Annotated in this window: 219 protein-coding genes, 5 tRNA genes, 1 other RNA gene and 2 pseudogenes (2 of these 227 running past the window's edge); 112 read left to right on the top strand and 115 right to left on the bottom strand. The window is 64.0% G+C overall.

Translation table 11 applies throughout. The annotated features are described in order from the left end of the window. The 7 genes from dusB to hflX form a co-directional block, all read left to right on the top strand. Nucleotides 1-912, top strand: partial view of a tRNA dihydrouridine synthase DusB gene (gene dusB, locus KUV82_RS08285; RefSeq protein WP_219953830.1) — the 3' portion only. The gene continues 108 nt to the left of window position 1, outside the view; the window shows 912 of its 1,020 coding nt (coding positions 109-1,020); the start codon falls outside the window, past its left edge; the stop codon is at nt 910-912. Continuing rightward, complete coding sequence (locus tag KUV82_RS08280) at nt 909-1,973, top strand: two-component system sensor histidine kinase NtrB (RefSeq protein ID WP_258319688.1); 1,065 nt, start codon at nt 909-911, stop codon at nt 1,971-1,973. The genes dusB and KUV82_RS08280 overlap by 4 nt, the downstream gene beginning before the upstream one ends. An 8-nt stretch (nt 1,974-1,981) precedes the next feature. After that, complete coding sequence (locus tag KUV82_RS08275; RefSeq protein WP_219953829.1) at nt 1,982-3,394, top strand: sigma-54-dependent transcriptional regulator; 1,413 nt, start codon at nt 1,982-1,984, stop codon at nt 3,392-3,394. An 85-nt stretch (nt 3,395-3,479) separates the two neighbouring features. After that, nucleotides 3,480-5,711 carry a sensor histidine kinase gene (locus KUV82_RS08270; RefSeq protein WP_219956262.1) on the top strand — a complete coding sequence of 744 codons (2,232 nt, stop codon included), beginning with the start codon at nt 3,480-3,482 and terminating at the stop codon, nt 5,709-5,711. A 6-nt stretch (nt 5,712-5,717) separates the two neighbouring features. Beyond that, entirely contained in the window at nt 5,718-7,103 is a 1,386-nt protein-coding gene (gene ntrX, locus KUV82_RS08265) for a nitrogen assimilation response regulator NtrX (RefSeq protein ID WP_219953828.1), read from the top strand. A 167-nt stretch (nt 7,104-7,270) separates the two neighbouring features. Then, nucleotides 7,271-7,810: an RNA chaperone Hfq gene (hfq, locus tag KUV82_RS08260; RefSeq protein ID WP_219953827.1), complete on the top strand. Its 540-nt coding sequence runs from the start codon at nt 7,271-7,273 to the stop codon at nt 7,808-7,810. 17 nt (nt 7,811-7,827) lie between these two features. Next, nucleotides 7,828-9,132, top strand: coding sequence for a GTPase HflX (gene hflX / locus KUV82_RS08255; RefSeq protein ID WP_219953826.1), 1,305 nt, complete (start codon nt 7,828-7,830; stop codon nt 9,130-9,132). On the opposite strand, the gene mazG is transcribed toward hflX, so the two are convergent. The 10 genes from mazG to KUV82_RS08205 all read right to left on the bottom strand — a co-directional run bounded on the left by mazG (nt 9,129) and on the right by KUV82_RS08205 (nt 18,092). Then, complete coding sequence (gene mazG / locus KUV82_RS08250) at nt 9,129-9,893, bottom strand: nucleoside triphosphate pyrophosphohydrolase (protein ID WP_219953825.1); 765 nt, start codon at nt 9,891-9,893, stop codon at nt 9,129-9,131. The genes hflX and mazG overlap by 4 nt on opposite strands. 120 nt (nt 9,894-10,013) lie before the next feature. Continuing rightward, nucleotides 10,014-10,181 (bottom strand): hypothetical protein, encoded by a 168-nt coding sequence (locus KUV82_RS08245; RefSeq protein WP_219953824.1) that lies wholly within the window; start codon nt 10,179-10,181, stop codon nt 10,014-10,016. Next, nucleotides 10,178-10,945, bottom strand: a complete 768-nt coding sequence (locus KUV82_RS08240) for an MBL fold metallo-hydrolase (RefSeq protein ID WP_219953823.1) — start codon at nt 10,943-10,945, stop codon at nt 10,178-10,180. Before KUV82_RS08240 ends, KUV82_RS08245 begins: the two co-directional genes overlap by 4 nt. Next, complete coding sequence (locus KUV82_RS08235) at nt 10,942-11,718, bottom strand: TatD family hydrolase (protein ID WP_219953821.1); 777 nt, start codon at nt 11,716-11,718, stop codon at nt 10,942-10,944. Before KUV82_RS08235 ends, KUV82_RS08240 begins: the two co-directional genes overlap by 4 nt. Further along, entirely contained in the window at nt 11,718-13,277 is a 1,560-nt protein-coding gene (gene metG / locus KUV82_RS08230) for a methionine--tRNA ligase (RefSeq protein WP_219953820.1), read from the bottom strand. Before metG ends, KUV82_RS08235 begins: the two co-directional genes overlap by 1 nt. Continuing rightward, a complete protein-coding gene (locus tag KUV82_RS08225; protein ID WP_219953819.1) occupies nt 13,270-14,220 on the bottom strand; it encodes a DNA polymerase III subunit delta' in 951 nt (316 codons plus the stop codon). The genes metG and KUV82_RS08225 overlap by 8 nt, the downstream gene beginning before the upstream one ends. Then, nucleotides 14,220-14,858: a dTMP kinase gene (tmk, locus tag KUV82_RS08220; protein WP_219953818.1), complete on the bottom strand. Its 639-nt coding sequence runs from the start codon at nt 14,856-14,858 to the stop codon at nt 14,220-14,222. Before tmk ends, KUV82_RS08225 begins: the two co-directional genes overlap by 1 nt. Continuing rightward, complete coding sequence (locus tag KUV82_RS08215) at nt 14,855-16,018, bottom strand: D-alanyl-D-alanine carboxypeptidase family protein (RefSeq protein ID WP_258319687.1); 1,164 nt, start codon at nt 16,016-16,018, stop codon at nt 14,855-14,857. The genes tmk and KUV82_RS08215 overlap by 4 nt, the downstream gene beginning before the upstream one ends. A gap of 36 nt (nt 16,019-16,054) precedes the next feature. Beyond that, a complete protein-coding gene (locus tag KUV82_RS08210; RefSeq protein ID WP_219953817.1) occupies nt 16,055-17,086 on the bottom strand; it encodes an SPOR domain-containing protein in 1,032 nt (343 codons plus the stop codon). Next, a complete protein-coding gene (locus KUV82_RS08205; RefSeq protein WP_219953816.1) occupies nt 17,070-18,092 on the bottom strand; it encodes a lytic murein transglycosylase in 1,023 nt (340 codons plus the stop codon). The genes KUV82_RS08210 and KUV82_RS08205 overlap by 17 nt, the downstream gene beginning before the upstream one ends. Before the next feature lie 129 nt (nt 18,093-18,221). Here KUV82_RS08205 and KUV82_RS08200 point away from each other — a divergent pair. Continuing rightward, nucleotides 18,222-18,311, top strand: a tRNA-Ser gene (locus tag KUV82_RS08200). Between the two features lie 189 nt (nt 18,312-18,500). Further along, nucleotides 18,501-20,099, top strand: a complete 1,599-nt coding sequence (locus tag KUV82_RS08195) for a sulfatase family protein (RefSeq protein ID WP_219953815.1) — start codon at nt 18,501-18,503, stop codon at nt 20,097-20,099. Between the two features lie 24 nt (nt 20,100-20,123). Here KUV82_RS08195 and KUV82_RS08190 read toward each other — a convergent pair whose 3' ends face one another. The 8 genes from KUV82_RS08190 to KUV82_RS08155 form a co-directional block, all read right to left on the bottom strand. Beyond that, entirely contained in the window at nt 20,124-20,846 is a 723-nt protein-coding gene (locus tag KUV82_RS08190) for a sulfotransferase (protein WP_258319686.1), read from the bottom strand. After that, a complete protein-coding gene (locus tag KUV82_RS08185) occupies nt 20,843-21,769 on the bottom strand; it encodes an aminotransferase class IV (protein WP_219953814.1) in 927 nt (308 codons plus the stop codon). Before KUV82_RS08185 ends, KUV82_RS08190 begins: the two co-directional genes overlap by 4 nt. Before the next feature lies 1 nt (nt 21,770). Next, the gene (locus KUV82_RS08180; protein ID WP_219953813.1) at nt 21,771-23,630 is read right to left on the bottom strand and encodes a cation:proton antiporter domain-containing protein; all 1,860 of its coding nucleotides are present in this window, start codon (nt 23,628-23,630) and stop codon (nt 21,771-21,773) included. Nucleotides 23,631-23,636: 6 nt separating this feature from the next. Beyond that, nucleotides 23,637-24,242 (bottom strand): hypothetical protein, encoded by a 606-nt coding sequence (locus KUV82_RS08175; protein WP_219953812.1) that lies wholly within the window; start codon nt 24,240-24,242, stop codon nt 23,637-23,639. A gap of 32 nt (nt 24,243-24,274) precedes the next feature. Further along, a complete protein-coding gene (gene lpdA, locus KUV82_RS08170) occupies nt 24,275-25,687 on the bottom strand; it encodes a dihydrolipoyl dehydrogenase (protein WP_219953811.1) in 1,413 nt (470 codons plus the stop codon). A gap of 24 nt (nt 25,688-25,711) precedes the next feature. Then, a complete protein-coding gene (locus tag KUV82_RS08165; RefSeq protein WP_219953810.1) occupies nt 25,712-26,110 on the bottom strand; it encodes a hypothetical protein in 399 nt (132 codons plus the stop codon). Next, a complete protein-coding gene (locus tag KUV82_RS08160) occupies nt 26,107-26,490 on the bottom strand; it encodes an acyl-CoA thioesterase (RefSeq protein ID WP_219956259.1) in 384 nt (127 codons plus the stop codon). The genes KUV82_RS08165 and KUV82_RS08160 overlap by 4 nt, the downstream gene beginning before the upstream one ends. Before the next feature lie 441 nt (nt 26,491-26,931). Continuing rightward, complete coding sequence (locus KUV82_RS08155) at nt 26,932-28,218, bottom strand: pyruvate dehydrogenase complex dihydrolipoamide acetyltransferase (RefSeq protein ID WP_219953809.1); 1,287 nt, start codon at nt 28,216-28,218, stop codon at nt 26,932-26,934. Nucleotides 28,219-28,351: 133 nt separating this feature from the next. Here KUV82_RS08155 and KUV82_RS08150 point away from each other — a divergent pair, with 133 nt between their 5' ends. Next, nucleotides 28,352-28,804 (top strand): universal stress protein, encoded by a 453-nt coding sequence (locus KUV82_RS08150; RefSeq protein ID WP_219953808.1) that lies wholly within the window; start codon nt 28,352-28,354, stop codon nt 28,802-28,804. 4 nt (nt 28,805-28,808) lie between these two features. Here KUV82_RS08150 and KUV82_RS08145 read toward each other — a convergent pair whose 3' ends face one another. From KUV82_RS08145 to radA, 9 genes are all read right to left on the bottom strand, one after another. Continuing rightward, on the bottom strand, nt 28,809-29,237 hold the full coding sequence (locus KUV82_RS08145; RefSeq protein ID WP_258319685.1) for a redoxin domain-containing protein: 429 nt from the start codon (nt 29,235-29,237) through the stop codon (nt 28,809-28,811). Nucleotides 29,238-29,375: 138 nt separating this feature from the next. Then, entirely contained in the window at nt 29,376-31,706 is a 2,331-nt protein-coding gene (gene rnr, locus KUV82_RS08140; RefSeq protein WP_219953807.1) for a ribonuclease R, read from the bottom strand. A gap of 33 nt (nt 31,707-31,739) precedes the next feature. Then, a complete protein-coding gene (proS, locus tag KUV82_RS08135; RefSeq protein WP_219953806.1) occupies nt 31,740-33,281 on the bottom strand; it encodes a proline--tRNA ligase in 1,542 nt (513 codons plus the stop codon). A 49-nt stretch (nt 33,282-33,330) separates the two neighbouring features. Further along, nucleotides 33,331-33,885, bottom strand: coding sequence for a polyhydroxyalkanoate synthesis repressor PhaR (phaR, locus tag KUV82_RS08130; protein ID WP_219953805.1), 555 nt, complete (start codon nt 33,883-33,885; stop codon nt 33,331-33,333). A 76-nt stretch (nt 33,886-33,961) separates the two neighbouring features. Next, nucleotides 33,962-34,996, bottom strand: coding sequence for an alanine racemase (gene alr / locus KUV82_RS08125; RefSeq protein WP_219953804.1), 1,035 nt, complete (start codon nt 34,994-34,996; stop codon nt 33,962-33,964). Nucleotides 34,997-35,006: 10 nt separating this feature from the next. Next, a complete protein-coding gene (locus tag KUV82_RS08120) occupies nt 35,007-36,641 on the bottom strand; it encodes an MFS transporter (RefSeq protein ID WP_219953803.1) in 1,635 nt (544 codons plus the stop codon). A 44-nt stretch (nt 36,642-36,685) separates the two neighbouring features. Beyond that, nucleotides 36,686-37,120 carry an iron-sulfur cluster assembly scaffold protein gene (locus KUV82_RS08115; RefSeq protein ID WP_219953802.1) on the bottom strand — a complete coding sequence of 145 codons (435 nt, stop codon included), beginning with the start codon at nt 37,118-37,120 and terminating at the stop codon, nt 36,686-36,688. Continuing rightward, on the bottom strand, nt 37,120-37,641 hold the full coding sequence (locus KUV82_RS08110; protein ID WP_219953801.1) for a CvpA family protein: 522 nt from the start codon (nt 37,639-37,641) through the stop codon (nt 37,120-37,122). Before KUV82_RS08110 ends, KUV82_RS08115 begins: the two co-directional genes overlap by 1 nt. Before the next feature lie 24 nt (nt 37,642-37,665). Further along, a complete protein-coding gene (gene radA / locus KUV82_RS08105) occupies nt 37,666-39,033 on the bottom strand; it encodes a DNA repair protein RadA (protein ID WP_219953800.1) in 1,368 nt (455 codons plus the stop codon). A 72-nt stretch (nt 39,034-39,105) separates the two neighbouring features. On the opposite strand from radA, the gene KUV82_RS08100 reads away from it, so the two are divergent. After that, entirely contained in the window at nt 39,106-41,421 is a 2,316-nt protein-coding gene (locus KUV82_RS08100; protein ID WP_219953799.1) for a patatin-like protein, read from the top strand. Here KUV82_RS08100 and KUV82_RS08095 read toward each other — a convergent pair. From KUV82_RS08095 to dnaK, 3 genes are all read right to left on the bottom strand, one after another. After that, a complete protein-coding gene (locus KUV82_RS08095) occupies nt 41,418-42,041 on the bottom strand; it encodes a DUF6445 family protein (protein ID WP_219953798.1) in 624 nt (207 codons plus the stop codon). The two genes, KUV82_RS08100 and KUV82_RS08095, sit on opposite strands and share 4 nt — an antisense overlap. Nucleotides 42,042-42,079: 38 nt before the next feature. Next, a complete protein-coding gene (gene dnaJ / locus KUV82_RS08090; protein ID WP_219953797.1) occupies nt 42,080-43,198 on the bottom strand; it encodes a molecular chaperone DnaJ in 1,119 nt (372 codons plus the stop codon). Nucleotides 43,199-43,266: 68 nt separating this feature from the next. Further along, the gene (gene dnaK, locus KUV82_RS08085; protein WP_219953795.1) at nt 43,267-45,198 is read right to left on the bottom strand and encodes a molecular chaperone DnaK; all 1,932 of its coding nucleotides are present in this window, start codon (nt 45,196-45,198) and stop codon (nt 43,267-43,269) included. Between the two features lie 179 nt (nt 45,199-45,377). Between dnaK and KUV82_RS08080 the strand changes: the two genes are divergently transcribed. From KUV82_RS08080 to KUV82_RS08070, 3 genes are all read left to right on the top strand, one after another. Then, complete coding sequence (locus KUV82_RS08080) at nt 45,378-45,851, top strand: copper chaperone PCu(A)C (protein ID WP_258319684.1); 474 nt, start codon at nt 45,378-45,380, stop codon at nt 45,849-45,851. A gap of 23 nt (nt 45,852-45,874) precedes the next feature. After that, nucleotides 45,875-46,387 (top strand): vgr related protein, encoded by a 513-nt coding sequence (locus tag KUV82_RS08075; RefSeq protein WP_219956257.1) that lies wholly within the window; start codon nt 45,875-45,877, stop codon nt 46,385-46,387. 115 nt (nt 46,388-46,502) lie between these two features. Then, complete coding sequence (locus KUV82_RS08070) at nt 46,503-47,669, top strand: indoleamine 2,3-dioxygenase (RefSeq protein ID WP_219953794.1); 1,167 nt, start codon at nt 46,503-46,505, stop codon at nt 47,667-47,669. 21 nt (nt 47,670-47,690) lie between these two features. Here the strand turns inward: KUV82_RS08070 and KUV82_RS08065 are convergent, their stop codons facing one another. The 3 genes from KUV82_RS08065 to hrcA form a co-directional block, all read right to left on the bottom strand. Then, nucleotides 47,691-49,442 carry a DUF885 domain-containing protein gene (locus KUV82_RS08065; RefSeq protein ID WP_219953793.1) on the bottom strand — a complete coding sequence of 584 codons (1,752 nt, stop codon included), beginning with the start codon at nt 49,440-49,442 and terminating at the stop codon, nt 47,691-47,693. Nucleotides 49,443-49,466: 24 nt separating this feature from the next. Then, nucleotides 49,467-49,997: a nucleotide exchange factor GrpE gene (gene grpE, locus KUV82_RS08060; RefSeq protein WP_375541241.1), complete on the bottom strand. Its 531-nt coding sequence runs from the start codon at nt 49,995-49,997 to the stop codon at nt 49,467-49,469. Between the two features lie 75 nt (nt 49,998-50,072). Beyond that, the gene (gene hrcA, locus KUV82_RS08055; RefSeq protein WP_219953791.1) at nt 50,073-51,116 is read right to left on the bottom strand and encodes a heat-inducible transcriptional repressor HrcA; all 1,044 of its coding nucleotides are present in this window, start codon (nt 51,114-51,116) and stop codon (nt 50,073-50,075) included. Nucleotides 51,117-51,201: 85 nt separating this feature from the next. On the opposite strand from hrcA, the gene rph reads away from it, so the two are divergent. Next, complete coding sequence (rph, locus tag KUV82_RS08050; protein WP_219953790.1) at nt 51,202-51,918, top strand: ribonuclease PH; 717 nt, start codon at nt 51,202-51,204, stop codon at nt 51,916-51,918. Then, nucleotides 51,915-52,541, top strand: coding sequence for an RdgB/HAM1 family non-canonical purine NTP pyrophosphatase (rdgB, locus tag KUV82_RS08045; RefSeq protein ID WP_219953789.1), 627 nt, complete (start codon nt 51,915-51,917; stop codon nt 52,539-52,541). The genes rph and rdgB overlap by 4 nt, the downstream gene beginning before the upstream one ends. Nucleotides 52,542-52,544: 3 nt before the next feature. Here the strand turns inward: rdgB and KUV82_RS08040 are convergent, their stop codons facing one another. After that, entirely contained in the window at nt 52,545-53,102 is a 558-nt protein-coding gene (locus KUV82_RS08040) for a CAP domain-containing protein (protein ID WP_258319683.1), read from the bottom strand. Nucleotides 53,103-53,191: 89 nt separating this feature from the next. Between KUV82_RS08040 and hemW the strand changes: the two genes are divergently transcribed. Next, complete coding sequence (gene hemW / locus KUV82_RS08035) at nt 53,192-54,346, top strand: radical SAM family heme chaperone HemW (protein ID WP_219953787.1); 1,155 nt, start codon at nt 53,192-53,194, stop codon at nt 54,344-54,346. Then, the gene (locus tag KUV82_RS08030) at nt 54,343-55,239 is read left to right on the top strand and encodes a tyrosine recombinase XerC (protein WP_219953786.1); all 897 of its coding nucleotides are present in this window, start codon (nt 54,343-54,345) and stop codon (nt 55,237-55,239) included. The genes hemW and KUV82_RS08030 overlap by 4 nt, the downstream gene beginning before the upstream one ends. On the opposite strand, the gene gshB is transcribed toward KUV82_RS08030, so the two are convergent. The 3 genes from gshB to rsmI are packed head-to-tail and all read right to left on the bottom strand — an operon-like array spanning nt 55,240 to nt 57,417. Next, complete coding sequence (gshB, locus tag KUV82_RS08025) at nt 55,240-56,208, bottom strand: glutathione synthase (protein ID WP_219953785.1); 969 nt, start codon at nt 56,206-56,208, stop codon at nt 55,240-55,242. Between the two features lie 10 nt (nt 56,209-56,218). After that, nucleotides 56,219-56,569: a YraN family protein gene (locus KUV82_RS08020; RefSeq protein ID WP_219953784.1), complete on the bottom strand. Its 351-nt coding sequence runs from the start codon at nt 56,567-56,569 to the stop codon at nt 56,219-56,221. Further along, the gene (gene rsmI, locus KUV82_RS08015) at nt 56,566-57,417 is read right to left on the bottom strand and encodes a 16S rRNA (cytidine(1402)-2'-O)-methyltransferase (RefSeq protein WP_258319682.1); all 852 of its coding nucleotides are present in this window, start codon (nt 57,415-57,417) and stop codon (nt 56,566-56,568) included. Before rsmI ends, KUV82_RS08020 begins: the two co-directional genes overlap by 4 nt. Nucleotides 57,418-57,469: 52 nt before the next feature. Between rsmI and KUV82_RS08010 the strand changes: the two genes are divergently transcribed. Beyond that, nucleotides 57,470-58,615: a penicillin-binding protein activator gene (locus KUV82_RS08010; protein WP_309148068.1), complete on the top strand. Its 1,146-nt coding sequence runs from the start codon at nt 57,470-57,472 to the stop codon at nt 58,613-58,615. Between the two features lie 64 nt (nt 58,616-58,679). Further along, nucleotides 58,680-60,656 (top strand): DNA topoisomerase IV subunit B, encoded by a 1,977-nt coding sequence (parE, locus tag KUV82_RS08005; RefSeq protein WP_219953781.1) that lies wholly within the window; start codon nt 58,680-58,682, stop codon nt 60,654-60,656. On the opposite strand, the gene KUV82_RS08000 is transcribed toward parE, so the two are convergent. Together KUV82_RS08000 and KUV82_RS07995 are read right to left on the bottom strand one after the other, a co-directional pair. After that, a complete protein-coding gene (locus tag KUV82_RS08000) occupies nt 60,653-60,958 on the bottom strand; it encodes a putative quinol monooxygenase (protein WP_219953780.1) in 306 nt (101 codons plus the stop codon). The genes parE and KUV82_RS08000 overlap by 4 nt on opposite strands. Then, nucleotides 60,955-62,175: a bifunctional alpha/beta hydrolase/OsmC family protein gene (locus KUV82_RS07995; RefSeq protein ID WP_219953779.1), complete on the bottom strand. Its 1,221-nt coding sequence runs from the start codon at nt 62,173-62,175 to the stop codon at nt 60,955-60,957. Before KUV82_RS07995 ends, KUV82_RS08000 begins: the two co-directional genes overlap by 4 nt. 103 nt (nt 62,176-62,278) lie before the next feature. On the opposite strand from KUV82_RS07995, the gene KUV82_RS07990 reads away from it, so the two are divergent. Both KUV82_RS07990 and KUV82_RS07985 read left to right on the top strand, forming a co-directional pair. After that, entirely contained in the window at nt 62,279-63,133 is an 855-nt protein-coding gene (locus KUV82_RS07990) for an AAA family ATPase (RefSeq protein ID WP_219953778.1), read from the top strand. A 75-nt stretch (nt 63,134-63,208) separates the two neighbouring features. Next, nucleotides 63,209-64,312: a hypothetical protein gene (locus tag KUV82_RS07985; RefSeq protein ID WP_219953777.1), complete on the top strand. Its 1,104-nt coding sequence runs from the start codon at nt 63,209-63,211 to the stop codon at nt 64,310-64,312. A gap of 71 nt (nt 64,313-64,383) precedes the next feature. Here the strand turns inward: KUV82_RS07985 and KUV82_RS07980 are convergent, their stop codons facing one another. Next, the gene (locus KUV82_RS07980) at nt 64,384-65,784 is read right to left on the bottom strand and encodes a methyl-accepting chemotaxis protein (protein WP_219953776.1); all 1,401 of its coding nucleotides are present in this window, start codon (nt 65,782-65,784) and stop codon (nt 64,384-64,386) included. 138 nt (nt 65,785-65,922) lie between these two features. On the opposite strand from KUV82_RS07980, the gene KUV82_RS07975 reads away from it, so the two are divergent. Both KUV82_RS07975 and KUV82_RS07970 read left to right on the top strand, forming a co-directional pair. After that, a complete protein-coding gene (locus KUV82_RS07975) occupies nt 65,923-67,107 on the top strand; it encodes a vWA domain-containing protein (RefSeq protein WP_219953775.1) in 1,185 nt (394 codons plus the stop codon). Nucleotide 67,108: 1 nt separating this feature from the next. Further along, nucleotides 67,109-67,942 (top strand): DUF817 domain-containing protein, encoded by an 834-nt coding sequence (locus KUV82_RS07970; RefSeq protein ID WP_219953774.1) that lies wholly within the window; start codon nt 67,109-67,111, stop codon nt 67,940-67,942. On the opposite strand, the gene KUV82_RS07965 is transcribed toward KUV82_RS07970, so the two are convergent. The 3 genes from KUV82_RS07965 to KUV82_RS07955 form a co-directional block, all read right to left on the bottom strand. Next, complete coding sequence (locus tag KUV82_RS07965; protein ID WP_219953773.1) at nt 67,939-69,228, bottom strand: spinster family MFS transporter; 1,290 nt, start codon at nt 69,226-69,228, stop codon at nt 67,939-67,941. The genes KUV82_RS07970 and KUV82_RS07965 overlap by 4 nt on opposite strands. A 109-nt stretch (nt 69,229-69,337) precedes the next feature. Further along, entirely contained in the window at nt 69,338-70,540 is a 1,203-nt protein-coding gene (locus tag KUV82_RS07960) for an exo-beta-N-acetylmuramidase NamZ family protein (protein WP_219956256.1), read from the bottom strand. Between the two features lie 2 nt (nt 70,541-70,542). Further along, nucleotides 70,543-71,061: a hypothetical protein gene (locus KUV82_RS07955; RefSeq protein WP_219953772.1), complete on the bottom strand. Its 519-nt coding sequence runs from the start codon at nt 71,059-71,061 to the stop codon at nt 70,543-70,545. 160 nt (nt 71,062-71,221) lie between these two features. Between KUV82_RS07955 and KUV82_RS07950 the strand changes: the two genes are divergently transcribed. The 6 genes from KUV82_RS07950 (at nt 71,222) to KUV82_RS07925 (ending at nt 76,521) form a co-directional block, all read left to right on the top strand. Continuing rightward, on the top strand, nt 71,222-71,800 hold the full coding sequence (locus KUV82_RS07950) for a hypothetical protein (RefSeq protein ID WP_219953771.1): 579 nt from the start codon (nt 71,222-71,224) through the stop codon (nt 71,798-71,800). Between the two features lie 45 nt (nt 71,801-71,845). Next, nucleotides 71,846-73,075 (top strand): tyrosine--tRNA ligase, encoded by a 1,230-nt coding sequence (gene tyrS, locus KUV82_RS07945; protein WP_219953770.1) that lies wholly within the window; start codon nt 71,846-71,848, stop codon nt 73,073-73,075. A gap of 113 nt (nt 73,076-73,188) precedes the next feature. Beyond that, a complete protein-coding gene (locus tag KUV82_RS07940; RefSeq protein ID WP_219953769.1) occupies nt 73,189-73,527 on the top strand; it encodes a PilZ domain-containing protein in 339 nt (112 codons plus the stop codon). 158 nt (nt 73,528-73,685) lie between these two features. Further along, entirely contained in the window at nt 73,686-74,912 is a 1,227-nt protein-coding gene (locus KUV82_RS07935; RefSeq protein WP_258319894.1) for an MFS transporter, read from the top strand. After that, entirely contained in the window at nt 74,909-75,826 is a 918-nt protein-coding gene (cysK, locus tag KUV82_RS07930) for a cysteine synthase A (RefSeq protein ID WP_219953767.1), read from the top strand. Before KUV82_RS07935 ends, cysK begins: the two co-directional genes overlap by 4 nt. After that, complete coding sequence (locus KUV82_RS07925; protein ID WP_219953766.1) at nt 75,823-76,521, top strand: dienelactone hydrolase family protein; 699 nt, start codon at nt 75,823-75,825, stop codon at nt 76,519-76,521. The genes cysK and KUV82_RS07925 overlap by 4 nt, the downstream gene beginning before the upstream one ends. Nucleotides 76,522-76,575: 54 nt before the next feature. Here KUV82_RS07925 and KUV82_RS07920 read toward each other — a convergent pair whose 3' ends face one another. From KUV82_RS07920 to KUV82_RS14265, 5 genes and pseudogenes are all read right to left on the bottom strand, one after another. Continuing rightward, complete coding sequence (locus KUV82_RS07920) at nt 76,576-78,381, bottom strand: acyl-CoA dehydrogenase C-terminal domain-containing protein (protein ID WP_219953765.1); 1,806 nt, start codon at nt 78,379-78,381, stop codon at nt 76,576-76,578. A 51-nt stretch (nt 78,382-78,432) separates the two neighbouring features. Next, nucleotides 78,433-78,891, bottom strand: coding sequence for a MerR family transcriptional regulator (locus KUV82_RS07915; RefSeq protein ID WP_219953764.1), 459 nt, complete (start codon nt 78,889-78,891; stop codon nt 78,433-78,435). A gap of 32 nt (nt 78,892-78,923) precedes the next feature. Then, complete coding sequence (gene hisI / locus KUV82_RS07910; protein WP_258319893.1) at nt 78,924-79,256, bottom strand: phosphoribosyl-AMP cyclohydrolase; 333 nt, start codon at nt 79,254-79,256, stop codon at nt 78,924-78,926. 393 nt (nt 79,257-79,649) lie between these two features. Beyond that, complete coding sequence (locus KUV82_RS14270; RefSeq protein ID WP_309148101.1) at nt 79,650-80,075, bottom strand: ComF family protein; 426 nt, start codon at nt 80,073-80,075, stop codon at nt 79,650-79,652. Between the two features lie 168 nt (nt 80,076-80,243). Then, nucleotides 80,244-80,486, bottom strand: a pseudogene (locus KUV82_RS14265) (double zinc ribbon domain-containing protein); the annotation flags it as partial. Between KUV82_RS14265 and KUV82_RS07900 the strand changes: the two are divergent. Continuing rightward, a complete protein-coding gene (locus KUV82_RS07900) occupies nt 80,461-81,219 on the top strand; it encodes a class I SAM-dependent methyltransferase (RefSeq protein ID WP_219953761.1) in 759 nt (252 codons plus the stop codon). The pseudogene KUV82_RS14265 and the gene KUV82_RS07900 sit on opposite strands and share 26 nt — an antisense overlap. Here the strand turns inward: KUV82_RS07900 and ppdK are convergent. The 3 genes from ppdK to KUV82_RS07885 are packed head-to-tail and all read right to left on the bottom strand — an operon-like array spanning nt 81,216 to nt 86,991. Beyond that, complete coding sequence (gene ppdK / locus KUV82_RS07895) at nt 81,216-83,882, bottom strand: pyruvate, phosphate dikinase (protein WP_219953760.1); 2,667 nt, start codon at nt 83,880-83,882, stop codon at nt 81,216-81,218. The two genes, KUV82_RS07900 and ppdK, sit on opposite strands and share 4 nt — an antisense overlap. A gap of 56 nt (nt 83,883-83,938) precedes the next feature. Continuing rightward, nucleotides 83,939-86,095, bottom strand: a complete 2,157-nt coding sequence (gene glyS / locus KUV82_RS07890) for a glycine--tRNA ligase subunit beta (protein WP_219953759.1) — start codon at nt 86,093-86,095, stop codon at nt 83,939-83,941. Beyond that, entirely contained in the window at nt 86,092-86,991 is a 900-nt protein-coding gene (locus KUV82_RS07885; protein ID WP_219953758.1) for a glycine--tRNA ligase subunit alpha, read from the bottom strand. Before KUV82_RS07885 ends, glyS begins: the two co-directional genes overlap by 4 nt. 140 nt (nt 86,992-87,131) lie before the next feature. On the opposite strand from KUV82_RS07885, the gene KUV82_RS07880 reads away from it, so the two are divergent. The 4 genes from KUV82_RS07880 (at nt 87,132) to pth (ending at nt 90,513) form a co-directional block, all read left to right on the top strand. Beyond that, nucleotides 87,132-88,079, top strand: a complete 948-nt coding sequence (locus KUV82_RS07880; RefSeq protein ID WP_219953757.1) for a TraB/GumN family protein — start codon at nt 87,132-87,134, stop codon at nt 88,077-88,079. Between the two features lie 67 nt (nt 88,080-88,146). Then, on the top strand, nt 88,147-89,034 hold the full coding sequence (locus KUV82_RS07875) for a TraB/GumN family protein (protein WP_219953756.1): 888 nt from the start codon (nt 88,147-88,149) through the stop codon (nt 89,032-89,034). A 131-nt stretch (nt 89,035-89,165) separates the two neighbouring features. Next, nucleotides 89,166-89,855 carry a 50S ribosomal protein L25/general stress protein Ctc gene (locus tag KUV82_RS07870; protein ID WP_219953755.1) on the top strand — a complete coding sequence of 230 codons (690 nt, stop codon included), beginning with the start codon at nt 89,166-89,168 and terminating at the stop codon, nt 89,853-89,855. A gap of 88 nt (nt 89,856-89,943) precedes the next feature. After that, nucleotides 89,944-90,513, top strand: coding sequence for an aminoacyl-tRNA hydrolase (gene pth, locus KUV82_RS07865; RefSeq protein ID WP_219953754.1), 570 nt, complete (start codon nt 89,944-89,946; stop codon nt 90,511-90,513). 39 nt (nt 90,514-90,552) lie between these two features. On the opposite strand, the gene KUV82_RS07860 is transcribed toward pth, so the two are convergent. Beyond that, entirely contained in the window at nt 90,553-91,593 is a 1,041-nt protein-coding gene (locus KUV82_RS07860; RefSeq protein WP_219953753.1) for a magnesium transporter, read from the bottom strand. A 153-nt stretch (nt 91,594-91,746) separates the two neighbouring features. Between KUV82_RS07860 and KUV82_RS07855 the strand changes: the two genes are divergently transcribed. From KUV82_RS07855 to KUV82_RS07830, 6 genes are all read left to right on the top strand, one after another. Then, a complete protein-coding gene (locus KUV82_RS07855) occupies nt 91,747-92,742 on the top strand; it encodes an SDR family oxidoreductase (RefSeq protein ID WP_219953752.1) in 996 nt (331 codons plus the stop codon). Nucleotides 92,743-92,806: 64 nt separating this feature from the next. Then, the gene (gene ychF, locus KUV82_RS07850; protein WP_219953751.1) at nt 92,807-93,907 is read left to right on the top strand and encodes a redox-regulated ATPase YchF; all 1,101 of its coding nucleotides are present in this window, start codon (nt 92,807-92,809) and stop codon (nt 93,905-93,907) included. An 11-nt stretch (nt 93,908-93,918) separates the two neighbouring features. After that, nucleotides 93,919-95,184 carry an alkaline phosphatase family protein gene (locus KUV82_RS07845; RefSeq protein WP_219953750.1) on the top strand — a complete coding sequence of 422 codons (1,266 nt, stop codon included), beginning with the start codon at nt 93,919-93,921 and terminating at the stop codon, nt 95,182-95,184. A gap of 71 nt (nt 95,185-95,255) precedes the next feature. Beyond that, on the top strand, nt 95,256-96,053 hold the full coding sequence (locus KUV82_RS07840) for a DUF1206 domain-containing protein (protein ID WP_219953749.1): 798 nt from the start codon (nt 95,256-95,258) through the stop codon (nt 96,051-96,053). A gap of 36 nt (nt 96,054-96,089) precedes the next feature. Then, on the top strand, nt 96,090-96,827 hold the full coding sequence (locus tag KUV82_RS07835; RefSeq protein ID WP_219953748.1) for a MauE/DoxX family redox-associated membrane protein: 738 nt from the start codon (nt 96,090-96,092) through the stop codon (nt 96,825-96,827). A 16-nt stretch (nt 96,828-96,843) separates the two neighbouring features. Then, nucleotides 96,844-97,302 carry a MaoC family dehydratase gene (locus tag KUV82_RS07830; RefSeq protein ID WP_219953747.1) on the top strand — a complete coding sequence of 153 codons (459 nt, stop codon included), beginning with the start codon at nt 96,844-96,846 and terminating at the stop codon, nt 97,300-97,302. Nucleotide 97,303: 1 nt separating this feature from the next. On the opposite strand, the gene KUV82_RS07825 is transcribed toward KUV82_RS07830, so the two are convergent. Further along, the gene (locus KUV82_RS07825) at nt 97,304-97,783 is read right to left on the bottom strand and encodes a hypothetical protein (RefSeq protein ID WP_219953746.1); all 480 of its coding nucleotides are present in this window, start codon (nt 97,781-97,783) and stop codon (nt 97,304-97,306) included. After that, on the bottom strand, nt 97,783-99,585 hold the full coding sequence (mutL, locus tag KUV82_RS07820) for a DNA mismatch repair endonuclease MutL (RefSeq protein WP_219953745.1): 1,803 nt from the start codon (nt 99,583-99,585) through the stop codon (nt 97,783-97,785). The genes KUV82_RS07825 and mutL overlap by 1 nt, the downstream gene beginning before the upstream one ends. A 196-nt stretch (nt 99,586-99,781) precedes the next feature. Between mutL and KUV82_RS07815 the strand changes: the two genes are divergently transcribed. From KUV82_RS07815 to rodA, 5 genes are read left to right on the top strand one after another with little or no spacing between them, the layout of a single operon-like run. After that, entirely contained in the window at nt 99,782-100,825 is a 1,044-nt protein-coding gene (locus KUV82_RS07815) for a rod shape-determining protein (RefSeq protein WP_219953744.1), read from the top strand. Between the two features lie 12 nt (nt 100,826-100,837). Continuing rightward, nucleotides 100,838-101,728, top strand: a complete 891-nt coding sequence (gene mreC / locus KUV82_RS07810; RefSeq protein WP_219953743.1) for a rod shape-determining protein MreC — start codon at nt 100,838-100,840, stop codon at nt 101,726-101,728. Then, nucleotides 101,728-102,279 (top strand): rod shape-determining protein MreD, encoded by a 552-nt coding sequence (gene mreD, locus KUV82_RS07805; RefSeq protein WP_219953742.1) that lies wholly within the window; start codon nt 101,728-101,730, stop codon nt 102,277-102,279. Before mreC ends, mreD begins: the two co-directional genes overlap by 1 nt. Next, on the top strand, nt 102,279-104,375 hold the full coding sequence (gene mrdA / locus KUV82_RS07800; protein ID WP_219953741.1) for a penicillin-binding protein 2: 2,097 nt from the start codon (nt 102,279-102,281) through the stop codon (nt 104,373-104,375). Before mreD ends, mrdA begins: the two co-directional genes overlap by 1 nt. Then, nucleotides 104,372-105,490 carry a rod shape-determining protein RodA gene (gene rodA, locus KUV82_RS07795; protein WP_219953740.1) on the top strand — a complete coding sequence of 373 codons (1,119 nt, stop codon included), beginning with the start codon at nt 104,372-104,374 and terminating at the stop codon, nt 105,488-105,490. Before mrdA ends, rodA begins: the two co-directional genes overlap by 4 nt. Here the strand turns inward: rodA and KUV82_RS07790 are convergent. Next, a complete protein-coding gene (locus KUV82_RS07790) occupies nt 105,487-106,197 on the bottom strand; it encodes a helix-turn-helix transcriptional regulator (protein ID WP_219953739.1) in 711 nt (236 codons plus the stop codon). The two genes, rodA and KUV82_RS07790, sit on opposite strands and share 4 nt — an antisense overlap. Nucleotides 106,198-106,325: 128 nt before the next feature. Here KUV82_RS07790 and KUV82_RS07785 point away from each other — a divergent pair, with 128 nt between their 5' ends. The 6 genes from KUV82_RS07785 to KUV82_RS07760 all read left to right on the top strand — a co-directional run bounded on the left by KUV82_RS07785 (nt 106,326) and on the right by KUV82_RS07760 (nt 109,979). Further along, the gene (locus KUV82_RS07785) at nt 106,326-106,646 is read left to right on the top strand and encodes a hypothetical protein (RefSeq protein WP_219953738.1); all 321 of its coding nucleotides are present in this window, start codon (nt 106,326-106,328) and stop codon (nt 106,644-106,646) included. Between the two features lie 99 nt (nt 106,647-106,745). After that, nucleotides 106,746-106,821 (top strand) — tRNA-Lys (locus KUV82_RS07780). A 114-nt stretch (nt 106,822-106,935) separates the two neighbouring features. Next, complete coding sequence (gene ribB, locus KUV82_RS07775; RefSeq protein ID WP_219953737.1) at nt 106,936-108,180, top strand: 3,4-dihydroxy-2-butanone-4-phosphate synthase; 1,245 nt, start codon at nt 106,936-106,938, stop codon at nt 108,178-108,180. A gap of 23 nt (nt 108,181-108,203) precedes the next feature. Further along, on the top strand, nt 108,204-108,719 hold the full coding sequence (locus KUV82_RS07770; RefSeq protein ID WP_219953736.1) for a hypothetical protein: 516 nt from the start codon (nt 108,204-108,206) through the stop codon (nt 108,717-108,719). 2 nt (nt 108,720-108,721) lie between these two features. Then, nucleotides 108,722-109,144 (top strand): 6,7-dimethyl-8-ribityllumazine synthase, encoded by a 423-nt coding sequence (gene ribH / locus KUV82_RS07765; RefSeq protein WP_219953735.1) that lies wholly within the window; start codon nt 108,722-108,724, stop codon nt 109,142-109,144. A 4-nt stretch (nt 109,145-109,148) separates the two neighbouring features. After that, a complete protein-coding gene (locus KUV82_RS07760) occupies nt 109,149-109,979 on the top strand; it encodes a DMT family transporter (protein ID WP_219953734.1) in 831 nt (276 codons plus the stop codon). On the opposite strand, the gene KUV82_RS07755 is transcribed toward KUV82_RS07760, so the two are convergent. Continuing rightward, nucleotides 109,976-111,067, bottom strand: a complete 1,092-nt coding sequence (locus KUV82_RS07755) for a hypothetical protein (protein ID WP_219953733.1) — start codon at nt 111,065-111,067, stop codon at nt 109,976-109,978. The genes KUV82_RS07760 and KUV82_RS07755 overlap by 4 nt on opposite strands. After that, on the bottom strand, nt 111,067-112,116 hold the full coding sequence (locus KUV82_RS07750) for a phosphotransferase (RefSeq protein ID WP_219953732.1): 1,050 nt from the start codon (nt 112,114-112,116) through the stop codon (nt 111,067-111,069). The genes KUV82_RS07755 and KUV82_RS07750 overlap by 1 nt, the downstream gene beginning before the upstream one ends. Nucleotides 112,117-112,193: 77 nt before the next feature. On the opposite strand from KUV82_RS07750, the gene KUV82_RS07745 reads away from it, so the two are divergent. Beyond that, nucleotides 112,194-112,445 carry a hypothetical protein gene (locus KUV82_RS07745; RefSeq protein WP_219953731.1) on the top strand — a complete coding sequence of 84 codons (252 nt, stop codon included), beginning with the start codon at nt 112,194-112,196 and terminating at the stop codon, nt 112,443-112,445. A 3-nt stretch (nt 112,446-112,448) separates the two neighbouring features. On the opposite strand, the gene eno is transcribed toward KUV82_RS07745, so the two are convergent. Beyond that, complete coding sequence (eno, locus tag KUV82_RS07740; RefSeq protein WP_219953730.1) at nt 112,449-113,738, bottom strand: phosphopyruvate hydratase; 1,290 nt, start codon at nt 113,736-113,738, stop codon at nt 112,449-112,451. Nucleotides 113,739-113,899: 161 nt separating this feature from the next. Here eno and KUV82_RS07735 point away from each other — a divergent pair, with 161 nt between their 5' ends. The 6 genes from KUV82_RS07735 to KUV82_RS07710 all read left to right on the top strand — a co-directional run bounded on the left by KUV82_RS07735 (nt 113,900) and on the right by KUV82_RS07710 (nt 116,777). After that, entirely contained in the window at nt 113,900-114,562 is a 663-nt protein-coding gene (locus KUV82_RS07735) for a hypothetical protein (RefSeq protein WP_258319681.1), read from the top strand. Nucleotides 114,563-114,583: 21 nt separating this feature from the next. Beyond that, nucleotides 114,584-115,018, top strand: coding sequence for a phage holin family protein (locus KUV82_RS07730; protein WP_219953728.1), 435 nt, complete (start codon nt 114,584-114,586; stop codon nt 115,016-115,018). Continuing rightward, the gene (locus KUV82_RS07725) at nt 115,015-115,332 is read left to right on the top strand and encodes a hypothetical protein (RefSeq protein WP_219953727.1); all 318 of its coding nucleotides are present in this window, start codon (nt 115,015-115,017) and stop codon (nt 115,330-115,332) included. The genes KUV82_RS07730 and KUV82_RS07725 overlap by 4 nt, the downstream gene beginning before the upstream one ends. A 48-nt stretch (nt 115,333-115,380) precedes the next feature. Beyond that, the gene (locus KUV82_RS07720; protein WP_219953726.1) at nt 115,381-115,923 is read left to right on the top strand and encodes a hypothetical protein; all 543 of its coding nucleotides are present in this window, start codon (nt 115,381-115,383) and stop codon (nt 115,921-115,923) included. Nucleotides 115,924-116,047: 124 nt separating this feature from the next. After that, nucleotides 116,048-116,278, top strand: coding sequence for a DUF4170 domain-containing protein (locus KUV82_RS07715; protein ID WP_219953725.1), 231 nt, complete (start codon nt 116,048-116,050; stop codon nt 116,276-116,278). 10 nt (nt 116,279-116,288) lie between these two features. Next, complete coding sequence (locus tag KUV82_RS07710) at nt 116,289-116,777, top strand: GNAT family N-acetyltransferase (protein WP_219953724.1); 489 nt, start codon at nt 116,289-116,291, stop codon at nt 116,775-116,777. Here KUV82_RS07710 and greA read toward each other — a convergent pair. The 3 genes from greA to carA form a co-directional block, all read right to left on the bottom strand. Next, nucleotides 116,770-117,237 carry a transcription elongation factor GreA gene (gene greA, locus KUV82_RS07705; protein WP_219953723.1) on the bottom strand — a complete coding sequence of 156 codons (468 nt, stop codon included), beginning with the start codon at nt 117,235-117,237 and terminating at the stop codon, nt 116,770-116,772. The two genes, KUV82_RS07710 and greA, sit on opposite strands and share 8 nt — an antisense overlap. Nucleotides 117,238-117,350: 113 nt before the next feature. Then, entirely contained in the window at nt 117,351-120,674 is a 3,324-nt protein-coding gene (gene carB / locus KUV82_RS07700) for a carbamoyl-phosphate synthase large subunit (protein WP_219953722.1), read from the bottom strand. A 278-nt stretch (nt 120,675-120,952) separates the two neighbouring features. Further along, nucleotides 120,953-122,131: a glutamine-hydrolyzing carbamoyl-phosphate synthase small subunit gene (gene carA / locus KUV82_RS07695; RefSeq protein WP_219953721.1), complete on the bottom strand. Its 1,179-nt coding sequence runs from the start codon at nt 122,129-122,131 to the stop codon at nt 120,953-120,955. A gap of 148 nt (nt 122,132-122,279) precedes the next feature. On the opposite strand from carA, the gene KUV82_RS07690 reads away from it, so the two are divergent. The 9 genes from KUV82_RS07690 to KUV82_RS07650 all read left to right on the top strand — a co-directional run bounded on the left by KUV82_RS07690 (nt 122,280) and on the right by KUV82_RS07650 (nt 130,623). Further along, complete coding sequence (locus KUV82_RS07690; protein WP_219953720.1) at nt 122,280-122,732, top strand: GatB/YqeY domain-containing protein; 453 nt, start codon at nt 122,280-122,282, stop codon at nt 122,730-122,732. Nucleotides 122,733-122,813: 81 nt separating this feature from the next. Beyond that, a complete protein-coding gene (gene dnaG, locus KUV82_RS07685) occupies nt 122,814-124,673 on the top strand; it encodes a DNA primase (RefSeq protein ID WP_219953719.1) in 1,860 nt (619 codons plus the stop codon). 52 nt (nt 124,674-124,725) lie between these two features. Then, the gene (gene rpoD, locus KUV82_RS07680) at nt 124,726-126,738 is read left to right on the top strand and encodes an RNA polymerase sigma factor RpoD (protein WP_219953718.1); all 2,013 of its coding nucleotides are present in this window, start codon (nt 124,726-124,728) and stop codon (nt 126,736-126,738) included. 20 nt (nt 126,739-126,758) lie between these two features. Further along, nucleotides 126,759-127,355, top strand: coding sequence for a DUF2059 domain-containing protein (locus tag KUV82_RS07675; RefSeq protein ID WP_219953717.1), 597 nt, complete (start codon nt 126,759-126,761; stop codon nt 127,353-127,355). 90 nt (nt 127,356-127,445) lie between these two features. After that, nucleotides 127,446-127,883, top strand: coding sequence for a ribose 5-phosphate isomerase B (rpiB, locus tag KUV82_RS07670; protein WP_219953716.1), 438 nt, complete (start codon nt 127,446-127,448; stop codon nt 127,881-127,883). 4 nt (nt 127,884-127,887) lie between these two features. Then, nucleotides 127,888-129,201, top strand: a complete 1,314-nt coding sequence (glyA, locus tag KUV82_RS07665; RefSeq protein WP_219953715.1) for a serine hydroxymethyltransferase — start codon at nt 127,888-127,890, stop codon at nt 129,199-129,201. Nucleotides 129,202-129,212: 11 nt separating this feature from the next. Next, a complete protein-coding gene (locus tag KUV82_RS07660) occupies nt 129,213-129,437 on the top strand; it encodes a hypothetical protein (protein ID WP_219953714.1) in 225 nt (74 codons plus the stop codon). After that, on the top strand, nt 129,438-129,908 hold the full coding sequence (gene nrdR / locus KUV82_RS07655) for a transcriptional regulator NrdR (RefSeq protein WP_219953713.1): 471 nt from the start codon (nt 129,438-129,440) through the stop codon (nt 129,906-129,908). It begins immediately after the preceding gene. Beyond that, nucleotides 129,895-130,623 (top strand): RNA methyltransferase, encoded by a 729-nt coding sequence (locus KUV82_RS07650; protein WP_219953712.1) that lies wholly within the window; start codon nt 129,895-129,897, stop codon nt 130,621-130,623. Before nrdR ends, KUV82_RS07650 begins: the two co-directional genes overlap by 14 nt. Here KUV82_RS07650 and KUV82_RS07645 read toward each other — a convergent pair. Next, nucleotides 130,613-130,924: a chorismate mutase gene (locus tag KUV82_RS07645; protein WP_219953711.1), complete on the bottom strand. Its 312-nt coding sequence runs from the start codon at nt 130,922-130,924 to the stop codon at nt 130,613-130,615. The two genes, KUV82_RS07650 and KUV82_RS07645, sit on opposite strands and share 11 nt — an antisense overlap. Nucleotides 130,925-131,130: 206 nt before the next feature. Between KUV82_RS07645 and rpsD the strand changes: the two genes are divergently transcribed. Further along, nucleotides 131,131-131,745 carry a 30S ribosomal protein S4 gene (gene rpsD, locus KUV82_RS07640; RefSeq protein ID WP_219953710.1) on the top strand — a complete coding sequence of 205 codons (615 nt, stop codon included), beginning with the start codon at nt 131,131-131,133 and terminating at the stop codon, nt 131,743-131,745. A gap of 110 nt (nt 131,746-131,855) precedes the next feature. Then, a complete protein-coding gene (locus KUV82_RS07635) occupies nt 131,856-132,494 on the top strand; it encodes an NAD(P)H-dependent oxidoreductase (RefSeq protein WP_258319680.1) in 639 nt (212 codons plus the stop codon). A 3-nt stretch (nt 132,495-132,497) separates the two neighbouring features. Here the strand turns inward: KUV82_RS07635 and KUV82_RS07630 are convergent, their stop codons facing one another. The 7 genes from KUV82_RS07630 to KUV82_RS07600 all read right to left on the bottom strand — a co-directional run bounded on the left by KUV82_RS07630 (nt 132,498) and on the right by KUV82_RS07600 (nt 139,265). After that, the gene (locus KUV82_RS07630; RefSeq protein WP_258319679.1) at nt 132,498-133,259 is read right to left on the bottom strand and encodes a M50 family metallopeptidase; all 762 of its coding nucleotides are present in this window, start codon (nt 133,257-133,259) and stop codon (nt 132,498-132,500) included. 25 nt (nt 133,260-133,284) lie between these two features. Continuing rightward, on the bottom strand, nt 133,285-134,409 hold the full coding sequence (gene tgt / locus KUV82_RS07625; RefSeq protein ID WP_219953709.1) for a tRNA guanosine(34) transglycosylase Tgt: 1,125 nt from the start codon (nt 134,407-134,409) through the stop codon (nt 133,285-133,287). Between the two features lie 2 nt (nt 134,410-134,411). Further along, the gene (locus KUV82_RS07620) at nt 134,412-135,359 is read right to left on the bottom strand and encodes a DUF481 domain-containing protein (protein ID WP_219953708.1); all 948 of its coding nucleotides are present in this window, start codon (nt 135,357-135,359) and stop codon (nt 134,412-134,414) included. 105 nt (nt 135,360-135,464) lie between these two features. Next, nucleotides 135,465-136,025: an outer membrane protein gene (locus KUV82_RS07615; RefSeq protein ID WP_219953707.1), complete on the bottom strand. Its 561-nt coding sequence runs from the start codon at nt 136,023-136,025 to the stop codon at nt 135,465-135,467. A gap of 100 nt (nt 136,026-136,125) precedes the next feature. Beyond that, nucleotides 136,126-136,890, bottom strand: a complete 765-nt coding sequence (locus KUV82_RS07610) for an ABC transporter permease (RefSeq protein ID WP_219953706.1) — start codon at nt 136,888-136,890, stop codon at nt 136,126-136,128. Further along, entirely contained in the window at nt 136,887-137,828 is a 942-nt protein-coding gene (locus tag KUV82_RS07605) for an ABC transporter ATP-binding protein (RefSeq protein WP_219953705.1), read from the bottom strand. The genes KUV82_RS07610 and KUV82_RS07605 overlap by 4 nt, the downstream gene beginning before the upstream one ends. 6 nt (nt 137,829-137,834) lie before the next feature. After that, entirely contained in the window at nt 137,835-139,265 is a 1,431-nt protein-coding gene (locus KUV82_RS07600) for an 8'-apo-carotenoid 13,14-cleaving dioxygenase (RefSeq protein WP_219953704.1), read from the bottom strand. Nucleotides 139,266-139,310: 45 nt separating this feature from the next. Between KUV82_RS07600 and KUV82_RS07595 the strand changes: the two genes are divergently transcribed. Next, nucleotides 139,311-139,892: a TetR/AcrR family transcriptional regulator gene (locus KUV82_RS07595; protein WP_219953703.1), complete on the top strand. Its 582-nt coding sequence runs from the start codon at nt 139,311-139,313 to the stop codon at nt 139,890-139,892. Here the strand turns inward: KUV82_RS07595 and queA are convergent. The 5 genes from queA to KUV82_RS07570 form a co-directional block, all read right to left on the bottom strand. Further along, nucleotides 139,889-140,917 carry a tRNA preQ1(34) S-adenosylmethionine ribosyltransferase-isomerase QueA gene (gene queA / locus KUV82_RS07590; protein ID WP_219953702.1) on the bottom strand — a complete coding sequence of 343 codons (1,029 nt, stop codon included), beginning with the start codon at nt 140,915-140,917 and terminating at the stop codon, nt 139,889-139,891. The genes KUV82_RS07595 and queA overlap by 4 nt on opposite strands. Before the next feature lie 41 nt (nt 140,918-140,958). Further along, on the bottom strand, nt 140,959-141,639 hold the full coding sequence (locus KUV82_RS07585) for a peptidylprolyl isomerase (RefSeq protein WP_219953701.1): 681 nt from the start codon (nt 141,637-141,639) through the stop codon (nt 140,959-140,961). A gap of 84 nt (nt 141,640-141,723) precedes the next feature. Further along, entirely contained in the window at nt 141,724-142,236 is a 513-nt protein-coding gene (coaD, locus tag KUV82_RS07580; RefSeq protein WP_219953700.1) for a pantetheine-phosphate adenylyltransferase, read from the bottom strand. After that, on the bottom strand, nt 142,236-143,135 hold the full coding sequence (locus KUV82_RS07575; protein ID WP_258319890.1) for a polyprenyl synthetase family protein: 900 nt from the start codon (nt 143,133-143,135) through the stop codon (nt 142,236-142,238). The genes coaD and KUV82_RS07575 overlap by 1 nt, the downstream gene beginning before the upstream one ends. 5 nt (nt 143,136-143,140) lie before the next feature. Next, nucleotides 143,141-143,398 carry an exodeoxyribonuclease VII small subunit gene (locus KUV82_RS07570; protein WP_219953699.1) on the bottom strand — a complete coding sequence of 86 codons (258 nt, stop codon included), beginning with the start codon at nt 143,396-143,398 and terminating at the stop codon, nt 143,141-143,143. 64 nt (nt 143,399-143,462) lie between these two features. Here KUV82_RS07570 and KUV82_RS07565 point away from each other — a divergent pair, with 64 nt between their 5' ends. The 7 genes from KUV82_RS07565 to KUV82_RS07535 all read left to right on the top strand — a co-directional run bounded on the left by KUV82_RS07565 (nt 143,463) and on the right by KUV82_RS07535 (nt 148,735). Next, complete coding sequence (locus tag KUV82_RS07565) at nt 143,463-143,858, top strand: DUF2177 family protein (protein ID WP_219953698.1); 396 nt, start codon at nt 143,463-143,465, stop codon at nt 143,856-143,858. A 4-nt stretch (nt 143,859-143,862) separates the two neighbouring features. After that, nucleotides 143,863-144,543 (top strand): hypothetical protein, encoded by a 681-nt coding sequence (locus KUV82_RS07560; RefSeq protein ID WP_219953697.1) that lies wholly within the window; start codon nt 143,863-143,865, stop codon nt 144,541-144,543. Between the two features lie 10 nt (nt 144,544-144,553). Next, on the top strand, nt 144,554-146,800 hold the full coding sequence (gene purL / locus KUV82_RS07555) for a phosphoribosylformylglycinamidine synthase subunit PurL (RefSeq protein ID WP_219953696.1): 2,247 nt from the start codon (nt 144,554-144,556) through the stop codon (nt 146,798-146,800). 15 nt (nt 146,801-146,815) lie between these two features. Then, a complete protein-coding gene (locus tag KUV82_RS07550) occupies nt 146,816-147,139 on the top strand; it encodes a DUF6122 family protein (protein ID WP_219953695.1) in 324 nt (107 codons plus the stop codon). A gap of 1 nt (nt 147,140) precedes the next feature. Then, nucleotides 147,141-147,548 (top strand): DUF3052 family protein, encoded by a 408-nt coding sequence (locus KUV82_RS07545; protein WP_219953694.1) that lies wholly within the window; start codon nt 147,141-147,143, stop codon nt 147,546-147,548. Nucleotides 147,549-147,631: 83 nt separating this feature from the next. Next, nucleotides 147,632-148,009, top strand: coding sequence for a hypothetical protein (locus KUV82_RS07540; RefSeq protein WP_219953693.1), 378 nt, complete (start codon nt 147,632-147,634; stop codon nt 148,007-148,009). Between the two features lie 39 nt (nt 148,010-148,048). After that, nucleotides 148,049-148,735, top strand: coding sequence for a nitroreductase family protein (locus tag KUV82_RS07535; RefSeq protein ID WP_219953692.1), 687 nt, complete (start codon nt 148,049-148,051; stop codon nt 148,733-148,735). Between the two features lie 11 nt (nt 148,736-148,746). On the opposite strand, the gene KUV82_RS07530 is transcribed toward KUV82_RS07535, so the two are convergent. Further along, a complete protein-coding gene (locus KUV82_RS07530) occupies nt 148,747-149,580 on the bottom strand; it encodes a Coq4 family protein (RefSeq protein WP_219953691.1) in 834 nt (277 codons plus the stop codon). A 68-nt stretch (nt 149,581-149,648) separates the two neighbouring features. Further along, entirely contained in the window at nt 149,649-150,545 is an 897-nt protein-coding gene (serB, locus tag KUV82_RS07525) for a phosphoserine phosphatase SerB (RefSeq protein ID WP_258319678.1), read from the bottom strand. Here serB and miaA point away from each other — a divergent pair. The 8 genes from miaA (at nt 150,538) to KUV82_RS07485 (ending at nt 157,488) form a co-directional block, all read left to right on the top strand. Next, nucleotides 150,538-151,503, top strand: coding sequence for a tRNA (adenosine(37)-N6)-dimethylallyltransferase MiaA (gene miaA, locus KUV82_RS07520; protein WP_219953690.1), 966 nt, complete (start codon nt 150,538-150,540; stop codon nt 151,501-151,503). The genes serB and miaA overlap by 8 nt on opposite strands. Nucleotides 151,504-151,612: 109 nt before the next feature. Further along, nucleotides 151,613-153,364 carry a biosynthetic-type acetolactate synthase large subunit gene (ilvB, locus tag KUV82_RS07515; protein ID WP_219953689.1) on the top strand — a complete coding sequence of 584 codons (1,752 nt, stop codon included), beginning with the start codon at nt 151,613-151,615 and terminating at the stop codon, nt 153,362-153,364. A 5-nt stretch (nt 153,365-153,369) separates the two neighbouring features. Continuing rightward, complete coding sequence (locus KUV82_RS07510; RefSeq protein ID WP_219953688.1) at nt 153,370-153,663, top strand: hypothetical protein; 294 nt, start codon at nt 153,370-153,372, stop codon at nt 153,661-153,663. Next, complete coding sequence (gene ilvN / locus KUV82_RS07505) at nt 153,660-154,175, top strand: acetolactate synthase small subunit (protein WP_219953687.1); 516 nt, start codon at nt 153,660-153,662, stop codon at nt 154,173-154,175. Before KUV82_RS07510 ends, ilvN begins: the two co-directional genes overlap by 4 nt. Before the next feature lie 13 nt (nt 154,176-154,188). After that, entirely contained in the window at nt 154,189-155,223 is a 1,035-nt protein-coding gene (gene ilvC, locus KUV82_RS07500) for a ketol-acid reductoisomerase (RefSeq protein WP_219953686.1), read from the top strand. 31 nt (nt 155,224-155,254) lie between these two features. Then, nucleotides 155,255-155,863: a DUF6151 family protein gene (locus KUV82_RS07495; protein WP_219953685.1), complete on the top strand. Its 609-nt coding sequence runs from the start codon at nt 155,255-155,257 to the stop codon at nt 155,861-155,863. Beyond that, a complete protein-coding gene (locus tag KUV82_RS07490; RefSeq protein WP_219953684.1) occupies nt 155,860-157,008 on the top strand; it encodes an alpha-hydroxy acid oxidase in 1,149 nt (382 codons plus the stop codon). The genes KUV82_RS07495 and KUV82_RS07490 overlap by 4 nt, the downstream gene beginning before the upstream one ends. Nucleotides 157,009-157,044: 36 nt before the next feature. Beyond that, on the top strand, nt 157,045-157,488 hold the full coding sequence (locus tag KUV82_RS07485; RefSeq protein WP_219953683.1) for a hypothetical protein: 444 nt from the start codon (nt 157,045-157,047) through the stop codon (nt 157,486-157,488). Here KUV82_RS07485 and KUV82_RS07480 read toward each other — a convergent pair. Continuing rightward, the gene (locus KUV82_RS07480; protein ID WP_219953682.1) at nt 157,482-158,615 is read right to left on the bottom strand and encodes an epoxide hydrolase family protein; all 1,134 of its coding nucleotides are present in this window, start codon (nt 158,613-158,615) and stop codon (nt 157,482-157,484) included. The genes KUV82_RS07485 and KUV82_RS07480 overlap by 7 nt on opposite strands. Before the next feature lie 2 nt (nt 158,616-158,617). After that, entirely contained in the window at nt 158,618-159,040 is a 423-nt protein-coding gene (locus KUV82_RS07475) for a PaaI family thioesterase (protein ID WP_219953681.1), read from the bottom strand. Between the two features lie 236 nt (nt 159,041-159,276). Here KUV82_RS07475 and leuA point away from each other — a divergent pair, with 236 nt between their 5' ends. After that, complete coding sequence (gene leuA / locus KUV82_RS07470) at nt 159,277-160,953, top strand: 2-isopropylmalate synthase (protein WP_219953680.1); 1,677 nt, start codon at nt 159,277-159,279, stop codon at nt 160,951-160,953. Between the two features lie 27 nt (nt 160,954-160,980). Here leuA and KUV82_RS07465 read toward each other — a convergent pair whose 3' ends face one another. Then, a complete protein-coding gene (locus tag KUV82_RS07465) occupies nt 160,981-161,232 on the bottom strand; it encodes a hypothetical protein (protein ID WP_219953679.1) in 252 nt (83 codons plus the stop codon). Nucleotides 161,233-161,494: 262 nt separating this feature from the next. On the opposite strand from KUV82_RS07465, the gene KUV82_RS07460 reads away from it, so the two are divergent. Further along, on the top strand, nt 161,495-162,550 hold the full coding sequence (locus tag KUV82_RS07460; RefSeq protein ID WP_219953678.1) for an amidohydrolase family protein: 1,056 nt from the start codon (nt 161,495-161,497) through the stop codon (nt 162,548-162,550). 80 nt (nt 162,551-162,630) lie between these two features. Continuing rightward, nucleotides 162,631-163,599 (top strand): NAD(P)H-dependent flavin oxidoreductase, encoded by a 969-nt coding sequence (locus tag KUV82_RS07455; RefSeq protein ID WP_219953677.1) that lies wholly within the window; start codon nt 162,631-162,633, stop codon nt 163,597-163,599. Here the strand turns inward: KUV82_RS07455 and KUV82_RS14225 are convergent. The 4 genes and pseudogenes from KUV82_RS14225 to KUV82_RS07440 form a co-directional block, all read right to left on the bottom strand. Then, nucleotides 163,596-163,751, bottom strand: a complete 156-nt coding sequence (locus tag KUV82_RS14225) for a hypothetical protein (RefSeq protein ID WP_258319912.1) — start codon at nt 163,749-163,751, stop codon at nt 163,596-163,598. The two genes, KUV82_RS07455 and KUV82_RS14225, sit on opposite strands and share 4 nt — an antisense overlap. Nucleotides 163,752-163,820: 69 nt before the next feature. Then, nucleotides 163,821-164,084: pseudogene (locus tag KUV82_RS14220) on the bottom strand (AHH domain-containing protein); the annotation flags it as partial. 53 nt (nt 164,085-164,137) lie between these two features. Next, the gene (locus tag KUV82_RS07445) at nt 164,138-164,944 is read right to left on the bottom strand and encodes a hypothetical protein (protein WP_219953675.1); all 807 of its coding nucleotides are present in this window, start codon (nt 164,942-164,944) and stop codon (nt 164,138-164,140) included. A 100-nt stretch (nt 164,945-165,044) separates the two neighbouring features. After that, entirely contained in the window at nt 165,045-165,530 is a 486-nt protein-coding gene (locus tag KUV82_RS07440) for a flavodoxin family protein (RefSeq protein WP_219953674.1), read from the bottom strand. Nucleotides 165,531-165,610: 80 nt separating this feature from the next. Here KUV82_RS07440 and recJ point away from each other — a divergent pair, with 80 nt between their 5' ends. The 11 genes from recJ to phoB all read left to right on the top strand — a co-directional run bounded on the left by recJ (nt 165,611) and on the right by phoB (nt 176,417). Continuing rightward, nucleotides 165,611-167,389, top strand: a complete 1,779-nt coding sequence (recJ, locus tag KUV82_RS07435; protein ID WP_219953673.1) for a single-stranded-DNA-specific exonuclease RecJ — start codon at nt 165,611-165,613, stop codon at nt 167,387-167,389. Between the two features lie 83 nt (nt 167,390-167,472). Next, nucleotides 167,473-167,547 (top strand) — tRNA-Glu (locus tag KUV82_RS07430). A 47-nt stretch (nt 167,548-167,594) separates the two neighbouring features. Continuing rightward, nucleotides 167,595-167,669, top strand: a tRNA-Glu gene (locus KUV82_RS07425). Between the two features lie 61 nt (nt 167,670-167,730). After that, nucleotides 167,731-168,918 (top strand): sensor histidine kinase, encoded by a 1,188-nt coding sequence (locus tag KUV82_RS07420; RefSeq protein ID WP_219953672.1) that lies wholly within the window; start codon nt 167,731-167,733, stop codon nt 168,916-168,918. 133 nt (nt 168,919-169,051) lie between these two features. Next, nucleotides 169,052-170,416: a porin gene (locus KUV82_RS07415; RefSeq protein ID WP_219953671.1), complete on the top strand. Its 1,365-nt coding sequence runs from the start codon at nt 169,052-169,054 to the stop codon at nt 170,414-170,416. 81 nt (nt 170,417-170,497) lie between these two features. Next, nucleotides 170,498-171,544 carry a substrate-binding domain-containing protein gene (locus KUV82_RS07410; protein ID WP_219953670.1) on the top strand — a complete coding sequence of 349 codons (1,047 nt, stop codon included), beginning with the start codon at nt 170,498-170,500 and terminating at the stop codon, nt 171,542-171,544. Nucleotides 171,545-171,561: 17 nt separating this feature from the next. Further along, nucleotides 171,562-172,947, top strand: coding sequence for a phosphate ABC transporter permease subunit PstC (gene pstC / locus KUV82_RS07405; RefSeq protein ID WP_219953669.1), 1,386 nt, complete (start codon nt 171,562-171,564; stop codon nt 172,945-172,947). After that, nucleotides 172,940-174,190 (top strand): phosphate ABC transporter permease PstA, encoded by a 1,251-nt coding sequence (gene pstA, locus KUV82_RS07400; protein WP_219953668.1) that lies wholly within the window; start codon nt 172,940-172,942, stop codon nt 174,188-174,190. The genes pstC and pstA overlap by 8 nt, the downstream gene beginning before the upstream one ends. Before the next feature lie 38 nt (nt 174,191-174,228). Then, the gene (gene pstB, locus KUV82_RS07395; protein WP_219956251.1) at nt 174,229-174,975 is read left to right on the top strand and encodes a phosphate ABC transporter ATP-binding protein PstB; all 747 of its coding nucleotides are present in this window, start codon (nt 174,229-174,231) and stop codon (nt 174,973-174,975) included. A gap of 13 nt (nt 174,976-174,988) precedes the next feature. Then, nucleotides 174,989-175,660, top strand: coding sequence for a phosphate signaling complex protein PhoU (gene phoU / locus KUV82_RS07390; RefSeq protein WP_219953667.1), 672 nt, complete (start codon nt 174,989-174,991; stop codon nt 175,658-175,660). Between the two features lie 70 nt (nt 175,661-175,730). Continuing rightward, nucleotides 175,731-176,417 carry a phosphate regulon transcriptional regulator PhoB gene (gene phoB, locus KUV82_RS07385; RefSeq protein ID WP_219953666.1) on the top strand — a complete coding sequence of 229 codons (687 nt, stop codon included), beginning with the start codon at nt 175,731-175,733 and terminating at the stop codon, nt 176,415-176,417. A gap of 8 nt (nt 176,418-176,425) precedes the next feature. Here the strand turns inward: phoB and KUV82_RS07380 are convergent, their stop codons facing one another. From KUV82_RS07380 to KUV82_RS07360, 5 genes are read right to left on the bottom strand one after another with little or no spacing between them, the layout of a single operon-like run. Then, nucleotides 176,426-177,151, bottom strand: a complete 726-nt coding sequence (locus KUV82_RS07380) for an extensin-like domain-containing protein (protein WP_258319677.1) — start codon at nt 177,149-177,151, stop codon at nt 176,426-176,428. After that, nucleotides 177,148-177,783, bottom strand: a complete 636-nt coding sequence (locus tag KUV82_RS07375; RefSeq protein WP_219953665.1) for a LysE family translocator — start codon at nt 177,781-177,783, stop codon at nt 177,148-177,150. The genes KUV82_RS07380 and KUV82_RS07375 overlap by 4 nt, the downstream gene beginning before the upstream one ends. Before the next feature lie 10 nt (nt 177,784-177,793). Continuing rightward, nucleotides 177,794-181,336, bottom strand: a complete 3,543-nt coding sequence (locus KUV82_RS07370; protein WP_219953664.1) for an error-prone DNA polymerase — start codon at nt 181,334-181,336, stop codon at nt 177,794-177,796. Between the two features lie 4 nt (nt 181,337-181,340). After that, nucleotides 181,341-182,789, bottom strand: coding sequence for a UdgX family uracil-DNA binding protein (locus KUV82_RS07365; protein WP_219953663.1), 1,449 nt, complete (start codon nt 182,787-182,789; stop codon nt 181,341-181,343). Next, the gene (locus tag KUV82_RS07360; RefSeq protein ID WP_219953662.1) at nt 182,786-184,030 is read right to left on the bottom strand and encodes a putative DNA modification/repair radical SAM protein; all 1,245 of its coding nucleotides are present in this window, start codon (nt 184,028-184,030) and stop codon (nt 182,786-182,788) included. The genes KUV82_RS07365 and KUV82_RS07360 overlap by 4 nt, the downstream gene beginning before the upstream one ends. A 194-nt stretch (nt 184,031-184,224) precedes the next feature. Here KUV82_RS07360 and KUV82_RS07355 point away from each other — a divergent pair, with 194 nt between their 5' ends. Next, nucleotides 184,225-184,794 (top strand): phosphoribosyl-AMP cyclohydrolase, encoded by a 570-nt coding sequence (locus tag KUV82_RS07355; protein ID WP_219953661.1) that lies wholly within the window; start codon nt 184,225-184,227, stop codon nt 184,792-184,794. Between the two features lie 79 nt (nt 184,795-184,873). Here KUV82_RS07355 and KUV82_RS07350 read toward each other — a convergent pair whose 3' ends face one another. Together KUV82_RS07350 and KUV82_RS07345 are read right to left on the bottom strand one after the other, a co-directional pair. Then, the gene (locus KUV82_RS07350) at nt 184,874-186,379 is read right to left on the bottom strand and encodes a DUF6504 family protein (RefSeq protein ID WP_219956249.1); all 1,506 of its coding nucleotides are present in this window, start codon (nt 186,377-186,379) and stop codon (nt 184,874-184,876) included. 65 nt (nt 186,380-186,444) lie between these two features. Next, the gene (locus KUV82_RS07345) at nt 186,445-187,227 is read right to left on the bottom strand and encodes a hypothetical protein (protein ID WP_219953660.1); all 783 of its coding nucleotides are present in this window, start codon (nt 187,225-187,227) and stop codon (nt 186,445-186,447) included. 145 nt (nt 187,228-187,372) lie between these two features. Here KUV82_RS07345 and KUV82_RS07340 point away from each other — a divergent pair, with 145 nt between their 5' ends. Further along, entirely contained in the window at nt 187,373-187,858 is a 486-nt protein-coding gene (locus KUV82_RS07340; RefSeq protein ID WP_219953659.1) for a pyridoxamine 5'-phosphate oxidase family protein, read from the top strand. A 63-nt stretch (nt 187,859-187,921) separates the two neighbouring features. Here KUV82_RS07340 and KUV82_RS07335 read toward each other — a convergent pair whose 3' ends face one another. Then, nucleotides 187,922-189,352 carry a sodium-dependent transporter gene (locus KUV82_RS07335; protein ID WP_219953658.1) on the bottom strand — a complete coding sequence of 477 codons (1,431 nt, stop codon included), beginning with the start codon at nt 189,350-189,352 and terminating at the stop codon, nt 187,922-187,924. Between the two features lie 127 nt (nt 189,353-189,479). On the opposite strand from KUV82_RS07335, the gene panB reads away from it, so the two are divergent. Together panB and KUV82_RS07325 are read left to right on the top strand one after the other, a co-directional pair. Beyond that, nucleotides 189,480-190,352 carry a 3-methyl-2-oxobutanoate hydroxymethyltransferase gene (gene panB / locus KUV82_RS07330; RefSeq protein ID WP_219953657.1) on the top strand — a complete coding sequence of 291 codons (873 nt, stop codon included), beginning with the start codon at nt 189,480-189,482 and terminating at the stop codon, nt 190,350-190,352. A gap of 11 nt (nt 190,353-190,363) precedes the next feature. After that, complete coding sequence (locus KUV82_RS07325) at nt 190,364-191,434, top strand: DUF475 domain-containing protein (protein WP_219953656.1); 1,071 nt, start codon at nt 190,364-190,366, stop codon at nt 191,432-191,434. Here KUV82_RS07325 and KUV82_RS07320 read toward each other — a convergent pair. The 7 genes from KUV82_RS07320 to KUV82_RS07290 all read right to left on the bottom strand — a co-directional run bounded on the left by KUV82_RS07320 (nt 191,364) and on the right by KUV82_RS07290 (nt 200,869). Next, entirely contained in the window at nt 191,364-192,362 is a 999-nt protein-coding gene (locus tag KUV82_RS07320) for a bile acid:sodium symporter family protein (RefSeq protein ID WP_258319676.1), read from the bottom strand. The two genes, KUV82_RS07325 and KUV82_RS07320, sit on opposite strands and share 71 nt — an antisense overlap. A gap of 46 nt (nt 192,363-192,408) precedes the next feature. Continuing rightward, a complete protein-coding gene (locus tag KUV82_RS07315; protein ID WP_219953654.1) occupies nt 192,409-194,169 on the bottom strand; it encodes a tetratricopeptide repeat protein in 1,761 nt (586 codons plus the stop codon). Further along, nucleotides 194,153-195,520 (bottom strand): PEP-CTERM-box response regulator transcription factor, encoded by a 1,368-nt coding sequence (prsR, locus tag KUV82_RS07310; protein WP_219953653.1) that lies wholly within the window; start codon nt 195,518-195,520, stop codon nt 194,153-194,155. Before prsR ends, KUV82_RS07315 begins: the two co-directional genes overlap by 17 nt. After that, nucleotides 195,520-197,631, bottom strand: coding sequence for an XrtA/PEP-CTERM system histidine kinase PrsK (prsK, locus tag KUV82_RS07305; RefSeq protein ID WP_258319675.1), 2,112 nt, complete (start codon nt 197,629-197,631; stop codon nt 195,520-195,522). The genes prsR and prsK overlap by 1 nt, the downstream gene beginning before the upstream one ends. Then, nucleotides 197,628-199,013 carry a TIGR03013 family XrtA/PEP-CTERM system glycosyltransferase gene (locus KUV82_RS07300; RefSeq protein ID WP_219953652.1) on the bottom strand — a complete coding sequence of 462 codons (1,386 nt, stop codon included), beginning with the start codon at nt 199,011-199,013 and terminating at the stop codon, nt 197,628-197,630. The genes prsK and KUV82_RS07300 overlap by 4 nt, the downstream gene beginning before the upstream one ends. Nucleotides 199,014-199,108: 95 nt before the next feature. Then, the gene (locus tag KUV82_RS07295) at nt 199,109-199,402 is read right to left on the bottom strand and encodes a hypothetical protein (RefSeq protein ID WP_219953651.1); all 294 of its coding nucleotides are present in this window, start codon (nt 199,400-199,402) and stop codon (nt 199,109-199,111) included. Nucleotides 199,403-199,486: 84 nt separating this feature from the next. Continuing rightward, entirely contained in the window at nt 199,487-200,869 is a 1,383-nt protein-coding gene (locus KUV82_RS07290) for a helix-turn-helix domain-containing protein (protein ID WP_219953650.1), read from the bottom strand. Nucleotides 200,870-201,036: 167 nt separating this feature from the next. Between KUV82_RS07290 and KUV82_RS07285 the strand changes: the two genes are divergently transcribed. Together KUV82_RS07285 and KUV82_RS07280 are read left to right on the top strand one after the other, a co-directional pair. Beyond that, nucleotides 201,037-202,617 carry an isocitrate lyase gene (locus KUV82_RS07285; RefSeq protein ID WP_258319889.1) on the top strand — a complete coding sequence of 527 codons (1,581 nt, stop codon included), beginning with the start codon at nt 201,037-201,039 and terminating at the stop codon, nt 202,615-202,617. Between the two features lie 11 nt (nt 202,618-202,628). Further along, the gene (locus KUV82_RS07280) at nt 202,629-202,817 is read left to right on the top strand and encodes a hypothetical protein (protein WP_375541192.1); all 189 of its coding nucleotides are present in this window, start codon (nt 202,629-202,631) and stop codon (nt 202,815-202,817) included. 115 nt (nt 202,818-202,932) lie between these two features. Here KUV82_RS07280 and KUV82_RS07275 read toward each other — a convergent pair whose 3' ends face one another. The 6 genes from KUV82_RS07275 to efp form a co-directional block, all read right to left on the bottom strand. Next, nucleotides 202,933-204,276, bottom strand: a complete 1,344-nt coding sequence (locus KUV82_RS07275) for an amidohydrolase (protein ID WP_219953648.1) — start codon at nt 204,274-204,276, stop codon at nt 202,933-202,935. Between the two features lie 150 nt (nt 204,277-204,426). Further along, nucleotides 204,427-206,190 carry an SLC13 family permease gene (locus tag KUV82_RS07270; RefSeq protein ID WP_309148067.1) on the bottom strand — a complete coding sequence of 588 codons (1,764 nt, stop codon included), beginning with the start codon at nt 206,188-206,190 and terminating at the stop codon, nt 204,427-204,429. 84 nt (nt 206,191-206,274) lie between these two features. Further along, a tRNA-Leu gene (locus tag KUV82_RS07265) sits at nt 206,275-206,359 on the bottom strand. A 43-nt stretch (nt 206,360-206,402) separates the two neighbouring features. After that, on the bottom strand, nt 206,403-207,224 hold the full coding sequence (locus KUV82_RS07260) for an inositol monophosphatase family protein (protein WP_219953646.1): 822 nt from the start codon (nt 207,222-207,224) through the stop codon (nt 206,403-206,405). A gap of 10 nt (nt 207,225-207,234) precedes the next feature. After that, on the bottom strand, nt 207,235-207,585 hold the full coding sequence (locus KUV82_RS07255; protein ID WP_219953645.1) for a hypothetical protein: 351 nt from the start codon (nt 207,583-207,585) through the stop codon (nt 207,235-207,237). Nucleotides 207,586-207,597: 12 nt separating this feature from the next. After that, nucleotides 207,598-208,161: an elongation factor P gene (efp, locus tag KUV82_RS07250; protein WP_219953644.1), complete on the bottom strand. Its 564-nt coding sequence runs from the start codon at nt 208,159-208,161 to the stop codon at nt 207,598-207,600. 146 nt (nt 208,162-208,307) lie between these two features. On the opposite strand from efp, the gene KUV82_RS07245 reads away from it, so the two are divergent. Next, on the top strand, nt 208,308-208,676 hold the full coding sequence (locus tag KUV82_RS07245; protein ID WP_258319674.1) for an elongation factor P: 369 nt from the start codon (nt 208,308-208,310) through the stop codon (nt 208,674-208,676). Between the two features lie 2 nt (nt 208,677-208,678). Here the strand turns inward: KUV82_RS07245 and KUV82_RS07240 are convergent, their stop codons facing one another. From KUV82_RS07240 to KUV82_RS07215, 6 genes are all read right to left on the bottom strand, one after another. Then, nucleotides 208,679-209,386 carry a M23 family metallopeptidase gene (locus tag KUV82_RS07240; protein ID WP_219953643.1) on the bottom strand — a complete coding sequence of 236 codons (708 nt, stop codon included), beginning with the start codon at nt 209,384-209,386 and terminating at the stop codon, nt 208,679-208,681. Nucleotides 209,387-209,403: 17 nt separating this feature from the next. Continuing rightward, on the bottom strand, nt 209,404-210,660 hold the full coding sequence (locus KUV82_RS07235; protein ID WP_219953642.1) for a L,D-transpeptidase family protein: 1,257 nt from the start codon (nt 210,658-210,660) through the stop codon (nt 209,404-209,406). 57 nt (nt 210,661-210,717) lie between these two features. Further along, nucleotides 210,718-211,347: a thiamine phosphate synthase gene (gene thiE, locus KUV82_RS07230; RefSeq protein WP_219953641.1), complete on the bottom strand. Its 630-nt coding sequence runs from the start codon at nt 211,345-211,347 to the stop codon at nt 210,718-210,720. Nucleotides 211,348-211,405: 58 nt separating this feature from the next. Beyond that, nucleotides 211,406-212,293: a fructose bisphosphate aldolase gene (locus KUV82_RS07225; RefSeq protein WP_219953640.1), complete on the bottom strand. Its 888-nt coding sequence runs from the start codon at nt 212,291-212,293 to the stop codon at nt 211,406-211,408. Nucleotides 212,294-212,401: 108 nt separating this feature from the next. Beyond that, nucleotides 212,402-213,706: a tryptophan 7-halogenase gene (locus KUV82_RS07220; RefSeq protein WP_219953639.1), complete on the bottom strand. Its 1,305-nt coding sequence runs from the start codon at nt 213,704-213,706 to the stop codon at nt 212,402-212,404. Continuing rightward, nucleotides 213,703-215,220, bottom strand: coding sequence for a tryptophan halogenase family protein (locus KUV82_RS07215; protein ID WP_219953638.1), 1,518 nt, complete (start codon nt 215,218-215,220; stop codon nt 213,703-213,705). The genes KUV82_RS07220 and KUV82_RS07215 overlap by 4 nt, the downstream gene beginning before the upstream one ends. A gap of 97 nt (nt 215,221-215,317) precedes the next feature. On the opposite strand from KUV82_RS07215, the gene KUV82_RS07210 reads away from it, so the two are divergent. Continuing rightward, nucleotides 215,318-216,076 carry a flavodoxin family protein gene (locus KUV82_RS07210; protein ID WP_219953637.1) on the top strand — a complete coding sequence of 253 codons (759 nt, stop codon included), beginning with the start codon at nt 215,318-215,320 and terminating at the stop codon, nt 216,074-216,076. Here the strand turns inward: KUV82_RS07210 and KUV82_RS07205 are convergent. From KUV82_RS07205 to tkt, 5 genes are read right to left on the bottom strand one after another with little or no spacing between them, the layout of a single operon-like run. Continuing rightward, nucleotides 216,073-217,149, bottom strand: coding sequence for a serine hydrolase domain-containing protein (locus tag KUV82_RS07205; RefSeq protein ID WP_219953636.1), 1,077 nt, complete (start codon nt 217,147-217,149; stop codon nt 216,073-216,075). The two genes, KUV82_RS07210 and KUV82_RS07205, sit on opposite strands and share 4 nt — an antisense overlap. Before the next feature lie 4 nt (nt 217,150-217,153). Then, nucleotides 217,154-217,594 (bottom strand): PaaI family thioesterase, encoded by a 441-nt coding sequence (locus KUV82_RS07200; protein ID WP_219953635.1) that lies wholly within the window; start codon nt 217,592-217,594, stop codon nt 217,154-217,156. Then, nucleotides 217,591-218,790, bottom strand: coding sequence for a phosphoglycerate kinase (locus KUV82_RS07195; RefSeq protein WP_219953634.1), 1,200 nt, complete (start codon nt 218,788-218,790; stop codon nt 217,591-217,593). The genes KUV82_RS07200 and KUV82_RS07195 overlap by 4 nt, the downstream gene beginning before the upstream one ends. 11 nt (nt 218,791-218,801) lie before the next feature. After that, nucleotides 218,802-219,809, bottom strand: coding sequence for a type I glyceraldehyde-3-phosphate dehydrogenase (gene gap, locus KUV82_RS07190; protein WP_090479986.1), 1,008 nt, complete (start codon nt 219,807-219,809; stop codon nt 218,802-218,804). Nucleotides 219,810-219,837: 28 nt separating this feature from the next. Continuing rightward, nucleotides 219,838-221,817, bottom strand: coding sequence for a transketolase (tkt, locus tag KUV82_RS07185; protein ID WP_219953633.1), 1,980 nt, complete (start codon nt 221,815-221,817; stop codon nt 219,838-219,840). Nucleotides 221,818-221,841: 24 nt separating this feature from the next. On the opposite strand from tkt, the gene KUV82_RS14215 reads away from it, so the two are divergent. From KUV82_RS14215 to KUV82_RS07165, 4 genes are all read left to right on the top strand, one after another. Next, nucleotides 221,842-222,204, top strand: coding sequence for a hypothetical protein (locus KUV82_RS14215; RefSeq protein WP_258319673.1), 363 nt, complete (start codon nt 221,842-221,844; stop codon nt 222,202-222,204). Continuing rightward, nucleotides 222,201-222,530: a cell division protein ZapA gene (locus KUV82_RS07175; protein ID WP_219953632.1), complete on the top strand. Its 330-nt coding sequence runs from the start codon at nt 222,201-222,203 to the stop codon at nt 222,528-222,530. Before KUV82_RS14215 ends, KUV82_RS07175 begins: the two co-directional genes overlap by 4 nt. Before the next feature lie 11 nt (nt 222,531-222,541). Next, nucleotides 222,542-222,709: non-coding RNA, 6S RNA (gene ssrS / locus KUV82_RS07170), on the top strand. A gap of 183 nt (nt 222,710-222,892) precedes the next feature. Next, nucleotides 222,893-223,286 carry the 5' portion of a 5-formyltetrahydrofolate cyclo-ligase gene (locus tag KUV82_RS07165; protein WP_219953631.1) on the top strand. 179 nt of this gene lie beyond the right edge of the window, so the window shows 394 of its 573 coding nt (coding positions 1-394); the start codon lies at nt 222,893-222,895; its stop codon lies beyond the right edge, outside the window.

The following is a 223,286-nucleotide window of genomic DNA, read 5'->3' as shown; positions in this document are numbered from 1 at the left end:
CCGTTCCGCAAGCTCGTGCGCCGCTATGGCTCCGGCCTCAATGTAACCGAAATGATCGCTAGCGAGGCGGCCATCCGCGAAACGCGCCAGAGTGTCCAGAAAGCGGCCTGGGACGCGATCGAGGAGCCGGTGTCGATGCAGCTCGTCGGCTGCGACCCCTACAGCATGGCGGAGGCGGCCAAGCTGCAGCAGGATAACGGCGCGGCCATCATCGATATCAACTTCGGCTGCCCGGTCCGCAAGGTGGTCGGCCAGCTCGCTGGCTCCGCGCTGATGCGCGAAGTGCCACTTGCCACCAAGCTGATGGAAGCGACCGTGAAGGCGGTCGACGTGCCGGTCACGGTCAAGATGCGCATGGGATGGGATCACGCCGATCTCAACGCCCCCGAACTGGCGCGCATTGCCGAGGACCTGGGCGTGAAGATGATCACCGTTCACGGCCGCACGCGTAACCAGATGTACAAGGGCTCGGCGGACTGGGCGTTCATTCGCAAGGTCAAGGACGCGGTTTCGGTCCCTGTCATTGCAAATGGCGACATCTGCACGATTGCAGATGCATCAAAGGCGCTGGAACAGTCGGGCGCGGACGGCATCATGATCGGTCGCGGGGCCTACGGAAAGCCCTGGCTGCTGGGCCAGGTCATGCACTGGTGGCGCACCGGCGAAGTGCTCGAAAGCCCCAGTTTCGACGAGCAGTACGAAACGCTGGTCGAGCACTACAAGCTGATGCTCGATCACTACGGCGAGGGTGTCGGCGCCAAGATCGCGCGCAAGCACCTTGGCTGGTACACCAAGGGTATGCACGGTTCGGCCGAGTTCAGGAACTTCGTCAACTTCATCGACGATCCTGTTAAAGTCCTTGAAGAAATCGAGCGTTTCTACGAACCGTTCCTGCGGCGCCGCGCGGCGTGAGTACGCCCTCCCGCGTCCCGCGCGCGCGTGACCAGCTGGCGGCGCTCCTGTTCGCCGTGCTGCTGCTCGATGAAGACGACAACATCGTCGAGGCCAACCATGCGGCCGAGGAAATGCTCGGGCGCAGCGCGCGCAAACTGTGCGAGATGCGCTTTTGGGACGTGGTCGGGATTTCCGACCAACGGCTATCCGACAACCTCCACAACTCTGAAGCGCAGCTTGTAGCCCGCGGCGTGACGATCGCGACGGCAATTGGCGAAAGACGCGTGAATATAAGCAGCTCGCCCATGCATTCCGAGCCGGGCTGGCGGGTCCTCACCATGTCCGATGCCGGTCAGCCTGAGAACGAGGAAGACGACAGCGAACGGGTCGAACTGCGCGCGCCGGCGGTCCTTGCGCATGAGATCAAGAACCCGCTATCCGCCATCCGCGGGGCCAGCCAGCTGCTTGCGCGGCGCGTTGCGGGCAAGGACAAACCGTTGGCCAAGATGATCTCCGGCGAAGTCGACCGGATCGCGCAGCTTATCGACCGGATGCAGCAGCTCGGGGCAAAGCCGGTCGAAGTCACCGGCCCCTGCAACCTGCACGAGGCGATCCGCAACGCGATGGCCACGGTGCGCGCCGGTCGCAGCGAGGCGTGCGAGCTGGTCGAGGAATTCGATCCGTCGCTGCCACCCGTCGCGGCCGACCAGGGGGCGCTGGAACAGGTACTGATCAACCTGCTCGCCAACGCCTGCGACGCCAGCGCGGGCCTTGAGGACGCCACTGTGCGTGTCCGCACGCGCTTTGTCAGCGGACTGGTGTTCAACACCATTCGATTTGGCCAGGCGACACGCCTGCCGATTGAGATCACCGTCACCGACAAGGGCAAGGGCATCGATCCGAAGTTGCGCGATCACGTTTTCGAACCCTTCGTTTCGAGCAAGCCGCAGGGGCAGGGGCTGGGCCTTGCGCTGGTGCGCAAGCTGCTGCGCGACATGGGTGGCCGGATCTCGCACACGCGCGATGACCGCGCCGGCGAGACACATTTCCGTATCAACCTGCCGGTCGCAGCGGTTTAGGGGAGGCAATGGGACACACGGTTCTTCTGGTCGAGGACGACAAGGGCATCGCCACCGTCATTACGGAGGCGCTGCGCGACGATGGATTCGACGTCACGGCGTGCGAAAGCATCGAGCGGCGTGACGCCCTGCTGGCCGAGCACCAGTTTGACGTCATGCTGACCGACGTCATGCTTGAAGACGGGGACGGGTTGGCGTCAATCGACCGTGTGCGCGGCGTTGCGCCCGACATGCCGGTCATTGTCCTGTCGGCGCAGAACACGCTCGATACGGCTGTGCGCGCGAGCGACAGCGACGCCTTCGAATATTTCCCGAAACCCTTCGACCTCGACGAGCTCACCCAGGCGGTGGCGCAGGCCGTTGCAAGCCGCCCGACCGCAGCCGCTGCGGGCGAGGGCGAAGACAGCGCGCTTCCGCTGATTGGTCGCAGTCCGGCAATGCAGGGCGTGTTCCGCATGATCACGCGGGTCCTGCGCAATGATCTCACCGTCCTGATCACCGGCGAGAGCGGTACCGGCAAGGAGCTGGTGGCGGAGGCCATCCACGAACTCGGCGCCCGCAAGACCGGGCCGTTTGTTGCCGTGAACATGGCGGCGATCCCGCACGATCTCCTCGAAAGCGAGCTGTTCGGGCACGAACGCGGCGCGTTCACCGGTGCGGTCAGCCAGCAGATCGGCAAGTTCGAACAAGCCAATGGCGGCACGCTCTTCCTCGACGAGATTGGCGACATGCCTGCTGAAGCACAGACCCGCCTGCTGCGAGCTCTCCAATCGGGCCGGATCCGCCGGGTTGGCGGGCGCCAGGAGATCGGGGTCGATGTGCGGATCGTCTCGGCCACCAACCGCGATCTCTTGCCGATGATCGCCGATGGACGGTTTCGTGAGGACCTCTACTACCGCCTGAACGTTGTCCCGATCCATCTTCCGCCCCTGCGCGAACGCAAAGAGGACATCGGGGCGCTGGTGCGGCATTTCCTGGGCCAGGCGGCAGGGGAGGGGCTTCCGAACCGGCAGGCAACCGCCGAGGCGATTGCGGCTCTCGAAGCGCGCGATTGGCCGGGCAATGTGCGCGAGCTTCGCAACGCCATCTTCCGCCTTGCCTTGATGGCGCGCGACGATGTCATCGACCGTTCGGCCGTGGTCGATGTCTTGCCCGAGCGGAAGGCTGAAGACGGAGCCGGAGGCAAGCACGGGTTCGACGCGATCGTTGAATCGTGGATGGATTCCGAGCGGCCCGCTGACGGGACGGTTTATCACGCCGCGCTTGCCGCGTTCGAGAAGCCGCTTTTTGAGCTGGTGCTGGAACGTACCGAGGGCAACCAGCTGCGCGCCTCGCGCTTGCTGGGGATCAACCGCAACACTTTGCGCAAACGCCTGTCGGAGCTCGACATCGCGCCCGAGCGGTTCTCCCGCCGGAGATAGGCCGTGCCGTAAAGGCGGGGATATCGTGCGCTTTGTCGCATTTATACTTGCATATCTGCAACAGTAGCGTTGTATGCCCGCCACGATGGCGACGAGTGCAGCAGGACAGAAGCGGCAGCCCCCACGCTGGTGGCGCAGGTTCGTCGTGACGTCGCGCCGGCAGAACATCGTTTCCTATATCGAGATTGCCGCCGCCCTTGCCTTCCTGGTGATGGTCGTGACGACCTGGGCGACCTTTACGACGGCACCGCCCGATGGGGCCCTGCTGCCGTCACGCCAGGTGGCCGGCCTGCTTATAGGAACCTTGATCCCGGCCATGGCGCTTCTCGTGCTCGCGGGCCGTCGGATTGCCCTGCGGCGCGCAGCGGGCAGCACGGCACGGCTGCATGTCCGGCTCGTGTTTTTCTTCTCCATGATCGCGGCCGTTCCGACCCTGCTGGTCGCCGGGTTTGCTGCCTTCCTGTTCCAGTCCGGCGTGGATTTCTGGTTCTCCGACAATTCGCGCGGGCTGATGGAGAACGCGAATCAGCTTGCTGAGGGCTATTACGAGGAGAACCAGCTCGATCTCGCCAATGAGACCATTTCCATGGCGATGGATATGCGCGCGATCCTTGGCCGGGTTCAGGTAACCGACCCGAACTTCGCGCTCGTTTACCAGTACCAGGCAGAGCCGCGCGATGTCATCGAAAGCGCGATCCTGCAGGCGATGCCGGATGGAACGATGCGCACGGCCGTGGTCTATGGCCTCAGCGAAGAGAGCGACCCGCGCGCCTTTGCGCAGAATTCGCTCGCCGGGCTGTTGGGCGGCGAGCAGGTCGCCGTGCAGGGCAGCCCGGAGCGGATTGAGGCGGTGGCGCCGATCGATCGCGACGCCGGCATTTACCTCTATACTGCCCGGAACGCCGAGGCGGCGACCTTCCGCAGCTGGCAATCGGCGCGCTCCATCTCAACGGCCTATGACGAACTGACCCAGCGGGCGCGCGCGCTTCAGTTGCGCTTCAACCTGGCGCTGTTCTTCGTTTCGCTCGCGCTGGTCGGGATCGCCGTCTGGTTCGCGCTGCGTTTCGCCGATCGGCAAGTCGAACCGCTGACGGACCTCGTGGCGGCCGCGCGCAAGGTGGGGGCGGGCAACTTCAGCCTGCGCGTCGAAGGACGCACCGGGGCCGACGAGATCGGCCTGCTCAACCGCGCCTTCAACCGCATGACCGCCCAACTCGAAAAACAGACCGATGCGCTGCTGTCGGCCAACACCGAGCTGGAAGAGCGCCGCAGCTTTATCGAGGCTGTGCTGGAATCGGTGAGCGCCGGCGTGATCTCGGTCGATAGCGACCTCAACGTCCTGCTGATGAACGCCCCGGCGCAGGCCATGCTGACGGGTACGTCGGAACCGGATGCGCTCCCGGCCACGCTGGATGATCTTGTGCCGCAGATCGGAGCCATGGTTCGCGCAGGTCTCGCCCAGGGCGTGATTTCGCACAATCGCGGCGGCGAGTTGCTGACGCTGGCCGTCAAGATCGGCCGGGAAAGCGACGGCCATGTGATCACCTTCGAGGATATCACCCGCCAGCTCCTCGACCAGCGGCAGGCGGCCTGGTCCGATGTGGCGCGCCGCATCGCGCACGAGATCAAGAATCCGCTGACGCCGATCCAGCTCGCGACCGAGCGCCTCAAGCGGCGCTATCGCAAGCAGATCGAACAGGATGGCGAGCTGTTCGACGAGCTGACCAGCACGATCGTCCGGCAGGTCGGCGACCTGCGCAAGATGGTCGACGAGTTTTCGAGTTTCGCGCGTCTTCCGAAGCCGAGCTTCCGGCCCGAAGATGCAATCGACCTCATCCGCCAGTCGCTCTTCCTCCAGGAAGTCGCCCACCCGGATATCGATTACCGGTTCGAAACCGACGAGCAGGGGCCTCTGCGCATCCAGTGCGACCGGCACCAGCTCGGCCAGGCGCTTACCAACACGCTCAAGAATGCGTACGAAGCGATTGAAGCAAAAGCGCAAAAATCGGATATCGACTATCGCGGCAAGATCTTCGTGCGGGTCGAGTCCGGCGACGAAGCCATCACGGTCTCGGTGCAGGACAACGGTATCGGCCTACCGCAGGACCGCGAAACCATTCTCGAACCCTATGTCACCACGCGCGAGAAGGGCACCGGCCTCGGCCTCGCGATCGTGAACAAGATCATCGAAGAACACGGCGGCGAGATGACATTCACCTCGGTGGAAACCGGGGGCACTCGCGTAACGATGCGCTTTGCTCGCGACCCCCTGGCAGCAAAGCCCGAAGCGCCGTCGCAGACGGCACAAGAAGGATAAGTACCCATGGCCCTGGACATTCTGATCGTCGATGACGAACGGGACATTCGCGAACTGGTAGCCGGCGTGCTCAGCGATGAAGGCTACGAATGCCGCACCGCTGGCGACAGCGACAGCGCGCTGGCGCAGGTCGATGAAAAGCGACCGAGCCTCGTTCTGCTCGATGTCTGGCTGCACGGCAGTGCGATGGACGGGCTTGAGGTTCTCGATGCGATCAAGGTTCGTGAACCGGACCTGCCGGTGATCATCTTCTCGGGTCACGGCAACATCGATACTGCGGTGAGCGCGGTCAGCCGCGGGGCGGTGGATTTCATCGAGAAGCCGTTCGAGGCCGAACGCCTGCTCCATCTGGTCGAGCGAGCGACGGAAACCGAGCGCCTGCGCCGCGAGAACTCGCGCCTGCGCGAAGACCAGGTCCAGGGCGACGAGTTCACGGGCAATTCGGCCGTGATCAACGCCGTCCGCGCCACGCTCAAACGCGTCGCCAACACCGGCAGCCGCGTCCTCGTGACGGGCCCGGCCGGGGCGGGCAAGGAAGTCGCCGCGCGCCTGCTGCACAGCTGGAGCCCGCGTTCCGACAAGGCTTTCGTTATCGTCAACTCCGCCCGCATCACACCGGAACGATTCGAGGAAGAACTGTTCGGTGAAGAGGCCGACGGCAAGCTGGTCCGGCCCGGCCTGCTGGAGACAGCCGATGGCGGCACGCTCTATCTCGACGAAGTGGCCGACATGCCACTTTCAACCCAGGCGCGGATCCTGCGCGTCCTGACCGAGCAGAGTTTCGTCCGGGTCGGCGGAACGCGCCAGATCGGGGTCGATGTTCGCGTCGTCTCCTCGACTTCGCGCGATCTCACGAAGGAGATGGAGGAGAAGCGCTTCCGCGAAGACCTCTTCTACCGGCTGAACGTGGTGCCCGTGGAAGTTCCCTCGCTGGCCGAACGCCGCGACGATATCCCGGCGCTGGCCGACAGTTTCTTCGCCCGCCATGCGAGCGAGCAGGGCCTGCGCCCCCCGACCATCAGCGAAGAGGCCATGGCCGCGCTCCAGGCCTATGACTGGCCGGGCAACGTGCGGCAGCTGCGCAATGTCGTGGAGCGCACGATCATTCTGACCCCGCGCGAGAAGCTTGAGCAGATCGAGGTGGACATGCTCCCCGAAGAGGTGCTCGGCGGCAAGCACGCGGGAAGCGGCGGGGTTGGGGCCATGATGGGCGCACCCTTGCGCGAGGCGCGCGAGAATTTCGAACGCGAGTATCTCACGGTCCAGATCCGTCGCTTCTCGGGCAATATCTCGAAGACGGCGAATTTCATCGGCATGGAGCGTTCGGCCCTGCACCGGAAGCTGAAACTTTTGGGCATGGTCGAGCGAAAGTCTAGCGAAAAGAAGAACTAGGGCTCGTCGCAAAAGTTACGCAATTCGATGAGAAACTAGCAATGCATTGCGCTTCTTGGTATTTTCTTCCAGATTACCAGCGCTAGCACAAAGATGCGAATGCACTCGGGCGTGGTGGGCGCCCAGATTGCGGTCACTCGTGGCTGCCAAAAAAATGGGAAAATGACATGTCCGGCGAACGTACTCTCTCTGCGCGACCACGTCCGAAGCCGCCCGAAGGCCGGCAAGGCAGCCGTCCGCCCAACCTTCAAGACGCTTTCCTGAATCTCCTGCGCAAGAACAAGGCGCCGGTGACCATGTTTCTCGTGAAGGGCGTGAAACTTCAGGGAATTGTCACCTGGTTCGACAATTTCTCGATCCTCCTGCGCCGCGATGGACAGTCGCAGCTTGTCTACAAGCACGCGATCAGCACCATCATGCCCGCGCAGCCAATCGACACCGACCAGTTCGAAAGCCAGGGATCGGGCGCGAAGCAGCGCTTGCTGCAGGATGTCTTCCTCAGCCGCGTGCGCCAAGCCGAAGCGCAGGTGACCATGTTCCTGGTCAACGGCGTAATGCTGCAGGGCAAGATCGCCGCCTACGACCTCTTCTGCATGCTGCTTGAGCGTGACGGCTACGTCCAGCTCGCCTACAAGCACGCGGTGTCGACCATCCAGCCTGCCACTCCGGTCGACCTGACCGAAGACTGGGACGAGGACGACAACTGAGTTTCGATGACGATTTGATGGGCGAGGTCTCGCGCGGTGCGCGGGCCCTTGTCGTGTGCCCGGACATTCGCGGGGTCGCCTACGACCTCGACGCAGGCTCGCGCCTGGCGGAAGCCGAGGGCCTGGCGCTCGCAATCGGGATTGTCATTGCGGACAGCTTCGTTCTCCCGGTGCGTGATGTGCGGCCGAATCTGCTGTTCGGCGCCGGCCAGGTCGAGAATATCCGCATTGCCTGCGAACAGAACGAAGCGGAGCTGGTCGTTGTCGATGGCGCGCTCACTCCGATCCAGCAGCGCAATCTGGAAGAGAAGCTGGCGCGCAAGGTCATCGACAGGACCGGCCTGATCCTCGAGATTTTCGGAGAGCGCGCGGCGACCGCCGAAGGCCGCCTGCAGGTCGAACTCGCGCATCTCGATTACCAGCAAAGCCGCCTTGTGCGCAGCTGGACCCACCTCGAACGCCAGCGCGGCGGCTTCGGTTTCCTCGGCGGGCCGGGGGAAACCCAGATCGAGGCCGACCGACGGATGATCCGCCAGCGCATGGGCCGCCTCCGCAAGGAGCTCGAGCAGGTCCGCAAGACGCGCGGCCTGCACCGCGAACGGCGCGAACGCGCGCCTTGGCCGGTGGTTGCCCTGGTGGGCTACACCAACGCGGGCAAGTCGACGCTGTTCAACCACCTCACGGGGGCAGGGGTGATGGCGGAAGACCTGCTGTTCGCAACGCTCGATCCCACGATGCGAGCGATTGCCTTGCCTGGGGTCGAAAAGGCGATCCTCTCGGATACGGTAGGCTTCATTTCGGACCTTCCGACCCAGCTCGTCGCAGCTTTCCGGGCGACGTTGGAGGAAGTGACCTCGGCCGATGTCATCTGCCACGTGCGCGATATCTCGAACCCGTCGAGCGGGGCGCAGAAGGCGCAGGTGCTCGAGGTGCTGCGCGATCTCGGCGTGATCGACGGGGAGGGGGTGGCCGAGGTCTCGTCGATCCCCATTCTCGAGGTATGGAACAAGTGGGACCAGCTTTCGCACGAGCGGGCAGAAGAACTTACTCCGCTGGTGGAGGGCAGCGACGATATCGTGGCGACGTCTGCCATCAGCGGCGATGGCGTGGCGAGCCTGCTCGACCGGCTTGGCGACATGCTGACCCGCAACGCGACGCTACAGACGTTCGAAGTCCCGGTAAGCGACGGGCGCCGGATTGCCTGGCTGCACGCGCATGGCGAAGTGATCGAGGACGTTCCGGCCGGTGACGACCCGGCGCTGCGTTCCATCACCGTGCGGCTGAACCCGAAAGAGCTCGGCCAGTTCGAAGCGATGGCCTAGTAAGTGGCGCGTTTGGCGCGCTGCCAATAGCTTTCCTGCCGATTGAGATCGAGTTCGGAGAACACCTCTCCGTCGGCCGAAGCGAGCTCTTCCATCTTGCGGAAACGGGTTTCGAATTTCGCGTTGGATGCACGGAGAGCCTGCTCTGCGTCGACACCGTAGCGCCGCACGATGTTGACGGCGACGAACAGCACATCGCCTGCCTCCATCAGGCGTTCTTCCTCGGTTTGTGCGGCTTCCAGTTCCCCGAGTTCCTCGCGCAGTTTCTCCAGGGGGCCCTTGGTGTCGTGCCACTCGAACCCCACGCGGGCCGCACGTTTCTGCAGCTTCTCCGAGCGTAGCAAGGCCGGGAGCGCTGCCGCGACGCCGTCCATCGTGCTGGTCGCACCACCAGCGGCGCGTTCGGCGGCCTTGAGGTCTTCCCAGCGGCCATCTTCCATCACGCCGCCTTCGTCGCCGAATATGTGCGGATGGCGCGCTTCCATCTTGTCGGAGATCGTGCGCGCGACGTCTTCATAGGTGAAATCGCCGGCTTCCTCGGCCATTCGCGCGTGGAACACGACCTGGAACAGCAGATCGCCGAGTTCGCCGCGCAGATCGTTCATGTCGGAACGTTCGATGGCGTCCGCGACCTCGTAAGCTTCCTCGATCGTGTACGGAGCGATCGTGGCGAAGCTTTGCGCGGTATCCCATTCGCAACCCGTTTCGGGATCGCGCAAGCGCGCCATGATTGAGAGCAGCCGGTCGGTTTGTTGGGTCATGACAACTAAATAGCGCGAGAGGGGCGTCGTCGGAAAGGCGCCGGGTCCCTCAATCCCCGCTGGGAATAGCGAATGATAATATATATTATGTTAAATGACGGGTTATCCCGAAGGGGCCAATCAGCGCACCAGATCGATGAAAAGGATCACAATCGCGAAGATCCCGGCCCAGGCTCCCGCCATGTAGAGACCCTTCTTCCAGCCCACATTGTGCGAACGGAAACCGAAGGCGATCATGATCAGGAAGCCGGTCAGCGAGATCAGCGAGACGATCTGGTATTCGTTCATGCCCGCATCTCCAGCCCATCGTAGCCCACGGTAACGCCTTTCGGCACTTCGTTGCACAGGCTGCGATAATCCATGCTCTTGTCCATATGCGTCAAGACCGTGTGCCTGACCTTGGCCTTGCGCGACAGTTCAAGCGCCAAGTCGAGATTGGCGTGTGTGGGATGCGGTTTGCGGCGCAGGCAATCCACGACCAGGATGTCGGCCCGATCGAAGCATTTGACCATCTTCGGCGTGATCTCGCTGAAGTCGGTCGCGTAGACGATGGATTTCCCGTCTGCCTCGAAACGGAAACCCGTGCTGGTCACCGGGCCATGCGGCATCTCGACGAACTCGAAGGAGAATCCTGCAACTAGCTGAACATCCAAAACATTTTTGAGGTTCATGAGCGTCGGATAGCCATGCTGACCTTCGAAAATATAATCGAACCGGCGTCGCAGGTTCTGGCAGGTTACCGTGTTGGCGAAGCCCGGCAGGGGATTGCTGCGATCGTACCGCATCACGCGCAAGTCATCGATCCCGTGACAATGGTCGGCGTGGTCGTGGGTCCAGAACACCGCGTCGACCTTGGCGATGCCATTGGCCAGCAACTGGGCTCGCAGATCGGTCGAAGTGTCGACCAGGATCCGCTGGCCAGCGTCGTTCTCGACAATGATCGAAACGCGGCTGCGCCGGTTGCGCGGCTCGGCCGGGTCGCATTCGCCCCAGTCGTTGCCGATCCGCGGCACCCCGGTCGAGGTGCCCGATCCGAGCATCAGCAGCTTCACGCGGCGGCCTTGGAGAACAGGCGATAGAAGTTTTCGGTGGTGTAGCCCGCGAGCGTATCCAGCTCATCACCGCGCAGACCGGCGAGGAATTGTGCGGTGTCGCGCACGAAGCCCGGCTCGCAGGTCTTGCCCCGGTGCGGCACGGGTGCAAGGAATGGGCTGTCGGTTTCGACCAGCAGGCGCTCACGCGGAATTTCGCGAGCGAATTCCTGCAGTTCCTTGGCGTTCTTGAAAGTGACGATACCCGAAATCGAGACCGAAAGGCCCAGTTCCAGTACCCGTTGACCAAACTCAGCCGAGGCGGTGAAGCAGTGGATCAGCGCGGGAAATGCGCCCTTCTCCATCTCTTCGGTAAGGATCGCCAGCGTGTCGTCCTCCGCATCGCGCGTATGGATAATGACCGGCAGCTGGACTTCGCGCGCCACATCGATGTGCAGGCGGAACAGGCGCTTTTGCGCCTCGCGGTCCGAGTGATCGTAATAGTAGTCGAGCCCCGTTTCGCCGATCCCGATGACCTTGGGATCGCGGGTCGCCTCCAGCAGCTCCTCGCGCGTCAGATCCTGGTGCTGGTCGGCGTGGTGCGGGTGAATGCCGACGCTGGCGAAGACATCCGCCTTGGCTTGCGCGGTGCCAACGACCTGGCCCCATTCGGCGCGCTTGGTCGAGATGTTGAGGAAGGCCTGCACCCCTGCCCCGCGCGCACGGTCGAGCACCTCGCCCTGATCTTCGACGAGCCCTTCGTACTCAAGATGGCAATGGCTATCGACGAGCATCAGGCTACCTCTTCTTCAGGAAGCTCAAGGCGCGGGAAAACCGGCGTCGGCTTGTCGATCGTGTGTCCGGCTGCGGCGAGCGCCTTGAACCAGCCCGTATCGGACAGGTCGGCATAGGCGCGCTTGTCAGCCGGTACGCCAAGCTGATCGAGGACCGAGGCAGCCTTCTCCGGCACCACGGGCTGGATTGCGATCGCAAGGTCGCGAATGGCGATGAAGAGCGTCTGCAGCACGGCCTTCATGCGGTCCGGATCGGTTTTCTTGAGCGCCCAGGGCGCCTGTTCGTCGACATAGGCATTGCAGGCATAAACGGCCTTGAGCCAGGCTTCGATCCCGACCGAGAACGCTAGATTGTCGAATTCGCGCGGGAGTATATCGGCGCAGGCTTCGTGCACGGTGGCGAGCAGCGCCTTGTCGTCGGCGGCCGGTTCGAAGTCCTCCAGCGCGCCATCCATGTTCTTGGCGATCATGGAAAGCGTGCGCTGCGCAAGGTTTCCGAAGCTGTTTGCAAGCTCGGCATTCACTTTATTTACAAGAGCTTCTGCCGAATAGCTGCCGTCCTGCCCGAAGGTTACTTCGGCGAGCAGGAAGTAGCGCAGGGCATCGACCCCGAAGCGCTCGGCCAGTTCCATCGGATCGGTCACATTGCCGAGCGACTTCGATTCCTTGACCCCGCGGTTGAGCAGGAAGCCGTGTCCGAACACCTTCTTGGGCAGCGGCAGGTCCGCGCTCATCAGGAAGGCGGGCCAGTAGATCGTGTGAAAGCGAACGATATCCTTGCCGATGAGGTGCAGGTCGGCGGGCCAGAACTTGTCCCACATCTCCCCGCCATCGGGATAGCCGAGGCCGGTGATGTAGTTAGTCAGCGCGTCGACCCAGACATACATGACATGCCCGTCGCTGCCGGGCACCTTCACGCCCCAGTCAAAGCTCGTGCGGCTGACCGATAGGTCCTGAAGGCCGCGTTCCACGAAGGCGACCATCTCGTTGCGGCGGCTCGCCGGTTCGAGGAAGCCGGGCGTGTTGAGCAGCTCGAGCAGCGGTTCGGCGTATTTCGACAGGCGGAAGAACCAGGTTTCTTCCTCGGTCCATTCCACCGGCGTGCCCTGCGGCGAGAGCTTTTCGCCCCCCTCACCTTCGACCAGTTCTTTCTCGTCGTAATAGGCTTCGTCGCGGACCGAGTACCATCCCTCGTACCGATCGAGGTAGAGATCGCCCTTGGCTGCCATGGCTTCCCAAATGGCCTGGCTCGCGCGGTGGTGGTCTTCGTCGGTCGTACGGATGAAGCGGTCGTAGGAGATGTTCAGGACATCGAAGAGGTCGCGGAAATAGCCCGACATTTCATCGGCCAGCTCGCGCGGGGTCTTGCCCAGGTCGCGCGCTTTCTGCGCCATCTTGAGGCCGTGTTCGTCGGTGCCAGTCTGGAAGCGCACATCGCGCCCGCGTAGGCGTTGGAAGCGCGCGATGACATCGGCGGCGATCGTCTCGTAGGCATGGCCGATATGCGGCTTGCCGTTGGGATAGTGGATCGCGGTGGTCAGGTAATAGGGATCAGACATTGGCTCGCTCGCTAGCCTTAGCGGCGTTGGCGAGCAAGGTGCCTATTTCCATCGCGAGCAGTCCGGCATCGAAGTTGTAGGTGGGCTGTTCGCCTGCGAGGCGGACCAGCTCACTGTGCGCGTCGATCACCGGGCGCGGGTCGGAGACCCTGTCGAGCCGTTCGGCCACGACCGATCGGGCCAGTTCCAGAACCGCCCGGATACGCTCGCGGTCGGGCCGCGCACCGATCAGCCCGGCCAGCGTTCCGCGCAACTGGAAGTCGGGATCTCCGCGCTCGAGGATGTCCCGCATTCCTTGCGATACCTTGCCCAGCTCCATATCGACAAACTGCACTGCGGCACCCGGCGAGCCGGCGGCCGCCGCGATTGCGGCAGCGCGCGTCGCGTCGTCGGCATTGGGCGAGAGTTCGCGCAGCAGCCGGTCCATCTCCCCGTCGGTGACTGTCGGGAAGCGCAGCACGCGGCAGCGCGAACGGATGGTCGGCAGGAGGCGCGCTGGGCTGTGCGCTACAAGCAGGAAGTAAGTCCCGGCCGGGGGTTCCTCCAGGCTCTTGAGCAGCGCGTTGGCGGCGTTGCGTTCCAGATCGTCTGACGGATCGATAATGATTGCGCGCTTGTCGCCCATCGTCGGCCGCGTGCTGAGCCGGGCCTGCATCGCGCGGATTTGGGCGATGCGGATGCTGCGGGCGAGCTCGAAGGGCTTACCGTCCGCCCGTTTGCGCTCCTCCTTGTCGTCCTTGGGACCGTAAGTGAGCGTGATGATGTCCGGATGATGCTCGCTGTCATCGGAGGGAGAGGCGCCGACAAGCTCGCGGGCTGCAGCAAGGGCGAAGCTCCCCTTCCCCACGCCGCGCCGCCCGGCCAGCAGCCAGGCGTGATGCATTCGATCCCCGCCAAGCGCCGTGCGCCATTCGCGCCAGGCGTTCTCGTGGCCCAGCAGCATCAGACCCGCCCTTCCAGCAAGGGAGCGACCGCTTCGAGAACCCGGGCGTGCACCTCTTCGATGGACCCCAGCCCGTCGATTACGCGGAACCTGTCGGGCTCCTGCTTGGCAAACTCCAGGAAGGCGGCGTTGACCGATTGGTGATAGTCTTCCGCACGGCCGCCGATTGCATCGCTCGCATCGCCGTCCCGCGCCGCTAGACGTTGGGCGACATCGGTCGCGGGCGCGTCGATGACGATGGTGAGGTCGGGCAGCAATCCGGCGCTTCCGACATCGTGGAGCGCGCGAACCCGCTCGTCGCCCAGACCACCGGCAAGGCCCTGATAGGCGCGGCTCGAATCGAGGAAACGGTCGCAAATGACCCATGCCCCTGACGAAAGCGCGGGTTCGATGCGGCGCGCGACGTGATCGGCGCGGGCCGCGGCAAACAGGAGCGCCTCGGCCTCAAGCGTCCAGCCCTCGCCCGGCGGCGCCAGCAGGAGTTCGCGAATGGCCTCAGCGCCCGGAGTGCCGCCAGGTTCGCGCGTCAGTTCGACCCGCAGCCCCTCGGCTTCGAGCCGTTCGGCCAGCAGGCGCGCCTGGGTCGATTTCCCCATGCCCTCCCCGCCCTCGAAGGCGATGAACGCGCCGCGGCTCACGAGACCCAGCTCCTGAAGGCGTTGGCAACACGTTGCAGAACGCCCGCTTCGCCCACCGCTTCGGCGGCGCGCAGGGGGACCCTGTGTTCGGGCATACCTTCGATGGTGACCACCAGTTCGGCAACCTCCTCGCCTTGGGCGACAGGCGCGCGCAAGGGGCCTTCATAGCGGAGGGCGAGTGAAATCTCGGGCTGCGCATCTCCCGCGGGTATGGCGATCGACACTGGCCGGGGCGCAACGAGCGCGACCCGTGCGTCCGCGCCGCCCTGTATGCGCGCTGTGCCGATCGGCGTGTCGGCGGGGAACAGGGTCAGGCTGTCGAACGCCGAAAATCCCCATTCGATCAGGCTGCGTGAGGCGCGGTCGCGCGCGCGCTGACCCGGGCTTCCGGCGACGACCATGACGAGACGTCGCCCATCGCGGGCTGCCGAACCAAGGAAACCGAAGCCGGCCTGGTTCGTGAAGCCCGTCTTGATGCCATCGGCCCCGGGCACGACCCCGGAAATGGGATCGTAGTTGCGCTGCTCGATACCGTTGTAGGCAAAGGCCCGCGCACCCACGAAATGGCGGTACTTGCTGGGATGGCGCGTCACCAGGGCGCGGCCAAGCAGCCCGAGGTCATGCGCGGTGGTGAAGGTGCGACCTTCGTCCATCCAGCCGTTGGGCGTCCCGAAGTGCGAATTGCCCATCCCGATTTCGCGCGCCTTCGCGTTCATGGCCGCGAGCCAGTCTTCGAGCGAGCCGGCGGCCCCTTCAGCCAGAACGATTGCGCCATCGTTGGCCGAAACGGTGGTGATCCCATGCAGCAGGTCGTCGACGGTCACGCGTGCATCGGCAGGCAGGAACATGGTCGATCCCTTGCGATTCCATTCCGCGAACGTGGCGGGGCGGACGCCGAAGACCTGCTCTGGAAAGAGGCGTCCCTCTTCCATCCATTCGAAAGCGAGGAAAGTCGTCATCACCTTGGTGATGGAGGCCGGCATGAAGCGCCGGTCGGCCTCGCGCGCGAAGAGGACCTGGCCGCTGGAGGCATCGAGGAGATAGGCAATCGGCGCCTCTTCAGCGGTGGGGACGCGCGGCTTGTCCGCTCCCTGCGCTGCAAGGGGAGCGGTGATCAGGGCCGCGGCGCCAATCGCCAGGGTTTTAAGGATGGTCCGCAAGTGGGCTCCCGTGCCGTGCACGAAAGGCCCGGCGTATCAATCGATGGTACGTATCAGCGCGTCGGTATAGCCACGCTGGCGGAGCATTGCGAGCGCCTGCTCGGCCTGTCCACGGGTTGCGTAGGGGCCGACCCTGACCAGCCACAGACGCCCGCTGTTTTCGACGTTCCCCTGCACTTCGCGGGCAAGGCGATCTGCGTTCGCGCGGACCGAAAACGCCCCGAGTTGGACGGCGAACCTTCCATCGGTATCCTGCGGGACCATAAGCGGGGCGCGTTCAGGCCCGCCTTCGACAGCCATGGGCAGCTCGGGTCGCAGGACCGGACGGTCGGTTGCGACCGGCTCCAATTCGACCTCTTCCGGTGCCGACGGCGGTACTGCGGGCGTAACGGGCTCATCTGGTTCCGTTGGCAGCATGGCTTCCTCGTTGGGATCGAGTGTTGCAATGGCGCCTTCTGTGGGTACCGCGCCGCTTACCTGTGCCTGCCGGGGATCGGCCAGCGAAGCCGAACCGCGTTCGGGCAGGCGCCGCTTCAATACTTCGAGCAAACCGGCCGGCGTGTCCATCCGGGCCGGCGCCTCGCGCCCTGCGCGAAGCCGCGCGCGATCTTCCTCGGGTGGATTGACCCGCCGCATTCGGATGGGCGCGCCCTGCATTACACCGAGCTGCGCGATAGCGCCGGGCGACAGTGCAATCAGGCGATCATTGGTCATTGGCCCGCGGCGTTCGAGACGAACAAGAACGGTCCGGCCAGTATCCAGCGAAGTCACTTCGACATAGCTTGGCAAGGGCAAGGTCCGGTGCGCACCGGTCACGCCCGTGCCGCCTTCGACATCGAGCGTCGCATAGCCGACCTGGTCGTAGTTCATCGTGTCGAGGGGCGTGTACGTCACGCCGTCGATCGTGAAGGGATCTCCGACAACCACCGGGTAATCGGCGGCAGGACCGTTTTCGATGGAGCGGGCAGCCGGTGCAGGAAGCGTCTGCGCGCTGGTGGCGCACGCACCGAGCGCCAGAGAGCCCAGACCAGTCAGGGTCGCGATCTTCGCCTTAGTTTGCAATTTCATCCGCCAGCAGCCCCACACTCATCGCGTAATAGTTCGAGCAGTTATACTCGAGAATGACCCGATAATTCGACGTTAACAGCCACGCCGATGTGCCGGGCCCATCGGGCTGGAACAGCGTGACCAGCGTGTCCTCGTCTATCGCGCGTTGCGGCTGTACACCCAGCTCGCGCCATTCGCGCACGGTCTTGTAGACGCTGTGCCGTTCGTGGACTCGGCGGCACGAGGGCGGGATGATCTCGGTCTTGTAGGCGTCGACATCGAAGCCGGCAGGCACATAGGCGCCCACGCCCCAGGGCAGTCCGGTGCGCCAGCCCGAATCGCGGAAATAGTTGGCAATCGACGCAAGAGCGTCAGCGCCGCTGTTCATGATATCGGCGCGGCCGTCTCCATTCCCGTCGGCTGCAAGGCGCAGGTAGACCGAAGGCAGGAACTGCGGGTTGCCGAAAGCGCCGGCCCAGCTACCGACCAGTTCGTCGCGCGAGTAGCCCTTGTCCGCCACTTTCATGAGAGCGACCCATTCGCCCGCAAACAGGTCGCGGCGGCGCCCTTCCCAGGCAAGCGTTGCGAGGGCGCGCGAGAGATCGAAACCGCCCTTCACCGCGCCATAGGCGGTTTCATGCCCCCAGATGGCGACGATGATTTCACCGGGTACACCATACTCGCGCTCCACGGCCCGGATCGTCCCGGAATAGTTTCGGAACGCGCGCTGTCCGCCACTGATGCGGGCACTGTCGACATGGCGGGAGATGTAGGGCGCAAGCGGCGGGTAGCCCGAGCTGGTGGGAGTGCCGGGCTGCTGGCGGTCCAGCTCGATCACACGGTAGTGCGGCGTGAGCCCTGCGGTCATCCGGTTGAGCGTGCTTTCGCTTACCCCCTCGGCACGGGCGCGTGCGATGAGGAGCTGGAGGTAGGCATCGAAGCTCAATTCCCCCTGAGCCTGTGCCGGGACAGCGGGAATGGAGAGGGAGAGCGCAGCAAGCGCGGCGAGAAGAGAGCGTTTGATCATGCGCCAATTGTCGCAGAGACAAGCTGAACAGCAAGTGTCATTCGCCGTTTTCGTGCAAGGATTTGCATGAGAACGCGCTTGGGCGTGACAAATCCTGCGGTTGCCGGTAGCTAGCCGCCGCGCTCGTGCGGAGAGGTGGCAGAGCGGTTGAATGCACCGGTCTTGAAAACCGGCAAGGGTGCAAGCCCTTCGTGGGTTCGAATCCCACCCTCTCCGCCAGCGGACCCCCACCAATTTCTAGCTCTGTCCCGAAAGTGCGGACTGGTATCGGCCGGCGCTTTCGCCGGGTCTTCGCAATGTTTCAGGTATATGACACTACTATGCCCAAGTAAAAGTGCGATATCACTGGTTACGAGCCGCAGTTTTTGCCTAAAAGGTTGAACAGGATCGAATCAGGGCAATCAAAAAATGCGTCTTTTGTTAAGTGCGGTGGCCGCGGTGGCTCTTGCAGGCTGCGGTGGTGGTGACAGTGGAGGAGGCACCTCCGCGCCGCCGGTTCAGGGACCAGCCCCCTCGCCCACACCAACACCTACACCGACGCCAACCCCGACGCCGACGCCAACCCGGCCTGCGGGAGAGAATTTCATCATCATATCGATCGATGACCTCTCGATCGAGAACACCAATTTCTACCATTTCGCGAACTCGGACGTGTACACGCCCGCCTTTGACGAAATGGCGCGTCAGGGGCTGTTGCTCCGCAATTTCCACACCACTTCGCCGATCTGCACGCCGAGCCGCTATTCCCTGCTGACCGGCAAGCACGCCAGCCGCGCCCAGAACGAAAAGTTCATGGAACGGTTCAATCGCGAAGGGATGGCAACGCCAGAATTCAACACGTTCATCATGGCGCGCGAACAGACTATTGGATCGGTCTTGCAGGCCAGTGGCTATAAGACGGGCTTCGTGGGCAAGGACCATGTCGTCGACAAGCTTGGCTTCGTCGACATCCCCCAAGGTGCTTCGATCAATGACGCGGGCGTCGCCGAGCAGCTGCTTGCGAACAAAGAGAAAATCGAGGCCTTCATCCGCGGCGTCGGTTTCGACGAGGTGGAAAGCGTTTATCCGACCAACCCGTCGGAATTGCCGGTCAAGGAACTGCGGGTTCACAATCTCGACTGGCTGGCGCAGGGTGCGCTCAACTTCATCGATCGCAACGTCGACGAGAAGTTCTTCCTTTATGTCGCACTGACCGTCCCGCATGGTCCGTACGAGCCAGCAGGGTCATGGCAGGCCGATCCCTTGGCCACGCCATTCGGCTACCTCGACACCGCGCCCGATGTCCTTCCGTCGCGTGAAAGCCTGGGCGAGCGAGTCAACACGCGTGGCTTCTTCGGCAAGGAGAATTTCCTGTGGGTGGACGATGTGATCGACGCGATCATGACCAAGGTGAAAGATGCCAATTTGGGCAAGGACACGACGGTCATCATCATCAGTGACCACGGCAAGGAAGGCAAAGGCACGATCTACGATGGCGGGACCCGGACATCGGCGATGATCTGGCGCGATTCCCTTGCCCGCGGCTTTTCCGACAGTCTTGTGGCGAACATCGATCTCATGCCCACCATCCTCGAACTGGCCGAAGTAACGCCTCCGGCTCTCGATGGGGTCAGCCAGGCCAATCTGCTTGAGGACAAGACCGCGGAGAACCGCGACGAGATCTTCTTCAATCTCGGCTACACGCGCGGCGTACTGCGCGATGATGGGTGGAAGTACATCGCCCTGCGGCATTCGCCCTATGTGCTGTCGGCGTGGCACAAGAACGCTAGTTCGCCGCTCTACCATATCTCGCCCTATCGCGGCGGTTATCGGTTCGAACGCGACTACGCTCAGCGCTACCGCCACTATTTCGACGCTGATCAGCTCTACCACCTGCCGAGCGACCGGACCGAGCAGCGCAATCTCGCGGCTGACCCTGCTTACGCGGATCGCCTGTCTTCGATGAAGAGCCAGGTTCGCGGCTATGTTCGCACCCTGCCGGGCGAGTTCGGAGAGTTTACGCAGTAAGCTGGCTGCGCGCGCAGCACGCTTCTACAAGGCGTGCTGCGCCAAGGCTTCATAGTCCGTGCGGCATTGAGCGGCGACGGAGACGTACTCGCCCTCCAATGTTGGCAGATCGCCAAGCGGCGGCCCGAAGCCGGTCGATGCGTTCACCTTGTCGTACCAGTGCGCGCCCCAGACGCCGTCTTCCTTTTGCGGCCCTTTGGTCCAGGTCAGCATCGCCGGATCCCAGGCGATGCCGAGTGCGGCGCATAGGCGCGAGAGCACGCCTTCCGGATCGGCCAGGACCGCGTCGGAATCGATCACCGGGGGCACTGAACCAAGCCGTTCCGCCTCCGCTTCGAAATAGCGGCGGACCTGCGCAAAACCGAGCATCTCGGCCCGGCGCAGTTCGTTCTTCTTCTGGTAGCTTGCCACGACGCGCTCGGGTGCGCGGATCAGGAAGGCGTGGCGGTGTTCGGGCATGTCCTCGATCGAGACCGGCCCGACCATGTGGTGGGGCATATGTTTCTGGTACCAGATCGGCTCGCCGCCCCCAGGCTCGCCCGATTGCGTCGCCAGGACCGCGTGCCAGTCGCATTCCATGTCGGCAATCGTTTCGGCCGCCATAGGGTGCGGCTCTCCAGTGGCCTTGAGGAAGGCGCCATAGAACGGCTCGTCCGAAACCGCGCAGTCTGGCCGCGATCCGAAACTGCGCATCATCGCGGTCGAGATGTTGCGCGGGCCCGACCACATGGCGATCCGGATCGTCACGGCCGGCCCCTGCCCTTCACATCGCGCGCAAGCAGGTCGAGGTAGAGGTCCTGAAGGCGTTCGACCATCGGGCCGCGTTCGGTGCCGAGAACGCGCCCGTCGACAGAACCTACCGGGGCAACCCCGGCAAAGGTGCCCGTGGTAAAGGCTTCGTCCGCGCCATAGACATGGGTCAGCGAAAAATTGCGCTCATGGACCGGGATGCCCGCCTCACGCGCCACTTCGATCACCGCTCCGCGCGTTATGCCGTCGAGGCAATAATCCCCGCTCGATGTCCAGATCTCGCCATCGCGGGCGATAAAGAAATGGGTCGAGTTGCAGGTCGCGACAAAGCCATGCGGGTCGAGCATGAGGCCCTCATCCGCACCGGCCTGCGCCGCCTGGATGCAGGCGGTGATGCAATTGAGCTTGCTGTGTGAGTTCAACATCGGGTCCTGCACGTCGGGATAACCGCGCCTCACGTGGACTGTTGCCAGTGAAAGCATCCGCGTGGCGGTTTCGGGCGCCGGTTCCTTCCATTCGGGAATGATGACGATTGTTGCCGGCGTCACAACCACGCGCGGGTCCTGATAGGGCGTCGAGCGGATGCCGCGCGTCACCATCAGGCGGATGTGCACGCCCTCCCCATCCATGCCATTCGCATCGAGCACGGCGTAGAGCCGCCGTTCGAGCTCTTCGCGTGTGATGCCGATATCCATGTGGATCGCCTTGGCGCCGCGCCACAGGCGGTCGAGATGGCGATCAAGGAAGGCCAGGCGGCCATGGTGAAGACGGATGCCCTCCCAGACCCCGTCGCCCAGCATGAAGCCGCTGTCGAACACGCTGATCATGGCTTCGGGCCGCGGGAAGTGCTCGCCGTTGATATCGATGATGACCGACGCGTTGCGGTCGTCGGGAACGTAGAGATGCGTACCCTGAGCCATGCTATTTTCCCCGTGAGGCAATTTCGTCCATCGCATCGCGCAGCTTGGGATCCCACTCGGCCTTGAGCTCGCGGATCTTGGCGAGGAGGTCCTCGTTTTGGTAGGCCGGCATGTCGAGGCGGTAGACGTCGGCAATCTCGCGCATCGAAGTGCGGTCCATTTCCTCCCACGCATCGACCATGGCGATCGCGGCCTGCCGGTCGTGGCCGAGCGCTTCGTAGACAGAGCGGCCCATTCTCAGCGCACCATCGTAGGTTTCCCGGATGATGTCGCGGCAGCCCATTGCCCAGAGGTGGTAGACGTGATCGCGGTCCTTTGCGCGGGCGATCACGTGCAACTTGGGGAAGGTGTCGCAGGCGTATTTCACCAGCTTGTCGATCTGTTCGCGTTCGTCGAGAGCCACCACCAGGATGCGCGCCCGGTCGATCCCGGCGCTGGCGAGAAGATCGGGCCGGGTCGCATCGCCATAGTAGGTCTTGATGCCGAATTTCTGCAGGTTCGCGAGGTGCTGGCTGTTGTAGTCGATCACCGTCGCGCGGTGCCCGGCAGCGTCGAGCATGCGGTCGATGATCCCGCCGACGCGGCCGCGCCCGGCGATGATGATCGGGTTCTCCTCATCGATTGTGTCGGCCTCGTCCGGCGCCTGACCGGTGCAATAGGCCTTGGCGATAAGCTTGTCGTAGAGAATGAACAGCAGGGGCGTGACCAGCATGGTCAGCGCGACGATCAGCAGCAGCAGGTCCGCGAAGGCCGGGTCGAACACCGCATTGGCAACCGCAAAGGCAATCAGCACGAAGGCGAACTCGCCGGCTTGCGGCAGGCTAAGGCAGAACAGCCAAAGGGCCTGGCGGCGCAGGCCGTAGAACCAGCCGACCGCAAACAGGACTGCCAGCTTGGCCGAGATCGTCACCGCAGCCCAAAAGACCACTTGCGGCCAGATTTCGGACGCGAGGGCAAAGTCGATGCCTGCGCCAACGGTGATGAAAAACAGGCCGAGCAGCAGCCCCTTGAAGGGGTTGATGTCGCTTTCAAGCTCATGGCGGTATTCGCTGGTGGCGAGCACCACGCCCGCGACGAAAGCGCCCAGCGCGGGGGAAAGTCCCACTAGCGACATGAGCAGCGCTATGCCGATCACCACGGCCAGCGCGGCGGCAGTGAACAGCTCGCGAAGATTGGCTGCGGCGATGTAACGGAACAACGGACGGATCGCGTAGATGCCGATAGCAATCACGGCAGCTACCGCCCCGATGCGGGTGAGGCCGGCCAGCCATCCAGGCATGTGGGACGTCAGGTCGATTCCCCCGTGTGCCCCGTCGCCGCCGTGGCCGGCCGCCATGCTGGCCAGTTCGGGCATGGCGAGCAGGGGCAGCAAGGCAAGGATCGGGATGACCGCCACATCCTGCACCAGCAGGACGGAAAAGCTCGCCTCGCCCCCTTCAGTGTTGAGCAGGCCTTTTTCGGTGAGGGTCTGGACAATGATGGCAGTAGAGCTGAGCGCCAGGACCATGCCGATGGCCAGCGCCGTCTGCCAGGGTTGCTGATCGATCAGCGCAATGGCGGTGATGATGGCGGTGGTGAGCAGGACCTGCCCCCCGCCCAGCCCGGCGAGCTTGCCGCGCATCTCCCACAGGCGCTTCGGCTCCATTTCGAGACCAATGATGAAGAGCATCATCACCACGCCGAACTCGGCAAAGACCTGCAGCGCTTCGACATCGACATCGAAGCGCGCGAGCAGCGGGCTGATGGCCATGCCGGCGAGAAGGTAGCCGAGCACCGAGCCGAGGCCGAAGCGGCTCGCAAGCGGGACCGCAACCACCCCGGCAATCAGAATAAGGAAGGCAAGGATCAGAAAGCTTGTCATGAAGCGTTACCCGCGCCAGCTGCGTGCAGCGGGCTGCATGACACCCACGATGATGCACTCGCTATCGAAGTTGACCTCGCCGACATTGATATGCGCCGGGCCAACTTCGATTTCCTGGACGATCGGATCGGCGCACCCGCTTTCCAGCCGCAGTACGTAGGATCCTTCGTGGAGATTGCCGAAGTGAAACTCGCGGCGGGGTTGCACGCGCTTGGTTTCGCTCTGTCCGTCCCAGCGCGTGAGAGTGACAGTGCGGTCGCCGGTTCCCCAGCCGAAACTGCCCGACACGGTGTAGAGAGGCGTCACGCGCGGTTCGCCTGCGGTCTGGCAGGCTGCGAGGCTTAGCGACGCGCCTACCGCAGCCGCCACCACCCGGCGCTTGCCCGATGACGAAGCGCTGCGGGTCGCAACCGTGCCGTCTTCGGCCACATGGGCGCGCACGCATACTTTCTCGCCGCTGTTGGCGAGCGCTTCGATCTCATCGGCAGTGAGCGCGGCCAGGTCATGGATCTCGGTATCGCAGGCCGCGCAGTGCCGGTTGCATCCGCGCGGGGCCATCTGGTCCCATTGTTCGCCGCAAGGTTCGGGGAAGGCCACTCTCACATCGGTCATTGCGCTTCCCCCTCCCCGTTCGTGTTCTGCGATCAGATATGCAGCGCCCGCCCGTAACTCGCAAGCACGCTCTCGTGCATGCTTTCGCTGATGGTGGGGTGCGGGAAGACGGTCTGCATGAGCTCGGCTTCCGTGGTCTCCAGCGTCTTGCCCACTACGAAGCCCTGGATCATCTCGGTCACTTCCGCGCCGACCATGTGCGCGCCCAGCAGTTCGCCGGTCTTGGCGTCGAACACGGTCTTCACGAAACCTTCCGCTTCACCCAGCGCGATCGCCTTGCCGTTGCCGATGAAGGGGAAGGTGCCGGCCTTCACCTCGTATCCCGCTTCCTTCGCCTTGGCTTCGGTCATGCCGACGCTGGCGATCTGCGGGTGGCAGTAGGTGCAGCCCGGGATGTTGTTGCGGTCGAGCGGGTGCGGGTGGAGGCCCTTTACGCCAAGCTCCTGCGCGATGGCCTCGGCGGTGGTGACGCCCTCGTGGCTCGCCTTGTGCGCCAGCCAGGGGCCGGGGGTGCAGTCGCCGATGGCCCACAGGCCCTTGGACTTGGTGCGGCCATAATCGTCGATCTGGATGAAGCCGCGGTCCATTTCGACCAGCTTTTCGAGGCCCACATTCTCGGTGTTGGGCACGATGCCGATGGCGGTGATGCAGTGGGTGAACTCGGTTTCGGAGACCTTGCCTTTGCTGTCCTTGATCTTGGCCTTCACGCCGCTGCCCGTGACCTTGAGGTCTTCCACACCCGCACCGGTCATGATGGTCATGCCCTGCTTCGTCAGACTCTTTTCGAGGAAGGCGGAGACGTCCTTGTCCTCCACCGGCACGATGCGGTCGAGCATCTCGACCACGGTCACATCGCAGCCCATGTCGTTGTAGAAGCTGGCGAACTCGATGCCGATCGCGCCCGAGCCGATGACGAGCAGCTTCTTCGGCATTTCCGGCGGGGTCATTGCGTGGCGATAGGTCCAGACACGCTTGCCGTCAGCCGGAGCAAACGGAAGGTCGCGGGCGCGTGCGCCGGTGGCGACGATCACGTGCTTGGCCTCGAGCTTCTCTTCGCCCTTATCGCCCTTCACGGTCAGGCTGGTCGGGCCGGTCAGCATGCCCTCGCCCATGTGCACCGTGATCTTGTTCTTCTTCATCAGGTGCGTGACGCCCTGATTCAATTGCTTCGCCACGCCGCGGCTGCGCTTCACCACCGCTTCAAGGTCCGCCTCGATCTTGCCCGCGATCTTCAGGCCGTAATCGCTCGCATGCTGGGCGTAATGCAGGATCTCTGCCGAGCGCAGCAGCGCCTTGGTCGGGATGCAGCCCCAGTTCAAACAGATACCGCCGAGCAGTTCGCGTTCGACGATGGCGGTCTTCAGCCCCAGCTGCGCGCAGCGGATCGCCGCGACATACCCGCCGGGACCGGAACCGAGAACGATGACGTCGTACTTGTCAGCCATGATAACTCCGAAATGGTTCGCCGCTTACCCGGCGAGAAATTCTACATCTTTCGCCAGCACCCAGCCGGCGCGGCACGGTCCGTCGTATGCGCGCGGTTCGGCGATGGGACTGCTCACCCGGCAATCCCCGCTGTCCTGGAAATCGCCGCTCGCATAGACCACGCCCTGCCAGTCGCCTTCCGCCTCGCAGAGCCACACGAGCGTGCTTTCTGTGAGCGTGTCGCTGGTGCGCGCGGCCTCGTCCGGCGCGTCGCGGATTACCTGCTGGCGGTACATTCCGCCCACCCGGCCAAGCCCGCCGCAGGCATCGAGGCTGGGCCCGTCGAGACCGATCATCGGCGCGCGCGCTGCGGGATACTCGAGCGTTTCGGGAGCGGGCGGACCGCTGACCGTGCCGAGCGAAAGAAGCAGCGCGGCGATCATGCAGCGCCTGCCCCTGCGGCGACGGCGCGTGGTCGGTTGTTTTCGTCGAGCAGCACGAATTTGAACGTGCCCTGCGCGACCTTGGTCTCGGCCTCGCCATTGCGTTCGCGGGCAATGGCTTCGGCACTGATGGTGAGCGAGGTGTTGCCCCTCGCCGCGATCTCGCAATAGACCGAGAGTTCGTCGCCCACCTGCATCGCGCCGGGAAAGGCGAAGTCGGTCGCCGAGACAACCACCGCCTTGCCCTTCCCCTCGCGGCTCGCAAGCGACCCCGCGCCAAGCGCCATCTGGCTCATCAACCATCCGCCGAACACCCCGCCATAGGGATTGAGGTCGGTCGGCATGGCGGTCACGCGGATAAGGGGTGAGCGGTCAGGCATCATTGCGCAGTCGGACAAGTAAATCGCCGATTATCCCCTCCAAAATCCCTAATGAATTTCGGTCACTATGAGATTTCGACACTTTGATGGTAAAACCTTCGCCAATTCTCGAGCAGAGAATTTGAGCATGGACCTCTGTCTCACAGAACACGTTTATCGGAGCGTCCACAAGCCGAAATACTCTAGAGCCAGTCTCTCGATCCACTGTGTGTTGCCATGAGCCGGGCTGAAAGAAGCCGTTTAGGGCATTCCAAATTGTTCGCTCCCAACCGTGGTCATCGCGCCCAGCGAGACTGCGTTCACTGTTGTTTTTGTTTATCCGCCACTGACGATCGTAGAGTTGGTCGCGCTTTGCATCACCATCTACGATTTCATTGTTGTGTGGAGACAACGGTGACGCTGGCTGCGCCGCATATGGAGGATACTTGATGCGGCCGGGCATTAAACCACCAGCCCCATCGGGTTCTCCACCAGTTGCTGGAAGGCCTGCATGAACTGCGCGCCGTCCGCGCCGTCGATGGCGCGGTGGTCGAAGCTGCCGGTGGCGCTCATCACGGTGGCGATGCCCAGTGCGCCGTCGATTACGTGCGGACGCTGCTCGCCCGCGCCGACCGCGAGGATCATCGCCTGCGGCGGGTTGATCACCGCATCGAACTGCTTGGTGCCGAACATGCCGAGGTTGGACAGAGAGGCGGTGCCGCCCTGAAATTCATGCGGCTGCAGCTTGCCGTCGCGCGCCTTGCCTGCAAGCTCCTTCATCTCGGTGCTGATCTGCGCGAGGCCCTTGCGGCCCGCATCGCGGATGATCGGCGTGATCAGGCCCGAAGGCGCGGCCACGGCGACCGAGATATCCTCGCGCGTGTACTGGTAAAGCTCGTCGCCCTGGAAGCTGACATTGCACAGCGGCACGCGCTGCAACGCGCGGGCCTGCGCCTTGATCAGCAGGTCGTTGACCGACAGCTTGATGCCGTCCGCCTCGAGGCTCTTGTTGAGTTCGCTGCGCAGCTTGAGCAGCGCGTCGAGGCGCACGTCCACGGTGAGGTAGATGTGCGGGATGGTCTGCTTCGCTTCGGTCAGGCGGCGCGCGATGACCTTGCGGACATTGTTGAGCTTCTGCGCTTCGTACGGCGCGTCCAGATCGCCGCCCATTGTTGCCGGCTTGGCAGGAGCGCTCGGCGCGGGTGCAGCTGCCTCGGCCTTGGCGGGCGCGGCACCCGGCTGTGCGTTTTCTACATCGGCCTTCACGATACGGCCGTTGGGGCCGCTGCCCGTCACACCGGACAGATCGATACCCTTCTGTTCGGCAATCCGCTTGGCGAGCGGCGAGGCAATGATGCGGTCGCCCGAAGAAGCGGGCGCAGTGGCCGGCGTCGGAGCGGGAGCCAGAACCGGTGCGGGAGCGGCCGCCGGGGCATCTTCCGCCTTGGGCGCTTCGGCCGGAGTGTCGCCAGCCGGAGCTGCTGCGGCGGCTTCGTCGAGGTCTTCGCCCTCTTCGGCGAGCATCGCAATGACCGTACCGACCTTCACGCCTTCGGTGCCCTCTTCGACGGCGATCGAGGCAATCGTGCCTTCGTCGACCGCTTCGAATTCCATCGTCGCCTTGTCGGTCTCGATCTCGGCCATGATGTCGCCGGCGCTGACCGTGTCCCCGGGCTTCACCAGCCATTTGGCGAGCGTGCCCTCCTCCATGGTGGGCGACAGGGCGGGCATCTTGATCGGCGTGGGCATGGCTGTGACGTTACGTCCTCGCTGGGGAGTGAGTTCGCTCGCACCTCTGGCGAAAAGGCGCGCGGCTCGCAAGGTCCTTGCGCAGAATACGAATTACCGGATAGTCCCCGTGCACGGGAGCCGGGGAGCCACAATGCGAACTTACCTTGTCGTCATGGACGAGACCGACGAAGCCAAGCAGGCGCTGCGCTTCGCCTCGCTGCGGGCGAGCAAGACCGGCGGATCGGTGCATATCCTTGCGCTCGTGCCGCAGCAGACCTTCAACGCCTTTGGCGGCGTACAGGCAACGATCGAGCAGGAAGCGCGCGAGCGGGCCGAGGTGATGGCCAATTCGGCAGCGGGCAATATTTTCGGCGAAATGGGCAAGATGCCCACGATCGCCGTACGCCCCGGTCCGCCGGCCGACGTGATCCGCAAGTACATCGAGGAACACGGCAACATCGCCGCGCTGGTGCTGGCGACGAGCGCGGAAGGCAATTCCGGACCGCTCGTCACCCATTTTGCGGGCAACGCAAGCAGCCTGCCCTGCCCACTCTACCTGGTGCCGGGCAGCCTGGGGCGCGAGCAGATCGACGCGCTCGCCTGACCGATCAGGTCAGCGTGCCGCGCGTCGGGTAGTCGTGTTCGAGCGTGTAGGTCAGCCCGCTTAGCAGATCGTCGAGATCGGGCCGCGTGAATGGTGCGTTCTGCACAACCGCGAAATGTAGCGTGCCGTCGGGCTTCACGAGGAACAGGCCGGGTTCGGAGAAGGTTTCCGGCTCCTGGCTGCCGTCGCGCTTCTGGCTGATGTAGAGGCCCCATTCGCGGGCCTTCTCTTCGCTCATCGAGTGGGCCAGAGGCACATCGCCCGTGTCCCATTCCTCATGGCTTACGGCCGCGCGCTCGGGGCTGTCCATCGATACGGCGAAGACGTTGATGCCCTTATCGGTGAACTTGCCGAGTTTGCCCGACAGCTCTTCGAGGTACTTCTTGCAGATCGGACAGCTTGCCGCGATAGAAGACCAGCATGGTGAAGGCATCGGGCGACTGCTTCGACAATTCGAAGCGCGCATCGATGGTGAGCGGAAGGTCGAGGTCTGGGACGGGCTGGCCGGGTACGAGCTGGGTCATGGTTTCTCCTTTACCCAGCCAATGCCCGGTGCCTCGCCTGCGTTCCGTTACTTCTTCTTTCGCCCTTGGTGGCGGATGTTACCCGGCCGTCCGCGCTTGCCCTGGGCGTGCGCCTGACGCGGTGCGCCGGTCCCTTTCTTGGGTCCCTTTTTCGGCCCGCGCTTCTGGTGGCTGCGCTTCTTCGGCGCGGCGCGGTTGCCGCGCGGCTCGATGCCCGAACCATCGCTGTCGGGCACCTCGAACTTGAGCGCCCCCGTAAGCGCGTTGGCTTCGGCGAGCTTGAGCTTCAGGCGATCGCCCACGGCGAATTCCGTGCCGCTGCTCTCACCGACGAGCTTCTGCGCTTTCTCATCATAGCTGAAATACTCGCGGCCCAGCGTGCTGACCGGGACCAGCCCGTCGCCGCCAAGCTTCTCGATGGTGGCGAAAAAGCCGAAGCCCTGAACGCCCGTGATCCGCGTGTCGAAGGTCTCGCCCACGCGGCCCGAGAGCCATGCGGCGACATAGCGGTCGATCGTGTCGCGTTCAGCTTCCATCGCACGGCGCTCGGTCTGGCTGATGGCATCGGTGATCTGGCTGAGCGCGGTCTTGTCACGGTCGGACAGGCCCGAGCCTTCCGGCAGGTCGATCTTGGGGTTGGGCTGTTCGAGCTTGTAGGCATCGACCAGCGCGCGGTGGACCAGCAGGTCGGCATAGCGTCGGATCGGCGAGGTGAAGTGCGCATAGGAGCCTAGCGAGAGGCCGAAGTGGCCCGCATTGGCCGGTCCGTAATAGGCCTGCGTCTGACTGCGCAGAACCGCCTCCATGATCAGCGCCTTTTCCGCCGGATCGGCAATGTCCTTGAGCATGCGGTTGAACAGGCCCGGCGTGATGACCTGGCCCATGGCGAATTTCTTGCCCTGGCTGGCGAGGTATTCCTTGAAAGCGAGCAGCTTTTCCCGGCTCGGCGTCTCGTGAATGCGGTAGACGACCGGCGCGGCCTTGGCTTCGAGCGCCTTGGCCGCCGCGACATTGGCGGCGATCATGAAATCCTCGACTACGCGGTGTGCATCGAGCCGTTCGCGCACGGCGATTTCCTCGATCACGCCCTCGTCGTTGAGGCGCACCTGCCGCTCGGGCAGTTCGAGATCGAGCGGATCGCGCGCCTGTCGTGCCTTGAAGAGCAGCTTCCACGCGCCCCACAGGTTCTGCAGGTATTCGGGCGCATCGCCGGCATCGATGGCTGCCTGCGCGTCCTCGTAAGCGATGTTCTTCGCCAGCCGGACGATGGCGCGGGTGAAGCGCCAGTCGCTGACCTTGCCTTCCGCGTCGATGCGGATGTGACAGGCCATGGCCGCGCGGTCGACGTCCTGCTTGAGGCTGCAGACATCGGCGCTCAGCACCTCGGGCAGCATCGGCACAACGCGGTCGGGGAAATAGACCGAATTGCCGCGCTTCCTCGCCTCACGGTCGAGCGCGCCGCCGGGGCGGACATAATAGCTCACGTCGGCAATCGCGATAATCGCGCGGTAACCGCCCTTGCCATCAGGCTCGGCCCAGATCGCATCGTCGTGGTCGCGCGCATCGGCAGGGTCGATGGCGACGATGGGCACGTCGCGCAGGTCTTCGCGGTGGTCGGGCGATAGCGGCAGGTCGACCGCCCGTTCGGCCTCGGCAATCGTTTCCTGGGGGAAGACATGCGGGATGCCGTGCTTGGCGATGGCGATAAGGCTGAAGGCCTTGGGCGCCAGCGGGTCGCCGATGACCTCGACAACCTTAACCTTGGAGCGGGCGGATTTGCCCATGCGCTCGGCCAGGACGAGTTCGCCTTCCTGCGCCTCGCCGACATCGCCGATGGGCGCACTATCGCGCACGCGCTTGTCGACGGGGGCGAGCCAGTAATTGCCGCTGCCGTCCTTCTCGACGACACCCATCAGGCCTTCGGTGCGTGCGGGCAGTTTCTTGATCGGGGTCGCGCGCCAGCCGCGCTCGGTTTCCTCGTTGCGAGCAAGGATACGATCGCCGCGCTTGAGCGCAGCCATCTTCTTGCTTTCCTTCACTATCAGGCGAGGTGGCTTTTCCTTGCTGTCGGGCGACCAGTTCTCCGGCTCTGCAACCGGCTCGCCGTCCTCGATCGCGACGATCTTGAGCACGGTCACCTTGGGCACGCCGCCCATGCGGTGATAGGCGGTGCGCTTGCCGTCGATCAGGCCTTCTTCGGCCATGTCCTTGAGGCGCTTTTTCAGCGCGATTTTTTCCTGCCCCTTGAGCCCGAACGCCTTGGCGATTTCGCGCTTTCCTGCGGGGGTGTCGGAGGTCTGGATGAATTCGAGTATTTTCTCTTTCGACGGAAGCCCCTGCGGCTTCCGGAATTTGTTCTGTTTTGTCATGCCCGCCATATGGGGACGCGCGGTCCCCATGTCACGGGCTGACTAGTATGCCTTCGCCAGCAGGATCCGTTCCACCGCCTTTTCGCCGGTGAAGATGCAGGGGCCGTCAACCGGTGCGGCGTCCATCGGCACGTTGCGGATGGTAAGCTTGTGTTCCTTCAGCCGCTCGACGACCTTTTCCAGCGCCTCGCCGGTGGGCTTCGACCACTGAACTTCGACCCAGCCCGGATAGCGCGAGGCGGCGAAGTGCTTCTCGACCTCGGCAAACTCGGTCACGCCGCGCGTGATGTTGGCATCGCGGCGCTCGGCAGCTTCGATCAGCAGGGCGTTCTGCATGTCGGCGAGCACGTCGGGAATAGTCTGCCCGGCGACTTCGCGGGTCGGATTCTGGAATGCGGGCTTGCCGGTTTCGGCATCCCATAGACGGTCGCGGCGCAGCATTGAGACGACGCCATTGTCCATGTCGCGGCCACCCACCTCGACGATAATCGGCGCGCCCTTGCGGACGTAGTCCCAGCGCTTCTGCGCGGCCTTGCCGGGGCGCGTATCGAGGAGGACGCGGAGCGGTTCGCCCAGCACGTGCTGGCTGGCGAGCGTTGCGCGAAGGGCCTCGCAATAGTCGATCAGCGCCTCGTCTTCGGGCTTGTCGCGCAGCATCGGCAGGATAACGACTTGCTGCGGCGCAATCTTGGGCGGCAGGCGCAGGCCATCATCATCGCCATGCGTCATGATGACACCGCCAACCATGCGGGTCGAAACCCCCCAGCTGGTAGTGTGCGCGAGGCTCTCGCCGCCGTCCTTGTTCTGGTATTTGATGCCGCTGGCCTTGGCGAAATTCGTGCCGAGATAGTGGCTGGTGCCGGCCTGCAGGGCCTTGCCGTCCTGCATCATGGCTTCGATCGACCAGGTCTCGACCGCGCCCGGGAAACGCTCGTTCTCGGGCTTTTCACCAGGGATGACCGCCAGTGCGAGGTCCTCGTCCGCAAAGGCGCGGTAGACCTCGAGCATGGTGAGCGTGTGATCCTTTGCCTCGGTCTCGTCGGCATGGGCGGTATGGCCCTCCTGCCAGAGGAATTCGCTGGTCCGCAGGAACATGCGGGTGCGCATTTCCCAGCGCACGACATTGGCCCACTGGTTGAGCTTGAGCGGCAGGTCGCGCCAGCTCTGCACCCAGCGTGCCATCGCGTCACCGATGATCGTTTCCGAGGTGGGCCGAACGACCAGCGGTTCTTCCAGTTTCGCTTCGGGATCGGGCACCAGCCCGCCGTCCTTGCCGGCGATCAACCGGTGGTGCGTGACCACGGCCATTTCCTTGGCGAAACCGTCGACATGCTCGGCCTCGCGTGCGAAATTGGAGAGCGGGATGAAGATTGGGAAATAGGCGTTCTCGTGCCCGGTCGCCTTGATCCGGTCGTCCAGCAGGCGCTGCATACGTTCCCAGATGCCGAAGCCCCACGGGCGGATCACCATGCAGCCGCGCACGCCCGATTCCTCGGCCATTTCGGCAGCGCTGATGACATCCTGGTACCAGGCTGCGAAATCGTCTTCGCGCTTGGTGTTCAAGGCATGGCGGATCTGGGCCATGGGTATTTCCTGCTTGTAAAAGGTCTAGAGAGCGGGCGGCCCGATGCCGCTATTTGCTCAGCTCGTCCAGCTTCTTCTGCATTTCGGCCATCTGCTTGCGCATCTGGGCCAGTTCGTCGGACGCGCCGGAGCCGGCATCCTTGGTTGGCGCCTTGCGGTTGCCTGGAATAAACGCCTCGGCCGCGTTCTGCATCATCTTGAAGTTCGCTTCGGCCATCTTGGCCAGCGGATTGCTCTCGATCCCCTTGGCGAAGGCGGCCTGGAGCTGTTCACGGTTCTTGCGAAGGTTCGCCATGCTAGCTTCGAGATAGCTCGGCATCATGGCCTGCATCGAATTGCCGTACATGCTGATCAGGTCGCGCAGGAAGCTGACCGGCAGCATCTGCGTGCCATGGCTTTCCTCTTCGACGATGATCTGCGTCAGGATCGTGTGCGTGATGTCGTCACCGGTCTTCGCGTCGAGCACGTTGAAGTCGACGTTTTCGCGGACCATTTTCGCGAGGTCATCGAGGGTGATGTAGCTGCTGGTATCGGTGTTGTAGAGCCGCCGGTTGGCGTACTTCTTGATGATGATCGGTTCGCCTTCGGCGGTCCGCTTACCCATGATATCCTGCTCCCGTTTTGTGCGTTGCGCAAAGGCTTAGCACGCGCACAAAGTGCAGCGCAACATGACGCAAAGGTCAACCGAAGCGGCGGCCCAGCACGGTGAGCAATTCATATTGCGAAAGAGTGCTTTGCTGCGCAGCATCGGGAAGGTGATAGGGCAGCTCCACCCAGTCGCCTTCTGCCAGGTCGGGCGCATTGGCGAGGTCGATCACGATCATGTCCATCGAAACCTTGCCGAGGATTGGGAGCGCCCTTCCCTGCGAGGTGAAATGGGCTCCTGCCCAGCTGCGCAGGATCCCATCGGCATAGCCGAGCGAGACCACGCCCACGCGCATGGCGTCGGTCGCGGTAAAGGTTGCGTTGTAGCCAACGCTCTCTCCGGCTTCGATACTGCGTGTCTGGATCAGGGCCGCCTGCGGGTAGGCGACCTGCGCAATATCGCCATCGAGCTCATCGCGCGGGACGCCGCCGTAGAGCGACAATCCCGGACGGGTCAGGTCGAAGGCGTAGTCGTCGCCAAGCGCGATGCCGGCGCTGTTGGCCAGGCTTGCTTCCTGGTGGCCGACCGACCCGAGACACTCTCGAAAACGCGCGACTTGCTGCGCGTTCATAGCGCTGTCTTCGTCGGCGCAGGCGAGGTGGCTCATCAGAACTTCGACCTCGAGCGACTGGATGAGGGAATCGGACACGTCTTCGGGCGCAATGCCGAGGCGGTTGATGCCGGTGTCGATCATCAGGTGGCAGGCCCCGCCCCCGCTCCCGGTCCAGATCTGCGCCTGGTGCAGGCTGTCGATCACGGGCCGCACACCTGCCGCACGGGCGTAGGCGGCTTCCTCGGCCGAGCCGGGACCGTGGAGGACCGACACGCGCTCGGGAGCGACATGGCGCAGGACCGCGGGCACCTCACTCCAGTGAGCGACGAAGAAGTCGCGGCATCCCGCGTCCGCAAGTGCAGGCACGCAGCGATCGACGCCGAGGCCATAGGCGTTGGCCTTGACCGCTGCGCCCGCCCTTGCCCCCCCCGACAGACGGTCGAGAGCGCGCCAGTTTGCTTGCAGCGCGGAAGCGTCGATGCGCAGCCGCAGCGTGGGCGGCGGGAGGTCGGTCATACCCTCCTCATCAAGGAGCGGTTGGCGAGATGTCGGCGTCCTCGAAATCGCGCGGCGGTCCGTCGGGCAGGCCCCACCATGCGACCACAAGGCCGAAGGCTACGACGGCGATCGTGTACCAGAGGCCTGAGAAGGCATCGCCGGTCATGGCCACGATGTACCCTGCGATCAGCGGAAGGAACCCGCCGAGGTAGCCGGCCCCGATATGGTAGGGGATCGACATCGAGCTGTAGCGGATCTTGGCCGGGAACATCTCCGACAGGAGCGCGGCCACCGAACCATAGGTCAACGCCGACAGGAAACCGAGCACGAGCAGCAGGCCGATGATCCCGAGGATGCTGAGCATCGGGGGCGTCTGGCGGTCGAAATTGTACCCGTTGGTTTCCAGCCAGCCCTGGATGATGGCGCGGCGGGTTTCATCGGGCAGGCCTTCATAGCTGTACCCCTGTGCGCCCACGGCGACTTCAGCAGCCCCGCCCTCGCTGATCGCATAGGGCACGCCGAGGGCGGTCAGGTCCTGCAGCGCTCGCCCGCAGGCACTGGCCTGGACTTCGGCGAACGGATCGTAGTCGCACTGCTCGCCGCTGACCGTGATCGGGGCAGCTTTGGCGCTTTCTTCAAGGCCCGGATTGGCGAGCGCACCGATCCCCCAGAACACCGGAAAGAGCAGCACGAGCGAGGCCAGCGCGCCGATGATGATCGGCTTCTTGCGCCCGACTGTATCGGACCATTTGCCGACGAGGAGGTAGAAGCTCATCGAGATCGTGCCGGCGATAAGCAGCATCCATTCGACCACGCTTTCATCCACGCGCATCGGACCGCGCAGGAAGGAAAGGCCGGAGAAGAAGGCCGTGTACCAGATCGTCGTCAGGATGCCGGTGATGCCGAACAGGGCGACGAAAATCCGCTTGGGGTTGCCCGGATAGGTCAGGCTTTCCTTGAACGGATTGGCGCTGGTTTCACCGGCCGCTTTCATTGCCTGGAAGACCGGGCTTTCGGACAACTTCAAGCGCATCCAAAGCGAGATGAAGAGCAGGATGATCGACAGCAGGAACGGCACGCGCCAGCCCCATGCGGCGAAGTCTTCGGGCGAGAAAAGCGCGCGGCAGGCGATCACAACGATGATCGAGAGGACGAAGCCCCCGACAACGCTTGCCTGGATAAAGCTCGTGTAGAAACCGCGCTTTTCGGGCGGGGCGTGCTCGGCAACATAGATCGCTGCGCCGCCGTATTCGCCGCCGAGCGCCAGCCCCTGGAGGATGCGCAGGCAGATAACGATGATCGGCGCGGCAAGGCCGATACTGGCAGCGCTCGGAATCAGGCCGACCCCGGCAGTCGCTATGCCCATGAGGGTGACAGTTACGAGGAAGGTGTATTTGCGCCCAAGCCTGTCGCCGAGAAAGCCGAACAGGATGGCGCCAAGAGGCCGGAAACCGAACCCGACCGCAAAACCCGCCCAGACGAGGAGTATCTCCAGCGTCTCGTTATCGCTTGGGAAAAAGGCCGCGCCAATCAGCCCGGCAAGCGTGCCGTAGATGAAGAAATCGTACCACTCGAAGATGGTGCCCGCGCTGCTGGCCGCGATGACCAGGCGGATTTCCTTCTCGGTCGGTTCCCGTTGTTCGATGGCGGCGCCCTCGGGCATGTCGCGCTCCCTCATTCGCGAATGTTCTGTTTCAGGGAGCGGGTCTAGCGAGCGCGTGTGCCCTTGGAAAGCGCGTCGAGCGCGGCTCTCCACGGCAGGAGGATTGCTTCATGCCGACCGGCATGGGCCCGGGCCGGCTCAAGCCGTTCAAGCCGCGCCAGGAAGGCGCTGTCTCTTGAACCCTCCAGCCATTCGGTAAGTGAAGCGAGGACCTTCGAAACGTCGCCCTCATCCATGCCGCTTGCCTCGTGGGCAAAGATGGCGGCGGAGGCCTGGCCCACGGCACACGCCGCTACCTTGAGGCCCATCCCATCAAGCCGTTCGCCACTCTTTGACGACACATCGATCACGCTGCCGCAGCTTCGTGAGCGTGCATGGCCGGTTGCAGCGGCGTTGGCATCGAAAGGGACATCGGCAAGCTCGATCGCCATGCCAAGAAGTTCGGGAGAATACAGCGCCGGGGCGCGGCTACGGACCATTATCGAGCTGCGGATGAGTCTGAGCGGAGTCGCGCGCGCCGCTCCGCCAGAACCTCGACCAGTGCGCGCGAACTGGAATCGACCAATTCGTAGCTGCGCGCCGTGGTAATCCAGTTGGGACGACCTTTATAGCTCCACACCTGGTCGTAACCCAGCACCAGCAGCGAGAATGCGATGACGACTATGACCATGCCCTTCAGCGCGCCGAAGCCGAATCCCAGTACCCGATCAACCGGTCCGAGGACGGAGCCCTGCGAGGCTGCCGACACGTTGTTGGCGATCACCTTCATCGCGGCGTAGGGAATGAGCAGCAGCAATGTAAACGCGAGCAGAGAGGTCGTGATGTCGGAACCAAGGAAGTCCTGCATCGCCAGCGTCAGCGGAGCGTGAAGGAAGCGGATGGCGAAAGCGGCCAGCATCCACGCGGCGAGCGAAAACACTTCCTGCACGAAGCCGCGCATGAAGCCGCCGACAGCGGCGATGCCGACGATAAGCAATACGAGATAATCAAAACCGGTCATGGGCTACCCTTAAGCCCCCGTGATCTATGAAGTCCCGATTACCCGGTCAACGAGATTGGCGAGCTGTCCCAAACCCTCATAGCGCAGTGCCGACGAAGCGCCCTTTACGTCCGATGGGCCGAAGCCGGCCTCGAATCCGAGCTTTGCTGCTTCGCGCAGACGCAGGCCGCCGTGGGCCACCGGGCGTATCTCGCCTGCGAGCGAGACTTCGCCGAGCCACACGCTGCGTGCCGGGAGCGGCCGGTCCGCCATGGCGCTGACCAGCGCAGCGGCGACGGCAAGGTCGGCGGCGGGGTCCGAAAGGCGGTATCCGCCTGCCACGTTCAGGTAGACCTCGGCAGAGGAGAAGTTCAGCCCGCACCGGGATTCCAGCACGGCCAGCAGCATGGCGAGCCGCCCGCTGTCCCAGCCCACGACCGCGCGGCGCGGTGTCGCGCCCGATTGCAGGCGCACGATCAGCGCCTGGATTTCGACCAGGACCGGGCGGGTTCCTTCGATTGCCGGATAGACCGCGCTCCCAGCCATGGGCTCGTCACGACCGGAGAGGAACAGCATGGAGGGATTGTCGACTTCCTCCAGTCCTTCGCTGGCCATGGAAAACACGCCGATCTCGTCCACCGCGCCGAAGCGGTTCTTGAGCGCGCGCAGGATGCGGTACTGGTGGCTGCGTTCGCCTTCGAAGCTCATCACCACATCGACCATGTGTTCGAGCACGCGCGGACCCGCGATGTTCCCGTCCTTGGTGACATGGCCGACCAGCACCAGGGCGACGCCATTTTCCTTGGCGTAACGGATCAATTCGAACGCGCAGCCGCGCACCTGGCTGACCGTTCCGGGCGCCCCTTCGATCGTGTCGGAATGCATCGTCTGGATCGAGTCGATCACCATCAGCTTGGGCGTTTCCATCGTGCCCAGCGTGGTCAGGATATCGCGCACACCGGTCGCCGCGGCGAGCTTTACCGGCGCATCGGACAGACCAAGCCGCGCGGCCCGCATGCGCACCTGTGCAGAGGCTTCTTCGCCGCTGACATAGACTACGCCGTGCCCTTCCCGCGCAATTCGCGCCGCGGCCTGCAGCAGGAGGGTCGATTTCCCGATCCCCGGGTCGCCGCCGAGAAGAATCGCCGAGCCGGGCACGAGGCCGCCACCGAGGGCGCGGTCGAACTCCGCAAGACCCGTAGGTTGCCGGGTCGGCAAGGCACCCGGCTTGTCGAGATCGACGAACTCCACCGCGCGCCCGCCGCTCGACAGGTCGTGCTTCATCGAGAACACTGTTGCCGGTGCATCTTCGACCAGCGTGTTCCATTCTGCGCAGTCGGCGCACTGGCCCTGCCAGCGGTGCGAGACGCTGCCACAGGCCTGGCAGACATAGCGTTTCTTGGGTTTCGCCATGGCTGTTTGATAAGCGGAACATTTGCGGAACGCAATTGCCTTCCGCAATTTATCCCGCCATGACGATGAACGATGCGCCAGAAGGAATTGAGGATCGCACTGGTCTGCTACGGCGGGGTTAGCCTGGCGGTCTATATGCACGGTGTCACGCGCGAGCTGTGGCAGCTGGCGCGCGCGAGCAGGGACTATCATTCCGGCACTCCGCCAAGGGGCGGCGTTGACGCGGTTTACCGCGCCATGCTGTCTCGCATTGCCGATGAGTGCGACCTCAAGCTGCGCGTCCTGCCCGACATCATGAGCGGCGCGAGCGCGGGCGGGATCAACGCGGTGTTCCTCGCCCAGGCGATCCATTCGGGCCAGTCGCTCGAACCTCTTACCGACCTGTGGCTGGAAGTTGCCGATGTCGACGAACTGGTCGATCCGGCCGCACGGCTGAAGTGGCGTTTTTCCAAGATCTGGGCGCAGCCCTTCGCCAACTGGATGCTCAGTCGGCCGGGCAGCGACCTTTCAGACACGGTTGCGCCGGAGACCCAGGCGGAAGTGGAGCGCAAGGTCTCCCACCTCATTCGCGGGCGCTGGTTCGAACCGCCGTTTTCAGGACTCGGTTTTTCCAAGCTGCTCGAACGGGCGTTTAGCGCCATGGCCGAAAGCGAGGCGGAAGGGCCCCTGCTGCCACCCGGTCATCCGCTCGACCTCTATGTCACGGCGACCGATTTCCATGGCTATCTGGAAGAGCTGCGGCTTCACAGCCCGCCGGTTGTCGAAGATACCGAACACCGGATGCCGATCACGTTCCGCTCGCGCACGCCGATCGTGGGCGGGGCCGATCTCGCTAATCCGCTCGAGCTTGTCTTTGCTGCGCGCGCAACGGCTAGTTTCCCAGGTGCGTTCCCGCCGCTGAGGCTGGAGGAAATAGACACGCTTTCTGACCTTACCGAGCGCGCCTGGCCCGAACGCGAGGATTTTCTCGACCGCATCATGTCGGTTCATGTTGCGCGGGAAAGCGTTGAAAACGTGTCGCTTATCGATGGATCGGTGCTGGTGAACAAGCCCTTTGCAGGCGCGATTGCTGCACTCGAAGGGCGCCCTGCGCAGCGCGAAGTGGACCGCCGTTTCGTCTATGTCGATCCACGCCCCGATCGCTTCAGCAACCGCGGGGCAGCGAAGAGCGAGCCGGTGGGTTTCTTCTCCGCCATCTTCGGATCGCTTTCCACGCTCCCGCGCGAACAGCCGATCCGCGACAACCTCGAGCAGCTAGAAGAACAGAGCCGCGAGGCCGAACGCCTGGGGCGCATGGTTGCCGCGCTCCGGCCGGAAGTGGATGGCGCGGTCGACAAGCTGTTCGGGCGGACGCTGTTTCTCGATCGCCCTACGCCTGCCCGTCTCAAGGCCTGGCGGCAGAAGGCCCAGCAGGCCGCAGCCGAGCGCGCGGGATACGCGTTTCACGCTTATGCGCAGGCAAAGTTCACCGGGATCCTCGCACGCCTTTCGCGCCTGACGTTGGAAGCGGCGCCGCATCTTGGGTTCGACGATCCATCCCCGATCGAGGAGAGCTTGCGCGAAGAGCTTGTCAGGCGCGGGCTCGGAACGCTGGCCGGCAGTTCGGGCGGTGCATCGCCGCAGGCCATCGCCTTTTTCCGCGAACACGATATCGGATTTCGCATCCGCCGCCTGCGCCTCCTCGCCCGGCGCCTTGCGCGGGACTGGGAAGCGGATCCCGAGATACCCGACGATGCGCTCGAAGAGGCGCGCGACGCGGTCTACGCAATTCTCGCTCTCTATTTCGAGAAAGAAGGCATGCGGGCTCTTGGTTCCGGGTTCCAGCCATATGCCGAGGATGTGATGGCAAGCCCCGGCGCACTGCTTGACCGGATTGAGGCCTTGCGCCTCTTGCCCGACCTAGACGACCGCGCTGAAATCATGCTCGCGGCAGCCATGGAGCGGATGCCCAAAAACCTGCGTCGCCGCTCCCTGCTGACCTATCTGGGCTTCCCGTTTTACGACGTCGCGACCCTGCCGCTCCTGCGCAATGAGGGGCTGACCGAATTCGACCCGGTGAAGGTCGATCGCATCAGCCCCGACGACGCGCGTAGTCTCCGCGAGGGTGGGACACGGGCGACCTTGCGAGGGATTGAGTTCTACAATTTTGGCGCTTTCTTCAGCCGGGACTACCGCGAGAACGATTACCTCTGGGGACGCCTGCACGGCGCGGAGCGCATGATCGACCTGATCAGTTCCACCCTTGCGACACCTTTCGACGAAGCAACGCTGCGTGCCTTCAAACGCGACGCATTCCATGCGGTTCTGGACGAGGAACAGTCGGCCGAGCGGTGCAACCAGCGGCTGATCGACGAAATCCGGTCCGAAGTCGTGGAGCGATTACCCTAGCTCTCGGCGCGGCCGAAGAAAAGAAGCATGACAAGCCGCGCGCTGTCGTCATCTGTTCCGAAGCCGGGCGCTGCGTTGTGAAACTGCCAGGGCGAGAAGAGCACGAGGCGGTTAAACCGCATCGGCACGCGCATCACGCGTTCCCACTTCGCGGGCTGCGTCGTGTCCTTGTTGACGACGTCCGCAACAAGATCGTCGAGATTGTCGTACCCTGTCGCGGCCAATTCTGCGCCGTTCTGCGGCACGCGTTCGAGCCCTGTCCGCTTGTGGCGGAAAAAATCCGTCCCGCCCGCGCCGGGACGCGCGCAATCCTCGGGACGCGAGAGATACAGGATGCCGGAATAAAAGGCCGGGTCGACGTGCACGCCGCTGCGGCCCTTGTCGCTCTTGCGCGTAAGCCGGCAATGGCCGTGCTCGGTCCCCGGTGCGCCGACCAGCTTGGTGCCGACATGGCGCGAAACCGCGGCGTTGATGCCGTCCATCGGCAGAGCGGTTGTGGAATCCCGGCCCGGGTAATTCCCGCCGCTGCCAGGAGCCGCATAGTCGAGCGCCAGCGCGGCGCGCCGGGCGGCCCAGGGGTCGGTCAGGAAATCGTCGATGATGGTAAGCGATGGCAGCATGGAAGAGCGCTTATCGCGGCCTCCACCCGGCTTGGCAATCACCCGCCGAAGGCATCCCTCAGCTTGTCGAAGAAGCCGCGGCTTTCGGGACACTCGTCGCCGGTTTCCAGCTCGCGGAACTCCTCGAGCAGGGCGCGCTGTTCCTTGCTGAGCTTGGTCGGCGTCTCGACGGCAATCTCGACCACCAGGTCACCGCGTCCGCGGCCCTGCAGTACCGGCATGCCCGCGCCGCGCTGGCGCAGCTGCTTGCCCGACTGGATCCCGGCCGGGATTTCGAGCGTCACTTCTTCACCATCGAGATTGGGAATGTCGATCGAGCCGCCGAGAGCGGCCGTGGTGAAGCTGATCGGCACGCGCGTGGCAAGCGTTGTGCCTTCACGCTGGAAAATTTCGTGCGGCTTCACATGCACGAAAATGTAGAGATCGCCCGGAGGCGCGCCGCGCGGGCCCGCTTCGCCCTTGCCCGACAGGCGGATGCGCGTGCCGGTGTCGACCCCGGGAGGAATATCGACCTCGAGCGCCTGGGGCTTGTCGATCCGCCCTTCCCCGCGGCAATCGCGGCACGGCGAGGTGATGACTTCGCCGCTGCCATGGCAGTTGGGGCACGGCCGTTCGACCACGAAGAAGCCCTGCTTGGCTCGCACGTTGCCCTGGCCATGGCACAGGTTGCAGGTGCGCGCGCGGGTGCCGGGCGTGGCGCCCGAGCCGTGGCAGGTGTCGCAGTTCTGGGAGACTTCGATCTCGATCTGGGTCGACTTGCCGTGGAAGGCCTCTTCCAGATTGATCTGCATGTCATAGCGCAGGTCGGCGCCGCGGCGCGGTCGGGCCCGCCCGCCGCCGCCGAAAGCGCTACCGAAGATGGTCTCGAAAATATCGCCGAGGTCGCCGAAATCCGCCCCGCCCTGGCCGGAACCGGGCCCGCCCTGCTGGAAGGCCGCGTGGCCATAACGGTCGTAGGCCGCGCGTTTCTGCGGATCCTTGAGCACTTCATACGCTGCGCTCACGGCCTTGAAGGTGTTCTCGCTTTCGGTGCAGCCGGGGTTGCGGTCCGGATGGTGCTTCATCGCCATCTTGCGATAGGCCGACTTGATCGTCGCCCCATCGGCATCGCGGCTTACGCCCAGCAGCTCGTAAAGATCGGTTTCGGTCGTCGACATGGCAATCCAATGGCTAATCGCCACCGGCGCGCGGTGGCACCGGTGGCGATTGGCTTTTCATTCAGCGATCAGTTCTTCGCGTCTTCGTCGACTTCGGAGAATTCGGCGTCGACCACCTCTTCCTCCGACGAGCTGTCCGAACCGGCGTCGCCGCCTTCCGGAGCATCCGAAGCGGCATTGGCCTGCTCCTGCTCGTAGATCGACTGGCCCATCTTCATCGCGCTCTGCGACAGGTCCTGGGCCTTGGCGTTGATGTCGGCCGCATCGTCGCCTTCGAGCGCGGTCTTGAGCGCTGCGACCTTCTCTTCGACTTCGCTCTTCAGCGAGGCGTCGATCTTGTCGCCATGTTCCTCAAGCTGCTTCTCGGTCGCGTGGACGAGGCTGTCGGCCTGGTTGCGGGCTTCCGCGCCTTCGCGGCGCTTCTTGTCCTCGTCGGCGAACTTCTCGGCGTCCTGGACCATCTGTTCGATGTCGTCGTCCGAAAGACCGCCCGAAGCCTGGATGCGGATCTGCTGTTCCTTGCCCGTACCCTTGTCCTTGGCCGACACGTTCACGATGCCGTTCGCGTCGATGTCGAAGGTAACTTCGATCTGCGGAACACCGCGCGGTGCGGCCGGGATGCCGACCAGGTCGAACTGGCCAAGCAGCTTGTTGTCCGCCGCCATTTCGCGCTCGCCCTGGAAGACGCGGATGGTCACCGCGTTCTGGTTGTCCTCGGCGGTCGAGTAGGTCTGGGTCTTCTTGGTCGGGATCGTGGTGTTGCGATCGATCATCTTGGTCATGATGCCGCCCAGCGTTTCGATACCCAGCGACAGCGGGGTCACGTCGAGCAGGAGCACGTCCTTGACGTCGCCCTGGAGAACGCCGGCCTGGATGGCGGCACCCATGGCGACGACTTCATCGGGGTTCACGCCGGTGTGCGGCTTCGAACCGAAGAACTCTTCCACGACTTCACGAACCTTGGGCATGCGGGTCATGCCGCCGACCAGGATCACTTCGTCGATTTCGTCCTTCGAAACGCCTGCGTCGGCCAGAGCCTTCTTACAAGGCTCGAGCGTGCGCTTGATCAGGTCGCCAACGAGCTGTTCGAGCTTCGAACGGCTGATCGTTTCGACGAGGTGCAGCGGGGTCGAGCTGCCGCCTTCCATGCGGGCGGTGATGAAGGGCAGGTTGACTTCGGTCTGGGCCGAGCTCGACAGTTCGATCTTGGCCTTTTCGGCTGCTTCCTTGAGGCGCTGCAGGGCGAGCTTGTCGGTCCGGAGATCCATGTTCTCCTTCTTCTTGAACTCGTCTGCAAGGTATTCGACGATCGCGCTGTCGAAGTCTTCACCGCCCAGGAAGGTGTCGCCGTTGGTCGACTTCACTTCGAAGACGCCGTCGCCGATCTCGAGGACCGAGACGTCGAAGGTGCCGCCGCCAAGGTCGTAGACGGCGATGGTCTTGCCGTCTTCCTTATCCATGCCATAGGCGAGCGCCGCTGCGGTCGGCTCGTTGATGATGCGCAGCACTTCGAGACCCGCGATCTGACCGGCGTCCTTTGTCGCCTGGCGCTGCGCGTCGTTGAAGTATGCGGGAACGGTGATCACGGCCTGCGTGACGGTTTCACCGAGATAGCTCTCGGCGGTTTCCTTCATCTTCTGGAGGATGAAGGCGGAAACCTGGCTGGGCGAATACTCTTCGCCCCCGGCTTCGACCCATGCGTCGCCGTTCTTGCCCTTGACGATGTCATAGGGAACGAGGCCCATGTCCTTCTTGGTCAGCGGATCGTCGAACCGGCGGCCGATCAGACGCTTGATCGCGAAGAGGGTGTTGTCCGGGTTGGTGACGGCCTGGCGCTTGGCAGGCTGGCCGATCAGGCGTTCGTTGTCCTTGGTGAAGGCAACGATCGAAGGCGTCGTGCGCGCGCCTTCCGAATTCTCGACAACCTTGGGCTTGCCCCCGTCCATAACAGCAACGCAGCTGTTGGTGGTGCCAAGGTCGATACCGATAACTTTGCTCATGGTTTCCCCATCTGTTTCAAGTCGTTGGACACCGCTCAGCTGGTTCCCCGTGAAGTGGCGGAACCGGTCGGCGGCTCTATCCGGTGGTGTGTTACACGGGTGATATAGGTGCGGTTTCTCTTGGCACAAGGGAGTGGCGGCGCTAGTTTTTTCGCCGAGTACGAAGAGGGGAAAATTCGATGAGAATGACGCGTTTTGCGCCGCTGGCGCTGGCCATCGGCAGCCTTGCTGTTGCAGCCTGTTCGAGCGAACCGGAGGCCGCAGCGGTGGTCGACGATGTCACGCTGGAAGTCTCGAACGCGCGCCTGATGCTGCCTGCGGTCGAGGGTAATCCGGGAGCCATTTATTTCGACGTCAAGAACACGGGCGAGAAGAACTACGCCATCCGCCGCGCCGATGTGGCCGGTGCCAGCAGCGCGGAGCTGCACGGCTCGATGGAGATGCAGGGCCAGATGATGATGGACAGCGTTGGCCAGATCCTGGTCAATGCAGGCGATACCGAGAGCCTCGAGCCGGGCGGGTTCCATGTCATGGTGTTCGATCTCGAACCCACGCTCGAGGCCGGCGGTACGACCGACATGACGCTGACCGTGGTCGGCGGGAAGACCAAGACGTTCCCGGTCGAGATCCGCGCTGCGGGTGACGAACGCTGAGCGAGGGGCGCGACACGCTCGGGCTGGAAAGCCATGAAAAAGCTGTTGCGCCCTCCTGCCCCGCCGGTGGAGAGCGGGCGCTTACTTCTGGTGAGATTGCGCTGGCCCGCTCTGTTTTCGGGAATGCGATCGACTATGACCGGGTGACCATCCGGCGGCGCAAGTGGTTTGTGTTCCAGCCGCGCCGCATCACCATGGCCCCGCGCGGTCATGTTTATTTCCATCCTCGCGGCGATGCCTATTGCGATGACTTTTCGCAGGTGAACACATTGCGTCAGGGATTGCTCATCCACGAGCTGGTCCATGTCTGGCAGGTCCAGACGCGCGGCGACTGGTACCTTGTGACCCGCCGCATGCCTTGGGCGCGATACGATTATTCGCTCAAGCCCGGATGGCCGCTCGAGAAATACGGTATCGAACAGCAGGCGGAAATCGTGAAACACGCCTTTTGGCTGAGGAACGGGGTCCGGGTGGCCGGAGTGTCCGATGCATCGGCCTACGACATGCTCGTTCGCTTTCCCGGGGCGACCGCCTGACGTTACGGCATCGGCGAGTTATCCACCGCCTTCGATTGAGCAATCCGGTTTCATTCGATACGAATGCGCGCATTGACCGGGCGGCCCAACCCGCGCCCGGCAATGAGTCACTACAATGGAGCTTAAAGACTACGGTATGAGCCGCGAGCGCGGCTATCTTTCGCACTACGAAATCGATGAGATCACCCTTCCCGACCGCTTCGCACCGATTGTCGAAGCAGCGGGGGTCCTCTCCGGATTGCTGACATCGGGCCGTGTGCGCCAATGGCTGGACGCCCTGCCCGATCCCGACATCGAAGACTGGGCCAAGGCCGCCCCCGAAGAAGAGGTCCGCACCGCCATGGTGCACTACTCCTTCCTCGTGCAGGCCTATGTGTGGGGTGAGCCCGAGCCGCCGACCCACCTGCCGGCCAATCTCGCCCGCCCGATGTGCGCGCTCGCCGATCGCCTCGGCCAGGCGCCGCTGCTTCCCTATTCGGGATACGTGCTCGACAACTGGTACCGGATCGACAAGTCGGGCCCGATCACGCTCGACAACATCGTCATGCATCAGAACTTCCTCGGCGGCGCAGACGAGAACTGGTTCGTGCTGGTCCATGTCGCCATCGAAGCGGAAGCCGGCGTCCTGCTCGACAACGCGGCCAGGCTGGTGACGATCGCCAGAGAAAACGACGAGGACGAAGCAACCCGCCTGCTGAAGGAAATGGACGAGGCGTGGGAGCGCATTTACGCCCACTTCGCCCGCATGCCCGAACAGTGCGATCCGTACATCTACTTCCACCGCGTGCGGCCCTACATCCATGGCTGGGCGAACAATCCGGCACTCAAGGATGGCGGGCTGGTCTATGAAGGTATCGAGAAGTTCGGCGGCGCGCCGCAGGCGTTCCGCGGCCAGACGGGTTCGCAAAGTTCGATCGTGCCTGCGATGGATGCGCTGTTCCAGGTCGGACACAGCGACGATCCATTGAAGAGCTTCCTCGACGAGTTGCACCACTACCGCCCGGTCGAGCACCGCCGCTTCATCGAGGACCTTGCCAGGCACTCGACGCTGCGCGATTTCGTCAGCGCGAGCAGCAACCAGGCGCTCAAGGATGCGTTCAACGCATGCCTCGAACAGTCCGCGCGCTTCCGCACGCGGCACCTCGAATACGCGGCCAGCTACATCAACAAGCAGGCCGGTTCGATTGCCGGCAACGATCCCGATGTCGGGACCGGCGGCACGCCCTTCATGAAATACCTGAAGAAGCATCGCGACGAAAACCGTGAGCAGGTCGTCGCCTGATCGCAGCCTGTCCGGAGTGGCCTAGTCGTAGGTCACTCCGGGCAAGCCCTGCCCACCATCGGCGATGAAGGCGTCGATGCGGGCCTCGAGCGCCGGTAGGGGCACCGAGCCGAGCGACAGCACCACATCGTGGAACTTGCGGATGTCGAAGTCCGCGCCCAGCGCCTCTTCGGCTTTCGCGCGGACGCGGCGCATCGTCATCTCGCCCAGCTTGTAGGCCAGCGCCTGACCCGGCCAGCTGATGTAGCGATCGATCTCCGTTCCCACCTCGCGGTCCGACAGGGCCGTGTGGCTGGAGAGGTAATCGACCGCCTGTTCTCGGGTCCAGCCATAGTGGTGGAGGCCCGTGTCGATAACCAGGCGCGCTGCGCGCCACATTTCGTAGGACAGCTGACCGAAGCGCTCATAGGGCGTGCGATAGATGCCCATCTCGTTGCCGAGATACTCGGTGTAGAGGCCCCAGCCCTCCCCAAAGCCGGAGAAGTAGGTCTGGCGCCGGAAGCGCGGTGCATCCTCGCGTTCCAGCGCGATGGCTGCCTGGAAGGAATGGCCCGGCGCGCATTCGTGCATGGTCAGAGCGGGGATGTTGTAGACCGGGCGCGAAGGCAGGTCGTGCGTGTTGATCTGGCAGTATTCCAGCCCGCCGCGACCCGCGGTGTAGAAGGGCGCGATGGCCGGATCGACCGGGCGCAGACCATGGCGATAACGCGGCAGAAAGCCGAAGAAGTCGTCCAGCTTGTCGTCCACCCGCTTGGCCGTATAGGCGGCGACCCCCATCAGCTCGTCGGGCGTATCCGCCACGAACTGCGGATCGGTGCGCAGGAAGGTGATGAATTCGGCGAGCGTGCCGTCGAAACCCGCATCGGCCTTGGCCTTTTCCATTTCGGCGGTGATGCGCGCGACCTCGTCGAGCCCGATCTGGTGGATTTCCTCCGCGGTCAGGTCGAGGGTCGTGTATTGCCGGATCTGCTGCTGGTAATAAGCCGCGCCGTCGGGAAATTCGCTCGCGCCCAGCGTAGTGCGGGCATTCGGCAGATACTCGTCACGGAAGAAGGCAAGCAGCTTCGCATAAGCCGGCGTTACGAACTCGGCGATGGCTTCCCGGCCAGAATCCTCGATCAGCGTGCGTTCCTGCGGCGAGAAGTGGTCGGGAATGGCCGCGAAGGGACGCCAGAACGGGCTGTCTTCGGGGTTGTCGACAACATAGGAGGCAATCGAAACATCGCGCCCTTCCAGCGTTACCCGGGGAACCGAGAAACCACGCTCCAGCCCGGCGCGCGAATTGGCGATCTGCTCATCGAAATAGCGCGGGATATCGCTGATCCGGCCGATGTATTTCTCGTAGTCCTCGATCGAATTGAAGCCGCCACGGCCTGCAAGGTAGGACCAGAAGTTGCTGTCGCTGTCGAACGGCATCTCCCACTCGGAGAACTGCGCATCGCCAATGTGTCCCTGCAACAGGGTGCGAAGGACCAGCGCGTTGGTCTTTGCCTCCGCGCTGAGGGCCGCGTTGTCGATTGCCTCGAGCTGGCCGAGAAATTCCGCATACCGCGCCGCCCGCGCTTGCTGGGTCTCGGGCGTGACCGAAGTCAGCTCAAACCCGCTCTCGATCCCGCCCGAGGGACTCTCGGTGACGCGGTATTGCTCAAGCTGGTAATCGTAATAGGCGTCCGCCAGCGCCGAAAGCCGTTCGTCCGAGCTGTCCTGTGCGGCAAGTGGGCTTGCGAACGCAGAGGCGACGAAGACCGCCGCTCCGAAAATGGCAGTCTTCATCGAAATTCCCCCTGTGTATCGCAATCAGTCCGGCTTCTTCGCGACCCCGACCATGGCCGGGCGCAGCAGGCGGTCCTTGATCATGTAGCCGGCCTGCATTTCCTGCACGATGGTGCCGGGTTCGGCCTCGTCGGTCGGGATTTCCATCATCGCCTGGTGCTGGTTCGGGTCTAGCGGCATGCCCTTTGCGGCGATGCGCGTGATGCCGTTCTGGCCGAACACCTTTTCGAGCTCGCGCTGGGTTGCTTCGATGCCGGCGATGAAGTTTTTTGCCTTCTCGCTCTCGCGCAGCTCTTCGGGGACGTGATCGAGCGCGCGCGACAGATTGTCCGCCACGCTCAGAATATCGCGGGCGAAGTTGGTGGCGCCGTAATTGCGCGCATCCTGCACGTCCTTTTCAAGGCGGCGGCGCACGTTCTGCGTTTCGGCGCGGGCGTAGAGGACGTCCTGCATCGCCTTGTCGAGATCGCCCTTGAGATTGGCAAGCGCGTCTTCGAGGCCGTTGCCGTCATCGTCAGCGCCATCGTCGCGCAGGTGTTCGGGAACGCCTTCCATCTCGCGAGCCACTTCTTCGTCGACCGCCTTGTCCTGCGGTTCTTTGTTGTTCTCGTCGTTCACTGAAAAACCCTGTTAGCCTATTCTTTTGCCCAAGGACCGGGCCGTAAAATCCACCATGGGGACGACCCGCGCGTAATTCAACCGAGTCGGCCCGATAACGCCGAGCACGCCGACCACCTTGCCCTCGCGGTCGCGATAGGGCGAGGCGATGACCGAGGAGCCGGAAAGCGAGAACAAGCGGTTCTCGCTGCCGATGAAGATTCGCATGGCATCGGCCCGCCGTGCGCGTTCGAGCAGGCTGGCGACCGACTGCTTGCTTTCAAGGTCGTCGAGCAGGGAACGCACCCGCTCGATATCGCCGAGCGCGGCTTCGTCGAGCAGGTTGGCCTGCCCGCGCACGATCAGGACCGGGCGGCTCGAGGCGTCCTCGCTCCAGGTCGCAAGGCCGCGTTGCACGAGATCGCGGCTCGCTTCGTCGAGCGCGGACTTCCCGCTCGCGATTTCGTTTTCGACGAGGCTTGCCGCTTCGGCCAGCGTGCGGCCCGAAGTGCGCGCGGTGAGGTAATTGCTCGCCTGTTCGAGCGAAGTGCCAAGTGCTTCGGCCGGAAGCGCCACGATACGGTTTTCGATGTGCCCGTCTTCGCCGACCAGAACGGCCAGCACCCGGTTCGCGTCGAGCGCGGTGAGCGACACCTGCGCCAGCCTTGGTTCGCGCGTGGGGACCATCACCATCCCAGCAGCGCCCGAAAGGTCGGAGAGCAGCGCGCTGGTTTCTTCAAGCGCGCGCTCGATCGGACCGGGTTCGGAGAGGCGCTGCTCGATCGCGGCGCGCTCCTCGCGGGTCGGTTCGGCAACCTGCATCATCGCGTCGACGAACAGGCGCAGCCCGCTTTCGGTGGGCATCCGGCCCGCGCTGGTGTGCGGAGCGGCAAGCAGGCCGCGCTGTTCCAGTTCGGCAAGAACCGAGCGGATCGAGGCGGGCGACAAGTTCACTCCGCCCTCGCCCGCCAGAGCCTTGGAACCAACCGGCGTGCCGCTGTCGAGATAGCCTTCGACTACGAGACGGAAGATCTCGCGAGCGCGGTCGGACAGGTCGGTGAGCGGCGGGGAATTCATACCCCCCTATCTAGCCACTCCCCTTGCGGCATCAAGGCCCATGCGCCAAACGCCGCTGCGAGATTCGCCTGTATTGGAGAGACCCATGCGACCTTCCGGCCGTGCGCCCGACGAAATGCGCGCCATCACCATCGAGACCGGCTACACCAAGCACGCCGAGGGCAGCTGCCTGATCAGCTTCGGCGAAACGCGCGTGCTGTGCACCGCATCGGTCGAAGAACGGATCCCGCCGTGGCTGCGCGGCAAGGGTGAAGGCTGGGTCACTGGCGAATATTCGATGCTCCCGCGCGCCACGCACACCCGCGGCCAGCGCGAAGCGGCCAAGGGCAAGCAGAGCGGCCGTACGCAGGAAATCCAGCGCCTCATTGGCCGCTCGCTGCGCGCCGTTGTCGACATGAAGAAGCTTGGCGAGCGCCAAATCACGCTCGATTGCGATGTGATCCAGGCCGATGGCGGCACGCGCACGGCCTCCATCTCGGGCGCCTGGGTGGCGCTGCGCCTTGCCGTTGACGGGCTGATGAAGTCGGGCGCGATCACCGAAGACCCGATCACTGCCAAGGTCGCGGCGATTTCCTGCGGTGTCTACAAGGGCACGCCCGTGCTCGACCTCGATTACCCCGAGGACAGCAACGCCGATGCCGACGCCAATTTCGTGCTGATCGAAGGCGGCAAGATCGCCGAGGCTCAGGCAACGGCCGAAGGCGCACCCTATGATGAAGAAGCCTTCCTGCGCCTCCTGCGCCTCGCCCAGATGGGCTGCGCCGACATCTTCCGCGCGCAGGACGAGGCAACCCGCAAATGACACGCCGCATCGGTTCGGGCACGTTGGTCATTGCCACGCATAACGCGGGAAAGCTCAAGGAGATTTCCGCGCTGCTCGAACCCTACGGCGTGAAATGCATCTCCGCCGGTTCGCTCGGCCTGCCCGAGCCGGAGGAAACCGGCACCACCTTCGTGCAGAACGCGCTGCTCAAGGCGCGCGCGGCGGCGGAGGCTTCAGGGCTGGTGGCTCTCGCCGACGACAGCGGGTTGTCGGTCGAGGCGCTGGGCGGCCGTCCGGGCGTCTACACCGCCGACTGGGCCGAACGCCAGTGGTTCGAAGGCGAGCCGGGGCGCGACTGGTACATGGCCATGGGCAAGGTCGAAGGGATGTTGCAGGAAAAGGGCGCGGGGGTCGACCGCACCTGCGCCTTCCACTGCGTCCTCGCCCTCGCCTGGCCCGATGGCGAACAGCTCGTCTACGAAGGCACTGCGCCAGGCACCCTCACCTGGCCCCCGCGCGGCGAAATGGGCTTTGGCTACGATCCCGTATTCGTCCCCGAGGGCCGCGAACAGACCTTTGCCGAGATCGCGCCGGAAGAGAAACACGCCATCAGCCACCGGGCCGACGCCTTTGCAAAGCTGGTCGCCGAGCAGTTCGGCTAAGGTTCAGTAGGCTTTCTGGCCCCAGACATTGCCAGCCGGCCAATAGCGGCACACCAGCACATCATTGCCGCGCGCCGTTGCGACCGCGCAGCCGACTTCCTTTGTCTCGCGCCAGACGATCTGGGTGTAGTGGCCGACATCGGCCCAGTTCCCGGTGTGCGAGATGTTGGGGAAGCTCGCGTGGCGGTAGTGCTGCTTCTCATCGATGAACATCCCGACCATGGCATCGACCGACCAATGGCCGGCGGTGCCCATCCAGAGGTTCTCGCCGGTGCCGTTGCGCGTATCATGATCGGCGTGCTCGAGAATGCCGCGGCGCGAAAGGACCTGCGCCCATTCTTTCGCTTCGCGTTCGAGATGCACGTTCCATTTGAGCGGCTCAAGCGCCAGGCGGCGGCGCTCCGCGTTGTGCGTGCCAAGAACGCGGGAGGCAAAATGCCGGTCTTGCGGAGCCACATCAAAGGATCGCGATGCGGGGCGGATTTCGGACCGCACGCCCACCGCCGAAGACGACGCACCGCTTGCGGCCACGGCGCTACCCGTGGCACAGAGCAACGCCATGGCGCCGACTACGCGCGCAATTCGGGATTTCGATCCATTCATGGGCGGCCAAAATCCGCCACGACAGTTAAGATTCGCTGAAAACACACTTGGCCCGCGCTCTCTACATCCACTGGCCCTTCTGCCTCGCAAAATGCCCTTATTGCGACTTCAACAGCCATGTCCGGGAAACAACGGATACGGGCTCCTGGAAGGCGGCCCTTCTGGACGATATGCGTTTTGAGTATGGTGAAGCAGGATCACAGGAAGCCCTCACAAGTATCTTTTTTGGCGGGGGAACTCCATCGCTGATGCCCCCTTCCCTTGTGGCCGACCTGCTCCGTGAGGCGGAACGGTTGTGGGGTTTCGACCCAGCTATCGAGATCACGCTCGAGGCCAATCCAAGCTCAGTCGAAGCGGCCAATTTTGCCGATCTCGCCAGCGCCGGGGTCAACCGGGTCTCGCTGGGTGTGCAGAGCCTGCGGGATGATGTGCTCACGTTCCTCGGCCGCCTGCACGGCGCCGGTGAGGCGTTGGAAGCCGTCGAGGTCGCACAAAGCCATTTCAGCCGCGTATCGATCGACCTGATCTATGCCCGACCCGGTCAGAGCGAAGCGGAATGGAGCGCCGAGCTAGCCGAAGCACTTGCCCTCGGCACCGATCACCTCTCGCTCTACCAGCTCACCATCGAGCCGGCGACGCGCTTTGCCACCGATGTGCGGCGCGGCGTGTTTGAACCGCTCGACGACGACAACGCTGCCGATCTTTTCGCGCTGACACGCTCTATGACGGAGGTAGCTGGTCTGCCTGCCTATGAGATCAGTAATCATGCCCGGCCCGGGCAGGAAAGCCGTCACAACCTCACCTACTGGCGCTACCAGGACTACATCGGGATCGGCCCCGGCGCCCACGGGAGGCGCTGTGACGTCGCGACGGTGCGGCACAAAAAGCCGGAGAACTATCTCTCCGCCGTGACGGCACAGCAGCAAGGTATTGCAGAAGCGCGCGAACTGGCGCGGCCAGAACAGGCATCGGAAGCGCTGCTGATGGGTTTGCGGCTGAACGAAGGCATCGATCTGTCCGCACTGGCAGGCCGCTTTGGCGTCGCGCCTGCGGGACTTCTCGATGACGGCAAGCTGGCCTTGTACCGGGACCTTGGCCTTGTCTGGACACAGGATGAGCGGATGGGTGTCACGCCGCAAGGCATGCCGCTGCTCGATGCGCTGCTCGGAGAGCTTGTCTCGGCGGACCTCGTGACGTCATGAGCAGCGCCGACCTGCTTGGCGCCTGGCACGATCACCTCGCTCTCGGATTGCGGCGTTCCCCGCATACGGTGCGCGCCTACAGCAAGGCGGCGCAGCGGTTGCTGGTCCGCCTTGGCCTGTCCGAGTGGGAAGAAGTGGCCGACGTCACGGCGACACGCCTGCGCACGCATCTGGCGTCACGCCGCGCCGACGGTCTTTCGAACGCGTCGGCCGCGCGCGAGCTGTCGGCGCTAAAGGGCTTCATTGCCTTTGCCCGCACCCAGGCCGGACATGCGGTGTCCGAACCTCCGCGGCTTCGCGGCCCTCGCCTGAAGAAGGGCCTGCCCCGCCCGGTGACACCCGATGACGCGCTTGGCCTTGCCGAAACGGTCGAGGCGCTGGCGAGCGACGACTGGATCGGCGCGCGCGACCGCGCGGTGCTTTTGCTGCTCTACGGGGCCGGAATGCGGATAGCCGAAGCGCTTTCGCTCACTGCTGGCGTCCTCCCGCTAGGGGAACGGCTGACCGTTACCGGTAAGGGCGGGAAGCAAAGGGTCGTCCCGATCCTGCCCATCGTGCGGGATGCCGTGGCGGAGTACGCCGCGCGCTGCCCCTGGCCGCTCGCCAAGGACGAGCCGCTGTTCCGCGGGGCCAAGGGCGGCCCGCTCTCGCAAGGGATGGTGCAGAAAGCGACGGCGCGCGCCCGCAAGGCGCTGGGCCTGCCGGACAGCGCCACTCCGCACGCCTTGCGGCACAGCTTTGCAACGCATTTGCTGGGCGCTGGAGCGGACCTCAGGAGCCTGCAGGAGCTGCTGGGCCATGCGAGCCTCGGTTCGACCCAGATCTACACCAAGGTCGATGCGGCGACGCTGCTCGAAACCTATCGCGGCGCCCATCCGCGCGAGAAGGACTGATCACATCGCCGCGTGGCGGCGTTCGATCGCATCCCAGATCAAGGCACCGGTATCGGTGCCGTTGAATTTATCGATGGCAACGATCCCGGTCGGCGATGTCACGTTGATCTCGGTCAGCCATTTGCCGCCGATCACATCGATGCCAACAAAGACCAGTCCGCGCCGCTTGAGTTCCGGACCCATCGCCGCGCAGATCTCTTCCTCGCGCTCAGTCAGCGTGGTCGCCTCGGCGTGACCACCCTGCGCGAGGTTCGAGCGAAACTCACCTTCACCCGGGAAGCGATTGATCGCACCGGAAAATTCTCCGTCGACCAGGACGATACGCTTGTCGCCTTCGCTCACTTCTGGAAGGAAGGGCTGCACCATGTGTGGTTCGGGCCAGGTCTGGTCGAACACTTCGGAAAGGGCAGACAGATTGGTGCCTTCCGCGTCGATCCGGAAGATCGCTTTCCCGCCATTCCCGTGCAGCGGCTTCACCACCACCGCTCCGTGCTTGCGCTGGAAATCGCGCAGGTCGTCGAGGTGCCGGGCGACCAGTGTCGGCGGCATGTATTGCGCGTAGTCGAGGACGAACATCTTCTCCGGCGCGTTCACCACCTCGCGCGGGTCGTTGATGACCAGAGTAGTGCCCTTCAGACGGTCGAGCAGGAGCGCCGAGCTGATGTAGCCGAGGTGAAACGGCGGGTCCTGCCGCATGAGGACAACGTCGATATCCCGGGCAAGGTCGATCCGTCGCCGCTCGCCGGCCGTGTAGTGATCCCCTTCCACGCGCTGCACCGTGACCGGGGACGCGTGAGCCGTGATCTTGCCGTGCGGAGTGCCGTCGCTTTCATAGGCGAGGCTCGCCACGTCGTAATGCCACACCTCGTGCCCGCGCATCTGCGCGGCCAGCATCAGGGCAAACGAGCTGTCGCCCGCGATATTGATGCTTTCGAGCGGGTCCATCTGGACGGCGACGCGTAGCGGCATGGGATTTCCTTCAGGGTTGCCAGGCGTTGGGGATGTGGCGAGGGAAGCTGCCGGGTGCAAGCAGGATCACGTCGATGCGAATGTCTTCGCCATTTACGGCGTAGCGATGGGCGACGGCTTCGGCGGCTGCCGCGACCCGCGAAAGGCGGAATTCGTCGATTGCGTGATCGAGGTCAGCCTTCTTCCTGCGCCACTTGACCTCGATAAAGGCAACAAGGCTCCCGCGCTTGGCCACAAGATCGATCTCGCCCGCAGGTGTTTTCACGCGCTGGTCGAGGATCTGCCAGCCCTTGGCCTTGAGCCAGAACGCCGCCCGCGCCTCGCCATCGCGGCCGCTTTGTTCGGCCAGCTTCCGCTTCACTGGCCGCGCAGCTCCATCGCACGCGCGTAGAGCGTCTTGCGGTCGAGGCCGGTGGCTTTGGCAACCTGGGCGGCTGCCTGCGAGGCTTTCATGGTGCGCAGCGCGTCCTGCAACATGGCGTCGGCGTCCTCCGCGCTCGCAATCTGTTCGGGCGGTGGGCCGACCAGCAGGACGATCTCGCCCTTGGCCGGATTGGCATCGTAGAAAGCCTTGAGCCCGGAAGGCAGCCCGCGCTTCACGTCCTCGTGGAGCTTGGTCAGTTCGCGCGCGACGGCCACTTCACGGTTGGGCAGGACCTCTTCAATCGCGCCCAGGGATTTCACGAGCCGCGGCGCGGTTTCGTAGAACACAAGCGTCGAATCGACCGCGCCCAGTTCTTCCAGTACCTCGCGGCGGGCCTTGTCCTTGGCGGGCAGGAAGCCGGCGAAGAGGAAACGGTCGTTGGGAAGGCCGGACAGCGCAAGCCCCGTCACGGCTGCGCAGGCACCGGGCAATGCGGTCACAGCAATGCCTTCGGCGCGGCAGTCGTTCACCAGCCGATAGCCGGGATCCGACACCATCGGCGTTCCCGCATCGCTGACCAGCGCCACCGCCTTGTCGCGCATGGATTCCACGAGGCGCGTCCGGTCGCGGCTCTCGCTGTGGTCATCATAGCGCCACAAGGGCTTCGAAATGCCGAGGTGCTTGAGCAGCTTGCCCGTAACGCGGGTATCCTCGCACGCGACCCCATCGCAGCGGCGCAGCGTATCGATCGCGCGCACCGTTATGTCGCCAAGGTTGCCGATTGGGGTGGCGACAATATAGAGCCCGGGTGTAAGGCAGTCTTCGGGAGGAGTGGTTTCGCTCACTCGTCTCCCATGACCATCTATGAGGGACGCGGCAAGTATGAAGCGCAAGGGATTGAACCGTCGGACAATCGTAACCGTGGGTCTGGCGACCCTGCTGGCAGGCTGTTCGACCATCCTGCCGCGCGGCGGCGAACGCGCCGAGCCGGTGGCCACCACCCCCACCCCGCAGCCGACACAGGCGCTGCCGACCGACGAGACCCGTCACCGCGTGGCACTGCTGGTGCCGATGTCGGGCCAGAACGGCGCCGTGGGCCAGTCGATCGCCAACGCCACCACCATGGCGCTGCTCGACACCAATGCGAGCAACCTGCGTATCACGACCTACGACACCGCGACCGGTCCCGAAGCGGCCGCCCGCCGTGCGGTCGCGGAAGGCAACAAACTGATCCTCGGGCCGCTGCTCGGCTCGAACATTCCCTCGGTCCTCAGTCAGGCGCGCCCGGCCAATGTGCCGGTTATCTCCTTCTCGAACGACACCAATGCAGCCGGTCCTGATGTCTTCATCATGGGCCACATTCCCGAACAGTCGATCATGCGCACCATCCAGTATGTGCGCGGTCGCGGTTCGCAGAACTTCGCGATCATCGCGCCCGACGGTGAATACGGCACGCGCGCGGAAGAAGCGATGCGCCGCGCTGTGGCCACTTATGGCGGCACGGTGGTGTGGACCGAACGCTTTGCGCGCGGAAACACCTCGATCGTGAGCGCTGCTGAGCGACTGAAAGCTCATGGCGGGTACGACACTGTGCTGATCGCCGATGGCGCCCGCCTGGCTGCGCAGGCGGCCGGTGTGCTCAAGCCCGGCGGTGAAGGCGGCGCTCAGTTGCTGGGCGTGGAGCTGTGGAGCGGAGAAGGCTCGGTTACTCGCGCCTCCGCGCTAACCGGCGCCCTGTTTTCAGCCGTCTCGGACAACCGGTACAGGCGGTTTGTCGATAGCTACGAAGCGCGCTTCGGGAGCCAGCCGTATCGCATTGCCACTCTGGGGTACGATTCCGTTCTCCTGACGCTGCGCGTGGCGCGTGACTGGCGTGTCGGCAGGACCTTCCCGGAGAACGCCCTGCGCGGGGAAGACGGCTTCATCGGGCTCGATGGGGCGTTCCGTTTCCGCCGCGGCGGGCTGGTCGAACGCGCCTTCGAGGTGCGTGAGGTGCGCAACGGTTCGGTCGCGGTTGTGGAGAACGCGCCCAGCCGCTTCTGATCGGGGCGGATAACCGCCGCCTTGCGCTTGTTCGGCGCGAAGGCTGCACGATATAGCTGGGTGCATGTCCGACGATCTGTTCGAAAACACGCCGACCTCTTCCGGCGACTATGACGCTTCCTCCATCGAGGTCCTCGAAGGCCTCGAACCGGTGCGCCGCCGCCCGGGCATGTATATCGGCGGCACAGACGATCGCGCCCTGCACCACCTTGTTGCCGAAGTCCTCGACAACGCGATGGACGAAGCGGTTGCGGGCCACGCGACCCGCATCGAGATGCGCCTTGAGGAAGGCAACCGCGTCACCGTGATGGACAATGGCCGCGGTATCCCGGTCGACGAACATCCCAAGTATCCGGGCAAGTCGACGCTCGAGGTCATCCTTTCGACCCTGCATTCAGGCGGCAAGTTTTCCGGCAAGGCCTACGCCACCAGCGGCGGCCTGCACGGTGTCGGCGTATCGGTCGTGAACGCGCTGTCGAGCGACACGCGGGTCGAGGTCGCCCGCGACAAGCAGCTCTTCGCGCAGAGCTTCTCCAAGGGTCAGACGCTTGGCCCCATCGAACAGCTCGGCCCGACGCCCAACCGGCGCGGGACGACGGTGAGCTTCGTTCCCGACACCGAGATTTTCGGCGACCGTCAGTTCAACCCGAAACGGCTGTTCAAGCTGGCTCGCTCCAAGGCCTATCTCTTTGCCGGGGTCGAGATTCGCTGGCGCTGCGCGGAGAGCCTCGCCAGCGAAGAGGTGCCGGCCGAAGCCGTCTTCAAGTTCCCGGGCGGTCTCGCCGACCACCTCGCCGAACAGCTCGGCAGCCGCGAATGCGTCACCGCCGAGCCCTTTGCCGGCAACCAGGATTTTCCCGATGAGGCCGGTAGGGTCGAATGGGCCATTGCCTGGCCGCTTTATTCGGACGGGTCGACGAGCTGGTACTGCAACACCGTGCCGACGCCCGATGGCGGCACGCATGAACAGGGCCTCCGCGCGGCGCTGACCAAGGGCCTTCGCGCCTTTGGCGAACTGACCGGCGTGAAGAAGGCCAAGGACATCACCGCTGACGACGTGATGACCGGCGGCGAGGTCATGCTCAGTGTGTTCATCCGCGACCCGCAGTTCCAAAGCCAGACCAAGGACCGCCTGACCTCACCCGAGGCCGCCCGCCTGGTCGAGAACGCGGTGCGCGACCATTTCGACCATTTCCTCTCCGACAACATGGACCGCGGCAAAGCGCTGCTCGGCCAGGTGATGGAGCGCATGGACGAACGCCTGCGAAGGAAGCAGGAACGCGAGATCAAGCGCAAGACGGCTACCAACGCCAAGAAGCTGCGCCTTCCCGGCAAGCTCACCGACTGTTCGGGCGAAGGTGACGGCGAGACAGAACTGTTCATTGTCGAGGGCGATTCGGCAGGCGGCAGCGCCAAGCAGGCGCGCAACCGCAAGACGCAGGCGATCCTGCCGATCCGCGGCAAGATCCTCAACGTTGCGAGCGCCACCGCCGACAAGATCCGCGCGAACAGCGAAATCGCCGACCTCACGCTCGCCATGGGCTGCGGGACACGGAAGGACTGCGATCCAGAAAACCTGCGTTACGACCGCATCATCATCATGACCGACGCCGATGTCGACGGCGCGCATATCGCGACGCTGCTGATGACTTTCTTCTTCCAGGAAATGGCAGAGATCGTGCGCGACGGCCGCCTCTATTTGGCGCAGCCGCCGCTCTACAAGCTGACCGCCGGCAAGGAGAGCCGCTACGCCCGAGACGATGCGCACCGCAAGGAGCTGGAAGAAACCGTCTTCAAGGGCAAGAAGGTCGATGTGGGCCGCTTCAAGGGCCTCGGCGAAATGAACCCGGCGCAGCTGCGCGAAACCACCATGGATCCGGAAACGCGCAGCCTGATCCGCATCACCCTGCCCGGCGAATTCGAACAGCGCGCGGTGGTGAAGGAGCTCGTCGACCAGCTCATGGGCCGCAACCCCGAGCACCGGTTCAACTTCATCCAGAACAACGCGGGCGAATTCGACCGCGACATGATCGACGCCTAACGCGGAGGGAATTCGACCGCTTCGGCGGTGAATATCTCAATGGTCGGCGGTGCCTCGGCCAGCGCGGCGACTTGCTGCACGAAGGCGCTGGACTCCGGCACGGCGAAGTGGGCTTTCAACGCGGCGAGGTCGGCCCATTTCTCGAAGAAGTGCATGCGCCCTGGCGTTTCGCAATCTTCATAGCAATTGTGGGCAATGCATCCCGGCTCCGCCCGTGAACGCTGCGAATGTTCGGTGCCGAGGCGGAAACCTTCGTCGCGGCCCTCGGGCGTGAGCTGCACGGACCCGGTCACAATGATCATGCGCCCTCCTCCGTATGGATATGCAGCTCGCCTTCGAGCGTCCTGTGCACCGGGCACTTGTCGGCGATCTCGATGATCTTCTCGCGCTGCTCGTCGTCGAGCGCATCGCCATGCAGCTCGATCTTGCGGTTAAGGGCCTGGAGCTGGTTGCCCTCCTGCATGGCCTCCACATGATCGCAGGTGCTCGCGTGGTTGCGCTCATGCGTGACCTCGACTGTCACGCCTTCGAGCGGCCAGCCCTTGCGGTCGGCGTACATCTTCATCGTCATCGCCGTGCAGGTACCGAGCGCCGCGTTGAGCAGGTCGTAGGGCGTCGGACCCGTATCGTCCCCGCCGTAGCTGCGCGGCTCGTCGGCGATGAAGCGGTGAGTCTTCGTGTGGACCTCGGTGCCGAACTTGCCGTGTCCGGTCTTCACCACCACGCCTTCTTCGGGCATCGGCCAGTCGTCGCGCATGGGAATATAGCGGCTTGCCCAGGCGGCAATCACGCTGGCGGCAAACTGGGCGTCGGCATCCTTGAGCAGGAGGTGGTCGGCGCCCTCAAGGCTCACGAAGCTCTTGGGATGCTTGGCCGCGCCGAACAGCGCGCTGGCGTTTTCGATCCCGACGATGTCATCAGTCGGCGAGTGAAGGAACAGGAGGGGACGGCGGATGCGCCCGACCTCTTCCAGCAGGTCGATGTTTTCGACCTTCTCGAGGAAGTCTCGGCTGAGAGAGAAATCCCGGCCGCCGATCGTGACCTCGCCCTCGCCTTCCTTGCGGATGGCCTCGATATCGCCATCGATGCGCTGGAGGACATGCGGCACATCGCTCGGCGCGCCGATGGTGGCGATGGCGGCAACCTTGTCGAAACCCAGATCATCCGCCGCCGCAAGAACGGCAGCCCCGCCCAGGCTGTGCCCCACGAGCAGCAGCGGCTGCGCGAATCGATCGAGCAATTCCTCGGCCGCCGCGACGAGGTCCGCCACATCGGTAGCAAAGCCCGCGCGCCCAAACTCGCCTTCGCTTCCGCCAAGGCCTGTGAAGTCGAACCGCAGACAGGCGATACCTTCGCGTGCAAGCGCCCGGGCAATGCTGATCGCCGCCCTGCTCTGCTTGGTGCAGGTGAAGCAATGCGCGAAGAGCGCCGCGCCTCGCACGAGGCCGGTGGGAAGTTCGAGCGAGCCAGACAGGTCGTGTCCCGCGTCGGTGGCGATGGTGATGGTTTCGGTCGGCATGGGTCCTCCTCATCCGTTCCGTAGGGCCTCTAGGTTACAACGCCCCCTTGCGCGAGCGGTGCCCGCACCTTAGGCAGCCATGAAAAGTTGCAAGGGAAAACCGATGACCGAACAGACCCGTTTTGAAGGCACCAAGTCCTACATCGCCACCGAAGACCTGAAAGTGGCGGTCAACGCTGCCGTGACGCTGCGCCGTCCGCTGCTGGTGAAGGGCGAGCCGGGAACGGGCAAGACCGTCCTTGCGCACGAGATCTCGAAGGCTCTCGACGCACCGCTGATCGAGTGGAACGTAAAGTCGACTACCAAGGCGCAGCAGGGCCTCTACGAATACGATGCGGTGGCCCGCCTGCGCGACGGCCAGCTCGGCGACGAGCGGGTCCACGACATTTCGAACTACATCAAGAAGGGTAAGCTGTGGGAAGCATTCACCTCTGAAAAGCTCCCCGTCCTGCTGATCGACGAGATCGACAAGGCCGATATCGAGTTCCCGAACGACCTCTTGCAAGAACTCGATCGCATGAGCTTCGACGTTTACGAGACGCATGAGCGGATCGAGGCGGCCGAGCGTCCGATCGTAGTCATCACCTCGAACAACGAGAAGGAATTGCCCGACGCGTTCCTGCGCCGCTGCTTCTTCCACTACATCAAGTTCCCCGACACCGACACGATGCGCGACATCATCGAGGTGCACTTCCCCGGCATCCAGAAGACGCTCGTCACCAAGGCGATGGAAATCTTCTACGAGATCCGCGAAGTGCCGGGCCTCAAGAAGAAGCCCTCGACCAGCGAGCTTCTCGACTGGCTGAAGCTGCTTCTGAACGAAGACATGCCGCTCGAAGTCCTCCAGGACGCCAATCCCAACGCCGCGATCCCGCCGCTCCACGGCGCGCTGCTCAAGAATGAGCAGGATGTGATGATGTTCGAACGCCTCGCCTTCATGGCGCGCCGCCAGAGCTGATCGTCCTCCGCCCCCTTTGAGCCTGTTGCGCTATCCCCCATGCGTGGGGTAGCCACAGGTCCAAGAGGGGGAAATATGACAAGAATAACAAGAACTCTTGGGCTGTCGCTCGCGTGCGCGCTGGCGGCGGCTGCCGTGCCGCAATCCGCGTCAGCGCAGGTGCCGGACATGGACTTTCCTGCCGATCAGGACTTTGTCCACGAATGGACCGGCATCACCCTGCCCGCCAGCATCGGTGCCCTGAAACGAGGACCGATAAAGGCGTTCCAGGAACGCCAGTCGAACATCGGATCGCAGTACAGCGACGAGGGCAACACCTTCCTGTCGGTCTATCTCTATCGTCACGGCGCGGGGGATGCTTCGGTTTGGCATGACCGGGCGCGCCACGCGATCGTGTCTCGCGATGCCTATGCCGATTTCGATCCGGACGCGTGGCGGACGACCTATTTTGCACCGGGTGGCAGCGGACCGAAAAGCGGTATCATGACCGTAGGCCAGAGCGACGGGGGAACCTACCGCTCGACTGGTGTCGCAATCTTCACGCGCGGGGAGTGGATGATGAAGATCCGCATGTCCTCGCGCAGGCTGGATGCCACGGCCCTGCAAGGCGCGATGACGACCGCCCTGAACCAGCTGGGAATGACCGCTGCTGGCTCAGGTGAGAACGCCGCCTATCCGATAGAGCAATGCGCGGATGACATTACATTCTCAAATGCAGAGCGCATCACGGATCCGAACCGGATATCGGAGCTTTCTGCGGTGGGTGGGATAAATGCGGCCACGCGCGATGATCTCGCGGCAATGATGCAAGGCGGCTCACAGGCCCGCTATTGCCGGCAGGGTGACAACCGCGAGGCCTATTCCCTCTACCGCGATCGCGGGACGAAAGATGCTTATCTGGTAGCTTGGCGCGACGCTGGGGTCGCGATAGTCGTTTCCCGTGTGGGCGATATCGTAGGCCTGTCCAGCGGCAACGACGGACAGCATCCCGAATACGCCGCGATCCTCAGCAGTGCGCTCGAACACAAGCTCGGCGGGCCTTTCGATGGGCTCCCCTCGCCCCAGCAGGCCTACGAGGCGGCCTTTGGCGATAGCTACTTTGCCACGGCAACCCGCCCGCTTGGAGATGAGGGTTCTGAGGTGACCGTGACGACCGGAAGTGGCGGCGAAGACAACTAGGCCTCGGCACACGAAAAAGGGGGCGTGATGAGCTGTGCCCATCCCGCCCCCTTCATTTCGGGAACGACCGATCAGCGGAAGCTGTAGGCCAGTTCGAAATCGCCCCAGCGGCGGCCGTTGATCACGACCGGCACGTAGATGTTGCGAACAACGACGTAGTTCTTGCCGTCGCCTTCCTGGCGGTAGACGGCCATCATGTAGGCATCGTTCTGCGCCTTCGCCTTCTTGTCGATGGCGTAGAGCATGATGCGGCCGTTGCGGCAGTAGGTGGTGTCGTGCGTGATGTCGCCGGTGGGCTGGCGGCAGCGATCCGTGATGTGGGTCGGCAGGAAGCCCTTCATGTCCGCCTGCGAACACATCATGATGGCGCCGCCTTCGGCAACCACACGGTCGTTGACCGGGCGCCAATGCGTATCCGCCCAGTCGCACAGCGAGGTGCGGTACTGCTTCGGATTGGTGCCCGGGACATAAGCGTAATTCTGATCGAAGAGCTGCTCCATCGTGAGCGAGCCGTTCGCCAGGGCCTCTTCCGCGATCCGGGTGACTTCCTCGGCGTAGCGGCGAGCCTTTTCGACCATCTGGCTGTCATCCGGCGACAGGCCGGCCTTCACGAGACGATCGAACATTTCGCTCGCCGTCATTTCGAGGTCTTCGATGCGGTCGTGGGCGTTCTCCAGCTTCGATTCGTTGCTGGTCACAGCCGTGTCGAAATCGGTGAGGACGTCCTGGACGCGGTGCACATGGTCCGAGATCGTCGCGGTGTTGCGGGCGATCTGGTCCTGCTGGCCATCGACCTCCATCAGCAGTTCGGTGACCGAACGCATGGTGTCTTCGATCGACCCGACCGAATTCTTGGCCTGGGTGCTTGCCTCGGCGCCGCTCTCGATCTTTTCGATGACCTGCTCGGCTTCGTTGCCCAGCATGTCGATCGTGCGGCCGATTTCCTCGGTCGCCTTGCGGGTTTCGCTCGCGAGAGTTTTCACCTCGTTGGCAACCACGGCAAAGGTGCGGCCCTGCTCGCCGGCGCGCATCGCTTCGATGGTCGCGTTCAGGGCGAGGATATTGGTGGTTTCGGCGATCTGGTCGATCTCCTGGCTCGAGCGGCGGACCTGGTCCATGGCCGCGGCAAAGCCGGTGACGTGCTCGGTCAGCGTTTCGACGAGGTTCAGCAGGTTGCCGATCTCGTTCAGCGAATTGCTGATCATCATCGAGCCATCGTTCAGGCGCTCGATGGCGCGTTCCGACAGCAGACGCGCTTCGTCGCTCGCTTCGAGAACCTTGCGCTGATCGTCGTCAAGCGCCCTTACGGTTCCCTGGAGTTCGACGTATTCGTTGCGAAGATGGCCGAAGGAATCGATGACTCCCTGCACAATGCCGGCCACATCCGAACAGCCTACGGTTACCTTGCCGCAAGCCTCCGGAATCTGGTCGAGAGCCGATGCCCCGCGTGCATCAATTGCGCTCAGTTCCATGGTTGGATGACCCCCTTTTGGTCTCGTTCATCGCCGCGTCTAAATGAGGATGGTTAGCGGACAGTTAAGGCGATCATTCGAAAATGAGTGGCAAAGGAAGACTGGTGCAGGCGCAAGACACGCGCTAGAGCCTGCCCCATGTTCTTCAATTTCGTCGACGAGCTTCGCGCTGCGGGCATTCCCGCCAGCTTCAAGGAACACCTTACGCTGATCGAGGCGCTAGATCGCGACGTGATCGAACAGTCGCCCGAAGCGTTTTACTACCTTTCGCGCGCGACCTTCGTGAAGGACGAAGGCCTCCTCGACCGGTTCGACCAGGTCTTCCAGAAGGTCTTCAAGGGCATCCTCACCGACTACGGCCAGAACCCGGTCGACATTCCGGAAGACTGGCTGAAAGCCGTCGCCGACAAGTTCCTCACCGAAGAGGAGATGGCCGAGATCGAAAAGCTCGGTTCCTGGGACGAGATCATGGAGACGCTGAAAAAGCGGCTCGAGGAACAGGAAAAACGCCACCAGGGTGGCAACAAGTGGATCGGTACCGGGGGCACCTCGCCTTACGGCAATTCAGGATACAACCCCGAAGGCGTGCGCATTGGCGGCGAAAGCAAGCACAAGCGCGCGCTCAAGGTGTGGGACAAGCGCGAGTTCAAGAACCTCGACAACACCAAGGAACTGGGCACGCGCAACATCAAGATGGCGCTGCGACGCCTGCGCCGCTTCGCCCGCGAAGGCGCGGCCGACGAGCTTGATCTTGACGCGACGATCGATGGCACGGCCAAGCAGGGCTGGCTCGACATTCACATGCGCCCGGAACGCCACAACGCGGTGAAGCTGCTGCTCTTCCTCGACGTCGGCGGTTCGATGGACCCCTTCATCAAGCTGTGCGAGGAGCTGTTCAGCGCCGCGACGACCGAGTTCAAGAACCTCGAGTTCTTCTATTTCCACAACTGCCTCTACGAAGGCGTGTGGAAGGACAACCGCCGCCGCTGGCAGGAACGCACCAAGACGTGGGACGTGCTCCACAAATACGGGCACGACTACAAGGTGATCTTCGTGGGTGATGCCGCGATGAGCCCCTATGAGATCACCCATCCGGGCGGCAGCGTCGAACATATGAACGAGGAAGCGGGCGCGGTGTGGATGCAGCGCCTGGTCAACACCTATCCGGCAACCGTCTGGCTCAATCCCGTGCCTGAAAAGCAGTGGAGCTATTCACAGTCGACGAAGGTGATGAAGCAGCTGGTCAACGACCGGATGTACCCCCTTACCCTCGACGGGCTCGACGATGCGATGCGCGAACTGAGCCGCAAGGCCGGCGCCTGACGTGAACCAGTCGCGCTTCGCCGCGGTCCGGGCGCGGCTAGAGGCCTATGATCCCGGTCCGGGCTGGCGCCTGTGGCTCTACGAGTTCCTGCTGTTCGGCTTCAAGCAGGCCTGGGCCTGCCTCTTCGGCGGTCTGATGCTCGCGCTGCTGCTGGGGACCTTTCTCTTCTATCCGGAAGACGCGCCGCTCTATCGCTACGATTTCCTGACACTGGCAGCGCTCGCGATCCAGGTCGGCATGCTGGCGCTGCGGCTCGAAACGTGGTCCGAGGCCAGGGTCATCCTGATCTTTCACGTGGTCGGCACGGTGATGGAACTGTTCAAGACCGCTGCCGGATCGTGGGTCTATCCCGAGCCTGCGTTGCTACGCATCGGGGATGTCCCGCTGTTCTCCGGCTTCATGTATGCCGCCGTCGGCAGCTACATCGCGCGGGTCTGGCGGATCTTCGACTTTCGCTACACCAACTACCCGCCGCGCTGGGCCACGTGGCTGCTCGCCGCCGCCATCTATATCAACTTCTTCGCCCACCACTGGCTGCCCGACATCCGGCTTGCGCTGTTTGCAGTTACGATCGTGCTGTTCTGGCGGACCCGCGTGCACTTCCGGAACTGGCGCGCGCACCGCTGGATGCCGTTGCTCCTCGGCTTCCTGCTCGTTGCCCTCTTCATCTGGGGCGCGGAAAACATCGGGACCTTTGCGCGCGCCTGGACCTATCCCGAACAAGAGGACGGGTGGCGCATGGTCAGCCTTGCCAAGCTCGGCAGCTGGTTCCTGCTGATGCTGATAAGCTTCGTCCTGGTCGCCCTCGTCTCGCCGGTACGCGAGCCCGACTAGTCCTGCTTGTCGAGCTCGTCGTTCAGGCGAAGCGAACAGCGCCAGAAGAAGAACGCCGGGACCACGCCGAGGAGCGTTGCTCCGTAAAGCACGTAGCGCACGCTGTCCTCGCCGTAGGTCGGCTGAAGCACATCCGACAGCATGCCGAAGAACAGCGGTCCGAGGCCAAGCCCGATGAGATTCTGGAAGAACAGCAGGACAGCCGCGGCAATGGCCCGGGCCCGGAGCGGCACAAGGCCCTGCACGCTCGAATAGGTCGGACCGTAGTAGAGCGAGTTGCACAGCGTCGGTACGATGAGCAGGACAAGCGCCAGCATCCAATTGTCGCTCATGAAGGCAAACAGAGCGAAGGGAATGGTCGCAACCATACCGACGGCAGGCGCGGTAAGCACATGGCGCCGGTTCTGCGATCCGAAGCGGTCGGCCAGATACCCACCGAGGACCGTGCCCGCGATACCTGCACCACCGTTTACGAGACCGAAGTAGAGACCCGTTTCACCCGGCGTCAGGCCGTGGGTGCGCTGGAAGAAAATCGTGATCCAGGTGGTCTTGCCATAGGCGAGAAAAGCGGCCGCCGAACCAGCAATCACCAACAGGATGAAGGCGCGCGAGCTGAACATCGACCGCAGCGCTTCCTTCATCGGCATTTGCTCTGCCGTCTTGGTCGTCGTCGCCTGCTGCAGCATCCCCGTGCGCCGGGGGTCCTTGAGGATCATCACCACAAACACAGCAAGGGCAACGCCCGGTAGCCCGACAATGAGGAAGGCGTTGCGCCACCCCACCGTATCCGCCAGCAGACCGCCGATCAGCATGCCGAGCAGCGTGCCGATTGGAATGCCGAGCGCGTAAAAGGCCAGCGCGGAAGCGCGCTTTGCCGGTTCCACCAGGTCTGCAATCAGCGAATGGGCCGGCGGCGTACATCCGGCCTCACCCACACCCACGCCAATACGGGCGAGCAGCAGCTGAATGAAGTTCTGCGCAAGGCCGCACAGCGCGGTCATCGCCGACCACACGGCAAGCGCGGTTCCGATCAGGATAGGCCGATTGGTGGTTGGTCGGTCGGAAAACCGCGCAATGGGTATGCCAAGCACGGTGTAGAACAGCGCGAACGCAAGGCCGGTCATCAGGCCGATTTCCGTGTCGCTCAGCCCCAGTTCGAGGCGGATCGGTTCGGCCAGAATGTTAACGATCTGCCGATCGACGAAATTGAAAATGTATACAATCAGCAGGATCCACAGGGTGACCCTGACCGAAGTGCCGGTCTGCTTGGCTGCCGCAGTCGCCATTGATCTCTCTCCCGAAGCGCGGGTATGCCCGTCGCTTTCAGGCAAGCTTCCTTGATTACGTCACTTCGTCAAGGCCGTTGGTCGAAAATCGAAAAGAAGGTTGGTTGCATCAACCGTAGATGAGGTGCGGGGCGATGGTCTCTCTCCACGCCTGCTCGTCGGCTCCTGCGATTTCCTCGAGATCGTCGGGCACCGCGTTGGGATCGTCGACCCACTCGCGCAAGGCCGGCCCGCCGTTGATCACATCGATCGCAAGCCGGTCGAACTCGTACTCATACGGAAAGTCCCGCCACAGCGGGTATTCGGGGTACAGCGTCCGGATCGCCTTGAACGCCAACGCCTGCAGCCGCCAGGGCTTGAAAGCGTGGTGATCGTAGAACGCGCCCTCCGCGTGGATCATGATGCCGTTGCACAGCGATCCTGAGTGCTTGTGGAAGGTGGGTTCGAACCAGCATTCGCGCAGCGCGCAGCCGCGCAGCCAGGCAGGGGCGAGTTTCTGCATCTCGCCGAGCACCGCCTTGGCATCGACATCGGGTGCGCCGAACAGCACTTCGAGCGGACGCGTGGTTCCCCTGCCCTCGCTTAGCGTCGTCCCTTCCAGCATAACCGTCCCGGCATAGGCGCGAGCCATGTTGAGGCTCGCCGCGTTCGGGCTCGGATTGATCCAGATGCGGTCTTCAGGCCACCCGTAACCCGGTGCGTGGCCGGGCTTCCACCCAGTCATTTCCACGACCTTTAGATCGACGTCGAGGTTGAAGTGGGCGACGAACCACTGGGCCATTTCGCCCATGGTCATCCCGTGCCGCATCACCATGGGCGCTGCACCGACGAAACTTTCCTGGCCCGGCAAAAGCAAGGTCCCTTCGACCGGACCTCCGGCAGGGTTCGGGCGGTCGAGCACCCACACGCTCTTGTTCGCCTTTGCAGCCTCTTCGAGGAGGTAGAGCAGCGTGGTCACGAAGGTGTAGATGCGGCAGCCGAGGTCCTGCAGGTCGAACAGGAACACATCCGCGCTCGACATCATCTGACCGGTCGGACGACGCACTTCGCCATAAAGGCTGAAGACGGGGATGCCGAAGTGCGGATCGGTCTCGTCCGCGGTCTCGACCATGTTGTCCTGCTTGTCGCCCTTCAGACCATGCTGCGGTCCGAAGGCAGACGTCACGTTCACGCCGCGCGCGATCAGAGCGTCGAGGCTGTGCTCAAGGCTCGACGTCACGGAGGCCGGATGGGCCACCAGCGAAACGCGCTTGCCTTCAAGCTCCTGGCGCAGCCCTTCCTCGGCAAGCAGGCGGTCGATGCCGAAACGCACGCTCACAGCCGGCCCGCCAGGTGCCAGTCGCGGCACACGGTCGAGTGGAATTCGGGCTTCCCGTCCTCGAAGGCGAGCGCCCAGAACTGGATGTTGCCCTCCTTGTCCTCGACAATGCCATTGAGCGCGACCGCGGCCGGGAGGGGAAGTTCGGACTCAATCTCGCAGCTAAGCTCGAGCGTTGTCTCGTCGTGCGACGATACGATTGCGACCTCCGCCGGCGCATCGCGGCTGTTGAGCCGGAAATCGTCGAAATCATAGCAAGCCCAGCGGGTCGAAGGTGATAGGTTGAACTCGCGGTAGTAGCTCCCGCCCTCCGGCTGCCAGAAAATCTCGAAGCAGGTGGTTTTCCAGAGATTGTCCATCCGCTCCGGCTCACGCGTTTCGGGCACCTTGATTGCGCCGATGTCGCCGTGGAAACGAAACCGGGCCGCGCAGCCTTTATCGGTGGGGTGGATTTCCGCTTCGACCTTGGTGATCGGGCCAGCGTCGCAATGGGGGTGGAGAACTAGCTGTCGCATTGCCTCTGCTATTGCCGAGGCGCCAACAGCTCGCAAGACGTTTACAGGCGGATGCGGAAAAATCGCGGGCTCACAGCCAATTGCGATGACGTTCGGGTCAATATCTGACACTCCACCATCTGTGGCCGCGACAGTCGCGGCCTTGAGTCGGGATCGCATCATGAAAACGATTGCTCTCGCAGCGCTCGCTGCCCTTGCCGCCACTAGTGCAACAGCACAGCAAGACAGGACCTACAGCCTCGATGGCGGAACGGCGATTACGCTTTCCTCGGGCTGGGAGCACAAGCAGCTGGAAAACCCGGCCATGCGGATGGCTTCCATGCGTGAAATGATGCGGGGGGCGAGCGAAACACGCCTTAGGAAAGGCGAAACCGGCGTGCTTGTGAGCTACATGCACTTCAAGACCGATGCCCCCGCCAAGGAGATGAACCAAGAGGAACTCGCTTCGCTCGCCGAGCTCGCTCGCAAGTCTGCCGCGCAATATTTGCGATCCTCGGTTGAAACCGAAGCAGCCGTGCGCAGCGCTATCGTCGGGAACACGGGCATCGCCATGGCAACGCTGACCGCGCGCGACGGCGAATCGTTCAATGTCCGCGCCGGCTATCCCGGAGGCTGCGTGACTACCGGGAGCATGCGACGCGGCAGTGCTGCCTGGGCGATCTCCGTCGCATCGAAGAGCTGCGAAAGCGCAACGCATATCGAGGCTGTCGAAGCGCTGTTTGCGCCGAGCGAAGAGTAAAGCCCGCTTGCACGCCGCGCGCCGCGTGCTAGGCGCGCCAACATCATGAGCACCTACACATCCGATCTCCTGCGCCTGCTCGACGAGCGTGGCTACATCCACCAGCTGACCGACGCCGAGGGCCTCGACGCCCTCGCCTCCAAGCAGGTGGTGCCGGGCTATATCGGCTTCGACGCGACTGCACCGTCGCTGCATGTCGGCAGCCTGGTGCAGATCATGATGCTGCGCCGGCTGCAGCAGGCCGGACACAAGCCGATCGTGGTGATGGGCGGCGGCACGACCAAGGTGGGCGATCCGAGCGGCAAGGACGAGAGCCGCAAGATGCTGACTGATGCGGATATCGAAGCGAACATCGCCGGTATCCGCCAAGTCTTCGAGCGGCTCCTGACCTTTGGCGACGGCCCCACCGATGCGGTGATGGTCAACAACGACGAATGGCTGAGCCAGCTGGGCTATATCGAGCTGCTGCGCGACGTTGGCCCGCATTTCACCATCAATCGCATGATGACCTTCGATTCGGTCAAGCTGCGGCTCGACCGCGAGCAGCCGCTGACCTTCCTCGAATTCAACTACATGATCCTGCAGGCCTACGATTTCCGCGAGCTTGCTCAGCGCTATGGCTGCCGCTTGCAGATGGGTGGAAGCGACCAGTGGGGCAACATCGTCAACGGCATGGAGCTGGCCCGCCGCATGGACGGCAGCGACCTGTTCGGCCTCACCACACCTTTGCTCACCACCGCCGACGGTGCGAAGATGGGTAAGACGGCCGCCGGCGCCGTCTGGCTCAACGAGGACCAGCTGCCGAGCTACGATTTCTGGCAGTACTGGCGCAATGTCGACGACCGCGATGTGGGCCGTTTCCTGCGCCTGTTCACCGATATCGAGCTTGACGAAATCGCACGCCTGGAAGCGCTTGAGGGCGCCCAGATCAACGAGGCGAAGACGGTTCTTGCCAACGCGGTAACCACGCTCGTTCGGGGTCCCGAAGCGGCCCGGCTGGCCGAACAGACCGCATCGGAAACCTTTGCCGGCGGCGGCGCGGGTGCCGACCTGCCGACCCTATCCGTCGGAGATGAAGGCATGCGCATTGGCGCGGTACTGACGGCCCTCGGCTTCACGGCATCCAACGGGGAAGCCAAGCGCAAGCTCGCCGAAGGTGCGGTGAAGATCGACGGCGAGGCGGTGAGCGACCCCGGGTTCCTCGTCAGCGTTGGCGAGGGCGCCGAATCCAAGCTCAGCCTCGGCAAGAAAAAGCACGCGGTAATCCGTCGCTAACCATCGACGAAGCGTGCTCACAATCGGCCGTGAGCGTTCTCAGTTTACCAATTAGCAGCCTTTTAAGCGCATAAGGCTGCTTGATTGTTTTAACTAAGAGGGATCGCCAGCCGATGGGTGCAGGAGCACAACTCAGCGTAACCGACCAGCGGCGCATGGCGCGCCACCCGGTCGATCATCCTGTAATCGCCGAGCATTTCGGCAAGGGTGACGTGCGCCTTCACATCGCCAACATTTCCGCAAACGGCTTCATGGTCGACAATGCGGATGGCATCAATCGCGGCGACCGCGTGATCGTTCGCCTGCCGATCGTAGGCCGAATCGAAGCCTACGCCATCTGGACTCGCGACAACCGCGCCGGTTTCCAGTTCGAGCGCATCATCCGCGTGGACGACTTCCTCTCGCTGATCGACACGCTTCAGCCGAACCCGCGTCTTCGCAAGCTGCGCTAGTCCGCAACAGCTTCTACTAGAACAAAAAGCAGGCCCGTCTTCACAACCGAAGGCGGGCCTGCCATGCGTCCGGCGTGAGCGAAACGACTGCGCCTTCTCCCGATAGCTCCCCGCTGCGGATCGCGAACTTCCGCGCCTATTGGGTGAGCCGCCTGTCGATGACGCTGGCGCAATACGCGATGATGCTGATCATCGGGTGGCAGACGTATAATATCGCACGCGATGGCGGGATGAGCGTGGCCGGAGCTTCGGGGCAGCTCGCGCTGATCGGCCTCCTGCAGTTTGTCCCACTCTTCCTGCTAACACCCTTCTCCGGCTGGGCAGCCGATCAGTTCGACCGGCGCAACATCGCCCGGATGACGGTGCTGGCCCAACTGGGCTGTGCTGGGGCGCTTGCCTTCCTGACCTGGAACGAGGCGCTTTCGCTCCCCGCCCTGTTCGGTGTCGCGATTGTTCTCGGCATCGTGAGGGCCTTCAACGGGCCGGCGCTGTCGGCGCTTGCGCCGAACCTCGTGCCCAAGGCTATCCTGCCCAACGCCATCGCCCTGTCGAGCATCGCCTGGCAGGTGGGCATGATCGTGGGCCCGGCAATCGGCGGCTACACTTACGCAATCCTGCCTGCCCTGCCCTATATGGTGGCGTGCGGACTGTTCGCGGTCTCGCTTCTCGCTCTGGGCTTCATCGGCAAGGTTCCGCAGCCCGCGCGCGAGGCGAACAAGCGGCCGATCCACCAGATGGTCGAAGGCCTGCGCTATGTGGTGCGCAACAAGATGGTCCTGGGTGCGATAACCCTCGATCTCTTCGCCGTCTTTCTCGCGGGCGCGACCGCGCTGTTCCCGGTCTATGCGCGCGATATTCTCGAGGTCGGCGAGACGGGTCTTGCGCAGCTAGCCATGGCGCCTGCCGTCGGTGCGGCCCTCACAGCATTGTGGTTCAGCTTCCGTCCGCTGAAGACCAATGTGGGTCCCAAGATGCTCTGGGCCGTCGCCATTTTCGGGCTCGCGACGGTTGTCTTCGGTCTTTCCGAGAGCATGCCCTTGAGCCTCGCCATGCTGTTCATCGTTGGCGCAGCCGACATGTTCAGTGTTTATATCCGCCAGTCGCTGATCCAGCTGCATACGCCCGACGACAAGCGCGGCCGTGTATCTTCGGTCAGCCTTCTGACCATCAGCGCCTCGAACGAGTTCGGCGATTTCTTCTCCGGCAGCCTTGCCTATCTCGTCGGCCCCGTGCTGGCCGTGGTTGGCGGCGGAGCGGGAGCGATCGTGACCGTCGCGCTCTGGTCTCGAATATTCCCCGTGCTACGAAACACGCGGACCTTTGACCCTCCACCCGAATTGCTAGACACTCCCCCGGAAGAAAAATTGAAGGAGCAGATGCCATGAAAGCCGACTCCGTCCTCGCCACCATTGGCGGCACCCCGCACATCCGCCTCTCGCGCCTCTTCCCCGACCACGAGGTCTGGGTGAAGAACGAGCGCGCCAATCCCGGCGGTTCGATCAAGGACCGCATCGGCCTCGCCATGATCGAGGATGCGGAAAAGGCGGGCAAGCTCAAGGAAGGTGGCACGATCATCGAGCCGACCAGTGGCAACACCGGTATCGGCCTTGCGATGACCGCTGCGGTCAAGGGCTACAAGCTGATCCTGGTCATGCCCGAAAGCATGAGCGTGGAGCGCCGCCGCCTGATGCTGGCCTATGGCGCGACCTTCGATCTTACGCCCAAGGAAAAGGGCATGAAGGGCGCGATCGAGCGCGCGCAGGAACTGGTCGAGAAGACCGAAGGCGCCTGGATGCCGAGCCAGTTCGACAACGAAAGCAACTGGAAGGTTCACGCGCGCACTACGGCGCAGGAAATCCTCGCAGACTTCGCAGATACGCCGATCGATGCGCTGATTACCGGCGTCGGCACCGGCGGGCACCTGACCGGCTGCGCGGAAGTGCTCAAGGAAACCTGGCCCGAGATGAAGGCCTGGGGTGTTGAGCCCGAGCTTTCGCCCGTCATCAGCGGTGGCCAGCCCGGCCCGCACCCGATCCAGGGCATTGGGGCGGGTTTCATTCCCGGCAACCTCCACACGGACGCCATCGAAGGCGCGATCCAGGTCGACGCGGCGGACGCGAAGGAAATGGCCCGCCAATGCGCGGTGAAGGAAGGTTTGCTGGTCGGCATTTCAAGCGGTGCCACCCTTGCCGCCATCAAGAAGAAGCTGGCCGAACTGCCCGCAGGAAGCCGCGTGCTCGGCTTCAATTATGACACGGGCGAGCGCTATCTCTCGGTGCCGGACTTCCTGCCCGAATGATGGAGTTCGAGAAGGTCGAATACAGCGACGAGGCGGTCGAGCTGACCGCCTTGGCCGCGCGCCCTGACGGAAAGCCCCGCGCGGCGATCGCGATCTACCCGACCTTCATGAACTCGACGCCCGGGGTTGAGGTCAAGGCCGAGCGATTGGTCGAGGCGGGATATTCCGTTTTGATCGGGGATTTCTATGGCCCCGATGCCCCGTCCAATTTCGATGAGGCCTTTGCGGCCATGGCTGCCTTGCGCAGCGATCCGCCTGCAATGCGCCAGAGGCTTCGCGCGACGCTGGACTTGCTGCGAAGCCGCGAACCCGATGCCCCACAGCTGGCCATCGGCTTCTGCCTGGGCGGGATGGCTGTGCTCGAAATGGCCCGCGACGGAGAGGATCTGGCCGCCGTGGTCAGCTTCCACGGGCTGCTTGAGACCGCCCTGCCCGCCAACAAGCCGATTATCCCGCGAATCCTCGTGTGTCATGGCGACGCAGATTCGCTTGTCCCTCGCGAGCAGGTGACCGGTTTCTGGTCCGAGATGGACGCGGTGAAAGCTGATTGGCACCTCCACAGCTACGCCGGGGTCGAACACGGCTTTACCAACCCGCGCATGCTCGATGGCAGTGCCAATCCCGCCTACGACGCCAGCGCCGATCGCCAGAGCTGGGCGGCCATGCATTCCCTCTTCGACGAAGTGCTCGGCTGAAACGAAAAGGCCCGAGCTGAAGCCCGGGCCTTTCCCTTGTTCGAGATCAAACGCTTACGCGGCGGTTGCGAAGGCGTCTTCGCCAAGCGCCATCAGGCTCTCGCTGCCGGCTTCGAGCTTGCGGCGCAGCGCGCCGGCGTCGGGCAGGAAGCGGTCCATGTAGTAGCGCGCGGTGGCAAGCTTGCCTTCGTAGAACGCGGTGTCGTCGGTGCCGTCAGCCAGAGCCGCCTGAGCGACCTTGGCCATGCGCAGCCACATCCAGCCCAGCGTCACGATGCCCATGATGTGCATGTAGTGATGCGCGCCCGCGCCGAGGTGGTTGGGGTTCTGCATCGCGTTGTTCATGAACCACATGGTCGCGGCCTGCTGCTGGCCGAGAGCCTTTTCGAGCTGTTCGGCCATCCCGCCCAGCTGCTCGTCGCCCTTGGCCGCCGCGATGTCTTCGCCGACTGCCTTGAAGAAGGCCTGGATCGCCGCGCCGCCCTTGCTGGCGAGCTTGCGGCCGCACAGGTCCATCGCCTGCACGCCATTGGTGCCTTCGTAGATCTGGGCGATACGCGCATCGCGCACGAACTGGCTCATGCCCCATTCCTCGATGTAGCCGTGGCCGCCGAAGACCTGCTGCATGTTGGTGGCAACTTCATAGCCCTTGTCGGTGCCATAGCCCTTGATGACCGGGGTCAGCAGGCCAATCATCGCATCCGCTTCGGCGCGTTCTTCTTCGGTCTGGGCCTTGTGCGTGAGGTCGACCTGGAGGGCGCCCCACAGGCACAGGGCGCGCATGCCTTCGGTGAAGGCCTTGGCGTCCATTAGCATGCGGCGCACGTCGGGGTGGACGAAGATCGGGTCGGCCTGCGCTTCGGGCTCTGCCGGACCAGTCAGCGCGCGGCCCTGGCGACGGTCGAGCGCATAGGCAACGGCGTTCTGGTAAGCGACTTCGGCTTGGCTCAGGCCCTGGATGCCGACGCCGAGACGCGCGGCGTTCATCATGATGAACATGGCGGCGAGACCCTTGTTCTCTTCGCCAACCATCCAGCCCGTCGCGCCGTCATAGTTGAGAACGCAGGTCGAGTTCGCGTGGATGCCCATCTTGTGCTCGATCGAGCCGCACATCACGCCGTTGCGCTCACCCGGAGTGCCATCATCGTTGACGAGGAACTTCGGCACCACGAAGAGCGAAATGCCCTTGGTGCTATCGGGCGCACCAGGCGTCTTGGCGAGAACGAGGTGAATGATGTTCTCGCTCATGTCGTGCTCGCCAGCCGAGATGAAGATCTTGGTGCCGGTGATCGAATAGCTGCCGTCCGCCTGCGGTTCGGCCTTGGTGCGGATCATGCCGAGGTCGGTGCCGCAATGCGGTTCGGTCAGGTTCATGGTGCCGGTCCATTCGCCGCTCACCATCTTCGGGAGATACATCTCCTTCTGTTCGTGGCTGCCCTTGGCGATCAGCGCGGAGATCGCGCCGTTGGTGAGGCCCGGATACATGCCGAACGCCTGGTTCGCGCTGGAGATGTATTCTTCCATCACGAAGCCCAGCACATGCGGCATGCCCTGCCCGCCGAATTCCTCCGGATGCGCCAGCGTGCCCCAGCCCGCTTCGCGGAACTGGTCAAACGCTTCCTTGAAACCCTTCGGCGTGGTCACCGAACCGTCTTCGTGACGGGTGCAGCCTTCCTGGTCGCCCGACAGGTTGAGCGGCGCGAGCACCTCGGCGCAGAACTTGCCGCCTTCGTTCACCACCGCGTCGGTGACGTCGGGAGACGCCATCTCGAAACCCGGCAGATTGCCGTAATTCGAAAGGTCGAGCATCTCGTTGATGATAAAGCGCGTATCACGGGTAGGTGCGGAGTAGATGGGCATCTGCGTGTCCTTGGGTATTAGTATTGAGACGGGTCTCGCCGGGGAGGCTAATCAGTCGAGATCGAGCGTTTTGATCTGCTCGATGAATTCGCTCAGCTCCTTGATCGAGCTGTCGATGTCGTCCCGCTGTTCTTTCAGCTTGGCGACATGCGCTTCGCACTTCTCGACCGTGACGCGGCGCTGTTCGACGCGTCCATCTCCAAGATCGTAGAGGTCGATCATTTCGCGGATTTCGGTGAGCGAGAAGCCGACGTTCTTGGCGCGCATGATCCACGCCAGACGAGCGCGGTCGCGCTTGGAATAGATGCGGGTCAGGCCAATGCGCGAGGGCGCGATCAGGCCTTCGTCCTCGTAGAAGCGGAGGGCGCGGGCCGTGCAGCCGAATTCGCTGGTCAGGTCGGAAATCGAATACTGCTCGCGGCCGAGCTCGTCAGGCCGCTCGATATGGGCGCCTGCATGGCGGCGATCGCCTTGTTGAGCGGAAAGATCGTTGGGAAGCGGCTGTGTCATGCCCTTCCCATAACCCAACGTTTACGTAAGCGTCAAGTCTTGACGGGTTGGAGAGCATCGTCCTCCAGGACACGATAGAAACAGCTTTCCGCACCCGTGTGACAGGTGGGCCCTGCAGGCGTACAAGAAAGGACCAGCGCGTCCTGGTCGCAGTCCACCAGCATCTCTTCTACCTTCAGAATGTGCCCCGAGGTCTCGCCCTTCTTCCACAGCTTGCCCCGCGATCGCGAATGGAAATGTGCCACTCCGGTTGCGCGGGTGGCCTCAAGTGCTTCGGCGTCCATGAAGGCCACCATCAGGACTGCGCGCGTCGCGTGATTCACCACCACAGCGCTCAACAAGCCCTTGTCATCGAACTTTGGCATGAAGCGCGTTCCTGCCTCGCGTTCGGTTTTCGTCGTCACGGATAAGCCTTCCAATTGTATCGATGCGACATGCTTGTTGCACGATAACCACAAAGTCGAGCCAAAATCGGACATTAATGCAGATGTAGGTTTGATGACTCGATGGTTTCGGGAACAAATGGCCTCGCAGGTTCACAAGGCCTGCCCACCGGAGCATCGGTGCCAGCAGAGCGCCAGGTTCAGGGGGTCAACGGATCCGCAGCCGCGATCGAGGGTTTGCGCGGCGCATCCGAAAACGATGAGGGATGGACCGAGAGTGTATGCTGGGGGGCTACACTCAGGCCGCAAGGCAGGTCCGGTATAATTCGTCACGTGGCGCCCGGGATCGCAAGGTCCCGGGCGTTTCGTTTGACGCTAGGTGTCGAGCGCCTCGTCGAGCACCCGTGAGAAGCACGCAATCCGCACAGAGGCCGCGCCGCTGCGCTTCAGGGCGGCGACGCAGGCTGTGCTGGTTGCGCCGCTCGTGAGCACGTCATCGACCAGCACGACGGACCTGCCCTGGATGCACGGCAGCCTGCTGGCCTTTACGGCGATTGCCCCTGACAACGCCCGGGTTCGGGCCTTCCTGCCCAACCCGCCGAGCGACGGCGTGGCCCTTGTCCGCACGAGGCCATCGACGCACACCGATCCGTGCCCGAGCCGGGCCAGTTCCTGCGCCAATAGCCCCGCCTGATTATAGCCCCGCTGCCAGAGACGATTGCGGTGCAAAGGGACGGGCACGAGGACGTATGGATCGCCTTGGCTTTCCGGTAGTCGCGCGGCGATCAGGCGCGCCAGCATGGGGGCTAGCGCGATCCGGCGTCCATGCTTGAAGGCCAGGACCAGCTTGCGGGCAGTGTCGGTATAGAGCGTACCCGCCGCGATCCCATCGTGTTTCGGAGGAGACGCAAGGCAGGGTCCACACACTGCGCCTGCGCCAGGTCCGCGCGCACCGAAAGGTCGCTGGCAGGCGCTGCAACAAGGTTCTGAAGGAATGACCAGATCATCCCAGCAGGCGGTACATAGTCCACCATGTTCGCCCACCCCTTCCCCGCAGGCCGGGCAGCGCGGCGGGTAGATGAAATCGAGCACGGGCGCGATGCTGCGACTGATCAGGCGGCTTGTCGACACCTTCCCATGCTGCGCGTCTTGCGCACCGGTTGCAAGCGCGGCAGGGGTCGGGCTGATGGCCACCACCGCCCCGCCCCGCATCTTTTCTCGCTCGCGCCGCATTGCCGGCCTGCGCCGCGCCCGCGTGCGTCAGTCGCAGCGCGACGCGGCGCGCTATATCCTCGACGACATGGTCGAAGACGTGCTCGACCGGCTGGAATTCATTCGTCTGGCCCCGGCCCGCGTGCTGGTCATCGGGGACTGGACCGGCACCCTCGCCTTGTCGCTACGCGGGGCCGGATCGGAAGTGGTCGAACACGATGTCGCCTCGCTCGATGAAGAGCAGCCGATTGGCGAAGGCCCGTTCGACCTCGTGGCGAGCCTCTCCTCAGTCGATCGGGTCAACGACCTGCCCGGTGCGCTGCTGCATATGCGCAACGCGCTAGCCGAGGATGGCATGATGATCGCCAGCTTTCTCGGGGCCGGAAGCCTGCCCAACTTGCGCAAGGCCATGCTAGCTGCAGAGCCCGATCGCCCCGCGCCGCGTATGCATCCGCTGGTCGACAACCAAGCGGCTTCTGCGCTGTTGCAACGCGCGCTGTTCAAACGCCAGGTAGTCGACGGGCGCAGCCTGTCGGTATCCTACGGATCGCTCGACCGTCTGGTGGCCGACCTGCGTGACCAGGGCCTAACGAGCGCTCTTGCGACCACGCCCCCTGCCCTCGGCAAGGCCGCCAAAGCACGCGCCGAAGCCGCCTTCCTCGAGGGGGCAAACGATAAGGGCCGGGTTCTCGAAACCTTCGAGATCCTGACCCTTACCGGTTGGAAAGACTAGCGAAGATTTGCCTGCGCTGCGGCAAGCCTGGCAATCGGCACCCGGTAGGGTGATGCGCTGACGTAATCGAGGCCGGTCTCTTCGCAGAAGGCGATGCTCGCCGGATCCCCGCCGTGTTCGCCGCAGATACCCAGCTTGATGTCCCCGCGCGTCGCACGCCCGCGTTCGGCTGCAAGCTCCACAAGCTGACCCACGCCGTCGACATCGAGGCTGACGAACGGATCGCGGGCGAAGATGCCCTTGTCGACATAGGTCGTCAGGAAGCGGCCCGCGTCATCGCGGCTCACCCCGAGTGTGGTCTGGGTGAGGTCGTTGGTGCCGAAGCTGAAGAACTCGCCCACCTCGGCGATCTCTCCCGCCATCAGCGCGGCGCGCGGCAGTTCGATCATGGTGCCAACGAGGTAGTCGACGCTCTTGCCGGTGGCCGCGAAGACCTCCTGCGCCACGCGGTCGACGACTGCCTTTAGGAGCTCCAGCTCGCGGCGCGTGGCGACGAGCGGGATCATGATCTCCGGCACCGGCGCTTCACCGCTGTCCTTGGCGACCTGGCAGGCCGCCTCGAAGATCGCGCGCGCCTGCATTTCGTAGATTTCGGGATAGGTAATCCCCAGGCGGCAGCCGCGATGGCCCAGCATAGGGTTGAACTCGTGCAGCTCGCCGGCGCGGCGACGAAGCTTGTCGATATCGACACCGGTAGCCTCGGCGAGGTCCTCGAACTCGGCATCGCCATGCGGCAGGAACTCGTGCAGCGGCGGGTCGAGCAGGCGGATGGTGCACGGCAGGCCGGCCATGACTTCGAAGATGGTCACGAAATCGCTGCGCTGTTCTGGCAGCAGCTTGTCGAGCGCAGCGCGGCGGCCCTTCTCGCTATCGGCGAGGATCATCTCGCGCACGGCGCTGATTCGCGATGCATCGAAGAACATGTGCTCCGTACGACACAGGCCGATGCCTTCTGCGCCGAACTGGCGCGCCATGCGGCATTCTGTCTCGGTTTCCGCGTTGGTGCGAACGCGCATGCGGCGGTGCTTGTCGGCCCATTCCATGAGCGTGCCGAAGTCGCCCGCCAGTTCCGGTTCGATGGTCGCCACTTCGCCGGCCATGACCTGGCCATTGGCTCCATCGATGGTGATGACGTCACCTTCCTTGAGCTCGCGATTGCCGATGGTCAGCGCGCGGCCTTCGCGGGCAATTGCCACTTGCGATGCGCCGGACACACACGGACGGCCCATGCCGCGCGCCACAACGGCGGCGTGGCTGGTCATACCGCCGCGCGCGGTCAGGATACCGGTCGCCGCGTGCATGCCGTGAATGTCCTCGGGCGATGTCTCCACGCGGACGAGGATCACCTTCTCGCCGCGGTTCGCCCACAGCTCGGCGGTGTCGGCATCGAGCACGATCTTGCCGCTCGCCGCGCCGGGCGAGGCAGGCAGGCCCGTGGTCAGCACATCGCGCGGCGCCTCGGGATCGAGCGTCGGGTGAAGCAGCTGGTCCAGGGCCATCGGGTCGACGCGCAGGATCGCGGTCTTCTCGTCGATCAGTCCTTCGCCGACCATATCGACCGCGAGCTTGAGCGCGGCCTTGGCCGTCCGCTTGCCGCTGCGGGTCTGGAGCAGCCAGAGCTTGCCCTGCTGCACGGTGAACTCGATGTCCTGCATATCGTTGTAGTGCCGTTCGAGCAGGTCGAAGAGATGCGCCAGTTCCTTGAAGGCTTCGGGCATGGCTTCTTCCATGCTCGGCTTGTCGGCGCCCGCTTCTTCGCGCGCGGCCTTGGTCAGGTACTGCGGCGTGCGGATCCCCGCGACCACGTCCTCGCCCTGCGCGTTGACCAGCCATTCGCCGTAATAGGCTTTCTCGCCGGTCGAGGGGTTGCGGGTGAAGGCAACGCCGGTGGCGCTGGTGTCGCCCATGTTCCCGAACACCATGGCCTGCACGTTCACCGCCGTGCCCATGTCATGCGGGATGTCGTTGAGGCGGCGGTATACCTTTGCGCGTTCGGTATCCCAGCTGTCGAAGACGGCGCTGATCGCGCCCCAGAGCTGTTCGACCGGATCCTGCGGGAACGGCTTGCCGATTTCCTGCTCGACGATCGCCTTGTACTCGGCGACTAGCGCTTTCCATTCCTCGGCCGAGAGTTCGGTGTCGGCGTAATAGCCGTTGTCTTCCTTGGCGATTTCGAGCGCTTCTTCGAAGAGGCCGTGATCGACGCCGAGCACCACGTCTCCGTACATCTGCACGAAGCGGCGGTAGCTGTCCCAGGCGAAGCGTTCATCGCCCGAGGTCTTGGCGAGCCCCTCGACGGTCTCATCGTTAAGGCCAAGGTTGAGAACCGTGTCCATCATGCCCGGCATGGAGATCGCCGCACCCGAACGGACCGAGACGAGCAGCGGGTCGGCGGCGTCACCGAAGCCCTTGCCGACCGTCTTCTCGACATGGGTCAGGGCCGCAGCCACCGCCTCGCGCAGGGACGGTTCGAAATCCGATCCGCCAGCGAGGTACTTGAGGCATTCTTCGGTCGCGATGGTGAAACCGGGAGGTACCGGCAGGCCGATGCTGGCCATTTCGGCGAGGTTTGCGCCCTTGCCGCCGGTGACTGTCTTGTCCTTCTGGCGTGCATTCGAATGCGCAGCGTCTCCGCCGAAAATGAAGACCGTGTCGTTGCTCATGCAGGAAATTCCTAAGCTCTTGGGCGCGGGCGTCCGGGGTGCCTGCGCGAAATGGGTTAGCCCTCGATCCGGCTGAAATCTGCAACATTGTGCACTGCAGCACGAAAGGCTGCAAGCAGATCGAGGCGATGCGCCCGCTTGTTTTCTTCTTGAGCGTTTACCGTCACTTCATCGAAGAAACGGTCGATCGGTGCGCGCAGGGCAGCAAGTGCCGCCATGGCTGCGCCGAAATCTTCCCCGGCAATCGCCTTGGCCGCGGCGGGCTGCGACTGAGCCAGCGCGTCCATCAGCGCCTTCTCGGCCGGCTCGGGTTCGTAGGTGAGCTTCGCATGGCGCTCAGCCATCTTGGCATCGATCACCGCCTTCATGTCGGGATCGTCGACCAGCGCCAGCGGGTCTTCCTCGCCCGTGCGGGCGATCTCACCCTCAATGCCGTGCCAGTCTTCCTTCTTTAGGATGTTGGCTGCACGCTTGTAGCCAGCGAGAAGGTTGGCGCCATCTTCGGACCCGAGGAAGGCAGCCAGTGCCCTCGCCCGCGCTTCCACGCGATCGACGCGCATGTCGGGGCGGCCTTCCCAGCTGCGCGAAGCCTGAATGAAATCGTGGCGCACGCCCTCATCGCGCAACTGAACGGCAAGACGGTCGAGAAGGAAGTCGGCGAGCTTCTCAGCGAGACCCGCGTTCGGACGTCCGTCCCAGGCATGGATAACGGTGTCGAGCGACAGCTTGAGATTGTTCGCCTGCACCAGGCGCAGGTAACCAAGCGCTGCACGGCGGAGCGCGAAGGGATCCTTCGAACCGGTCGGTAGGATGTCGATCTTGAAGAAGCTCAGCAGGTTGTCGAGCTTGTCCGCGAGACTGACGGCAACCGTGGTTGGCGCGGTCGGAACCTCGTCGCTGGCGCCCACGGGCTTGTAATGGTCACGGATCGCTTCGGACACTTCGACCGGCAAGCCTTCCGCCTTCGCGTAATAGCCACCCATGAGGCCCTGCAATTCGGGGAATTCGCCGACCATCTCGGTGACGAGATCGGCTTTGGAGAGTTCGGCCGCTTGGCGTGCAAGCTTGTGGTCCCCATTGGGAGCCTTGGCATCGAACACGAGCCAATCAGCCAGCTTGGCCACACGGTCGACCTTGTCAGCGACCGTGCCCAGCTTTTCGTGGAAGGTGATGCGTTCGAGCCCCTTGGCGTGCTCGGCGAGGGTCTTCTTGCGGTCGACATCCCAAAAGAACCGCGCGTCGGACAGGCGGGCGGCAAGGACCTTGCGGTTGCCGTCAACCACGCGCGCGCCGCCGTCTTCCGCCTCGATATTGGCAGTGCAGATGAAAGCGTTGGCGAGTTCGCCTTTGTCGTCTTCGCAGACGAAGTACTTCTGGTTGACGCGTGCGGTGAGCTGGATTGTCTCGGGCGGGACCTCGAGGAAATCTTCCTCGAAACGGCCGAGCAGCGGGACGGGCCATTCGGTGAGGCCGGCGTTCTCGATGACGAGACCTTCGTCTTCGACCAGCTTGAGACCGGCTTCGCTCGCGACCTTGGCAGCGCCCGAGCGGATCAAGTCTTGGCGCTCCTCATGGTCGACGATGACGTGACCGGCGCGTAGCTTCATCGCGTAATCGTCGGCGTTGCCGATGGTGATGTCGCCCGAGTGGTGGAAGCGGTGTCCCAGGGTCACAGCGCCCGAAGTGACGCCATGCACTTCGCATTCGACGACCTCGTCGCCCAGCAGCGAGACGATGCCCGACAGCGGGCGTACCCAGCGCAAGCTTTCGGTGCTGATCGAAGCTCCGCCCCAGCGCATCGACTTGGGCCAGCTGAATTCGCGGATGATCGCCGGAATGGCCTCGGCAAGCAGGTCCTTCGTCGCCCGGCCCGGGATGTTCTTCACGGCGAAGTAGGTTGGACGGCCCTTAACGTCGCGCACTTCGAGCTGGTCGCGGGTCACGCCATTCTTGCGGCAGAACCCGTCGATCGCCTGGTCCGGTGCGCCCTCGGGCGGACCCTTGGCCTCTTCGCTGACAGCCTCGGTAGCTTCCGGCAGCCCGCGCGCAATCAGCGCAAGGCGGCGCGGGGTCGACCAGACCATGATCTCGCCCGTCGTAACACCGGCCGCGTCCATCTCGCGGCGGAACAGCTTTTCGAGTTCGGCGCGGGCGCCCGCCTGCATCCGGGCGGGGATTTCTTCGCTGCGCAGTTCGAGGAGGAAGTCGCTCATTTCGACCACTCCGGATATTTCTCGGCCCACACGGGCGCTTCCTTTTCCATATGCGCTTCGCAAGCCCCGCGCGCGAGATCGCGGACGCGGCCCATGTAGCTGGCGCGTTCCTGCACGCTGATCACGCCGCGCGCCTGCAGCAGGTTGAAGATGTGGCTGGCCTCCACCGCCTGTTCATACGCGGCGATCGGCACTTCATTGGCGAGCGCGTTCTTGCACTCGGCCTCGGCCTTGTTGAACAGGTCGAACAGCGCATCGGTTTCCGCGACCTCGAAGTTCCACTTCGACATCTGCTTCTCGTTCTCGAGGAAGACGTCGCCATAGGTGACGCCCTGCCCGTTGAAGTCGAGATCGTAGACGTTGTCGACGCCCTGGATGTACATGGCGAGGCGCTCGAGCCCGTAGGTCAGCTCGCCCGCGACCGGCTTGCAGTCGAAGCCGCCCATCTGCTGGAAGTATGTGAACTGGGTCACTTCCATCCCGTCGCACCACACTTCCCAGCCAAGGCCCCATGCGCCCAGCGTCGGGCTTTCCCAGTCATCCTCGACGAAACGGATGTCGTGCTTCAGCGGATCGATGCCGATCACCTCGAGACTTTTCAGGTAGAGGTCCTGGATATCGGGCGGGCTCGGCTTCAGGATCACCTGGTACTGGTAATAGTGCTGCAGCCGATTGGGGTTCTCGCCATAACGGCCGTCCGTCGGGCGGCGGCAGGGCTGCACGAAAGCGGCGTTCCACGGCTCGGGACCCAGCGCGCGCAGCGTGGTCGCCGTGTGGAAGGTGCCTGCGCCCATACGCATGTCGTAAGGCTGCAGGATGAGGCATCCGTGCGCGCTCCAGAAGTCGTGGAGCGCGAGGATCATGTCTTGAAACGATTTGCGCGGATTACGGTCCATGGCGCGGGGCAATGGCGCACGATGTTTCACCGGTCAATGCCGCAGCGCAGCAAGGCCGGGATTGGGACGGTTCGCGGCGGCTTTGCATGGCGGCCCGAGGGTCGCTATCGACGCCAAAGACAAACCGGAGTCGCATCGCCATGACACGCCTCACCTATCCGCAGACACTCGCGCTCGGCGCAGCGCTGGCGCTGTCCTTGCAGGGGTGTTCGTCAAGTCCCGCAGCCGAGAGCGTTTCGGCACCGGTTCGCCCTGCGGTCGCAGTGGCCGAAGCCGCCCCAACGCTTGTCGGCCCGGGCCTGTGGAAGGTCGCAGACGAGGATACGACGGTCTACCTTTTCGGCACTGTCCATGCCCTGCCCAAGGATGTCGACTGGTACACGGGAACTATAGCCGATGCGCTGGCGTCCTCGCAGGAACTTGTCACCGAGATTCCGAGCAGTGCGTCGAGCGACCCTGCCTTGCAGCAGATGGTGATGGCCAAGGCCGTCCTGCCTGCCGGTCAGTCCCTCCGCGGATTGCTCAGCGAGCCCGACCGGACGAGCTACGAGATGGCGCTGACCCAGCTCGGCATGCCGCCCGCCTCCTTCGACCGGTTTGAACCATGGTTCGCCGGTATGACCATGGCGATCCTTCCGCTGATGCGCGCTGGGTACGAAGCTGAGAGCGGCGTGGAGAAGAAGCTGGAGGCGCTGGCCCCGCCCAGCATTGCGCGCGGCGCCCTCGAAACCCTCGAATGGCAGATCGACATGTTCGATGGACTGCCGCAGGAATCGCAGATCGCCTTCCTGATGGTGTCCGCCGACCATCTCGACGATATCCGCCCAACCATGGACGCGATGGTTGCCGAATGGCTCGAAGGCGATGCCGATGCCCTCGCGGCCCTGATGAACAAGGGGCTGACCGATTCACAGCTCGCCAGCGCCCTCCTCTATGATCGCAATGCCAACTGGGCCGAATGGATCGACAATCGCCTCGATAATCCGGGCACGGTTTTCCTGGCCGTGGGTGCTGGCCATCTGGCAGGTGAGCAGAGCGTGCAGGACTTCCTCGAGGCGCGCGGGCTTGCCGTAACCCGCGTCCAGTAATTGTCCCACGCTGGGCACCGGGGAAATCCCGGCTTGCCTCGCGCGCGAAACACGGCAAGCAGATCCTATGTCCCGGCGTTTCCTACCTGCCCTTTGCGCGTCGCTTGCGCTGCTGCTTGCCTCGTGCAGCCAGCAACCCGACACCGCCAAGCCGGAAGGGCCCTACCCGGCTCTTTGGGAAATCTCCGATGGTAATGGCGCGGTCGAAGGCTGGATGTTCGGCACGATCCACGCGCTTCCCGACGACACCAAATGGCGCTCGCCCCAACTCGACACCGTGCTTGGGGAAGCCGACATGCTCGTCGTCGAGGTCGCCAATCTCGAAGACGGGGCCGAGCTGTCCCGCCTGTTCGAACAGATGGCGTTCGACCGCCCGGCCGGCCCCATTGTCGACCGGATCGATCCGAACCTGCGCAGCGAGTTCGAAGCGCTGCTGGTCAAGGCCAAGGTCCGCCGCACTTATTTCGATCCAATGGAAAGCTGGGCCGCGGCCCTCGCTCTTGCGCAAGTTGCCCAATCGGCGAAGTCGGAAAATGGCGCCGACCGGGCCCTGCTGGCCGAGTTCGACAAGCGCGAGGTGGTGGAGCTGGAAGGCGCGCGGGGCCAGTTGGCGATTTTCGACAGCCTGCCCGAGGCCGAGCAGCGGGACCTGCTGAACGCGGTGCTCGAGGAATCGCGCGATTATGAAGGCGAGATCGGGACCCTCGCCCAGGCCTGGCTCGAAGGGGACACCGATCGCCTGTCGCAGCTGACCCGGCGCGGCATCCTTGCCGATCCGGAACTCGAGGAAGCGCTCCTCACGCGGCGCAATTCCGATTGGGCCGCCCAGGTCGAAAACCTCTTGTCGGCGCAGGACCGGCCGTTGATCGCGGTGGGCGCCGGTCACCTGCTCGGCGACGAAGGTCTGCCCGCCAAGCTCGAAGCGCGTGGATACGCCATCCGCCGTATCGAATAGGTGGCGGCGCGCCCGCGCTTAACGCTTGCCTTTCCCGCCGCGCCTGCTATGCGCGCGCCCTTCGGCACCATGGTCATCCCTGGAGGCGTGGTGAGACCGAATATTCAAAATGCATTCGAAAGGTATGTGCAATGAGCGACGCTCTGACCCTGCCGGCCGAAGCGCGCGAACGGGCTGGCAAGGGAGCCTCCCGTCAACTTCGCCGCGAAGGCCGTGTCCCCGCCGTTATCTATGGCGGTAAGGAAGAACCCACCCTGATCCACGTCGAAGCCAAGGAACTGGTTCGCCAGCTCGGCACCGGCCACTTCATGAACTCGATCGTCGAGATCGAGCTCGGTGGCAAGAAGGTGAAGACGCTTCCGAAGGACGTTGCACTCCACCCCGTCACCGACCGTCCCGAGCACGTCGACTTCTTCCGCCTTGCCAAGGGTGGCAAGATCGAAGTCCAGGTTCCGGTCGTCTTCACCAACGAAGAAGCTTCGCCGGGTCTCAAGAAGGGCGGCGTTCTGAACGTGGTCCGTCACGAACTCGACCTGGTTTGCGACAACGACAAGATCCCGGGCGAAATCGAAATCGACGTCACCGGCAAGGAAGTCGGCGATTCGATCCACATCAGCGAAGTGCAGCTGCCCGAAGGTAGCGAAAGCGCGATCACCGACCGCGACTTCACGATCGCCACGCTGGTTGCTCCGTCGGCTCTCAAGAAGAGCGAAGGCGACACCACCACCGAGGGCGACGATGTCGACGCTGGCGATGTCCCGGCAACCGAACAGGGTGCCGACGAAGACGCCGCACAGGAACAGGAAGACAAGAGCGAGTAATCGCCCGTCTTCGCTTGACCAAAGTAGACGCCGGTCCCTCACGGGGCCGGCGTTTTGCTTTTGTGTCGGCCATCGCTAGAGGGACGCCATGCAGATCTGGACAGGCCTTGGAAATCCCGGACCCAAATACGCGCTGAACCGGCATAATGTCGGCTTCATGGCGATGGATGTCATCGCCGACATGCACGGCTTCGGTCCGGTCCAGAAGAAGTTCTCGGGCTGGGTACAGGAAGGCCGGATCGGTACGCAGAAAATCCTGCTGCTGAAGCCCGCAACCTTCATGAACGAAAGCGGCCGCGCAGCGGGTGAAGCCCTGCGCTTTTACAAGCTCGAACCCGAAGCGCTGACCGTCTTCCATGACGAGCTCGACCTCGCCCCTTTCAAGGTGAAGGTGCGCATGGGCGGCGGGTTGGCCGGGCACAATGGCCTGCGCTCGATCAACCAGCATCTCGGGCCCGATTTCCGCCGGGTGCGGATCGGCATTGGCCATCCCGGTTCGAAAGACCGCGTGCATGGCCATGTGCTCGGCAATTACGCGAAGTCCGAGATGGACGGTCTTGCCGCCATGCTGGGAGCAATTTCGGCCGAGGCAGAATGGCTCGCCAAGGGTGACGACGCCCGTTTCATGAGCGACTACGCCCTGCGCATGCAGGGGTAGATGCCTTTCCCAATGCGCTGCGCTTGCCTGCGCGGCAACCTATAGCATCAGGGTCGCAAGCCCCAGGAAAACACCCATGCTGGCGACATCGCTCATCGTGGTGAGGAAGATGCTGGAGGCAGTCGCCGGATCCGCGCCAAAGCGCTTGAGCGTGAGCGGTATGAGCGCCCCGGCAATGCCGCTGAGCGTGCACGCTACGACCATCGAGATCAGAACGACGACGCCGAACCAGATCGGGTCGGGCTGTCCTTGCAGCAGTGCGTAGGCGTACATGCCTGCACCCGCGGTCAAGCCGACCAGAAGGCCGTTGGCAAAGCCGAGCATGCCTTCCTTGCGGACTAGGTGCCCTGCGCTGTCCGCCTTTACTTCGCCGAGCGTCATGCCCCTCAGCGCGACCGCAAGGGCCTGGCATCCCGTGTTCCCGGTCTGCCCGGCCATGACCGGCAGGAACACGGCGAGAATGACGAGACGGCTCAACGTGTCTTCGAAAATTCCGACGACGGCCGCTGCCACGAAAGCCGTGAGGAGGTTCACCTGAAGCCATGGATGCCGCAGCTTCAGGCTGGTCGAAAGCGGGGTGAAGAGGCGTTCTTCCTTCTCGACACCGACCATCTCCCCGGCCTGCGCCGAAAGCTCGATCGCCCGGTTTGCGAAGAGTTCCGGGCCGCGCACGAGACCGACGAGGCGCTGCTCGTCATCCACGATCGGATAGACCGGAAAATGCTTGTGCAGCGCCGCTTTCAGGGCCCCGCTCAGCGACATGTCGCGCTTCAGGGCAAAGGGGTCGACGATCATGATGTCCGCAAGCCGTGTGTCCGGCGTTGCTAGGAGCATCTCGCGCATGACCACCAGGCCAAGCAACCTGTCCTGATCGTCCACAATGTAAAGATAGGTGATAAACGCCGTACGCACTTGCTGGCGCAGCATTTCGGTTGCTTCGGCAACAGTGGTGTCGGGAGAAAACACGCCCACGGCGGGCTGCATCAGGCTCGCCAGCGACTCAGCGTGCTTGCGCTGTTCCTTCTTCGAGTTCGGCTCTTTGGCAAGCTCTTCCGGCTCGCTCAGCACAATCGTCGACATGTAACAGGGACCCCCCAATTGGCGATTCGTATCGCGACCCGGACCCTTTGTTTGCGCGCGAGCCTACAGCATGGTGGTTCAGGAGCAACCGCCTTCCGCTCTGGTAAAGCGGGCAGGCACACGGCATGATCCTTCGTGAGAGGAGACCCCCCAATGCCCGAAGTAACTCGTCGTACCCTGCTTGCCGGTGCCGCTGCCACCGGAGCGCTGGCTGCCACTGCAACCTTTGCGCAGGGTGATATGGTCGCCGCAGAGCTGGACCTTACCGGCAAGTCTGTCCTCATCACGGGCAGTTCCAGCGGTTTCGGACGTCTGATGGCCGAGGACATGGCGCGCAAGGGCGCCAAGGTTTTCGCCACCATGCGCAACCTCCCGCGTCCGGAAGCGGAGGAACTGCGAGCGTTGGCTGAGGCAGAGAATCTCGACCTTCACGTGATCGAGATAGACGTGACCGACGATGCGCAGGTCGCCGGCGGCGTTGCCGAAGCCGAACGCCTTGCCGGTGGCGGGATCGACGTGCTGGTCAACAATGCAGGGATCGGGATCACCGGCCCGGTCGAAGTGCAGGACATGGAGGCAACCAAGCTTGCCTTCGACACGAACGTGCTTGGGTATCACCGGCTCAGCCGCGCGGTGCTGCCCGGAATGCGGGCGCGCAAGCAGGGGCATATCTTCGCGATTTCGAGCCAGCTCGGCCGCGTGATGGTGCCGTTCTCTGGCCATTACTCGGCGACCAAATTCGCGGTCGAGGCCATGTTCGAGCAGCTCGCCTATGAACTCGTCCCGCACAATATCGGCGTCACCATCATCGAACCGGGCGGCTATCCGACGAAGGTGTGGGTCAACCGCAACCGCTATTCGCAGGAACTGAAAGACCGTTCTTCCGACATCCACCTTGCCGGCTATCCGCAGGTCGTTGCGCGCATGGGTACGGAAGACGGGTCGGGACGCAGCGCCGATCCGATGGATATCCCGCGCGCCGTCGCCAAGGTTCTCGCCATGCCCGCTGGTACGCGGCCGGTACGCTTGCCGGTGAGCGGCGGACGCATTCCGCAGACCGCCATCAACACGGTCTGCGCCGAGACCCAGGTCGCATGGCTGGGCGAGAGCGGGTACGGACCGTTGATCAAGGCCGTGCACAACGTCTGACACTCTGGCCTTTCGTGTGCGGCGCGGCTAAGGCGCGCGCCACACACATTTTCCGGAGTTTCTGATGGGTTTCCGCTGCGGGATCGTCGGCCTGCCGAATGTCGGCAAGTCCACCCTGTTCAACGCTTTGACCGAAACGCAGGCTGCACAGGCTGCGAACTATCCGTTCTGCACGATCGAGCCGAACGTCGGCCAGGTCGCCGTACCCGATGCGCGGCTCGACAAGATTGCCGCCATCGCCGGTTCGGCCAAGATCATCCCGACGCAGCTTGCCTTCGTCGACATTGCTGGCCTCGTGAAGGGTGCGAGCCAGGGCGAAGGGCTGGGCAACCAGTTCCTCGGCAACATCCGCGAGGTGGACGCGATCGTCCACGTCCTGCGCTGTTTCGAGGACCACGACATCCAGCACGTCGCCAACAAGGTGGACCCGCTGGCCGATGCCGAAGTGGTCGAGACCGAACTGCTGCTCTCCGACCTCGAAAGTCTCGAGAAGCGCGTGCCCGCCGCGCAGAAGCGCGCCACCGGCGGCGACAAGGAGGCCAAGCTGATGGCCAGCGTTCTCGGCCAGGCGCTCGAGCTGCTCAAGGACGGCAAGCCTGCCCGCCTGACCGAGCCCAAGGACGAGGAAGAAGCGCGCATCTTCCGCCAGGCGCATCTTCTGACTGCCAAGCCCGTGCTCTACGTCTGCAACGTTGCGGAAGAAGACGCCGCGAGCGGCAACGCGCTGTCGGAGCAGGTGTTCGCCAAGGCAGCAGCGGAAGGCGCCGAGGCCGTGGTGGTCTCTGCCGCCATCGAGAGCGAACTGATTGCCATGCCGCCCGAAGACCGGACCGAATTCCTGGCCGAGCTGGGTCTCGAAGAATCGGGTCTCAGCCGCGTGATCAAGGCAGGCTACAAGCTTCTGGGCCTGCAAACCTTCTTCACCGCCGGCCCCAAGGAATCGCGCGCCTGGACCTTCCCCACCGGCGCCAAGGCTCCGCAGGCGGCGGGCGAGATCCATACCGATTTCGAGCGTGGCTTTATTCGCGCTGAAACAATTGCCTACGATGACTACATCGCGCTCGGCGGCGAAAGCGGTGCGCGCGAAGCGGGCAAGCTGCGCCAGGAGGGCAAGGAATACCTCGTCCAGGACGGCGATGTCATGCTGTTCAAGTTCAACGTCTGAGGACTAGCCCGATGAACCGGATCGCTGCTGCCCTTGCACTTGGCCTGTCGGCGCTGCTCGGCGCCTGCTCAACCAATGGCCAGGCACCGATGGCAACCGCGCCCGCGATTGCCGAACGCGCTCCGGTTACGATCCTCGTCTCCATCGACGGCTTTCATCCCGACTACCTCGCGCGGGGCCTGACGCCGACCCTGTCGCGGCTTGCCGCGGAGGGTGCAACGGCGGCCATGCGCCCCTCTTTCCCGACCAAGACTTTTCCCAACCACTGGACGCTGGTGACCGGCCTCGTGCCCGACCACCACGGCATCACTGCCAACCGCATGGAGGACCAGGGCAAGCCCGAAGAGCCCTTCACCATGCAGACGGTCGATCCCTACTGGTGGAACGAGGCGAAACCCGTCTGGGTCGAAGCCGAGGAAGCCGGCATTCGCAGCGCGGCCATGTTCTGGCCAGGATCTGCGGTGCCCTGGGGCGGCACGGCTGTGCGCTACGGCCCTGTCACCGACGGGATCATGGCGAGCGACTGGCAGGCCTTCAGCATGCAGGTCTCGAACACCCAGCGGGTCAACTCGGTGCTCGACTGGTTGCGGCGCCCGGCCGATATCCGGCCCGAATTCGTGACGCTCTATTTCGATACGGTCGACAGCGCCGGCCATGGCGGCGGCCCGGTGAGCGAAGAGGTGGATGCAGCCCTGCGCGATATCGACACGCACATGGCAAATCTGGTTGCGGGTCTCGAGGAGCTGGGTCAGCCCGCCAATCTCGTCATCGTGTCGGACCACGGCATGGCACCCACGGGCTCGGACAAGATGATCGTGCTCGCCGACATCGTCGATCCTTCGCTCTATCGCCTCGTAGAGGGCGGCGCCTACGCCACGTTCGAGCCGACCGAGGGCAATTTGGAAGCGTTCGAGGCCGCAATCCTGCGCGACCATGCCAACATGGAATGCTGGCGGAAGTCCGATATCCCGGCCCGCTTCCAGTATGGCACGCACCAGCGCATCCCGCCCTATTTCTGCTTGCCCGAGACGGGATGGACGATCTCCGCTCGTGCGTCGCGCGCCACCTGGAGCGGCGGCAACCACGGTTACGATCCCTTCGCCCCCGAAATGGCCGCACTGTTCATTGCCAACGGCCCGGCGTTCCGTAGCGGTGCCCGGATCGAGAGCTTCCAGAATACGGCGATCGCGCCCCTGTTGCGCCATCTGATCGGAGTACCTCAGGCCGAGCGCTCGGACGCCTCGCTCGCTGATGTGTCGGCCGCACTGAAGCCCTAAAGGCCTTCGCAGTCCCGGAACATCGAGCCGCTATTTCCGTTGGCAGATCAACATCCAACGGGGAGTACAGCGTGGTCGATAAATCCGAAAAGTTCAGCACTCTGGTCCGGATCGGCTTCTTCAGCCGCGCCATCCTTTACTCGGTTCTTGGCCTGATCGCGCTAACGAGTGCGGGCAAGATCAGCGAAGGTACGAACGGCATATTCCAGGCCATCAAGGACTTCCCGCTCGGCACGGCCATCCTTTGGCTGATGGTCCTCGGCCTCTTCGGCTACGCGCTGTTCCGTTTCGCCTCCACGGCCTTTGATATCGAGAACCACGGCAGCGACAAGACCGGCTGGGCCAAGCGCATCGGCCATGCGGGCAGCGCCATTGGGCACCTCGCCCTCGCCTATTCGGCTTACAAGTTCGCGACTTCGGGCAGCGACAGCGGAGGGGGTGCGCAGGAAGCCGCTTCCGGCGTGCTCTCCATGGAGTTCGGCGGTACCCTGCTGGGTCTGCTCGGCATTGCCTTCTTCATCACCGCCGTCTTCCAGGCGAAGAAGGGTCTCACAGGCAGCTTCATGAACCGCATCAGCGGCGCGGCACCTTCGCAGACGCGGCTACTTGGCGGCGCTGGTTATGTGGCCCGCGCCGTGGTGTTCCTCGTGATCGGATGGTCGCTTTTCAAGGCCGGTTTCATGTCGGGCGGTGCGCAGCAGATCAAGACGCTCGGCGATGCGGTCGCGAGCCTTGCCGGGGAAGGTGCGATCTTCACGCTGGTCGCAATCGGTATGCTGGCCTTCGGGCTCTTCAGCCTGATCCTCGCGCACTATCGGATCATCCCGGACATGGGTTCGGATGGCCGGGTACCCAGCTTCCGCGCATAGCTTGAAAGATACCCCCTAGGGGTATATCTGGCGAGCATGAGCAAGACCGCACGCCTGTATCGGATGGTGATGGACAAGCATGTCTGTTCCTATGGCATCAAGGCCAAATGGCTCCTTGAACGCAGCGGCTACACCGTTGAGGACCACCAACTCACCACGCGCGAAGAAACGGACGCGTTCAAGGCGCAGTACGACGTATCCACCACCCCGCAGGTGTTCATCGGCGAGGAGCGGATCGGGGGCTACACCGACCTTGCACGGCATTTCGGCAAACCAAAGGACAACAGCGGAACCAGCTACCGCCCGGTGATCGCTGTCTTCGCCGTAGGTGCGGCGCTCGCGGTGGCCCTGAGTGTATTCGTGTACGGCGAAGCGATCACCATCCGCACGGCCGAGTGGTTCGTGGCGTTTTCGATGGCGATGCTTGCGATGCTCAAGCTGCAGGATGTTGAGCAGTTCTCGACCATGTTCCTGGGCTACGATCTCCTCGGCAAGCGCTTCGTTCCCTACGCCTATGCTTACCCTTTCCTGGAAGCCACGGCGGCGGTGTTGATGGCCGGGCGCCTTCTGCCCTGGCTTTCGATCCCGATCGCGCTGCTCATCGGCACCATCGGAGCGGTGAGCGTGTTCTACGCGGTTTATGTCCAGAAGCGCGACATCAAGTGTGCCTGCGTCGGTGGCAGCGCCAATGTGCCGCTCGGCTTCGTATCGCTGACAGAGAACCTGGCCATGATCGGCATGGGCATTTGGATGTTGCTTCGCCCGACATTATAATACATTGCAATTTGCAATGCAGTTTTACGAAGACATCGCCGTCGGCACCAAGCGCAGCTTCGGTCGCTACGAAGTCACGCGTGAAGAGGTGATGGAATTCGCCTCGAAGTACGATCCCCAGCCCTTCCACCTCGATGACGAGGCGGCCGCACAAACCCATTTCGGTCGCCTCTCGGCAAGCGGATGGCACACCTGCGCCATGACCATGGCGATGATGGTGGAAGACATGAAGGGCAAGAAATCCGCCGGGCTTGGCTCACCCGGCGTCGACAATATCCGCTGGAAGAAGCCCGTCTATCCCGGCGATACGCTACGCTGCGAAAGCGAAGTCATCGAAAAGCGCCGCAGCGCAAGTCGGCCGGAAATGGGCATCTTCAAGAGCCGGATGACCGTGTTCAACCAGAACGATGAGCCGGTGATGGAAATGCAGTCGAACGGCCTCATCCGCACGCGCGATCCGAACGGTACCGACTAATTCACGCCCCGCACTGGGCGATGCCCGGTTTTTCGTAAACTACCTGTTCCCGCGCATCGCGAATGGTGAGAGTGGCGGGATAATCGCTCGTTTCCTCGCCCGATTGCTCGCCTGCGGTCTCATCGAGGTCGAGCGTCATCGAATAGGCGAGGCCATCGTATTCCCGCCGTGCGAGGTAGGGCAATTCCGCGCTGCCCTTGTCGGCGGCAAGCGTGATGAGCTCGCCATCGAGCAGGAAGTGCCCTTCCTCCGCCATCGCCAAGGCTACGGCTGACAGCCCTCCCCCGTCGGGCGCGAAGCTGCACCCGGCGCCGTAAAGGTCGTGCTGCTCGATCTCGCGGTAGCGAATGGCACCAAGCTCGAGCTCTTGCGGCACCTGCGCGGCCTCGACCTCGGCCACGGCGGCAGCGCGCTCCTCCTCGCTGACCTCGGACGAACAGGCGGCCAGGGCCAGCGCAAGAAGGGGAACCGCAAACCGCATCAATGCCTCCCGAACAGCTTTTCGACGTCATCCATGGACAGCTTCACCCAGGTCGGGCGGCCGTGGTTGCACTGGCCGGACCGAGGCGTGCGTTCCATCTCACGTAGAAGAGCGTTCATCTCGTCGACCCGCAGCACGCGCCCAGCGCGGACCGAACCGTGGCAGGCCATGGTCGCGAGCACGAGGTCGAGCTTCTCGCCCAGCAGCAGAGCCTCGCCGTTGAGGGCAAGGTCATCGTCGATATCGCGCAGGAGCTTCTCCGGATCGGTCTTCGCAATGGCGTGCGGCAGGCTGCGAACGAGCATGGCCGACGATCCGAAACGCTCGATTGCAAGACCAAGCTCGGCGAGCTTCTCCGCCGCGCCTTCGAGCCGGTCGCAGCTCGTCTCGTCCAGCTCGACGACTTCGGGGATGAGCAGCGCCTGGCTGCGTGCCACCGCTTCTTCTGCGCCCGCCGCACGCAGCCGTTCCAAGACGAGCCGTTCGTGGGCAGCATGCTGGTCGACGAGCACCAGTCCGTCCTGCGCTTCGGCGACGATATAGGTGTTTGCGACCTGGCCGCGGGCAATACCGAGAGGATAGTCCTGCTCCTGCGCCTCGACCGGTGCGGCCTCTTCCGCCCGGCCTTGCGGCTGCGCGAGTACAGCGCTGCCCTCGCCCCTCCAGGCTGAGCCCGGTTCGGAAACGCGCGGCTGCGGCATGGACCAGTCGCGCCCGTTGAAGATCGAGGCCAAGGCAGGCGCGGGTTCTTCGCGAACGGGTTCCTGCTGCCAGCGCGCCATCGCACCTGCATCGGGCGTCTGCGCGCTGCGCTTGTCGCCTGTGGCCAGAGCCTGGCGAAGACCCGAAACGATGAAGCCGCGCACCCCCTGCGCATCGCGAAAGCGAACCTCGGTCTTGGCCGGATGGACGTTCACGTCGACATCCTCGCAAGGAATCTCGAGGAACAGCGCCAGCACCGCGTGACGATCGCGCGCAAGCATGTCGGCATAGGCCCCGCGCACGGCGCCGGTCAGCAGGCGGTCCTTCACCGGACGTCCGTTAACGAACAGGTACTGGTGGTCGGCAATCCCGCGGTTGTACGTCGGCAGACCCGCGATCCCGGTCAGACGCATGCTCCCTCGTTCCATGTCGAGGGCGACGCCGTTGTCCTTCAGCTCGCGCGCGACAAGCTGCGCAACGCGGTTTGCCAACCCTTCGCCGCCCTGAAGGCCAAAGATCCGACGATCGCCATGGTCGAGTGTGATGGCGACATCGGGCCGCGCCATTGCAAGGCGCAGGACCACATCCTTGCACGCGGCGTATTCGCTGCGCGGCGTGCGGAGGAACTTGCGCCGTGCGGGGATCTTGCCGAACAGGTTTTCGACCCTCACCCGCGTGCCGGGAGGTAGGGCAGCAGGCCCTTCCGCGACCACTTCGCCATGGTCGACCACACGCCGCCAGCCTTGTGCTGCCCCGTGCGGGCGACTTTCCAGCGTGAAGCGCGCGACGCTGGCAATGCTGGGCAGCGCTTCGCCGCGGAAGCCGAGCGTAGAGACCTGTTCGATTGCTTCGTCGGGCAGCTTGGAGGTCGCGTGCCGTTCGAGTGCCAGCGCCATCTCATCGGGTGTCATTCCGCAGCCATCGTCGGTGACTTCGAGGCTGGTCAGCCCGCCTTCTACGAGCTTCACCGCAATGCGCGTGGCGCCCGCATCGATTGCGTTCTCGACCAGTTCCTTGAGGGCAGAAGACGGACGCTCGACCACTTCACCAGCGGCGATCCGGTTGACGAGATTTTCGGGCAGGCGACGAATTTGCGGCATTGAACAGACAGTGTAGCGACGAAGCGCCGCGAATCCGAGATGGTGTGTGGTGCTATCCCCCGCCCGAACGGCGGAAATTTTTGGCATTCCCTGCGTATTATCGCTAAGGCTCCGCCACCCTTTTCCAACGGAGAGGCGCGAGCGGGCCGCATCCCCTCTCGCAGGACCACGCGATACAACGGAAAAACGAATAAAAATGGGCTTCTGGAACAATCTCTTCAAATTCGGCGTGCAGAACATGGCGATCGACCTCGGTACCGCCAACACGCTGGTTTACGTGCAGGATCAGGGCATCGTCCTGAACGAACCGAGCGTGGTCGCGCTGGAAACGATCAACGGCATGAAACGCGTCAAGGCCGTTGGCGACGATGCGAAGATGATGATGGGCAAGACGCCCGACTCCATCGAAGCCATCCGCCCGCTGCGCGACGGCGTGATCGCCGACCTCGACGTTGCGGAAGAGATGATCAAGCACTTCATCCGCAAGGTGAACGGCCGCAAGAGCCTGATGCGCTATCCGGAAATCACCATCTGCGTCCCCTCGGGCTCGACCTCGGTCGAACGCCGCGCGATCCGTGACGCGGCATCGAACGCCGGCGCCTCGCAGGTCTACCTCATCCTCGAACCGATGGCGGCCGCTATCGGCGCTGACATGCCGGTCACCGAGCCGGTCGGTTCGATGGTCGTCGACATTGGCGGCGGCACCACCGAGGTCGCCGTGCTTTCGCTGCGCGGCCTCGCCTACACCACTTCGGTCCGCACCGGCGGCGACAAGATGGACGAGGCGATCGTTTCATACGTCCGACGACACCACAACCTGCTGATTGGCGACAGCACCGCCGAACGCATCAAGAAGGATTTCGGTGTCGCTCGTCCGCCCGAAGACGGCGTTGGTGAAAGCATCACCCTGAAGGGCCGCGACCTCGTGAACGGCGTGCCCAAGGAAATCACGATCAACCAGGGCCACATCGCCGAAGCGCTCAACGAACCCATCGGCGCCATCGTCGAAGGCGTGCGCATTGCGCTGGAAAACACCGCACCCGAACTCGCAGCCGACATTGTCGACCAGGGCATCGTGCTCACTGGCGGCGGCGCGCTGATTGGCGGGCTCGACGAATACCTGCGCGACGAAACCGGCCTGCCGGTTACGATTGCGGAAGATCCGCTGTCCTGTGTGGCCGTGGGCACCGGTCGCGCAATGGAGGACCCGATCTACCGCGGCGTCCTGATGACGGCTTAAGGAAGGCAGGGGATGGCGCCGCCAAGTTCACGGCGCTCGGGATTTTCTCGCAGGGCGCAGTACAACCTCTTCACCGGCTATGTGATCGCGGGCATCGGCGCGCTGATCGGTGCGATCCTGCTTGCCCTGTCGTTCTTCCAGCCCCAGCTTTTCGGCGGCGTGCGCGGCGCGGCGCAGGATAGCGTATCGCCCGCAACCGAAGCGGCCGCCACGGTCCGCACGGGCACGAAGGGCTTCTGGGAATCGATCAGCGGCTATTACCGGGCCGGATCGAAGAACGCCGAGCTCAAGCGGGAAATGGAGATCGCTCGCATCCGCCTCGCGGAGGCCGAAGCCGTGCGTCAGGAGAACGCGCGCCTCAAGGGCCTGCTCGACCTTCAGGAAGAAGGGCGCGAGCCGGTGGCGGTTGCGCGCCTTGTCGGTTCGTCTTCCTCCAGCACCCGCCGCTTTGCCTATCTCGGCGCAGGTTCGGATGACGGGGTGAGCGTCGGCATGCCGGTGCGCTCGCCGCGCGGTGTCGTGGGCCGCATCCTTGAGGTTGGCAGCGACAGCGCCCGCGTACTGCTCCTGACAGACAGCGAAAGCGTCCTGCCGGTGCGCCGCGCAAGCGACGAGGTGGTGGCCTTTGCCGAAGGGCGCGGCGACGGCCTGCTGCGCATCAAGCTGATCAACCTCGGCATCAACCCGCTCGAAGAAGGCGATGTCTTCGTCACCAGCGGTGCGGGCGGCTATTACCCGCCGGGCATCGCGGTCGCGATCGTGACCGAGATTACCGATGACGGCGGCCTTGCCCGCATTGTCAGCGACCCGGCTGCGACGGATTTCGTGAGCGTGGAGCCCATCTTCGAACCCGAAGCCGCCCTTGGTGCCGAAACGCCGATCGAGCGGGAGCTTGGCGACTGATGGAGCGCAACGATCCGCGCTCGCGCAGCGACGCTTACGGGAGCCGTATCAACCGTTCGCATTCGCCGCTGCTTGCCAATTTCCTTCCCTGGTTCAGCATCCTTGTTGCCTCGCTCCTGCCCATCTTCGCATTGGCGAGCGCCCTGCCCTTCGTGCCGCCGCTGGGCCTGCTCATGCTGCTCGCTTGGCGGCTCGTGCGCCCCGGCCTGATGCCGATCTGGGCCGGGGTCCCGCTCGGCCTGTTCGATGACCTGTTCAGCGGCCAGCCCTTCGGCTTTGCCATCTTCACCTGGTCGCTTGTGCTGATCACGGTGGAGATCGTCGAAGCCCGCCTGCCGTGGCGCGCTTTCTGGCAAGACTGGTTCACGGCCGGTATACTCGTGGCAAGCTATCTCCTTGCCGGTTGGCTGCTGTCGGGCGGCGAACCCACGATCCATTCGCTCATCGCCCTGGTTCCGCAGCTCGTGTTTTCGATCCTGATCTTCCCGATTGCAGCGCGCCTTGTGGCGATGCTGGATCGCATGCGCCTCACGCGCTGGAAGGCCGTCTGATGGCTTTCGGCAAGCGCAAGAAAACGCGCGAGGTTGTGACCCAGTCGACGCTGGAGAACGCTTTCGACCGGCGCACCTTCGTGATCGGCGCGGGCATGGGCGGGATCGGTGTCCTGCTCGCCGCGCGGATGGGCTATATCGCGATTGCCGAGAACGAGAAGTACGAGCTCGAGAGCGAAAGCAACCGGGTCAACCTCTCGCTCATCCCGCCGCGTCGCGGATGGATACTCGATCGCAACGGAGCTCCGCTCGCGTCCAACCGGGCCGATTTCCGCGTCGACATCATCCCCGAGCGGACACCCGATCCGGACGCTACGCTCGACCAACTCACGCGCATCCTTGACCTCGACGAGAACAAGGCTGCCGATATCCGCAAGCGCATTGGCGATGGTCCGGGCTACCAGCCTGTCGAGATCGCCTCGGGCATAACATACGACCAGTTTGCCGCCGTAAGCGTGCGATTGCCGGACCTGCCGGGCGTCGTTCCCCAGCGCGGTTTCTCGCGTTTTTACCCGACCGGCGCGGCTGTAGGCCACCTGCTCGGCTATGTCGGCCCTGCCAACGCCGAAGAATACGAGGAGCAGGACCGCAATCCCTTGCTCGTCACGCCCGGCTACAAGATCGGCAAGGACGCGCTGGAGAAGCAATTCGAACTGGAACTTCGCGGCGTTCCGGGAGCGCGGCGTGTGGAGGTCACCGCATCGGGCCGCATCGTTCGCGATCTCGAAACGCGCGACGATGTCCAGGGCGATCCGGTCCGTCTGACCATCGATGGCCCGCTGCAGGATTACGCCGCGCGCCGGATCGGGCTCGAAAGCGGATCGGTGGTCGTGATGGACTGCGAAACCGGCGACCTTCTGTGCATGGCCTCCATGCCCAGTTTCGACCCCAACAGCTTCTCGCAAGGCATCGGGCGGGTCGAATACGCCATGTTGCGCGACGACGAACGCGTGCCGCTGCGCAACAAGGTCCTCAAAGGGCTCTATCCTCCGGGATCAACGGTCAAGCCGATGCACTGCATGGCGTTCCTCGATGCTGGGGTAAAACCCGAAGAATCCATCATGTGCAACGGTGGCCGGCGCATCGGCAACCGCTTCTTCAATTGCTGGAGCAACCATGGCCGGGTCGATATGGCCAAGGCGATCTACCAGAGCTGCGACAGCTATTTCTACCATTTTGCCCAGCAGATCGGCTTCGCTAAGGTCGCCGAATGGGCGCACAAGATGGGCCTCGGCGAGGAATTCCCGCTTCCCGTCACCAGCCAGTTCTTCGGCACCGTCCCCTCGCCCGAATGGAAGCAGCGCCGTCATGACAGCGCATGGCAGCCCTATGACACGGTCAACTCGTCCATCGGCCAGGGGTATTACCTGACCAACCCGCTGCAACTTGCGGTGATGAGCGCGCGGCTTGCAACGGGCGACCGGGTAATGCCGCGCCTCCAGCTGACCGACGAGAAGCCGGTCTTCGAGCACTTCGACTTCAGTCCGGCCGAGATCGACTATGTCCGCCAGGCCATGAGCGACACGGTCAACGGACCCGGTACCGCCGGGCGGGCCCGCCTGCCGTTCGACGATATCAAGATGGCCGGCAAGACAGGGACCGCGCAGGTCGTTTCGCTGAGTATATCGGATGGACGCAGCGGACCGTGGAAGTACCGCGACCACGGCTTGTTTGTCTTCTTCGCACCTTTCGACAAGCCGAAATACGCCGGCGCCGTCGTGATCGAGCATGGCGGCGGTTCGGGCGCGGCCTATCCGATCGCACGCGATGTCATGACCTTCCTGTTCGATCCGGCCAAGGGAATGGACGCCCTGCGCCCGCTCGAACAGCAGTGGGGCGGGACAGCGCAGCAGCGGCTCGACGCGAAATACCGCGCCTACGCGGCAGCGCAGGGCCAGTCGGTGCCCCCTGCCCCTTCGCGCGACGAGGATATCTTCGACCAGGTCGAGGCGGAAGCCCGCCTCGCCGCACGCCAGACCGAAACTCTGGCCGAGGAAGCCACGCCCTCGCGCGTTGACACGCGTTCGGCGGAAGAAGTCCGGCGTTCCTCGGCAGAGGCGAACCAGCAGCTCGACAACGGAAGCGCAGCGCAATGAGCGGCATCGTTCCTGCCCCGATAGCACGCCAACCCTGGCAGATGCTGATCCCCCTCTTCGTACTGATCGGGTTCGGTGCGCTCGTCCTGTTTTCCGCGGCTGCGGGAAGCTGGGACCCCTACGCTTCCTCACACCTCATCCGATTTGGCGTCTTCCTGGTGATGGCCTTCATCATCAGCATGCTACCGCGCGAGCTGGTGCAGTTCTTTGCGTTCCCCGCCTACGGGATCGTCCTGCTGATGCTGTTGGCGGTGGAGCTCATGGGGTTCGTGGGCGGCGGGAGCCAAAGGTGGCTCGACCTCGGCTTCATGCAGCTTCAGCCATCGGAGACCATGAAACCGGTCCTGGTGGTGGTCCTGGCCCGGTTCTACGCCTCTCTTCCGGTTGGCATGATCCCGACCTGGCGCGCGCTCATCCCTGCCGGAGCCCTGATCATGACCCCGGTTGCGCTGGTTCTCCTCCAACCCGATCTCGGCACATCGCTGGCGCTGGTTTTCGGCGGTGCTGTGGTGATGTTTACAGCCGGATTGCCGATGCGCTGGTTTGTCGGTGCGGGTTTGCTCGCCGCAATCCTCGCTCCGCTCGCCTTCTTCTTCGGGCTGCAACCCTACCAGCAGCGCCGCGTGTTCACCTTCCTTGACCCGGAAAGCGATCCGCTGGGCGATGGCTACCACATCACCCAGTCGAAGATCGCGATCGGATCGGGAGGCTTTTCCGGCAAGGGTTTCAACGAGGGCTCGCAAAGCCACCTTCATTACCTGCCTGAGCCCCACACCGACTTTATCTTTGCCACCATGGCCGAGGAATGGGGTTTCCTCGGCGGCCTTGTCGTCCTTTGTGCCTTTGCCATGATCCTCGGCTGGGGCCTGTCGGTGGCGCGGGCGAGCAAGGACCGGTTCGGCAAGCTGGTCGCGCTCGGCATGACCGCGACGATCTTCTTCTATGTCGCGATCAACCTCATGATGGTGATGGGTCTTGCCCCGGTCGTCGGTATCCCCCTGCCCTTCATGAGCCATGGCGGCAGCTCGATGATGACCAACATGATCTGCATCGGCTCGCTCATGATGGTCAATCGCTGGAACCAGAAGGCGCCGCGAACGGGACTGATCCGCTAGAGTTCGACCAGGCCCAGTTTCAGCGCGCGAACAGTGGCCGTGACCCGGTCGTTCGTGTCCAGCTTATCGTAGATGCGCCGCACATAGGTCCGCACCGTCTCGGGCGAGATGTCGAGAATGGCCGCAATATCGCTGGAGGACTTGCCGTGCCCCATCCAGCGCAGGACTTCGCGTTCACGCTCGGAGAGGGAGACGGTCGGCTTGCCCTCGTCCATGATCTTGCAGATCTGCAGATGCGCGGTTGAAAGCAGCGACTGGATTTCGGACAGGCGGGACGGATCGAATTGGTCCGGATCGTCGGAGAATTGCACCGCAGCATAGCCATCGCGGTTCCGCGGCCCAAACAGCGCGACCGATAGCCAGTTGGTCACGCCCATCTCTTTCAGCACGCCGAAGAACCACTGAGCATCCCTGTCGCTCGCACCAAGTCTTTTCGCCTGGGTCCAAGTTAGAACAGGTCCGTGCTCGAATGTAAGTCGCGGTATCGGGTCGCGCCTGCGATACTGTTCGCCCACGTAGAGGCGCTGGTACTCAATCGGACAGTCTCGCGCCCAAATAAAGCTCTGCGGCGAGGTGTGCGATTCGAAGATCGGTGTGAAATTGTAAGTAAACCAGTTGGCCCCTTCGGCCTTTAGCAGGCCAAATACGTATTCGAGTATGGACTCGCAATCGTCAGTGCAGGCGATAGTGGCCGAGAAATCTTGCATTTTTCCGCTCGTCGGTCTCCCTGTCCCCCAAGCGTAGGACTTGGTTTTACCAGAGAATCCGCCAAAGGCCCAGCGAAACGCATTGTCGCAGCTGGGGGGCCGCTGCGATTCTACGAGGCAGCAACACCATGACCCCCACACCCCATCGGCGGCGGGCCGATGACAAATCCGTATCGAACGAAACCGACAATCCCGGTTTGCAAGGCGCCCACGGCGGCGACACCGTGCTGCTTGCGATGCAGCGCGCCGAGACCCTCGGTGTGACAATAACGATCTGGGACTTGCCACAAGTTACCGAGCTACCGCTGCACGCGGCCTTCGCTGCGGTTCGCGCGCTCGAAGCCGAACGGATGGTCGTGATCGGTGACAATCCATCCGACCCTTTCGGGGCGACGCTGGAACTTGCCGCGCAGGGCCTTAAGCGCCTCAACAAGCTCAAAGCGGCATGATTGGCGAAATAGGGCTTTTCATCGCGAGAAAGCCCGCTATATGAGCGCCTCCCGAGTCGGGAACGCCCCTTTCCACGGGGCCGCGGCAAGCCGCAGTGTGGACGCATAGCTCAGTTGGTAGAGCAGCTGACTCTTAATCAGCGGGTCCTAGGTTCGAGCCCTAGTGCGTCCACCACCACCTCCCCATTCTTGAAGCTCAAGACCTCTATCACGGGTGAGTTGCGCCCGATCACAGCGAATGTGAGTACCGCCATTGGCAATCACATTGTAGTGTGATACCTGCCGCCGCATGAACACGATCGACAAAGTTCGCACGCTGGTTTCGCAGGGTCTCATGACCCGCGCCGGCCTGGCCCGCGCCGCAGGGCTCCACGCCAACACCTTGCGCGACTGCGGGGAAGATAGCTGGAACCCCACGGCCGAGACCCTCGCCAAGCTCGAATCCTTCCTCGAAGCCAACGACGAGACCCCGGTGATCGTCGGCGCGGAGGAGATCATCGACGAAGCGCGCAACGGGCGCATGTACATCCTCGTCGACGATGAAGACCGCGAGAACGAGGGCGATCTCATCATCCCGGCCCAGATGGCCACACCCGCCGCGATCAATTTCATGGCGACGCACGGCCGCGGACTTATTTGCCTGTCGCTCGACCGCAAGCGTGTCGAAGCGCTCGGCCTGGAGCCCATGAGCCGCGACAACCGCGAAAGCATGCAGACCGCCTTCACCACCTCGATCGAGGCCAAGGAAGGCGTCACCACCGGCATCAGCGCCGCCGACCGCGCGCGCACCGTCACCGTGGCCATCGACTCCTCGAAGGGCCCGGACGATATCGTCACCCCGGGCCACGTCTTCCCCCTCGCCGCGCGCGACGGCGGCGTTCTGGTCCGTGCCGGTCATACCGAGGCAGCCGTCGATATCTCGCGCCTTGCCGGCCTCAACCCCTCGGGCGTGATCTGCGAGATCATGAACGAGGATGGCACCATGGCCCGCCTCGACGACCTGATCGGCTTCGCGCGCAAGCACGACATGAAGATCGGCACGATCCGCGACCTCATCGAATACCGCATGCGCCACGACCACCTGGTCGAGCGCGTGGCCGAGGATGCGTTCGAATCGGATTACGGCGGTGACTGGCGACTCATCACCTACCGCAACACGGTCGACGGCAGCGAAAGCTATGTCCTGCAGAAGGGGCATGTGATCGAAGGCCAGCCCACCCTCGCCCGTGTGCACCCGATCTCGATCTTTGACGACCTGCTCGGCAAACCCGGCCCGCGCAAGCGCACGCTCCAGCGCGCAATGCACGCAGTGGGCGAGCATGGTTCGGGCGTGATTGTCCTTATCACCGGTCGCCCGGCAGGCAATCGCGGCTACAGCGAGAGCGATGCGCAGCGCAATGTCGGCATCGGCTCGCAAATCCTCGCCGACCTGGGCATCGAAGACATGATCCTGCTCAGCAATTCGCAGCCCAATGTCGTCGCGATCGAGGGCTACGGCCTAAACATTGTCGATCACAAGCCGATCCCGGAGTGAGTGAGGGTAGGAACCTCAAGCGCATGAGGGGTGCCGCCGACGAGGCAGAGCACCCCAAATACGCGCATCTCGAGATCGAGCGGCGCTGGCTGGTGGATGCAGACAAACTCGCCCACGCCGATCTCGGCGATCCGGTCGCCATCCATGACCGCTATATCGAAGGCACGCGCATGCGCCTTCGCCGGATGGAACGCGGCGGGGCTACCGTTTTCAAGCTGACGCGCAAATACGAGTGCGATGAAGCCGACGCGCGGCCCATCGTCACCGCCTATCTCGAGCAAGCGGAGCATGAAGTTTTCGCCAGCCTTCCGGCGCTCGAGCTGACCAAGACCCGCTTCAAATTGGCGCATGGCGAGAATGTCTTTTCCATCGACCGCTTCAACGGCGCACTCGAAGGACTGATGCTCGCGGAAATCGAAATGGACGATCTTGCCGCTTTGCGCGCGCTTCCCGATCCGCCATGGGCGGTGCGCGACGTAACCCACGAACTTCCCTATCAAGGCGCGACACTAGCGCGCGCCGGTATCCCGAAGGACTGACAATGGCCCGTTTCCTTATCGTCGAAGCCCGTTTCTACGATCACCTCAACGACATGCTCATCGACGGCGCGCGGTCGGCGCTGAAGGCTGAAGGCCACGATGTCGATGTCCTCACCGTTCCCGGCGCGCTCGAAGTGCCCGGCGCCATCGCGCTGGCTTCGGAAAGCGGGGAATACGACGGCTATGTCGGCATCGGCGTGGTCATTCGCGGCGAGACCTATCACTTCGAAATCGTCGCTGGCGAAAGCGCGCGTGGCATCATGGCGCTGACGATGGACGGCATGGCCATCGGCAACGGTATCCTCACCGTCGAGAACGAAGAGCAGGCGCTCGTTCGCGCCGACCCCAAGCAGAAGAACAAGGGCGGCGAGGCTGCGATGGCCGCGCTTGCGCTGCTGAAGCTGCAGGATCGCTTCGCAGCCTGATGCCATGATCGAGATCGCCGCGCTGATGATGATCGCCTCCGGGGCGATCCACGCCGTCGTCAACGCGGTTCTCAAATCGGGCGAAGACAAGCTCGCAAGCCGCGCGCTGATCGATCTGAGCGGCGGGCTCGTGGTCTTGCCGGCCATCTTCTTCTTCCCGCCGCCGCATGGGGCGTGGGGCTGGCTGATTGGCTCGCTGATCGTCCACGCCGTCTATTTCCTCTCGCTCGTACGCGCCTTTGAAGTGGCAGATATGAGCGCGAGCTACCCGGTCATGCGCGGCACGGCGCCAGTCTTCGCGGCGATGGGCGGCGTGTTCATCCTCGGCGATGCGATCACCGTGCCCGTGGCGGCCGGCATGGGCCTTGTCACAACCGGCATTTTCCTCAGCGCGATCGGGCGCAACCTCACCCCGGCGGCGCTGGGCTATTCGATCCTCACCGGGTTTTCGGTCGCCTGTTACACCGTGCTGGACGCCGGCGGTGTCCGGGCGGCACCGACCCCCATGTCCTACATCGCCTGGGCGTTCTTCGTGCTGGGCGTGGTCATTGGCGGTGCTTTCGGCGCATGGCGAGGCCGAGCCTTCGTCGCCTACGCCAGGATCAACTGGCGCAGCTGCGTGCTGGCGGGCGCCATGGGCGTGGTGAGTTACGGCCTCGCCATGCTGGCGTTCTCGGTCGGCGATCTGCCCCGCCTTGCGCCCTTGCGCGAAAGTTCGATCCTCTTCGCGCTGCTGATTGCGATCTTCTTCCTGCGCGAGAAGGCCGACCGGCTGAAGATCGCCGGCGGCATGCTCATATTCGGTGGCGTGGTTACGCTGCTGCTCGCGCGCTAGGCAGCGCCGTCGAGGAACTCCTTTAGGCCGAGCGGCGCGAACGGCCCGATGATAAGCTGCTCGAACACGCCGATGCCTTCGGTCCCGTCCCCCGCCGTAACCCGCATAGGGATCTGCACATGCAGGTTCTCCGGTGCGAGGGGATCGAGTTCGGCCAGGTCGATATCCTCGCGCTCCACCTTGAGGGCGCCATGGTACAGGCCGTGGCCCCATTCGGGATGGGTGTAGCCAAGCCCGCGCATCTGGAAGCGTCCGAGCGGCTCGAAGGTAATCTGCTCCGGCGCACCGCGAAGCGCGAGCGACAGCGTGCCCCCCATCGGCCAGCGCGTGCCCGCATCGAGCCGCGTACGCATGCTGCCGTGGCCTTCGAAAATCTCGGCGGGTGAGGCGCCCTCGCCGGCCCAGGCAGCGCGTGTGTTCCACGCATTGCCGTGTTCGTCGTTGTTCACGTGGAAGAACAGGCTGCCGGCGGCAAAATTGATCGGCGTCCATTGCCAGAAAAAGGCCGGCATGGGGCTGCCCGGCATGGGCTGCATGTCGCGCGCACCTACGGGTCGCACGCCCCAGCTACGGTCGCGCGTGCCCATGGTTCCTTCGGCCAGGTCGCGCTTGTCGCCATCGACCTCGATCCAGCCTTCGTAGCGCCCGTTTTGGGTAAGGCGGGTGTAGTCCATGAATGCGCGCGGACCGATCCGGTGGGTGAAACGCGGTTCCTCGATGGGAAACGCGCGGCCGGTGAATGTGATGTCGGCAGCCATCCCCTCGAACGGTTCAAGCCGGATGCGCAAAATGTTGAGCGGTTCGATGATCTCGACCGAGATCGGACCCGTGGCCATCGCCATGCGCTCCATGCCCAGCTCGGCGCTGGCGTGGACGCAGTGCTGAACCCCGTCGCGGATCACGTTGAAATGCGCATCGATCACATCAAGATGCGGATAGATGCCCAGCGCCACGGCGAAAAAGCCGCTGCCATCGGGCGCGTAGCCGTTGAAGAAGTAGCGGTCGTAGAAATTCCGATCGGTACCGGCGTAGGCCACCGGCTCCGGCGTCTGGTGGATCGGGTAGTCGTCTCCGCGGCTGAGCACCATTACAACACCTCTTTCAACGCAGCGATACTATCACGGTGGAGCGCCAGCGAACACGATCCGCGCGCCATGGACAGGAAGTTGGCATCGCCGCGCGTCGTCCGCTCGACGAAGGCAGCGCTGAACACGGCGGTCGATACCCCATGCAGGATGCCGAGCCGGTAATCGTGTTCGACCTCTTCATGGGAGAGCTTGACCCCGCGCGCCTGCATTTCGGCGCGCCACAGGTCGAGCAGCTCCATCTCGTGCGTTTCCCACAAGGCCTTGCCGATACCGCAGCCGAGGAAATAGCCGACATCGGTCATGGGATTGCCCGTGGTCACGGTTTGCCAGTCGAGCACGGCAATGGCTTCCGCCCCGCCCTTGATGTCGAACAGCATGTTGTCGAGGCGGAAGTCCCCATGGACGACGCATTTGGGCGGATCTTCGCGGGTAAAGGACGCCTTGCTCAACTCGGCCAGCTGGTTGCAGACTTCCATGTATTCCGGCTCGAGAGTGTCGGCGTAGCGTTCGCGGAAAACCTCGTGCGCCTGGGCGTACATAGCGCCCAGCTGTTCCCGCAAACCGGGAGGCGGCGCGAGCCATTCGGCCTCGAGCATTTCGCTCTTGCCCCAGCTCGGCGCGTGGATCGCGGCGGCCTGCCGGATCCCGGCGCGCGCATCCTCGATACCGCAGCCCGCGATCTGGTCCCCCTGACGGGCCGGGCCGACATCTTCGAACAGCAGAATGAAACGCGTGCCCGTGTCGTCCACATCGGCGAAATGGACATGCGGCGCGCGGACATCGAGCAGCGGGGCGGCCTTGCGGTAGAATTCCACTTCCTTGCGGTAGAGACCCATCATCGCAGCGGTTCCGCGGCTGGTCTCGTCGGCTGCCGGAAATTTGCCCGCAAGTGTTTCAGGCACACCCTCGCCCGTCAGATGAAAGCGAACACTGTCACCCACCTGGCCTGTGCCGATGGGTTCCCACCGAACGGATGCCACCGCCGCGCCGAGCACATCGCCCAGCCACGCTGCGGTTACTTCATCCGGATGCGCCGGAAACTGTCCCAAGCCCCTCTCCCACAAAGAGCAATTTCGGAACGCTAGCGTGCGCGGCGCGTCGTGACAATCATGCTGGGAGCAATGCCATGAACGGACCTTGGGAATGGGCCGCCTCGATCGGGACGGTCATCGCCGCCTCGCTGATCGCCTTCGACATGGGCCGCCGCGCGACGGCCTGGGGCTTCGTCCTGTTCTGCGTCGTGTCGGCGCTGTGGATCTGGATCGGCTATACAGAGGACGCCATGCCGCTCGCCGCGATGAACGGCGTGCTGCTGCTCATCAACGGCTGGGGCGTGTGGCAATACTGGTTCCACCCGAAGAACCGGGCGGAAGGCTGACTATCAGCTACCGATCCGGCCGAAGCAGGCCTGGCCCGCGTAATGCGCGCTGTCGCCCAGCTCTTCCTCGATACGGATAAGCTGGTTGTACTTTGCGAGCCGGTCGCTGCGGGCAAGGCTGCCGGTCTTGATCTGGCCGCAGTTCGTGGCGACCGCGAGGTCGGCGATCGTTGCGTCTTCGGTCTCACCCGAACGGTGCGACATGACGGCGGTGTAGCCGGCGCGGTTGGCAATGCTCACCGCGTCGAGCGTTTCCGACAGGGTGCCGATCTGGTTGACCTTCACCAGCAGCGAGTTGGCCAGGCCCTGGTCGATCCCTTCGCGAAGGCGCTGCGGGTTGGTGACGAAGAGGTCGTCGCCGACAAGCTGGACACTGTTGCCGATGCGGTCGGTGAGTGCCTTCCAGCCTTCGAAATCGTCTTCGGCCATGCCATCTTCGATCGAGCGGATCGGATAGTCACGGCATAGCTTGTCGAGATACTCGGCCATCTCATGGCCATCGAGCGAGAGCTTCTCGCCCGAGATCTCGTACTTGCCGTCCTTGAAGAACTCGGTCGAGGCGCAGTCCAGCGCCAGTGCAACGTCGGTGCCCGGCTTGAAGCCGGCCTGCTCGATCGAGGCCATGATGAAGTCGAGCGCGTCGCGCGTGCTGGCAAGGTCAGGGGCGAAGCCGCCTTCATCGCCAACCGCTGTGGCGAGACCCTTTTCGTGAAGCTTCTTCTTCAGCGTATGGAAGATCTCCGCGCCCCAGCGCACCGCTTCGGCCAGGCTGTCGGCGCCAACCGGCATGACCATGAATTCCTGGATGTCGATCGGGTTGTCGGCGTGCTCGCCGCCGTTGATGATGTTCATCATCGGGACCGGGAGGACATGGGCCGAAACGCCGCCGATGTAGCTGTAAAGCGGCAGGCCCCGCGCGTTCGCTGCTGCCTTGGCCACTGCCATGCTGGTGCCGAGAATGGCGTTGGCACCGATGCGGCCCTTGTTGGGCGTACCGTCGAGAGCGATCATGCCAAGGTCGATGTCGCGCTGGTCTTCGGCATCGAAGGCCCCGACGAGCATGTCGCGAATTTCGGTGTTCACCGCTTCGACCGCCTTGATGACGCCCTTGCCGAGATAACGATCCTTGTCGCCATCGCGCAGCTCCACCGCTTCGTGCGCGCCGGTCGAGGCGCCGCTGGGTACGGCGGCGCGGCCGAAGCTGCCGTCGTCGAGCAGGACGTCGACCTCAACCGTGGGGTTGCCGCGGGAGTCGAGAATTTCACGGGCGTGGATGTCGATGATCGCGGTCATGGGTACTGGCGCTCCGGCGAAAGGTGTTGTAATATGCTAAAACACCCCCAGGTAGGGTGTGGGCAGCGCTCTATTCGCCGGAACAATGGCGCGCAAGTTGCGTTGCAACATAAATGGCACAATCGCCTAAAGAACAGGCATTAAGGGCAAGGACGAGTACGATGGCAGAAACCCCCGCAGGCGAAGCGAAGAAACCCCGCAAGAGCCCGGCCACCAAGAAAACTCCCGCCAAGAAAGCCACCGCGAAGAAAGCGACCGCCAAGGCCCCGAAGAAAACCGTGGCCAAGAGCGGCGCTGCAAAGGAGACCGTTCCCGTGACGAACACCGCACCCACCCCCGACACCACCGACAACCGCTCGGAAGCCAAGTCGCGCTTCAACGCCGCCTTGGAAGAAGCCAAGGCTGGCGCTGCCGCGCTCAAGGCAGAAGGCCAGGAACGCGCCGCAGCCTATCGCGACCAGGCCAAGGGCAAGGGCGACGACTGGGTCGCCGATGCGAAGGCCTATGGCGAAGAAGCCAAGACCAAGGGCCGCGAGCTTGCCGTTGAAGGCAAGGTCAAGGCCGGTGAAGGCCTGCGTTCGCTGAGCAAGCTCGTGAACGAAAACGCCTATCAGGTCGACGAACGCCTCGGCGCGAAATACGGCGATTACGCGCGTACTGCTTCACAGTCGCTCGACGAATACGCCGCCAAGCTCGATGAAAAAACCGTCGACGACCTCGTCGAAGACGGCCGCGAATTCGTCCGCAAGAGCCCGGGCAAGGCGCTCGGCATCGCAGCGGTTGTCGGCTTCATGCTTTCGCGTCTATTCCGCGGCTCGCGTTAAGAGCCACTGCTGGGGGTATGAATGCGGGACGATGACACCGAGCGGGCCGAAGAATTCGACGGTCCGCTCGACCTGCCTGACGAACACGAACCCCCTGATCCTCAGGAGGATGGCGGCCAGCCTTTCTCGCTGACCGACAGCCTCGTTGCGCTGCTCGAAGACGGCAAGACCTATGCCGAAGCCGAAATGCGCTTCCAGAAAAGCCGCGCCGGATATATCGGCAACCGGCTCAAGGGCGCCATCGCCTTCGGGCTCGGAGCGTTCGGTGTCCTTCACCTTGCGTTGATTGCGGCAACGGTCGGCCTCGTCATCGCTCTCGTGCCCATTGTCGGCCCCTGGGTGGCTACGGCCATTGTCACCCTCAGCCTCATCGTGGCCGGCGTCCTGATGCTGCGCGCTCTGAAGAGCCGTCTCGACGACATCCGTGACGCGTTTGACGAGGAGGACGCACAGTGACGGATCGCCGCATTCGCATGCTCGAAGATCGGTACCTGCGCGATTCGGCGCGCGCGCTGGTCGAGGCCGATGTCGAACACCTCAAGGCCGATTTCGCGCACAAGGGCGTTGCCGAGCGCGCCTTTGACCGGGTCCGTGAAGGCGCTGGCGATCTCTATGACGAAGCCGTCGATGCGGCGGAGGACAACAAGGGCGCTCTCGCCGCTCTGGTTGCCGCCATCATCGTCTGGTTCGCCCGCAACCCGATCCTTGAAGTGCTCGGCCTTGCCGGGGACGAAAAGCGCGAAGAACCAGACGAGCAGCCGGAACGCTAAGCTCCCCCAGCGCATTGATTTAACAGACACACCTATTCGGAGACCCCCATGTCCGACACCGCAGAAAGCAACGTAACCCCGATCAGCGCTGACAGCCGTCTGACAGACGAACAGAAGCGTGAACAGCTTCGCGCCCGCATCGAAGCCGGTGAGCAGCGCAACGCCGAACGCACCTTTGCCGACCAGGCGAAGGAAGCCGCAGACAGCGCGCTCGAATTCACCAAGAAGCACCCGCTCACCGTGGTCGGCGGCGTGGTCGTGGTCGGCCTCGCCATCGGCGCGATGACCCGCCCGGGCCGCCGTGTTGGCCGCACCGTCGGGCGCCGCAGCAGCGTGCTGGCCGCCCTCGCCAGCGATGCGATCTTCGCATTCGGTGCGCGCGCGATCGACGGCATGATGGACGGTGCGCAGGCCGCCGGAGACCGCCTCGAAGACTTCGGCGACAGCGCCGCGACCACCGCCCGCGGTCTGCGCCGCGATGCCGCCTACAAGGTCGATGTTGCAAGCGATGCGCTGCGCAGCTCGGGCCGCCGGGCCACCCGCAAGGGCAGCCGCACGGTTCGCGCCCTGCGCCAACGACTGGACAAATAGCTAATAGCGCCTGGCGGAATAGCTATGCGAGAGGATGCCGTAGCGGCGCGACAGGGTTGCCTGTCGCGCCGCTTGCGCTATGTGGCGCACGCATTCCTCCCTCCCCATCGAGAAAGTCAGAAACATGGAAGAAACCGAGAGCAAACAGGCGCTCTACCTCGTCATGGGTGGCCGCGTGACCGATCCGCGCGCCGTGACCTTTGCCGATCCAGAAAGCATTCACGTTGCCGGCGTCTTCAGCAGTTACGACTCCGCTGTCGATGCATGGCGTTCGAACGCCCAGCGTACGGTTGACGATGCCGAGATGAAGTACGTCATCGTCCACCTGCACAAGCTGCTCGATCCGGGCGCCTAAGCGGCACGCAGTGGCCTATTCGATCAGGCCTTATCGCGATGATGACGCGAAGGCGCTGGCAGATGTCATCGCCGCCGCCATCCACGAAATAGGACCCCACGCCTACTCGCCCGAGCAGGTGGCGGCGTGGGGTGCCCGTCATCCGGGGCCTGAACGCTACCGCGAGCGCGCTGCCGAAGGGCATATCATCTTCGTAGCGGCTGACGGCGAAGATCGACCTGTCGCCTATGCGCTGCTGGAGCCCGATGGGCACCTCGACCACCTTTACAACCACCCCGATCATACGCGCCGGGGTCTTGCAACCCAGCTGCTGGCCGCCGCCGAAGCACACGCCATCTCCCTGGGGCTCGAGCGGCTTTACACCGAGGCGAGCGACCTTGCCCGACCCGCCTTCGAGCGAGCCGGCTATGTCGCCACCCACAAGCGCGAGTTCACCATCCCCCATGCGGACCGGGAGATCCCGATCCACAACTGGGCGATGGAAAAGCGGCTTAAATGAACTCGATCTTGTCGATCAGGTAGAACTTGTCGCCCGAGGGCACGGTCACTTCGACCTCTTCCTCGAGCTGCTTGCCGATCAGCGCGCGGCCGATCGGTGAGCTGTAGCTGATGCGGCCCTTGGCAGCATCGGCCTCCGTCTCGCCGACAATCTGGTACTTCACCGGCTTGTCGTCTTCGTCGAGCAGCGTGACCGTGGCGCCGAAGATGACCTTGTCACCCGAAAGCGTCGTCGGATCGATGATCTGGGCGCGGCTGATCTTGCCTTCCAGATCGCCAATCATCGCTTCGACCTGGCCCTGACGCTCCTTGGCCGCGTGGTACTCGGCGTTCTCCGACAGGTCGCCGTGCGCGCGCGCTTCCTCGATCGCGTCAACGATCAGAGGACGTTCGGAACGCAAAGCTTTCAGTTCCGCCGTGAGCTTCTCATAGCCCTCGGCCAGCATCGGCACTTTATCCATAGGACCCCTTTTGTCCTTCTAAATCAGCCGTTTCCCGGGACAATTCGGAGCCTGTCCGCTGTATTGCGGAGCCGGGTTTGGCCGAATGTCGGGGGAAAAGCGTCGTCTATTCGTCAGCTATAATAGTCTTGCAACGAACGCACTTCAAGCTGATCGGGCGAAACCTCTGCAATCGCCTGCGCCACAGCCAGCGAAGCCGCCGCCGTAGTGTAGTACGGAAGCTTCTTCTCCAGAGCCGCCTCGCGGATCGATTTGCTGTCGAGCAGCGACTGCCAGCCTTCGGTCGTGTTGAAGATCAGCTGCACCTCGCCATCGATGATCGCATCGACGATATGCGGGCGCCCTTCGGCCACCTTGTTCACGGGCTCGACCTCCAGACCCTGCCCTGACAGGTAGGTCTGCGTGCCGCCCGTGGCGATTACGCGAAAGCCCTTGTCGAGCAGCGTTTTCACCGCCGGCACGATCAGCGGCTTGTCCGTATCCTTGACCGATACGAACAGCGTTCCCGACTGCGGCGGCTTCATGCCCGCACCCAGCTGCGATTTGAGGAAAGCGGGCGCAAAGCTGCGGTCGATGCCCATGACCTCGCCGGTCGATTTCATTTCCGGCGAGAGCACCGGGTCGGCGCCCGGGAAACGGGCGAAGGGGAAGACCGCTTCCTTCACCGCCATGTGGTCGGGGTTCAAATCGAAGGGCTCGAAGGTGTGCAGCCCCTCGCCCGCCATGACGCGCGCGGCGACCTTGGCGATGGGCTGTCCGATCGCCTTGGCGACGAAAGGCACGGTGCGGCTGGCGCGCGGGTTGACTTCGATGAGGTAGACCTCGCCATCCTTCACCGCGAACTGCACGTTCATGAGGCCGCGCACCTGCAGCGCCTTGGCCAGCTCGGTCGCCTGGCGGGACATTTCTTCCACGATATCGGCGGGCAGGCTGTAAGGCGGCAGGGTGCAGGCGCTGTCGCCCGAGTGCACGCCGGCTTCCTCGATGTGCTGCATGACGCCCGCAATGCGGACTTCAAAGCCGTCGGAGACGACATCGACGTCGCATTCGATCGCGTCGCGCAGGTACTGGTCGACCAGCACGGGGCTGTCGCCCGACACGTTGACGGCGGTGTTGATGTAGTCGTCGAGCTGGGCCTCACTGTCGACGATTTCCATTGCCCGCCCACCGAGGACGTAGCTGGGGCGCAACAGCACCGGATAGCCGATCCGTGCGGCCACGGCGGCGGCCTCGTCACGGCTCTTGGCGATGCCGTTCAGAGGCTGCTTCAGTTTCAGCTTGTTGACCAGCTTGGCAAAGCGTTCGCGGTCTTCGGCAAGGTCGATCGCATCGGGGCTGGTGCCGAGGATCGGGATGCCTTCGCGCTCCAGCGCCGCGGCCAGCTTCAGCGGGGTCTGCCCGCCGAACTGCACGATGGTGCCGACCACTTCGCCCTTCGACATTTCGACGCGCATGATTTCGAGCACGTCTTCCTCGGTCAGCGGCTCGAAATAGAGGCGGTCGGAGGTGTCGTAATCGGTCGAGACGGTTTCGGGGTTGCAGTTGACCATGATGGTCTCGAACCCGGCTTCGGCCAGTGCGAAACAGGCGTGGACGCAGCAATAGTCGAACTCGATGCCCTGCCCGATCCGGTTCGGACCGCCGCCAAGGATAACGATCTTCTTGCGATCGGACGGCATCGCCTCGTCTTCAGGCTCGCCGAAGCTCGGCGCCTCGTAGGTCGAGTACATGTAGGGCGTGATCGCCTCGAACTCGGCGGCGCAGCTGTCGATGCGCTTGTAGACCGGGAAGACGCCAAGCTTGCGGCGCAGGTCGCGCACTTCCTGCTCGCTGGTCGCACCGGCCATGGCGCGCAGCGCATCGTGGAGCAGTCCCGAACGCTTGGCCTGGGTCTCGCCCAGCCCGCCAGCGACACCCACCGAACGCACCGCCAGCGTGGCGAGGCGCTTGTCGGAAAAGCCCATGGCCTTGAGGCGGCGCATTTCCGCGGCATCGCCCGGCAGGCCGTTGTGCGCGATCATCTTCTCTTCGTAGATGATCGCTTCGATCTGGCGCAGGAACCATGGGTCGAAGCCGGTGATCTTGGCAACTTCCTCAACCGTGAAATCCTCGCGGAAGGCCTGCGCGATCTTGAGGATGCGGTCCGGCGTGCGCTGCGAGAGCGAGGCGGTGATGACCTCGCGGCTGACGCCTTCGAACTCGGTAATGCGGTTGAACCCGTCGAGCCCGGTTTCGAGCCCGCGCAGGGCCTTCTGCATGCTTTCCTGGAAGCAGCGGCCGATCGCCATGACCTCGCCAACCGACTTCATCGCGGTCGACAGCTCATTCTTCGATCCCTTGAACTTCTCGAAGGCGAAGCGCGGGATCTTCGTAACGACATAGTCGATGGTCGGCTCGAACGAAGCCGGCGTCGCGCCGGTGATCTCGTTCTGGATCTCGTCGAGCGTGTATCCCACGGCAAGCTTTGCAGCGACACGCGCGATGGGGAAGCCGGTGGCCTTGGACGCCAGCGCCGAGGAGCGCGAGACGCGCGGGTTCATCTCGATCACGATCAGGCGGCCATCCTTGGGGTTCACCGCGAACTGGACGTTCGACCCGCCGGTTTCGACGCCGATCTCGCGCAGCACCTCGATCGAGGCGGTGCGCATGATCTGGTATTCCTTGTCGGTCAGCGTCAGCGCCGGGGCGATGGTGATGGAATCGCCGGTGTGCACGCCCATCGGATCGACGTTCTCGATCGAGCAGATGATGATGCAATTGTCCTTGCGGTCACGCACCACCTCCATCTCGAATTCCTTCCATCCGAGGAGCGATTCCTCGATCAGGACTTCGGTGGTGGGCGAGGCGTCGAGGCCTTCGCGCACAATGCGGTCGAACTCGGCCTTGTTGTAGGCGATGCCGCCGCCCGTTCCGCCGAGCGTGAAGCTGGGGCGGATGATGGCGGGAAGGCCGGTGCGTTCGAGCACGGCGAAGGCTTCGTCGACCGTGTTCGCCACACCGCTGCGCGCGCTTTCGAGGCCGATCTTGTCCATCGCCTCACGAAAGCGCTGGCGGTTCTCGGCCTTGTCGATGGCATCGGCATTGGCACCGATCATGGTCACGCCGAACTTCTCGAGCACGCCCTGGTTCGCCAGGTCGAGAGCGCAGTTGAGCGCCGTCTGCCCGCCCATTGTCGGCAGCACCGCGTCGGGGCGTTCCTTCTCGATGATTTTGGCGACGATCTCGGGCGTGATCGGCTCGACATAGGTGGCGTCAGCCATTTCCGGATCGGTCATGATCGTGGCGGGGTTGGAGTTCACCAGGATGACCCGGTAGCCCTCCTCCTTCAGCGCCTTGATCGCCTGTGTGCCGGAATAGTCGAACTCGCAGGCCTGGCCGATGATGATCGGACCGGCGCCAATGACGAGGATCGAGGAGATGTCAGTGCGTTTGGGCATTCAACTAAGTTCCTCGATTGTGCCCCACGAGGTGACAATCACGCGGGCTTTCTCTTGTTCTTTGGACATGCAGTCCCACTTTTCCTGAGGCTGAACGCCCATCGAAACGACCCAAGAATCTTCTCCGTGAATCGACTTTCGCTCGAGCGAAGCTCCCTGCACTTCGCAAGCCGCGAGAGAAGAAATCGTCTCTTCCTTGGTGGCAGGTCTGTCATGGCTATCGCCAATCGGATGGCACCCCCACAACATCGAACTGATAAAAATTGGGCCTAGGAGCCTCACCCCAACATCCCCACGAATTTCTCGAACAGGTAGAAGCTGTCCTGCGGGCCGGGGCTTGCCTCGGGGTGATACTGCACGCCGAACGCCTTTTTGCCCTTGATCGAGATGCCGCAATTGGTGCCGTCGAAGAGCGAGACGTGGGTCTGCTCCACCTCGGGCGGCAGCGTGTCGACATCGACCGCGAAGCCGTGGTTCATGCTGGTGATCTCGACGAGGCCTTCGCTGTCGCCCCACTCGCTCCCGACGCGCTGGACCGGGTGGTTGGCGCCGCGGTGGCCCTGGAACATCTTGGCGGTCTTCGCACCAGCTGCGAGGCCGAGCATCTGGTGGCCGAGGCAGATGCCGAACAGCGGCACGTCGGCATCGAGCAGCGCCTTGATCACCGGCACCGCATATTCGCCCGTCGCCGCCGGATCGCCCGGACCGTTCGAGAGGAACACGCCATCCGGCTTCAGGGCCATGACCTCGTCGAACGAGGTGCGCGCGGGCACCACGGTGACCTTCGCGCCGGCCTTCACGAGGTTGCGGAAGATATTGTCCTTCGCACCGTAATCGATGGCGACGACATGGGGCTTGTCAGTGGTGCCCTCGGTGTAGCCGAAGCCGAGTTGCCAGTGGCCGCCGGTCCAGTCTTCCTGACCTTCACGCGTCACGCCGGGGACGAGGTCGAGCCCTTCCAGCCCGCTCCAGCTGGCCGCCTGTTCCTTTAGCGCCTTCAGGTCGAATTTGCCCTGCGGGTTGTAGGCAATCACCGCATTCGGCGGGCCCGACAGACGGATGCGGCGGGTCAGCGCGCGGGTGTCGACGCCCGAAAGGCCGATCTTGCCGTGTTCGCGCATCCAGTCGACGAATTCGTTCTGCGCGCGGAAGTTCGACTGCGGGGTCACTTCCTGCCGGGTCACGCAGCCAATTGCGCCGAGGCCGCGGCTTTCGTGGTCTTCCTCGTTCGCGCCGACATTGCCGATATGCGGGAAGGTGAAGGTGACGATCTGGCTGTCGTAGGAGGGATCGGTCATCACCTCCTGGTAGCCGGTCATGGCGGTGTTGAAGCAGACTTCACCAACCGCGCTGCCGGTGGCGCCAAAGCCCTTGCCCCAGATGACCGTGCCATCTCCAAGAACGAGGACTCCGGTCGCGCCTTTGGGTTGCGCGTGCGAAGATGCGGACAGGGCCATGGGCGCTCCGGGTAAACAGGTTTCCAGCGATGTTGCTAAGCCCCACCCGCTAGGGACCGCGACGAGTCCCGTCAAGCGCAACACTTGGCTTATCGGCACACAGTTCTACATGGGCGTGAGAAACCCCGCATCAACTATCGAGATTCCCATGCTTCGCGAACAGATCCAGTCGGAAACCATCACCGCCATGAAGGCCAAGGACAAGGAGCGCACCGCCGCGCTTCGCCTGATCGGGGCCAAGATCAAGGACCGCGACATCGAGCTGCGCACGTCCGAGAAGAAGCCGGAGGATGACGAGCTCGTCACCGACGTGCTGCTCAAGATGGCAAAGCAGCGCCGCGAATCGATCGAGATGTACGAAAGCGGCGGTCGGACCGAGCTGGCCGAGAAGGAAAAGGCCGAGCTGGCCGTGATCGAGGAATTCCTGCCCAAGCAGATGAGCGAGGAGGAAACCCGTGCGGCAATCGAGGCAATCAAGACTGACCTGAACGCCGAGGGCATGAAGGACATGGGCCGCGTCATGGGCGAGCTAAAGAGCCGCCACGGCGCCACGCTCGACATGAGCAGGGCCAGCGGCCTTGTGAAGGCCGCACTGTCCTGAGGCTAGGCGCGGCAAATGTGTGGGCGGGCACCCCCCGCCTGCTAGCCCCGCGCGCCGCCGCGCTGTAAGACTGGGAGCCTTATGGCGCTCTCACCCCAATGGCTCGATGAACTGCGGATGCGCACGACGCTTTCCGCCGTTGTCGGCCGCACCTTGCGCCTGACCAAGGCCGGGCGTGAGTTCAAGGCCTGTTGCCCCTTCCACAACGAGAAGACGCCGAGCTTCTACGTCAATGACGAGAAGGGCTTCTACCACTGCTTCGGCTGCGAGGCGCATGGCGATGCGATCCGCTGGCTGACCGACCAGCGCGGCATGCCCTTCATGGACGCGGTAAAGGAGCTGGCCGCCGAAGCGGGCATGGAAGTCCCTGCCCCCGATCCGCGCGCAGCCAAGCAGGCGGAAAAGCGCGCGAGCCTGCACGATGTTACCGGCGCGGCGCAGGACTGGTTCGAAGGCAACCTGCGCGGCGCGGAAGGCGCGCAGGCGCGCAGCTATCTCGGCCGACGCGGTTTTTCCGAGGCGACCATTCGCGAATTCGGCTTCGGCTACGCACCTGAAGACCGGCAGGCCCTCAAACGCGCGCTCGGCAAATTTGAAGAACCGATGCTGATCGAGGCGGGCATGCGCATCACGGTGGAGGACAAGGAGCCCTACGACCGGTTCCGCGGCCGCCTGATGCTGCCGATCCACGACACGCGCGGCCGGGTGATCGCCTTTGGTGGGCGCATCCTCGACAGCGAGGCCAACCCCAAGGCGCCCAAGTACCTCAACAGCCCCGACACGCCGCTCTTCGACAAGGGCCGCACGCTCTACAATCTCCACCGCGCCGCCCCGGCAGCGCGGCAGAGCGGGCGGATGATCGTGGTCGAAGGCTATATGGACGCGATCGCGCTCGCCAATGCAGGCATTCGCGAAGCAGTGGCCCCGCTCGGCACAGCGCTGACCGAAAACCAGATCGAGTTGCTCTGGCGACAGGTCGAACGGCCTATCCTGTGCTTCGATGGTGACAACGCCGGTCAGCGCGCCGCCATGCGCGCCATTTCGCGGGCCCTGCCCATGCTGCGCCCAGGCCATTCGCTCTCGATCGTGCGCCTACCCGCTGGCCTCGACCCCGACGACCTCATTCGAGAAAAGGGTGTCGCCGCGATGGAAGAGATGCTGTCCGCTCCTGCAAGCCTGCTCGACACGCTGTGGGAGTTCGAGAAAGCAGCCGCTCCGCTAAATTCGCCAGAGGAGAAGGCAGGGCTCAAGGCGCGCCTCTTGGACCACGTCGATGCAATCCAGCATCCCGACATCCGTGCGCTCTACAAACGCGAGCTGCTCGAACGTTTCTCTGCCTTTGCTTTCCCGCCGCGCCCTCCCCGCGAATTCAAGCCCCGCGGAGACTGGAAGAAGGGCGGGTTCAAGCAGGCCACCCCCACCCTGTCCAGCGAGGCGCGCGACAGTCTGACGCGGGCCATTCAGGGCGGCTCGCGCGACGCACTGGCGCGGGCGGTTATTGCCGGGCTCGTCAAGTTCCCCGACCAGATCCTGCGGCACGAAGAGGCTTTGTCGGAACTTGCCCAGCGTGACCAAAATGTCGGTCCGGCGCTCGATTCGCTGCTGGAAGCCGCGGAGACGCTTGATTTGTCCGCGCAATCGACCATATCGCTTGAACGAGGCCTTCCCGCCCCACCGGAAAAAGCACCATTCGCCTTCCTCGATGAAGGCACCGACCCGGGTGATGCGCGCGAGGATCTGGCCGAGGCCGTGTCGCTGCTGGTCGAAAGACCGGCGCTTGAAGCTGCGCTTGCCGCAGCCACAGCGCGTTTCGAGCGCGACCCGGAAGGCTCCATCGCCGAACAGGCCCGATTGCGCGAGCGGTTGCTGGCCCTTAACGAGCGGTTGAAGCGTTTCGGGCGCCGGAAAGCGGCGGCAGACGACGGCGATTCGGAATCATGATCCCCGCGGATACGCGACCTGCGGGCAAGGAAAGACTGGACTGAAAGACCCTATGGCCACCAAGTCGAAGACCAAGGACGATGGCGACGCTCCCCTGATCGACCTCAACGAGGCGTCGGTTAAGAAGCTTATCACCAAGGCAAAGCGCAAGGGCTACGTCACCTATGACGAGCTCAACGACGCGCTGCCGCAGGGTGAGATGAGCTCGGACCAGATCGAGGACATCCAGTCGGCCCTGTCGGATATGGGCGTGCAGATCGTCGAAAGCGACGAGGAAGCCGAAGCCGCCGCCGAGGAAGCCGCCGAAGTCGATGAAATCTCGACCGACGAGAAGAAGACCAAGGCCGCGGCCAAGCCGGCTGCGAAGAAGACCGCCACGGGCGAACGCACCGATGACCCGGTGCGCATGTACCTGCGCGAAATGGGCGCGGTGGAGCTTCTCAGCCGCGAAGGCGAGATCGCGATTGCCAAGCGTATCGAAGCCGGCCGCGACATGATGATCATGGGCCTGTGCCAGAGCCCGATCACCTTCCACGCCATCATCCAGTGGTCCGAAGCGCTGAACGCGGAAGAAATGCAGCTGCGCGAGATCCTCGATCTCGATGCGATGCTGTCGAAGGAACCGCCGGCCGACAAGCTGAACGACGACGCCGAAGACGATGACGACGACGGCGAGATCTCGGAAGAGACCGCCGGCCCGACCATTCGCGACGACGACGAAGACGAGGACGAATCGGAAGACGGCGAAGAGGGCGAGGAAGGTTCGTCCAAGAGCGACGACGAAGAGGAAGAGGACAACACCATGTCCTTGGCCCAGATGGAAGCGGCGCTGAAGCCCGACGCCATCGAACGCTTCGCCCGCATCACCGACCTGTTCGGCAAGTTCGAGAAGCTCCAGAAGGAGCGCGTCGACGTCATGGCCCGCGGCGAGGCGTTCTCGCCTGCCAAGGAAAAGAAGTACGAAGCGCTGTCGGAACAGCTCACCGCCGAGGTGGAGAGCGTCCAGTTCCACGCGACCAAGATCGAATTCCTGGTCGACAACCTCTACGCCTTCAACCGCCGCCTTACCGCCCTTGGCGGCCAGATGCTGCGCCTTGCGGAACGCCACAAGGTCAAGCGCATCGATTTCCTCAACGCCTATATCGGCAACGAGCTCGATGACAGCTGGCTTACCGAGCGTGCCAAGAAGGACAAGAAGTGGGCTGCCTTCGCCGAGAAGGAAGCCGACGCCGTCGAACGCATCCGCGCCGAGATTTCCGACATCGCCAGCCAGACCGGCATGGCGTTGGAAGAATTCCGCCGCATCGTGAACATGGTCCAGAAGGGCGAGCGCGAAGCGCGTATCGCCAAGAAGGAAATGGTCGAGGCGAACCTGCGCCTCGTGATTTCGATCGCGAAGAAATACACCAACCGCGGTCTGCAGTTCCTCGACCTGATCCAGGAAGGCAACATCGGCCTCATGAAGGCGGTCGACAAGTTCGAATACCGCCGCGGCTACAAGTTCAGCACCTACGCCACCTGGTGGATTCGCCAGGCGATCACTCGCTCGATCGCCGACCAGGCGCGCACGATCCGTATCCCGGTCCACATGATCGAGACGATCAACAAGCTGGTCCGCTGCTCGCGCCAGTTCCTGCACGATCAGGGCCGCGAGCCGACGCCCGAAGAGATGGCGGAGAAACTCTCCATGCCGCTCGAGAAGGTGCGCAAGGTGATGAAGATCGCCAAGGAACCGATCAGCCTCGAAACGCCGATCGGCGACGAGGAAGATTCGCACCTCGGCGATTTCATCGAGGACAAGAACGCGATCATCCCGGTCGACGCCGCGATCCAGGCGAACCTCAAGGAAACGGTTACCCGCGTCCTTGCCTCGCTCACGCCGCGTGAAGAACGCGTGCTGCGCATGCGCTTCGGCATCGGCATGAACACCGACCACACGCTGGAAGAAGTCGGCCAGCAGTTCTCGGTGACGCGTGAACGTATCCGTCAGATCGAGGCCAAGGCGCTTAGGAAGCTCAAGCACCCGAGCCGCAGCCGCAAGATGCGCTCGTTCCTCGATCAATAGTCCTTACCCGGGGGGTCGTCATGAGGTCGCTTTTTCGCCCGCATATGGTTGCGGCGGTTCTGGCCGTCGCAGCCCTTAACCTTATCCCTCATCAGGCCTACGCGCAGGATGCAGGTGCGGACGCGATCGCGCAGGAAAAGCGCGCCATTGCCCGGCAGATCGTCGAGCGCGGCTACCCGGTCGATCGCCGGGAGGCGCTTTTCTTCGGCACCATGGACGAAACCATGCTGCAAATGCGCGAAAGCATGAAGGGCCAGCTGCCGGAAGACGAAGGGGCCCAGCAAATCCTCGATAACTGGCTCGACGAATGGGCCGGCGAAGCCAAGGGCGTGTTGAGCACGCACATTCCCAACCTGATGGAAGCGCAGGCCGAAGGCTACGCGCTGCTCTTCGACCTCGCCGAACTTCGGGAAATCAACGCTTTCGTCGGCACACCGGCCGGGCAGAAGTTCGTCGAACTGACCCCGGCGATCATGGCGACGCCCGCCTTCAAGCAGGCGAACCAGGCCTATATGGAAGAAGTCCTCTCGGCTCTTCCCGGCGCACAGGCGCGCCTCAAGGAACGCCTGCTGGAGTACTTCTCCAACCAGGTCGAAAGCGAACCTTTGGAAAGCTGACAGCGGCGGCGACCGCTCAGCTTACGGAAGGCTCAGGATAAGCCGCAGCTTGGGGTCGCGCGAATCGCCTTCAATCCCTATGTGCGGCCCATGCGTATCGCCATTGCCTCCGACCACGCTGCAATCGACCTCAAGGCCGAGCTGCGCGACTGGTTGATCGAGCAGGGCCACGAGGTCGCCGACCTTGGCCCGGAAACCACCGACAGCGTCGACTATCCCGACTTCGGCTACAAGCTTGCAAGCGTCGTCGCCGATGGCACGGCAGAACGCGGCGTTGCGCTGTGCGGCTCGGGCATCGGCATCTCGATGAGCGTGAACCGCAACCCCGCCGTGCGCTGCGCGCTGGTCTCCGAACCGCTGTCCGCTGCGCTCTCGCGCGAACACAACGATGCCAACTGCATTGCGATGGGCGCGCGCCTTACCGGCAGCGACATGGCCAAGGCGTGCCTCACCGCCTTCCTAGAAACCGAATTCGCCGGCGGCCGCCACCAGCGCCGCGTCGACAAGCTCTCCAACCCGGAAACCTGACACCATGGCTACCCAGATCAAACCGACCGACCGCGACCCGATGGACCGTTTCTGGCACGACACGCTGGCAGAAGCCGATCCGGAGATCCACGAGGCCATCCGCAAGGAACTGGCCCGCCAGCAGGACAAGATCGAGCTGATCGCGAGCGAGAACATCGCCTCGTCCGCCGTACTCGAAGCCACCGGCAGCGTGTTCACCAACAAGTACGCCGAAGGCTATCCGGGCAAGCGCTACTACGGCGGCTGTGACTACGCAGACGTCGTCGAAACGCTGGCAATTGAGCGCGCCAAGCAGTTGTTCGGATGCGAATTTGCCAATGTGCAGCCCAATTCGGGCAGCCAGATGAACCAGGCTGTGTTCCTCGCGCTGCTGCAGCCGGGCGACACCTTCATGGGCCTCGACCTCAATTCGGGCGGCCACCTCACTCATGGTTCGCCGGTCAACATGAGCGGCAAGTGGTTCAACCCGGTCAGCTACGGTGTGCGCAAGGACAACGAACTGATCGACATGGACGAGGTTCGCGCCACCGCGCTGGAACACAAGCCCAAGCTGATCATCGCCGGCGGCACCGCCTATTCGCGCGTCTGGGACTGGGAAGCCTTCCGCAAGATCGCCGATGAAGTGGGCGCCTATCTGATGGTGGACATGAGCCACATCTCGGGCCTCGTTGCAGGCGGCGCGCACCCCTCGCCCTTCCCCCACGCCGATGTGGTCACCACCACCACCCACAAGAGCCTGCGCGGCCCGCGCTCGGGCGTAATCCTGTGGAACAAGGAAGAGCTGACCAAGCCGCTCAACATGGCGGTCTTCCCCGGCATGCAGGGCGGCCCGCTGATGCATGTCGTCGCAGCCAAGGCGGTTGCCTTTGGCGAAGCGCTGCGCCCCGACTTTGCCGATTACGCCAAGCGGATCGTCGAAAACGCCCGCGCCCTTGCCGAAGGTATCGAGGCGAACGGCCTTCGCGTCGTTTCGGGCGGCACGGACAACCACTCCATGCTGGTCGACCTCACCGCCAAGGACGTTACCGGCAAGGCGGCCGAAGCCGGTCTCGACCGCGCCTGGCTGACCTGCAACAAGAACGGGATCCCCTACGACACGCGCAGCCCCTTCGTGACCAGCGGCATCCGCCTCGGCACGCCGGCGGGAACGACGCGCGGTTTCGGACCCGATGAGTTCCGTCAGATTGGCCGCCTGATCTGCGACGTGGTAGACGGTCTCTCGCGCAACGGGCCCGAAGGCGATGGCCAGGTCGAAGAGCAGGTGCGCGGCAAGGTTGCCGAACTGTGCGCCGCCTTCCCCGTCTATCCGGGCCGCTGAGGAGACGAGCGATGGACGACAAGGAACCACAGCACCAGGATCACGATCTCGTTTCGGACGCCGGGGACGAGCTGAAGGGCATGGCCAAGGAAGGCCTCGCACACCCGTCGACCAAGCCCGTCCTTACCGGAGCCGCAGTCGGCGCGATTGCCGCCGGACTGCTGCCGGTCGTAACCTGGCCCGTTGGCCTGGTCGCCGGTGCCGGTTTCATGCTCTACAAGCGCCTCCGACCGTAGATGCGTTGCCCTTTCTGTGCGCATGACGACAGCCAGGTAAAGGACAGTCGTCCGACCGAGGATTCGACCTCGATCCGCCGTCGCCGGCAATGTTCGAGCTGCGGTGCGCGTTTCACGACATTCGAACGCGTCCAGCTGCGCGAAGTGACCGTGGTGAAATCCGGCGATCGCCGCCAGCCTTTCGACCGCGCCAAGCTCGAACAGTCGATTTCGCTCGCCTGCCGCAAGCGCGATGTTCCGCAGGAACGGATCGACCAGCTCGTCTCGGGCATCCAGCGCCAGGTCGAAACCGCGGGCGAGGCGGAAATCGCATCGCAGCGGATCGGCGAAATGGTGATGGACGGCCTGAAAGGCCTCGACAGCGTCGCCTACATCCGTTTCGCAAGCGTCTACCGCGACTTCAGCGAAGCCCGCGATTTCGAGGAATTCGCCAGCACCATCCAGGAAGCGGGCGCCAATGAGCGAGGCTGACACACGCAAACCGGTCATCGTTCTCGTCCGTCCCCAGCTGGGCGAGAACATCGGCAAGGCCGCGCGCGCCATGCTCAATTTCGGGCTGACCGAAATGCGCCTGGTCGAACCGCGCGACGGCTGGCCCAACCCCTCGGCAGGTCCGGCCGCTTCGGGCGCTGATGTCGTGCTCGAAGGCGCGAAGGTCTTCTCCACCACGGCAGATGCGGTGGCGGACTGCGCGCATGTCTATGCGACCACGGTGCGCAAGCGCGGCGTGACCAAGCCGGTCGTGACACCTGAGGAAGCGAGCCGCGAAATGGCCTCTGCCACAGGGCGCAGCGCGATCCTGTTCGGCCCGGAACGCTCGGGGCTGGAAACCGAGGACGTCGCCCTCGCCCGCGCGATCCTGACGGTGCCGATCAACCCCGACTTCGGCTCGCTCAACCTCGCGCAGGCGGTGATCCTGTGCGCCTATGAATGGTCGAAGCACGAAACGCTGGTACAGCCGACGCAGGAGGACCTGCTTCCGCCCGCGCCGCAGGAAGACCTGGAGGGCCTGATCGGGCATCTGGAAGGCATGCTGGAGCCCAAGGGCTACTTCCGCCCGGAATCGCGCGCCGAGGCCACCCGTCGGACGCTGCGCGGCGTGCTGACCAAGCCGGGCTGGAATCACCTAGAGGTGCGCACCTTGCGCGGTGTGCTGTCCTCGTTGCAACGCGAACCTAAGTCCTGATCCGGTCCCACTCGGCCAGCTCGTAGGCAATCGAAGTTTCGACCAGCTCGTCCCAGATCTGCGCGATCCGGTCGGCCGGCAGGCCGCGCGCTGCGGCGTCGGCGCGGGCGTTGTCGATCACCTCCGCCTTGCGCCCTTCATCGCGCACCACGCCGCGGTCGGGCTTGATCCGGGCAGCAGCGCGCATGTAGCCAAAGCGCCGATCGAGCAGCTCCATCAGCTCGCGATCGGTCGTATCGACACCGATGCGCACCTCGCGCATGTCGGTGCAATCTTCGGGCTGCTTGAAATCGTCACTCATGACCGCGCGCCCTGCCCCGCTTGAAGCCGCTTGTCGAGCGCCTATCTTCTCGCTTGACGCGCTGCACAAAATTGCTAGGAGCGCGCCTTCGCGAATTGGCTCCGCACCCCGGTGAAGCGGAAGCCGCGCTGGACACAGGTCCAGCGGTGCGATGCCGGGTTAGATGATCGCCGCTGGGGCGATCCAGCAAATTGAAGGAAAGACTTATGTCGAAGCGCAAGAGCGCCAAGTACAAACTCGACCGCCGGATGGGTGAAAACATCTGGGGTCGCCCGAACTCCCCGGTCAACAAGCGTTCCTACGGCCCGGGCCAGCACGGCCAGCGCCGCAAGGGCAAGATGAGCGACTTCGGCCTGCAGCTGCGCGCCAAGCAGAAGCTCAAGGGCTACTACGGCGACGTGACCGAGAAGCAGTTCAAGCGCACCTACAAGGAAGCGTCGGCCATGAAGGGCGACACCGGTCAGAACCTGATCGGCCTGCTCGAACAGCGCCTCGACATGGTCGTGTACCGCGCCAAGTTCGCTCCGACCATCTTCGCCGCCCGTCAGATCGTGAGCCACGGCCACATCTACCTGAACGGCGTGAAGACCAACATCGCTTCGGCCCGCGTCAAGGTCGGCGACGTCGTCAGCCTCGGCAACAAGGCCAAGGAAATGGCGCTGGTCATCGAAGCGCAGAGCCTGCCCGAGCGCGAAATTCCCGACTACGTCGCACCCGACGGCAACGACAAGGTGACCTTCACCCGCGTGCCGAAGCTTGACGAAGTGCCCTACCCGGTCACCATGGAACCGAACCTCGTGGTCGAGTTCTACTCGCGCTAAGCCTTAAGGCAGCGAAATCGAAAAAGGGCGGTCCCTTCGCGGGGGCCGCCCTTTTTCGTTGCGCGATGGCCGTGTTTGCCGGACTGTCGGCCCATTGAGGGCATGAGAGGATGGCGCGCGTGAAGGTATTGCTGCTCGACGGACACCCCGACGAAGGACGGTTCTCGTCGCACCTCCTGGACCTCTACCGCCAGGCCATCCCGGCCGATTGCCATGTCGAGCATGTAGCGCTGCGCGATATGGCCTTCACCCCGATCCTGCGGCACGGCTACGCAAAGCGCACCGAATGGGAACCGGACCTGCTGGCCCTGGCTGAAATGCTCGACGCCTGCGATCACCTCGTCATCGCCTTCCCGATGTGGTGGGGCAGCGAGCCGGCGGAACTCAAGGGCCTCCTAGACCGCTTGTTCCTGCCCGGCTTCACCTTCGCCTATCGCGAGGACAGCTCGCTTTGGGACAAGCTGATGGTGGGCCGCTCGGCCGATGTCATTGCCACCATGGACACGCCGCCCTTCTTCCTGCGGCTGATGTATTCCAACGCGCTCGTAAAACGCTGGAAACGCCAGGTGCTCGGCTTCTGCGGGTTCAAGCCCGTGCGCGTGCTGTGCTGCGGCCCGATCAAGGATGGTGCGTGGGAGAAAGGGATCGCCAAATGGGGCGACCAGATCGCCAGCATGGCGACCTCCATCGCGCCGGCAATGCACGGGGAAAAGCGCGAGCGGCTGCCCGCCTTCCTCGGGCGAAAGTGAGCCTTAGATCCGGCTCGCGATCTGCAGCGATTTCCAGACCATGGCGACGATCGCGATGGTGATGGCCCCGCCCCAGAACCAGTAGGGCAGGAACAGCGCATCCGCGATGCGGCCGGTGTCGGACAGAACCATGTGGCCGCCCATCATACCCCCGGGGCTGAAGAGATAGCCAAGGTCCTGGTAGACGCTGACGGCACCCTGCACGCCGAGGAACTCCACCGAGATCCGCTGCCATTTCGCGCTGGCGCGCGTGGCGACATAGAAAGCAGCCAGGGCAAAGGCGGGCAGCACGATCCAGCCCGCGACCGAGCGCACCCAGATCAGCGTGCTGATGACGAGCGCCGCTGCTAGCCCGAGAAGCGCAATGCGTGTCGCCCGCCTCGAGCGGGAGGCGATGATCATGGCGCAGCCCGCGATGGTCGGGCCGAGAAGGCCGGCTGCGGAAACGATGGCCTGCCCGATGGCCCACAGATTGCCCGAGCTCTGGGCGTAACCGGAACCGTTGGCGAAGATTACCAGTCGCTCGAATTCCGAGCCCAGCGCGGCTGCGGTAAGCCCGTGCGCCATTTCGTGCCACCAGGTCGACAGCAGCGTGAAGGGCATCAGAGCAAGCGTGCCGATCTCGGTCTGCCAGGCGATGATGGTGAGGACGGCAAAGGCGACGATGTAGGTCTGTTCGCGCTTCACCACCGGCTGCATCTCGTCCTCCGCATAGGGCAGGCCCCATTTGGCAGGTACGACGAGGGGCTGGGGATTCTTTTCCATCTCCGCAGACTATCGCGGGGGAGGTTTAACGCAAGTAATCCCTGCGGAAATCGCTGGCGAAGGCGGCGAAACGGCCATCGGCAATGGCGTCGCGCATCGCCTGCATGAGCTGCTGGTAAAAGGCGATATTGTGCTCGGTCATCAGCATGGCGCCGAGCATTTCCTGCGATTTGACCAGATGGTGCAGATATGCGCGGCTGTAGGTCGAACAGGTGTCGCAGGCGCAGCGGCTGTCGATCGGCTCCTGGTCCTCGGCAAAGCGCGCGTTGCGCAGGTTGATCGGACCGTTCCAGGTAAAGGCCTGACCGTTGCGGCCCGACCGGCTCGGCAGCACGCAATCGAACATGTCGACCCCGCGCTCCACCGCGCCAACAAGGTCGTCGGGCTTGCCCACGCCCATCAGGTAGCGTGGCCGGTCCTGCGGCAGCTGGCCGGGCGCGAAATCGAGCGTGGCGAACATCGCCTCCTGCCCCTCGCCCACGGCAAGGCCGCCGATCGCATAGCCATCGAAACCGATATCGGTCAGCTTGTCGGCGCTGACCTTGCGCAGCTCCTCGTCGAGCGCGCCCTGCTGGATCCCGAACAGGGCCGAGCGCGCGGCGTGTGCCTCTCCCGCGTCGAACCCCTCACGGCTGCGTTTGGCCCAGCGCATCGACATTTCCATGCTGGCGGCAATCTCGTCGCGGGGGAGATCGGCGCGTGGGCATTCGTCGAAGGCCATGACGATATCGCTGCCGAGCAGGCGCTGGATTTCCATGCTGCGCTCGGGCGTCAGCATATGCTTCGAGCCATCGATATGGCTGCGGAATTCCACGCCCTTTTCGGTCAGCTTCCTGAGGTCGGACAGGCTCATCACCTGATAGCCGCCGCTGTCGGTCAGGATCGGGCGATCCCAGTTCATGAAGCGGTGCAGCCCGCCCAGCCTTGCCACGCGCTCCCCCCCGGGCCGCAGCATGAGGTGGTAGGTGTTGCCAAGGATGATGTCGGCGCCGGTCTTGCGCACCGTTTCCGGCTTCATGGCCTTCACGGTCGCTGCAGTGCCGACGGGCATGAAGGCGGGCGTGCGAATATCGCCGCGCAGCATCGCAATGCGCCCGGTCCGCGCGGCCCCGTCGGTGGCGTCGATGGTGAAGGAGAAACGATCGGCCATGCCTAGAACCCGTAGATCAGCGTTGCGCGGGTCAGCGTGTCGGTGCTGACAGCCCCCGCCGGCGGATTGCTGTCGTAATCGATCTGGTAGGACAGGCGCGAGCGCAGTCGGTCGCTGACCTGGAAATCGAGGCCGGTGACCAGGTTGATCGAGGTGTTGGAGCTATCGAAGATGATGGTGGCCTCACCGCCGGTTTCCGCCAGCGCGTTGACGTCCTGCGTCAGCTTGAGCCGGTCGATGATCTGCCAGTCGAAGTCGAGCCCCACGAGCCCGGCTAGCCGGCTGGCGCTGGTGCCATCGACGAACTCGGTCACTCGGTAGGCCGGGCCCGCCTTTACCGAGAATTGCACGTCATCCGTGTTGAGGACGCGGTAGCCGAGGCCGCCCGACACCGAATAGCGCCCGGAAAAGCCCTGGATACGGTCGCGCTCATACTGGGCGAGGCCATAGGCGAAGACGTTCTCGGCGAACTGCCAGCGCGGCTCGTAGGCGGCAAGGAACTGCTCGCGGCTGGTGGCACCGTTCTGGCGCTGGAAATCGGCCCGCAGGCGGATCAGATGGTTCCAGTCGATCCCTTTGCGCTCGAGCTTGAGCGAAGCAGCGACGCCCACGGAATCGGTGTTGCCGCTGGACTGGAAGGCGCCAAGTTCGCCCTCGCCCCGCCACCGGTCAAACAGACCTGCGCTGCGAATGGCCTTGGTCTTGGCCTCGGCCTCCTCGGCCTTGCGCGCGGCAAGCGCGGTATTCCACTGCTCGGAAAGCACATCGATCTCGGCCGCATCGTCGGGCCAGGTGCTGCGGGCAAGGTCCAGCACGGTGGCGACCTTGGCCTCGTCGCCGGTCGCCATTGCCGCTTCGATCATGGCGCGGGCGCCTTCGGGCAGTTCAGCCTGCGCGGGCGCAGCGGCGAGCATAAGGGCGGCGGAGAGAAAAAGGGTGGCGGTACGCATGGCGCCCGCGCCTAGCGGCTTCGCAGCGCGCTCGCCACCCTTCTTGGCAGCCCGCGCATACCAATGGGTGCCCGACCCGCAGGTGCGGACCGGGCTGGATGTCGCTTAGAAGCGCAGGCCTACGCCAGCAGTGGCGCGGACGGTGTCGAACGAAATCGTGTCGAGATTGGCGCGCACGAAGGCCTTGCCCACCGGAACATCGACGCCAACGCCGGCGAGGAAATCGCCTTCGGTGTCATCGAAACCGCTGAAATCCACCGTGTCGTCGTTGATGATTTCGTTGAAATCGACCTTGATCGCCTGATAGCCGGCGCGGCCGTAGATCTTGGTGCCGCCGATGGTGCGAACACCCAGACGGGCCGAAGCGCCGTAATCGCCGTCGAGAGCGTCGGTGCCGAAGTTGTAATTGCCTTCAACGCCCACGAACAGGTTCGAGCCGACGGGGAAGTCGTAGCCGGCAAAGACGCCGAAGATCGGGCTCGAATCATCAATGTCGAAGCCGGGGACGATGGCCTCGACTTCATCCTCGAGGCCGAGGCTGTGGACACCGGCCGAAACGCCGATGAAGCCTTCGCCAGGAACGACGTCCTGCGCCTGTGCCGCGGTGGGGAGAGCCATGGCAGCGCTGGTTGCGACCGCTGCGAAAAGGAGGGTTTTGGTATTCATGTTGTCCTCTTTCGATTGCCCGCTTGATGCGGGGCGAGGACCTCTGTCGCCGCGCCGCTGTCGCGCGGCTGAACGTATCTGTCAGAAAAGACGAACCGTTTCAGGCGCGCAATCGCCAGCCCGTTTTGAAGATGTAGGCGATGATGGCCACACACAGCGCAAGGAAGCCGATCGTGATGCCGAAGCTGACCGCAATGCTCACATCGCTCGATCCGTAAAAGGTCCAGCGAAGCCCGCTCACGAGATAGACGATGGGGTTGGCCAGCGCGATCGTGTCCCAGGGCTTTGGCAGCATGTCGATCGAATAGAAAGTGCCGCCAAGGAAGGTCAGCGGGGTCAGGAACAGCATCGGGATAATGCCGAGTTTCTCGAAGTTATCCGCCCATACGCCAAGGATGAAGCCGAACAGGCTGAAGGCAGCGGCGACCAGCATGATGTAGAGCACCGCGAGCACGGGATGCGCGATCGAATAATCGACGAACAGGCGCGCGGTCAGAAGGATGATCGCGGCAAGGATCAGGCTCTTGGTCATTGCCGCACCGACGAAGCCGATCAGGGTCTCCGCCACGCCCACCGGCGCGCTGAGCAGCTCGTAGATCGTGCCGGTGAAGCGCGGCATGTAGATGCCGAAACTGGAGTTGCTGGTGGTCTCGCCCAAGAGGGTCAGCATCAGCAGGCCGGGGATGATGAAAGCCCCGTACTCAACGCCGCCAAGGTCCGGCATCCGCCCCCCAATGGCGGCTCCGAACACGATGAAATAGAGCGAGGTCGTCAGCACCGGCGCCAGCACCGACTGGAAGGCCGTGCGCAGGAAACGCATCAACTCGCGCGTGTAGATCGACCAAGTGGAGCGCCAGGAAATCATGCCGCGCCCTCCCCCTCGCCAAGCAGCGAGACGAAGATGTCTTCCAGGCTGCTCTCGCGGGTGTCGATGCCGGTGTAGTCGATCCCGGCGGCTATCAGCGCCTTGGTCAGGTCGGCGACCTCGGCCTTGCCCTTGCCGGTCCCGTCGCCGCCGCGATAGCACAGCGACTGCCCGCCCTCTTCCAGTTCAACCGGGAAGCGCGCAATCTCCGGCGGCAGCGCCGCCAGCGGCTCTGCAAGCGTGATATGCGCCTCGGTCCGTCCGAGCCGCGCCATCATCGCGTCCTTTTCGTCGACCATCAGCAGCTTGCCCGAACTGATAACCCCGACCCGGTCGGCCATCATCTCAGCCTCTTCGATGTAGTGGGTGGTCAGGATGATGGTGACGCCGCGCCCGCGCATCTCGTCGATGATCGCCCACATGCCCTTGCGCAGTTCGACATCGACGCCCGCGGTCGGCTCGTCGAGGAACAGGAGGTCCGGCTCGTGCGCCAGCGCCTTGGCAATCAGGACACGGCGCTTCATGCCGCCCGACAGCGCCATGATACGCTCGTCCTTCTTGTCCCACAGGCTGAGCGAACGCAGAATCTGCTCTATCCGGGCCTTGTCGGGCGGAAGTCCGAACAGCCCGCGCGAATAGCTTACTGCGCGGTGGACCGGTTCGAACATGTCCGTGCTGAGTTCCTGCGGCACGAGGCCAATGCGGCTGCGCGCCTTGCGCCAGTCGGTCGCCATGTCGTGGCCAAAGGCGCGGATCGTGCCCGAACTTGGTCGCACAAGCCCGCACACCGCGCCGATCAGCGTGGTCTTGCCCGCGCCGTTGGGCCCGAGCAACGCGAATATCTCGCCCTTGCGGATCGTAAGATCGACATCGTCGAGCGCTTTCAGCCCGCCGGGATAGACCTTGGACAGGCCACTGAGTTCGAGAATCGGCTCCACGCAGCCTTAGCTAGCGGCGATCCAGTTCCCGTGAAACCCCGGCGGGATGAGGTGGGGGATATGGACCGAGGCAACCGGTTCCAGGCTCATCGCGTCGAGGATCTCGAGCGCGCTGGTGCCTGCGTTGCGATCGATGACGTAGCCCATCACCCAGCCATCGCCTTCCGGGGCATCGTTACTACGCGGAACGAAGACGAATTCACCCGGGATGCGTCCTTCGCCGAAATCGCGCTGCACCCGCTCACCCGTTTCCAGATCGTGGCGGTAGAGCGGCATCGGAGCGACGAATTCGAGGTCTCCGTCCTCGGGCAGGCCCATAGCCCAAAGGTAGCGATAGGGCTTGGTAAAATAGCGTTCGTCGGGGCGGGGGAATTCCTGTCCCGAGCCGTCGAGCGTCTCGCGGCGCACCGCACCTGCATTGCCGTCGACGGTCCAGCGTTCTAGGCCTAGCGCCTTGCCGTAGGGTCCGGCCATATCGCCGTCGAAGATCGTTTCATAGGCGCACAGGTCGATCACGACCTGTCCCTGCTCATCCTCGAAGCTGTTCCCGACGTGAAAGACATAGCAGGGCTCGACCGCATGCCACACCGGCTCGCTGCTCGACCCGTCGCGCGGAAGCAGGCCGACGCGCGCCTTGTGGTCGCGATTCCAGCGGTAGGGGAACTTGTGACCGGCTATCAACGCCTGCATCGAGAAGGTCACCGGCAGGTCGAGGATGACGACGAAGTCTTCGGTCAGCGCGCAGTCGTGGATCGAGGGGCCGTTACGCACCGCGATCTCGGTTTCGCGCAGCACCGTGCCTTCGCGGTCCATCGCAACGTGGCGGATCACATCCTGCGTCGGACCGTCGTAGCAGATCGCGTGGAACTCGCCGGTCACCGGGCACTGGTGCGGATGCGCGGTGAAGGAGCCGGTAAGGCCGCCACCGAAATCGGAATAGGCAACGCTTTCAAGTTTGCCGTCGAGCGCGACGGGAAAGCTGCTGGCCTCCACCAGGGCCATGATTGTGCCGCCGATGGCGAGGACATTGGTATTGACCGTATCGCCCATTCCGCGGCGCGGACCGCCGACAGCCGCTGGGCCGCCCTTCTCTTCCAGGTTGCGCGAACGGATGTAGCGGTTGCGGTACCATTCGGCGTTGCCACCCTTGAGGCGAACCCCATGGACCATGCCGTCGCCGAGGAACCAGTGATGCCCCTTGCCGCCTTCGTTGAAGGGGTTCGGTCCGATGCGGACATAACGGCCATCGAGCTCGGTCGGAATCGTGCCGGTGACGGTAAGGTTCTCCAGCGTATGCTCGGCGGCGAGCGGCGTGTGGATGCCCTTGAGGAAAGGATTTTCAGACCCTTTCGGCAGGCGCGCACGATTGATGCTGGCGACCGCCTGGATCGCGGGGGTGACTGCCTTGCGGATGGTTTTCTCGATGACGCTTGCCATTGCCGACTCGCTCCGGTTAAAGTGAACGCTGTAAACATAGAGGCAATGATAACAGTGTCAACATCGGCTTCCGCCTATCACCACGGCAACCTGCGCGACGCCCTGATTGCAGCTGGGCTGGAAGCGCTCGAAGGTGCGGAAGGTGCCCTGCCCTCGCTGCGCGAACTCGCGCGCCGGGTGGGTGTCTCGGCGACGGCCGTCTACCGCCACTTCCCCGACAAGCACGCGCTCGACAAGGCGCTCGCGCGGGAAGGACTTCGCATGCTGGGTAGCGCGCAGGCCGATGCGGCTGATCGAGCGGGAGGAGGCCCGGCAGGCTTCGCCGAAACCGGTCGCGCCTATGTCCGCTTCGCCCTCGACCATCCGGCTCTGTTCCGGCTCATGTTCACACAGGGTCACCCCGTGGAAGACAATGACGAGAAGCCTGACGAAGCGCGCGCCCTCCTGACGGCCAATACGCAGGCGCTGGCCAGCGATCCGGACCATGCGGAAACGCTTGCGCTGCAGGCCTGGTCGATCGCGCACGGCATTGCGATGCTGATGCTCGACGGGCGCATCCCGGCCGACGATGCGTTGATCGAACGGATGCTCAACACCGAGAATCTGTTCCCGACCGGAAGCTGTTAGGGCAGCAGGAGCGAGGAATCGCCGTAGCTGTAGAAGCGATATTCCTGCGCAATCGCATGGGCATAGGCTTCCATGATCCGGTCCCGGCCAATCAGCGCGCTGACCAGCATCATCAGGGTCGATTTCGGCAGGTGGAAATTGGTCATCAGCCCATCGACCGCGCGGAAGCTGTAGCCGGGCGTGATGAAGATGTCGGTGTCTCCGGCAAAGGCCTGGATCACCCTGTCTTCGCCGGTCGCGCTTTCAAGGAGGCGCAAGCTGGTGGTGCCCACGGCTATGACACGGCCGCCGGCAGCCCGCGCCGCGTTCAAACGCTCGGCCACGTCGGCTTCGATCCGGCCCCACTCGGAATGCATTGCGTGATCGTCGGTATCTTCGGCCTTGACCGGTAGGAAGGTGCCCGCCCCCACATGCAGCGTCAGCGTCTCGCGCCCGATGCCCGCCTCATCCAGTGCCGCGATCAATTCGGGCGTGAAGTGCAACGCCGCGGTGGGGGCTGCCACCGCCCCGTCCTCAGCCGCAAACATGGTCTGGTAGTCTTCGCGGTCGCGCTCGTCGGTCTCGCGCTTGCCGGCAATATAGGGCGGCAGCGGCATGCGCCCGGCACGTTCGAGCAGTACCTCGACCGGTTCATCGCCTTCGAAAAACAGGATGAAGCTGCCATCGGCAAGGCGCTCTTCGGCAACCGCCGTGACACCGCCGCCGAACTCGGCGACATCGCCAATGCGCAGGCGCTTGGCGTTGCGCACGAAGGCCTGCCAGCGCCTCAGGTCGATGCGCTTGTGCAGCGTCGCGCCGATCTTCGCTTCACCGCGCCGGCCTTCGAGCTGCGCGGGAATGACCCGCGTATCGTTGAAGACAAGGACATCGCCCTCGCGCAGCAGGCCGGGCAGGTCGCGCACGCCGCGGTCCTCAAGCGGGCCCTCGCCGCGCACCACAAGCATGCGCGCCGCGTCGCGCGGACGCGCCGGACGCAGGGCAATGCGCTCGGGCGGAAGCTCGAAATCGAAAAGGTCGACTTTCATGACCCGCGCCGCTTAAGCGCGCCGCCCGAAAGGCGCAAACGCTATTCCGAGATCGGCGCGTTCAGATCGTCGATGCTGATCTCTTCCGCTGCGCGCGGAGCCGTGTTCACCGGGACCGGCTTGTTGTCGGCAGCGATCGAGGCCTGCAGGATCCGCGTCGGGTTTGCAGGCGGCTCGCCCCGCGCAATGGCGTCTGCACCGGCCATGTTCGAGATGACACGGCCGAAATTGGTGTAGCTGTTGTCGAGTGTCAGGCGCGGATAGAAGACGATGAAGAACTGGCTATTCGCGCTGTCTTCGCTTGCCGCGCGGGCCATGGAAACCGTTCCGCGAACGTGGGGCATGCGGTGGAACTCTTCCGCAAGGTCAGGCAGGTCCGAACCGCCGGTACCGGTGCCGGTGGGATCGCCCGTCTGGGCCATGAACCCGTCGATCACGCGGTGGAAGATGATGCCGTCGTAAAAGCCCTGCCGCGTGAGCGTCTTGATCCGCTCCACATGGTTGGGCGCCCAGTCGGGCTTCAGGCGAATGGCCACACGCTCACCGTTCGACAGGTCGAGCAGCAGGATGTTTTCAAGGTCTTCGTTGATGTTGAAATTCACCGGCGTGAAAACGCGGGTGTCGGCAGCCGGTTCGGCAGCCGCCTCGTCCTGGGCCTGGGCGGCGAAGGGCGTGGCAACGAGCGAAAGCGCGGCAGCAAGGGCAAGCGAAAACCTGGTCATCGAAATTCCGTCGATTTTGAGATGATTTGAAGGGCCGTCTAGCGCTGGCGGCCTGTCGTTTCAATGAATACGCGATGGAGGCGGCTAGAAGTCGCCCAACCGGCCGATCTTTTCGACCCGGGCAATAACGTCCTCGCACACGTCCTTGCTCACGAAGGGGCTGATGTCGCCGCCGAATAGGGCGATCTCCTTCACGAGCTTGGAAGCGATCGGCTGCAACGACACATCGGCCATGAGGAATACGGTCTCGATCTCGTCGTCGAGCTGCTGGTTCATTCCGGCCATCTGGTATTCGTACTCGAAGTCCGCCACGGCGCGCAGGCCGCGGATCAGGACGGAGGCGCCCTGTTTTTGCGCGAACTTAACAAGCAGCGCGTTGAAGCCCACAACCTCGACATTGGTCAAGCCAAGCGAAGCAATCTCGCGCTCGACCATAGCGAAGCGTTCTTCGGTCGAGAACATGGGGTTCTTCGACGGGTTGGTCGTGACGCCGATGATGAGCTTGTCGACCAGCTTGCTGCCGCGCCGGATAATGTCCGCATGGCCAAGGGTGATGGGATCGAAAGTCCCCGGGTAGATACCGATACGTTCGCCCATCAGTGATCCCTCCTCACGATGAAGTGCGCTAGGTCGACCAGCAGGCGCGCGTCCTCTCCGTGGCTGGCGAGGTGCTGGCCAGCCTGTTCGACGAGCATTTCAGCCTGCGCCCGGGCCTGGTCGACGCCCATCAGCGTGACGAAGGTCTGCTTGCCCTGCCCTTCATCCTTGCGCAGCGCCTTGCCGGCCTTGGTCTCGTCGCCTTCCACATCGAGCAGGTCGTCGGCGATCTGGAATGCGAGGCCGATATCGCGGGCATAAGCCCTGAGATGCGCGCGCCCTTCGGGCGGCACCCGTCCAAGGATCGCGCCCATCTCGACACTCGCCGCCAGCAGCGCGCCGGTCTTCAGTTGCTGGAGACGGGTGATCTGGCGAAGATCGTAATCCTGCTCTTCGGAAACGATATCCATCATCTGACCTCCGGCCATGCCATCGTGCCCGCTGGCCCTAGCAAGGCTCGCCACGAGCTCGGCGCGAACGAAGGGGTCGGTGCTGGTGTCCGGCTGGGTCAGGATGTCGAAGGCCAGCGCGTGCAGGCAATCGCCCGCCAGCACAGCCGTTGCTTCGTCGAAGGCCTTGTGCAGCGTCGGCTTGCCGTGGCGCAGATCGTCATCGTCCATACACGGCAGATCGTCGTGGATCAGCGAATAGGAATGGATCGCTTCGACAGCGCAGCCCGCGTTGACAGCGGCGTTGCGGTTGACGCCGAAGAGTTCGGCCGTCGCCACGACCAGCAGCGGGCGGACACGCTTGCCGCCACCGATCGCCGCATAACGCATCGCTTCGACGAGGCGCGCGCGGGTGTCCTGCGGGACCGGGAGGAATGCGTCGAAGGCGCTGTTGACCTCGTCCTGAATGCGCTCGAGCGCTTCACCGAGGCGTTCGGGCATCGCGGTCATCACGCTCACGCAGCACCGCCGGCATCGAAGGCCTCGGTGCCGGACGGCGCACCGTCGGGTCCGGCGACGATCTTCTCGATCCGGGCCTGCGCCGCGTCGAGACGCGCCTGGCACGCCTTGCGAAGCTGTTCACCGCGTTCGTAAAGGTCGATGCTCTCATCAAGCGGCACGTCGCCGCTTTCGAGACGTCGCACCACGCCTTCCAGTTCGCGCAGCGCCTGCTCGAAGGTGAGCTGTGAAATCTGTGACTGTTCCTCTGCCATCGCGCGGGAGCATTGACGGCCTGCCCGCACGCGGTCAAGTAAACCGAAAACAAGGGGAGCCAATATGACGTGGATTGTTGCTGCCGTTGCCGCGGCGCTCGTGTTCGGGGCGCTCGACGCCGCCTGGCTGAGCTGGGCCGGCCCGAACTTCTATCGCCCGAAGCTGGGCGACATCCTCGCCGAAAGCTTCCGCATGGGCCCTGCCCTTGTTTTCTACGCAGCCTATATCGCGGCCATTGTGTGGTTCGCCGTCCGCCCCGGGCTTGCCAACGGCATCGGCGCAGCGGCCCTCAACGGCGCGTTACTGGGGGCGATCTGCTACGCCACCTATGACCTGACCAACCAGGCGACCATGCGCACCTGGTCCACCACGGTAACCATCGCCGACATCTGCTGGGGCGCCTTTGCCACCGCCGTTGCAGCAAGCGTTGCAACGCTGGCCGTCCAGAAGTTCACCTGATCCGATGTTCATCGGTCACTTCGCGCCCGCCTTCATCGCCCGCGGGGCAACCGAAGAGGCGCCCAAGCTCGGCCTGCTGTTCATTGCCGCGCAGCTTGCGGACTGGGCACTCTTCCTGCTCGCCATTGTCGGGATCGAAAAGCTGAGGATCGTGCCCGGGTTCACCGAAATGGTCCCGCTCGATCTCTACCACATGCCCTACACGCACAGCCTGTTGGGCACCGCCGTCCTGGCCTTGGCTTTCGCAGCGCTCATCTGGTTCCTGACACGGAATATGGTTGCGGCCACCTGGACGGGAATCGTCGTGCTGAGCCACTGGGTGCTCGACCTCGTGACGCACGCGCCCGACATGACCATCGCGGGCGGTGACCAGAAGTACGGCTTCGGCCTGTGGGACAGCCCCATGATCGCCATGCCACTTGAGATCGGCCTCGTCCTGTTTGCCTATTGGTTCTACATCCGCCGCACCAAGGGGCCTCTGGTCCCGCCGCTGATCCTCTTGGGCACGATGCTGGTGTTCCAGGCGATCAACTGGTTCGGTCCGCCGCCTACCGAAGCCGGTATCGGTTTCTATCTCACCGCCATGCTCGGCTTTGCCGTCCTTACCGCAATGGCCTTCTGGGTGCAGACGACACGGTGGCATAAAAACACGGTGGGACTGGCAGTATCGGGCGCGCGGCGCTAAGCGCGCGCCCATGGCAACTGTCGAATCCGCGATCACCCCCGAAGTCGTCGAGCAGCACGGCCTCAGCCCCGAAGAATACGACCGCGTCCTGAACGCGCTCGGCCGCGAACCCAACCTCGTGGAACTGGGCATCTTCTCGGTCATGTGGAGCGAGCACTGCTCGTACAAGAGCTCACGCCTGCACCTGAAGAAGCTGCCGACCGAGGCGCCCTGGGTCATTTGCGGCCCCGGCGAGAACGCGGGCGTGATCGATATCGGCGATGGCCAGGCCGCCATCTTCAAGATGGAGAGCCACAACCACCCGAGCTACATCGAGCCCTACCAGGGCGCCGCAACCGGCGTCGGCGGCATCCTGCGCGACGTCTTCACGATGGGCGCACGTCCGGTGGCGAACGCCAACGCGCTGCGCTTCGGTCGTCCCGAACACCCCAAGATGAAGCACCTCGTGCAAGGCGTGGTCGCGGGGATCGGGGGCTACGGCAACTGCGTCGGCGTGCCGACCGTGTGCGGCGAAACCAATTTCAACCCGGCCTATGACGGCAACATCCTCGTCAACGCGATGACGGTGGGCGTCGCGGATGCGGACAAGATTTTCTACAGCGCGGCGACCGGCGTCGGAAACCCGATCGTCTATGTCGGCTCGAAGACCGGCCGCGACGGTATCCATGGCGCGACCATGGCCTCGGCAGATTTCGAGGAAGATGCGGATGCCAAGCGCCCCACGGTGCAGGTGGGCGACCCCTTCACCGAGAAGCTGCTCATTGAGGCCTGCCTCGAACTCATGGCGACCGACGCGATCGTCGCGATCCAGGACATGGGCGCAGCGGGCCTCACCTCCTCCAGCGTCGAAATGGCGACCAACGGCAAGGCCGGCATCCGCCTCGACATGGACAAGGTGCCCTGCCGCGAAGAGGGCATGACGCCTTACGAAATGATGCTGAGCGAAAGCCAGGAGCGCATGCTCATGGTGCTGAAGCCCGGCAAGGAAGAGATGGCCGCCGCCATCTTCGAGAAGTGGGAGCTCGATTTCGCAGTCATCGGCGAAGTCACCGATACGCAGCACATGGTGCTCGAATTCGGCGGCGAAGTCGTGTGCGATATCCCGCTCGGCCCCCTTGCGGCCGATGCGCCCGAATACGACCGGCCGTATATGTCGAAGGAAGACTACACCGCCTGGGCCGGCATCAAGCCGATGACCGAGCGACCCGATACTGACGATGTCGGCGGCGACCTTATGAAGCTGCTCGCCTCGCCCAGCCTGTCTTCGCGCAAGTGGATTAGCGAACAGTACGACAGCCAGGTCGGCGCAGACACGCTCCAGACCGGCGGCGATGCGGGCGTCGTGCGCGTGCACGGCACCAAGAAGGCGCTCGCCATCAGCACCGACTGCACCCCGCGCTATGTCCATGCCGATCCCTATGAGGGCGGCAAGCAGGCGATTGCCGAGGCCTATCGCAACCTGTGCGCCGTGGGCGCGCGTCCGCTGGCGGTCACGAACTGCCTCAACTTCGCCAACCCGCAGCGTCCCGAAATCATGAGCCAGTTCGTCCACGCGCTCGAAGGCATGGGCCGCGCCTGCCGCGTGCTCGACTTCCCGATCGTGAGCGGCAACGTCAGCCTCTACAACGAGAGCAAGGCGACCGGCGGCGGCAGTGCCATCCTGCCCACCCCTGCCATCGGCGGTGTCGGCCTGATCGACGACTACGATCACATGATGACCATGCCGTTCAAGGCCGAGGGCGAGGCGATCTATCTCATTCATGCCGAGGAATGGGCCACCGCCGATCCGGAACGTTCGCATCTCGGCAAGTCACTGTGGCTTTCGGAAGTGCACGGCCGCGACGAAGGCCGTAGCCCGCCGACCGACCTCACCGTCGAGAAGAACGCGGGCAAGATCATCCTACAACTGATCGCCGACGGTCTCGTTAGCGCTGTCCACGATGTCTCCGACGGCGGCCTCGCCATTGCCCTTGCCGAAATGGCCATGGCGGGCGGCATCGGCGCCGATGTCGAGTGGAACGAGGAATATTCCAAGGCCGCATGGTGGTTCGGCGAAGACCAGGGCCGCTACGTGGTCACCGTCCCCGACACCGAAGCGCTCAACCAGGCGCTCGCCAAGGGCACCGAGAACGACGAGACCGCCGCCATCGGCTTCCGCCGCATCGGCAAGACCGGTGGCACCACGCTGTTCGGCAAGTCGATCGACGAGATGCGCGCGGCGCACCGCAGCTTCTTCAGCGACTGGATGGAAGGCTAAGGGAAGGCGGCTGCGGTGCTGCTGCAGCCCCTCCTCCACTACGGCGGCCACTGGCTAGCCCCGTTCCTCATCGCGCGGATCCTCTGGCCGGCGCGGTGGCTGAAAGCGGGTGCGGTCGTCGCCTCGGCAAATTTGATCGATCTCGACCATCTGCTGGCCGACCCGATCTTCGATCCCAATCGCTGCAGCGTGGGCTTTCACCTGCTCCACGGCTGGGAAGCCGCCCTCGCCTATCTGGCCCTGCTGCTGGTGCCTCGCTGGTGGACGCGAGCTTTCGGGCTCGGCGCGCTGTGGCACCTTGCCGTCGACTTTGGCGACTGCGTGATGCAGGGACTGTGACATGACCGCTGGCTATTCCGGAACCCCGCTCGCCAAGAAGCTCAACTTGCGTGACGGGCACCGCGTCTGGTTCGACGCCATGCCGGAAAGCGTGCAGGACGAAATCGGCGAATACGCGCTCGAGCTGACTTTCGTCGCCGGGCCGCAGGAGGCGCCCGATGCGTCCCACATCTTCGTGACCGAGCGCGCCGCTCTGGAGGAAAAGCTCGCAGCCCTGCGTGAGAATATGGCCCGCGACGGACATGTCTGGGTGAGCTGGCCGAAGAAGGCGTCTGGCGTCCCCAGCGAGATCACGGAGGACACGATCCGGGACGTCGCCCTCCCCATGGGCCTCGTCGATACCAAGGTCTGCGCGGTCGATGAAACCTGGTCCGGCCTCAAGCTCGTGATCCGCAAGGAATTGCGCTGAACGGCGCCCCGGCTTTCCAAGAAACTCAAAAAGTGTAAGAACTGCGTCAGGGTCGCGCGCTCCAATCTGGGGGAGAGGGCGACATGAACACCCGCACATGGCTCGGCATCACAGGCGCAGCAGCGCTCGCATTCGGCGGCGCCACCGCCGCGATGGCGCAGATGTACGAGAAAATACGGCTGGTGAACTCGACCGGCTACACGATCGCGCAGATCTTCATTTCCGCCGGCCATAAGCAGACCTGGGAAGAGGATGTGCTCGACTGGGACGTGCTCGAGGATGGGCAAACGTTCGACCTCGACATGCGCCGGGCGGACAACACCTGCGACTGGGACCTGCGCGTGGTCTATTCCGACGGCGACGAGGCTGTGTGGGACGGCCTCAACCTGTGTGATAACTGGCATTTCGAGCTGTTCTACAACGCGCGAACGGGGGAAACCCACCTTACCGGCTCGAGCTAGGGGTCGAGCGCGGCGAAAAGCTGGGTTAGGGACGGTGTCATGCGTGACCACGAAACCGTCCCCTACTCGCTTCCCGCCATAACCGATGAGGATAGCATCAACCGGGCGCGCTCCCTGCGCGACCGGCTGAAGCAGCGGCGCACCTGCCGCTATTTCTCCGACAAGCCTGTTCCACGCGAAGTGATCGAAGCGGCTATCGAGGCGGCCGGCACAGCGCCCAACGGCGCCAACCACCAGCCCTGGCACTTTGCCGTGGTGTCCTCCCCGGAGAAGAAGCGCGCCATTCGCGAGGCCGCCGAGGAAGAGGAACGCAAGTTCTACGGCGCCGACAAGGACAAGGCGAAGGCAAGCGAGGAATGGCTCGATGCCCTCGCGCCGCTGGGCACGGACGAGGACAAGCCGTTTCTCGAAACCGCGCCCTGGCTCATCGTGGTTTTCGCCCAGCGCAAGGGCGGCATCGAAGAAGACGGCAAGACGCAGAACTATTACGTCAACGAAAGCGTCGGCATTGCCTGCGGCATGCTGATCGCGACTCTGCACGAAGCGGGGCTAGCGACGCTCACCCACACGCCCTCGCCCATGGGTTTCCTGCGCGAGATCTGCGGGCGCCCCGATTGGGAGAAACCGCTGATGGTGGTGGTTGTCGGGCACCCGGAAGAGGGCGCAACCGTGCCCGTCCATGCCTTGCAGAAAAAGCCGCTGGACCAGATCGCCAGCTGGCTGTGAGTGCCTGAGGGTCAGGCGGCGGCCATCTCCTGCTGCTCCTGATGGGCCAGCAGGTCGTAGGGATCGATCCCCTCTTCGCGCCAGATGCGGTGGCATTCGCGATACCAGTGCGGTTCGGGAATGTTCAGCTCGGCGCGGGCTTCTTCAAGGTTCTTGGCAAGCAGCTCGCGGATCGACAGGCCAACCAGCGGCGGGCAAGCCTTGCCCGTGCGTTTCGCCTGGCTGATGGCCTTCATCACTGGCGCCTCGCTCTTCACGAGGCGCTTGAGGTGCAGCGAGCCGGCATAGCCAAGCAGCAGGTGCCCCTGCGCAGGGCTCTGGCCGTGGGTGAAGAGCAGCACGCACTGTTCGCCAAGCGCATCACGGCCGTATCCGGTCAGGACATGCATGAGATCGTGCGTGTCGCGCTGGCGGAAACCGAACCACTGGATGAGATCATCGTAAACCGGGCGACCAACCCGGTCGAATTCTTCCACCAGACCTGCGGCCGACAGGCCTTCACGTTCCATGAAGTCGCAATAGGCGTGCGCTACCGATCCCTCGGGCAGTTTGCGCAGCGCCTCGTGGTCATCGAGGATTGTCGGAAGGTAAGGCTCGCTGGCTCGCAACGCTTCACCATGGGGGCTCAGCGTCAATTCGCGCACGCGCGGGATGAACCGGCCCGACGGCAGCGCGTCGTAGATCTTGAAGACCTCTGCGGTGTTTTCCTTGTCCTTCAGCAGCTCGCGAAAATGGCGGATCGCAGCGAGAGGACGATACCGCGTCTTGGGCCGACGCGGGTGCGAGAGCGGCGTTCCGTCGCGCGCGGTTTCCAGATCGGGCATGGCGAAAGCGGAGCGGGTCATCGGCTTGTTCATAATGGTTCGGTCCTTAACAGAAACCGATCCTAGCCGATTGGAAAAGCGCGCCAAGTCTAGGGTGTGGGGAAATCCTCGGTCCACTCGCTCTGGGGAATGCCGAGTAGCTTGAGGATAGAGCGCAAATCGGCACTGGCGATTCGACCGTTGGCCGCGTCGCGCGCCTTGGGTTTAGCGCGGTAAGCCACACCGTAGTCCGCGGCCTCGATCATGGGAATGTCGTTCGCCCCGTCACCGGTCGCCAGCACCCTTGCGCCCTCGCCCAGGAGCGCGCGCTCTTCCTCTAGCGTGGCAAGCTTGGTCGATGCATCGCTAACCGGTCCGGCGAGCAGGCCCGTCAGCGCACCGCCAGCTACACCAAGGCGGTTGCCGACGACCCGTTCGAAGCCCAGCTGATCCGCCACCGCATCGGCGAAATGATGGAAGCCGCCCGTGACCAGAACCGTCCGGGTCCCCTTGCTGCGCAGCGTGGCGACCAGCGCGCGCGCGCCTTCAACGGGTAAAATTCGTTCGCTAAGACAGCGATCTATCGCGCTTTCCTCAAGCCCTTCGAGAAGGCCGACGCGCTCCTTCAGCGCACTCTCGAAGTCGAGCTCGCCTTGCATCGCGCGTTCGGTGATGGCCGCGACCTTGTCTTTCAGGTCAGCGAAATCGGCGAGCTCGTCGATGCATTCCTGGCCGATCATCGTCGAATCCATGTCCGAGACGAACAGGCGCGGGATCTCGATCTCGTGGTCGGTGACAAGCAGGTCGCACTCACCGAAATGCTCGACAAGGATGGCAGTCAGAGCCGCCCGTTCGCCGTGAGGCAGGGACAGCTGGAGGACATCGCCGCAGAAATCGAGCATCCCCGCCATGGCCACCGGCATGCCCGCATCGGCGCAGGCCTGCAGCGCCTTCTCAAGGCGCGTTTCCACTTGGTCCATGTCTGCTATCAGGCGGGCAATGAGCACCGAGACGTCCCTTTCAGTTTCAACGCCGAAACAACCGGTCGCGCTCATCGCAGGGCCGACCGCCAGCGGCAAGAGCGATCTCGCGGTGCAGTTGGCCCGCCGAGTCGAATCCGCCGGACGACCCGCGGTCGTGATCAACGCCGACAGCCAGCAGGTCTATCGCGACCTGCGGATCCTTTCTGCGCGCCCGAGCGAGGAGGAGATGGACGGTATCGACCATCGCCTGTTCGGGACCTGGGACGGGGCCAAGGCCTGCTCGGCCGCCGACTGGGCCGAGGCGGCGAAAAGCGAGGTTGCCGCGACCCATGCAGCAGGCGGCGTGCCGATCCTGTGCGGCGGGACCGGACTTTACATGCGCACGTTGCTCGATGGGATATCGCCCATCCCGGCCATCGAACCCGACGTGCGCGAGGCTGTACGCGCCTTGAGCACCGAAGAGCTGCGCGAACGGCTGGTGGAGGAGGATCCCGAGGCTGCCGGGCGGCTCGGTCCGCGCGACAACCAGCGCATGGCGCGCGCGCTTGAGGTGGTGCGGTCCACGGGCCGCTCCCTCACCTACTGGCAGGACAGGCAGGAAGGCGGGATCGGCGAATCCGTCACACTCCATCCGCTAGTCCTGCTACCCGAACGCGAATGGCTCTACGCACGCTGTGACCTGCGCTTCGAGCGTATGCTGGACCAGGGCGCGATCGAGGAAGTCGAAGCACTTCTGGAGCGGAACCTCGATCCTGCACTACCCGTGATGCGAGCCATCGGCGTGCCGGAAATCGCCGGCATGATCCAAGGCGAACTATCGCGCGCTCAAGCTATCGCCGCTGGCCAGACCGCGACGCGCCAGTATGCCAAGCGCCAATACACGTGGTTCCGCAACCAGCCACCCGATCACTGGCCGCGCGCGGATAACAAAAGAATCGCTGAAGAGGATTTTTTTGTATCTTTATTTCAAGAATGCGGTTGACCGTGAAATCAATCGCGCGTATCTGGAGTGCAGTCGGCCCGGCGCTTCAGACCCCAGCGCCGGGCCGATTTGTGTCTTTTGAACGCTCAGCAATGGGTCGGAGGGTAACGTGACTACCGAGCGCAGCGGCGCCGCAATCCTGATCGAATGCCTCAAGCGGCAGGGTGTCGAATTCGTGTTCGGCTATCCCGGCGGCGCGGTCCTGCCGATCTATGACGAACTGTTTGCGGACGAAGACATCCGGCACATCCTCGTGCGCCACGAAGCCGGCGCGGCCCATGCGGCCGAAGGTTACGCGCGTTCGACCGGCAAGCCCGGCGTCGTCCTCGTGACCAGCGGCCCGGGCGCAACCAACGCGGTCACCGGCATTGCCGACGCCTATATGGATTCCATCCCGCTGGTGGTGATCACCGGCCAGGTGCCGACCGCGCTCATCGGGACCGACGCGTTCCAGGAAGCCGACACCATCGGCCTCACCCGGCACTGCACCAAGCACAATTATCTCGTGAAGGACCCCGAACGTCTCGGCGCGACGATCGAGGAAGCCTTCCGCATTGCGACCACGGGCCGCCCCGGCCCGGTCGTGGTCGACATTCCCAAGGATGTGCAGATCGCGCTCGCGAGTTGGGACGCACAGGACGACACGCCCCTGCCCTCCCACCGCTACCAGCCCCGCATGGTGGGCGCGGCCGACGAAATTGCCGAAGCGATCGACATGATCGCAGCGGCAGAGCGCCCGGTGTTCTACACCGGCGGCGGCGTCATCAACGCCGGCCCGCGCGCAAGCGAGCTGCTGCGCAAGCTGCAAAACGCCACCGGCGCGCCGGTGACCAGCACGCTCATGGGCCTTGGCGCCTTTCCCGCGGATCATCCCGATTGGCTCGGCATGCTTGGCATGCACGGCACCTATGAAGCCAATATGGCGATGAACCGCGCGGACCTCATCGTGGCGGTCGGCGCGCGGTTCGATGATCGCGTGACCGGCCGCCTCGATGCTTTCGCGCCGGACGCCAAGAAGATCCACATCGATATCGACCGCGCCAGCATCAACAAGATCGTGCCGGTTGAACTCGGCATCGTGGGCGATTGCGGCCATGTGCTCGAACAGCTGGTGGAAGCCTGGGGCGACCGCAAGGCGAACGACCTCAGCGAATGGAACGCCCGTATCCTCGGCTGGAAGGCGCGCGACTGCCTCGCCTATCCCGATCGCGCCGGCGACATGATCATGCCGCAAAAGAGCGTCGAACGCCTGTTTGCCCTGACGCAGCATCGCAACCCGATCATCACCACCGAAGTCGGCCAGCACCAGATGTGGGCGGCGCAGTATTTCGGGTTCATGGGGCCGAACAAGTGGCTCACCAGCGGCGGTCTCGGCACGATGGGCTACGGCCTGCCAGCAGCCATCGGCGCGCAGCTCGGCAATCCGGACAGCCTCGTCATCGACATTGCGGGCGAGGCCAGCATCCAGATGAACATCCAGGAACTGGGCACGGCAAGCCAGTACCGCCTGCCGGTGAAGGTGTTCATCCTCAACAACGAATACATGGGCATGGTCCGCCAGTGGCAGGAACTGACCTATGAGAGCCGCTATTCGAACAGCTATTCCGACAGCCTGCCCGATTTCGTGAAGCTCGCCGAAGCCTATGGCTGGAAGGGCATCCGCATCGAGGACGAAAGCCAGCTCGATGCCGGGATCGAAGCCATGCTTGCGCATGACGGGCCGGTGATCGTCGATTGCCAGGTCGCCAAGGAAGCCAACTGCTTCCCGATGATCCCGAGCGGCGCGGCGCATACCGAAATGCTGCTCTACGGCGACCAGGTCGAAGGCACGATGGACGACGAAGCGAAGGCGCTGGTGTAATGGGCATGATGGCGAAGATACCGACCGGTTTCGCAGACCGGGCCGAACGGCGAAGCTGGTTCACGCGCAGCGATGCAGAAGCCCTGCTCGACTGGCTCGAGGATAGCGGCCACCGCTTCATCGGCATGGACGTTGCGCAAAAGCGCGAGGATGGCGACTGGACGCTGCTGGCCGACACGCTCGACCTCAGCCGCCAGACCGAGAATTTCGAAGCCATCCGCATGGGCCGCGTGTTCCTTGCCGAATACGATGGCGAAGGCCGGATGTTCGAACCCGTGTGGCAGGACTGCGAACAATGAAAATCGCGCAGCAGGTGTCTGAACGCCACGTCCTCAACGTCATCGTCGATAACGAGCCGGGCATTCTCGCCAAGATCACCGGCATGTTCACCGCGCGGGGCTACAATATCGACAGCCTGACCGTGGCCGACATTTCCGAAGACCACGCGATCAGCCGCATCACCATCGTCACCAACGGGCCCGAGCCGGTGATCGACCAGATCCGCGCCCAGCTCGAACGGCTGGTGCCGGTCCACCGTGTCATCGACCTCACCGAAAGCGGCGCGCATGTGGAACGCGAACTGGCGCTGGTGAAGGTCGCCGGAAAGGGCGACAACCGCGTGGAAGCGCTGCGCATCGCCGAACTGTTCCGCGCCAATGTGGTCGACACGACCACCGAAAGTTTCGTCTTCGAGCTGACCGGCTCGCCGGACAAGATCGACAGTTTCATTGCCCTGATGCGCGAACTCGGCCTCGTCGAGGTCGGCCGCTCGGGGATCGTGGGAATGATGCGCGGCACCGACCGCGCGTAAAATGGGGTTAGAAATGCAAGTCTATTACGATGCCGATTGCGACCAGCAGCTGATCAAGGACAAGAAGGTCGCCATTGTCGGTTACGGCAGCCAGGGCCACGCCCACGCCCAGAACCTGCGGGACAGCGGTGTTGGCGAGGTTGTCATCGCCCTGCGCGCAGGGTCGGCCACGGCCAAGAAGGCCGAAGGCGCCGGCTTCACCGTCAAGACGGTCTCCGAAGCGGCGGAATGGGCCGATGTGCTCATGATCCTCGCGCCCGATGAGCACCAGGCCGCGATCTACGCGAACGAGGTCGCGGGCAAGATGCGCCCCGGCACCGCGCTCGCCTTCGCCCACGGCCTCAACATTCACTTCGGCCTGATCGATCCGCCCGCCGATATCGACGTGATCATGATCGCACCCAAGGGACCGGGCCACACGGTGCGCGGCGAATACATCAAGGGCGGCGGCGTGCCGTGCCTCATCGCGGTCCACCAGGAAAGCGAACAGTCGGGCGGCCAGGGCTTCGCCAAGCAGCTCGCCCTCTCCTACGCCAGCGCCGTCGGCGGCGGGCGTTCGGGCATCATCGAGACCGATTTCAAGGAAGAGTGCGAAACCGACCTCTTCGGCGAACAGGCCGTGCTGTGCGGCGGCGTCACCCACCTCATCCAGGCGGGTTTCGAAACGCTGGTCGAAGCGGGCTACGCCCCCGAAATGGCCTATTTCGAGTGCCTCCACGAAACCAAGCTGATCGTCGACCTGCTTTATGAAGGTGGGATTGCGAACATGCGCTACTCGATCTCGAACACCGCCGAATACGGCGACATCAAGACCGGTCCGCGCATCATCACCGACGAGACCAAGGCCGAAATGAAGCGCGTGCTTGCCGACATCCAGTCGGGCCGCTTCGTGAAGGACTTCGTGCTCGACAACCAGGCCGGCCAGCCCGAACTCAAGGCAAGCCGCAAGGCCGCAGCCGCGCATCCGATCGAGAAGACCGGCGCCCAGCTGCGGGCGATGATGCCATGGATCGGCGCCAACAAGCTGGTCGACAAGGACAAGAACTGAGGCTTAAGTCGCGCTCATGGAAGGAGAGACCATGAGCGCGGCCGACAGCCTTGAATTCGCTTGCGAATGCGGATCGGTCGCGGGCGTCGTCGAGCAGGTCTCGCCAAGCGAAGGTGACCGGGTCGTCTGCCACTGTGTCGATTGCCGCGACCTTGTCCGGCACCTCGGGCAGGAGGACTGCGTTCTCGACGAACTCGGCGGTACCGACCTTTATCAATCGCGCTGCGCCCGGGTAAAAATTCACGCCGGCCGCGAGCATCTCGCCAGCCTCCACATGACCGAAGGCAAGACGCTGCGCTGGTATGCGGCGTGCTGCAATTCGCCGATGTTCAACACCTATGCGAACGGCAAGGTGCCTTATGTGACGACGCTCCTCGCCAATGCTGACAAGGCGAAGGCGGACGACCTTCTCGGCCCGCCAATCGGCCACGTGTTTCCCGAGCAAGCCACGGGTGACGGCAGCGCGCTCACGCCAATGCCTTTCAGCCGCCTCATGCGACGCTTCTTCGGGAGGATGCTGAAAGACCTCTTTTCCGGAGACCGTCGTCGCAGCGCGCTGTTCGATGCCAGGACGCTTGAACCGATCGCCCCGCCGCGCCGGCTGACCGAAGCCGAACAGACAGCGCTGGGCCGCGCATGAAACTGACCGATTGCCACAATATCGATGACTTCCGTCTCCTCGCGAAACAGCGCCTGCCTTGGCCCGTGTTCGATTACATCGACGGGGCCGCCGACGACGAGATCACCAAGGCGCGCAACACCAGCGCCTTCGACGAGGTTGACCTCGTGCCCAACGTGCTTGCCGGGGTCGAACAGATCGACACACGCTGCACGATCATGGGCCGCGAAAGCGCCCTGCCCCTCATGCTCAGCCCCACTGCACTCCAGCGCGCCTTCCACCGGGATGGGGAGCGCGCCGTGGCACGTGCCGCGGAAAAGTTCGGCGTGTGGTTCGGCATATCGAGCCTCGCGACGCATTCGATCGAGGAGATCGCCGAGCTGACCAGCGGGCCCAAGCTGTTCCAGCTTTACGTCCACAAGGACAAGGGCCTCAACGCGAGCATGATCGAGCGCTGCCAGGCGGCAAAGTTCGACGCGATTGCCCTTACCGTGGACACCATCGTTTCCGGCAAGCGCGAACGGTGCCTGCGCTCGGGCTTCACCACCCCGCCCCGTTTCACGCCCAGCGCGCTGTGGAGTTACGCAACGCGGCCGCGCTGGACGCTCGATTATGTCTTCGGGCCGAAGTTCCGCCTGCCCAATCTCGACGGGCACGTGCAGGAGGGGACCGGCAAGGCGGTGAGCATCCAGGACTATTTCAACACCATGCTCGATGTGAACATGGACTGGGATACCGCCGCACGCATCCGGCAGGACTGGGGCGGTACATTCGCGCTTAAGGGCGTGATGAGCGCGGCTGACGCCCGGCGCGCGGTCGAGATCGGTGCCGATGCGATCATGATATCGAACCATGGCGGGCGGCAGCTGGACGGCAGCCGCGCGCCCTTCGACCAGCTGCGCGAGATCGTCGATGCGGTCGGCGGCGAGATCGAGATCATCCTCGATGGCGGTGTGCGCCGCGGGACGCATGCCTTGAAGAGCCTTGCCGCAGGTGCGACGGCGGCGAGCGGCGGGCGTCTGTACCTCTACGCCCTTGCCGCAGCCGGGCAGCCGGGCGTAGAGCGCGCGGTGGGCATCCTGAAAGAAGAGATCGAGCGCGGCATGCGCCTGATGGGCGTCACCTCGGTCGACCAGCTTGCGCCGGATCGGCTGCGCTGGCGTTAAGCCACTGCTCAGCCACGCCGGCGCAGGCTGCGCTGCATGAAGTCCCTCATTTTCCTCCCGATTGCGCTAATTGCCGGCTGCGCGCCCACCTCTCCCGGCGACCCGGACGAGACGCCTGCGCCGTCTCCCGCTATTGCAGCAAGCACGCCGACTGCACTTCCGGCCCCGGATGGACAGGCACCTCAGGAAGGCGACCTCACGCCTTGCCCCGGAATCAACCCCGACATCCGCCGGCCGGCAGGCAGCAACTGCCTCGGCATTACGTCCGACCAATGCGGCGCCGATGCGGCGCAAGGCTACATCGGTCAGATAGGCACGCCCGAAGCACGCGAGGCGCTGCGTCGGATGGCGGTCTCGACCACCAATGGCGACTTTCGCTGGATCCCCTACAACACACCCGTGATCGAGGACCTGCGTCCCCATCGCTTCAACGTCGAGCTCGACCCGGACGGTCGCATTGCCCGGATCGATTGTTACTGAGCGAGGATTGCTGCGAAACAGGCGCGCAGTTCGGCGACGAACAGCTCGGGCTGCTCCCAGGCGGCGAAGTGCCCACCCTTGTCGAGATCGTTCCAGTAGACGAGGTTCGTCAGGGTCCGCTCGGCCCATTCGCGTGGTGCGGGGAGGATTTCCTTGGGAAACGCGCTCGCGCCGGACGGTATGGTGACCTTGCCGTCCCCGAACTTGGCAAAGCTTTCCCAATAGAGCCGCGCGGCCGAAGCGCCGGTTGCCGGCAGCCAGTAGAGCATGATGTCATCAAGCACCTGGTCCATCGACAGCGCGTCCCAGGGCGAACCCCCGTTGTCGGTCCAGTAATAGATCTTCTCGAGGATCCACGCCGCAAGGCCGATGGGCGAATCCACCAGCGAATAACCGATCGTCTGCGGCCGGGTGCTCTGCTCTTTCGAATAGCCCGAGTCCCATTCCTGGTAGAAACCGAGCGCCTGAAATGCCTTCAGCACCTTGGGATCGGTGCTTTGCATGTCGTCGGGACCAGGACGGCCGATCGGCATGTTTAGGTGGATGCCCTTGCACCCTTTGGGCGCAAGCTGGCCGATCGCGGTGGTGACCGCCGAGCCCCAGTCGCCCCCTTGCGCGACCCAGCCTTCGTAGCCGAGCCGGTCCATCAGCACCGCCCAGGCCTTGGCGATGCGTTCGACGCCCCAACCCGTGCCGGTTGGCTTGCCCGAAAAGCCGTAGCCGGGCAGCGAGGGCGCAACCACGTGGAAAGCCATCGCCTCCGGATCGGAGGGCTCGGTGAGTTCGTCGATCACGCCGAGGAATTCGACCACCGATCCGGGCCAACCATGAGTGACGATGAGCGGCACGGCGTCCGGCCGGCTCGAGCGCTTATGCAGGAAATGGATGGAGAGGCCGTCGATCTCGGTCGTGAATTGTCCGATGGCGTTCAGCCGCGCCTCGCACCGCCGCCAGTCGTATTCGATCCGCCAATAGGCCACGAGTTCCTTGAGCGCGGCCAGCTTCGTCCCCTGCGACCAGTCGTCCACCGGCTCCTGCTCGGGCCAGCGCGCATGGTCTAGGCGGTCGGCCAGCGCCACCAGCTCGCTTTCGGGGATCTTCAGTTCGAACGGCGTGATCGCAGCCATGCCTAACCTCCTGTCGCTTTCTTCGAGGCTTCGACAACCCGGCTCATATCCGCCAGCAGGATCGTGCTGGTGGCCTTGGCGAGGACGGTTCCATGCTCGTCCTTGAGGTGGCCTTCGTAAAAGCTGGTGCGCTTGCCGTGCCGTTCCACCCAGGCCTCGGCGATCACCTTGCCGGGGCGCGTGGGGGCAAAGAAGCTGACCTTGAGTTCCAGCGTCATGGGCACGATGCCCTCGCCGTTCTTGGCCATCGCCGCATGCGCCATCGCCGCGTCGATCCATCCGCTGATGAAGCCGCCCTGCACCACACCGCCCGAATGGCACTGTTCGCGCTTGGCCTCGTACTCGAGGCTGGCACGCCCTTCCGGATCGAGGGTCACCACGCGCAGCAAGCCCATGGTCTCATACAGCTCATGCCCTTCGGCCATTCTCTCTCCTCTCACGAAACAATATGTCTCGCGATGCCCAAGCTTCTTTTGCTTTACAACCCCGCGTAGGCACCGCATAGCAAGGCCCATGCACAAACCGCTCGGCCTTATTATCCTGCGACTTACGCGCCCTTGGGCGTGATAGCTGGCGTGCCTTCCTGACGGTGCGCTGAGCGCCCAAGGGACCAAGACCTCACCACCCGCACGATCTTCCGCAAGACCCGAGAACCCCTGCCATGCCCATGCTCCGCAATCCGAGCAGCAAGTATTCGCCCTTCCCGCAGGTGCCGCTGACCGACCGTCGGTGGCCAACGCGCACGATCACCGCGCCGCCGCGCTGGCTTTCGACCGACCTGCGCGATGGCAATCAGGCGATTGTCGATCCGATGGACGCGCACAAGAAGAACCGCTTCTTCGACCTGCTCGTCGAGGTGGGCGTGAAGGAAATCGAGGTGGGCTTCCCGAGTGCAGGGGCGACCGAGTTCGATTTCATCTCCGGCCTCGTGCAATCGGGCCGCGTCCCCGAAGACGTGCTGGTGCAGGTGCTCACCCAGAGCCGCGAAGACCTCATCCGCACCAGCTTTGCCAGCCTCACCGGCGCGCATGCGGCCATCGTCCACCTCTACAACGCGGTCAGCCCTGCCTGGCGCGAAGTCGTGTTCGGCATGACCAAGGACCAGGTGCGCGACATCGCAGTGCTCGGCGCCAAGGTGATGCGCGACGAAGCCGGCAAGCAGCCCGATACCGACTGGCACTTCCAGTATTCGCCCGAGACTTTCTCGACCGCCGAGCTCGATTTCAGCCTCGAGGTTTGCGAAGCGGTGATGGAGGTGCTCGCACCCACACCCGACCATCCGATCATCCTCAACCTGCCCGCCACGGTCGAGGCGGCAACGCCCAATATCTACGCCGACCAGGTCGAGTATTTCATTCGCAACCTGCCCAATCGCGAGAGCGCGGTGATCTCGCTCCACACGCATAACGACCGGGGCACGGGCGTGGCGGCGGCGGAGCTGGCGCTGATGGCGGGCGCGGACCGGGTCGAAGGCTGCCTGTTCGGCAATGGCGAGCGCACGGGCAATTGCTGCCTCGTGACAATGGCCCTCAATATGTACACGCAAGGCGTTGATCCGGGATTGGATTTCTCGGACATCGACCGGGTTATCGAGACGGTCGAATACTGCAACGAGCTGCCCGTCCACCAGCGCCACCCCTATGGCGGTGAGCTCGTCTACACCGCCTTTTCCGGCAGCCACCAGGACGCGATCAAGAAGGGCTTTGCCGCGCTCGAAACGCAGAACGATCCGCACTGGCGCGTACCCTATTTGCCGATCGATCCCGCCGATCTCGGCCGTAGTTACGAGGCGGTCATTCGCGTCAACTCGCAATCCGGCAAGGGCGGTTTCGCCTGGGTGCTGGAGCAGGACCAGGGCCTCAAGCTGCCGAAGAAGATGCAGGCCGATTTCAGCCCGCACGTCCAGCGCATGGCGGACGAACTGGGGCGCGAATTGAACGCCGCCGACATCTGGGAAGCGTTCAAATCTGCCTACCACGTCCAGACCACCGACAAGCACTTCCAGCTGGTCGATTACGAAGAACGCCGGGCGAGCGACGGCACGCGCCTGTTTACCGGCACCATCGCGGTCAAAGGGCAGGAACAGACCGTCTCGGGCCGCGGCAACGGCCTGATCTCATCCGTGCTGTCGACCATCGAGGACGCCTTCGGCCTCTCGCTGGAAATCAAGGACTATTCCGAACACGCGCTGACGACCGGCCGCGACAGCCGCGCCGCCGCCTATCTCGAATGCCGCACCGCCGATGGCGAAACCATCTGGGGATGCGGGATCGATGAGGACGTGGCGACGGCGAGCGTGAGGGCGGTGCTCAGCGCGGCGAATTCGGCGGTGGGGTGAGGTTTGGTTTTGGGTGGAAGGCGGGCTTCAGTAGTTATTCTCGATGAAGCCGAAAAACTTGAGACTAACGAAGCGCACGACCAACCCGCACGAGAGCATCGCTGGCGCCGCCCAAAGCACATTCGGATCTGAACCCCAGCCTAGGTCAAGCAAATAGTCGGCGAGACCGTAGACCCAGAATCCGGCCAAGATGATGGCGAACAACACCATGAACACATTTGTCGCATTGCGCTGATGGGCTATAAATTCCCTCGTGCTGATTGGTTCTTGTGGCATCATACTATTGGCCTAACGCTTTGGCGGACTGCTCGCAATCATGTCGCTAGCTGCCATTCGATTTTCCTACTTCATCATGCATGGGTAAATCGGTCGGCATGATGCCCCCCAACCTCCAATGCTCGCACCCTCCGCGCCGCAAGACACGCCCTCCCCACTTTTCCTTGCCAGAACCGTGTTCCATGTGTTCCATCCTGATGGAACAGCGCCGGGGGAATCCGACATCGGTCCTACACGGCGCGCACCATAGGGAGAGAGCCACCAGATGACCGCCACCGAAGAGATCCTCGAACCCGATCTTCCGATCATCGACCCGCACCACCACCTGTGGGACCTGCGCCCTTTGGTGCCCTCCTTCCCCGAACCGCGGCACGACTTCATCGAGGCTATTGCGGGCGCGGACTACTACACCTTCGACGAGCTGCACGCCGACACCCACAGCGGCCACAACGTCGTCGGCACGGTCTTCATGGAATGCGGTGCCTTCTACGACGCGAGCCGCGACGAGGCGATGAAGCCGGTCGGCGAGGTCGAGTTCGTGAACGGCGTTGCGGCGCAGGGTGCGAGCGGGCTCTATGGCGACTATCGCCCCTGTGCAGCCATCATCGGCCATGCGGACCTGACGCTGGGCGATGCGGTGAAGCCGGTGATCGAGGCGCTGCTTGCTGCCGGGAATGGCCGCTTCAAGGGCATCCGCCACGCCGCCGCCTGGGACGCCGATCCCGAAGTGCTCGGCCCTCCGTTCCATGCGCCAGAGGGGCTTTACGGATCGGACGCCTTCCGCGCGGGCTTTGCCGCCTATAGCGAATACGGCCTCACCTTCGACGCCTGGCTGCTGGAACCGCAACTGGGCGATGTGCTCGAACTCGCCAAGGCCTTCCCCGACCAGCAGATCGTGCTCGACCATTGCGGAACGCCGCTCAACATCGCGAGCTATCGCGGCAAGCTGCACGAGCGCTTCAACACCTGGCGCCGCTCGATCCATGCGCTTGCCGAATGCCCCAATGTGGCGGTGAAGCTGGGCGGCCTTGCCATGGCCTTCTGCGGCCTGCCCGAGGATGGGCCGGCAAAGGGCCACGGTTCGGAGCACCTTGCGGGAATGTGGCGCCCCTATATCGAAACCTGCATCGAAGCCTTCGGGGCTGAGCGCGGCATGTTCGAATCGAACTATCCCGTCGACCGCTGGGGCGCGAGCTATCCGGTGCTGTGGAACGCCTTCAAGCGCCTCGCACAAGGCCACAGCGCGGATGAGAAGCGCGCGCTGTTCGCTGGCACCGCCGCGCGCATCTACGACATCGAGCACGTCCTTCCGGCAGCTTGACCCTTACGTAACGTCACCCTCGACAAGCGCGCCCGCGCGCCATACCCCCCGCCGCACCCATTGAGAGAGGAACCCATCGCATGAGCCTGCCCGCCCCCTTCGACAAGCTGCGCATCCCCGTCATCGGGTCACCGCTGTTCATCGTATCGGGTCCCGAACTGGTCATCGCCCAGTGCAAGGCGGGCATCGTGGGCAGCTTCCCGGCCCTCAACGCCCGCCCGCAAAGCCAGGTGGACGAATGGCTCCACCAGATCACCGAGGAACTGGCCGCGCACAATCGCGACAACCCGGACCGTCCGGCAGCGCCCTATGCGGTCAACCAGATCGTCCACAAGTCGAACGATCGCCTCGATGCGGACATGGAAACCTGCGCCAAGTGGCAGGTGCCGATGGTGATCACCTCGCTCGGCGCGCGCGAAGAGGTGTTCCAGGCTGTCGACAGCTGGGGCGGTATCACGCTGCACGATGTCATCAACGACCGCTTTGCCCGGAAGGCCATCGAAAAGGGCGCGACCGGCCTGATCCCGGTTGCCGCCGGTGCGGGAGGCCACGCCGGCACGCTCAGCCCGTTTGCGCTGATGCAAGAAATCCGCAGCTGGTTCGACGGGCTCGTCGCCCTGTCGGGTTCGATCGCCCATGGCCGCTCGATCCTTGCAGCGCAGGCGCTTGGCGCGGACTTCGCCTACATCGGATCGCCCTGGATCGCGGCCACGGAAGCCAACGCCGACGAAGGCTACAAGCAGGGCATCGTGGAAGGCGACGCAAGCGGCATCGTCTACACCAACCTGTTCACCGGTGTGCACGGCAATTACCTGCGCTCGAGCATCGAAAGCGCCGGCCTCGATCCGGACAACCTGCCCGAAAGCGATCCGAGCAAGATGAACTTCGGCAGCGGCGGCAACACCAAGGCCAAGGCGTGGAAGGACATCTGGGGCTCTGGCCAGGGTATCGGCACCGTCACCAAGAGCGCGCCGGTCGAAGAAACGGTCGCGCGCCTCGAAGCCGAATACACCGCCGCCAAGGAAGCGCTGGCCAAGGCGACCGCCTAGGAGCCCGTCGCGCCCCACAGCATCTCGGCCATGGCGTCGAGATGGGTGAAATCCTTACCCTTGCCCAGCGGGTCCTTGCGGTTGAGCCGCAGGGGCTTTCGCCGGTCGAGCAGGTTCAGGCGCAGCGAATGTTGCAGCTTCGCCAGATGCAAAAGGGCAATCTCGGCAGCGCGGGCGGGATCGCCTGGACTACGGAGCGACCAGTGACGCTCGATCCGGCCGACCCGCTCGATCACCATGTCGTTGTAGTCCCGGTGTGGCCCGCGGTGGAGCGGGAGGGCAAGCCGCCGCACCGCCTCTTCGCGGGCAGGCAGAAGCAGACCGTTGCGGCGAAAATCGTGAAAGCCGATGCGATCGTGCCCGAGCGTGCGGAAGAACGGTCCAAAGCATCGCTGGCCAAGCAGCTGGCGCGGCAAAAGGTGGTGGCGCTGCAGTGACGGATCGTAAGCCGCCGTCCCGCACCTGTTGACTGCCCGAAACGGCATTGGCGCGCGTGCTGCGCAAGCGGTCTCCAAGATGCCCTCCCCCACTTACACCGCTAGCCCGGCTCCACCCGGATCCGACCGCTCGCCTCATCCCGCAATAGGGTGAGTGGCGCGCCGTCTTCTGCAGGGAAAGTCCACGTCTCCTCGGGGAGCTCCGCACCGACCAGTTCGTGGATGAGCCGCATGGCAAGCCGTGTCGCTGAAAGGCGGTCCCGTGCGGCCTCCGGTGCGACTTCGAGTTCATGTCCGATGAAGAACGACAGCCCTTCCGTTTCAAGCTGCCCAGCATCCGTCATCTCGAACCCGACGAAGCAGAGTGCCGGGAAAGGCCCGCCTTCGAGCCATCCAGTCACGGCTTGGTCGAGGAACGCCGGGGAACTCGCTAGGCGCGCAGGCCCCCAGCAGACCGCCCGCACCCCCGGCAAATCGCGCGCAATCACCGCACCGATCCGCGCGAGGGTGCGGATGATCGGCAGGGCGTGCGCGCCCTCGGCAATATGGGGGCCGGGGAAAAGGCCGATCGCTTCGCTGGTGTCGGTCGGCTCCGCATCGATTCCGACACGAAAGCGAACGTCCGGCGCGGGTAGAGGAGCGGAGTTTCCAAGGCCGAGCACATCAAAACTCAAGCCATCGCACACCAGCTCGAGCCATTGCGGGCGTTCCACCCGGTCGGTGTCGGCCTGGGCAACATGCGCAGCCGATCCTACCGCGCTGGGATCATAGGCCACATCGCAGCCCCGGATGGATTCCACCAACGACAGGATGGCCGCGCTGTCCGGCCGCGCGCCACGATCGAACAGCAAGGTCAGGCCGGGCCTTTGTCGCCCGGTCAGCTCGCGCGGGTTCCCGTCAACCGTCACGCCTTGCACTGTCCCCCTAACCCAATGCCCTGCACTCTTGGACGCATTCCGATAGCCCGTCGAGTCTTCCCAGCGTAAACCCTCGATTTCGGACGCAAAATCAGAAGATTCCCTGGCGCAAACCTTCCGCCAGGGCAGCGCCCATCTCTCCGGCCATGGCAAGCTCCTCGCCCGAAACCTGTTTCGGGGCGAGGATCGACTTGGGGTCTTGCGCGTCCGTTCTGACGATCTCAGCGGGTGCCACGCGCTTTAGCCGCCACCCGGTTGCGATCCGGTCGATCTGGCGCTGCGCCCCCTCACCGTCGGACCCGGCTGCGATGATCGTCGCATAGGCCAAGCCCTCAATCTTCCCGAGCAGCGGATAATAGCAGCGGTCGAACATCTCTTTCATCTCGCCGCTCATGCTCGCGAGGTTTTCGGGACAGCAGAACAGGTATCCCGACGCTTCGAGCAAGTCGTCCGGCTCCACATCTCTCGCCCTCACAAGGCGCGCCGCTTCGCCCGCGCCGGATTTCGCCGCCGCGGCAAGCTGCTCGCTAGCGCCCGTGCGACTGTGCCAGATAATGAGGAGTGGTCCGGAGCCCATGGCGGTGAGGTTCCCCAGAGGCTGTCGATTGTCAATCCGCACGGCTTCCGCGCTGCGCGATGAACGCGTATGGCAGACCTATGGCATCGCAGGCCCTTTCCCATGTCTACGGAGTATCCGCATCGCTCACCGGTCGCGCCTGGCGCTGGCGCGGGGGGAATATGGAGCTCGGCAACTCGCCTGAGCTTGGCGGTGATGTCGTGCGCCAATTGCTGCTGTCGCGCGGCGTGCCGCCGGAAGATATCGAGCGGCATCGCAGCCCTACGCTGCGCAGCTTCCTGCCCGATCCGTCGATCTTTCGCGATATGGACACGGCGGCCGACCGGATTGCCCAGGCGGTCATCGCAGGCGAGACGATTACGATCTACGGCGACTACGATGTGGACGGGGCGACAAGTTCCGCGCTGCTGATCCGCTTGCTGCGCGAGCTTGGGGTCGAGGCGGGTTACTACATCCCGGACCGCCTGCTGGAAGGCTACGGCCCTTCGGGAGAGGCTCTGGTCAAGCTGGGGCGCGAGGGGTCTAGCCTTATCGTCACGGTTGATTGCGGAGCCATGGCGCACGAGGCGCTTGGTATGGCGCATGAAGCGGGCGTCGACGTCATCGTGGTCGACCACCACAAATGCGCCGCCGAGCTTCCCCAAACCGTGGCTCTGGTAAACCCGAACCGGCTCGACGAGGAAGACGATGCGGCCGCGCACGGCCATCTGGCCGCGGTGGGCGTGGCTTTCCTCCTTGCCATTGCGCTCGTGCGGACCCTGCGCGAGCGCGGCTTCTTCGCTGACCGCAAGGAACCGGACCTGCTGGCCCTGCTCGATGTGGTGGCGCTTGGCACGGTCGCCGACGTTGCCGCTCTCCATGGCCTCAACCGGGCCTTCGTGGCCCAGGGCCTCAAGGTCATGGCGAAGCGCGACAACATCGGGATGTCCGCGCTGATCGATGCAAGCCGTCTGAAGCGCGCCCCCGCCTGCTCGGACCTCGGTTTCGCGCTCGGCCCGCGCATCAACGCTGGCGGTCGGGTGGGCGAATCCACCCTCGGCGTGCGCCTCCTCACGACGCAGGATCCAGAAGAGGCCCGCGAGATTGCAGCCCAGCTTTCTGCCCTCAACGAAGAACGGCGCGCGATCGAGGCTGCGGTGCAAGAAGCGGCAGAGGAACAACTCGCCTCGCAACACAACCGCGCGGTGCACCTGCTATCGGGCGAAGGCTGGCACCCCGGCGTGATCGGGATCGTGGCCGGCCGGATCAAGGAAAAGACCGGCAAGCCTTCGCTGGTCATCGCCGTGGACGGCGAGACCGGCAAAGGCTCGGGCCGCTCCATTGCGGGCGTCGATCTGGGCGCGGCGATCATACGGGCCCGCGACGAAGGGCTGCTGGTCGCGGGCGGAGGTCACGCCATGGCCGCGGGGCTGACCGTGACCACCGACAAGATCGATGCGCTGGCCGATTGGCTCGACGCCACGCTCGAAGGGCAAGTCGCACGCGCTTCGGCAAGCCGCGAGATGGCGCTTGATCTCGCGGTGTCGCCCGGCGGCCTGACGCCCGAGCTCGTCGGCTCGCTCGAAGCGGCAGGGCCTTTCGGTGTCGGCTGGCCGGGACCGCGCGTCGCCGTGGGCCCGGTACGGCTGGTGAAGTGCGATATCGTCGGCGCCGACCACGTCCGGCTGATCGCGGCTGGGGACGACGGCAAGAGCTTCAAGGGCATCGCATTCCGCGCGGCGGAGAGCGAAATGGGACAGGCGCTCCTGCACGCCTCGCGCGGGCGCAAGCTGTGGCTGGCAGGCCGTGTGAAGATCGATGATTGGGGTAGCCGGCCGCAGGCGGAACTCCACCTCGAGGACGCCGCTTGGGCGGATTAGTGAAATTGCCTGCATTGGAGGGTTGACGCCTCGCACCCCCACGCCTAATTGGCCCGCCACGCCACCGACCCCGCAAGGGGTGTGGCCCGTTCGTCTAGCGGTTAGGACGCGGCCCTTTCACGGCTGAAACACGGGTTCGATTCCCGTACGGGTCACCACGGTGGCGGTATTGCCTTGGCAATCCGCGAAAAAGCGCCACTCCTGTGGCCCGTTCGTCTAGCGGTTAGGACGCGGCCCTTTCACGGCTGAAACACGGGTTCGATTCCCGTACGGGTCACCACCAACTCCCCCTTCGAGAAACCGGTAGCGCGCTCTGCTGCGCGCCGCTAAGCCGCGCGGCAATGAGCGAGAGCAGATTTCCCTGGTCCGGATTCGGCATAGCGCTGGCTGCTTGCGCCGTCCTCGCCACGCTCGACATCGACCTCATCTACGTCGGCCTGTTCCTCGCCGTATGGATCGGTTCGCTTTACCTCGTCGCTGCGCGACCGCCGGAGGCAAAGGCCGCGCCTTCAGACGGCGCCCTCACCCGCGACAGCATGGCCGACCTGTTCGAGCATTCCGAAACCCCGGTTGTCATCACCGAACGGGACCGGGTGATCATCGCCAACCTTTCGGCCCGCAAGCTCCTCGGCAGTCACATCATGGCGCAGGATGTGCGCATGGCGCTTCGCCAGCCCGAAGCCATTCGCCTGCTTGAACGCAACGCGGAAGGCGGCGCGGTAGTCCGCGGGCTCGCCCGCCGGACCGATATCTGGCGGATCAACCGCAAGACCCTGCCCGGCGACCTCGCGGTCATCGAATTCGTCAACAAGACCGCCGAAGCCGACATTTCCCGCGCGCATACCGATTTCGTCGCCAACGCAAGCCACGAACTGCGGACACCGCTCGCCTCGATCATCGGCTACGTCGAGACCCTCCAGGAGGATGTAGAGAATCTCGACCCGAAAATGGCCGGGAAGTTCCTAGGTACAATCCAGCGCGAGGCCCGACGCCTGCAGGATCTGGTGAGCGACCTGATGTCGCTATCGAGGATCGAGGCGGAGAAGCACGACCTTCCCGAAAAAGTGCTCGATCTCAACAAGCTGGTCGAACGGGCCGCTAGCGATGCAGCGGCTGGCGAGCGCGCGTCCCTCCTGGACTACGAAGCGACTGGTGACTTCACGGTACTGGGTGACCAACAGCAGCTCGAACAGCTCGTGCGAAACCTTGTCGACAACGCGTTCAAATATGGCGCCCAGGGTGAAGCGGTGACCGTGCGCCTGCATCCGCGCGGGCGGAACCGGGTGCGTCTAACCGTCACCGATCGCGGTGAAGGCATCGCTGCCGAGCATGTCCCGCACCTCACGCGCCGCTTCTACCGCACCGACCCCGGTCGCAGCCGCGCGTCGGGCGGGACCGGCCTAGGCCTCGCAATCGTCAAGCACATCGTCGAACGCCACCGGGGCCGACTCGATATCGAGAGCACGGTTGGCGAAGGTACGAGAGTGACCGTTACGCTTCCGATCGAGACCAAGAGCGAAGAGGTGTGACGGCTCAGCACGATCCTGATTCTTTTGGGTAACTTTCGAAAAGACAGCGCCAAGCGATAGACCGTCACAAAAGAGTCATTTGAGCGTCATAGTGGCGTCGTCGGATCGTAATTCCCACGAAGGACTTCATTCGATGATCAATCGCCCGCGCCTCGGCGTCCTGGCTGCTGCCCTGAGCTGCACGTTCGCCACTCCCGTCTACGCCCAGAGCGTCACCGTTTCGGCCGATGAGCTTGCCGAAATGCGCGCGCAGCTCGCGGCGATGAACGCCCGAATCGGACAGCTCGAAGACGAGCTCGCCGCCGCAAAGGCGACCGACACCGAACAGAACGCCACGATCGCAGCCAACACCGAAGCGGTTGCCGCAGCGGCCGTTGCGGCAGCCGCACAGCCGGCTCCCACTGTAGCGACGCTCGAAAAGAGCGACGGCTGGAGCTTCAAGCCCCGTGGCCGCCTGATGTACGATGCAGGCTGGACCAGTGTCCCCTCCTCGACCGGCGCCAGCGACGGCTTCCAGAACGAAGTGCGCCGCGCCCGTCTCGGCGCCTCGGGCGATATTCCGGGCGGCTTCGGCTACAAGTTCGAGATCGACTTTGCCGGCAACGAGGTCGAAGTGGCCGATGCCATCCTGACCTACGAGCATGGCAACGTCGATGTGGCGATTGGCCATCACAACAACTTCCAGTCGCTGGAAGAGCTGACCAGCAGCCTGCACACCACCTTTATCGAACGCGCCGCCTTCACCGACGCGTTTGGCTTCGAACGCCGCATCGGTGCGTCGGTGTCCTATTCGAAGGGGCCGTTCCTTGCCCAGGCCGGCGTCTTCACCGACAATTTCGACGACACCGCCACCAAGAACCGCGGCGTCGATGCGCGTTTCGTCTTCATGCCCAAGTCGGGCGATGCGCAGCTGCACTTCGGTGGCTCGTTCCACTACAACGACATCGACGATCCCGCGAACACCGTGCGCTATCGCCAGCGCCCGCTGGTCCACTTCACCTCGGAGCGGTTCGTCAACACCGGCCGCCTGAACGCCAGCAGCGAAACCGGCTTTGGTCTTGAAGGCGCTGCCATCGCGGGCCGCTTCCACGCTGCAGCCGAAGGCTATTGGCAGAAGGTCAACATCCCCGGAATGACCATGGATCCGACCTTCTTCGGCGGGTACGTCGAAGCCGGCGTTTTCCTCACCGACGACACGCGCGGCTACAAGGGCGGCAAGTTCGATCGCACCAAGCCGAACTCGCCGGTTGGCGAAGGCGGCTTCGGTTCGCTCCAGTTCAACGTCCGCTACGACCACCTCGACCTGAACGACGCTGGTATCCTCGGCGGCCAGCAGGCCGGGTACTTCGCCTCGCTGATCTGGAAGCCGACCGACTACACGCTCTTCATGATCAACTACGGCCGCCTCGAATACACCGATGCGGTCCTGCCGACGGCTTCGGGCGATACCTCCTACGGCGTCGACTCGATCGGACTGCGCGCGCAGATCGATTTCTAGGCGTCCCAGTCAAACGATTGTCGTACCCGTGTAACATTGAGGCGCTTTGGCGCCGCTAGCTAACAACCCAAGGTGATCCTGATGACCAAGACCAAATCCTTCATCTTCGCTGCCGTTTCGGCTGCTGCCCTCGCCGCTTGCGGCAGCGCTGGCGGCGACGGCGCTTCGCGCGACTCGATCCGTGCGGTCGGCTCCTCGACCGTCTTCCCCTTCGCCAAGGCCGTTTCGGAAGCCTTCGTGCGCTCGAACCCCGACTTCAAGTCGCCGATCATCGAATCGACCGGAACCGGCGGCGGCATGAAGCTGTTCTGCGCCGGCGTCGGCGCTGACACGCCCGACATGACCAACGCCTCGCGCCGCATGAAGGCCAGCGAATTCGCTGACTGCCAGGCCAATGGCGTGACCGACATCATCGAACTGCAGGTCGGCCTCGACGGTATCGCTTTCGCTTCGGCGCAGGGCGGCATCACCATGAACCTGACGCCCAAGCAGGTCTACGAAGCGCTGGCCGCTTCGCCCTACGGCGGCGAGCAGACCAACACCAACTGGTCGGATGTCGATCCCTCGCTCCCCAACCAGCCCATCCTCGTCTATGGTCCGCCGAGCACCTCGGGCACCCGCGACGCGCTCAAGGAGCTTGTCCTTGAAGCCGGTTGCAAGACCAACGAGGAAATGAAGGCGCTCAAGGAAAGCGACGAAGACCGCTACGACCAGGTCTGCACGGAAGTGCGCTCGGACGGCGCCTATGTCGACCAGGGCGAGCAGGACAACCTGATCGTGCAGAAGATCGAAGGCAACCCGAACGCGGTTGGCGTCTTCGGCTACAGCTACCTCGAAGAGAACGCCGACAAGGTCCAGGGCCTCAACATGAACGGCGTCGCCCCGACCTACGAAAACATCTCGAGCTTCGAATACCCCGGCGCTCGTCCGCTCTACGTCTATGTCAAGAAGGCGCACATCGACGCCATCCCGGGCCTGAAGGAATATCTCGCCCAGTGGACGACGATGTGGTCGAAGGATGGTGATCTTGCCAAGATCGGCCTTGTAGCTTCGCCCGATGACGTTATGGCGGCCAACCTGACCGCAGCCACCGAGTTCACCACGCTCGACGGCACTGAACTCAAGTAAGGTTTAATGTAACGCACATGTCGCCAGCCATCTTGCTCCTCCTGGCCCTCGGGCTCGGGCTCGCCGGATGGTTGGCGGCTCGTGCGCGTGCATGGACCTTCCGGCGTGAAAGCGCCGACGGCAGGATCGCATCCCTGCCGAACTACCACGCGTGGTATGTCGCGCTGTGGATCGCGCTTCCCGTGCTGGCCTTTGTCGGCCTGTGGAGCGCCATTGCTCCCGGGCTTGTAAGCCAGTCGGTCCTCGCGAGCCCGGCAGCCGCCGAACTCCCCGAGTTCGGTTTCCAGCGCCAGACAATCCTCAACGAAGCGCGGGCGGTAGCCACCGGAGCGGCTCCAGCGGTGTTCAACCCGCAGGCAGCGGCCCTGGTCGAACCCTATCGCGAGGCGCTGTCGCACTACAACTTCATCGGTATCGCGGTCGCGCTGCTGATTGCCTTCCTCGGGGGCACTTACGCCTTCCTGCGCCTGAAGCCTGACTTTGCCGCGCGGACCAAGGTGGAGCGGATCGTAATGGCGATCCTGCTCGGCGCGTCGCTGGTCGCTATCCTGACCACCATCGGCATCCTCGCGAGCCTCGTGTTCGAGACCGTCCGCTTCTTCGGCATGGTCTCTCCGATCGACTTCCTGTTCGGGACGCACTGGGGCCCCGACCCCATGGCGAACCCGGAGAACCCCGATCCCTCTCGCTATGGCGCCGTGCCGCTGTTCTGGGGCACGCTGTTCATCGGCGCGATCATCGCCATGATCGTGGCCATCCCGCTTGGCCTGATGAGCGCGATTTACCTGACGCAATATGCCAATCCGAAGCTGCGTTCGTGGATCAAGCCGGCGCTCGAAATCCTCGCCGGTGTTCCGACCGTCGTTTACGGCTACTTTGCCGCGCTGACGATCGCTCCGGCAATCCGCGACATTGCTCTCGCAATGGGCTTTGCAAACCCTTCGACGGAAAGCGCGCTCGCTGCCGGTCTCGTCATGGGCGTGATGATCATTCCGTTCGTCTCGTCGATGGCCGACGACAGCATCACCGCCGTTCCGCAGGCCATGCGTGATGGCAGCCTCGCCATGGGCGCAACGACGAGCGAAACCATCCGCCGCGTGCTGGTCCCCGCTGCCCTGCCCGGCATCGTGGCCGGCATCATGCTCGCCATCAGCCGCGCGATCGGCGAAACCATGATCGTGGTCATGGCCGCGTCGACCGCAGCGAACCTATCCGCCAATCCGCTCGACCGGATGACCACGGTCACTGTCCAGATCGTCAAGATGCTGACCGGTGAAGGCAGCTTCGACCACCCGGCAACGCTCAGCGCGTTTGCGCTCGGCTTCGTGCTGTTCCTGGTCACGCTCGGCCTCAACTTCATCGCTCTCAGCGTCGTCAAAAGGTACCGCGAAGCTTATGACTGAGCGTGTCGCCCCTACCCGCACTCCCGCGTTCGAAGCGCGGCTGAAGAAGCGCTACGCGGCAGAGCGCCGGTTCAAGGCCATCGGCCTGACCGCGATCCTCTTTTCCGTCGTCGTGCTCGTGTTCCTCCTCGGCACCATGACCGTCAACGGCGTCGGCGGCTTTCAGCGCGTCGAGCTGCGCGTGCCGGTCGACTTCACGCAGGCAGGGATCGCTGCCGATCCTTCGACGATGGAGCAGCCCGGCGCCCTTGCCTCGCTCGAGGCGCAGGGCCTGCGCGACGTCGTCCAGTACTTCGCGACCGAGGAACTGGGCGAGGAAGCGGCCGAAGAGCTCGGCAGTCAGGCCTGGCGCGATGTCGCAGCGGCGATCATCGCCGATCCGTCGATCCTGCGCGAAGAAGTCACCTTCACCCTTCCCGCCTCGGCCGATCTTGCGTCTGGTTACGAGGGCGAAGGCGCGCAGGACATGCAGGCGCTGGCCGCCCAACTGGCCGAGCGCGGCCAGATCGAAAAGAACTTCGACAGCGGGTTCCTGACCCGGTCCGATGCCACCAACCCGCAGCAGGTTGGCATCTGGGGCGCCCTCAAGGGCTCGATGCTCACCATGATCATCACGCTGCTGCTCGCTTTCCCTATCGGCGTTCTGGCAGCACTCTATCTCGAGGAATACGCGCCAAAGAACCGGTGGACGGAATTTATCGAGCTGTCGATCAACAACCTCGCCGCGGTGCCTTCGATCATCTTCGGCCTGCTCGGCCTGGCGGTCTTCCTCACGCTGTTCCCGAACCTGCGTTCGGCCCCGATCATCGGGGGTATGACCCTCGCCCTGATGACCATGCCGGTTATCGTCATCTCGGGTCGTAACGCCATCAAGGCAGTCCCACCCAGCATTCGCGATGGCGCGCTGGCGGTGGGTGCCTCGCCCGTACAGGTCGTGTTCCACCACGTCCTGCCGCTTGCCCTTCCCGGCATCCTGACCGGCACGATCATCGGCATGGCCCGCGCCCTTGGCGAGACTGCGCCGCTGCTGATGATCGGGATGCGCGCCTTTGTCGCAACCCCGCCCGATGGCTTCACTTCTCCGGCAACCGTCCTGCCGATGCAGATCTTCCTGTGGTCCGATGAAATCGACCGCGGCTTCGTCGAACGCACGAGCGCGGCCATTATCGTGCTATTGCTGTTCCTGCTCGTGATGAACGGGCTTGCCATTTACCTGCGTAACAAGTTCGAGAAAACCTGGTGACCGTAGTCCACGACAACCTCGAGAAAACCGAAGCCAAGATGAGCGCCAAGGACGTCTCCGTATTCTACGGGGACAAGAAGGCGATCGACGAGGTTTCGATCGACATCCCGACCGAATACGTCACGGCGTTCATCGGCCCCTCGGGCTGCGGCAAGTCGACCTTCCTGCGCACGCTCAACCGCATGAACGACACGATCCCGACCGCGCGTGTCGAAGGCGAGATCGCGCTCGACGGGCAGGACATCTACCGCTCGGGCATGGATGTCGTGCAGCTGCGTGCGCGCGTCGGCATGGTCTTCCAGAAGCCGAACCCGTTCCCGAAGTCGATCTACGAGAACATCGCCTACGGCCCGAAGATCCACGGCCTTGCAGAAGGCAAGGACGAGCTCGACGCGATTGTCGAGAAGTCACTTAAGCGCGCCGGCCTGTGGGAAGAAGTGAAGGATCGCCTGCAGGACAGCGGCACCGCGCTGTCGGGCGGACAGCAGCAGCGCCTGTGCATCGCCCGTGCGATTGCCGTCGATCCCGAAGTGATCCTGATGGACGAGCCCTGCTCCGCGCTGGACCCGATTGCCACGGCAAAGATCGAAGAGCTCATCGCAGAGCTCAACGGACGTTACGCGATCGTCATCGTCACCCACTCCATGCAGCAGGCTGCACGTGTCAGCCAGCGCACCGCCTTTTTCCATCTCGGGAAAATGGTGGAATATGGTCGTACTTCTGACATATTTACCAATCCGCACGAACAGCGCACCCAGGATTACATCACGGGACGCTATGGATAAGACCATGAATTCCATGCAAGAACACACTGTTAAAGCCTTCGACGAGGACATCACCCGTCTGCGCGGCCTGATTGCCGAAATGGGCGGTCTGGCCGAAGCCGCGATCGAGCGTTCGCTCGAGGCGCTGGTCAAGGGCGATGACGAGCTCGCCGACAAGGTGATCAAGGCCGACAAGAAGATCGACGCGCTCGAAAGCGAGATCGACAAGCTGTCGGTGCGCATCATCGCCCTGCGCGCGCCGATGGCCGACGACCTTCGCGAAGTCATCGCCGCGCTGAAGATTGCCGGCGTGGTCGAGCGGATTGGCGATTATTCCAAGAACATCGCCAAGGCGAGCAAGGAGATCGGCGGAAACCGCAAGCAGTTCGAACCGCTCACGCTGCTCCCGGCGATGGCCGAGGTGGCTGCGGAAATGGTCCACGATGTGCTGACCGCTTACGCTGCACGCGACGCCGAGCTCGCGCGCGAGGTTATCGCGACGGACGAGAAGGTCGACGCCTTCTACAATTCGATTTTCCGCAACCTCGTCAGCCACATGGTCGAGAACCCTTCGACCATCTCGAGCGCCGCGCAGATGCTGTTCATCGCGCGCAACCTCGAGCGCGTTGGCGACCATGCGACGAACGTTGCAGAAATGGTTCACTTCGCGGCGACGGGCACCTACCCGCCCGACGAGGACGGGTGACATAAAACTGTAGCGCGAGGGTCATAAAGCCGTGCCGACCGAGACTGAAAATTCCCGGAAAGGCAAGGATTTGCACGCCGCCAAACTGCTGCTGGTAGAGGACGATCCCGCCCTCTCCGAACTGCTTGAGTACCGTTTCACCAACGAAGGCTACCAGGTACGCACCACGTCCGACGGGGACGAGGCTCTCCTGCTGGCTGCGGAAGACGTGCCCGACCTCGTTATCCTCGACTGGATGATCGAAGGCACCAGCGGCATCGAGGTCTGCCGCCGGCTTCGCCGCGACAAGGAAACGGCCCACGTTCCGATCATTATGCTCACCGCACGTGAGGCGGAAGACGATCGTGTGCGCGGGCTCGACACTGGCGCCGACGATTATCTGACCAAGCCCTTCTCGCCGCGCGAGCTGCTTGCCCGCGTTGCCGCCGTCATGCGCCGCATTCGCCCGGCCCTTGCCGGTGAAAGCATCGAGGTCGGCGACATCATGCTCGACCCCGTCGCACACAAAGTCACGCGCCGCGGCCGCACTTTGCAGCTCGGCCCGACCGAATATCGCCTGCTCAAGTTTTTCATGGAGAGCCCGGGCCGCGTGTTCAGCCGCGGGCAGCTGCTCGACGGTGTCTGGGGCACCGAGAGCGAGATCGAACTGCGCACGGTCGATGTCCATATCCGCCGCCTGCGCAAGGCGATCGAGATCGAAGGCGCGAAGGATCCGGTCCGCACGGTGCGCAGCGCAGGCTACTCGCTGGAAGCCTGACAGCTAAGCTAGCGGCACACGCTGCTCCAGCGTGGGCTCATATCGAGATGGAAGTGGTCCGCATGGGCCGCGTTGTAGTCCGGTGAAAGGACCGTCGCGAAGGCGCCGCAGGCCCCGTCGCGTACCTCGCGCAGGAACCGCGCCTTGTCGGCCTCCCCCGGCCAGTCACGCAGCACGCTGATGCGCGTCCCGTCCTCCAGCACGAAACCGGCAATGTCGATGGCGTTGGCGGTCGCATGCTCGCTCCATGCACCGGTGTCCCGCCCATAGAGGCGGCGGCAGGAATAGGCGCCAAGATGCTCGATCCGTGCGACGGGCGAACCGAAGATCGTTTGCGCCGCGGGCTGGATCGCGTCGCGTTCCCAAAGCACCATAGCAACCGCCGTCGGGCACGTCGTCGCAGGCGTATTGGGGCTGAGCGGATAGTCTGCGAGGCGGGTGCGATCCTCGCGCAAACACGCGCCCTCGCCCGCGGGTTGCAGCGCCTCATGCGTGATCGCGCTGCGTTCAAGCACGGCGCGGCAGGCCGGGACATCCTCGCGCAGCGCCTGCAGCTTGGTGTCGGTCGCCCAGCCCACCGGATCGCGCAGGTCGAGCGGCGCCCAGGGGTTGTGCTGGGGATGATCGGCGAGCCAGGCGCGCCCGGCCACCATCAGGCCCAGGGCCACAAGCAGCAAGACGACCCGGCGGTCCCCGGTAAACTTACCGATCCGCCGTGATATGCGCACTTTCACAACCCGCTCTCCACCAGCTCGACGAGAACCAGCGCCGAGATCATGAGGAAGAGCGCACCAATGCCCCGATCGATCCAGCGGCGCGTGGCGGCGCGCTCCATCACCCGGGCGAGTTTCTGCCCCGCCACGATGTAGAGGGCGCCAATCGGCAGGTCGATCACCAGCGCCAGCACCGCAAGGATCACGATTTGCGGACCGATGGATGCCGCCGGATCGACGAAGGGCGGGATGATCGCGACCATGTAGATCAGCGATTTCGGATTGCCGATGGCGACGAAGATACCGTCGCGAAAGGCGTTGCGCGAAAGGTGGCGGGGCGCGTCGGGCGTGTCCGTATCGGGATGGGAGGAATGGCGGATTGCGGCAAGGCCGAGCCAGGCGAGATAGGCGATCCCCGCATAGGCGAGCAGGCGGAAGGCGAGCGGATAGGTCGCGGCCAGCGTGCCAAGCCCGAAGGCGGCGAGCGCCCACCAGGCGAGATAGCCGATCTGCATGCCGATGAGCGCGGCCCAGCCCGCCCGCGCACCGCGCCAGATGGCCTGCCCCATGACGAACATCATCGACTGGCCCGGCACCACGCTGGTTATGGCCGTCACCAGCGCGAAGGCTGCAAGCTTTTCCGCATCGATCATGATGCGGCCCCTAGTGGAAGTCGCGGCTGGGGGGAATGATGCGCACATCGCGCGGGTGCCCGCCGCGATAGCCGCATTCGCGGTTGCCCGGGGGCGGCTCCTCCCACGGCTCGACAGGCTTGTAGGGATCGTCCTTGCCCTCGCGCAGATTATCACGTGGATTGAACTTGGCCGGAAGCGGCGAGGTCACATGGTCGGCGCGCGCAACCGGTGCGTTCAGCATGTCGTCCGACAGGGCATAAAGCCGGTCGGTCGCGTCGGTCATGTGGTGCGCGATGACATGGATCACCTCGTCGTCGTATTCGACGCGCCCGCGCACCTCCATCAGGCGCGAACCCATTACCACCCGGCGCTGCTTTTCCTTGAGGTCTGGCCAGACGACGAGGTTGATCACCCCGGTCTCGTCTTCCAGCGTGATGAAGCACACGCCCTTCGCGCTGCCCGGTCGCTGGCGGATCAGCACCACGCCGGCAACATGCACCATGGAGCGGAACTTGCGCTTGCGCAGGTCGCAGGCGCGCACGAAGCCGCGTTCGGCAAGGCTCGCGCGCAGGAAGGCCATGGGATGCGCCTTCAGGCTGAGGCGCGTGGTCTGGTAATCGGCCACCACCTCTTCGGACAGCGGCATCCGCGGCAGCTGGGTCTGCGCACGCTCCGCCCCTTCATCGCGCGCGGCCGCAGCGGCGAAAAGCGGCAGGTCCGGCCCGCCGACGATGCTGCGCGCATCCCACAAGGCCTGACGCCGCGACAGCTGCATCGAGGCAAAGCAGTCCGCGCTCGCCAGCCTTTCGATATGCGCCGGCCCAATGCGGGCACGGTCCTTCAGCGCCGTGACGTCAGCGTAGCGCCCGCCATCCTCACGCGCCGCAATCAACCGTGCCGCCACGGCCTCCGGCAAGCCGTCCACCTGGCGCAGGCCCAGGCGCAGGGCGATATGCCCGTCGAGCCGCCCGTGTTCGCCGTCACGGCGGGCCCCGGCAGGCGACGCCACCTCTTCCAGCGTGCAATCCCACTGCGACAGGTTGACGTCGGCGGGCAGCACCGTGACGCCATGCTCGCGCGCGTCGCGCACGATCTGCGCCGGCGCGTAGAAACCCATGGGCTGCGAATTGAGCAGCGCGCAGGCGAAGGCCGCCGGGAAATGGCATTTCAGCCAGCTCGACACATAGACCAGATGCGCAAAGCTGGCCGCGTGGCTTTCGGGAAAGCCGTATTCCCCGAAGCCGCGGATCTGGTTGAAGCAGCGCTCGGCAAAATCGCGGTCGTAACCGCGTGTGACCATGCGCTCGACCATCATGTCCTGCAGCTCGTCGACCATGCCGCGGCTGCGGAAGGTCGCCATGGCCTTGCGCAGCCGGTTGGCTTCGCGCGAGGAGAACTTCGCCGCATCGAGCGCGATCTTCATCGCCTGTTCCTGGAAGATCGGCACGCCCAGCGTGCGCTCGAGAATGCTGGAGAGCTCGTCGGGCGGGCCGTATTCGGGGCTCGGTGCAGGAATGACGACCTGCTCCGCCCCGCGGCGGCGCTTCAGATAAGGGTGGACCATGTCGCCCTGGATCGGCCCTGGGCGCACGATGGCGACCTGGATGACGAGGTCGTAGAATTCGCGCGGGCGCAGGCGCGGGAGCATGTTCATCTGTGCGCGGCTTTCGACCTGGAACACGCCAAGCGAGTCCCCCTTGCGCAGCATGGCGTAGGTTTCCGGGTCCTCGCGCGGGACCGTCGCCAGGCTCAGCGGGCGGTTGTGGTGATCGTCGAGCAGGTCGAGGCACTTGCGGATGCAGGTCAGCATCCCCAGCGCTAGCACATCCACCTTGAGGATGCCCAGCGCCTCGATATCGTCCTTGTCCCATTCGATGAAGGTGCGTTCGGGCATGGCGCCGTTGCCGATCGGCACGGTCTCGGTCAGCGCGCCTTCGGTGAGGATGAAACCGCCGACATGCTGCGACAAATGACGCGGCATACCAATCATTTGCTCGGTGAGTTTCAGAACGCGCCGCAAATGCGGATCGGTCACATCCATGCCCGTTTCGGCAGCATGCGCTTCGCTGATCTCGCGACCCCAACCGCCCCATACGGTCTTCGCAAGCGCGGCAGTGACATCCTCGGTCAGCCCCATGGCCTTGCCGACCTCGCGGATCGCCATGCGCGGGCGGTAATGGATCACGGTGGCGCAGAGCCCTGCCCGGTGGCGGCCGTACTTGCGATAGATGTACTGGATCACCTCCTCGCGCCGCTCGTGCTCGAAATCGACGTCGATATCGGGCGGCTCCTTGCGCTCTTCGGAGATGAAGCGGTCGAACAGCAGCGCGTGCTTGGCCGGGTCGACGCTCGTGATGCCGAGGCAGTAGCACACGGCCGAATTGGCCGCGCTGCCGCGCCCCTGGCACAGGATCGGCGGATCGACCCCGCGCGCGTAGTCGACGATGTCCTTGATGGTGAGGAAGTAGCGCGCCAGGTCGAGCTTGCCGATCAGCGCCAGCTCACGCTCCAGCGTCTGGCGCACGCTGTCGGGCAGGCCCGCCGGATAGCGCCACTCGGCTCCTTTCCAGGTTTCCTGTTCGAGGAATTGCTGCGGTCCGAGGCCGTCGGGGTAGATCTCTTCCGGGTATTCGTACTGCAGTTCGTCGAGGCTGAAGTCGCAGGCATCGGCAACGCTGCGCGTCGCGGCGATGGCGTGCGGCCAGCGCTCGAACAGCTTTACCAGCGTTTCCGGCGGCTTGAGGTAGCGTTCGCCATTGCCGTGGAGCCGGTGCCCGGCCGCGGCAACCGTGGTCTTGTGCCGGATCGCGGTCATCACGTCCTGCAGCGGCCGCCGATCGGGCGTGGCGTAATGCACATCGTTGGTAGCAAGGATCGACAGGCCGTTCGCGCGGGCGAGCGCGTCGAGCCGCTCGATCCGGGCAATGTCGCTGTCGGTGTAGAGATAGGCGGCGGCGATATGGCGAAGGCTCGGCAGGCCGGCAGCGAGGTTGGGCAGGATATCGGCAAAGGGAGCGCAGATCCGGTCCTGTACCGCTTCGCCGCCCAGGCCGACCACGTTACTGCCCCAGGCCGGGACCGTGAATTCCTGCTCAAGATCGCGCGGCGGCAGCAGGATCAGCTGCACCCCCTCGGCATGCGCGGCCACCATCTCCAGCGAGATATCGCACGCGCCCTTGTCCTGCCATTCGCCTTCGAGCGTCTGCATCCTCCCTGCAGAGATCAGCCGGCAAACCCGGCCATAGGCAGCGCGATCGCGGGGATAGGCGAGGAAATCGAGGCCTTCGACCGTTTCTATCCGGCAGCCGATAAGGGGCTTTAATTTAAGCGTTTTTGCCTCGGTATGGATGCGAACGACCCCGGCCATGGTGTTGGCATCGGCAATCCCGATCGCATCATAGCCCAGCGCCCGGGCCTGCAGCACCAGATCGACCGCATCGGAAGCGCCGCGCAGGAAGCTGAAGCAGGAGACCAGGCCCAGCTCGACAAAGGGCGAGCGCGGCGGGGGCGTCAGGCTGTCGGGATCGAGCTCGACCGTGCGGCGGGGTATCTGGAGATCGTTTTCGGGCATCGGCCTATCCGGCCAGTTCCGCGAGCCGCTCCTTCACTGCGGCAAGGTCGGCCGCGAACAGCCGCGCCTGTTCCTCGCGCGCTGGCCCGTCGAGGCGCAGCAGGTAGGAGGGGTGCACGGTGACCCACAACTCGCTGCCGTCTTCCAAGGGAATGGCCTGTCCGCGAACCTTCGCCACGCTCACCGTCTTGCCGAGCACCCCGCGCGCCGCGCTCGCACCCATGGCGAGCACCAGCTTCGGCCTCACGAGCGCGCGTTCGCTTTCGAGCCACCAGCGGCAGGTGTCGATTTCCTTGGCACCCGGGTTCTGGTGGAGCCGCCGCTTGCCGCGCTGAACATATTTGAAATGCTTCACCGCATTGGTGACATAGGCCGCGCGCCGGTCGATCCCGGCTGCTTCGAGATGCGCGTCGAGCAGCTGCCCGGCAGGCCCCACGAACGGCCGGCCGGCAACGTCTTCCTGGTCGCCCGGCTGTTCGCCGACGATCATCAGCGCGGCATCGCGCGGCCCCTCGCCCATGACGGCGTGGTTATCGAGAGTTCCGATGGGGCATTTGCGGCAGGCGTGGATGGCCTTGTCGATCGCATCCAGCGTGCCGGGCCGCTCCTCGAAGGCGAGCGCACCCTTCTCGACCATATGCGCCTCGCGCCCCTGCGCGCCCGCGATCAGCTCGGGGATCAGCGCGGCCTCGGGCATGTTCTTCCAGTATTTCTTCGGCATCTCCTTCAGCATCGCATCGACCTTCAGCCGTGCGGGATTGAAGATCGAGGCGTAGTAGCGGCGCCACAGGTCTTCCATCGGATCGCCTCCCGGCGCGTCCGAGCGCTGGGCTGGCGGGCCTTCCGCCATGGTTGTGCCATCCCAGTGGAGCGAACCGCGCGGGGTCAGGATCGACCAGCGCATGTTGGAAAAGCGCCGCATGAAAAAGCCCGCATTGGCGCGCAGGATGTGGTGGTCGGGCTCGAACCAGGCGACGTAATGTTCGCCCAAGGCCTCATCCTCGACGAGGCGGAAGCGCACGAAGGCGTGCATCTTGTGGCTGTCGCGCCGCACGTTCTTGGCCAGCTCTTCCACCTGCCGCACATCGCGGTCGGCCTTGTCCTCCATGATCCGCGGATTGGCCTGCAAGCGCCAGAGAAGGCGGTAGAGCAGGGAAAACCGCTGCGCGTCGGAATGGAGGATGGCGTTGCGCGCAAGGCTCACGAAGCGCTTGCTGGCGCGCACGGGCCGCGCATCGGCGGACGGCACGGGCAGGCGGCGCTCGCCTTGCGATGGCGCGCCAGAGGCAAACAAATCGCCGCTGCCACCCGGTTCGAGCCAGGCGATCCGGTCGGGCGGCACATCGCATTGCACGAGCCCGCGCGCCCGTTCGCGCCAGAAATCGAAGTCGTCCGGCTCGGGCAGGTGGACCGTGTAATAGGCGCCGAGCTTTACGTGCTGAAGCGCGGTCATGCGGCGAACAGCTCCAACTGCTCCGCCTTGGGTGCGAGTAGGCTGCGCAAGTCGGCGCGATCGGTCAGCGTGACCGGTCGCCAGTCGACAGCGCAGATGAAGGGCCGCACCTTGGTGATCGACTGGGTCAGCCGCGCCACATCGTCTAGGCGCAAGGCCCGGTGGCGACGACTGGCAAGGATCTTGCCCACTGCCTTCACGCCCAGCCCCGGAACGCGCAGCAACTGTTCCTTGCTCGCGCGGTTCACATCGACCGGAAAGGCCTCGCGGAATTTCAGCGCCCAGGCGAGCTTGGGATCGATATCGAGCGGCAGGTTCCCGTCCGCCTCGGTCGCCTGCATCACATCGGCGGGTTTGTAGCCGTAAAAGCGCATCAGCCAGTCGGACTGGTAGAGCCGGTGTTCGCGGATCAGCGGCGGGCGCTTGAGCGGCAGAACCGCGCTCGCATCGGGGATCGGGCTGAAGGCGCTGTAATAGACGCGGCGAAGGCGGAAATTGTCGTAGAGCCGGCTTGCCTTGCCCACGATATCCGCATCGGTGGCCGCATCGGCACCCACGATCATCTGCGTCGACTGGCCGGCAGGGGCAAAGCGCGGCGCGTGACGGAAACGCTTGCGCGCATCCTTGGCTTCGATGAGGTCGGCCTTCACCTTGCCCATCGCGCCTTCGATCTGGCGCGCGTCCTTGTCCGGCGCGAGGCGGGTAAGGCCGCTGTCGGTCGGCAGCTCGACGTTGATCGACACACGGTCGGCATAAAGCCCTGCACGGTGGACGATTTCCGGATCGGCCTCGGGGATGGTCTTCAGATGGATGTAGCCACGAAAATCGTGTTCTTCCCGCAGGATGCGCGCCACTTCTACGATCTGTTCCATCGTATGGTCGGAGCTTTTGACGATCCCCGATGAGAGGAACAGCCCCTCGATATAATTGCGCCGATAAAAGCCGAGCGTGAGGTCCACTACCTCTTGCGGGGTGAAGCGCGCACGCGCCACATTCGAGCTCTTGCGATTGACGCAGTAGTGACAGTCGAAGACGCAGTGGTTGGTCAGCAGGATCTTCAGGAGCGAGATGCACCGGCCATCGGGCGCATAGGCGTGGCAGATGCCCATCCCCTCGGTCGAGCCGATGCCCTTCCCCCCGAGACTGTTCTTCTTCGCCGTGCCGGAGGACGCACACGAAGCGTCATACTTCGCGGCATCAGCGAGAATCTCAAGCTTCTGGAGGAGGGTCTGCGCGGCCATTTGTTCACTATACGTTCCAACCGCGATTCAGCCAAGAAATTTTCTGCAAAACTGCGGGAACCGAACCGTTCATCCTGCGTAATGACGGCACGGACCGGGCCCCTCTGGCGGGCGCATATGCGCACGTGATGTCGGACGTAGCGAGCATGGAACGCTTGCGAGCAATTCAACGGGCAAAGCCCAAAGGGGAATACATGAAAAAGATGATTTATGCCGTTGCCGCCGGTGCTGGCGCGCTGACTCTTGCTGCCTGCGGCGAAACCGCCACGGCCGACGCAGAAGTCGCCACCGCCAGCCCGATTACCGCGGCTGAGGTTGAGGCTGCACAGCAGGCATGGGGCGAAGGCATTGTTGCCATCGGCCAGACCTTTACCGAAGAGGGCGATTACAGCGCCCGCGCTTCGGAACACATCGCCACGCACTACGCCTATGGCGATGACGCAACCATCCTCTTCAAGCCGACACTGGCTGCCGAAGACCAGTTCCGCGAAACCACCGAAGAAGCGCTGAGCTACTTCGTGGGCACCGAAGGCACCGAAGACGGCGGTTTCGCGATCGCCCCCTACACGGCGGTGCGCTGGGAGAACAACGGAACCGTGATCAGCGATGCCGGCGACATGGCCGTGGCCATGGGCAACTACTACTTCACCGGCACCGACGGCAACGAGACCAAGGTCGAGTATTCCTTCGCTTACGAGAAGGATGATGCCGGCGACCTCAAGATCGTCCTGCACCACAGCTCGCTGCCTTACAGCGCGAACTGATCGCTGCGATAACGCAAAACGCTGGGCCGTCCCGATCGGGGCGGCCCTTTGCGTTTCAGGACATGATCCGATCATTCCCTCAAGCGCACAGGCCCTGCAGATACCAGTCGGGCGCCCCGCCGCGACCATCGCCGATAATGCCGAGGCGGTAGATCCAGTAGCGCCGCCCTTCCCCATCCTCGATCCGGTAATAATCGCGCAGCCGCGCCCCGCCCCGTTCGCGCCACCATTCGGGCGCTATCCGTTCCGGACCCTCCACCCGCGCCACCTCATGCACTTCGCCCCGCCAGCGGAAGCGCTGCGGATAGCCGTCGGGCGTTGCGTAGAGCACTGCGATCCGCTCCGGGCTGTCGAGCAGCTTAAGCGGGCGGGCGTGAAACGCCAGCTGCCCTTGCGAGGCAGGCTCGGGCTCCAGCGGGGGCTGCCAGCGCTGCGCGCGTTCGGGAATGTGGCTTGCGAAGGGCACGGGGCGGCTGACAGCCCTGGGACCAAGGCGCACGGTCAGCCGGTCGACACAGGCCGCCAAGGAAGTCCCGTGGCTTTCTGCCGCCGCTTCGATATCGCCCTGCGCCAGGGCAAGCGGTTCGGCCCAGCTCGCGCGCAGGCGCAGCATCTCGATCCCGAAACCGGCGTCGATATCGTCGAGGCGCGCGGCGAAGAGACGCAGCATATGCGCCGGATCGCGGGTTGCGGCAGCCATTTCGAGGCGGCGCACCACCACTTCGCCATCGACCCGCCACAGCCCCAGCTCGAGCCTGCGCGCGCCCTTGCCCTGCCCCTCCAGCTCGCGCGCCATGTCCTCGGCGAGATCGGCGACCACCTGGTCGAGCAACTGGCGGTGGCGGATCGGTTCGAGCAGGCGCCGCTGCACCAGCGGCATCTGCTGGGGGACGACCGGCAGCAGCGGTTCGGGCACGCGGCCGAGCAACTGGTCGAGCCGGATCAGCGGATTGGCCGCAGGCGATTTGCGGTTGCGGAAGCGGCGCTGGATCGCATCGCGCCCGATGACCGAAATCTCCCCTAGGCGCTTGAGGCCAAGGCGGCGCAGCACGGTCAGCACATCCTGGTCGAGGCGCAGCGCGGCTACCGGCAGGTCGGAAAGGGCTCGCTCGATCGCCGTCTCGCCCTCCACGATCGCACCGGCGGGGCCGTAATGCGCCAAGGCCCAGGCCGCCCCTGCCGTGGGCGCAAGCGCCGCCCGTACGGCCAGCTTGCGGCGCGCGAAAGCCTCGTAGACATCGGCCAGCAGGCGCTCCTCGCCGCCGAAAAGATGCGGCACGGCGGTGACATCGACCAGCAGGCCGTCGGGCGCATCGAGCGCGGACCAGGGGCCCCAGCGCTGGGCCCAGACCGCCAGATGTTCGAGGAAAGCGAGGTCGCCGGCCGGATCGCTCGGCGCGGTGGCGATTTCGGGGCACAGCGTGCGCGCATCGGCCAGCATCATGCCCTTGCGCGCGCCGGCGGCTGATCCTGCACGGTTGACCGCTTCGATCCGCGGCCCATGCGCCGTGTCGGCAATTAGCACCAGCGGGCCTGCGTCTAGCGCTGTGCCGCCCTCACCCATGGCCAGGCGCCAGCGATCCATGGCCAGCGCAGGAAGCCAGATCGAGAGGATACGGCGGGTTGGCGAGGAACCCGCAGGCAGCGCGCTCACGCCCGGCGGCGCGGGTATCGCTGGCGCAATCCCGCCGTCCAGTTGGCGACCGCATCATCCGTGTCGCGCCAGGCCTTGCTGGCCGTGAGGGAGTCCTGCTCTTCGCCGAGAACCCATTCTCCCGGGGCGTGCGCGCGGGCGCGGAACAGCTCGCCCCGCCAGCGCGGTGCTCCGGGGGCCTGCGCGTTCCAGCGCGGCTGTGGCGAGGCGACCGAGGCCACCTCCCAGCGCATCCGCGCTGCCGACAGGTCGCGCGCGGCGTCGATCCTGACCAGGAACAGCGGGACTCCGTGCTTTTCGCTCGCCAGGGTCAATCGGCGCGAGGCGGTGAAATCGAGAGGTTTCGGATTGCCCGCAATCTCGCCCACCACGAAGGCGAGGTCCCGGCAGCGCAGCCCCTCTTCCAGAGCGAAGAGCGCGTCCTCGGCCTTTTCGGCCAGCACATGGATCAGGCGGGCCTGCAGCTCTTCGGGCAATCCGGCACGATAGGGACGCCCGGTGCGCCGCGCCGCCTCGCGCGTCTGAACCCACAGCACGCTGCGCAGGTCCTGCTGCTCGCTCGCGCTGTCGAGGGGACGGTTGCGCCAGTCGTCAAGCGCCAGGGCAAGCGCGGCGGCCGCCCCTGCCCCATCCCGCGAGGAGCTGAACACTTCGTTGTGCAGCGCCAGGCCTTCGCTCTGCGCCAGTCCGGGACGCCAGCGCGCGCTGCGCCGTGCAGACAGCGCGGCCACGTCTTCGAAGGCCACGGACGGCAGGGAGGAAAGATCGGGCTTGGACATAGGGGATCGACTCACGTGTTCCCATTATGTTCCATATCCGGGCGATTCGCAATTCATCCCTCCACTGCCCCGCCTCGGCGTGTCGGACGGAACGGTCGGCCGCTGCCACCCGTTTGAAAACCATACGCAAATACGAGGACACATCATGAAATACACTGACGGAAACGCCGACGCTCTCAAGAAGAAGTTCTGGATGACGCTTGCAGATTCGCCCTTCGTGTTCCTCGAGCTGGACGGCCAATCGGACACCGCTGTGCCGATGACCGCGCAGCTCGACAAGGACGCGGACAGCGCGATCTGGTTCTTCACGCAGAAGAAGTCGGATTTCGCCAAGCTGGGCAAGGCAACCGCCAGCTTCACCGGCAAGGACCACGATATCTTCGCGCGCTTCAATGGCACGCTCGCCATCGAAAACAGCCAGGACCGATTCGACCAGTTCTGGAACAACTTCGTGGAAGCCTGGTACGATGGCGGCAAGGATGATCCCGACATCCTGTTCCTGCGCATGGACCTCGGCGATGCCGAGATCTGGAGCGGCGACCTTGGCCTCCTCAACACCGCCAAGATGGCGCTCGGCATGAACGTCCACGAAGACGCCGAAGAACGGCATGTGGAATCGGTCGACCTCTAGATCGACCCAAGAACCAGAAAATGGTCGCAAAGGGCCGCCCCTCACCGGGCGGCCCTTTTTGTATCAGGCACCCAGGATGCTCGGGAACAGACCGGTCACGAGGATGATGGCCACCGCGATCGGGCACAGCCAGGCGATGAGGAAGCGCCACAGGTTGAACGCCAGCGGCGACAGACCCGTGGTGGTGCGCAGCAGGTTCTCGTCCGCCTTCCAGCCAATGAAGATCGAGGTCAGCAGCGCGCCAATCGGCAGCATCACCTTGCCAGTGAACCCGTCCACCGTGTCGAGAATATCGGTGTTCTCGAACAGCGACCAGAAGCCCAGCGGACGAACATCGGCCCACACGTTGTAGCCGAGCAGGCAGGCGATCCCGATCAGGAAGGCCCCGCCGCCGAAAATCAGCGCCGACTTCGGACGGCTCCAGCCCCGCTCGCCGATACCGTAGGCTGTCGGCACCTCGAGCAGCGAGATCGAGCTGGTGATCGCCGCGACAAGGATAAGCACGAAGAACAGGAAGCCGAACAGCGCGCCGCCGGGCATCGTCTGGAAGGCGAAGGGCAGCGTCTGGAACACCAGCGTCGGACCGGCGGCCGGATCGAGGCCCACGGCCAGCACGATCGGGAAGATCATCAGGCCAGCAAGCAGCGCGACGGTGGTGTCGGCAAAGGCGATCAGGCCGGCCGTGGGGCCAAGGCCGCTGTCTTCGCGGATGTAGGAGCCATAGGTGATCAGGCCCGCAACACCGAGCGAGAGCGAGAAGAGCGCCTGGCCGAGCGCCGAGTTCATCACCTGCGGGGTCAGCTTCGACCAGTCTGGCGTAAACAGGAAAGCCACGGCATCGCCGATGTCGCCTTCGATAGCGCCGTAGAGCACCAGGCCCAGCAGCAGGACGAAGAACATCGGCATGAGGTAGGTCGCGGCCTTTTCGATGCCCGAACTCACCCCGCGCGCGACGATGTAGAGCGTCAGGCCCATGAAGAGGAAATGCATGCCGAGCAGCAGTCCGGGATTGGCGAACATGTCGCCGAGGCGCTGCTGGATCTGGTCCTGGCTCTCGCCCACCAGCGCGCCGCGGAAGGGATCGCCTTCCATGATCGCTGAGAACAAATCCGCTCCCATCACACCGGCATAATAAAGCACCCAGCCCGCAACGACCGAGTAGAACGACACGATCAGGAATGCAGCGAGAGCGCCGACCGCGCCGAAGATCGACCAGCTGGGCGAAGCCTTGGACTGCGCTGCAACCCGGCGGATCGACCCGACGGCGTCGGTCTGCCCGACGCGGCCGATGAAGATTTCCGACAGCACCAGCGGCAGGCCGAGCAAGAACACGCAGCCGATGTAGAAGAGCACGAAGGCACCGCCGCCGTTCTCGCCGGCGAGCGTCGGAAAGCGCCAGATATTGCCCAGGCCAACCGCAGCGCCCACCGCTGCAAGAATGAAGGCAGTGCGCGAGGACCAGCCATCGCCGGTCGGAGTCGTCGTAGCGACCATGTTCAGATTATCCCTCTCCAGGTGCGGCGATCCCGACCGCGGGTGACATGGCCGCCCTTAAACACGCAAATCCGCGCGATTCCAAGCTTCGCTTTGCCATCGTCCACGCGCTTGCTAGTGGGGCGGCATGTCGACGACCTTCCAGCTCGAGACGAGCACTAGCCGGGCCAACCCCACACCGCGACCGATGAAGCGGCTCACGGTCCCCAAGATCCGCGCGCACAAGACGGATGGCACCAGCGGCGAACCGCTGGTCATGCTCACCGCCTACACCGCGCGGCAGGCCCAGCTGCTCGACGCGCATTGCGACCTCCTGCTGGTCGGGGATTCGCTGGCGCAGGTCATCTACGGCCTGCCGACCACCATCCCGGTGACGCTCGACATGATGGCCAATCACGCAGCCGCGGTCGTGCGCGGCAGCTACCATTCGGTGGTCGTGGTCGACATGCCCTTCGGCTCCTACGAACAATCGCCGCAGCAAGCGTTTGAAAGCGCGACCTTCCTTCTCAAGCAATCGGGTGCGGCCGCGGTGAAGCTCGAAGGCGGCGAGCAGATGGCCGAAACGGTCGCCTTCCTGAACCAGCGCGGCATCCCGGTGATGGGCCACGTCGGCCTCACGCCGCAGGCGGTCAATGTGTTGGGCGGTTATGCGGCGCGCGGCCGCAGCGATGCGGAAGCCGAGAAGATCGTCGGCGATGCAAAGGCGCTCGACGAAGCCGGCGCCTTCGCCATCGTCCTTGAAGGCGTGCTCGAACCCATCGCTATCGAAGCCACTAAGGCGGTTTCCTGCCCGACCATCGGTATCGGCGCCTCGGCGCAATGCGACGGGCAGGTGCTGGTTACCGAAGACATGCTCGGCATGTTCGAACGCGTCCCGCGCTTCGTGAAGAAGTACGAGGACATCGCCAGCATCATCGAAAAGACCGCTGCCAGCTACGCCGAAGAAGTGCGTGCGCGCAGCTTCCCGACCGCTGAACAGACCTACCAGCCCAAGGCCTGAAGACCCGCGCAATGGAAACGATACGCCAGTACTACACCTTTTCGCTCGCCTTCACGGCAGTCTGCTTCGGCCTTGCTGCCTGGTATGGCTGGAGCAGCACGGGTTCGATCACCGCGACCCTCGGCATCTTGTGGATCGTCATCGTGCTTTCGATCCTCGAGGTCTCGCTGAGCTTCGACAACGCAGTGGTCAACGCGACCGTCCTGCGCGACATGGACCCTGTCTGGCAGCAACGCTTCCTGACCATCGGCATACTTATCGCGGTCTTCGGGATGCGCATCATCTTCCCGATCGCCATTGTTTCGATCGCGGCCCAGGTCGGCCCGATGGAGGCGGTGTCGCTGTCGCTCAACAATCCGGTGCGATACGAGGAGATCGTCTCGGGTGCCCATATCGGCATTGCCGGCTTCGGCGGCGCCTTCCTGGCGATGGTCGGCCTCACCTTCTTCTTCGAAGAGGAGAAGGACGTCCACTGGATCGCCGTGATCGAGCGGACGATCAACAAGTTCTCCAATGTCCCTGCCGTCGAGATCGGCCTCGTCCTGGGGCTCGTCTATTTCGTCTCGACGCTGCTGGAACCGGACGATGCGGTAACCTTCCTCACTGCAGCCATCCTAGGCCTCGTCACCTTCATCGCCGTTCATGCCATTGCCGCGATCATCGAAGCACGCGAAGCGCGCAAGAAAGCCGCTGGCGAGATCGTGAAATCGGGCCTTGGCGGGTTCCTCTATCTCGAAGTTCTCGACGCAAGCTTCAGCTTCGACGGCGTGATCGGGGCCTTTGCCCTGTCGAACAACATGATCATCATCGCGCTGGGCCTTTCGGTCGGCGCCATGTTCGTGCGTTCCATGACCATCCACCTCGTGCGCACTGGGACGCTGGCGCAGTACCGCTATCTCGAACACGGCGCCTTCTGGGCGATCATCGTGCTCGGCATCATCATGCTGCTGTCCGCGCGCTGGCACATTCCCGAAACGATCACCGGCCTGCTCGGTGCGGTCCTGATCGGTCTCAGCTTCTGGTGGTCGGTGCGGCACAATCGCCGCCATCCGGAAGATGCGGTGACGTCGACAGACGACTAGCAACCGGCGCTGCGACCACCAGCTGGAAGAAGTGGTAGAGCAGCAGCGCGATTACGATGAAACCGGCCTCGGCCGGCGGGAACAGGATCGTCGCTAGCGGGGCGCCCACCGCCGCGCTTTTCTGGGCTCCTGCGAACAGGAAGGCGATGCGGTCGGCGCGCGGTAGTCGCAGCGCCCCGCCTGCGAGCCAGGCGCCGTAATTTCCGACCACCAGGAAAACGGCCACCAAGCCCAGGATCGCGAGCCAGTCGAATGCATCGACACGGGTCCAGATGCCCTGCTCAACCGCGCCGGAGAACGCGACATAGATTGCGGCCGAAATGGCAAAGCGATCGACCCATGCGATCTTGCCCTTGTGCTGTGCGATGAAGTCGCGCGTGAAGCCCTGCACCGCCTGGCCAATCGCAAAGGGCAGGATCAAGAGCAGCATGATCTTGCCGATCACGTCCATCCCGACCGCCCCGCTCCCGCTGCCGCCAAGCGCGAGGAAGATCGGGACCGTGATGAAGACGCCAAGGATGTTGAGCAGCGCCGCCCCGACCACCGACAGCGCCACATTGCCCTCGGCAAGCGACGTGTAGGACGTCGCCGACTGGACGGTCGACGGAAGCGTACCAAGGTAAAGGAAGCCCAAGGCGACAGCCGGGGTCAGGACGCTGCTCCCGATAGAGGCCAGCGCCAGTCCGACCAGCGCCATCGCGCCAAACACCCACAGGACGAGCGGGAGAAGGAAGCGCCAGTTGGCCGCTCCCGCCGCGATATCGCGCCGCGCGATCCGCATGCCGTTCAGCAGGAAAAGGATGAAGATCGCCGAATTGGCGACGAGCTGCGCCGCACCGCGGGCCTCGCCCACGGCCGGTACCAACGCAGCAAGCAGGATTGCTGCCATAAGCATGCGCAGCATCGGATCGGCGAAAACGGTTCTCATCCCCATATCCGGCCCCTGCCCCGCGCAAGCGGCCTTGTCGAGGGGATCAATTTCCTCGCAGCGACTGCGCCTTCGCACGCAGTTCGTTGCGAGCCGCTTCTTCGCTTTCGGGCAGCGAAGCGACAAGCGCTGCGATAGCGAGGGGGTTCATCGGCTGTAGGTCATGCGCGGCCAGCGCAAGGGCAAGCGCGGTTTCCCCGTCATCCCCCTGCAAGGCGCCTACGCTTCGCGCGGCCAGGACCCAAGGCACACGACCCATGCCATGGCCGATTGCGTGATCGAGCAGCAGGTTGGCCTGCTCCCAATTTCCCTCAGCGGCATAGGCATCGGCCAGTATGGCCGCCGCTTCCCCGTTCATCGGGTTTTCGCGCACATAGGCTTCCAGGACCCGCGTCGCGGACTCCGCGTCATCCTGCGTTCCTGCGAGCCGCAGCGTGAGAGGCCAAGGGCGCCGCACGCTTGCCGAGCGCTCATAGGCCTCGCGCGCAGCCCGCTTGTTACCCCGCGCATACTCCGCATCGCCCAGGATAGCGAAGGCATCGCCCGAGCCGGGATGGCGCTCGGCAAAGGCCCGCGCCCGGCCAAGCGCCCGGCTGGCCTCGCGCTCGGCAATGGCGCTGCGCACATAGTCCCGCGTTTCCAGCCCGGATTCGACGGTGGACACGGCCAGGGCTTCGGGCGGGGTAGCGCTGGGAAGGATCGAAAGGTTGGCGTTCCCCACAGCGGCAAGGTCCAGCAATATCCCAGCCTTCTCGCGATCATCGAGCGTCTCGTAGGCACGCGCGACGAGCGTGCGCAGATAGGTCGAGCCGGCCGAACCCGCTGCGAATTCCCCGAACCGGCGAACAAGCTCGCGCTCGCCGTCGCTGCGCGAAAGCGCGTAGGCCAGCAGGTCGCGGACCCGGCGGTTGTCGGGCTGGCGCGCGAACAGCCTGTCCAGCGTCTGCGCGGCGCTGGCGAAGTTCTCTTCTTGCAGGTCGATGATCGCCGACAGCAGCTGGGCCGCCGCAACCTCTTGCTGTGGGAGTTCGGACCGCGTCAGCAGGGTACGCGCCAGCGGGAAGTAGCCGCCACGCGCTGCAATGACGGCCTGGACGAACAATCCGCGCGGGTTCTGAGCCGCCTCTCCGCCATTGGCCCGCAAGACCTCCAGCGCGTCACTGGCGCGACCGGCGTCCCCCAGCGTAGCGGCGTATTCGACCCTCAGGCCGACATCGTCAGGCCGGCTCGCCAGGGCGCGCTCCAGCAGCCGGGCGCCGGCCATCATTCCTTCGGCGTCGCGGGCCAGCTGGCCGCGAAAACGCAGCGCTTCCGCATTGCCTTCATCCAGCTCCAGAGCGCGATCCGCAGCTTCGATGGCCTGCAACTGCTCGCCGCCGCGATAGCGCAGCCGTCCGATGTCGACCCACAGGTCTGCGCTGTCGGGATTGGCCTCGAAGGAGCGATCGAAGGCCCTTCCCGCTTCGGCCAGATTGCCCTCGCGCATTTCCAGCTCGCCCAGCAGGCGAAAGCCCAGCGCTCGCGTTTCGTCGGAAAATTCGCCCGGACCCAGCCATTCGCGAGCGGCGCGCATATCGCCTTCCTGCAACTGTGCCTGACCGAAGAAGGCTGCAACAGCGCTCCGCTCGGCGCCTTCTTCGAGCGCGCGTTCGAGGAAGACTTCGGCAGCAATCGGCTTGCCCCGCGCAAGTTCGGCCTGCGCGCTTTCGATCGTCGTGGGCGGCTGTTCGCTCTCGGCGCAGGCACCCAGCGCGACGGCGGCGATCAGAGCGATGAAGCGCAAGAAGGTGTCAGGCCTGCAAGTCATATTGCTTGAGGAGGTCGTAGAGCGTGGGCCGGCTAATTCCCAAGAGTTTCGCGGTGTTGGAGATATTGCCTTCGCTTCGCGCAAGCGCCTGGCGGATCATCCGGCGATCCGCCTGTTCGCGCGCGGCCTTGAGGTTGAGCGCTATGTCGCCCCCCTCTTCGTCACTCTGCTCAAGATCGAGGTCTTCCGCCGACACCATTTTGCCGTCCGCCATGATCACCGCGCGCTTCACCCGGTTTTCGAGTTCGCGCACGTTTCCGGGCCAGTTCCAGCCATCGATCGCCGCGAGCGCATCAGGGGCGAAACCCTTGACCTGCGGGTTCATCTCGTCGGCAAAACGGGTCAGGAAATGCTTGGCCAGCAGCACGGCATCGCCCGGGCGATCCGCCAGCGTCGGCACCTTCACGACGATTTCGGCTAGGCGATAGAACAGGTCCTCGCGGAACGTGCCTTCCGCAATCATCGCTTCAAGGTTCTGGTGGGTGGCGCAAACGATGCGCGTGTCGACCGAGATCGCCTTGCGGCCCCCGATGCGTTCAATCGTGCGTTCCTGAAGGAAACGCAGCAGCTTGACCTGAAGCGGCAGGGGTATGTCGCCCACCTCGTCAAGGAACAGCGTACCACCATCGGCCAGTTCGATCTTGCCCTCGGTCATTTTCACGGCGCCCGTGAACGCGCCCTTCTCATGGCCGAACAGCTCGCTTTCGAGCAGGTTTTCCGGAATCGCCGCGCAATTGATCGCGATGAACGCACCGCCGCGCCGGTCGCTGGATTCGTGCACGCCGCGGGCAAGCAGCTCCTTGCCCGTTCCGCTCGCACCCAGCAGCATGACCGAGACATTGGTCGGCGCCACGCGCTCGATCGTGCGCGCGACCTTGGCCATTTCGGGAGCTGCGGTGACCATCGAGCCAAGGACGGTGCGATCTTCCCCAACCTTTTCGGACAGGCGCCGGTTCTCGTTTTCAATCTGGTGCAGGCGGTAGGCCCGCTGAACGATCAGACCGAGCGTGTCGATATCGACCGGCTTCTGGTAGAAATCGTAGGCCCCCTGCTCCACCGCACGCAGCGCGCTTTCGCGCGCGCCGTGGCCCGATGCGACAATCACCTTGGTGTCGGGCTTCATCGCCATGATCGCTTCGAGGACGGCAAAGCCTTCGGTCGTACCGTCCGGATCGGGCGGAAGGCCGAGATCGAGCGTGACTACAGCGGGCTCTTCGGAACGCAGCGCGGCTAGCGCCGCTTCGCGGGTCCCGGCGATGACGACGTCGAAATCGTCATAGGCCCACTTGAGCTGCGCCTGCAGGCCTTCGTCGTCCTCGACGATCAGCAATTTGGGTTTGGTGTCCGCCATTATACGACCTCGTTCTCTTCAGCCGTCTGGCTTCGATCAATTATGTGCGCCGCCTCTTTGAGGGGCAGGCTCACCGTAAAACGCGTGCCCAGATCCTCGCGCGATTCCACATCGAGACGCCCACCCATCGAGCGGATCAGTTCGCGCGCCTCGAAGGCTCCGATGCCGAACCCTCCGGACTTGGACGACACGAAGGGCTTGAACAGCCCGTTGCGCAGGAACTGGGGCGACATACCCTTGCCATTATCGATCACATGCACCTTGCCGGCGATGCCATCGCTGATGACTTCCAGCATGACAGAACTGTTGGCTTCGCTGGCATCGATCGCGTTCTGCACCAGATGGACCAGCGCTTGGTCGAGCGCCTCGGGATCGGCTTCGACGGTAACCGGTTCCGAGCGCAGGACCGCGACCGGGTGGACCTTACCGAGGCGATCGGCGACGCTCTTTGCCGCACTGGCCAGATCGAGTTGCGCGGCTTCCACCGAAGCGGGCGAACCGTACCGCCCCAGGCGCGCCAGCAGCGTGTTGAGCTTGTCGGCGCTGTTGCGCAGGGTAACGAGCATGTCCTTGCGAAATTCGGGCTTGTCGGCGTGCTTCTCCGCGTTGCGCAACAGGAGCGACATTTGGCTCGACAGGTTCTTGATGTCGTGCATCACGAACGCCATGCGCCGGTTGAATTCATCGAACCGGCTCGCTTCCAGCAGGGCTGCCTGCCCGGCCTGCTCGGCAAGATAGCTCGCAAGCTGCCGACCGACCACGGTGAGCAGGTCGAAGTCTTCCCAGTCCAGTTCGCGCTCGACCAGCGGACGCGAAAGGATCACAAGGCCGACGAGACGGTCGAAGTGGAGAAGCGGGACCGCAGCCCAGGCGCGCGCGTCTTCGCGCAGCCAGTCGGGTATCAGCTCGCGCTCGCCATGGTGATCGATCCCCTGACGCACCTCGTCGAAGTCGATGATCAACTCATTGCGCTCCAGAACGTCGCTGAGCGCCGCGGGAGCGGCCTTCGCAGGCACATCGATTTCCGGCCATTTCCAGTTCGCACCCAGCTCCATTTCTCCATCGTCGCTCGGGACGAGAAGCAGGCCAGACGGGCTGTCGGTTATGTCGGCAAGTGCCTTGACCAGGCGCTCTTGCAAGGTCGCGTTCTCGAAACCCGTGGTCCCGATCGTGTGGGTGAAGCGGATCCACTCGTTGCGGTAGTCGTAGCGGTGCTTGAACAGGTGCTTGATCGCCGTGACCCGCAGCCATCCACGCAGGCGGTCCGAAGGCAGCCAGATCAGCGCCAGCGCACCGGCCGCGATGATAAGGCCGACCTGCGTCATGCGTGCAAGGTCGCCCGCCAGCATGTCGAGCCAGCGCGCAAGACCCAGCATAAGGGCAAAGTAGCCGCCGATGATGAGCAGCGAGAGGAAGCGGAAGGTGACCGCACGCGAGGGATTGAACTGGAGGCCGGATGCGCTCTTGTTGAACCCGATGGCGAAGGGCACGGCAACCATCGCGGCCGCCAGCCCGCGAAGGGCAGTCATTTCCGGCGAGACCTCGCCAGTGATGTAAGCAAGCGTGAAGAAGTTGAGCTCGAACGCCCAGAGGCCCGCAAGAGCGGCCGCGCTCCACCGCAGGATCTCGCGCGAGGAGGTGGCGGCGCCGACATAAAGGTTGTGCAGCAGCACCAGCGCGCCGACGGCCACCATGACCCGGAATAGCGCGGCGGTTTCAAAGGTGAGCGTCACCAGTTCCGGCGTCACCGCATATTGGCGAGCAATCAGCAGCAGCGCGAATTGCAGCACTTCCACAAAGGCGAGTGCGAACACCGCGGGTCGAACGAGGCGCAGCGTCTCGTCGCGTCCGTCGTTGCCGAACAGGCGGAAGAGCATGAACAGCCATGCAAGGTTGCGCGCGATTTCGGTCAGCTCGACAATCGGCCGACCAGGCTCGAAGCTCGCTGCGGCGAAACACCAGTTGGCCGTGAGCGCGAGCGCGGCGATCGCCGGTGTCCGGTCAGCCCGTTCCGCATCGCCCTTGCGCGCGATCCAGATGGCCGCGAGCGCGCACACGATCGCACCCAACGTGTAGGCGGCGTAGGAAAAACTTGCGACCCAACCCATCATCGCGCGCCGTCCGGCCAGAGGATCACGCGTGCCGTCTGCAGCAGGATCAGGATGTCGAGGAAGGGTGTGTAGTTCTTGGCGTAGTAGAGGTCGTATTCCAGCTTGTGCCGGGCATCCTCGATGCTGGCGCCATAAGGATAGTTGATCTGGGCCCAGCCCGTGATGCCGGGCTTCACCACATGGCGCTCGGCGTAGAAGGGCAGCTCCTTCTCGAGATCGACCACAAAGGCCGGCACTTCCGGCCGCGGGCCCACGAAGCTCATTTCGCCTTTCAGCACGCTCCAGACCTGGGGCAGCTCGTCGATGCGGACCTTGCGGATCAGGCGGCCAACGCGGGTGATCCGCGGATCATCCTTGTCCGCCCATTTGACGCCCGCCGCTTCGGCATCGGTACGCATCGAGCGCAGCTTGGGGATCTGGAAAGTTTGTCCGTAAAGGCCGACACGGGTCTGGCGGAAGAAGGCCGGCCCCTTGCTTTCCAGTTTGATGATGACCGCGAAGACAACGATCAGCGGAAGCCCGATCACCAGGATCACCAGGCTGACCACAATGTCGAACAGGCGTTTGCCGAGGCTCGACAGGCGCCGTCCGGCCGAGAAGCCATCCGAGAAGATCAGCCAGCTCGGGTTGAGCGTGTCGAGATCGACGCGACCCGTCTCGCGCTCGAGGAAGCTCGAGAAGTCGTTGACGTGCACCCCCTTCGTCTTGACCTTGAGAAGGTCTTTAAGCGGCAGGGCATTGCGGCGTTCCTGCAGCGCAAGGACGACCTCGCTTGCGCCAACCCGCTCGACGAACTGTCCAAGGTCGGAAATGGATTCGCGCGGGACCGCGGTCTCGATACTTGCGGGGCTATCGCCCATGGCGACAAATCCGCCGACCGCGAAGCCGCTGTCGGCTCGCTGCGAAAGGCGCTGCAATCGCTTTGCACGCTCGCCTGCTCCGAGCACGACAATCGTGCGGCGAAAAGCCTCGACACCCAGCATGCGGCCGGCCAGCAGGCGGTTGAGAACGAGCGCAACAATCGCGATAGCCATCGCGTAGAGAAGAACCGAGCGCCACAGCGCCGAGCCCGGAAGAACCAGGTTCATCAGCGAGATGGCCAGCACTCCGAGGCTGACCGCAACGAGCAGGCGTGCGGTGGCGAAACGGATCGAGCGTAGCGCCTCGGGCCCATACGTGCCCACGGCAATCATGGCGAGCCACACCACTCCGGCAAAACCACCAAGTTCGAGGACCCGGTCTGAAAGATTGCCGACACTGACGCCGATTTGCCCGACGCGCAGGCGCCAGGCCGCCTCCCCCGCCAAGGCGAGGAGTACGAGATCTATCAGGGACAACAGCACGACATTGTAGGAAATGTAGTGCTTGAAAAGGCGGATCATCCGGTCCGGCTCACCAATTGCTAGTGTCGGGATTCTTAACTAGCACACAGGGATGAACCGTCGGTAAACTTTACAATGGTTCCCGTTCGGGCCGTTTAGTTGGCTACCGCGTCCTCGATCGCTTCGCCGGCGGACTCCGCGGCATCGCCGACCTGTCCTGCCGCGTCGCCGACTTCGCTGGCCGCTTCGGCAATCGCATTGTCCTTGGCAACTTCCGCACCGCTCATTTGCGTGAAGAAAATGATGCCAACAATCACAACGCCCAGCACCAGTAGGACAAGCACCCAATTGGTGCCGCCGGCGCGCCGGTCACCGTCTGTGACAACCGTGTGCGTGGTGTGGGTGTTTCCGGCCTCGTCCGTCGTTCGGGTCACGCGTTCTTCTGTCATTTCAGGTCTTTCTTGCGACTATGGGTCTGCGGCAGGGAACGCTCGCCAGCTTTCCCTGTTCCGGGCTGTCGCGCCTGTTGAATGCTAACCGTCGGCGAATTCGAAGGGTGTTACGCCCCTGCGGATCGTGTCGAAGGCAAGCCGGCGACCGGCCGGCGGCAGAGACCTTTGGCTACAGCGCATCCTGTGGCAGCGGGCGCATCCCGGACCGATCGGCTGCGCATCGTCGGCTCTCAGCGAAACGCCGCGCGCCTGCGCGAGATCATTCGCGAGAACGGCTTCCACCCCGACCGCAACCACGAACTGCGCTTCGCCCGGTGCACCGCTGCCTTCAACCGTCCGCGCCATGGTCAGCCAACCACCATCGCGATCTCCGGAATTGTCGAGCGCGACAAATTGCACCTGCAGTTCCCCTGCCCGGTCAAACGCCCGGTGCGCGTGCCACAAGGGGCAGCTTGTATCCGATTCCACGAAACGCGCCGTGCTCGCCCCGGTGAAGGTCTTGGAGAACTGGCCTGCGCGATCGAGGCGCACCATGAAAAACGGCAGGCCGCGCTGACCCACCCGCTGGAGCGTGGTGAGGCGGTGCGCCAGCTGCTCGAAACTCACCCCGAACCGGCGCTCCAGCACGGGAAGGTCATAGCCCGTCGCCTCGCAAGCGCGCAGGAAGCGGCCGTAGGGCATGATCAGGGCCGCGGCGACATAGCCGGCAAGGTGGCGGGCAAAGAGCGCCGTCGCCGCCTCATCCTCGAAATTCGCGCCGCGCGCGACTGCCTCGATGGCCTCGGAAAATTCCAGCTGCGCGAGCTGCAGCGCGAGCTGGAAGTTTCGCGAAGGCACGCTCAGCATCTCGGAAAGCTGGACCTGGCGGGCGTGCAGGTCGAGCCGGCGCAGGCTGTCCGGCATGACCTCGCGCGGCAGGATGCGGACCGAAAGCTGGTGCCGCTCCCGCAGCCGTTCGGTCACCGCCATGCCGAAATCGCCGCGCGACAGGCGCATCTCGTCAGCCAGCTCTTCGGCGGCGGTGTCGAGGTCGGCAAAGTGGTTGCGCCAACGCTCGATCTCGAGCCGCGATGCTGACAGCGGGTCGTCCTCCCGCGCCGAAGCTGTCCCGGCGTTGTCGTAGAGCCGCGCGAACGCGGCCGCAGCCTGAGGGGCGGAAGACAGAAACTCCTGCAATTCTTCCCTATCGACACCCAGGTCCTGAAACCGTTCGTCGGAGAAACGGCGCGCGAGGCCGTCGAGCCCTCCGATCGCCTCGTCCTCGCGCAGGGTGCGCGGATCGAAGTCGAACTGCTCGACCAGCTGCATCATGACACGGGCGCTGACCGGGCGCTGGTTTCGCTCGATCAGGTTCAGGTAACTCGGCGAGATGTCGAGCCGGGCAGCGGTGGCAGCCTGGGTCAAGCCTTCGCGCTTGCGCAGGCGGCGCACAGCAGGTCCGGCAAAGAGAGCGTCGTCGGCCATATGTGACTTTCTTTACATATTTACAGGTTTGATAGCCTCATTCGCGCCGATTAGACAAGAATTTTTGTAAATTTACCTATCAAAACCGAATTGGGTGACGCACCTAGGCCTCAGGCGATCACGCCCCAACACGACTAAGGAGTATCCCCGTGACCTACTCGGCCCGGATCAACGAACTGAACGAAACCATTGCTGCCAACGGCGCACCCTGGGGTGCGATCGACGCCGAGAGCGCCGCGCGCATGGTCGTACAGAATCGCTTCCGCACGGGGCTCGACATCGCCCGCTACACCGCGAAGATCATGCGCGAAGACATGGAAGCCTATGATGCTGACCCGGCGAACTACACCCAGTCGCTCGGCACCTGGCACGGCTTCATCGCCCAGCAGAAGATGATCTCCATCAAGAAGCACTTCGGCAGCACCAAGCGCCGTTACCTCTACCTTTCGGGCTGGATGGTTGCCGCCCTGCGCAGCGACTTCGGTCCCCTGCCCGACCAGTCGATGCACGAGAAGACGACCGTGCCCGCGCTGATCGAGGAACTCTACACCTTCCTGCGCCAAGCCGACGCCCGCGAACTCGGCGGCCTGTTCCGCCAGCTGGACGAAGCCAAGGAAGCCGGCGACGCGGTCAACACGCACCGCCTGCTGAAGGAAATCGACGAGCATGAAACGCATGTCGTTCCGATCATCGCAGACATCGACGCAGGCTTCGGCAATGCCGAGGCAACCTACCTGCTCGCCAAGAAGATGATCGAGGCCGGCGCCTGCGCCCTGCAGATCGAAAACCAGGTGTCGGACGAAAAGCAGTGCGGCCACCAGGATGGCAAGGTCACCGTTCCGCACGAGGAATTCCACCAGAAGATCCGCGCGATCCGCTACGCCTTCCTCGAACTCGGCGTTCCCGACGGCATCATCGTCGCCCGCACCGACAGCCTCGGCGCAGGCCTCACCAAGTCGATCGCCTATTCGAAGGAACCGGGCGACCTCGGCGACAAGTACAACAGCTTCCTCGATTGCGACGAAGTCGACGCTGCCGACATCAAGAACGGCCAGGTCTTCATCAGCCGCGACGGCAAGCTGCTGGCGCCCAAGCGCCTACCCAGCAACCTCTACCAGTTCCGCCCCGGAACCGGCGAAGACCGCTGCGTGCTTGACTGCATCACCGCGCTGGAAGCCGGTGCCGACCTGCTGTGGATCGAAACCGAGAAGCCGCATGTCGAGCAGATCGCCGGAATGGTCGATCGGGTCCGCGAAGTGGTCCCCAACGCCAAGCTGGTCTACAACAACTCGCCCAGCTTCAACTGGACGCTGAACTTCCGCCAGCAGGTCTATGATGCCTGGGCCGAAGCCGGCAAGGACCTGAGCGGTTACGATCGCGATAAGCTGATGAGCGTCGACTACGATGGTTCGGAGCTTGCAGCAGAAGCCGATGAGAAGATCCGTACCTTCCAGGCCGATGGCTCGAAGCGTGCCGGTATCTTCCACCACCTCATCACGCTGCCGACGTACCACACGGCGGCCCTGAGCACCGACAACCTCGCCAAGGAATACTTCGGCGAGCAGGCGATGCTTGGCTACGTGAAGAACGTCCAGCGCGAGGAAATCCGCCAGGGGATCGCGTGCGTGAAGCACCAGAACATGGCCGGCTCCGACATCGGCGATGATCACAAGGAATACTTCGCTGGTGAAGCCGCGCTCAAGGCTGGCGGCAAGGACAACACCATGAACCAGTTCGCCGCCGCCTAAGGAGAGGAGATATGACGACGATGACCGACGACACTCCCAAGACCGAACCGGGCCGCGCTCGCGCGCTGTTCTCGACCGCCGACTTCCGCCTGCTGCGCACCGCGCTCACGGCCTACGCCCGGCAGACCGAGGATCGCGAGGAACTGGCGAAGATCAACGCCCTCCACCACCGGCTGGGGACCTACGTCCCCTCCGAGTGAGGTACCCTATCGACTGTGCTGACGCAGCCTTGCAGCGGTACAGACCAACACGTTCTCCTGGGGAGGAGAATACGGCCGTCGGAGCACCCCCAATGCTCCGGCGGCCACATTTTTGTCAGGGAGCCGCAGAGCTTCCGCTCACCGGCATCAGCTCGATCGCTGCGCTTGCCAGCGCCTCGGCCCCGGTGGCGATGACCTTTTCGGCATCGGGCGCCCAGAAGGGGGAGTGAAGCGACGGCAGCGGCGTGCCGTCCGTCTCCAGCGCTTCGAGCATGGGCTGCGGCGTTCCGCTGATCCAGAAGATCATCGACTGCACATCCTCAGGCGCTGCGCGGCGGAACTGGCTGAAATCCTCTCCGCCCATCACCGGCGGCGTTTCTCCCACGCGGTTCTCGCCAAAGCGCGCCTTGAAGCTTGCCGCCATGCGCTCGGTGAAGTCCGGATCGTTGTAGGTCGAGGGCGTGTAGGTTTCTTCGATCGCGATCTCGGGCATCAGATCTTCCGGCAGCCCCGCCGTAATCGCCTCCCCGCGCGCAACGCGGCGAATACCGTCGAGCAGCAGCTGGCGGCTCTCGTCCGAATAGCTGCGCACGGTGAGCTGCAACTTGGCTTCATCGCTGATGATATTGTGCTTGGCCCCGGCATGGAAGCTGCCGACCGTAATGACCGCCGGGTCCAGCGGCGAAGAGTTGCGGCTCACCACCGTCTGCAGCTTCATGACGATCGAGCTGGCGAGGACCACCGGGTCGACCGTGGTGTGCGGATAGGCGCCATGCCCCCCGATGCCCTTCACCGTGATGTCCACGCTGTCGACATTGGCAAGCGCGTAGCCCGGCGTGTAGCCGATCGTCCCGGCCGGCATCGGCGCGGCCGCGTCGTGGAACGCGATGGCATAGTCGGGCTTGGGGAAGCGGGTGTAGAGCCCGTCCTCGATCATCGCGAGAGCGCCCAGCCCCAGCTCCTCAGCGGGTTGCAGAACCATCACGAGCGTGCCCTGCCAGCTGTCCTTGTGGTCGACGAGCAGCTGCGCGGCACCGATGAAACCCGCCATATGCGTGTCGTGACCGCAGGCGTGCATGACCCCCGTTGTTACGCCGCTTGCCGGGGTGGCCATGACCTTCGAAGCGTAGGGCAGGCCTGTCTGTTCGATCACCGGCAGGCCGTCCATGTCGGCACGCAGCAGCACGGTCGGTCCTTCGCCGTTGCGCATCACCGAAACGACGCCGGTTTTGCCGACCTCCTCGGTCACCTCGAACCCCAGGTCGCGCATCCGTTTGGCCAGCTTGGCGGCGGTCTTGTACTCTTCGAAGCTGAGTTCCGGATTGGCGTGGAGATCGCGGTACAGCTCCATCAGGCCGGGCATGTCGGCTTCAAGGTCGGCGCGCAGTTCGTTGGCCTGGGCCGGTGCGGCAAGCAGCATCGCCAGCGCCGCGAGCTGTGTTGGAACGGATTTGGGCATGCCTTTTGATCTCCCTACAGCTTGGAACACATGGAACACGATCCATGGCACCAAAACCACCCGCACCCCCTGATGCGGGTTCAATTGCGCCCTGTGTTGCAGAGGTCGGCGCGGTAGGAAAGCCCCCCCGCGCCTATGCAGGCGCTTCGCCTAAAGGTCGTAAGTGACCACGAGGGCGAGCGACAGCATCGTCACCATGATCAGGACGAGCGGCACGCCGGTGCGCACATAGTCGCGGAATTCGTAGGACCCTTCGGCCATGATCAGCATGTTGGTCTGATAGGCGATCGGCGTTGCGTAACACAGGTTGCTGCCGAACAGGACGGCCAGCACCAGCGGCTCAGGCGGTAGCCCCAGCTTGGTGGCAATCGCAAAGGCAATAGGTGTGCCGACCGTCGCCGCCGTCGCGTTCGAGGCGAAATTGGTGAGGAAGGTCATCGCCAGCATGATGGCCGCGAGCGCAGCCGCCGGGGACAGATAATCGAGGCCCACGGCGAGCACTGTCCCGATCCAGTCCGCAGCCCCGCTGTCGAGAATGATCCGGCCGAGCGCAATACTGGCCGCAACCAGCACAATGACGCTGCCCGAAAGACCCCGTCCCACGCGGTCGAACTTCACACAGCCCGTCACGAACATGAGGATTGCGCCCGCCAGCGAGGCGATCGCGATGGGCACAAGGCCGAAGGACGCAAGCGCGATCGAGCCGCCCATGATGCCCGCGGCCAGCGTCGCCTTGGAACGCCGCGGCAGCTCGCGCATGCCTTCGAGCTGCAGCAGGCTATCGGCGCGGGCGAAGTGCTGCATGTCGTCAGGCAGGCCCATGACCAGCAGCACATCGCCTTCGGCAAAGCGGTGATCGCCGCCTTCGGAGAACTGCTCTTTCTCGCCCACCAGACGTTCGGGCCGGTGCGTGCCGATGACTGCGACACCGTAGAGATCGGCAATGCCTGAGCTCGGCAAAGTGCGGCCAATGAGGCGCGAATCCGCCGTCACGATCATCTCGCCAACTGCGATGTCGGTGCCGGTCTCGCTCGAACGGCGGCGGATCCGGTCCAGCACCCAGCTGGGCGCCGCATCCCCGCGCAGGGTGGCCATGGCTTCCTCGATGGCCTCGTGCGTGCCCGTCATGCGCAAACGGTGGTGCGGCCGCATCAGGCCCGGCGGGACGTCGTGGAACTCGATACCGGTTGGCAGGCGGGTTTCCAGCTCGGACAGCTCGCGGCCGTTGAGGATAGAGCTCTCGGTCACCCGCAGGCGGGTTTCGAAAAGGCGCTGCGAATGCACTGTCTCGACCCGGTTATCCCCCAGCATGCGCGGCATGACGATCCAGACGAACGGCAGCGCAACGAGCGAGGCGAACAGCACGATCGGCGTGAAATGGAATACGCCCATCTCGGGCATGCCCAGGTCCACCGCGATCGAAACGACGAGGATATTGGTGGAAGTACCGATCGTCGTCGCCAGCCCGCCCATGAGCGAGGCGGCGTTGATCGGGATGAGGGCTTTCGATGCAGGCAACAGGCCGCGCAGCGCCAGCTGTACGAAGATCGGGATAAGCAGAACCAGCACCGGAGTATTGTTGACGATCATCGACAGCACGAAGGTGACGACGAGCGAGAACAGCAGGCCCAGCTGCAGGTTGATTTTGAACAAGCGTTCGAGGAATCGGGCCGCGGGCTCAAGCGCGCCCGTGACCACCAGCCCCCGCCCCATGATCATCAGCGCACAGATCGTGATGAGGGCGTAGTGGCCAAAGCCCGAGAACGCCAACGAGAGGCCATCGGTTGGCGCAGTGTCCGGAAGCGGGAAGAAATAGAGACCCACCGCAATGACCGCGATGGTCAGGAGAGAAATGATCTCCACCGACATGCGCCCGCGCGCAAAGGCAACGAACATGGCGATGGTAACAACCATCGCCGCGATTGCATGGTAGGAAGGAACCCCGATCATCCGAAGCCGGAAATTCCAGTTTCTTCGGCTTTGCGCAAGGCCTTAGTTTGGTACCCCTGGCCGGACTCGAACCGGCACTTCAGAAGAAACTCGATTTTGAGTCGAGCGCGTCTACCAATTCCGCCACAGGGGCAACGGGTCGGGAGCGCAGGCGTTAGCCTCGCCCCAAGCGCGCATCAAGCCTTGAGCGCGCCGACCAGAAGTTTGTGCAGTTTCGAGTGCAACGCGTCGTTCGCTGCGAGCACCTGGGCCGAATGGATCGGCTGCGAACGGCCGCGGAAATCGGACACGAAACCGCCTGCCTCGCGTACGATCAGGCAGCCTGCGGCGGTGTCCCAGTCGTTGAGCCCGCTTTCCCAGAAACCGTCGAAACGTCCTGCCGCCAGCCATGCGAGGTCGAGCGAGGCTGCGCCGAAACGGCGGATGCCGGCGACCTGCGGGCCGATCGCACCGAAGATCTTGGTCCATTCACCGAAATCACCATGGCCCTGAAAGGGAATACCGGTTGCGATCAGCGCTTCGGGAAGGGTGCGACGCGCCGAAACACGCAGGCGGCCATCGTGCAGCCAGGCACCGCGGCTCTTCTCGGCCCAAAAAGTCTCGTCGGTGATCGGGTTGTAGATGACCGCAGCGGTCACATCGCCCCAGCCCCCGCCGCCAAGCTTGGGTTCCTGCACTGCGATGCTAATGGCGAAATGCGGGATGCCGTGGAGGAAGTTGCTGGTGCCGTCGAGCGGATCGACGATCCAGCGAGGCTTGTCCTCATCGCCTTCGATGATACCGGCTTCTTCCATGACGAAACCCCAGTCGGGACGCGCGGCCAGCAATTCGTCGTAGATCGTGCGCTCAGCGATGCGGTCGGCCTTGGACACGAAGTCCGCCGGGCCCTTGCGGCTCACCTGGAGGTGCTCGACCTCGCCGAAGTCGCGGCGCAGGCGGCCACCCGCCTTGCGCGCGGCTTTCTCCATGACGCGGATGACACCCGATAGAACGGCCATGATAACTCTCTTATTCGGTCAGGACGCGGATCGAACGGGCCTGCAGGTGGATGTCGCCCCACTCGCAGGCCATGTCGAATTTCGCGCCTTCAATCGTGAAGGAATGGATTGCGAAGCGGCGCGCATCCGATGCGGCGCCTTCTGCGCGTTCCAGGGAAAGCCGGGTTATCCCGGCGAATTTCAGCAGGCCGGGATGGAAGCACGCGTCTTCCCCGGCCCCCGGCTCTTCGTAGTCCGGGTGTGACGGCTCCAGGCAGAAGTCCATCTCCAGCGTCAGCTCGTCATCGTTGATGATCACCGCGCGCAGCACACTGCTGTCGATCGCGATGTTCTCGAACCGGCTGGCGACGGATTTGCCCATAGCGCGTCCGGCTTAGCCGGCCTTGCCGACGTAGGACTGCTCGTACACGTCGACGATGATCCGCGTGCCGCTTTCGATGTGCGGCGGGACCATGATGCGAACGCCGTTGTCGAGCACGGCAGGCTTGTAGCTGGACGAAGCGGTCTGGCCCTTCACCACGGCATCGGCCTCGACGATTTCGGCTTCGATCTGCGCGGGCAGCTCGACCGAGATCGGCTTCTCTTCCCACAGCTCGAGCTTCACCTGCATGCCGTCCTGCAGGAACGGGCGTGCATCGCCCAGCAGGTCGCTGGGCAGGTTGATCTGTTCGTAGGTCTGCTGGTCCATGAAGACGAGCATGTCGCCGTCTTCGTAAAGGAACTGGTAGTCCGCCGTATCGAGACGCACCTTTTCGACCGTGTCGGCGCTGCGGAAGCGCACGTTGGTCTTGCGGCCATCCTGCAGGTTCTTCATTTCGACCTGCATGTAGGCGCCGCCCTTGCCGGGCTGGGTGTGCTGGATCTTGGCGACCTTCCAGATGCCGCCTTCGTACTCGATGATGTTGCCCGGACGGATGTCCACGCCGCTGATCTTCATGGGGAAGCTACCTTCGACTTTTTAAAGAGCGTGCCCGCCACCGCTGGCGGACGTGTGCGGCGCGCCTTAGCCGACGCGGGGCTTGCGGGCAAGCGAGTGGAAATGCGCAGGCGAAGGCCCTATATGCGCGGCCAAGGATCGATATCATGACAATCACACGCACTCTCACCCTGTTGGCCGCAGCCGTCGGCCTTGTCGCCTCTCCTGCCGCTTCGCAGGGCCGCCTCGCCCTGCTCGACCGCGGCGAATATGTCTGCGCCCTGCCCGGCGATGCGACCGGGGCCGCCTGGGTCGAACAGGAAGGCCGCGACTTCGCGATCACCGGCGGATCGAGCTATCGTACCGCGCGCGGTACGGGGACCTACTTGCTCGAAGGCAAGCAGGTGACCTTCACGCGCGGCCCGATGCGCGGCACGAAATTCATGCGCCTTGGTTCCGGCATGCTCCAGGAAATCGGGCGCGACGGGAAACTTGGCCGCTTGCGCTGCCACCGCGCGGGCGGGCTGAAGGACTAAAGCTAGCGGCTGGTCAGCAGCGGATAGGGATTGACCGCGTTGGCGGGCTCCCACCACTCGGCGTCCTCGCTCGTCTGGAGGATCGCGAAATGCAAGTGCGGCGCGTCATCCGAGGCGTTGCCCGAACTGCCGACCGTCCCGAGCCGCTGTCCTCTGCGAACCCGCTGGCCTTCGGTAAGGCCCGGCGCGTATTCATCGAGATGCGCGTAATAGTGGATCGTGCGCCGGTCGCCTGAACGCACATAGATCGTCAGGCCGCCAGCATCGCTTTCGAACAGCTTTTCGATCTCCCCCGGGCCGGCCGCGACCACGCTGGTCCCTTTGGGCGCCATGATATCGATCGCCTCGTGCAAGCGGGAACCACCGGCGCGCGAATCGCTGAAGGTGTCCGTCAGGTCGGAACGGCGTACGTTGAGAACAGGCACCACGAGTTCCCGCCCGGTGCTCGCGTCAGGGACTTCGGTCGTCGAGGAATCGAGACCAGCGTCCAGCGCTGCGAGGGTGTTCGCTTCCTCTTCGTCCAGCCCATCGACAGCATCTGCGTCGCTCGCCTGCGGCGAAGGGCTCGGCGCGGCCTCCGCCGGACGGGTCTGGTCCCGCTGGCTGACGCTGGTCGCGTTTTCGATGAGACTGCCGCCAGCCACGATCCAGATCGCGCTGGTGAGCGTGGCCGTAATGACAATGGTGAGAATGCGATCGACGATGTTCATGGGGCCAACCTAGCGCCTCAAGCCTCGAAAATCACCTGCGTCGATTGCGAGACCATTCCGGCAAGCCGCGCGGCGTCCCAGTTGGTAAGGCGCACGCATCCACTCGACTGCGCACGCCCGATGGTCTCGGGATCGGGGGTGCCGTGGATCCCGTAGTGTTCCTTCGACAGATCGATCCAGACGACACCGACAGGCGAATTGGGCCCGGGCGGCAGCGTGTATTCCTCGCCGTCCTGCTTGCCGCCCGATAGCACCTCGGGATCGTAGCTGTAGGGCGGATTGTAGGCCTCCCCGACAATGTCCCATTCACCAAGCGGCAGCGGGAATTCGCTGGAGCCCGAGCTGACCGTGAACAGGGCAACCAGCGTGTCGCCCTGGTAGGCCTTGAGTGTCTTGCCGGCCTTGCTGACGACAATGCGATCGACTTCGGGCTGGTCGCTGCCGACGCCGAGCGAGGCCAGGGTCTGCTGCCAGCTCGTCTCGCTGACCGAGCCGGGCGCAATTCGGTCGCCGCCAATATTCGGCACGCGGATCTGCTGGCCGGCAGCGAAGTAGCTCTCCGACTTCGCCGCGCTCGAAGCCTTAGTCTCGCTGGAGGTCGGCGTCGGTGTCGGGGTCGGCTTCAACGTCCCGCTGGCCTGCGTCATTCCTGCGGGCTTGCCGCCGGGATTGAGCTGCTTGAGCACATCAACCGTCGTGTGGAAACGCTCGGCAAGGCGCTCGTCGAGCGATTTGTAGCCGAGCGTTTCGAGCTTGGCCTTCTCGGCTACATCCTCCGGCATATCGGTGTAGGTCGCCTCGCTCCAGCTTGCCGGGATGGTCACCACGCGCGTTGCCGGAATACGCTCCCAATCGGACAGCGCCTCCTTGGTGGCGTCGTCGAGCCTGCCGGTCACCTTGAGGTCATTCGCTTCCTGGAATCCCCGCAGAGCGTTCTCGGTGCTCATGCCCATCTTGCCATCGATCACGCCGGGCCCGAAGCCGACACGGTCGAGCACGACCTGCGCCTGCATGACCGGGCGCTCCTCGCTGTCGGGTATGTCGGAGGTCTGTGCCTCCTCGCCCTCAGCATCGGCGTCGATCTCGTTCATGTAGCGATCGTCGTTTGAGGCCATGGTGTCGGCAAGGTTGTCATCGCCGTAGGTGTCATAGCCGTAATCGGTGCCGCTATCGGCGCTCGCAACAGTGTCGGTGTCCTGTTCGTTGTCCTGGCCTTGCAAGCCACAGGCGGCCAGGGCGAGCGAGGAAACGGCGGCGAGTATGTACGTGCGCATGAGGGCGACCTCTCCTGAATACGGGACGCAGGCGGCAATCCCTTTCAGATGCCCAACTCACGCGGCTGCGATTTGCTCCGAAAAGGCTTTAACGGCAACCACTTCATCGCCGTTCCAGACCGCTCCGGAAACCGCGATGAAGTCCGCACCCGCCTTTACGATGGGCTGACAATTTTCCGGAGTGATGCCACCGATCGCGACCGAGGGCAGCTCGACCATCTCGCTCCACCATTCGAGCAGATCGAGTTCGGCCCGATGCTCGGTTTCCTTGGTCGTGCTTGGGAAGAACGCCCCGAAGGCGACATAATCCGCGCCCGCTTCGCCCGCTTCGAGGGCGAGGTGACGCGAGGCGTGGCAGGTCACGCCGATCTGCGCCTCGCGGCCCAGGTCTTCGCGCGCTTCGGCCGGATCGCCATCGCCCTGCCCCAGGTGCACACCGTCGGCCTTGAGGCGCTTTGCGAGCGCGATGTCGTCGTTGACGATGAACGCGACCTCGCGCTCGGCGCAAATCGCTTGCAGCGGCTCGGCAAGTGCCGCGGCCTCGTGCTGATCCAGGCCTTTCACGCGAAACTGGAACGCGGTCACGAGCCCTTCTCCCGCATCGATGGCGCGCGCGAGCCGGTCCGGAAAATCGCCGGACACGTCGAGCGGGGAGATGAGATAGATCTGGCAGGTTGGTTCGGTCATGGCCTGCCCCTAACGGGCTTCGTGCCGAGCGCCAACCTGCCGGATCGAATTTGCGCGATCAGGCGACGCTGGCGGCGTGGATCTGGTCGATCGCGCCCGACAGCGTGCCGTCGAATTCGTCGTCACTCTGCGTGGCGCGCAGGTCCTGCAGCAGGCCGCGGCTGAAGCTGGCGATCATGCCGGGGTTCTTGGCGAGTTCGCTACAGGCTTCGTCGGTCGAATAGCCGCCCGAAAGCGCCACGACACGCAGCACCTTGGGGTGGCTGGTGAGCCCTGAATAGAGACCAGCTTCCTTGGGGATCGAGAGCTTCAGCATGATCTGCTGGCCTTCGGGGAGCGCATCGAGCCCTTCCTCGATTGCCTCGAGCAGGATCTTCTCGCCTTCCGCGCGGTCGGCGGCGGTGATGTCGTATTCCGGCTCGAGCATGGGGATGAGGCCGCAAGACAGGATGCGCGCGCCTTCTGCAAACTGCTGGTGGACGGCGGCCTTGATGCCGGTGGCATTGGCCGACTTGACCACGCTGCGCATCTTGGTGCCGAAGACGCCGAGCTCCTTGGCGCGGTTGCACATATCTTCAAGGCCCGGATTGGGCTTCATCAGCTGCGCGCCGTCACGCTCGTCCTCAAGGCCCTTGTCGACTTTCAGGAACGGCACGATGCCGCGTTCCTTGAGGCGGGCGGGCACCGACTTGCCGCCGCTTTCGCCTTCCATGGTCTTCTCGAACAGGATTGCGCCGATGACCTTGCCGTTGCCGAAACACGGGCTTTCGATAATGCGCTGGCGCATTTCGTGGATGAGGCCGAACATCTCGTCTTCCGTGCTCCACGCGCCCTCTTCGACACCGTAGCCCTTGAGCGCCTTGGGGGTCGAACCGCCCGACTGGTCGAGCGCTGCAATAAAGCCCTGTCCGGTGGCGATACGCGCCTTCATCTCATCGAAAGTCATCTGGAAAACCCCGTCGCTTGGAAGTGAGTGTGCATTCGTATGCGCGCGGCCATACAAAAGCCTTTTCGCACCTGCAACAGGCGGGCGGCAATTATTGTCGTCGGCGTGTCAGGATGAGGCGAAGCGGTGCCGGAAACGCGCGCTGTCGGGCATAGCCTTCAGCGCCTGCTCAAGCTGGCCGCGCACCGTGCCCAGCGCATGGTCGAGCTGGCGCGGATCGAACGCATCCGCTCGCCGATCGTGGCGCTGCGGGATCACCCCGAAGGCAAGTAAGAGGTCAATCCACGTCTGCCGATCGAGGACATCTCCGTCCAACGAGGGCATGCGCCCCCGGCTGCGGAACTGTTCGACGCGCAGGGCGAGCCCCTCGGGCACAGGCTGCTGGGCTTCAGCACCAAGGCTGGTGGGCACGGCAACCCATTCACTCAGCCGTTCGACCGAGCGCCAATGAAGCTGGTTGAACCGCCGCGCTTCGGCCGCAAAGTCGGGTGTTGCCGGAAGCGTTTCGAGCAGGTGCTGCGCTTGCAGAAGCAGCAACCGCGCATCGGCGGCAAACAGCGGGCCCAGACGAGCCGAGGCGCGCCCCATGCGAAGGAGGTTGCCCGACCAAGGGGCCTCGTTTGCATAAGCTGCCGCATCGCCAGTGCTACGTGCATCGGGCGCCCGGTAAGTGGGAAGTACTCCCGCCTCGTAATGCGCAGTGGCTTGCAGCCCCGAGCTAAGAGCAGGGATGTTGCGGTCGCCACCGGTTTTCGTGCGGGCCCGAAGGTCGATGACAAGGTCTGCGCCAATCGGGGTGCCATCCGCAGTCAACTTGTGCTGGCCCGAACCAGCCACCTCCTCAAGCGACACAGTCTCGCAGCGCAGCACGTCAATTGAGCACAGATCCGACTTGCTCTTGAGTAGCTGCGCCAGCGCCGTCCTCTCGATAGCGGTCAGCGGACCCAGCATCGCCAGTGGAGATTGCGGGGCGTCTTCGGGCAGCGCCATGGCCCCGGCCTTGGCCGCGCGAGCGCAGAAGCGGAAGCCCTCATAAAGCTCGGCGAAGCGGTCGAGTGCCTTGGCCTCCTCGGCCACCCTGCGCAGGATGTGGTGGAACGGCAGCCCGCCTATCATGGGCAGATCGCCTGAGGGAGCGACAATGATCCGCCGCCCATCGGGAGCGAAACCTTCCAGCGCTAAGCCGAGGGCAAAATCGGCGCCCGCCTTGGCAAGGTCGGAAACGGCGATCCCGGCAAGCGCGAAATAGGGGTCGGCAACCGGCACTACTGCAACCGCTTCTTCCGCCGATCCGTGCTCCACAACCGTTACGGCAGCGCGCGCGCGAAGAGCCGGAGCGAGAAGTGCAGCGACCGGCCAGACATCCTCGGCGGCGCCGACCAGGACGATGGATTTTGCGGCTCCGGCACTCACGATGAAGCTCCCGCGTACTGGGCGCCTGACATGCGAAGGAACTCGCGGTGCACGGGCATAGCCGCCGCATCACGCGCATAGGACTGCCGCAGCCCGTCCAGCGTCTCGACGAGCGCCGCTTCGCCAATTCCCTCGGCGCGCGGGTCCCATCCTTCGGGGACAATGTTCTGGCCGAGGAAAACCGATATCCAGCTGACCGGCTGAAACAGTCCGTCGGCATAGTCGGGCAGCAGCGCGCGTCTGCGGAAGTCATCGATTTTCTCGCTCAGGCTTTCGGGCAGCGGCATTTCGCGCATCGCTGTCCAGAATTCCCCATCGCGCTGGTTGGCGACGTAGTGAAGGACGAGGAAATCGCGAATGCGCTCGAACTCGAGGTCCATCAGGCGGTTGTATTCGCGTTGGTCGGCCTCGGCGATGCCAGCACCCGGAAACAGCTCGACAAGGTTGAGGATGCCGCTCTGGATCAGGTCGATGCTGGTCGATTCCAACGGCTCGAGGAAGCCGCCCGACAGGCCGATGGCAACACAGTTGCCGCGCCACAATTCCCGCCGGCGCCCGGTGGTGAAGCGCAACTGGCGAGGCTCGCCCCCGGCCTCTCCCTCAAGCGAGGTGACTAGGGCATCGCGCGCCGCCTCGTCTTCCCAGAAGGCGTCGCAATAGACGAGGCCGTTGCCGACGCGGTGCTGGAGCGGAATGCGCCATTGCCAGCCTGCCTCGCGCGCGGTGGCCCGGGTGTAGGGACCATGCTCGCCGCCGTTCGCGCAAGGGACTGCAAAGGCGCGGTTGCAGGGCAGCCAGTGGCTCCAGTCCTCGAACGGTGTTTCGAGCGTGTCGCCGATCAGCAGCGAACGAAAGCCCGAGCAATCGATGAAGAGATCGCCTTCGATCACCGCTCCATTTTCGAGGAGGACCGACGTGATATTGCCGCTCTCCGCGTCGCGGATCACCTCGACGATGCGCCCCTCCCGGCGAACCACGCCCGAGCCCTGTGCAAGTTCGGCCAGCCAGGCTGCATAGAGCCCAGCGTCGAACTGGAATGCGTAGTCATAGGGTTGCTGCTGGCCGCCCTCGCCCGGCGGTGCGAACCGGTCCGCCCAGGCCGCGACGATGGGCAGCGAATAGTCGCCAATTGCGGATGCCTTGCCGAGCGCGTTGGCTAGCGCCCAGGCTTGGATGAAATCCACCCCTTCAACAGGCTCGCCATAGGTGCCGAAAGGATGGACGTAGCGGTCGCCCGGCTTGCCCCAATCGCGAAATTCGATGCCGAGCTTTATGGTCGCCGCCGTGCGCGCCATCATCTCGCGCTCGTCGATCCCGAGCATACGGTTGAAGGTGCGGATCTGCGGCAAGGTCGCCTCGCCGACGCCCACGGTGCCGATGGCTGCGGATTCGACGAGCGTAATCGCCAGGCCGACGCCGCCCAGCAGGCGCGAAATCGCGGCCGCGGTCATCCAGCCAGCGGTTCCCCCGCCGACGATCACCACCGTGTCGATCTGCTTTCGCCCCGAACTCATGCGCAAAGGCATACGGTTGGCTCGCAAGAGCGACAACCGGGCCAAGGTAACCAATTGCTCCGCCATGCGTATTTCTCACCAGATACCAGGAGATTGCATGCTCGACGAAATCCAGGACCGGCTCTGCGCCGAGAATACGACCGACTTTTCGGACCTCAGGGCGGTGACCATCAATTGCACGCTGAAGCCCACGCCGCAGGGCTCGCATACCGACAAGCTTCTGGGCGTGGTTGAGACGATCCTTGTGCGCAACAACGTCGCGCTCGAGCAGGTCAGGCTGGTCGATCACGATATCGCACCCGGCGTTTATCCCGACATGACCGAACACGGAGCCGCGCGCGACGATTGGCCGGCAATCTGGGAAACGGTGCGCGCGGCCGACATCCTCGTCGTCGGCACCCCGATCTGGCTGGGCGAGAAAAGCTCTGTCTGCCAGAGGCTGATCGAGCGGCTTTACGGCCATTCGGGCGAGACCAACGAGCGTGGCCAGTACGTCTTTTACGGCAAGGTTGGCGGCTGCATCATTACCGGTAACGAGGACGGCATCAAGCACGTCGGCATGGGCGTGCTCTACTCGCTCCAGCACGTCGGTTACACCATTCCCCCGCAGGCCGATGCCGGCTGGATCGGAGAGGCCGGACCCGGGCCCAGCTACGGCGACGAAAAGGAAGACGGTTCTGGCCGCGTCGGCTTCGACAACGACTTCACCCGCCGCAACACGACCTTCATGACCTGGAACCTCATGCATATGGCACGGATGCTTAAGGATGCAGGCGGCATTCCTGCACACGGCAATTCGGTCGATGTGTGGAACGAGGGCCGCCGCTTCGACGCGCCCAATCCGGAGTATCGCTAGCGAGCGAAGGTTTCGAGGAAGCGTTTGGCAAGAGGGCTGTCCTCGATCCCCGCGCGCACGACCGAATTGCCCCACCAGATGAGCTCGGTATTGGCGAGCACTATGAGAGCGAGATCCTGCTCGGGCACCTTTAGGTACATCGCCGAATATTTGCCCGGCTCCCAACCCGAATGCCACTGGAGGCGCTGACCCTCCCAATCGGAAAGCCACCAACCATGCCGATAGTCGCCCAGTTCGGGTAGCTCTCGCCTGACAAGGTCTTCGCGCTCGGCATCGGACACGAGTTCGCCGCCCTCGTAAGCTATCTCGAAAGCAGCCAGATCGCGAACGCTGGCGAGGATGCCTGCCGCTGCCCGGAAATCGTCGTCGAACAAAGGCGCCTTTTCCGGCCCGCTATCGGTGACTGTGAAAGGCGGAGCGAGATAGCGCAGGGCCGCCCCGCCCTGCGGATCGCGCCAACCCAGCGCTACGTCAGTCATACCCACGCGATCGGCCACATGCTCACGCACGATATCCCGCAAGGGCCGCCCGCCTGCGCCCTCTATCGCGCGGTCGATGCGGGCGTAGGCGATCGGGTTGTAGACGAAAACTTCACCATTGGCGCGCATGTCCAGCATGTCTTCGAGCGTGGTCCGCTTTGCACAGTCCATCGCCGGGATGGTGTTGCCGAAAGTGTCGGTCCCGCCCGCCCCAAAGGGAATTTGCGAAGTGGACAGCCACTCGCAGGTGCGCTCCCAGCCCTCGTCCGACGACATGGGTAGCAACAAGTCCAGCCCGCCGGCTTCCGCTTCCATCAGGATCGCCGTAGCAGCGAGCGGCTTGGTGACCGAGGCGATGTAGTAAGTGGTCTCGGGCGAGGTCGGGAATTCGCCCTCGTCGTCGGAGACGCCCAAATAGGATTCCCAGACGATGGCGCCGTCGCGCACGATGGCCGCGCTAAGGGAGGGTGTCCCGCTCTCCTTGCGGAAATTTTCGAGATACGATCCGAAGGTCTCGAATTCGCCTATGTCGTCCTCCCCTTGTACCGGTGCCGCGATGCACATGAGCAGCGTTGCGGCGAGGAAGCGTTTCAAGGCCTCAGGTCCGGTTTATCTTGCGGATAATGCCGGTGAAGCTGAGCGCGGGCTTGCCGTCGCCGGTGATCATGCCGCGCACGAAAATGGTCTTTCCGCCGCCGCGCGTGACTTCGCCGCGCGCTTCGACCAGCTGGCCGACGGAAATCCCGCCGAGGAAATCGCCCGAGAGGTTGATCGTGACCCCGAAGTTCTCGCCAAGCTCCTGGTGCGCGATGGTGAACAGGGCGAAATCGGCAAAGGTCATCATGCAGCCGCCGTGCATCGAACCCGCACCGTTCATATGCTGCGGCTCGGCTCGGAAGGCGCTGACCCACTCCCCGTCGATTTCGCGCATGTAGAAGGGACCCGAACGGGTTTCGAACGCGTCGTGTTCCCATGTGCTCCAGCCAGCCCATTCGCCCTCGGTGACGAGGGTCGGCCCGCGGGTGGTCATTTCGCTCATGCGGTCAGCGCGGCAACGCCCGGCAGGTCCTTGCCTTCCATCCATTCAAGGAACGCCCCGCCCGCGGTCGAGACGAAGGTGAAGTCGTCCTTCACTCCGGCATGGGCGAGCGCAGCGACCGTGTCCCCGCCCCCTGCGACGGAGGTGAGCGAGCCGTCCTGCGTCAGGGCGGCAGCGGTCTTGGCAAGCGCAACCGTGGCCGTATCGAACGGCTCGGTCTCGAACGCACCCATCGGACCGTTCCACACCAGCGTGCGGCAGGTCTTGAGCACATCTCCCAGCGCCTCGACCGCAAGCGGGCCGACGTCGAGGATCATCTCGTCGCTGGCAACCTCGTGGACGTTGCAGGTGCGCAGGCTTTCGGGATTTGCCGCGAATTCCTTCGCCACCACGACATCGTACGGCAGGTGAACGGTGCAACCGGCGTGGCCGGCCTCGTCCATGATTGTGTTTGCTGTATCGGTAAGGTCGTGCTCGCACAGCGAGTTGCCGACATCGACACCCTTGGCGGCGAGGAAGGTGTTGGCCATGCCGCCGCCGATGATGAGGTGCTGGACCTTGCCGACGAGGTTGGTCAGCACGTCGAGCTTGGTCGAGACCTTGGCCCCGCCGACAACGGCCGCAACCGGCTGCTCGGGTGCGCCAAGCGCCGCGTCGAGCGCCTTCAGTTCCGCTTCCATCGCGCGGCCGGCATAGGCCGGAAGATGGTGCGCGAGCCCCTCGGTCGAGGCGTGCGCACGGTGCGCCGCGGAAAAGGCGTCGTTGACGTAGAAATCGCCGTGAGCAGCGATGCCCTTGGCGAATTCGGGATCGTTCGCCTCTTCCCCGGGCCAGAAGCGCACGTTGTCGAGGAGACCGATATCGCCCGCCGAGAGGATCCCGATCGACTGTTCAACCACCGGGCCCATGACCTCGGGGATGAACATGATCTCCTTGTCCAGCACCTTCTCCACATCGCCCTGCACGAAGCTGGTCGACAGGGTCGAATGGCGCTGGCCCTTGGGGCGGCCGAAGTGAGCGAGCAACAGGACCTTGGCGCCCTTGTCCGCAAGTTCGAGGATGGTGGGTTTCACCGCCTCGACGCGGGTGACATCGGTGGCCGAACCGTCCTTCATCGGAAGGTTCAGATCGACGCGTACCAGGGCAACCTTGCCGGTAATATCGCCAAGGTCGTCCAGGGTCCTGAAGCTGCTCATCGTATCGTCCTTTAGAGGAACTTCGCCATCACGCCGGCGGTGTCGATCATGCGGTTCGAGAAGCCCCATTCGTTGTCGTACCAGCTGACGACGCGGGCAAGCTTGCCTTCCATCACGCTGGTTTCGAGGCTGTCGATGGTCGAGCTGGCCGGATAGTGGTTGAAGTCGCTGCTGACGAGCGGCTGGTCGGTGTAGTCGAGCACGCCCTTCATGGGGCCTTCCGCCGCAGCCTTCAGCGCCGCGTTCAGTTCCTCGGCGCTGGTGTCGCGGCCGGGGGTGAAGACGAGGTCGACGAGGCTGACGTTCGGGGTCGGCACACGGACCGAGCTTCCGTCGAGCTTGCCGGCGAGTTCAGGCAGGACCAGGCCGACCGCACGGGCGGCGCCGGTGGTGGTCGGGATCATGTTCTGCGCGCCGCCGCGAGCGCGGCGCATGTCGCCATGCATCTGGTCAAGCATGCGCTGGTCGTTGGTGTAGCTGTGGATCGTGGTCATGAAACCGCGCTCGATGCCGACGGTATCGTGCAGCACCTTCGCCATCGGCGAGAGGCAGTTTGTGGTGCAGCTGGCGTTAGAGACGATCACGTCCTCGGCGGTCAGTACATCGTGGTTCACACCGTAAACGATGGTGGCCGAAACACCCTTTGCGGGGGCCGAGATCAGCACGCGCTTGGCGCCGGCATCAAGGTGCGGGCGGCAGGCTTCGTCGGACTGGAAGAAACCGGTGCATTCGAGGACGATGTCGACGCCCTGTTCGCCGTGCGGCAGCTTGCCAGGCTCACGCTCGCTCGTCACCGCGATGGACTTGCCGTTCACGATGATGGCGTTGTCGCCGACTTCGACCGTGCCGGGGAAACGGCCGTGCGTGCTGTCGTACTGGAACAGCAGCGCGTTCGACTTGGTGTCCGCCAGGTCGTTGATCGAAACGAGGTCGAGGTCGTGGTCGTCACGCTCGAGGATAGCGCGCGCCACGAGGCGGCCGATACGTCCGAAACCGTTGATTGCAACCTTGGTCGCCATGGGTAAGAACTCCTGCTTAAGCCTTGGATTACTTGGGCAATTTGTTCATAATTTGCGGAACGATAGCGTCCGCCGTGAAACCGAATTTTGCGAAGAGATCGCCTGCCGGAGCCGAGGCCCCGAAACGGTCGAGACCGATGGTGAGGCCCCCCTCGCCCGTGTAGCGTTCCCACCCGAAGGTCGTCCCCGCTTCGATGCTGACACGCAGTGTGTCGGCTGGGATCATCTCGGCGCGGTATTCCGCGTCCTGTTCGTCGAACAGCTGGGTGCAGACCATCGAGACGACCGATGCGCCCACGCCCTGCTTTTCAAGCTGCTCGGCGCATTCCAGTGCCAGGTGCACTTCGCTGCCCGAGGCAATGAGCGTCACCTTTGCGGCGTTCCCGGCCTTCTTGAGGCGGTACGCGCCCTTGGAACTCATGTCCGTTTCGTCCGGAGCGTTGCGCACCTGCGGCAGACCCTGGCGGGTCAGCGCGAGCACGCTCGGGCGATCCTTCTGCCGCAGAGCGATCTCCCAGCATTCGGCGGTTTCCACCGCGTCGGCCGGGCGCATGACCAGAAGGTTCGGGATCATGCGCAGCGACTGCACATGCTCGACCGGCTGGTGGGTCGGACCGTCTTCACCAAGGCCGATGCTGTCATGCGTCATGACGTAGATCGAGCGCACCTGCTGCAGCGCCGACAGGCGGATCGCCGCGCGGCAATAGTCGGTGAAGACAAGGAAGGTGCCGCCGTAGGGAATGACGCCGCCATGGAGCGCCATGCCGTTCATGGCTGCAGCCATGCCGAACTCGCGAATGCCGTAATAGACATAGCGCCCCGAATAATCGTCAGCCGTGAACGGCCCGATGCCACCGGCCTTGGTGTTGTTGGAGCCGGTCAGATCGGCGCTGCCACCGATCGTGTCGGGAAGCATCGCGTTGATCTGGCCCAGGGCCATCTCGCTAGCCTTGCGCGTGGCAACCTTCTGCGGCTCGGCCATCAGCGACTGGATGTAACTGTCGAGGCTGAAGCCTTCGGGCAGGTCGCCCGCCATGCGGCGTTCGAACTCGGCCTTGTCGGGATTGGTCGACAGGCGCACATCCCATTCCGAATGCGCCGTTTCACCGCGCGCGGTGGTTCCGCGCCAGTCCGCCAGAACATCCTCGGGCACTTCGAACGGGGCATGGTCCCAGCCCAGAACGTCACGCGCGGCCGCGATTTCCTCCTCGCCAAGCGCAGCGCCGTGGGTGGCGCTGGTGCCCTGCTTGTTGGGCGCGCCTTTGCCGATCACCGTCTTGCAGGCGACGAGCGAGGGGCGATCGTCCTCCACCGCTTCGTCGAGCGCGCGGCGGATGTCGTCGAAATCATGGCCATCGCAGCTCACGACATGCCAACCGGTCGCTTCGTAGCGAGCCTTGATGTCCTCGCTGGTCGAAAGGTCGGTGGTGCCGTCGATCGTGATGTTGTTGTCGTCCCACAGAACGATCATGCGGCCCAGCTTCAGGTGACCGGCGAGGCCGATCGCTTCGTGGTTGATGCCTTCCATCAGGCAGCCGTCGCCGGCGATCACCCAGGTACGGTGATCGACCGTGTCGTTCCCAAAGGTCGCATTGAGGCTGCGTTCGGCCATCGCCATGCCGACCGCCATCGCCAGGCCCTGACCGAGTGGGCCGGTGGTGCTTTCCACGCCTTCCAGCAGGAAGTTCTCCGGATGGCCCGCGCAAGGGCTGCCGAGCTGGCGGAAGTTGCGGATGTCTTCCATGGTCGGGCGCGCGTAGCCCGACAGGTGGAGCAGCGAGTAGATCAGCATCGAACCGTGACCGGCCGACAGGACGAAACGGTCGCGATCGGCCCAGTCGGGCGCCTTGGGGTCATGCTTAAGATATTCGCCCCACAGGACCGTTGCCACATCGGCCATGCCCATCGGCATGCCGGGGTGTCCTGAATTCGCTGCCTGCACCGCATCCATGGAAAGCGCCCTGATGGCGTTGGCCATCGGGACGAGGCGAGCGGTGTCGAGACTCATGGGAAATATTCTCCGGAAAATCTGGTGCGATTCGACGCGCGCGAAGCCTTCGCGGAGCGCGCGCGCAAGGTCAACCCGCGCGCAGGGGGCTGCGCACATGCCGTGGCCCTCACCTCACTTATCAACAGATGCGGTCAAACCTTTGCCACAGATTGGCAATCTTGGTATTTGGGAGGGGTTATGAGTTCCGAACGGATCAAAAATGCCATGGACCGGATCGACCGCGCGCTGGCGCGGATCGAAACGCAGGCCGCCCTTGCTTCGCACGCGCCCGAGACGGGGAGCGCCGGCAGCGCCGCCCTTGCTGCCCGCCACGAAGCGCTGCGCGAAAAGGTCGAGGTAAGCTTGACCGAACTCGATGCGTTGATCGAAGGGCTGGAGCGATGAGCGACGTCACCCTTTCGGTCGGCGGCCGCAATTACACCGTATCCTGCGCTGACGGCCAGGAAGAACATGTCCAGCGCCTTGCCACCGTGATCGATGGCAAACTTGGTTCCATGGGGGCAAACCTGTCGAGCCAGGAGGCCAAGAACCTTCTGTTTGCCGCCCTTTTGCTTGCCGACGAGCTCGACGAGGCGAAGAAGGAACCCGCGCCTGCCGAGCCGGCCGAGCCCGATTTTGACGCGGAACGGCTGGCCGGACAGCTCGAACGGATTGCGCTTGCGCTGGAGAATGCGGCATCCACCCTTGAGGGCGGCGGAAGCCTTTCCTAAGTAAGGCATCGGCGGGGCTGCCCGGCACGAGCTGTACGAATATCCCTGAGGCTATAAGCAATCCAAGGGAGCTGTCCCTACCGGGTTGGCGGGTTCGTCCCGACGATCTGGATATATGGCGCCCACCTGACGTTGAGGCGTCAGAGGATTTCACCGGCACGGCCCATGGTGGTCCCGCTACATGTTTTTCTGTGCCTCAAGCGCCGGCATGCGCATCCGCGCACTTGGCTTTCCTCGCTCATGCGGACTTTGTCCGCGTCGCTGTGGGCGGCCGGGAGGGGGAGCGGGATGGAACAGGGCGCCCCGGCTGACACAGTCAGGCGTGAATAGGCGGCACATCAGTCGGAACTTAGAGAGCCCAGGTGACCAAAGACGATCTTCGCAAAAAATTGCGCAAAGCGCGCCGCGAGACGGTCGAGGCTCTCCCGGACAGCATGCGCACGCTTGTGTTTATGCGTCCGCCTGCGCCGCTGCTGGACCTGGTTCCTCCAGGCGCAACTATCGGCCTCTATCACGCCACCGTATCTGAAGCGCCGACTGCGGCCTACGCCCGCTTCTTCTTCGAGCAGGGGCATGCGATCGCCCTTCCCCGCTTCGAGGATGAGAGCTCGCCCATGACCTTCGCGCGCTTCAGCGATCCGTTCGAGGAAAGCGACCTGGTCCGCGGCCCCTTCGGCATGATGCAGCCGGACGACGCCGCCGAGGCAGTGGTACCCGATGCGCTGTTCGTGCCCCTGGTCGGCTTCACCGAGACAG

The sequence above is a fragment of the Qipengyuania flava genome (assembly GCF_019448255.1).
GTDB classification, from domain to species: Bacteria; Pseudomonadota; Alphaproteobacteria; order Sphingomonadales; family Sphingomonadaceae; genus Qipengyuania; species Qipengyuania flava_A.
Note: the sequence above shows the minus strand (reverse complement) of the source record. Positions and strands in the feature narration are given on the sequence as shown.

What these genes read in the sequence shown, in the direction of transcription:
- rph (WP_219953790.1), top strand. Translation starts at nt 51,202, where the DNA reads ATGCGACCTTCCGGCCGTGCGCCCGACGAAATGCGCGCCATCACCATC.
- rodA (WP_219953740.1), top strand. Translation starts at nt 104,372, where the DNA reads ATGAGCGGCATCGTTCCTGCCCCGATAGCACGCCAACCCTGGCAGATG.
- gap (WP_090479986.1), bottom strand. Translation starts at nt 219,809, where the DNA reads ATGGCGACCAAGGTTGCAATCAACGGTTTCGGACGTATCGGCCGCCTC.
- KUV82_RS07235 (WP_219953642.1), bottom strand. Translation starts at nt 210,660, where the DNA reads ATGCGCACGTACATACTCGCCGCCGTTTCCTCGCTCGCCCTGGCCGCC.
- KUV82_RS08160 (WP_219956259.1), bottom strand. Translation starts at nt 26,490, where the DNA reads ATGCCTGACCGCTCACCCCTTATCCGCGTGACCGCCATGCCGACCGAC.
- KUV82_RS07375 (WP_219953665.1), bottom strand. Translation starts at nt 177,783, where the DNA reads ATGATCGATGCGGAAAAGCTTGCAGCCTTCGCGCTGGTGACGGCCATA.
- KUV82_RS07815 (WP_219953744.1), top strand. Translation starts at nt 99,782, where the DNA reads ATGGGCTTCTGGAACAATCTCTTCAAATTCGGCGTGCAGAACATGGCG.
- nrdR (WP_219953713.1), top strand. Translation starts at nt 129,438, where the DNA reads ATGCGTTGCCCTTTCTGTGCGCATGACGACAGCCAGGTAAAGGACAGT.
- KUV82_RS07760 (WP_219953734.1), top strand. Translation starts at nt 109,149, where the DNA reads ATGATCGAGATCGCCGCGCTGATGATGATCGCCTCCGGGGCGATCCAC.
- KUV82_RS07755 (WP_219953733.1), bottom strand. Translation starts at nt 111,067, where the DNA reads ATGGTGCTCAGCCGCGGAGACGACTACCCGATCCACCAGACGCCGGAG.
- mrdA (WP_219953741.1), top strand. Translation starts at nt 102,279, where the DNA reads ATGGCTTTCGGCAAGCGCAAGAAAACGCGCGAGGTTGTGACCCAGTCG.
- carB (WP_219953722.1), bottom strand. Translation starts at nt 120,674, where the DNA reads ATGCCCAAACGCACTGACATCTCCTCGATCCTCGTCATTGGCGCCGGT.
- eno (WP_219953730.1), bottom strand. Translation starts at nt 113,738, where the DNA reads ATGACCGCGATCATCGACATCCACGCCCGTGAAATTCTCGACTCCCGC.
- KUV82_RS08120 (WP_219953803.1), bottom strand. Translation starts at nt 36,641, where the DNA reads ATGCCCGAGGGCGCCGCCATCGAACAACGGGAACCGACCGAGAAGGAA.
- KUV82_RS07420 (WP_219953672.1), top strand. Translation starts at nt 167,731, where the DNA reads ATGAGCGAGAGCAGATTTCCCTGGTCCGGATTCGGCATAGCGCTGGCT.
- KUV82_RS07585 (WP_219953701.1), bottom strand. Translation starts at nt 141,639, where the DNA reads ATGACCAGGTTTTCGCTTGCCCTTGCTGCCGCGCTTTCGCTCGTTGCC.
- KUV82_RS07535 (WP_219953692.1), top strand. Translation starts at nt 148,049, where the DNA reads ATGCGTGACCACGAAACCGTCCCCTACTCGCTTCCCGCCATAACCGAT.
- prsR (WP_219953653.1), bottom strand. Translation starts at nt 195,520, where the DNA reads ATGGCGGACACCAAACCCAAATTGCTGATCGTCGAGGACGACGAAGGC.
- KUV82_RS08155 (WP_219953809.1), bottom strand. Translation starts at nt 28,218, where the DNA reads ATGCCCACGCCGATCAAGATGCCCGCCCTGTCGCCCACCATGGAGGAG.
- KUV82_RS07370 (WP_219953664.1), bottom strand. Translation starts at nt 181,336, where the DNA reads ATGCCCGAAAACGATCTCCAGATACCCCGCCGCACGGTCGAGCTCGAT.
- purL (WP_219953696.1), top strand. Translation starts at nt 144,554, where the DNA reads ATGGCAACTGTCGAATCCGCGATCACCCCCGAAGTCGTCGAGCAGCAC.
- recJ (WP_219953673.1), top strand. Translation starts at nt 165,611, where the DNA reads ATGGCATCGCAGGCCCTTTCCCATGTCTACGGAGTATCCGCATCGCTC.
- KUV82_RS07735 (WP_258319681.1), top strand. Translation starts at nt 113,900, where the DNA reads ATGGCAGAAACCCCCGCAGGCGAAGCGAAGAAACCCCGCAAGAGCCCG.
- KUV82_RS08150 (WP_219953808.1), top strand. Translation starts at nt 28,352, where the DNA reads ATGCGAACTTACCTTGTCGTCATGGACGAGACCGACGAAGCCAAGCAG.
- KUV82_RS07990 (WP_219953778.1), top strand. Translation starts at nt 62,279, where the DNA reads ATGACCGAACAGACCCGTTTTGAAGGCACCAAGTCCTACATCGCCACC.
- KUV82_RS08000 (WP_219953780.1), bottom strand. Translation starts at nt 60,958, where the DNA reads ATGATCATTGTGACCGGGTCCGTGCAGCTCACGCCCGAGGGCCGCGAC.
- phaR (WP_219953805.1), bottom strand. Translation starts at nt 33,885, where the DNA reads ATGGGTAAGCGGACCGCCGAAGGCGAACCGATCATCATCAAGAAGTAC.
- KUV82_RS07510 (WP_219953688.1), top strand. Translation starts at nt 153,370, where the DNA reads ATGATGGCGAAGATACCGACCGGTTTCGCAGACCGGGCCGAACGGCGA.
- KUV82_RS07485 (WP_219953683.1), top strand. Translation starts at nt 157,045, where the DNA reads ATGAAGTCCCTCATTTTCCTCCCGATTGCGCTAATTGCCGGCTGCGCG.
- KUV82_RS07790 (WP_219953739.1), bottom strand. Translation starts at nt 106,197, where the DNA reads ATGCAAGATTTCTCGGCCACTATCGCCTGCACTGACGATTGCGAGTCC.
- mreD (WP_219953742.1), top strand. Translation starts at nt 101,728, where the DNA reads ATGGAGCGCAACGATCCGCGCTCGCGCAGCGACGCTTACGGGAGCCGT.
- KUV82_RS07900 (WP_219953761.1), top strand. Translation starts at nt 80,461, where the DNA reads ATGGCCACCACCGCCCCGCCCCGCATCTTTTCTCGCTCGCGCCGCATT.
- hflX (WP_219953826.1), top strand. Translation starts at nt 7,828, where the DNA reads ATGGGCGAGGTCTCGCGCGGTGCGCGGGCCCTTGTCGTGTGCCCGGAC.
- KUV82_RS07845 (WP_219953750.1), top strand. Translation starts at nt 93,919, where the DNA reads ATGAACCGGATCGCTGCTGCCCTTGCACTTGGCCTGTCGGCGCTGCTC.
- KUV82_RS07300 (WP_219953652.1), bottom strand. Translation starts at nt 199,013, where the DNA reads ATGATCCGCCTTTTCAAGCACTACATTTCCTACAATGTCGTGCTGTTG.
- rpsD (WP_219953710.1), top strand. Translation starts at nt 131,131, where the DNA reads ATGTCGAAGCGCAAGAGCGCCAAGTACAAACTCGACCGCCGGATGGGT.
- efp (WP_219953644.1), bottom strand. Translation starts at nt 208,161, where the DNA reads ATGAAGATCAGCGGCGTGGACATCCGTCCGGGCAACATCATCGAGTAC.
- KUV82_RS07175 (WP_219953632.1), top strand. Translation starts at nt 222,201, where the DNA reads ATGAGCGACGTCACCCTTTCGGTCGGCGGCCGCAATTACACCGTATCC.
- KUV82_RS07460 (WP_219953678.1), top strand. Translation starts at nt 161,495, where the DNA reads ATGACCGCCACCGAAGAGATCCTCGAACCCGATCTTCCGATCATCGAC.
- alr (WP_219953804.1), bottom strand. Translation starts at nt 34,996, where the DNA reads ATGACCGACCTCCCGCCGCCCACGCTGCGGCTGCGCATCGACGCTTCC.
- panB (WP_219953657.1), top strand. Translation starts at nt 189,480, where the DNA reads ATGTCGACGACCTTCCAGCTCGAGACGAGCACTAGCCGGGCCAACCCC.
- KUV82_RS07440 (WP_219953674.1), bottom strand. Translation starts at nt 165,530, where the DNA reads ATGGGCTCCGGACCACTCCTCATTATCTGGCACAGTCGCACGGGCGCT.
- radA (WP_219953800.1), bottom strand. Translation starts at nt 39,033, where the DNA reads ATGGCGAAACCCAAGAAACGCTATGTCTGCCAGGCCTGTGGCAGCGTC.
- KUV82_RS07275 (WP_219953648.1), bottom strand. Translation starts at nt 204,276, where the DNA reads ATGCCCAAATCCGTTCCAACACAGCTCGCGGCGCTGGCGATGCTGCTT.
- KUV82_RS07255 (WP_219953645.1), bottom strand. Translation starts at nt 207,585, where the DNA reads ATGGGCAAATCCGTCGCCAGCCGGTTCGAGAACATCGCGATCGACAGC.
- KUV82_RS07980 (WP_219953776.1), bottom strand. Translation starts at nt 65,784, where the DNA reads ATGGAACTGAGCGCAATTGATGCACGCGGGGCATCGGCTCTCGACCAG.
- ribB (WP_219953737.1), top strand. Translation starts at nt 106,936, where the DNA reads ATGAACACGATCGACAAAGTTCGCACGCTGGTTTCGCAGGGTCTCATG.
- KUV82_RS07715 (WP_219953725.1), top strand. Translation starts at nt 116,048, where the DNA reads ATGGAAGAAACCGAGAGCAAACAGGCGCTCTACCTCGTCATGGGTGGC.
- KUV82_RS07825 (WP_219953746.1), bottom strand. Translation starts at nt 97,783, where the DNA reads ATGCGGTTTGCGGTTCCCCTTCTTGCGCTGGCCCTGGCCGCCTGTTCG.
- KUV82_RS07650 (WP_219953712.1), top strand. Translation starts at nt 129,895, where the DNA reads ATGAGCGAGGCTGACACACGCAAACCGGTCATCGTTCTCGTCCGTCCC.
- KUV82_RS08275 (WP_219953829.1), top strand. Translation starts at nt 1,982, where the DNA reads ATGGGACACACGGTTCTTCTGGTCGAGGACGACAAGGGCATCGCCACC.
- KUV82_RS08180 (WP_219953813.1), bottom strand. Translation starts at nt 23,630, where the DNA reads ATGACAAGCTTTCTGATCCTTGCCTTCCTTATTCTGATTGCCGGGGTG.
- KUV82_RS07270 (WP_309148067.1), bottom strand. Translation starts at nt 206,190, where the DNA reads ATGGTTGTTACCATCGCCATGTTCGTTGCCTTTGCGCGCGGGCGCATG.
- KUV82_RS07280 (WP_375541192.1), top strand. Translation starts at nt 202,629, where the DNA reads ATGACGACGATGACCGACGACACTCCCAAGACCGAACCGGGCCGCGCT.
- KUV82_RS07730 (WP_219953728.1), top strand. Translation starts at nt 114,584, where the DNA reads ATGCGGGACGATGACACCGAGCGGGCCGAAGAATTCGACGGTCCGCTC.
- parE (WP_219953781.1), top strand. Translation starts at nt 58,680, where the DNA reads ATGTCCGACGATCTGTTCGAAAACACGCCGACCTCTTCCGGCGACTAT.
- KUV82_RS08185 (WP_219953814.1), bottom strand. Translation starts at nt 21,769, where the DNA reads ATGGCTCAGGGTACGCATCTCTACGTTCCCGACGACCGCAACGCGTCG.
- glyS (WP_219953759.1), bottom strand. Translation starts at nt 86,095, where the DNA reads ATGAGCGACTTCCTCCTCGAACTGCGCAGCGAAGAAATCCCCGCCCGG.
- mazG (WP_219953825.1), bottom strand. Translation starts at nt 9,893, where the DNA reads ATGACCCAACAAACCGACCGGCTGCTCTCAATCATGGCGCGCTTGCGC.
- hfq (WP_219953827.1), top strand. Translation starts at nt 7,271, where the DNA reads ATGTCCGGCGAACGTACTCTCTCTGCGCGACCACGTCCGAAGCCGCCC.
- KUV82_RS08065 (WP_219953793.1), bottom strand. Translation starts at nt 49,442, where the DNA reads ATGAAGACTGCCATTTTCGGAGCGGCGGTCTTCGTCGCCTCTGCGTTC.
- KUV82_RS07415 (WP_219953671.1), top strand. Translation starts at nt 169,052, where the DNA reads ATGATCAATCGCCCGCGCCTCGGCGTCCTGGCTGCTGCCCTGAGCTGC.
- dnaG (WP_219953719.1), top strand. Translation starts at nt 122,814, where the DNA reads ATGGCGCTCTCACCCCAATGGCTCGATGAACTGCGGATGCGCACGACG.
- KUV82_RS07455 (WP_219953677.1), top strand. Translation starts at nt 162,631, where the DNA reads ATGAGCCTGCCCGCCCCCTTCGACAAGCTGCGCATCCCCGTCATCGGG.
- KUV82_RS07530 (WP_219953691.1), bottom strand. Translation starts at nt 149,580, where the DNA reads ATGACCCGCTCCGCTTTCGCCATGCCCGATCTGGAAACCGCGCGCGAC.
- KUV82_RS07720 (WP_219953726.1), top strand. Translation starts at nt 115,381, where the DNA reads ATGTCCGACACCGCAGAAAGCAACGTAACCCCGATCAGCGCTGACAGC.
- tkt (WP_219953633.1), bottom strand. Translation starts at nt 221,817, where the DNA reads ATGAGTCTCGACACCGCTCGCCTCGTCCCGATGGCCAACGCCATCAGG.
- KUV82_RS07925 (WP_219953766.1), top strand. Translation starts at nt 75,823, where the DNA reads ATGATGGAGTTCGAGAAGGTCGAATACAGCGACGAGGCGGTCGAGCTG.
- KUV82_RS07835 (WP_219953748.1), top strand. Translation starts at nt 96,090, where the DNA reads ATGAGCAAGACCGCACGCCTGTATCGGATGGTGATGGACAAGCATGTC.
- KUV82_RS07975 (WP_219953775.1), top strand. Translation starts at nt 65,923, where the DNA reads ATGTTCTTCAATTTCGTCGACGAGCTTCGCGCTGCGGGCATTCCCGCC.
- KUV82_RS07195 (WP_219953634.1), bottom strand. Translation starts at nt 218,790, where the DNA reads ATGAGCAGCTTCAGGACCCTGGACGACCTTGGCGATATTACCGGCAAG.
- KUV82_RS07540 (WP_219953693.1), top strand. Translation starts at nt 147,632, where the DNA reads ATGAACACCCGCACATGGCTCGGCATCACAGGCGCAGCAGCGCTCGCA.
- KUV82_RS07210 (WP_219953637.1), top strand. Translation starts at nt 215,318, where the DNA reads ATGCTCGACGAAATCCAGGACCGGCTCTGCGCCGAGAATACGACCGAC.
- KUV82_RS07410 (WP_219953670.1), top strand. Translation starts at nt 170,498, where the DNA reads ATGACCAAGACCAAATCCTTCATCTTCGCTGCCGTTTCGGCTGCTGCC.
- hrcA (WP_219953791.1), bottom strand. Translation starts at nt 51,116, where the DNA reads ATGAATTCCCCGCCGCTCACCGACCTGTCCGACCGCGCTCGCGAGATC.
- KUV82_RS07690 (WP_219953720.1), top strand. Translation starts at nt 122,280, where the DNA reads ATGCTTCGCGAACAGATCCAGTCGGAAACCATCACCGCCATGAAGGCC.
- KUV82_RS08100 (WP_219953799.1), top strand. Translation starts at nt 39,106, where the DNA reads ATGCGCCAGAAGGAATTGAGGATCGCACTGGTCTGCTACGGCGGGGTT.
- KUV82_RS07875 (WP_219953756.1), top strand. Translation starts at nt 88,147, where the DNA reads ATGTCCCGGCGTTTCCTACCTGCCCTTTGCGCGTCGCTTGCGCTGCTG.
- glyA (WP_219953715.1), top strand. Translation starts at nt 127,888, where the DNA reads ATGGCTACCCAGATCAAACCGACCGACCGCGACCCGATGGACCGTTTC.
- mutL (WP_219953745.1), bottom strand. Translation starts at nt 99,585, where the DNA reads ATGCCGCAAATTCGTCGCCTGCCCGAAAATCTCGTCAACCGGATCGCC.
- KUV82_RS07995 (WP_219953779.1), bottom strand. Translation starts at nt 62,175, where the DNA reads ATGCCGACCGAAACCATCACCATCGCCACCGACGCGGGACACGACCTG.
- KUV82_RS07340 (WP_219953659.1), top strand. Translation starts at nt 187,373, where the DNA reads ATGAAATACACTGACGGAAACGCCGACGCTCTCAAGAAGAAGTTCTGG.
- lpdA (WP_219953811.1), bottom strand. Translation starts at nt 25,687, where the DNA reads ATGGCTGACAAGTACGACGTCATCGTTCTCGGTTCCGGTCCCGGCGGG.
- KUV82_RS07645 (WP_219953711.1), bottom strand. Translation starts at nt 130,924, where the DNA reads ATGAGTGACGATTTCAAGCAGCCCGAAGATTGCACCGACATGCGCGAG.
- KUV82_RS07350 (WP_219956249.1), bottom strand. Translation starts at nt 186,379, where the DNA reads ATGGATCGCTGGCGCCTGGCCATGGGTGAGGGCGGCACAGCGCTAGAC.
- KUV82_RS07240 (WP_219953643.1), bottom strand. Translation starts at nt 209,386, where the DNA reads ATGAACATCGTCGATCGCATTCTCACCATTGTCATTACGGCCACGCTC.
- KUV82_RS07570 (WP_219953699.1), bottom strand. Translation starts at nt 143,398, where the DNA reads ATGGCAGAGGAACAGTCACAGATTTCACAGCTCACCTTCGAGCAGGCG.
- KUV82_RS08245 (WP_219953824.1), bottom strand. Translation starts at nt 10,181, where the DNA reads ATGAACGAATACCAGATCGTCTCGCTGATCTCGCTGACCGGCTTCCTG.
- KUV82_RS07935 (WP_258319894.1), top strand. Translation starts at nt 73,686, where the DNA reads ATGACGCTGGCGCAATACGCGATGATGCTGATCATCGGGTGGCAGACG.
- ilvN (WP_219953687.1), top strand. Translation starts at nt 153,660, where the DNA reads ATGAAAATCGCGCAGCAGGTGTCTGAACGCCACGTCCTCAACGTCATC.
- KUV82_RS07495 (WP_219953685.1), top strand. Translation starts at nt 155,255, where the DNA reads ATGAGCGCGGCCGACAGCCTTGAATTCGCTTGCGAATGCGGATCGGTC.
- queA (WP_219953702.1), bottom strand. Translation starts at nt 140,917, where the DNA reads ATGAAAGTCGACCTTTTCGATTTCGAGCTTCCGCCCGAGCGCATTGCC.
- KUV82_RS07295 (WP_219953651.1), bottom strand. Translation starts at nt 199,402, where the DNA reads ATGACAGAAGAACGCGTGACCCGAACGACGGACGAGGCCGGAAACACC.
- KUV82_RS07615 (WP_219953707.1), bottom strand. Translation starts at nt 136,025, where the DNA reads ATGAATACCAAAACCCTCCTTTTCGCAGCGGTCGCAACCAGCGCTGCC.
- KUV82_RS07200 (WP_219953635.1), bottom strand. Translation starts at nt 217,594, where the DNA reads ATGAGCGAAATGACCACCCGCGGGCCGACCCTCGTCACCGAGGGCGAA.
- KUV82_RS07315 (WP_219953654.1), bottom strand. Translation starts at nt 194,169, where the DNA reads ATGACTTGCAGGCCTGACACCTTCTTGCGCTTCATCGCTCTGATCGCC.
- ilvC (WP_219953686.1), top strand. Translation starts at nt 154,189, where the DNA reads ATGCAAGTCTATTACGATGCCGATTGCGACCAGCAGCTGATCAAGGAC.
- pstB (WP_219956251.1), top strand. Translation starts at nt 174,229, where the DNA reads ATGAGCGCCAAGGACGTCTCCGTATTCTACGGGGACAAGAAGGCGATC.
- KUV82_RS07880 (WP_219953757.1), top strand. Translation starts at nt 87,132, where the DNA reads ATGACACGCCTCACCTATCCGCAGACACTCGCGCTCGGCGCAGCGCTG.
- KUV82_RS08165 (WP_219953810.1), bottom strand. Translation starts at nt 26,110, where the DNA reads ATGATCGCCGCGCTGCTTCTTTCGCTCGGCACGGTCAGCGGTCCGCCC.
- hisI (WP_258319893.1), bottom strand. Translation starts at nt 79,256, where the DNA reads ATGCCAAAGTTCGATGACAAGGGCTTGTTGAGCGCTGTGGTGGTGAAT.
- KUV82_RS07365 (WP_219953663.1), bottom strand. Translation starts at nt 182,789, where the DNA reads ATGACCGCGCTTCAGCACGTAAAGCTCGGCGCCTATTACACGGTCCAC.
- leuA (WP_219953680.1), top strand. Translation starts at nt 159,277, where the DNA reads ATGCCCATGCTCCGCAATCCGAGCAGCAAGTATTCGCCCTTCCCGCAG.
- cysK (WP_219953767.1), top strand. Translation starts at nt 74,909, where the DNA reads ATGAAAGCCGACTCCGTCCTCGCCACCATTGGCGGCACCCCGCACATC.
- KUV82_RS07560 (WP_219953697.1), top strand. Translation starts at nt 143,863, where the DNA reads ATGTTCATCGGTCACTTCGCGCCCGCCTTCATCGCCCGCGGGGCAACC.
- tgt (WP_219953709.1), bottom strand. Translation starts at nt 134,409, where the DNA reads ATGGCCGATCGTTTCTCCTTCACCATCGACGCCACCGACGGGGCCGCG.
- gshB (WP_219953785.1), bottom strand. Translation starts at nt 56,208, where the DNA reads ATGCCGCTACGCGTCGCCGTCCAGATGGACCCGCTCGAAAGCATCAAT.
- KUV82_RS08070 (WP_219953794.1), top strand. Translation starts at nt 46,503, where the DNA reads ATGGAGCTTAAAGACTACGGTATGAGCCGCGAGCGCGGCTATCTTTCG.
- KUV82_RS07660 (WP_219953714.1), top strand. Translation starts at nt 129,213, where the DNA reads ATGGACGACAAGGAACCACAGCACCAGGATCACGATCTCGTTTCGGAC.
- KUV82_RS08270 (WP_219956262.1), top strand. Translation starts at nt 3,480, where the DNA reads ATGGCGACGAGTGCAGCAGGACAGAAGCGGCAGCCCCCACGCTGGTGG.
- KUV82_RS07630 (WP_258319679.1), bottom strand. Translation starts at nt 133,259, where the DNA reads ATGGAAAAGAATCCCCAGCCCCTCGTCGTACCTGCCAAATGGGGCCTG.
- KUV82_RS07575 (WP_258319890.1), bottom strand. Translation starts at nt 143,135, where the DNA reads ATGACCGCGATGCCCGAACGCCTCGGTGAAGCGCTCGAGCGCATTCAG.
- pstC (WP_219953669.1), top strand. Translation starts at nt 171,562, where the DNA reads ATGTCGCCAGCCATCTTGCTCCTCCTGGCCCTCGGGCTCGGGCTCGCC.
- KUV82_RS07770 (WP_219953736.1), top strand. Translation starts at nt 108,204, where the DNA reads ATGAGGGGTGCCGCCGACGAGGCAGAGCACCCCAAATACGCGCATCTC.
- KUV82_RS07955 (WP_219953772.1), bottom strand. Translation starts at nt 71,061, where the DNA reads ATGCGACAGCTAGTTCTCCACCCCCATTGCGACGCTGGCCCGATCACC.
- KUV82_RS08195 (WP_219953815.1), top strand. Translation starts at nt 18,501, where the DNA reads ATGCGTCTTTTGTTAAGTGCGGTGGCCGCGGTGGCTCTTGCAGGCTGC.
- KUV82_RS08145 (WP_258319685.1), bottom strand. Translation starts at nt 29,237, where the DNA reads ATGCCTTCACCATGCTGGTCTTCTATCGCGGCAAGCTGTCCGATCTGC.
- KUV82_RS07215 (WP_219953638.1), bottom strand. Translation starts at nt 215,220, where the DNA reads ATGAGTTCGGGGCGAAAGCAGATCGACACGGTGGTGATCGTCGGCGGG.
- KUV82_RS07465 (WP_219953679.1), bottom strand. Translation starts at nt 161,232, where the DNA reads ATGATGCCACAAGAACCAATCAGCACGAGGGAATTTATAGCCCATCAG.
- ppdK (WP_219953760.1), bottom strand. Translation starts at nt 83,882, where the DNA reads ATGAGCAACGACACGGTCTTCATTTTCGGCGGAGACGCTGCGCATTCG.
- KUV82_RS07600 (WP_219953704.1), bottom strand. Translation starts at nt 139,265, where the DNA reads ATGGCAAGCGTCATCGAGAAAACCATCCGCAAGGCAGTCACCCCCGCG.
- KUV82_RS07610 (WP_219953706.1), bottom strand. Translation starts at nt 136,890, where the DNA reads ATGATTTCCTGGCGCTCCACTTGGTCGATCTACACGCGCGAGTTGATG.
- KUV82_RS07245 (WP_258319674.1), top strand. Translation starts at nt 208,308, where the DNA reads ATGACAATCACACGCACTCTCACCCTGTTGGCCGCAGCCGTCGGCCTT.
- KUV82_RS07635 (WP_258319680.1), top strand. Translation starts at nt 131,856, where the DNA reads ATGGCGCGCGTGAAGGTATTGCTGCTCGACGGACACCCCGACGAAGGA.
- KUV82_RS07675 (WP_219953717.1), top strand. Translation starts at nt 126,759, where the DNA reads ATGAGGTCGCTTTTTCGCCCGCATATGGTTGCGGCGGTTCTGGCCGTC.
- prsK (WP_258319675.1), bottom strand. Translation starts at nt 197,631, where the DNA reads ATGATGGGTTGGGTCGCAAGTTTTTCCTACGCCGCCTACACGTTGGGT.
- KUV82_RS08030 (WP_219953786.1), top strand. Translation starts at nt 54,343, where the DNA reads ATGAGCAGCGCCGACCTGCTTGGCGCCTGGCACGATCACCTCGCTCTC.
- KUV82_RS08110 (WP_219953801.1), bottom strand. Translation starts at nt 37,641, where the DNA reads ATGACCGGTTTTGATTATCTCGTATTGCTTATCGTCGGCATCGCCGCT.
- KUV82_RS07480 (WP_219953682.1), bottom strand. Translation starts at nt 158,615, where the DNA reads ATGGCTGCGATCACGCCGTTCGAACTGAAGATCCCCGAAAGCGAGCTG.
- rpiB (WP_219953716.1), top strand. Translation starts at nt 127,446, where the DNA reads ATGCGTATCGCCATTGCCTCCGACCACGCTGCAATCGACCTCAAGGCC.
- greA (WP_219953723.1), bottom strand. Translation starts at nt 117,237, where the DNA reads ATGGATAAAGTGCCGATGCTGGCCGAGGGCTATGAGAAGCTCACGGCG.
- carA (WP_219953721.1), bottom strand. Translation starts at nt 122,131, where the DNA reads ATGGCCCTGTCCGCATCTTCGCACGCGCAACCCAAAGGCGCGACCGGA.
- KUV82_RS08175 (WP_219953812.1), bottom strand. Translation starts at nt 24,242, where the DNA reads ATGACCGATGTGAGAGTGGCCTTCCCCGAACCTTGCGGCGAACAATGG.
- KUV82_RS08095 (WP_219953798.1), bottom strand. Translation starts at nt 42,041, where the DNA reads ATGCTGCCATCGCTTACCATCATCGACGATTTCCTGACCGACCCCTGG.
- KUV82_RS07855 (WP_219953752.1), top strand. Translation starts at nt 91,747, where the DNA reads ATGCCCGAAGTAACTCGTCGTACCCTGCTTGCCGGTGCCGCTGCCACC.
- KUV82_RS07595 (WP_219953703.1), top strand. Translation starts at nt 139,311, where the DNA reads ATGATAACAGTGTCAACATCGGCTTCCGCCTATCACCACGGCAACCTG.
- proS (WP_219953806.1), bottom strand. Translation starts at nt 33,281, where the DNA reads ATGGCCCAGATCCGCCATGCCTTGAACACCAAGCGCGAAGACGATTTC.
- KUV82_RS07620 (WP_219953708.1), bottom strand. Translation starts at nt 135,359, where the DNA reads ATGCGTACCGCCACCCTTTTTCTCTCCGCCGCCCTTATGCTCGCCGCT.
- dnaK (WP_219953795.1), bottom strand. Translation starts at nt 45,198, where the DNA reads ATGAGCAAAGTTATCGGTATCGACCTTGGCACCACCAACAGCTGCGTT.
- rdgB (WP_219953789.1), top strand. Translation starts at nt 51,915, where the DNA reads ATGACACGCCGCATCGGTTCGGGCACGTTGGTCATTGCCACGCATAAC.
- KUV82_RS07985 (WP_219953777.1), top strand. Translation starts at nt 63,209, where the DNA reads ATGACAAGAATAACAAGAACTCTTGGGCTGTCGCTCGCGTGCGCGCTG.
- phoU (WP_219953667.1), top strand. Translation starts at nt 174,989, where the DNA reads ATGCAAGAACACACTGTTAAAGCCTTCGACGAGGACATCACCCGTCTG.
- KUV82_RS07830 (WP_219953747.1), top strand. Translation starts at nt 96,844, where the DNA reads ATGCAGTTTTACGAAGACATCGCCGTCGGCACCAAGCGCAGCTTCGGT.
- metG (WP_219953820.1), bottom strand. Translation starts at nt 13,277, where the DNA reads ATGTCTGATCCCTATTACCTGACCACCGCGATCCACTATCCCAACGGC.
- thiE (WP_219953641.1), bottom strand. Translation starts at nt 211,347, where the DNA reads ATGACCGAACCAACCTGCCAGATCTATCTCATCTCCCCGCTCGACGTG.
- pstA (WP_219953668.1), top strand. Translation starts at nt 172,940, where the DNA reads ATGACTGAGCGTGTCGCCCCTACCCGCACTCCCGCGTTCGAAGCGCGG.
- rnr (WP_219953807.1), bottom strand. Translation starts at nt 31,706, where the DNA reads ATGGCGGGCATGACAAAACAGAACAAATTCCGGAAGCCGCAGGGGCTT.
- KUV82_RS07260 (WP_219953646.1), bottom strand. Translation starts at nt 207,224, where the DNA reads ATGGCCGTTCTATCGGGTGTCATCCGCGTCATGGAGAAAGCCGCGCGC.
- mreC (WP_219953743.1), top strand. Translation starts at nt 100,838, where the DNA reads ATGGCGCCGCCAAGTTCACGGCGCTCGGGATTTTCTCGCAGGGCGCAG.
- ntrX (WP_219953828.1), top strand. Translation starts at nt 5,718, where the DNA reads ATGGCCCTGGACATTCTGATCGTCGATGACGAACGGGACATTCGCGAA.
- KUV82_RS07345 (WP_219953660.1), bottom strand. Translation starts at nt 187,227, where the DNA reads ATGTCCAAGCCCGATCTTTCCTCCCTGCCGTCCGTGGCCTTCGAAGAC.
- KUV82_RS07490 (WP_219953684.1), top strand. Translation starts at nt 155,860, where the DNA reads ATGAAACTGACCGATTGCCACAATATCGATGACTTCCGTCTCCTCGCG.
- KUV82_RS07950 (WP_219953771.1), top strand. Translation starts at nt 71,222, where the DNA reads ATGAAAACGATTGCTCTCGCAGCGCTCGCTGCCCTTGCCGCCACTAGT.
- KUV82_RS07965 (WP_219953773.1), bottom strand. Translation starts at nt 69,228, where the DNA reads ATGGCGACTGCGGCAGCCAAGCAGACCGGCACTTCGGTCAGGGTCACC.
- grpE (WP_375541241.1), bottom strand. Translation starts at nt 49,997, where the DNA reads ATGGAAGGCGTTCCCGAACACCTGCGCGACGATGGCGCTGACGATGAC.
- KUV82_RS08115 (WP_219953802.1), bottom strand. Translation starts at nt 37,120, where the DNA reads ATGGTCCGTAGCCGCGCCCCGGCGCTGTATTCTCCCGAACTTCTTGGC.
- KUV82_RS07915 (WP_219953764.1), bottom strand. Translation starts at nt 78,891, where the DNA reads ATGACACAGCCGCTTCCCAACGATCTTTCCGCTCAACAAGGCGATCGC.
- coaD (WP_219953700.1), bottom strand. Translation starts at nt 142,236, where the DNA reads ATGGGCGAACGTATCGGTATCTACCCGGGGACTTTCGATCCCATCACC.
- KUV82_RS07870 (WP_219953755.1), top strand. Translation starts at nt 89,166, where the DNA reads ATGAGCGACGCTCTGACCCTGCCGGCCGAAGCGCGCGAACGGGCTGGC.
- KUV82_RS08225 (WP_219953819.1), bottom strand. Translation starts at nt 14,220, where the DNA reads ATGCTGCTGGGCCACGAGAACGCCTGGCGCGAATGGCGCACGGCGCTT.
- KUV82_RS07785 (WP_219953738.1), top strand. Translation starts at nt 106,326, where the DNA reads ATGACCCCCACACCCCATCGGCGGCGGGCCGATGACAAATCCGTATCG.
- KUV82_RS14270 (WP_309148101.1), bottom strand. Translation starts at nt 80,075, where the DNA reads ATGCTGGCGCGCCTGATCGCCGCGCGACTACCGGAAAGCCAAGGCGAT.
- KUV82_RS07475 (WP_219953681.1), bottom strand. Translation starts at nt 159,040, where the DNA reads ATGGCCGAAGGGCATGAGCTGTATGAGACCATGGGCTTGCTGCGCGTG.
- KUV82_RS08235 (WP_219953821.1), bottom strand. Translation starts at nt 11,718, where the DNA reads ATGCTCGTCGATAGCCATTGCCATCTTGAGTACGAAGGGCTCGTCGAA.
- KUV82_RS07325 (WP_219953656.1), top strand. Translation starts at nt 190,364, where the DNA reads ATGGAAACGATACGCCAGTACTACACCTTTTCGCTCGCCTTCACGGCA.
- KUV82_RS07940 (WP_219953769.1), top strand. Translation starts at nt 73,189, where the DNA reads ATGGGTGCAGGAGCACAACTCAGCGTAACCGACCAGCGGCGCATGGCG.
- tyrS (WP_219953770.1), top strand. Translation starts at nt 71,846, where the DNA reads ATGAGCACCTACACATCCGATCTCCTGCGCCTGCTCGACGAGCGTGGC.
- miaA (WP_219953690.1), top strand. Translation starts at nt 150,538, where the DNA reads ATGAGCACCGAGACGTCCCTTTCAGTTTCAACGCCGAAACAACCGGTC.
- KUV82_RS07290 (WP_219953650.1), bottom strand. Translation starts at nt 200,869, where the DNA reads ATGGCCGACGACGCTCTCTTTGCCGGACCTGCTGTGCGCCGCCTGCGC.
- KUV82_RS07360 (WP_219953662.1), bottom strand. Translation starts at nt 184,030, where the DNA reads ATGGCCGCGCAGACCCTCCTCCAGAAGCTTGAGATTCTCGCTGATGCC.
- KUV82_RS07355 (WP_219953661.1), top strand. Translation starts at nt 184,225, where the DNA reads ATGAAAAAGATGATTTATGCCGTTGCCGCCGGTGCTGGCGCGCTGACT.
- KUV82_RS08210 (WP_219953817.1), bottom strand. Translation starts at nt 17,086, where the DNA reads ATGAAATTGCAAACTAAGGCGAAGATCGCGACCCTGACTGGTCTGGGC.
- KUV82_RS08205 (WP_219953816.1), bottom strand. Translation starts at nt 18,092, where the DNA reads ATGATCAAACGCTCTCTTCTCGCCGCGCTTGCTGCGCTCTCCCTCTCC.
- KUV82_RS07225 (WP_219953640.1), bottom strand. Translation starts at nt 212,293, where the DNA reads ATGACTTTCGATGAGATGAAGGCGCGTATCGCCACCGGACAGGGCTTT.
- KUV82_RS08040 (WP_258319683.1), bottom strand. Translation starts at nt 53,102, where the DNA reads ATGGCGTTGCTCTGTGCCACGGGTAGCGCCGTGGCCGCAAGCGGTGCG.
- KUV82_RS07545 (WP_219953694.1), top strand. Translation starts at nt 147,141, where the DNA reads ATGACCGCTGGCTATTCCGGAACCCCGCTCGCCAAGAAGCTCAACTTG.
- KUV82_RS07320 (WP_258319676.1), bottom strand. Translation starts at nt 192,362, where the DNA reads ATGAGAACCGTTTTCGCCGATCCGATGCTGCGCATGCTTATGGCAGCA.
- ychF (WP_219953751.1), top strand. Translation starts at nt 92,807, where the DNA reads ATGGGTTTCCGCTGCGGGATCGTCGGCCTGCCGAATGTCGGCAAGTCC.
- KUV82_RS07920 (WP_219953765.1), bottom strand. Translation starts at nt 78,381, where the DNA reads ATGCCCATCTACTCCGCACCTACCCGTGATACGCGCTTTATCATCAAC.
- KUV82_RS07335 (WP_219953658.1), bottom strand. Translation starts at nt 189,352, where the DNA reads ATGGTCGCTACGACGACTCCGACCGGCGATGGCTGGTCCTCGCGCACT.
- KUV82_RS07860 (WP_219953753.1), bottom strand. Translation starts at nt 91,593, where the DNA reads ATGTCGACGATTGTGCTGAGCGAGCCGGAAGAGCTTGCCAAAGAGCCG.
- KUV82_RS07745 (WP_219953731.1), top strand. Translation starts at nt 112,194, where the DNA reads ATGAACGGACCTTGGGAATGGGCCGCCTCGATCGGGACGGTCATCGCC.
- KUV82_RS07565 (WP_219953698.1), top strand. Translation starts at nt 143,463, where the DNA reads ATGACGTGGATTGTTGCTGCCGTTGCCGCGGCGCTCGTGTTCGGGGCG.
- ribH (WP_219953735.1), top strand. Translation starts at nt 108,722, where the DNA reads ATGGCCCGTTTCCTTATCGTCGAAGCCCGTTTCTACGATCACCTCAAC.
- KUV82_RS07885 (WP_219953758.1), bottom strand. Translation starts at nt 86,991, where the DNA reads ATGGACCGTAATCCGCGCAAATCGTTTCAAGACATGATCCTCGCGCTC.
- pth (WP_219953754.1), top strand. Translation starts at nt 89,944, where the DNA reads ATGCAGATCTGGACAGGCCTTGGAAATCCCGGACCCAAATACGCGCTG.
- rpoD (WP_219953718.1), top strand. Translation starts at nt 124,726, where the DNA reads ATGGCCACCAAGTCGAAGACCAAGGACGATGGCGACGCTCCCCTGATC.
- KUV82_RS08080 (WP_258319684.1), top strand. Translation starts at nt 45,378, where the DNA reads ATGAGAATGACGCGTTTTGCGCCGCTGGCGCTGGCCATCGGCAGCCTT.
- dnaJ (WP_219953797.1), bottom strand. Translation starts at nt 43,198, where the DNA reads ATGTCGACGACCGAAACCGATCTTTACGAGCTGCTGGGCGTAAGCCGC.